This is a genomic window from Alkalicoccobacillus gibsonii (genome assembly GCF_016798245.1).
Classification (GTDB): domain Bacteria; phylum Bacillota; class Bacilli; order Bacillales; family Bacillaceae_D; genus Alkalicoccobacillus; species Alkalicoccobacillus gibsonii.
On the sequence record NZ_JAEUZA010000001.1, the window covers coordinates 46,221 to 276,906 of the forward strand.

The window sequence follows — 230,686 nt, forward strand, 5'->3', positions numbered from 1 at the left end:
GGCTGAATCGACGAAGAGAAGGCGGAATCGACGAAGGGAGGACGGAATCAACAAAGAGGGGTTGGAATCGACGAAGAGAGGGCTGAATCGACGAAGAGAAGGCGGAATCGACGAAGGGAGGACGGAATCAACAAAGAGGGGTTGGAATCGACGAAGAGAAGGTGGAATCGACGAAGAGAGGACGGAATCGACGAAGAGAGGACGGAATCGACGAAGAGAGGACGGAATCAACAATGAGAGGACGGAATCAACAAAGAGAGGATGGAATCGACGAAGGGAAGGCGGAATCGACGAAGAGAGGATGAAATCGACGAAGAGAAGGCGGAATCAACAAAGAGAGGATGAAATCAACAAAGAGGCTGAAAGAATCGATTAAGAGCGCAATGATTTATCGGAAATTTATCCTCACAGAATTCGTCAAAGGATTAAATCGTAATAATTACGCTTTACATCTTAATAATCCGGGTGTATAATTCGTAATTGTTACGATTTGAGATTGTGAGAGGGGGAATGCTTGTGTCAACGATACCTGTTACTGTGTTGAGTGGATACTTAGGTGCGGGAAAGACAACTTTGATGAACCATGTGTTATCGAACAGAGAGGGACTTCGGGTTGCAGTCATTGTAAATGATATGAGTGAGATCAATGTGGATGCTGATTTGATTGAACAGGGTGGCTTTAATCGTACGGAGGAGAAGCTGGTTGAGATGTCAAATGGCTGCATATGCTGCACGTTGAGAGAGGATTTGTTAATTGAGGTTGAGCGTTTAGCGAAGCAAGGAAACATTGATCATATTTTAATTGAGTCAACTGGAATTTCAGAGCCGGTGCCTGTTGCACAAACGTTCTCTTATATTGATGAGGAGACGGGAATTAACCTTGGAGAGTATTGCCATCTAGATACGATGGTGACGGTTGTGGATGCGAATCGGTTTTGGCACGATTTTCATTCGGGCGAGTCCTTGCTTGATCGCAAACAAGCGATAAGTGAAGCTGATGATCGAGATATTGTTGATTTACTTATCGATCAAATTGAGTTCTGTGATGTCCTTATTCTAAATAAAACAGACATGCTTGAGCAGAAGCAATTGAACCTCTTAAAAGGGGTACTAAAAAAACTTCAACCTGAAGCTCGTATAATTGAAACAAATTATGGTGTCGTTGATCCGAAGCAAATTTTAAACACAGGACTGTTTAACTTTGAATCTGCGAGCACTGAAGTTGGTTGGATCAAGGAGCTTGAGGCGGAAGAGCATACACCCGAAACAGAGGAATATGGAATTGGTTCGTTTGTGTATAAGCGTAGACGTCCATTTCATTCTGAACGATTTGAAGCATGGTCTGATTATTTTCCTAAAGAAGTAATTCGTGCAAAAGGTACGGTTTGGTGCGCAACTCGGAATGATCTTGCACTTATGCTCTCACAAGCTGGTCCGCAAGCAACACTTGAGCCTGTTGCCTACTGGGTAGCTTCCTTGCCTAAAGCTGAACAGGTCTACTATAAACAAATGAATCCAGATACTCTTTCTGATTGGGACGAGAAATGGGGAGACCGGAAAACAGAAGTAGTCTTTATTGGAATTGAACTAGATAAAGAACGGATCACTCGTGAATTGGATGGTTGTCTTTTAACAGATGAAGAAATGAACCAGGATTGGAGTCAATTTGTGGATCCATATCCGTGGCAAGTATCAAGAGCTGAACAAACCACATAATTGGAGGAATGAATCATGGCAAAGAAATCTAAAATCGCAAAAGAACGGAAAAGACAGGAGCTTGTTGCTAGATATGCCGAGTTACGCAAGGAGCTAAAAGCAAAAGGAGATTATGCAGCCCTAAGAAAGCTACCTCGCGACTCAGCGCCAACAAGATTAACGACTCGTTGTGAAGTGACAGGACGACCGCGTGGGGTCATTCGCAAGTTTAAATTATCGCGAATCAAGTTCCGTGAAATGGCTCATCAAGGTCAAATTCCTGGCGTGAAAAAAGCGAGCTGGTAGAAGAGGGTTATCCTTCTTCTCTTTTTTTATGTTTAACGTAGACTTTAATGTGGGTACCCAATAACTAGAGTTAAATTATTGGAGGCCTGTAACAATGAATATAAATGAACAGTTAACAAATGGAATTCCGAAACAGAAACAAGAGAAGCAGCCAGGTAATGAACATGAGATGAACCCTCTTCCGATCTATGAATATGAGGATTACCAAGGATCAGGTAAGTTAAAGGATAAAGTCGCTCTCATTACTGGAGGAGACTCAGGTATAGGTCGTGCTGTTGCAGTTGGTTATGCGAAAGAAGGCGCTCATGTAGCCATCGTATACTTGGATGAACACGAGGATGCAGAAGCAACAAAGCAACGAGTAGAACAGGAAGGGGTTAAGTGCATTACCATTTCTGGGGATGTAGCTGACGAAACGTTCTGTATTGAATCCGTGCAACGTACGGTTAATGAGCTAGGTGGTTTAGATATTCTTGTCAATAACGCAGCTGAGCAACATCCTGTAAATAGCTTAAAGGAGCTTTCTGCTGAACAGCTTCAACGCACATTTGCAACAAACTTCTATTCATATGTGTATTTTACAAAAGCAGCACTTGATTATCTAAAACCAGGAAGCTCGATTATTAACACGTCTTCTATTAATCCGTACCGTGGAAATCCACAGTTAATTGATTACACGAGTACAAAAGGGGCGATCAACGCGTTTACCCGTTCCATGTCGCAATCACTAGTAAAAGAAAATATTCGTGTAAACGGCGTAGCACCGGGTCCAATTTGGACACCATTAATTCCAGCATCATTTGAGGAAGATGTGGTAGCTGAATTTGGTCAAAGCAATCCTATGGGTCGTCCAGGTCAGCCGGTTGAACATGTTGGAGTATATGTTCTTCTTGCTTCTCATGAATCTTCGTATATGACTGGACAGACCATCCATGTAAATGGTGGAGATTTTGTCACAACGTAACCCTTCCTATATTTAGAAAAACAGGACGCATCTTGCATCCTGTTTTTTTTTATTACTTTTTAAGTTTTGGTAGCTGCAGATACGTGCCAGCACGCCAGAGCCATTCAAGTGGGCCCATTCTAAAGAAAGTTAACCAAACTTTACTTAAAATAAGCTGAACGATAAAGACGGCGATGGCAATAAGCGCACCTACAAAGACACCGACGGAATTAAATAATCCGAAACCATAGTTATAGAAAATGGTAGTCATAATAAGTGATTGAAATAAATAATTGGTAAAAGCCATACGACCTGCGTAAGAGAGAGGTTGAAGGATTTTCCTTCCTCTATCCGTTGTAGCAGCTAATACAAAAGCAGATACGAAAAACATCGTAAGGAAGGGACCACCAAATAGTGATTGTAATTTACCTAATTGCATGCTTTCTGTTGCAAATATTACAGGAGTTTTTGTTAAAAGGGCAACGAGAAGTCCAATCCATAACATGGTTTTCCACTTGCGTTTGTGAGTAATAGGGTCTTTTATCCAACCTTTTCTCATAATATATGCACCGAGTAATATCAGACCAATTACACCAATGGCTTGAGTCGCTGTAAACATAATCGTTCCTAAGATTCCAGGGAATACTGGGTTTTCAGTTTGTCTAAATTCGACGACTTCAGAATAAGAGCCGTTCTCTAAAACATCAAATTCATTTTCATTGAATTCAATCGCAGGATTCATCTCTCTTATTTGTTCTTCGGTATAATTCTCCATACCAAATTCGTAGAGAGAATCCGGTACTAAAGCGCACGAACCAAGAAGTCCCACCATAATTAACCCAGTTATTACAAGTCCTCTTGCAGGCATCATAAGAGCGAAGAATAATAAAACAGAAGCAAGTGCATATGGAAGTAAGATATCTCCATTCCACAAATAAATAGCATGTAAGTAACCGAAAATTCCTAAAAGAATAGTACGGCGCCAAAACACACCGTTGAAATTTAATCCCTTCTCTAGTAATCGGTGCTTTTGTAATGCCATTCCGTATCCAAATAAAAATGAGAATAATGGATAAAAACTCGCTTGAACAAAAATAAATATTACGCTCTCAGCAAATTTGTCGATTCCTCCATTAGGATACTGATTAAACAGACTCGATTCATACATTAAGCCGTATTGAAAATGAAGGCTGTTTGCCAAAATAATTCCAAGTAAAGCAAACCCTCGTAGCATATCGAGCGTAATGATCCGATCCCCTTCTAAGGTCGGGTTGGAACGTTGACTCATTTCTTCAACTCCTCTTTTCTATATATAAATAAAGTGCTCACGGTTTCGATCTTTACTTTGACATGATAAAGTAGAGGGTAGAAACCACCAAATTCAAGTTTACACCAAAATCATCCAAATGTGTGATGATTATCTACAAGATAAAGAGTTAGAATATTTCATGAAAGAGGATGATTAAGATGACAAATCAAGTGATTCAAACAATGGGCGCTCACCGTTCTATTCGCAAATTTACAAATCAGGATGTAAGCACTGAACAAGTGGAAATGCTCACTGATACAGCTAGATGGGCACCGAGCTCTCACCATGTTCAAGCGTACAGTATCATTGTTATTCGCAATCAAGAGAAAAAAGAAACACTAAAAACATTAACCGGCGGACAGCAATGGGTTGCAGATTGTCCTGTTTTTTTAGTGATTTGTGCGGACTATCATCGGATCGGTGAAGCAACCAAGCGACATGAACAGTCTCTTGAAATTGGAGGGGCAGAGCAACTGCTTGTTGGTGCAGTAGATGCGGCGCTCGTAGCTCAAAATCTATTAACGGCAGCAGAGTCCATCGGTTTAGGAGGAGTGATGATCGGAGGGATTCGCAATAATCCTGTAGAGGTAGCCTCTCTATTAAAGCTTCCTAAAGCCACATTCCCTGTGATGGGGTTATGCTTAGGCTATCCGGACCAAGACATTGCACAGAAGCCTAGATTGCCAAAACAAGCATCTGTTTTTACCGAACAGTATGATGTGGAAGTCGTTGATCAAGCTTTAACGGAATACAATGATACGATGCACACGTATTATGGCTCTCGCCAGACAAATGCGAAACAGCAAACATGGTCTGAACAAATGGCGAACTATATGGGTAAGCCTAATCGGCCGCACATGAACGAATTTTTAAAGAGACAAGGGTTTTTAACTGATTTATAAAGAGAAGAAAATACTTGGGGATAGGGGAATCTGTACATACGATGAAAAGTGATGCGCTCAAACGATTACCAGATCAATTTTTTGCTGAATTAGTTCGTAAGACAATTGACGTAAAACAGAACCATGATGATGTCATTAATTTAGGTCAGGGGAATCCAGATCAACCAACACCCGCGCACATCATTGAAAAAATGAAGGATGCATCTTCAAATCCTCTTTATCACAAGTATGCTCCGTTTTCAGGGTTCCCTTTTTTGAAACAAGCGGTCGCTGATTATTACTTACGTGAATGCAATGTGACCATCGATCCTGAGACAGAAGTAGCAATTATGTCCGGGACAAAAACAGGACTAGTTGAAGTGAGTCAATGCTTGTTGAATCCAGGGGATACAGCACTTGTGCCAGATCCAGGCTATCCAGATTATTGGTCAGGTATTGCGCTAGCAGGGGCAGAGATGGTAGGGATGCCACTTTTACCTGAAAATGATTTTTTGCCTGATTTCCAAAAGATCTCAAAGGATATCTTAACAAACGCGAAGCTGGTGTTTTTAAATTATCCAAATAACCCGACAGGTGCCGTTGCAAGTGAGGAGTTCTTTCAACAAGTGGTAGGGCTTGGTCAGGAACACTCCATTCATATTGTTCACGATTACGCATATGGAGCCATCGGATTTGATGGAGAACGACCGATAAGCTTTCTTGAAACACCTGGCGCGAAGGATATAGGGATTGAGATGATGACACTCTCTAAAACGTACAATATGGCTGGCTGGAGAGTTGGATTTGCCGTAGGGAATAAAGAAATCATTGCGGCTATTAACTTAATTCAAGATCACTACTATTGTAGTTTATTTGGAGGGATTCAAGAGGCTGCAGCGCATGCACTAACGGCGGATCAGACATGCGTAAGTGAGTTAGTGAAAACGTATGAGTCCAGGCGAAACGTGTTAGTGGAAGAAGCGTCGCGAATTGGATGGAATGGTCAAGCACCTGCTGGATCATTCTTTGCATGGTTCCCTGTCCCAGATGGCTATTCCTCTGAAGCCTTTGCTGATCTTCTACTATATGAAGCAAGAGTGGTCGTTGCACCTGGAAATGGATTTGGTGAACACGGTGAAGGCTTTGTAAGACTTGGATTGCTTTGTGAAGAAGAAGAGCTGAGAGAAGCCATTAAACGGATTGAGAAGCTTAACGTATTTTAAAATTTGATCAAAGGGAGAGAGAATGATGACATTACAAGATGTGCAAAATATTTTTTGTGTTGGACGTAATTATGCGGAGCATGCAAAGGAGTTAGGTAATGAAGTACCAGACACGCCGATCCTTTTTACAAAACCAACCAATGCTCTTGCCACAGCAGATGGACAGACGTTAAACTACCCGAGTGATCAGGGAGACATACACCATGAATTAGAAATTGTTTTGAAGATAGGCAAGTCATCAGATGCACAGTCTGTCAATGATCGAGTAGTTGAGATGGCGCTAGGAATTGACTTGACGTTACGTGACCTACAATCAACACTTAAGAAAAAAGGTCACCCTTGGGAGCGAGCAAAGGGATTCCGCAATTCAGCCATCCTCACGCCATTTTGGTCGTTTTCATCTGTTGAAGACATTGAGCACACAACATTCACTCTTAAAAAAAATGGGGAAACTGTTCAGTACGGAAATAGCACACAAATGCTGTTTAACTTTCAACAGCTAGTAGATGAGTGTGAGCAGGCATTTGGTCTAGTTGAAGGAGACGTTATTTTCACGGGCACTCCAGAAGGTGTTGGTCCAATTTCAGATGGCGATGTGTTTACCCTTTTTTGGGGCGAAGAGGAAAAGGGTAGCTTTACCGTAGCATTCAATAAGTAGGAGGTTCCATGGTACAAACAAAGATTTTTGCTCATAGAGGCTTTTCCGGGAATTATCCTGAAAACACGATGACCGCTTTTAAAGAGGCTGTAAAAGCAGGCGCAGACGGAATTGAATTGGATGTTCAATTCACCCAGGATCATGTCCCCGTTATCATTCATGATCGAACTGTGAACCGTATGACTGATGGGAAAGGATTTGTCTGTGATTTCTCTCTAGCGGAGCTTCAAAAACTTCGGATGAAAGAGGATTCGTCGGAGCGTATTCCTACCTTTGAGGAATTTCTTCACTGGGTCGAGCCTCATTCAGTCTATTTGAATGTTGAATTGAAGACAGAATTAAAGGATCGAGGGGAAATACCGCAGCTTATTTTACCTTTACTTGCGAAATATGGTGTAGAAGAGCGGACGATCCTCTCCTCATTTGATCATAAGGCACTATACGCTGCGAAGCAGAAAAAGCCGCATATTGAGTCAGCGGCTTTAATCCATCAAGCAATGATGAATCCAAGTGAATATTTAGTAACGCTAGGTGTCGAAGGGATTCATTTTAAGGCTTCAACTTTGTTAATGGATGAGGTTGCTGAGCTACAAGAGAAAGGCTATCATCTCAGACCGTATACCGTAAATACTGTGGATCAAATGAACCAATTCTTTACATGGGGATGTGAAGGGATTTTTACGGATTACCCTGACCTAGCCTTAGCTGTTCGTAAAGAGTTCAAACGCTTATAAATGCCAAATCTCTTTTGCATACTCAGCAATGGTTCGGTCACTTGAAAAGTAACCAGAGTGACTAATATTAATTAAGCATTTTTTCTGCCAGGTACGTGGGGTGAGGTATAGCTCCTGTACCTGGTTTTGTGCTTGCACATAGCTTCCAAAGTCTTTTAAAAGGAAATACTCATCTCCATTTTCAACTAATGAATAATAGATGTCTTGAAACGCAACTTGATCGCCTTTAAGTGAACCGTTTACTAGTCGATGCAGGACCTTTTGCAGCCTGCGATCCTGATGGAATACCTCACGAGGATCGTATTGACCATTCTGTTCATAGGCCAAAACCTCTTGAGCTCGAAGACCAAAATCAAAGAAATGATCTGTAGAAACTAAATCAGTCATTTCAATGTTTGCCCCGTCCATCGTACCAATCGTTAATGCCCCGTTCATCATCATCTTCATATTTCCAGTGCCAGACGCTTCCTTTGAAGCCGTTGATATTTGTTCGCTTACATCTGCAGCAGGAATAATAAGCTCCGCCTGTGAGACGTTATAATTCGGGAGAAAAAGAACTTGAATTTTACCTTTTGTTAAAGAATCTTCATTGATCTGACTTGCCACTGATGTAATTAAAGAAATGATTCGTTTAGCATAAAGATAGCCAGGGGCAGCTTTTGCTCCAAAGATAAAGGTCCGTGGTACTTTGATAGAATCCGGCTTATCGTGACACAGGTCCCAAAGATACATGACATGTAACAAATTTAATAGCTGACGTTTGTAGCCATGTAGTCTTTTGATGTGCACATCAAAAATTGAATGTTCCATTATTTGATGTCCTGTTTTATCAAAGATTTTATTGGCTAGCCTTTGTTTATTTTGTTGTTTAATAGCGTGAAGCTCATCAAGAACGGCATCATCATCTGTGTACTTTAGTAATTTTGTGAGATCATCCGGCTTTTCTTTCCACGACTCCCCAATTAATCTGGTAATAAAATTCGTTAACAAAGGATTTGCATTTAGGAGCCACTGTCTGTGACTAATTCCGTTTGTTTTATTTGTAAATCTCTCGGGAAATCGAATCGAAAACGATTTCAAAAGTTCGTCTTTCAAAATGGTTGAGTGCAGTTTTGCTACACCGTTAATCGTGTGACTCCCTATCACAGCGAGTCTTGCCATATGAATCACATCATCTGTGATAATGGAAAGGTCATTAAGACTTTCCCATTCCTCAAGCCCCCGATATTCAACATCTAGGCAATGTCTTCGATTGATCTCTTCAATAATTAAAAAAATGCGTGGGAGCTGCTCTTTCACTAGGAACACAGGCCACTTCTCTAATGCTTCATTCATCAACGTATGATTTGTGTAGGACACAGTCGACAACACGATGCTCCAAGCTTCTTCCCATGAGAGGTCATGCTCATCTACTAGTAATCTCATGAACTCCGGGATGATTAGAGTAGGGTGTGTATCGTTTATTTGAATAGCAAGCTTGGAGGGGATCTCCTGAAGTGTACCTCCACTTTGTAGGTAATCAAATAAAATAGATTGAATACCCGCGGACACAAGAAAGTACTGTTGGCGTAATCTTAGAACCTTACCATCATAATGAGAATCATCTGGATACAGAAATTCAGTAATCTCCTCAGCTTTTCGTTTCGTTGATGCGTAGGCTTCAAATGTACTGTCCGATGCAGCAGGTGTAGATTCGGCTCGCCAGATGGTTAGGTCGTTTACTTGATTATTTTTGTAACCAAAAATAGGTATTTGATAAGGAACCGCTATGATCTCTTCAGGATTGTGAAGGTGGAATGTTAGACGGTCGTTATGCTGGCTCATATGTACGGAGCCACCAAAACGAACAACAATCGCTTGGCCAGGTTTTTGTGCTTCCCAGGCGTAGCCCGAATCACTGACCCATTGATCAGGTAGCTCAACCTGTTGCTGGTTATTAATTTTTTGCTTAAATAGCCCGTATTGATAGCGTAAGCCCATCCCGTGACCGGAGTATCCCAGTGCGGCTAGTGAATCTAAGAAGCAGGCAGCGAGCCTTCCTAAACCACCGTTACCAAGCGCGGCGTCTAGCTCACTTTGAAACACCTCGGTTGGCTCATATTGAAACGACTCTAAGACCTCCTTGCAGGAATCAAGCAGGTCTAAGTTTAGAAGATTTGTTTCAATAAAGCGGCCAGGGAGGAATTCCATTGAGAAATAAAATACCTGCTTCGTTTGAGGTGATTTGGATTCATTGTTCTCAGAAAATTCTTTGACCAACGAAGCAATCGTGGTAAGCGCATGTTGTGGTGTGCGCGGTTCTGCATTAACTAATTGCTTCGATAAGGCTTTTTTGAATCTGTCTTTGTTGATTGTCATCTTGATCAAACACTCCTTTTTGCTCACGAAGCCCGTCGTATACATGCTGGTACTCTAAGGCTGATTTTCGCCATCCGAGCTCAGTTCGAGCGCATCCAGCTACTAGTTTGTTCCACTGATGCTTATGGTGAAAGTGGGAGAGAGCCCTTTGAATGGTTAAACGTAGCTCACCAGGAGTCTGGTTAAAGAAAGTAAAGCCATTACCCGTTCCAGTGTGAGGCTGATAGGCTTGAATCGTATCTTTTAATCCTCCTGTTTCCCTGACAATCGGTACACAGCCATAACGCAAGGCGATAAGCTGACTTAATCCACACGGTTCAAATAAAGAAGGCATTAAAAGGAGATCGGAGCCTGCATAGATACGTCGTGCTCTTCCTTCATCAAATCCTTGGAAGAAACAGAGCTTAGTTGGGTAACGATGCTGCAAATCGTTCAGTCCGTTCTCAAGTTCCGGGGAACCATTTCCTAAAACAACGACTTGCATTCGCTCATGAGCAAGCATGTCATGTAAGGTTTCGATTAAAAGTTGAATCCCTTTCTCAGGAACAAGCCTTGAAACGACTGCAAGCAGCGGGGTAGAAATAGAAAGTGACAACCCAGCTTCAGCTTGTAAACTGCGTTTATTAATATCTGAAGCGCTAGACCGATTTGTGTAAGGGGCGATAAGCTCCTTATCTGTCTGTGGATTATATTCGTCTAAGTCAATTCCATTCACAATTCCAATAAGATCATTCGCTCGTTCTTTAAGTAAGCGATCCAGCTTATAGCCAAAGGCTGGTTCCTGAATTTCAAGAGAGTAGGTAGGGCTAACGGTTGTTATTTTATCCGCCTCGGCAATCCCTGCTTTTAAATAGTTGATTTGACCATCCATTTCCAGAATGGAGAATGCTTGATCATCAAAATGAAGTAATTCTTCAAAAATCGAAGCTGGAAATTGTCCTTGATAGGCAAGGTTGTGAATGGTCAATACCGTTTTAATTTGATGATTCCATTGTTTAGCTCGAATATAAGCAGGGAGTAACCCCGTTTGCCAATCGTGACAGTGAAGGATATTCGGTTTTTGTTCCCTAGAACTGATCCATTCTAAAACGGCATGGCAAAAAAACGCATACCGTTCTCCATCGTCATGACAACCGTACAAGAGCGGACGGTTGAAATAGTATTCATTTTCAAAGAAAAGATAGCGAATTCCTTGATGTTCTAGCTCAAAGACATGACAGGCTTGCTCGCGCCAACGGACCCAGACAGAAAGAGTAGTGACCCAGTTTAGTTTGTTGGCCCAATCACTCGCGAGTGACTGATGCTTAGGGAGGATAACAGTAACCGCTCCGCGAGGCATAGATAATGCCTGCGGGAGCGAGCCAATCACATCGGCTAACCCACCTGTTTTAAAAAAAGGTGTACATTCTGTTGCTACATGGAGGATATCTAAATGGTTTTCAGTCATACAGGGTTACTCCTTTTACTTAATATTCTTGAGCAGATGGTTACTAATCATTGCGTGAGCTGGTTTTGTCTTTGAAAGTCGATGTACAACAGAAGGAGTAATGAGCATAATTTCGTTGTCTGAGGCGAATGACATATGATCTGGGATATGAGTATTCTCAGCCACGATCACTCGATGTAAGTAAACGTTTTTTCCAACTGATGCACCAGGTAGAATTACAGACTGATAAACCGCTACTCCTTCTGAAATATAAGCAGTAGGAGAAATAACGGATTCAGCAATCTTTCGTTCCTTTGCTTCCTTTACTGACTGAATAGATATTGGAGTAAAGGCAGACGTGAGAGGTGTTGTAAACAATGGCCATTCTTGATCTGTCAGAAGAAATGGTGAGGTCCCTTTAATAAGATCCATTTGCGTCTCCCAGTAAGTTTGGATCGTACCTACGTCTCTCCAATATTGATCATAAGGAAATGCGTAAAGCTTTGCCTCGTGAACAAGACATGGAAGAATGTCTTTGCCAAAATCATGACTTGATGCTGGATTCACAGAGTCGTCTAATAGACATTCTTTTAAGTAAGACCAATTAAACAGATAGATGCCCATTGAAGCGGTTTGGCTTTTAGGATGCTCAGGTTTCTCTTCAAATTTGAGCACCCTATTCGTGTCGTCAACACGTAAAATGCCAAAGCGACTCGCTTCTTCCTTTGGAACCGTTAATGTAGCGACCGTTACATCGGCATCCTTCTGTTGGTGGAACGTTAACAGTTCCTCGTAATTCATCTGATAAATATGATCACCTGAAAGAATAAGGACATGAGTTGGCTCGCGTTCTTCAAGATACTGTACATTTTTGTAGACGGCATCTGCTGTTCCCTCGTATGTTGAATTGGTTGCTGGTAAGCAATCAATAGAAAGTCCATAGGACTCACTATTCTCTAGATGAGAATGAAGGGTTTCAGGTTTATACTGTGTTAAAACACCTGCATGTTTGATACCTGAATGGATGCAATTGCTAATTGTGTAGTCAATAATGCGATGATTGCCTCCAAAAGAGACGGCTGGTTTCGATTCATTTCTTGTTAAAGCACCTAGTCTTGTACCTGCACCCCCTGCTAAGATCATAGCGACACAATTCACCATAGAGTTCACATAACTCCCCCTTTTTTTCTCACGCACATTGTTATGAAGTGATTATGTATTGATACGTATGTCTATGTAACCGTTTTCTATTCCTCGATATCTCAGCTTTCTAAAAAAACAACTTTCTCATGCTTTAAATCCTTCAGAATTTATTCACAACAGTCGATAAATAGATAACAAAACATTGTCAGTCTTGGATTGTAGAACGTTAAGATAAACAATGAAACACTAGGGGGAACTATGGACGCTAGATATGTAAATGCGATTGTAAGAGCAACAAAAGGAATTTTAACCACACATTTAGGAGCCGAAGTAACTTCTCTTACACCAAAGGTTGGAACAGGAAGCGTCACAAGTAGTGAAATCTCTGTGATTCTTGGTGTAAAGGGGCAGTTAGCGGGCCAGATTATATGTAGCTTTAAAAAAGACACTGCCTTACAGATTGTAGGGAAGATGATGGGTGGAATGTCTATCACGGAACTTGATGAAATGAGTTGGAGTGCTGTTAAGGAATTTGGAAACTGGATCGCAGGCACGACTGCAACAGAGTTATCAAATGAGAACTGTATTATTGATGTCACTCCACCAGTTACAAATGAAGGGTCATCCATTTTTCATTCATCCGAAAAGTATTTAACTTTATCACTAGAAACAACGGTTGGCTCCATAGATATTCACATATCTTTCCAGGTTGTTGAGGAAACACTTAGCATTTAAGAAGCAAAATATGAGCAGATTGGTACGAGGCTGGGACAAAACATTAAAGTAGCGAGTAAAACGCGAAATATAGCAAAAATTCCGCTGCAGGAGAAACCCTCGCTTTCCGCGGACACGGCTTCAGCCTCATCCGTGGAAGAACACCACTCCTGAGTCTTCAGACACGTGTTTTTCCGCAGGAGTCTCGGGTTCTCCTTCCGCTCGATTTTTCAAAAAACACGAATGGCGAATGATTCTACGATCGAATCATTCGCCATTTTCTAATTGATTTTTAGTTTTGTCTCAGCTTCGTTTTTAATTGACCAGTCGAGGGGATTCTCATTAAGCGTATGGATGTATTGTTCACTTTTTCGTAATTAGTTTTGTCTTATGTGCAGGCTCCATTTCTTGATCATCATAACTCTATGAACAATTAGGTGAAAATACTATTCAAACGTTTGAAAAAAGGGTAAACTACCTATCGTAATCTCTGTGTTGAGATCTGGAAGGAGTGGACGATTATGAAAGAAATTGATGTTTCAAAATTTGAGAAAAAGATGATTATTCGAAACATCGAGGCGGGTGACTTCGATGATATTATAGCAATGTCGAAATTATGCTTTAAAAATATGGAGCCTTGGAGATACGACCAGCTTCGTAGCCATATTGAAATCTTTCCTGAAGGCCAATTTTGCGTTGAGTATGACGGAGAAATAATCGGTTCCTGTTCAAGTTTAATTATTAACTTTGATGAATATGACGACCAGCACACTTGGGATGAGATTACAGATGAAGGGTATATTACAAACCATGATTCAGAAGGATACAATCTCTATGGAATCGAAGTAATGGTTCATCCGAACTATCGTAGAATGAAGATCGGTCGTAGATTGTATGAAGCGCGTAAGGATCTGGCACGTGAGCTGAATCTTAAAAGCATAATTATTGGTGGACGTATACCAAACTATTCGAAGCATGCGGCAGAACTTACACCACGTCAGTATGTAGAAGAAGTGACAATGCATAATCTGTATGATCCAGTTCTGACCTTCCAGGTTGTGAATGGATTTACGTTAAAACGAGTAAACTCCAATTATTTAGATGATGACAAAGCCTCCATGCGTTATGCAACGCTTATGGAGTGGAATAATATTGACTATAGACCAACGATTCCTAAACGTAAATTTAAGACATCGTTCCCGGTTCGAATCACAACGATTCAATATGAAATGAAGAAGATTGCTTCCTTTGAAGAATTTGCAGTACAGTGCGAATATTATACAGATGTTGCTGCTGGATTTAATTCGGACTTTGCCATTTTCCCAGAGATCTTCACGTTGCAGCTTCTTTCCTTCTTACCAGAGAAGAGTCCGAGTCGAGCCATCCGACGTTTAACAGAATTTACGGAGGACTATATTGAACTCTTCACAACACTTGCAGTTCGTTACAATATTAATATTGTTGGAGGCTCTCACTTCGTTGAAGAGGAAGGAAAGATTTACAACATTTCATACCTCTTTAGAAGAGATGGAACGATTGAGAAGCAATACAAGATCCATGTGACTCCAAACGAACGATTATTCTGGGGTATTTCCGGTGGAGATGAAGTGAAGGTATTTGATACAGATTGCGGAAAGATTGCCATTCAAATCTGTTATGATATTGAATTCCCAGAGCTAGCACGAATTGCTGTCGATAAAGGAGCGAACATTATTTTTACGCCGTTCTGTACTGATGATCGTCAAGGCTACCTGCGTGTTCGTTATTGTTCTCAAGCACGTGCCATTGAAAATCAGCTATATACGGTTATCTCTGGTACAGTCGGAAATCTTCCTGATGTTGAGAACATGGACATTCAATATGCTCAGTCTGGAATCTTTAGTCCGTCTGATTTCACATTTGCACGTGATGGCATTGTAGGAGAGTGTAATCCTAACATTGAAACGGTGGTCGTGGGAGATGTTGACCTTGAAATTCTACGTCGTCACAGACGTTCCGGTAGTGTCAATCAGCTTCGCGACCGTCGCCATGATGTTTACCACATCTCATATAAGCAGCCTTAATAAGGCAAAGAGTCTGAGACAAAACTAAAAATCACTTTGAAAAGGCGAATGGTTCAATTGTAGAATCATTCGCCTTTCGTGTTTTACTCGCTACTTTAATGTTTAGTCCCCGACTTCTTTTTATATGTTTGTGCCGGTTCATATTAGGCGAAGCTGTTAAGAAAAAGACTGGTAGGGATTTGTATGATTGAACGATTACAACCAAGAGTGTATGTACCATTAGTAGGATTGGTGCTTCTTTTTGGCTCTCTCTTTTACATGAGCATTGTGAATCCAATGTTTAAAATGGAAAAGGAAGAGCATTGGAATATACATGTAGTTCATGTTGCTGAGGGCTATCGACCATTTAAAACAGAATCCGTTCAGTTATTTCTACAAAATGGCGAAGGGGAACCTGCTAAGGGGGAACAGGTCAAGTTGGAGCTGAACTCTCAATCAGGAATGAATGAGCACCATTGGATGCATCACATAGAAGATGGTTTATATCAAACAGAACTATCATTTAAAGAATCAGGACAGTGGCAAGGAAGTGTAACCGTTTCAAACGGTAAATATCAAAATGAATTTCCTTACACCATCTATGTACAACCTGGAGCAGAAAAAATACAATTAGGTGAATATAGAAAATAGAATGAAAGAGTTGTTTGATGTATACTACAAGAAAAGGAAACAAGGCTGAAACATTAACCTGTTGAATTCCGTATAGAACTGGCAATAGGGATGTAGGGGGGAGTGGACCCGGTGAGTAGAACGTTTTCAGGGGAGAATCGAGCAAACCATATTGAAGAGCTAAAAGAAAAAGGGCTTGAAGTATTGGTGATTGGTGGGGGAATTACAGGTGCAGGGATTGCACTTGATGCCAGAGTAAGAGGTTTTAATACAGGAATCATTGATCAACATGATTTTTCAGGAGGATCATCGAGTCGCTCGAATAAGCTAATACAAGGTGGTCTAAGTGAGCTTAAACATCTCGATGTAAAGGCCTTCGCTGAGCTTGGAAGAGAGAGAGCGGTCATACTAGACAACGCTCCGCATCTTGTTTCACCTATAAGCATGCTAATGCCAGTCTATAAAAAAGGAGCATTTGGTCGAATTCAAGCTTCATTAAGTTTGCGTATTTACGATCGTTGGGTTGAATTAAACAAAAAAGATCGAAGACATATGTTAAATAAGAAACAGATTCAAAAGCAAGAGCCCCTCTTACGAACAGATAACTTAAAAGGGGGCGGACTATACACGGAGTATCAATTAAATGATGCGCGGTTAACGATTGAAGTCTTAAAGGTTGCGACAACGAGAGGCGCTGTTGCTGCTAATTACTTAAAGGCAGAATCCTTTTTATACGAGCAAGGAAAAGTGGTTGGTGTGATGGCAGTCGATCAGCTAACAGGTGAAGCGCATAAAATATTTGCAAACTATATTGTGAATGCAGCTGGCTCCAACATGAACCACCTGAGAGAGCAAGATCGCTCACTTGATGAAGTGGTGGATAAAACGAACGAAAAGCTTCATGTTGTGATCGATCGTAAGTCACTACCTATCCAGCAAGGAATTTATTTTGAAAGTAAGGATGGTCAAATGCTTTACGCCATCCCATTTGGTGAAAAAATCTACGTTGGATCTGCATATGTTGACCGCTCTTCAAAAGATGGTGTGTCACAAGCCATTCAGACCCTTTTGGATTCATTAAACCATACGTTTCAAGCGACTCCGTTAATGTCAAAACAGATTGAATCGTTTTGGATAGACACAGAACGTAGTATGACTAATCAAAAACTCAACAAAACAGAAGAGATTGTGATTTCATCCTCAGGGCTAAGGTCGGTTTACTGTCATCATACAGCCGGCTATCGAGTGGTGGCAGAGCGAGTCATTGATTCCATTGAGAAAGAGCATAGTCGTTCCTTTGGAAGTCAGACAGATTCCATCACTCTTTCTGGAGGGCAAGTCGGTGGTTTAGACCGATTTGAAGACTTCCTGAAAACAAAGGCTGAAGAAGGGGAAGCTCTTGGACTTACCTATGACGAAGCCTATGCACTGTCTATCTTATATGGTTCTAATATTACAAATATATGGTCAAGAGTTCGGACGAGTAGAAGACGAGCAGCAGAATCTGGCTTACCTCCTATTTTATTTGCTCAATTAACGTATGCGATTGAAGAAGAAATGGTTGTTTCACCATTAGACTTTTTAGTACGCCGCACGCATGCACTTTATTTTAACCGCCCGCTAATGGAGAAATGGATGAATCCAATTTTTCGTTATATGCAGGATCGCTTTCAGTGGGATGAACAGGAAAGTATGCATTGGCAGGACGAATTAGACAAAGAACTAGCAAAACATAGTCTATCTGATACAAAAAACAAAGAGTAGCCGGAATAGGTAAATAGTAGTAAAATAGTAACGTTATAAACAGTGAGCTGATATATAGTAGGAGGAGATTTTTTGAACTGGAACGATAGCTACACAAGATGGTCAACGTTTGCAACACTAGAGCAAGACGTAAAATCTGAGTTAGATGCAATAAAAGAGAATGAAACAACTCTTGAGGATTGCTTCTACAAGAATCTTGAATTCGGAACAGGCGGAATGCGTGGAGAAATTGGTCCTGGTCCAAATCGAATGAATACATACACAGTTCGTCGCGCAGCTAAAGGTCTTGCTGATTATTTAGAAAGCAAAGGAGAAGATGCAAAGAAACGTGGTGTTGTGATTGCATATGATTCTCGTCATAAATCTCCACAATTTGCTAGAGAGGCTGCATTAACGCTTGGTAAGCAAGGAATCACAGCTTACGTTTTTAATGATCTTCGTCCGACGCCAGAGCTCTCTTTTGCAGTAAGGCACCTAGGAGCTTATGCGGGAATCGTTATCACTGCAAGTCATAATCCACCTGAATACAATGGCTTTAAGGTTTATGGTCCAGACGGTGGCCAGCTTCCTCCAGGTCCAGCTGATGAACTTGTAAGCTATGTTGATGCGATTCAAAATGAACTTCTTATTGAAGTAGGAGAAGAAACCCAGCTAAAAAGTGAGCTTCTCTATCAAATTGTTCCACAAGACGTGGATGACGCTTACAATGAACAACTTAAAACCATCTTGGTTCAGCCTGAATTAGTGCGTGAACAAGGCTCAACCGTTCATATCGTTTTTACACCACTACATGGAACGGCGAATGTTCCGGTTAGACGAGTACTTGCAGATGCTGGTTTTACAAATGTAACTGTGGTTCCAGAACAAGAGCTTCCAGATCCAAACTTCTCTACGGTGAAATCTCCCAACCCTGAGGAGCATGCTGCATTTGAGTATGCAATGAAGCTTGGAGAAGAGAAAGAGGCTGATCTACTTTTAGCTACGGACCCTGATGCTGACAGAGTAGGACTTGCTGTAAAAGATCACGAAGGAAACTATCAAGTATTAACAGGAAATCAAACGGGTGCCCTATTGCTTGATTACTTGTTAACGAAACAGAAAGAAGACGGAACGCTTCCACAGAATGGAATTGTTTTAAAAACCATTGTTACGTCTGAGATCGGTGCAAAGATTGCAGAGCACTTTGGGTTGAAATCTCTTGATACATTAACAGGATTCAAATTTATTGGTGAAAAGATTAAGGAATACGAAGAATCTGGCGAGCATACGTTCCTATTTGGATACGAAGAAAGCTATGGCTATTTAATTGGTGATTTTGTACGAGATAAAGATGCAGTTCAGGCTTGTTTATTAGGAGCAGAACTAGCACTATATTACAAAGAGCGTGGAATGACGATCTACGAAGGACTTCAGGAAGTGTTCTCAAAGTACGGATTCTATCGTGAAGGTCTTGAGTCACTTACACTAAAAGGTAAAGCTGGTGCTGAGAAAATTAATAGTATTTTAGCATCATTCCGAATGGACCCTCCAAAAGAAATGAATGGTATTCAAATTGATTCAGTTGAAGATTACCATTCAAGCGAACGCTCGTTGCTTGTCACTGGAGAAAAAGAAACAATTGCTTTGCCTGTATCCAATGTACTTAAGTATAAGCTTGCGGATGGTTCTTGGTTCTGTATTCGTCCATCTGGAACAGAACCAAAGGTGAAATTCTACTTTGGTGTGAATGCGGCGAATGACGAGGACAGTAAAGAAAAATTAGCTGCACTGCGTACGGCGGTTATGGATTACGTCAATCAATTTATTTAAGAAAGTGGGAATGACATTATGGCAATTTTAGTCACTGGTGGTGCTGGTTATATTGGTAGCCATACCGTTCTTCATCTGTTAGATAAAGGAGAAGACGTTATAGTTGTTGATAATCTAACAAAAGGCCATCTGGATGCATTGCAAGGAGCTACTTTATATGAAGGAAATCTTTTAGATGGAGAATTTCTTGATAAAGTATTCACAGAGCAGCAAATCGATGCAGTGATTCACTTTGCAGCAGATTCATTGGTTGGCGAGAGTGTTGCAGAGCCGTTAAAGTATTATCATAACAACGTAATTGGTACACATTCGCTTCTTACAAAGATGGTTGAACACAACGTGAAAAATATCGTGTTCTCCTCTACGGCAGCAACATATGGAGAGCCTGAACAGGTGCCGATTGTTGAGACACTGCCAACGAATCCAACGAATCCGTATGGTGAAACAAAGCTTGCAATCGAAAAGATGCTTAAATGGTCTGACCAAGCGTACGGACTGAAATCCATTTGCTTGCGCTACTTTAATGCAGCCGGTGCTGATCCAGAAGGACGAATTGGTGAAGATCATGATCCAGAATCACATCTCATTCCGATTGTTCTTCAAACGGCTTTAGGTCAAAGAGAACAGGTTCAAGTATTTGGAGATGATTACGATACGGAAGATGGTTCATGTATCCGTGATTATATTCACGTAATGGATTTAGCTGATGCTCACTTTTTAGCAGTGAAGAAGCTTATGAACGATCGAACAAGTTCGATTTACAATCTTGGGATTGGTCAAGGTTTCTCCGTTAAACAAGTCATTGATGTATGTCGAGAAGTAACACAGCGTGAGATCCCTGCAGCCGTTGCACCAAGACGTGCGGGAGATCCAGCCGTATTAATTGCTTCTCCTGAAAAAGCAAAATCAGAGCTTTCTTGGGAACCGAAGTTTACAAAGCTACATGACATTGTTAAGCATGCATGGAGCTGGCATTCAGCTCATCCGAATGGGTACGATGATTAATATCTATAGAAAAGAAAGCGAGTTTTCTTTAATGGAGAGCTCGCTTTTTTTGATGTTTTGTGATGTACGAGAATTCGCTCATAATTTATAGAGAACACCTCATATAGTAAAAGAAGGAACAAGTGAGGGGGAGAACGTACGTGTCAAACGATTGGAAGGACTTAGAACGAGCCATTGCAGAGATTACGGAAATTGCCACCGGTTTTGGATTGGACTTTTATGATATGCGTTACGAGATTTGTCCTGCAGAAATTATCTACACCATTGGAGCCTATGGTATGCCAACACGTTACAATCACTGGTCCTTTGGAAAACAATTTCATAAAAGTAAGCTCCAATATGACCTAGGTTTAAGTAAAATCTATGAGCTTGTTATTAACTCAGATCCTTGTTATGCATTCTTACTCGACAGTAATTCGTTGATTCAAAATAAACTCATTGTGGCGCATGTTCTAGCACACTGTGATTTCTTCAAGAATAATGTCCGGTTTTCTAATACTAGACGAGATATGGTTGAAAGCATGAGTGCCACATCAGAACGCATTGCTCATTACGAACACTTGCATGGAAAAGAAGAGGTCGAAACGTTTTTAGATGCGGTACTAGCTATTCAGGAACATATCGACCCTAGTCTTTTGCGTCCGAAGTTAAATTGGTCACTGAATGAAGAGGAAGTAAAGCAATTAAAAAATAGAAGTGAATATGATGATTTATGGGATTTAGACGGTACAAAGAAAGCAGAGCCGGAATCACATCTCAAGAAAAAAATGCAATTCCCACCTCAGCCTGAAAAGGACATTCTCTTATTTATTGAGGAATACAGCCGTGAGCTAGAAGATTGGCAACGTGACGTGCTAACGATGATGAGAGAAGAAATGCTTTATTTCTGGCCGCAGCTTGAAACAAAAATTATGAATGAAGGTTGGGCTTCTTATTGGCACGCGCGAATTTTAAGAGAAATGGATTTAACCACTGATGAAACGATTGAGTTTGCGAAATTGAATGCAGGTGTGGTTCAACCTTCAAAAACATCCATTAATCCCTATTATTTAGGATTAAAGATTTTCGAGAACATTGAGCAGGAATATGATAATCCTAGTGAAGAAATGCAAAAGCGACAAGGAGTAAAACCTGGAAGCGGTCGCGAGAAAATGTATGAAGTGCGAGAAATCGAGTCTGATATATCCTTTATTCGAAATTACTTAACAAAAGATCTTGTGATGCGCGAGGATATGTATTTGTTCCAAAAACAGGGAAGTGAATATAAGATCATTGATAAGCAATGGGAAACTGTTCGCGATCAGCTTGCATCTTCCAGGGTAAACGGTGGGTTTCCTTATTTAAGCATTACAGACGGAGACTATTTAAAAAATGGGGAGCTTTATATTACTCATAGCTTTGAAGACACTGAGCTTGATGTTTCTTATTTAGAGAAAGTCATGCCTTACCTTTATCAGCTTTGGGGAAGACCGATCCATTTGCAGTCCCAAATAAATGATAAGCCAATTTGCTTTTTATTTGACGGTAAGAAAATGCAGAGGAAGTACATCTAGCGATCAAATGCAGGGCGACAAATCCTCTTTACAGGATGATCGCCTTTTTTCTATTACATAACGTCACAACACATAAGGACATACTAAGAAAAAAAGGAGATCTTAGTATGCGTACTATTATTACGTTTATATGTCTGATTGTAATGGTCATACCTCTCGTAAGCTGTCAAAATCAAGAAAGAGAACAAACACCTCCTGCACAGGTCCAATCAGTGGGAGATTATGAAGAAGCGATTCAAACACTCACCCTGCAAGTTGTGTATGAAAATGGTGAGGAGGTACGAGTGCACTATGTGCAAAATGACAAAGAAGAATGGGTATATCATAATGATCTCGTGGCAGGAGTGACCGAAGAAAACCTACAAGAAAAAATTGACGAACTAACGATTGATCCACAAACATTCTCGGAAGTCGTGCTTCAACAAGTTCGTTATGTTTTTGATTTTGGTGGAACGTATGATGTGTTAGATTTAGCCATTACGTTCACAGATGGAAAAGAAAAAAGATATGGGACAAACGATCAATGAGGTCGTTTGTCTTTTTAAACGAATAGTTAAGGTATTTCACACATAAAATGAAAGCGCTCTTTCAAAACGTCAGAAATGTAAAAATAATTAGGAAGAAACGATTGACTGTTTGAGGCGATCAAGGTAAGATTAACTTTGCTATTTTATTCTTCGTGGCTCTAAATAATTGAACAGGTTGAAATGGGGGGTTTCATGGATACGTTTAAAAGACTGTCTCGATTTTACTTGCCAGATAAAAAACTATTTATTTGGTCATTGATTGCGTTAGCTGCTGTCTCGGGATTAACGGTGTTGTATCCAATTATTTTACAGTACACAATTGACACTGCTGTAGTTGGTGGTCAGTATGGAATGATTCCATATCTTGCTTTAGGATTTATAGGCATTATGGCTTTAAAAGGGGGAGCTGTCTACATTCATCAATATTTAGGGGATATGTTTGGTGTAAAATCCGTGTATCGTCTCCGAAATTCGCTTTATGAGAAGCTTCAGTTTTTACCTTTCCGATATTATGACAATGCAAAAACAGGAGATCTAATGTCACGTTTAACGGCGGACGTAGAGGCATTTCGCTTTTTCCTTTCGTTTGGCTGTGCGCAGCTTGTCAACCTCGTGCTATTGATTGGTTTTAGTATGGCTGTTATGTTCTTCTATTCCATTCCTCTAGCTTTAGCTACTATGGCGATGATTCCACTTCTTGTGTTTGTGGTCATTCGGTTTGACAAGCGTGTTCACCCGGCGTTTAGAGGCATTCGTAAATCTCTTGCGCAACTGAATACAAAGGTTCAAGAAAATGTGAGTGGGATGCAAACAGTTAAAGCGTTATCACAGGAAGACGAAGAAATCTTACGCTTCTCTGGAAAAAATGAAGATTACCGCAGTAAGCATCTTCATGTCGCTAAAATTTGGGGTACCTATTTTCCACTAATGGAGTTAGTCGGAAATCTATCTGCTGTTATTCTGTTAGCATTTGGAGGATACCTCACGATTACAGGATCTCTTACTCCAGGTGAGCTTGTTGCATTCTTTAGTTTAGTTGCCTATATTACCGGTCCAATTATGGGGCTTGGTTTTATTATCAATACATTTTCTCAATCAAAAGCTTCAGGTGAGCGTTTACTAGAGGTTCTTGATGAAATGGAAAGACCAGATGGAGCAGGAACTGAACAAACGAAGCGTTTAGTTGGTGAAGTTGAATTTAAACATGTGACAGCTCAATATGATTCAAAAAATAAGCCCGCTGTTACAGATATAAGCTTTAATGCTACACAAGGAAAAACCATTGGATTGGTTGGTGCAACAGGCTCAGGGAAATCAACAATTATTCAATTGCTCCTTCGGTTTTATGAAAAGCAATCAGGAGATATCTTAATTGATGGAAAACCAATTGAAGAATATACATTAAAGGAATTAAGAAGAAATATTGGTGTGGTACTTCAACAAACCTTCCTTTTCTCTTCGACCATTCGGGATAATCTCTCTTATGGAAATCCAGATGCAACAATGGATGAGATCATTGAAGCAGCAAAACGTGCAGACGCTCATGACTTTATTGAGAACCTTCCTAATGGATATGAAACAGTGCTTGGCGAAAAAGGACTCGGGTTATCTGGTGGACAAAAGCAACGGATTGCCATTGCACGTGCCATTATTATGAACCCAAGTATTCTTATTTTAGATGACGCAACAAGCGCGGTTGATATGCAAACGGAAGTGAAGATTCAAAAGGCCTTTAAGGAAGTGATGAAAGGTAGAACAACGTTTATCATCGCGCACCGGATTTCCTCTGTAAAACATGCAGATGAAATCATCGTACTTGATAGTGGTGAAGTGAGTGAACGTGGAACGCATGAAGAGCTTCTGCAAAACCGTGAGGGAATCTACCGTAGAATTTATGATATTCAAAATCAGGACCAGCAACATGTGTTGCAACGGGCGTAAGGAGGTAGGCACTTGGAACAAACAACCAAAAAATCACGGTTTCATTATCCGGTAGAGCAAATCATTGAAAAGCCATTTAACTGGATGCAAATGACAAGACTATTCGGCTATATGAAGCCTTATGCCAAAACCCTGCTCCCAAAAACGATTATTGCCATGTTCATTTCGACGCTTGTTCGGCTTGCCATTCCTATTTTTATCGGCGTATATGCGCTTGATTACGGAATTTCAAGTAATGACGTTTCGTTTATGTTTATGCTAGCAGGTATTGTTTTTGGGATGTACATTTTGTCATATGTCGCTAACTATTATCGGATCCGCTGGATGAATGAACTTGGTCAGCATATTATCTATGACATTCGATCAGACCTTTTCAAGCATATCCAAAGGCTGTCACACCGCTTTTTTGATAAGCGTTCAGCAGGATCAATTCTTGTACGTGTCATTAACGACATTAACTCGCTTCAGGATTTGTTTACGAATGGTGTAGTTAACTTATTAATGGATATTGTGATGCTAATAGGGATTGTCATCATCCTATTCACACTAAGTCCGCAGCTAGCACTAGCCATACTCATTGTGCTACCGATCATGTTTTTTATTTCTACCAAGCTTCGCCGGAAAATACGTCGAGCTTGGCAAGTAGTACGAATTCGCCAATCCAGGTTGAACTCTCATCTAAATGAAAGTATTCAAGGAATCCGTGTAACACAAGCCTATGCTCAAGAAAAAGAGAACATGGAGTTCTTTGATGCGGTGAATACAGATAACTATGAGAGCTGGAGACAGGCGTCACGAATGAATGCGATGTTTAGACCATTCGTTGAAATGGCAAGTGCACTAGGTGGCGCGATTCTCATTTGGTACGGTGCTTATCTAATTCAGGGAAATGACCCAGCCATTACAATTGGTGTCTTTGTTTCATTTGCTTTCTACTTAGGAATGTTCTGGGAGCCGATCTCAAGGCTAGGGCAGGTTTACAACCAACTATTAGTTGGGATGGCTTCGTCTGAGAGAATCTTTGAATTTCTTGATGAAAAACCATCCGTTCCTGAAAAACCAGATGCAAAGCCACTTAAAAATGTAAAAGGTGAGCTTGTCTTTGAACATGTTGAGTTCGCATACGATTCGAATCGAAAAGCATTAGATGATATCAATCTCACATTCGAAGCAGGTAAGACCATTGCCCTAGTTGGACATACGGGTTCAGGAAAATCAACAATCGTTAATTTAATGAGCCGTTTCTATGATCCAACGAAAGGAAGAATTTTGCTTGACGGAGTCGATCTTAAAGATTTAAAACTAAACGAGCTCCGCACAAATGTCAGTTATGTTCTTCAAGATACCTTTATCTTTGCAGGTACAATTATGGAAAATATCCGTTTCGGTAACGTTCGTGCGACAGATGAAGAAGTCATTGAAGCAGCAAAAGCGATCGGTGCAGATACATTTATCTCAAAGCTGGAAAAAGGCTATCATACAGAGGTAGAAGAACAAGGAAATGTGTTGTCAGTTGGGGAAAGACAGCTACTGTCATTTGCCAGAGCTCTTCTAGCAGATCCACGTATCTTAATTCTGGATGAGGCTACGGCAAGTATTGATACAGAAACCGAATTAATTATCCAGAAAGGGTTAAAGCGTCTGCTTCATAATCGAACGGCCATCATGATTGCCCATCGCTTATCAACCATTCGCGATTCCGATCAGATCATTGTCTTAGAACAAGGAAATGTGATCGAACAGGGAACACACCAACAATTAATGAATCATGAAGGCAAGTACTACAATCTTGTTAAATCACAATACGCAGCCTTGGAAAAGTAACTAGGTACCGGCTGAAATAAAAATAAATATCAAGCAGAAATCGGCGGATGATTCTACGAATGAATCATCCGCTTTTAGTGTTTTAGAAAAACGAGCAGGTGTGAACCAGACACTCCTTTGGAAAAGTACGTGGTGAAGAAACTGGAGCGGAACCGATTAACGATGGCGACCACATATTATGTTCTTTATGTTTTTCTTGCAACATTTTTACCACGCCTACGTATATGATGGTAAGTAGCAATTAAAAAAGGTTGGATGTATAGTAAGTAAAAACGGGTATTCATTAGATGAGAGAGAGGAGTGAGAGAACATGCTCACCATGACGATACAAATTGTCATCACATTAGTTGGAGCTGCACTTATTATTTTGGTTGTTCAATCGTTCCTTCAAAGAAAAAAGAATTGTTTTTTAGAGCAAGAGATTGAAGAATTATCTAAGAAACATGATCAGCTATTGGCAGAGGTCCTTCAGCCATATCATGATTCTTCCGATAAATTAAAGCTTACACGTGGTAAAACAAAAAAACGCTTTGAGGAATTAAGTGAAGGATTTTTCACCATTCTTCACGCCGTTAAAGAAGCGCAACAGAACTTAGATGGCTTGCGTGTGACACGAGCTTCCTATGGATCAATTGTGGCGGTATTACCAAGAGCGAAATCCCAACTGGATGAAGAATTTGAGAAGCTGAATAAAATGAAAACGGAATTAGAACAGCTTGAAAAAGAAGATACAGATGTCGTTATACTTGAAAAAGAAGAACGAGCACAACTGGAAGAAATAGAAAAGCAGCTGCAAGCTCACGTTCTAAAAACAGATTATCCTTTGAACAATCTTGTTCAAAAGCTGAATTATTTAAAAAGAGAGTTAAACGAAGTGTTGGCTGAGGATTTAGATTCAATTACGGCTAAGCATGATCTAGAGCACCTTCAAAGTGATCGGATAGAGCTTGAGAAACGATTAACTAGGCTTCAGGCGCTCTTTAGAGAACAACGCCATCTCGCTGCTCAATTTGAAGGAATAAGCGCTGAATTACCAGAATCGTATCAACGTTTTTTGGGCGCCCTTCAAGCAGGAGAAGTGGACCGGGCGGAAACTCATCTGAAAGTAGTTCATGAAGACATAGTAAAACGTTTATAAAAGAAAGCTGAGAACTCGTTAGAGCGCTCAGCTTTTTTTGTTATTCGTTCGTTTGTTTTCCGGCCATTTTTGCTTTTAACTGCTCTAGTTCACTGTCTACCTTACTTTTAGTTGTAAGTGCAGCAAGGTCATCATCAAGCGTTTTGTTTATGCTTCTAAGTTCTTCAGAAGACTCTGCTTCTGCTTCACTACGCATGACTTTTTCTTCCATACGATCAAAGCCACTCTTTGCGCCAGAATTCATTCCAGATAGAGAACGATTTACTTTTGCACGTGCCTGAGCACTTTCATTACGAGCTTTAAGTGAATCTTTCTTCATTGTCATCTCACGAAGCTCGTCTTTCATTTCGCGTAATTTATCCTTAAGCTCTGATGACAATTTTGTCGCTTCATTATGAGACATTTGTAGGCTACTAGCCTGAGATTCTTGTTTAGATTTCTCCTCAAGAACCCTGCGAGCTAAATCCTCATCTCCAGATTCAAGTGCAACCATCGCTTGTTCTTCACGTTTTGTAACGGCTTCTAAGGATTCATCTAATTGCTTTTTCAATAGCTTTTCGCTGGCAATTTGTTTTGCAACTGCTGCTTCAACCTCTTGAATATCATTTTCCATGTCATAAATAAACTGGTCGAGCATTTTGCCCGGGTCCTCAGCTTTATTTAATAAAGAATTTAATTCTGATGAAACAATGGTACGAACTCGCGAAAAGAAACGAAACATACAAATCCCTCCTAATATTGTTAATAACCTAAGTTTATCACAGGCTATTTTATCTGTAATACTTTCTTAACTGTATATACGACCCGGCGTAAAAAATGTTTCAGTTTCATTCAAAAAATCTAAAGATTGACTTTACTGATAAATCAGATAAAATAAAAACTATTACATTTGACTAAATAGAGAGAACATTCTGAGGTGTTGAGAGATGAGATACGCTTTTTCTAAACGGGTAAGACATTTACAATCGTCTGCAGTACGAGACATTTTGAAAGTCGTGGGGAATGGAGATGTCATTTCATTTGCTGGAGGACTTCCAGCTGATGATTTGTTTCCAGTTGAAGCGATTGAGCAGGCATTTTCACGTGCTTTTGCATCAGGAACAAAAGCCCTGCAATATATTGAAACAGAAGGGTATGCACCGTTACGTGAACTTGTTGTTGAACGGATGAGTCGGAAGGATATTACAGGATTCACAGCGAATGATGTTTTGCTTACAACAGGCTCTCAGCAGGCCATTGATTTATTTTCAAGAGTTATGTTTAGCCCAGGAGACATTGTTTTAACAGAGGATCCAACCTATCTTGCTGCCCTACAAGTGTTTCAATCGTACGAAGCAGAAGCTGTTGCTGTTGAATCGGATGATGAGGGAATGATTGAGGAGGACTTAGAAGCAAAGCTGCGTAACTTAAGACCAAAGTGTATTTACGTTGTTCCTACATTTTCGAACCCTGCAGGAAAGGTTTGGTCACTTGAACGTCGGAGAATGCTTGTTAGACTCGCTCACAAATATAACTGTCTTATCTTAGAGGACGATCCGTACGGAGACATCCAATTTAATCAAAATGAAACCTACACACCCATCGCTGCTTTAGATGATGGCTCAAGAGTCTTATATACAAGCACCTTTTCCAAAACAGCTGTCCCTGCGCTTCGAACAGGCTGGATTGTAGGTCCGTTCCAGGTGATTCGCATGATGGCACAAGCTAAGCAAGCGAATGACTTACATTCAAACTCGCTGTCTCAGCAAGCGATCTATCAGCTGTGTACACACTTTGACTTTGATGGACATATTCAAGGAGTAACCAATCTTTATAGGCAAAGACGTGATGTGATGGTGGACTGTATTAGACAGTCCAATTTGCCGAATGCCCATTTTGTTGAGCCAAAAGGTGGCATGTTCCTTTGGATTGAGCTCGATGAACGTGTAAACACAACCTCTATGTTAACCGAAGCCGTAAAAAAAGGAGTAGCGTATGTCCCTGGAGCTCCTTTTTATGCAGGTGTTCCTAAAACCAATACGATGCGGTTAAACTTTACACATGCAACAGACGAAGAGATTAAAAAAGGGATTCATCTATTATCAGATGTATTTTCTCATACAGATGATCAAGTAAAAACGGTCATTTAATGAAAAACGGACCTGAGCGACATGCTCAGGTCCGTTTATTCTTTACATCGATTCTAATCGTTTAATCCGCGCCTCCGGTTGTGGGTGAGTGGAAAAAAGACTTGCTGCTTTCTTTTTTAATGGATCTGCAAAATATAAGGAAGCAGACGTACTTGATGCTTCTTTTACTGGTGTAGAGGAGTTTGTAATTTTTCTTAAGGCGTTTGCCAGTGCATTCGGATTTCGTGTCAACTCTGCAGCCGTGGCATCAGCGAGAAATTCACGGTTTCGTGAAATGGCTAGCTGAATCAATGTGGCTACAAGAGGCGATATTATGATTAGGAGGAGAGATAAAATCATGATGATACCATTTTGTTTATTGTCTCTATTTCCTCTGGCGCGACCATAGTACATGGAGCGCGCACCGATGTCGCTCAGAATAGCTACGGCAGAAACTAAAGCAATCGCAACAGTGGCTAACCTGATATCGTAATTTCGGACGTGAGCAATTTCGTGAGCAATCACACCTTCGAGTTCTTCTCTGTTTAATTGATTAAGTAAACCTGTTGTCACTGCAACAGCCGCTTTTTTAGGAGAGGTCCCAGTAGCAAACGCATTTGGACTTTGATCATTAATAATAAATATTCTCGGTTTTGGGATTTGCGCAACCATGGAAAGACTGTCTACTGTATTCCACAAATACGCATGATCATCTGAGTTTCGTATTTCTCTTGCATGATTCATTCTCATCACAACATTTGTGCTGCCGAAGAGCATAATAAGAGTATAGCCGCCACCAACAAGGGCTGCTAAGATGAGACCACTAATGTAATCGCCAATATATAGGTAAGTAATGGCAGCCCCAACTGCAAGAACAAATAGTACAAATCCAGTAACGATAAAAATGGTTTTACGCTTATTATGACTGATTTGTTGATATAGGTGCATGAGCTACCCTCATCTCTTATTTAATCAAAATCCACGCGAACAGCTTGGCGCTCTTCGTTTGAGGCTTCTAAGTATCCATGCTTACGGAAGTTGTGTACAGAAGCGATCAGATTACTTGGAAACGATTCAACTTTGTTGTTGTATTGCATCACGGTTTTATTGTATAGCTGTTTTGAATAGGCTACCTTATTTTCAGTAGCAACCAAGTCTTCATGAACCTTAGAAAAAGTCTCATTCGCTTTTAAATCGGGATAAGCTTCTGTTAAAGAGAAAAACTGTCTTAATGTTCCTGATAGTTCATTATCGGCTTGAACCTGCTCTTCGCGACTTAAGTCAGGAGAAACAATTTGATTTCGCATCTTAACAATTTCAGCTAACGTTTCTTTTTCATGCTTCATGTACGTTTTGGCGGTGTCAACCAAGTTTGGTATTAAATCATATCTTCTTTTTAACTGAACATCGATTTGAGACCAAGCCTCTTCTTTCCAACCTCTTAACTTTATTAAGCCGTTGTAATTCATAATCCAAAACAGTCCAATAACGACAATAATAGCTCCTGCAATGATAAATCCCATCTTCTTCATCCTTTCTTATCAACGTCAGTTATTTAGTTACGATCAAACAAATCATTCGGTTTCAACTTTTAGTGTATCACGGAAAAATAAGAAGATTGAACAAAAACAACGGCCCTCAAAAAAAACTAAGTTTTACCAAAAAAATCGATACATACTTCAATTAAAAAAAACCTACACTATGATTACACAAGGAGGAGGTGAAACACATGGCTAACAACAACAGCAATTCTAATGACCTTCTTGTACCTGGTGTACAACAGGCTCTAGATCAAATGAAATACGAAATCGCTTCTGAGTTTGGAGTAACTCTTGGAGCTGATACAACTGCTCGTGCAAACGGTTCAGTTGGTGGTGAAATCACTAAACGTTTAGTACAAGCTGCTGAACAACAACTTGGTGGATACCAACGTTAATAATGATGGATATAAGGGGATGGCCTAGCGCCATCCCTTTTTCATATGTAAAAAAGACGCCCCATATTGGAACGTCTTAAAGAGTGTAAGTTAACGAATACGTTGCTCGTTATCCGCATCGAAAAAGTGACATTTGTTTAAGTCAAGAGCTAGATCAAGCTTCTGACCAGAAGAGATATCCGTTCTAGAATCGACTCTAGCTACAAGCTCTTGTCCGTTTACGCTTGAGTAAAGAACCGTTTCTGCACCAGTTAACTCAGCCACATCAATAACAGCATTAAGCTTTGTATCAGGTGAAGACTGAAGGAATAGTAATTCATCATGTACATCCTCTGGTCTTACACCAAGAATGATGTCTTTATCAGCATAGCCTTTTTCACGAAGTGTTTTAAGTTTGCCTTCAGGTACTTTAAGAGAGATATCTCCAACAACGAATTGATCTCCGTTCAAGCGACCAGTTAGGAAGTTCATAGAAGGTGAACCGATGAACCCGCCAACGAATACGTTCTCAGGGTTATCGTACACTTCTTTAGGTGAACCAACCTGTTGGATCAGTCCATCTTTCATTATGACAATTCGTGTGGCCATTGTCATAGCCTCTGTCTGGTCATGCGTTACATAAATTGTTGTTGTTTGAAGACGTTTGTGAAGCTTTGTGATCTCTGCTCTCATCTGAACACGAAGCTTTGCATCAAGGTTTGAAAGTGGCTCATCCATTAAGAATACTTGTGGATCACGTACAATGGCACGTCCCAAGGCAACCCGCTGACGCTGACCACCTGACATTGCTTTTGGTTTACGATCTAGCATTTCAGTTAGTCCGAGGATTTGAGCAGCATTCTTAACTCGCTTGTCGATCTCATCCTTTTTAAACTTACGTAGCTTTAATCCAAAAGCCATATTATCGTATACGTTCATATGTGGATATAAGGCATAGTTTTGGAATACCATCGCGATATCACGATCTTTTGGAGCGACATCGTTCATGCGTTTGTCTCCAATGTGAAGATCACCCTTTGAGATATCTTCAAGTCCAGCAATCATTCGAAGTGTCGTTGATTTACCGCAACCAGAAGGTCCTACAAATACGATAAATTCTTTATCTTCAATATTTAAATTGAAATCCGTAACAGCTGTAACATCACCATCATAAATTTTATAGATACCATCTAAGCTAATCTCTGCCATGCTTAACCCCTCCATATTGTAAGTATAAATGAATTGTAAGCCTTTTCATTGATTTAGAATATGGAAATGGTGCACAAAGTTCATCCTTTTTTCTGGGCAGGGTGCACAAGCCTACTAACGATCCTGTAACAAAAGAACAAAATGCATATAAGCCGCATGCTGAAACTGTTTAATATCAATGCCAGTTTTCTCAATAAACTTATCAATTCGATATTGTAGGCTATTTCGATGCATATGTAAGCTCTTTGCAGCCGATGAAAGATTCATGGAGTGATGAAGATAACTTGAAATACTCTTCATCATATCTGAATCCTGCAAGATCTCTTCTGTTAATACCTGAGTCTGAATATAGGTGTTTTCTGATTCAGGAATAAATTGAATGAGATAATAGGGAATCGCCTCGTGTTCTTTAAAAATATGCTGCTTATTCACATGTGGTAAGGCAGCACGGAAGCAGGCCTGTTCCCAAGTAAAGGTAGGCCTTGCTTGTTCAATCGACCTGGTTGAGCCAATTAAAAGAGTGAGATCTACATAAAAATCAGTTGCAATGGCTTGAACGAAATGGGAGAACTCACTTGTCTCATCATCGATCCGATCAATCACCACACCGTTTAAAGCATCTGTCCAAATCATTGTATGTAAGCCCGGGAGCTGATTTTGCCATGCCTCATGAAAGTCAGTGTACGTATCAATACTCTCAGATAGTGAAAAGTGTACAAAGCGAACGGCTTCTTGAGTAGGCGCAGCAACAGGCTGGGCTGAATCTTGAAAAAGCCATTCCTTCCATTGTTTTTCTGATACAGTCTCTGGTACGGGATAGGGCTTCCAGACAGGTAAGAGCAGCATAAGCAGCTGCTGCTCTCTTTGTGATAACTGTTCTTTATAAAAACCAATTGGCTTTGATTGTTCATCCTGTAACCAGAGAACATCTAAGCGATGATAATCAGTTGGGTTAGTTGTCATAGCTGATCCGAATTGTCTTTTTAACGATTCCGTGATCATACACAAGCGCTCCTTACTACTGTAGAATAGTTCCAGTATATCGCTTGCCCAACATGTCGGTAAAGAATTAATCCTGAACAGCTGGAGGATCTTCTTTTTCAAGCTCTCGTGCTTGTTCAATACGGCCGGCATGGTGACCAGCAACCCTGCCTCCGCCTAACCCTTCGTTAATCATTCGATCGACGTCCATAAAGTAATGCTCTTTTCCTTGGTCGGATTCTTTTCGATGCTTTGATTCCTTCATTTTGGCCTCTCCTTTCATTAAGAATTGGTTCGTAGTATGCTTCAACATTTTGGTGCTATTCCATATGGACTGAACAAGTGTTTTGCTCACGGAAGAAAATCGATTATACTAGGTGAGTCGAAGTTTTATAGCAAGTGAGGAGTGTACACAGTGGAACCATGGATGTTTATTAGTTTTATGGTGATTGTTGGAGCGGCATTAGGTGGGATCACCAATGCACTCGCGATACGAATGTTATTCAAACCACACCAGGCATACTACATTGGGAAATGGAAAGTCCCATTTACACCTGGTTTGATTCCAAAACGACATAAAGAAATTGCAGTTCAATTAGGAGAGATGGTTGGAACCTATCTCCTTACAGCAGAAGGCCTGGAGAAACAAATCAAACAGTCTGCCTTTAAACAGGGAGTGTCTGATTGGCTGGAGGCAGAAGCAACAAAACTGATAAATAGCGAGGATTCATTAGAAGTATATGTTGCACAAACGATTGGCGTTCAGAACCTAGAAGAGGTTTTATATCATCGAACAGATCGTATCATTGAAACAGGAATCAGTCGTTTCTTAACAAATAACGAAGAGAAAACAGTCGTTGAATTACTGCCTGAGGCACTTGTTAACCGAGTAGAAGGCTATTTACCAGAGCTTTCACAAGCAGTGCTATCTAAGACTCGCGATTATTTTGCGAGCGCAGAAGGAAAAGAAAAGCTGAGTGGTATGATCGAAGAGTTTTTAGATCATAAAGGTCGATTAGGTAGCATGATTTCAATGTTTATGGGGAATGAAAGACTCGTTGATAAGGTGCAGCCTGAGATTCTACGATTCCTGCAAAATGAGCGAACGAACCAATTATTAAGTGAGTTACTGGAAAAAGAGTGGGATAAAATAAAAGAACGTCCATTGAAGGAACTTCATGCATTTATTAATGAAGAAAAATTTAGCCACTTTTTAAGTCAGCTTGTAAAAGATAAAACGCCTGTACTCCGGTCAATAACTGCACCTTTAAATACATGGATGCCAAATTATGAGGAGCGAATCATACAAACGTGGATCCCTAATGTAACAGATGGTTTCATTGGTATTGCGAGCAAGCAGATCGGACACTTCCTAAAAGCATTCCAAATTGAACAGGTAATTAGCAATCAAGTTCTTGCTTTTTCAACAAAGTACTTAGAAGAGCTTGTGATGTCTGTTGCTAGCAAAGAGCTAAAATTAATTACGTATTTAGGCGCCTTAATTGGTGGTGTAGTGGGATTGTTTCAAGGATTATTTGTTCTACTGATCAATTCCTTATAAGTTTTTTTAGTCGGATTACGTGTCTTTCCGTGAATTCTCACTCTGAACATGTTATAGTCGTGTAGACTATTAAGAGGGGGAATTAACCGTGGCACAACTTCAAGACAAAGCGCAAGAACTAAAGCAAGCATTAGCAGAGAGTGATGAATTTAAATCACTTCAATCTCTACACAATCAAATCAATGAAGATGAGATTGCCAAAAAAATGTTGGACAACTTCCGTCAGCTGCAGCTTGAGCTTCAACAGAAGCAAATGCAAGGCATTCAAATTACGGAAGAAGAAGCACAAAAAGCACAACAACAATTTGAGCTTGTTCAACAGCACGAACTAATCTCTAAATTGATGGAAGCTGAGCAACAGCTTAGCGTCATCATCGGAGACATTAACAAAGTCATCACAGAGCCATTAGAAGAAATTTACGGCACACCAGAACAATAAGTAAGAAAAGGTCCCTCCGAGAAATCGGGGGGATTTTTTGTGCTTTCTATACATTCAAGTTCTGTCGGGGGACGGGGCTACATATGCTAGATCAGATACGACGAGCCTCCTAAGAGACACCAATGGAGAATACAACTAGAGGGGAAGAAGGCATGTATGACGTATACATTTTTAGCAGTAAACATTGATGGTGCACTACTCAGATCAAACTCAAAATTAAGTAAATCCACCAGGCAGTCGATGGATTACTTAACAAAAAAAGGAGTAGACATTGCCTTAGTCACATCTAGACCTTATCTATCTGCTCAAAAAATTGCTAAGAGCTTAAAAATTGATGGATACTTAATTGCACACGATGGAGCTTATGTGAGTGAGACCAAAAAGAAAAAGCTCATGTCTAAAGAGATTCCAGAAGCAAGTGTTATGAACATGATGGAAGCTCTTGAACGCTTTCGCTGCCGTACCCATTTAATGTATGAAACACATGCTGTTACGAGTAAAGAAAAGCAAAAGAATCAGCTCATCGCAAAGATGACATTAGGTGCAACCGATCAACTATACTATCCGTTAACGTACGTTGATTCGTTATATAATTATGTAATGGATGAGGGTCAAGGACCTTTAACGATGCAAATCCAATTTGAATCCTCAATTCAAAGAAAACAGGCACTCGACTTATTAACTGAACAAAACGAGGACGTGCGAGTGAAGCGCCTTGGTAAAGATCGTTTATCCATCGTTTCATCTGATGTATCAAAAGCAAAAGCTCTTCAATGGCTTTGCCACCGTAAAGGTGTAAGCAACGAGGAATTAATTACAATTGGTGCTTTTGAAGAAGACATTGAAATGATGCAAATGGCAGGACTTGGTGTGGCGATGGGAAATGCACCAAAACCACTAAAAGATAAAGCGAACTGGATTACGCGCTCTGTAGATGAGGATGGGGTGTCGTATATGATACATGAAGTATTCAGAAAGCAGCTTCGCATTAACCTAGATCGACACAGTCTCAAATAAGAGACTGTTTTTTTTCTGAGTATGTTCGAATGCACCAATTGGGCATGGGTGAATAGACTAAGAAAAAAGGAGGCGATTGCCATGGATCAGCAAGCTACTTATCAGCAGCAAATGAAAGAAATGTGTGAGCAACATATGAATCAAGCCGTGACCATGCAAGCGAATGGAATGAATTATGAAGGTGTCGTTGAAATGGTTGATGACAACCATGTCTACATGATGGTGCCAGTAGATGAGCAAGGGCAATTTATGAGTATGTATGAAGTGATGGCCGGAATGCAGCAGGAGCAGCAACAGCAACAGATGATGAATGGGCAAGAACGGTATGGCTATCCATATCAGCCTTACTATCCGGGATATTATCCATACTATCCACGCCCACGTCCATACGGCTGGAGACGCCTCGTATTCCCACTAGCGGCGTTGACGGCATTGGCTATTTTATAGAGATGATGGGAAAAGGGAAAACCAGCCGGGGGCTGGTTTTTTTGTGGTGGGTGGGGGCGGAGAGTAGATGTGGGGAAGGAATCTCAGTGAGAGAGGCGGAACAACAGAGGGAGTGTTGGAATCGACGGGGAGAGTGGGGAATCAACGAAGAGAGGATGGAATCGATGGAGAGAAGGTGGAATCGACGGAGAGAGTGCGGAATCGACGAAGAGAGGATGGAATCGACGGAGAGAGGATGAAATCGACGAAGAGAGGATGAAATCGACGGAGAGAGGATGGAATCGATGGAGAGAAGGTGGAATCGACGGAGAGAGTGCGGAATCGACGAAGAGAGGACGGAATCGACGAAGAGAGGACGGAATCGACGAAGAGAGGATGGAATCGATGGAGAGAAGGTGGAATCGACGGAGAGGAGTTGGAATCGACGAAGAGAGGATGAAATCGACGGAGAGAGGATGAAATCGACGAAGAGAGGATGGAATCGATGGAGAGAAGGTGGAATCGACGGAGAGAGTGCGGAATCGACGAAGAGAGGACGGAATCGACGAAGAGAGGATGGAATCGATGGAGAGAAGGTGGAATCGACGGAGAGAGTGCGGAATCGACGAAGAGGGGTTGGAATCGACGAAGAGGGGTTGGAATCGACGAAGAGAGGACGGAATCGTAAAGTGAAAAGCACATGAATTTTAATCAAGTAAAGTAAAGGGCAAAGGGATATGGTACACATGTCCTCTGTTTTTACCAGTAGTATGCAGGTTAAGTTGATTAAGGTGATACTTAGTAGCAGAAGGACTTTCAATTCCGAGAAAATAACGAGCTTGCTCGTTTGTAATCGTGGGGCCAAAGAGCAGGGCATAGTCTTGCAGAGTGGGAATGTGTGCGGAGTTAGATTGATGTGCACAATGTGAGCAGGTCCACTTGCGGTAGCGAGGCTCGCGCGCCATTTTAAGTTTGTTACATTTGGGGCAGTGGACGCCGGGACGTATGGCAGCTGGATGTACATTATATTTTTGCAAAAGCTTGAGCTGAGGTGGTTGATGAAACTTTTTTAGTCCAGTGGCCAGTTGGTTCATTTGAATTCTGGTCAAACATTCTTTCCTTGTACTTTGTACATACTGGCTGAGCTTAGAAGGCAAAGCCTCTGCATGGATCACTTTGTGAGAAGAGGTATTCAAAATGGTTTGGGGTGAGCTGTACACAACAAAGTAGCTGATGGGGAGAGTCGGCCAGCCTTGCCTAATGAGAAATTGTTCTAGTTCAATTTTTTGACGCGAGGCCTGCAGGAGCGGATTGGGTATTCGCTCTTCCACTTGATGAAGGGTTCGCAACACTTGATGATTTTCATCGTTAAACGTAATTCTTCCTTGATAATTTTTTACTTCTAATATCACCAATCCATACTTGGAAAGTAAAAGCGTATCAAGTTGAAAGTAAGTATAAGCGTCTGTAGATAACCTTAGATCATGCAGAATCAGAAGATCATCAAGCTGGTTTAAATAATAATCAAGCGAGCGTTCTCCGCTATAACCACTTTTCCACTTTTTAAGGTCAGCCTCAACCATTTCATTTGGATTAACTACCCTTCGCATTAGGGCTTCAAGTCCCAATAACTGCAGGGGGACTCCTCGTGTTTTAATATTCATTTAGCCAGTCATTCCTCCTTTCAACAAATTCTTCTGCAGAAACACCAGAGTTTCCTTCTAAACCGCGCATGGTTCATGTAAATGTTGTGAATAATTACGTAAAACATCATCGAAACTCGCGATCATTGGGTGAATGGGTTAAAATAGGTAGATATAGCTATTATATGATTAAATGATATGATGTTTGTTGAAAAAGGAGGACATAAACATGGAACAATATTTGGTGTACCTTGTAGAAGATGAAGAAAATTTATCAGCTGTACTTCGAGCTTATTTAGAGAAAGAAAACTGGAGTGTAAAGGTGTTTGATAACGGAAATGACGCTCTTGATGCGATTGAGGACAAGCCTCATTTGTGGATTTTAGATATTATGCTACCTGGTACAGATGGGTATCAGTTACTAAAAGCAATTAAAGAAAAAGAGGATCGTCCGGTTATCTTCATTTCAGCTCGTGATCAGGATCTTGATCGTGTGTTAGGACTTGAAATGGGTAGTGATGATTATCTTTCTAAACCATTCTTGCCGCAAGAGTTAATTATTCGTGCGAAAAAGATTCTTAATCGCATCTATGGCACGTCCACACAGGAACAGAAAAAGATTGAGCTTAATCAATATTTGATTGATCCAATTGGACGTACGGTTACCGATACATTAGCTACTGGTGAAGAGCTCGTAGACTTAACAACAAAAGAAATGGACTTAATTCTTCTTTTAACAGGGGATATTGGTAAAGCATTCTCTCGTGAGAAGATCATTGAGTTTGTTTGGGGTGAGAATTACTTCGGTTCTGAACGTGCTGTTGATGATGTCGTTCGTCGAGTTCGTAAAAAAATGAATCGAATTCATCTTGAAACACTTTACGGATACGGGTACAGGATCCTATCCTCATGATAAAAGTTAATCTGACACAGCGGATTTGGCTTGCCTTTATATCGCTTATTCTGCTGGTTGGACTATCTATTGCGATTGTTTATCCATTATCGATAAAAGGAACGTTAACGGAAGAAACCTATCGAATGATTGAGCAAATTCAGGCTCAAAATATTAACAGTCCTACGGATTTTAATCCTCCAGCGAATCAGTATGAATTTATTGACGCACAAAATCAGTCAAGAGCTGTAAGTCATTTTGTTTATCCTGAATCCATTAGTCAGCAATATGGTTCACCACCACCTAATGAATTATATGTGGAAATGGTCACAAATGCTGTGAATCAAGAGCCACAGCGTGGCAGATACGAGATTCAATTTGGTGATGCCACGATCTTTTATGTAATTAGTCAGGTAAAGAACCCTGAAACAAATGAGTCTGGTTATTTAATTTCATATATGTTTGATGAATATCGAAATTCGATGGTTGATCGTTTATGGGAACGACTTCTTTATTTATTAATGTTAACGAGTGTCTTGGCCCTGTTACCAGCAATTTGGTTGAAGTATTACTTACAGCAGCCTTTAACGATTTTAGGAAATCACCTTGATCAAATTGCAAACAGAGATTGGCAGGAGCCTCTTCAACTTGAAGGTGATGAAGACTTTGAACGATTGTCTACTCAGTTTGAGCGAATGCGATCTAACTTAAATAGCTATGACCGAGCACAGAAGACATTTATCCAGCATACGTCGCATGAGTTAAAAACACCAATTATGGTGATAAAAAGCTATGCCCAATCCGTTAAGGACGGAATTATGCCTAAGGAAAGTCTAGAGCAAACGATGGAAGTCATTACAGAAGAAGCGAATCGCATGGAGCGACGAGTGATCGAAATGCTCTATTTTACAAAGCTTGAACAGATGAAACAAAATCAACTGAATCGAAGTAACTTTGCGTTCGGTAGTCTGGCTTATCAGATTGAAGAGCGTTTCCGTTATCAGCGTGAGGATGTAACCATTCATGTTGTCTCTCCAGAGGTCGAAATAAATGGAGACTTAGATCAGCTTGAAGTCCTCCTTGAAAACTTAGTTGAAAATGCTTTGCGTTATGCAGATAACAACATCTGGATTTCGGCAGAACCATATACAACAGGTGTTACCATTAGTGTCGAGAACGACGGTGAGCCGATTGATGACAATGAGATTAAAGAATTGTTTAAGCCATTTTACAAAGGAAACAAAGGAAAGTTTGGACTTGGATTGGCGATTGTGAAACAGATTGCAGAACTCCACCATGGATCACCTCGGGTTGAAAATACAGACAAAGGTGTTCGCTTTGTAATTACCATCCCTAATGAGACGTATGAAGAGTTAGTGGATTCAGCAACAAAGCCTAAGAAAAGAGATCGTAAAAAAGAGAAAAAGTCAGATCAGTAAGAAGACCAAGGCATTGTTGCTTTGGTCTTTTCTAGTATTTTTGGTGTAATGAGTGGTAGATGGTATGGTATACTGACGTTGATGACAAGTTAAAGAGGTGACGGAATGAGCAAAGGAATACGAAATTATCAGGTCGGAGAAAAGGTGGAGAGTTATTTTCTAATTAAGTCTTCTACAAAAAGCATTGCAAGTAACAGCAAGCCTTTTTTGACGTTAATTTTGAGTGATAAGACCGGTGATATTGAAACAAAGCTCTGGGGTGCCTCACCTGATGATGAAGCAGCTTACGCAAGTAGAGCTTTAATCTATGTGCAAGGAGATCTAATCGATTATCGAGGACGCAATCAATTGAAACTATCAAGCATTCGCCCTGTTTCAGCACTTGATAATGTGAAGATCAGTGATTTTGTTCGCTCAGCCCCTATTTCATCTGAGGATATGCATGAAGAAATCACTCAATTTATCTTTGAAATGAAAAATCCTAATATACAACGAATTACAAGACACCTAGTTAAGAAGTATCAGCAGGAATTCTTAGAATCTCCGGCCGCTACCAGAAATCATCATGAATTCGTTTCGGGTCTAGCCTACCATGTGGTGTCGATGCTAAGACTAGCAAAAAATCTATCGGAGCTTTATCCAAGTTTAGATACCGATCTACTATATGCAGGTGTCATTCTGCACGACTTAGGCAAGGTTCGCGAATTATCCGGACCAATTGATACGAGCTATACCTTAGAAGGTAAGCTGCTAGGTCATATTTCTATCGTTTCAAATGAAATTGATGCTGCAGCCAGAGAGCTTAAAATTGAAGGCGAAGAAGTGACTGTGCTTCAGCATCTGGTTTTAAGTCACCATGGTAAAGGCGAGTGGGGAAGCCCTAAGGTTCCAATTATTCGAGAAGCAGAAGTCTTACATCTAATTGATAATGTGGATGCAAAGATTAATATGATGGACCGGGCTCTCGATCGAGTGATGCCAGGGACATTTTCTGAACGAGTGATGCCTCTAGAGAATCGTAGCTTCTACAAGCCCAGCTTTCAAGAGCCTCCAGTAGACGAAAATAGCTAGTTCTATTTTATTTCTTCTCTCATAGAATCTATTAAGTAGACAAGCGGGGGGAGAAAGCCAAATGAGTGAACAGTTAAAACAAAGACTAGCCATCGCTTTTTTAGTTGTTTTAGTGGTTGTATTTATCGCGACTCAAACAGATGTGCTATCCATTCTTGCGCAAGAACCTTGGTGGGTATACGCTGTTATGCTCGGTGTTGTGATTAGTGGATATTTTAGCCTTAAATATCTTCTTGAAGATAAGCGACAGGAGCAAGCGTGGATCGAGCAAGAAGGTCATGTGTATATGGAACGTTTAGAAGAAGCGAGACAGAAGAAAGAAAGTAAATCGTAACAAAAAAGGATGCCATTGGCATCCTTTTTTTATTTATCCTTGTGCTTCTTCTTCCTCATCAGTTGGCTCTTCTTCGGTTTGCTCAAATGGAGTCAGCAAATCCTCAAAACGTGAATCTTCAATTTTAATATCAGATTCTTTTACGAGATCTGAGAAGACGTCAGCAGATGATTTAGACTTTTGCTGAATCAACGTTTGTTCAATGTCATCCGCATAATCCTCGTATGAATCACGACGCTCTAACACCTGAATAATGTGATAGCCAAAGTCTGATTTAATTGGCTCACTAATTTCATCAATATCTAACGAGAAAGCTGCTTCGTCAAATTCAGGAACCATCTGACCTTCTGGGAAAAAGCCAAGATCTCCTCCGCTAACAGCAGATGCTGAATCTGTTGACTTTTCTTCGGCAAGCTCAGCGAAGTCAGCACCATCATCTAATTGTGCCTTAATATCATTCGCTTCATCCTCATCTTCTACTAAGATGTGACGAGCGTGAACCTGTGTAGGATAGCTCTCTTCTTGATCTTCATACAGTTGTTTCTTCTCTTCCTCAGTCACTTCTACACCTTCGGAAGACAGTTTTTCAATGACAAGCTGAGGTTTAACAAATTCGTTAACTAGATCTTCCTTTGATTCAAGATCTACTTGGCCTTGAAGTTGAGCGGTAATAGCATTTAATAAATCCTCATCCGATTCTACACCAAAGTTTTCTTTAAACTCATCAATTTCTTGATCAATTTCTTCTTCTGTTATGCCAATTTCATCAGCTTTATCATTTAATAGTTGAAGCTGGATTAGAGAAAGCAAATTTTGTTCGCCGGCCGTTTCTTTTAGTGATTCAATGAACTCAGCCTCAGTAATATCTGTACCATTCACCGTAACTACGGCATCCTCTGGGGCAGCTTCGTTATTACAAGCTGAAAAAACTGCAATACTTGCCAATCCTGCAATCGCTACAATCGTTTTTTTCATACGTACACTCCTCAAAGTTGTAATCACATCACATATGGCTAACTTGTCCAATGTAGATCAGCCATCAACACAACCCTTACTATACCATATTGAGGATATGAATAGAAAGTCATTCCAAAAAAACGACGTTGGGCAAAAAAGGCTTTAGCCCAGTACCAATTTTGTCGTAGTGCATAGTATACATTAACAAAGCGCATGAAGTTCACTTGCTTCATGATGCTTTCTAAAGAATAAAGGAGGCGTTCATTATGTCTGGTTACAATAATGGTTTTGCGTTAATCGTGGTGCTATTTATTCTTTTAGTGATCATTGGAGCTTCTTGGGTATACTAAGTTAGAATCTAGAAAAGGTGAGGGGTTGCCCCCCTCACCTTTTTAAGTGAAAAACAGTTTTACATACGTAGATGTCAAAAGAATCGTTAGACATATATTTGTTACGCGAAACACTTTCGCCTGTTTTTCGGTCGGAACTTCTCTTCTTGCACAGAATGCATCTGCCATCGTGTTAATGATGTAAAGAATAAAGACCGCAAACATTATAAGAGGGAAGAGCATAAGACTGCCTCCTGTTAACCTTGTATTATCTTAAACTTTATCAAAAAAGTTAAGAAAAAGATAGAAAAACGATCAAACTTCTCTAGTTTTCTATTACCCAAAGCATATGGACAAGCCTTTACACGGTGTCCGAACTACCCGTATCATAAAAGAGGAAGGGTGGTTGAAGGAATGATAAAAAATAAATGGAAAGTAGCGTTTGTTGTTCTAGCTGTAATAGTCGTCATTGCTGTTATTACATTGTTTATTAGTCTGAGGTCCATTTTACCAGAGGCTGAAGAAGTGCCATATACCGAAAGTGAGAGAACAAATGAGCAAGGCCTCGTAGAAATTCGGTCAACAAAAGCACAACTAAATGAACTGATCCTGGAAGCAACAAGTGAATTTCAAGAAGAAACGCCATACACAGTTGAGCTTTTATCAGACACAGTTAAATTTCAGTCAACGTTTCGTCTTTTAGGTCAATCAATCCCGGTCACCATCAATTTTGATCCTGAGGTAGCGGCTAACGGAGATTTACTCCTGCACGCAGATTCTCTATCATTCGGATTCTTAACGATTCCATCTGAACAAGCCATGCAGCTGATGAAAAGTCATACAGAGTTACCAGATTGGATTGTCGTTCATCCATCAGATTCGTTGATCGAGGTGCAACTAACAAATGCGCACTTTGATGATCTATATTCATTTAGAGTCATTGACTTTGACTTAGCTCGTGATGAAATTCAAGTAGAAATGTTTATAAACAGGGATTAAATAGAGGGGCTAGAAACAATTGTACATGTTGTTTCTAGCCTATGTTTTTGTTACGAAGATTTTGATATGTCCTCTTGCTCATTATCTGATAATGATTTGATACAGAGATGCCCATCTTCTTCATTTAGGCAATCTTCAAACTTGAGAAGGGAACTCTCAAACCGATCAACAAAATCACTTCCATACACATGACGTACAATACTAAGAAGCTCAGAGAATTCAGGGAACTTTCCGTATAGCTCTTTAATGGGTAATGCGCCACCGTACACACTGTAGGTATGTTCATCATAGCTACGAAAGGTTTCAAGCAATAATTCTTTTCCTTCATCTGTTAAATAAATGTACGTGTTTCGCTTATCATTTTCTTTTTTTGAAAAGGCGAGAAGACCACGAGCTTCAAGCTTTTTGGAAAAGTTAAAAGCAGTGGAGACATGCATAACGCCGAAATTAGCTATGTCTGTAATGGAAGCCCCATCTAATTGATAAGAAATCCAAAGAATGTGGTGTTCGTTCAAGTTCAAGTTGAATGGCTTAATCCAGGCCTGCCAATCCTTTTCAACTGATTTCCAGAGAGCTTTACTTAATTGGGCCAGGCGATGACTAAACATAACTGATTGCTTTAAAGAGTGCGGCGTTTGGTGTTCCATGTAATCTCCTCCATCCATAATCCGTCACAATACTTTCCTGCGTCTATCTCTTTATCATTATTTTTGAATACTTTTATTATGACAAGAAATGGGTAAGAAATAAAGTACTAATTTTCGGAATATACAAAATTCCTACCTAATCTTTTTTGACTAGCTTTTGTAATTCTTCTACATTCTTTTGAACGTCTTCTACTTCTGACTTAATTCGGTCAATTGAAGGCGCCGTTTCTTCTTGCCATTGATCAATTGAATGTTTAATTTCACTACTAGCTGTTTTTAAAATATCTCCACTGATTTTAAATGTTTCAACGGCTTGGTCTTTAATTTCAATTCCTTCTCTAGACAATTGTTTTGCGGATTGACGTAAGGAATTCATTGAACTCTGACAGCAGTTTCTAAGTTCTTTACCTGAAGTTGGAGCCGTAAGTAAAACGGCTACACCAGAAACTAGGGTTCCTGCGAGTAAACCAACTCCAATTGATTTAATATTCATTATTGAACGCTCCTTTAAATGTAGTCTGTTAATCAAGCCCTTGCATATACATCATCAAAGGGGTGTTACGAATGATTGAAGGAATCATCATGTTGTTTATTGCTTTTAGCCTTGTAGGGCTTTACTGCATCCTGCAAGCAGAGCATGTAAGAAAACACCGCCCATTGCTTATAATCTACAGTGTAGCGGTTGTTTTCTTTCTTGCTTGTGCCGTGGCTCTTATGCTCCGTTAGTTATTGCTTTTGAACTCGTTCATTAGATCTCGAAGGGCGATACAAGCCTCTATTGGAACTGCATTATAGATAGATGCTCTGCATCCGCCAATGGAGCGGTGTCCGTTAAGCCCAACAAATCCTCGTTCTTTTGCTAGAGATAGGAAGGACTTGCTAAGTTCTTCATTCGGCAGGGTAAATGTAACGTTCATGGATGAACGAGCAGAAGGATGAGCATGTCCTTTATAGAAACCATCGCTTGAATCAATCGTGTCATAAAGGATCTTTGCTTTTTCTTCATTCACCTGTTCAAGCTTTTCTAAACCTCCAATTGAGTCAGCCCACTCGAGTACCTTACCAAGTAAGTAGATACCAAAAGTCGGTGGAGTGTTATACAAAGAATCATTTTTAGCAAACGTGCCATAACGAAGCATAGTTGGTACATGCTCAACTTGTGCTTGTTGAACAAGCTCTTTTTTTACGATTACTACAGTAACTCCAGAAGGACCTAAGTTCTTTTGGGCACCGGCATAAATCATTCCGAATTGATTCACATCAATTTTTTTAGAAAGGATGTCACTCGACATATCTGCAACAAGCGGAGCATGAGAAATGCTCGGGAATTGCTTCCATTGGGTGCCGTAAATCGTATTGTTTGACGTAATATGTACATAGGCATCGTTATCAGTAAACGGTGCATCCCTTAAATCAGGGATAGTTGAATAATTTGAATCCTTTGTGGAAGCAAGTACGTTTGTCTCCCCAATGAGTGTTGCTTCTTTTAGTGCTTTCTCAGACCAAGAGCCTGTTAGAACATATTGACCTACTTTGTTTTGGGGTAGCAGGTTATAAGGAAGCATTGCAAATTGGAGGCTTGCTCCACCTTGAAGAAACAGAATATCGTAAGTGTCTGGAATGGAAAGTAGCTTTTTCAGTAATTGTTTCGTTTGCTGATGAACGGCATCGTAATCCTTGCTACGATGACTAAGCTCCATCACAGACATACCTGTATCATTGAAATTTAACAATTCCTTCTGTGCGACTTCAAGAGCTGCTTTTGGTAATGCTGCAGGGCCTGCATTAAAATTATAAACTGAACTCATCTACGTACTCTCCCCTTTACCACTTTAGTGCGTGTCATTGTAACTCTATCCTACCATAGAATTGAGGTCCCGTTTCTTTTTTTTAGTTTCCTAACTAAAATCGTTTAGTTAGACAATTTTTTTAGAACGTCTACCCGCATTTCTTCAAACTTCTCTTCGGTATACTCTGATCCATGCTCTTCCCATTTTGCTCCAAATCCGTCTGTTACATCATATCTTGGGATGAGATGAACATGATAGTGAAATACTGTTTGTCCAGCTGCTTGTCCGTTATTATTTACTAAATTTAGTCCAGCAGGAGAGAATGCCTCTTTTAATGCATGAGCAACCTTTTGGACCGATTGATAAACGCTTGTTAACTCTGTTTCAGGTAGGTCAAACAGATTCTCATGATGGTTTTTAGGAATAACAAGAGCATGTCCTTTTGTCACTTGACTAATATCAAAGAATGCATAAGTATGCTCATCCTCATAGATTTTCTTTGAAGGAATATCTCCAGCTACAATGCTACAAAATATACATGATGACATATCGGTTCATCCTTTCTGATTGGTTAGTTAGATTATTCAATTAGCTTACTCTCTAACCTAAGGATTTTCAATTAGAATTCGCTAGATTGTAAAAAGTAAGCCAGAGAGCATATGATATACTTTTATATGAATGGTCAGTTGAATGGAGTGGACAAATGAAGCGGTTGTTTTTAACGGGTTTGTTGATGTTAAGCGTATTAGTTGGTTGCCAGGCTCAGCCTGAACAAGTTCAAGAAGAAGATGTACATGAAGAAACAGCATCTGCTGCGAATCTACCTAGTTTCTTGGAATACTATCCTGATAATATTGGAAATCTCTATAAAGGAATCCCAGACTTTCGTGAAGTATTAGAGCAACTCCCGAGCTATGGTGTGAACGGGGAACCGAGCGATCTTGATCATTTGTATCAAGCTTTTGTGTACGAGCAGCAAGAGGACGGGAGTATTACGTGGAATGATCACGGAGCCAGATGTAACGCATGTATAGATTCTGCAGCCTATAGCATTGAGGCGTGGCAAAATGGAACATCCATTGAAGAGATCCGAGAAATGATTGAGAACCAATACGGTGCGGGAACTGACCCTGTAACGGATGAGGAATAACATGACTTAAAGACTGTCTACGGGCAGTCTTTTTATCTTTTAAAAGATTACATGCGTTTGCTGGTTTTTCATTAGGCAATTTTGGTAAGATAGATACACAAAGGAGTGTTCACTATGGCAGAGCTTTTGAAAATCACCGGATTAACCGGTGGGTATCATCCTAAGAAACCCGTTCTACATGATGTGAATCTTTCTGTTAACAAACAGGAGATTGTTGGACTGATCGGTTTAAATGGTGCTGGAAAAAGTACAACGATTAAACATATATTAGGACTTTTGCAACCACAAAAAGGCGAAATTACAATAGATGGAGTCAGCTTCAAACAAGATGCTGATCAGTATAGAAAATCGTATGCGTACATACCAGAAACACCCGTTTTATACGATGAATTAACTCTTTGGGAGCATCTTGAATTAACAAAAGTTGCGTATGGACTCGATTCCAAGGATTTTGAAGAACGTGCTGAAAAGCTATTAAAGGAATTTAAAATGACTAAAATGAAAAAGTGGTATCCTAGTCACTTTTCAAAAGGCATGCGTCAGAAAGTAATGATTATGAGTGCATTCTTAATTGAGCCACCCGTGTACATCGTGGATGAACCGATTGTGGGTCTAGATCCGCTTGGAATTCAATCTTTCTTAAATTTCATTTCTGACATGAAGGAAAGAGGGTCTGCCATCTTGATGTCTACACATATCTTAGCTACGGCAGAGCGCTACTGTGATCGATTTATCATCTTACACCACGGTCGAAAAGTATTAGAGGGAACTCTCTCTGAAATGCAGCATCATATTGGAAGGCCGAATGCTACACTTGATGATATTTACATTGAAATGACTAAGGAAGAAATCCTATGAATGGACAAAGCTTATGGCAAGAACGAGTCCAAACATACTGGAGGGAAGCAGGTCGTTACCTGAAGTTAATAGGTAACAGTGGATTTCTATTTACTGTTTACTTTCTATTTATTGTTGGTAGCTACTACTATCAACAAATTTTAGAGCAGCTACCAGCAGAGTTCCCAACTGTTGAGTTATTTACGGTTGTATTCTTACTTATCTTGACGAGAAGTAGAGTACGTACCTTTGTCAAACAGGCCGATGTTGTTTTCTTATTGCCCTTTGAAGCAAAAATGGGTGACTATTTCCGTTCGGCCATTCGATATTCTTTTTTTATGCAGGTAGGTATCATTTTAATTGTCCTTTTGCTATTAGGACCATTATTTGTTCTACGAATTGGCACGGGGATAGTTTTTTGGTCAACACTCGTTGTACTTGTTTTAGCAAAGCTGTGGAATATTCTTTCTAGCTGGGAAGAACAACGATTACAAAGCAAACAAGAACGAATCTCTCATATACTCCTGCGTGGGTTAATCAATGCTGTATTGCTTTACCTGCTCTTTTCACAGGCTGGAGTCATCTTTGTAGGGATTCTCTTGTTGCTCATGCTAGGACTGTACGTTTTGTATTGGAGGAAGCTTGGTCAGGCATACTCCATCAAGTGGAATCATTTAATTGAAGTGGAAGAGAGTATGGTCATGTTCTTCTACCGGATCGCAAATGCGTTTACAGACGTACCAAAGCTCCGTAATCAAGTGAGAGAGCGTAGATATTTAAGCTGGCTCATCCCTTTGTTAGCTGGGAAAACCCAATCTGTATATTCCTTTTTAATGGCGAGGTCGTTTGTACGAGCGAATGATTATTTAGGCATATATGTTAGGCTTGTAGCGGTTGGAGCGTTTGTATTAACAATTCTTCCAGCTGGTTGGATTCAGGTTCCGGTATTTCTTGTCTTTATGCATATGGTTATGATGCAGATCTCAACTATTTGGTACCATTATGATATGAATATGTGGGTTGATATTTATCCAATTGAACCAAACGGAAGACAAAAAGCATTAACTCACTTAAGCTTAAAGTTGTTATCGGTCATGGCCATTGTGTTAACCATTGTTCTTCTTATAAGTAGTGAGCCTATTGTAGCAGTCGTTGCCTTAGCTGCCGGTTTACTATTTGCATATGTCGGAAGTGTATCGTTGATTCATCGCCGGAAAAAACAAGCTGTATAGGAGGGGACTCTTATCGTAACTGTTTATGAGCAAGAAGCAAAAGAAGAGATGATCCGTTGGAAGCGCAAGCTAGGCAAAAGTCAATCAATGCCTGGGCGGTTTGCGAAAAAGTGGCAAAAAAAAGCGAATGCTCTCATTCCAGAAAAAGTTCATTCAGTAGTGACAGCGAGCGTCAAGCATATGGTGCAGGGGGCGCTTAGCGGGTCAGAATACGTTTCAAAAAAAGAGATGGATCTAACAACAACATTTGAAGAGCGAGAAGATCAAGTACGAGAGCTATTTCGAACGTACAAAAACACCGCTGTAGCGGAGGGGATTGGAACAGGGGCTGGAGGAATCATGCTTGGTCTGGCTGACTTTCCTTTGCTGCTCAGCATTAAGATGAAGTTTTTGTTTGATACTGCAATCACCTATGGCTATGATTGCAAGACATTTAAAGAGAGATTTTTTATTCTCACGATCTTTCAGTTAGCTTTCTCAGAGGGAGAAGAGCGTGCCATGCTATTAGAGCGAGTGGAGAACTGGGATCATTATGCCAAGGAACTACCAGACGACCCAAAGGATCCACTTGCGATGGATTGGAAGGCATTTCAATTAAGTTATCGAGACTTTATTGATTTACCTAAAATGCTTCAGCTTGTACCGGGTTTTGGTGCCATTGTTGGTGCTGCAGCTAATTCACATTTTCTTGAGATTCTCAAAACCACGGCCATGAATAGTTATCGCATACGTATGTTAAACGAACCAACAGAATAAAAAGCGAGAAAAGAGGCGAGTGATCCGCATATGGATCACCCGCCTCTTTTTCATTGTTAAATAGAGAATGGAACAAAACGTGCAAAGTACGCGGATAGAATTCGGAAATATCCTGTAAATAGCATAATTCCTAAAATAATCATTAACACACCGCTTACCCGTTGAATCGTTGGTAGCCAACGGTTCATGATCTTTAATTTTGAAAGAGACTTGGACCAAAAAAAGGCGACAATTAGAAACGGAACCCCGAGACCAGCAGAATAGATAAATAATAATAAAATGCCAAGACCCATGGTTTCGCTGCTGCCGGCAATAATTAAAATGGAGCCTAGAACCAAACCGATACAAGGCATCCAACCAGCGCCAAATAAAAAACCAATCATTAACGAATTAGAGAAGCTGGCTGTTTTCCGGGGTTTAATCGGTAGCTTCTTCTCTGTTAAAAGCGAGCGTAATGAGATAATGCCAGCCATTTGTAAACCAAACAATACGATAAAGATCCCACCAAGCTGTTCAATCAGGGTGCGGTTTGTTGAAAAAAGTTGTCCGAGGAACGAAGACGATGCCCCCATTAAGACAAAGATAATTGTAAAGCCCAGGATGAACCCGACGCTTCTTGTTAAGATTAAATGTCTCTCAGCCTGTACTTGGCCATTTGATATGGAAGCTCCTGTTAACTGAGCTAAGTAAGCAGGTACCAATGGAAAAATACATGGAGACAAAAAAGAAATCATGCCAGCGAAAAACGCTAACCATATTGAAACCTCCACATGTTTCACTCCTTTTCTTCCTTGCCATTCTAACATTCTATGTAGGGCACGTTCTTCTTAGTATAACGAAAAACCGCACACATAACTATGACAAAATGAAGGCGTATACAGATTGAGGCGGATGAGAAGATCAGCCTTGGGGCGGAGATAAAACCGTGCTCTAGCTCGGCGTAATAAAAACGTCAGTCTCCTACAATAAAGATAACAAAAAGAAAGGAGAGATTGCGATGAAGAACCATAAGAATTCAGGACTTGGCATTGTATTAATGACAATAGGTGTAATCATTCTACTTGGTTTAATAGGTGTACATCTAGGTGGGCTTGTTCCCTTAGCGCTGGGTCTAGCACTTTTGTATTGGGGATTTAAAAAGTATCAGCGAGTAGGAGGCCTGTCTGTTGGCAGTATCTTTCTATTTATTATCGGTGGAATGTTTGCTTTAAGTGGTGTCGGTGCGCTGATCCCATTTTTTATTGCTAGCTTACTACTGTTTTTTGGTTACCGTTATCTTAAGTCGGATGACGAGTCAAACGATGACACAAGCTACCCATCTTATCAAATGGACTTGAAAAGTAAAAAGTCATTGGATGAAGAATTTAATAGCTTAATGAATAAATAATCATACAGGAGGAATTGAAATGAGTATTTTCACTCGAGTTGAACGACTAGTAAAGGCATCAATCCATGAAGGGTTAGAGCGTATGGAAGATCCATTGGCCTTACTCAAACAAGAAATCCGTGATACGAAACAATCCATTGTAAAGAAAAAAGAACAAGTAACGAAGCAAGAAAGGATGTTCCAAACATTTGAGCGTGCCATCGAGACGGCAGGAAAATTAGCTGATAAAAGACAACAGCAAGCTGAAATTGCCATTGAAAAACAGGAAGAGGATTTTGCAAAAAGGGCATTGATTGATAAGCGACAGGCATTAAACGAACAACAGAAATTTAAGGCACTGATTGATCAGAATAAACAAGTCATCCTTGATTTAAAAACGGAAATTCAAGAGCTTGAGAGCTCTCTAAAAGTGAAGGCTGAACAGAAACTTGAACTTGAGCAGCAAAAGGAAGCGGATAAGGCAGGAACTGAGCTGAAAAAAATGTTTTCACAAACTAGCCATTTTGCTTCAAACGAATCAAAAGAACTTGATCAATGGAGCAAAGCGGCACTCGAAATCGAAAACGACAATTTAAAAGCTGAGATAGAGGCTGAACTAGCTCAGTTAAAAGCTTCAAAACAAGGATAATTAACAAGCGTGAGAGCGGGGGAAACCTCGCTTTCGATCTTGTGAAAAATAAAGAAAAAAGATATAGTGACTAATAGATAAAGGCGGTGGCCGTATGAAAAAACTAATTGGTTTTGCTATGATTGTTATTGGACTTGTTTTGTTAGTACTAACCACGTTTCCGCTAGTCTTTTCAAATTTTGCGAATTCTCAGGTGGACGATGTTAGAGAATCACTTAATGGAATAAATAATCTATCACTTGAGAGTAAAGCCATTCGTTGGACCATTGTTCCTGTTGAAGATGATGACATGCGTATTGAAATGACTGAAGGTGAAACAGGTAAACCATTTAAAGTGGAGCGAGGACGTAGCCAGCTCAAAGTTATAACGGAACAAAAGGGATTTCGATGGCTCCCTTCTTTTTCTGGGTCATTTAAAAATGGAGAAGCAACGGTGTATCTACCAAAAAGCTTCATAAAGGATCTGGATATTTCCACCGTTTCCGGCGATATTACACTTGATGGGGACCTTGAGCTAGGTGAGATAACGATTGAAATGGTTTCTGGAGAATTTGTAAATTCAGGTGAATTTCAAGCTGATGAAATCGATGTTGATTCTGTGTCAGGTAATGTTCGTTTAGTACAGGTCACAAGCCCTGCAATACAAGCAGATACCGTTTCAGGAGATGTTTCAGTCCAATACGGTACAGAACAAGGGGATCTTTCGGTCGATACCGTTTCAGGTAAGGTTGGAGTAACGGTTCCTACATGGAACGCGGAATATGATCTTGACACACTAAGTGGAACAATTATGGATCAGGGAACTCGAATGAAAGCGAGAGAGTATGGAAGTTCAGCTGGTGATGGAAAGGCTGAGGTTGAAATATCCACCTTGTCAGGAGATATTACACTCGATTAAAGGTCAGTCAGCATAGAGGAGGGAAGGTCTTGCGGAAAACCATTATAGGAAGTATCTTTGCAATTGTTGGTTTACTGATTATGTTTAATATTCTTGCTTTCTTTTCAAACTCCTTTTTGGCGCCGTTGATCTTCCTCGCCTTAGGAGTATTTTTCGTTCGAGGTCAGAAACGAAAATTAGGCAAAATTTTTATGCTGATAGCTTTAATCATTTTTGTTAGTCAGTTATTTCATATATCATTGGTTACTGTTGTCTTTGCACTCATTTTTATCTATATTGGCTTAAAGCTAGTTCGTTCTGAAAAAAAAGATAAAAAAGTAAAAAAAGAAAAGCGTAAAGTTAAAACCCAAGTTCCAATGGAAGAAATCCGGAAACCGCGCAATCAAAATCTCGGTGATGACCAGACATTTATTAAAAGAAGTTTGGTTGGTGAGGTTCGCTTTACGTCCACTCCATTTGAATTAACAGATATGCAAATTTGGAATGGGGTTGGTGATGTACGCATTGATTTAACAAACGCAATTATCCCTGAGGGAGAAACGCTAATTATCGTAGAGAATGTTATTGGCGACGTTCAGATTTATATGCCGGAGGATCTTGAGTATTCAATTCAATCGTATGTTCTAATCGGAGATAGCTCCATTCTACATTCAAAACAAGGTGGATTTAACCAAACTACACTTCTACGTTCAACAGACTATCAAAGTGGTGTTCGTAAGGTGAAGTTTGTTCTCTCTAGCGCGGTTGGATCTGTGAAGGTACGTGAGATATGAAGAAACAATTCTCAAGCTTTTTATGGCAGTTTGTTGGTCATGGTCTTGTCCATTCATTATTAGTTACCATTCTCGTCATTTTACTCGTAACAAATAATGAGAATCGTGGATTTCTTGTTATTTTTGATCATCAGCTTTTAGGTATTCCAATCCTTGGCTGGCTTGCACTCTTAATTATTGCCTCTGGATTTTTAAGTGGATTCCTTCAAGCGGATCCGCTAAAGCGTCGGATGGAAACCGTCCTGCACGGAGCAACGTTATATGATCGTGGAACCTTTTCTCACCGAATTCGTATAGAAGGTGAGGACGAACTAACAGAGCTCGTTACAAAAATGAATTCAATGGCTGAGCATGTAGAAGAGCAGGTGGCGTCCTTGCAACGTCTATCGGCTCGAAATGCAACGATGCAGGATACAGTAAAACGCGCTGCTATTACAGAGGAAAGACATCGTTTGGCGAGAGAACTCCATGATGCAGTCAGTCAGCAGCTTTTTGCAATCTCCATGATGACAGCTGCTGTGAAAGAAGGGGCAGAGTCAAACAAGGAGATGAATCTAACTCAGCTTCAAAGTGTAGAAAAGATGGCTAATCTAGCGCAGTCTGAAATGAGAAGCTTACTCTTACATTTAAGACCTACTCAGCTAAAAGGAAGAAGTCTACAAGAAGGTCTTAACCAACTTTTTCATGAAATGAAAGAAAAGCAAGGCATTCAGATTGTTCATGATATTGAAGCAGACCTAAACATGCCTCAAGGATTTGAAGATCAACTCTTTCGTATGGTCCAAGAAGCTTTTTCGAATATATTAAGGCATGCAGAAGCCTCCAAAATTGAATGTAGATTAAAGGCTGGCAAGACAGAATGGAAGCTTTCAGTGATTGATAATGGAAAGGGATTTGATCCAACATCCATCAACCAAGGCTCATATGGACTTCAAACGATGAAGGAACGCATGAACGAAATTGGAGGCATCCTTCAAGTGAAATCTGCGATTGGCAAAGGCACTCAAATTGAGGCAAAGGTTCCATTCGCATGGAGGGAAGAAATCAATGATTAAAGTGCTATTAATTGATGATCATGAAATGGTGAGAATGGGTGTGAGTGCCTATCTTTCAACGCAAAAAGACATTGAAGTTGTTGGCGAAGCAAGCGATGGAGATTCCGGTTCAAAGCTAGCACTCGAAAAAGATGTAGATGTGATTTTGATGGATTTATTAATGGAGAAGATGAATGGAATTGAAGCAACAAAAAAGATTATGGCGAAAAAGCCAGAGAGTAAAATCATTGTTCTAACGAGTTTTATAGACGATGAGATGGTGATACCAGTAATTGAAGCTGGTGCTTTTAGTTATTTACTGAAAACAACCTCTGCAGCCGATATTGCCAAAGCGATTCGTGCCGCAGCTAATGGAGAGCCTGTTGTTGAATCAAAGGTAGCTACAAAGATGATGAATAAGATGAGATCTCATCAAGTAAAGCTTTTACATGAGGAATTAACGGCGCGAGAGCTCGACGTTCTATTATTAATCGGTGATGGAAAAACAAATTCAGAGATTGCAGAGCATTTATATATTGGAATAAAAACAGTTAAAACACATGTAAGTAACATTTTGCACAAGCTAGATTTAGATGATCGTACACAACTAGCCATCTATGCACATCGTCATGGGCTGGTGAAATAAATCAGTACATGGAATAAGATCATATTGGGATATACTAATGGCATCCACATCAGAGGGAGGGAAGATACGTGTTCAAGAGAATAGTAACCTATGTTGTCCTGGCTATCTCTGCACTCTTAGCCGGTCTTCTTGTATATGCCATTGTCATATTAGCAGGAAATTATGTCATTGATAATGAGAAGCTTGTCATGAATAATTCTAGTTCTTTAGTGGATGAATCAGGTGAACTAATCACCAGATTGTATGTAGAGAATCGTCAGCCTGTTTCGATTGATGAGATTCCAGAACACGTACAAGAAGCATTTGTAGCGGTTGAGGATAATCGCTTTTATGAGCACTCTGGAATTGATTTTCGTGCGATTGGACGAGCTATCTTCAGGAATATTGAATCAGGTGGTAAAGCAGAAGGTGGAAGCACGATTACTCAACAATTAACGAAAAATGTATTTCTAACAAATGAAAAATCTTGGCTTCGCAAAGTGAAGGAAGTCTTAATCTCTATAAATTTAGAACGACGTTACAGTAAAGATGAAATCCTGCAAATGTATTTAAATCAAATCTACTTTGGCCATGGTGCGTATGGTCTTCAAACAGCCTCTAAGCTGTATTTTAATAAAGATGTTAGTGAGCTGACCATTGATGAGGGAGCTATGCTCGCAGGTCTACCAAAAGCACCAAATAGTTATTCGCCTATTAATGATCCAGAACGAAGCAAAGAGCGACGGGATCTAATCTTAACGTTAATGGAAAACCAAGGATTTATTACAGCGGAAGAAAGTGTGCGATTAAAAGGGAAAACGATTGCTCTAGATGTGCAAACGACTATTGAAAACGAAGCGATGTATACGTATATCGACATGGTTATGGAAGAAGCAGAAAACCGCTATCATTTATCTCAGGAAGAATTAATGACAGGTGGCTATCAAATTGTTGTGCCGATGAATAAATCATTACAGCAATCCACCTATGATAAACTACAGGATCCAATCTATTTCCCAGAAGAAAATGAAGACGCCGAAGCAACCGTTATGATGATGGATAGTGAATCAGGTGGAGTGCTTGCAGTTCAAGGCGGTAGAAATTACGTCCGATTAGGACTAAACCGGGTAAATGTAATGCGTCAGCCTGGATCAACGTTTAAGCCTATTTCCGTGTATACTCCTGCGCTTGAATCAGGTGCTTACAGCCCTTATTCCATGCTAAGGGATGAGAGACTTGCGTATAATGATTTCATGCCAAAGAACTATAACAATCAATATAGCGGAGAGATGACCATGTATGATGCCTTAGTTCAATCGGCAAATGCTCCTGCTGTATGGTTGCTCAATGAAATTGGTGTAAACCGTTCGTTGCAAAAGATAGGAGAGTTTGGGTTTAAGATCTCAGATAGAGGATTGTCAATTGCTCTAGGTGGTTTAAAGGAAGGTGTCACTCCATTTGAGCTTGTAAAAGCCTATCGAGCTTTTAACGAAGAGGGGCGTATCATTGAGCCTTATTTTATAAAAGAACTCTATGATCGCAGTGGCGAAAAGATAGGCGGTGCAAGCCCTGTTCAAACAGAGGTGATGTCAAAGCAAAATGCGTGGAACATGACACGAATGCTCCAATCGGTTGTTAAAGATGGGACCGCTAAAGCAGGAACCTCACAAACACCAATTGCAGGAAAAACAGGGACTACGACATATCCTGCGGTACCAGGAGCAACAATGGATGCTTGGTTTGTTGGGTACACACCAACAGTTGTTGGTGCTGTTTGGATGGGGTACGACTCCACAACGAAGACTCAATACTTAAAAGAAGGTAGCTCTTATCCGACAGTCTTGTTTAAAAACATCGTCAATGATTTACCTGACGAGATGCGTAATGTAGCATTTGAGAAGCCGGATGATGTAGAGGATTTGGCACCGCCCATTCCCCTATTAGTAGTTGATGATTTAAAAGCTACGATGCGAGTTGGCGGAAAAGGGTTACTCACTGTAGATTTAGAATGGACCCCATCAGATGATGAGCGCGTCCGCTATAACATTTACGAAGTACACAAGGGTGAGAAAGAACTTATTGCCTCAGATGTGCAAGGTGGCAGCTACGCTCACTCAAGATTAAATCCATTCTCCTCAAAATCATATGAAGTCGTACCTTACGATGAAAACGCAGGGATCGAAGGAGAAGCATCAAACATCGCAGAAGCTGATTTTGATATTGGTTTTTCATTTTAAACTGGGGAGTGAGCTCTCCAGTTTTTTTAAATTGGGGATGGGGGAAAGGAGGTTTATGGGAGCTTCGGCTGTCGCTACCTGGATAGGGGCACGCAATCCTTTGGCGGGCGTTGAACTAATCTGGCTGCGCCAGCTCATTTCAACCCTGCCCTTTTATCCCTAAGGAGTCGGCCCCTATCCCGTCCGCTTGGGATGGCGCGTTAAACTATTTTAAAGGAGTAGAGTAGGGACATAGTGAAAATTCAACAAAGAGAGGATGGAATTAACAAAGAGAGTTAAGAATCAACAAAGAGAGTGCGGAATCAACGAAGAGAATATAGAATCAACAAAGAGCTTGCACAAAAACCTTTAAGCGCTAAATTGAGACACCTCACTCTTCCCACTACTTTTCATCAAATTTATGACAGTTCGGTGGTGGGTGTATACATAGGTTATTCAGGTTATTATAGTGAATGATAGATGATAATAATTCGCGTGGAATGCTTTTCTTACTGAAATAAAGTAAACTAGAGAGTGGATAAAAGACGGTTCGGTTTTTAGGAAGAGAGAAGGGTGGATACATACAATGGGAGAAAAGCAGTTTAATGATACGTTTTTAAAGGCGTGCAGGGGAGAGGATCATTCGCACGTCCCGGTTTGGTACATGAGACAGGCAGGACGTTCGCAGCCGGAATATCGTAAAATAAAAGAAAAGTATTCTTTGTTTGAAATCACACATCAGCCTGAACTGTGTGCGTATGTTACGAAGCTGCCGGTTGATCAGTACAACAACGATGCAGCTATCCTATATAAGGATATTATGACGCCGCTTCCGGCTATTGGAGTGGACGTTGAAATTAAGTCAGGAATTGGTCCGGTTATACATAATCCGATTACATCTTTACATGACGTGGAGCGTCTTGGAATGATTGAGCCAGAGAAAGATGTTGACTATGTGTTAGAAACGATTAAGTTGCTTAGAACACAACTCGATGTACCTCTTATCAGTTTTGGTGGGGCACCGTTTACTCTAGCAAGCTATATGATTGAAGGTGGACCTTCTAAAAATTATCACCACACAAAGGCGTTTATGTACGCGAATCCCAAGGCATGGTTTCTTTTAATGGACAAGCTTGGTGACGTTACCATTTCTTATATTAAGGCTCAAATTAAGGCTGGGGCTCAGGCCATTCAGTTATTCGATTCGTGGGTAGGTGCGTTGAGTCGTGAGGATTACATTACATTTATTAAGCCGGTAATGGAGCGTGTGTTTAACTCTCTACGTTCCGAGAATGTTCCTCTGATCATGCACGGAGTCGGAGCGAGTCATCTTGCAACAGAGTGGAATTCACTGCCTCTTGATGTTGTCGGGCTTGATTGGAGACTTTCTGTAGACGAGGCGAGAGAGCTCGGTGTAACGAAGACGGTTCAAGGAAACTTAGATCCTGCCATTCTTCTTGCTCCGTGGGAGGTCATTGAAGCGAAGGCAAAGACCATTTTGGACCAAGGCTTGAAGTCCAATCACTTTGTATTTAATTTAGGTCATGGTGTATTTCCTGAAGTAGATCCAGCCGTACTAAAACGACTGACAGCTTTTGTTCATGAATATTCAGCTCAATATAAGCAAACACATACATCATAGGTAACGAGAGGGAGCGTTTTGTTATGGCTAAAAAGAAATTAGGAATCTTGATTATGGCTTACGGAACTCCGCGTTCAAAAGAAGAGGTTGAACCTTATTACACTCATATTCGTCGTGGGCGTAAACCAAGTGAAGAAGCCTTACAAGATTTAATGGATCGTTATGAGGCAATTGGTGGCTTAAGTCCTTTGGCTGTCATTACTGAAGAGCAGGCCGAGGGTATAGAACACATTCTAAATGAGACGCTTGATGAGTATGAAGTAAAGGCGTATCTCGGTTTAAAGCACATTGAACCGTTTATAGAAGATGCTGTAGCAGAAATGGTTCAGGATGGAGTAGACGAAGCGGTAAGCTTAGTTCTTGCGCCTCACTACTCAACATTTAGTGTGAAATCGTACAATCAGCGTGCGCAAACAGAGGCGGAGCGTTTAGGTGGGCTTACGATTCATAGTGTGGAGAGCTGGTACAAAGAACCTGGATTTCTAGACTACTGGTCTAAACAAATTCAAATGACGATGGACAGTGTTCCGAATCCTGATGAGACTTGTGTCATTTTTTCAGCACATAGTCTTCCAGAAAAAATCATTGCGGCAGGCGACCCGTATCCAGATCAATTAAAAGAGACAGCAGATCTTTTAGCAGAGAAGACAGGTATCAAACATTATGAAATTGGTTGGCAAAGCGAAGGAAATACTCCAGATCCATGGATTGGACCAGATGTTCAGGACTTAACACGGTCGCTTTATCATGATAAAGGGTATAAAGCATTTGTTTATTGTCCAGTAGGGTTTATAGCGGATCATTTAGAAGTTCTGTTTGATAATGATTATGAATGTAAGGTTGTTACGGATGAGCTGGGTGTTGATTATTTTAGACCGAAAATGCCCAATACTGATCCTGAATTTTTAGCTAGTTTAGCCAATGTTATTCAGAAAAAGCTAAGAGAAGGAAGGGACTCTTTGTGAAAAAAAGAGTAGCAATCATAGGTGGCGGCATAACAGGTCTTGCCGCTGCCTTTGAGATTGAAAAATCAAATCAGCGCGGAGAAACAGAATTGGACTACCAAGTGATTGAAGGATCAAACCGACTTGGAGGGAAAATTCAAACACATAGACGAGATGGTTTTGTGATAGAGGCAGGTCCCGATTCTTATTTAAAACGAAAAACAAGTATGACTACCTTGATTGAAGAAGTAGGTTTGAAAGACGATCTGACTACCAATGATACGGGACAATCCTTCATCTTAAAGGGGACGAGTCTCTACCCGATCCCTGCAGGAGCTGTGATGGGTGTACCCACTGAGATCACGCCGTTCATCAAAACGGGGTTATTTAGTCCATTAGGGAAGGTTCGTGCGCTTGGTGACTTTGTTATTCCTAAAACGATGGGACCGAATGAAGATATCTCGCTTGGACACTTCTTCAGAAAACGATTAGGGAATGAAGTGGTGGATCATCTCATCGAACCTCTCCTATCAGGAATTTATGGTGGAGATATGGATAAGCTTAGTTTAAAAGCTACATTTCCTCACTTTCAACAGATGGAAGAGACGAATCGCAGCCTGATCAAAGGAATTAAAAAAAGTCGTCCAAAAACTCCTAAAAAAGCGGATGTCCCAAAGAAAAAAGAAGGGATGTTCCAAACGTTAAAACATGGAATTGAGTCGCTTGTTGAAGCAGTTGCCGATAAGCTTGATCCAGAATCTATTCACTTAAATCAAAATGTGAAAAGTATCACAAAGTCAGGATCCGGTTTTACACTTCAATACGAAGATGGGGTAGAAGACGTATTTGATTACGTCATCGTGACCACACCACCTCCAGTCACGGCCAAGCTGTTATCACACTATCCGTACTTTGATTACTTTAAACAAATGGAAATGACTTCAATTGCCACAGTGGCCATGGTCTTTCCGGAAGAAGCAGTTGTTCAAGCTGAAGAAGGAACGGGTTTTGTTGTCTCTAGAAAAAGCGGGTACACCATTACAGCCTGTACATGGACAAGTAAAAAGTGGCGCCATACGACTCCAGCAGGAAAAGTGATTCTTCGTTGTTATGTTGGACGACCTGGGCATAGTGACATTGTTCGTAAGTCGGATGAAGAAATCATTCAAACGGTTCTGAATGATTTAGCGCATGTAATCGAAATTAAAGAAAAGCCAGACTTTTATTATGTAAGTCGTTGGTCTAATCCCCAATATCAAGTGGGGCATACATTTAAGTTAGATAAAATGAAAGAGGACGTTGAAGCGTTTTTACCTGGATTGCAGGTAGCAGGAGCTGGACTCGCGGGAGTCGGTCTTCCAGACTGTATTGATCAGGGTAAAGCTTGTGCGAAAGAAATTATGGATTCAGAACAATAGTTAAAAGGCTAGGACGAAAAGGTCCTAGCCTTTTACGTATATCAAAATTAACGGGTATACATAAGATATTTTGTGCGTGTCGCTTCTAATTCTTCAGAAAGCTTTTGCTGACGTTCGATTTCTTTTAATTCAGCGTCTGTGTACACGCGCTTTTTTATCACAATGGTAAAAAAGATAAAGTGCAAATTCATGTTCCATTCCTCCTGTCCAAAAAAATTCCTTCAGGTTAAGCCTTTCACCTGTCTGTACCAATCTAATACGAGTGAGCCTTTCATCATGTTCGTCACATTATCTTCCTCCTAATCAAATTATTTCTATTAAAAAAGAACACAAAAAATCCGCAGCATATGCACCGCGGATTTTACAAGATATAAAAAGCCGCAGGGATCATCTCATCCCTGCGACTATATCAAGCTCCTACTAATCGGATTAGTGGAATTTTAATAGTAGAATTTAGTCGAAAACAGACGGGCGTGAGCATATGAATATTCAGTTTGTGAAATGTTCATCATCGGTGTATCAAGATGTAGATTAGTCATAGTACTCAGCTCCTTTCGATTTGTTAATACGCTTCAAAGTATAGCTAACAATTGATACAATGTAAAGGTTTATTGTGAAAAAAAGTTGACAATTTTATAAAAGGGGTTGACAAAGGGGAAAGGAAACTATATAAGAATAGTAAATAAATGGATGTCAATAAATGATCCCTCTAAGTCCTTTTGCACAGATTCCGAACTTTACTGTTTGTACGGGATATTCTGTGATAAAATGGTTTGTACACTTTATACACTCTGTTCATACAAGGTGAAAACGAGGAGAGTTTGAATGACCCGACACGAGGATCTTTTATCGACACTTAGACATACACGACATGATTGGTTAAATATTCTACAACTGATAAAAGGAAATTTAGCTCTTGGTCATTATCACCGCATTGAAGAAATTATTGAGCAAACCACTCTTAAGTCCATTTCAGAAAGTAAACTCTGTACGATTGGAGTTCCTGAATTAAGCTTATTTCTTATCGGTTATAATTGGGGTAGTCAAAAGGTTGATTTAAATTATGAGATAAATGGCGAGCAATGGACACTTGAAGCTTGGGGAGAACCACTTCTTTTAGTGACTCGTTCCATTATGAAACAATTTGATCAATCGTCTTCTTTTACATCTGAGAACAGTGTTATGATAACGTTTGACTATTCGGAGCAAGATTGCTTACTAACATTCCGTTTTATTGGGGAAACAGAGTTAAAAGAAGCCGATTGGAAAGACTTATTAAAAGTAGCGAACGATTCAAGCTTAATTTGTGCCTTGTTGCACCAGGATGAGTATGAATGCGTAATTACTATATTGATAAAGAAAGTGTAAAACAGCTAGACCATTTGTGAAACGCGTTAAATACGTAGTAGAGGTGAAAAACATGTTCGTAGATAAAGTAAAGATTTATGCCAAAGGAGGAGATGGCGGGAACGGTCAAGTCTCCTATCGTAGAGAAAAGTATGTTCCTGATGGCGGACCAGCTGGTGGAGACGGTGGCCGAGGTGCAAGTGTTGTGTTTGAAGTTGAGGAAGGTTTACGTACGTTAATGGACTTCCGCTACAACAGGCATTTTAAAGCTCCTAAAGGAGAGAATGGTCGTCCTAAGAACCAGCACGGAAAAAACGCAGATGATATGATTGTTAAAGTTCCACCGGGTACAACGGTTGTGGATGAATTAACAGGTCAAATTATCGCCGATTTGACGGAAGCCGGTCAAAAGGCCGTCATCGCAAAAGGTGGTCGAGGTGGACGCGGAAATACTCGTTTCGCTACACCTGCAAACCCTGCACCTGATACAGCGGAGAACGGAGAGCCTGGACAAGAGCGTGAAGTTACGCTAGAACTTAAGTTACTAGCAGATGTTGGTTTAGTTGGATTCCCAAGTGTAGGTAAGTCAACATTATTATCGGTTGTATCAGCTGCCAAGCCTAAAATTGGCGATTATCATTTTACAACGCTAGCTCCTAATCTAGGTGTAGTTGAGACAGTAGACCACCGTAGCTTTGTCATGGCGGATCTGCCTGGATTAATTGAAGGAGCACATGAAGGAACTGGACTTGGTCATCAATTCCTACGCCATATTGAGCGTACAAGAGTCATTGTGCATGTAATTGACATGGCGGCAATTGAGGGACGTGACCCTTATCAGGATTACCTAAGCATTCAAGATGAGTTAAAGCAATATAACCTTCGTTTGACAGAACGTCCAAAAGTCATCGTTGCTAACAAAATGGACATGCCAGATGCTAGTGATAATCTTGAGATGTTTCGTGAACAGCTAACGGAAGATACACCAATCTTCCCAGTATCTGCCCTGACAAAAGATGGATTAAAATCTCTTTTATCAAAAGTTGCCGATGAGCTTGAACAGGCTCCAGAATTTCCTTTATATGAAGAAGATGATGAAGAAACACGTGTATTATACAAGCATGAAAAAAGAAAAGAACCATTTGTCATTACGCGTGCTGATGACGGCGTGTATGATATTGCTGGTGTGGAACTTGAGAGAATCTTTAAAATGACTGATTTCCAACGTGATGAATCAGTTCGTCGTTTTGCTCGTCAGCTTCGTAAAATGGGTGTAGACGCTGCGTTACGTGAACGTGGTGCTCAACATGGAGAGCTTGTTCGAATCTTAAATTACGAATTTGAATTTATCGAATAGCAGAAAAAGAAAAGGAGGTGCATGCATCTCCTTTTTTGGTTGTCAAATGAAGGTGTACCTCCTATAATAGGGGAGAGTACTTTTGTACACTCGTAGTGAACAGTGTATAAATCAGGGAGATGAAGTGGCATGTCAGCGAGACGGTTCTTCCTTATAAGAGAAGATATCTTAACAGATGCAATGATTAAAACACTAGAAGCTAAATCTATGCTACAGTCTGGTGAAGCGAAGAAAATTAATGAAGCCGCTCAGAAAGTCGGATTAAGCCGAAGTGCATTTTATAAATATAAAGACGGAATTTTTCCTTTTCATGCGATGGCTAAGGAAAAAATTGTGACATTATCAATTAATTTATTGGACAAGTCTGGGACGTTATCAGAATTGTTAATGATTGTAGCGAATACAGGTGCAAATATTTTGACCATTAATCAAACGATTCCCCTCCAGGGAAGAGCTCATATTACATTATCAATAGATACAGCTCCAATTACGATGCAACTGGATGAGTTATTCGAGCAGATGAAAAAACTGAAGGCTGTTGAGAAAGTAGAACTTGCTGGTTCAGGTTGAGAAAGGAAGAGTTTTAAAATGAAAGTCGGTTTTCTAGGACCAAAAGGAACATTTACAGAGATGGCAGCTACCGCATTATTCCCTAAAGAAGAATTAATTCCTTGTCAAACCATTCCTTTAAGTATGGACAAGGTTGCGAATCATGACTTGGATTTAACAGTCGTTCCTATTGAGAACACGATTGAGGGGTCTGTGAATATTACGTTGGATTATTTAATCCATAAGCAAAGGCTGCCTATTATTGCAGGTGTAACGGTAACGATTGCTCAGCAATTTCTGATGCACCCAGTTCAGCTTGAAAAAGGGAATCAGCCTGAACGTGTTCTTTCCCATCCACATGCGCTTGCACAGTGCCATGACTTTTTAAAAGAGACTTACCCTGGTGCAACAGTGGAGTACACGAATTCTACAGGATCTGCCGCCGCGTGGCTTGCATCAAACCCGGCTGACCCAGTTGCTTGTATTGCCAACGAACTGGCCGCTAAAGAATATGGACTAACAGTGGTTCATCAAAACATTCAAGACTATAGTAGCAATCGAACTCGTTTTCTCGTTCTTGGACGTAATGATGAGCAACATGACGTATGTGGACCATACAAAATTAGTGATAGAACTACTTTAATGATTACGTTGCCAGAGGACTACACAGGGGCGCTTCATCAGGTGTTATCTGCTTTTGCATGGCGTAAGCTTAATTTATCCAAGATTGAGTCAAGACCAACAAAAACAGGCCTTGGGAATTATTACTTCATCATTGATATTGATCAGAAAATGGACGAAGTATTAATTCCAGGTGCGATTTCTGAGCTAGAGGTTCTCGGTTGCAAGGTAGAATTGTTAGGTAGCTATACGTGTTACTCATTAACCGATTTAAAGGAAAAAACGGAAATACGTTCATGAAAAATGGAGAAGGTCCTATTAAAGGACTTTCTCCATTTTTTAATTCTCTTCAAGTAAAATTTGTTTTTCTCTTAGAACCTTTTTTGCTTGCTCGATTTGCGACTCTTTTTCCGCTTCAACCGTGTGTAAATGTACACCTTCTGTAAGAGCTGATAAAAGCTGAGAGCCTGATTGACTAATTTGTTGGTAAAATAAGTCCGCATCAGTACGTGTTTTTATCATCAGTGAGGCTGTTAATTCTCCATATAATGAGTGTTCCACAATCACATCACGAACAATGAGTCCATGGTCAACCATGATATATAATTCCTCTTTTGTTTGTGTGAGGTCATGTTTACACGCAAGCAATTGGGTTACTTTAGATGTTTTAGGTTTTGGAAGTAGCATATACCCTTGAGCTGTAGCAAAAATCTCATGTTTTTTTGCTTTTAGAATGGAAATATCCTGAACGATTATTTGTCTACTCACATTTGAACGTCTTGCAAGTTCGCTACCGGTAATGGGACTTGACTCCTCAGATAACCAATTTAAAATAGCTGTTCTTCTCGTGTCGCCAATTAACTTATCACCTTTTGTCATTTTCACAGCTCCCCTTAGCCTTCTCTTATTAGTATAACATGGTCTATTTTAAAAAAGGCTTACATACACTATTGGCGGTAGGAAATTAAGCGAATGTGTCAATATGCCCAAGTCCCGCATACAATAAACGGATGACTAAGAAAGGGTTGATCATGTGAAAATTCATATCGTACAAAAAGGAGATACGCTTTGGAAGCTTTCAAAAGCGTATGGTGTTGATTTCACGGAATTAAAGAAAGCAAACTCGCAGCTTGCTAATCCTGATATGATCATGCCTGGAATGAAAATTAAAATTCCTTCAGGTATTGTCGCTGTTAAGAAAGAAGCTGGAGTCGCGAAGGATTATTCCAAGGAAACGGTGAAACCTAAGGAAAGTAAAAAAGAACAAGTTAAACCTCAAGCAACACCGAAAAAAGAAGCGAAAAAACCAACAATGCCTAAAGCTCCACCAGTCATGATGCCACATAAACCAGTTAAAGAAACAACAAAAAATGTTCAAGCAAACATGAATATTTACATGCAGGAAAAACCGGCAAATACACCACCGCCTCCCCCTAAAAAGACAGTGGAAAAACCAACGGCTCAAAAGCCGGTACAAACAAAAGGAACATCAGAACCAAATGTAAAACCAACAGTACAAAAGGGTAGTCAACCAAACCAAAGTATGCCAACAGCGCAGCAGGGAGCAATGAAACCAAATCAAGGTGCACCAACAGCGCAGCAAGGGTCAATGAGTCCGAATCAAGGATGGCCAACGGCACAGCAGGGAGCAATGAAACCAAATCAAGGTGCACCAACAGCGCAACAAGGAGCGATGAGCCCGAATCAAGGATGGCCAACAGCGCAACAAGGAGCGATGAGCCCGAATCAAGGATGGCCAACAGCGCAGCAGGGAGCGATGAGCCCAAATCAAGGATGGCCAACAGCGCAGCAAGGAGCGATGAGCCCGAATCAAGGATGGCCAACGGCACAGCAAGGAGCTATGAGCCCAAATCAAGGATGGCCAACGGCACAACAGGGATCTATGCAACCGAATCAAGGATGGCCAATGGCACAACAGAGTATGCCTATGCCTAATCAGCCTTGGGGTGGAATGGAGTATGATGCGAAACAAGGGCACTCACCTTACACACCAATCAGCCCGATGATGCCAGGATGTGCACCGTGCTCACCTCCTAGACCTCATCATCCAGGCAACCATTATGGTCAGTGGCCAATGGGATCCATGCCGATGTATGGTAATCAACCGAATCCATATCAACAGCCTGAACCGTTTCAAAATGGATATCAGCAGCCTAAAGGATTTGGCTATGCACCAACTGAACCAATGATGATGAATCCACAGGGCCAAATGATTCCAATGTCTAGATACCAGCAGCCTGAACAGATTAACCAATACAAAGAGCAGGATGATTATGAGGATTAATCTTTAATCCTTACATTGTGCCCAAGAACTAACAGTGTAATATAGGCCTCCTTTAGACAAAATAATGTCGAAAGGAGGCAAAAACAAATATGAAGAAATTAACGCTTACAGTCACAACAGCTGTACTTTTATCAACTGGACTTTTAGGTGCATGTGGTAACAACGACGATTCAGGTGTAAACTCTCAGGGGATGAACCGTTCAAATCGTACTCATATGAACTCAGAAGGTCCGGTCACTGATATGATGACTCCGGATGATGGATACGCAGGTATGCGTGGAAATCGTTATGGGACAAACTATCAAGGTGGGACGTATGGTCAAGGTAATTATAGCGGGATGAATGGTGTAAATGATCAAGGTGGTATGCACGGTCAAAACGATCGTGGTGGCGCTTATGGTCAAAACCAAAATCGTGGACTAAAAATGGACGGAACAAGTGTCAAGCGTTCAAGCTACGAGAACCGCAACCATATGAAGGGTCTTGCGCGTGGAATTACAGGTAATGACCGTGTCGGAATGATTGATGATAACGGGATGATTTACCGTGGTGCTACTCGTATGGAAACGGGTCATGGGAAAAAACTTCCTAGAGACAGTCGTTTTGGAGTAGAAAGCCGTGACAACATGCATAATCAAAACGCGCGTTCGAATGCCATGAACTATGCGGATGATTATGATGGCGAAACGGTTGAAAATGTCCGTGCACACGTGGCAAAAATGGACGGCGTAAAGGATGCACGAGTTGTATCTTATGGTGACCAAGTCGTTATCGCTGTGATGCAAGACGGAAAACACAAAGAAGATGTAACTGAAAAGATCAAAAATGGCGTAAAAGACTTAACGAACGGAAAAGATGTTCGAGTAGTAACCGATTCAGAAGCCTTTAACAAGGTTCAATCTGCTGATGATAAGCTACGAAACGGCGAAGCGTTTAATAACGTACGCGACACAATGGACGATATGATGAAAGATTTAGGCGATGCTGCAAAACGTCCTTTTGAAGGAATGCGTCGTTAATAGGAAAAATCGATGAGGTGACTCATCGATTTTTTTTATCCTTTTATACCGGTGAAGGTAATTCCACGTATAAATGTTTTTTGCATGAAAAAGAACAAAATAATGATAGGAAGAGTCATTAATGTAGATACAGCCATCATCATATGCCATTGTGACCCTTGTTGATTTTGAAATTGTTGAAGTCCTAAAGAAAGTGTGTAAGACGTTTCATTTGTTAAATAAATGAGAGGTCCAAGAAAGTCAGTCCAGGCAGCCATAAACTGAAATAAAGCGATAGCTAACACTGCTGGCCTTGCGAGTGGGAACATAATTTGCCAATAGATTCGCCATTCACTGGCTCCATCAATCTTAGCAGCTTCTCGTAAAGTATCCGGTAGTCCCTTAAAAAATTGTCTTAACAAGAAGATTGAAAACGGTACACCAAAAAATGCAGGGACGATTAAAGGTAAGTTTGTCCCCACCCATCCAAGCTGGTTGAAAAGAAGGAAAAGGGGAATCATCGTTACTTGGGCAGGAATCATCATGACCCCAATCGTAATGACAAACAAAACATTTCGTCCGCGCCACTTTAATTTTGCAAAACTATAAGCAACGATAGGGCAACTAATAATAACGCCGATCGTACTTAAAATAGTGATTACCGCCGTGTTAAATGTATATTTCCAAAATGGAATATACTTTGTCGCTTCAACATAATTCTCCCATTGGATAGGTCGTGGGATAAATTCTGGAGGGAAGCTAAACACTTGTGTGAGAGGTTTTAATGAAGTTGATACCATCCATATAAAAGGAACAAGAAATAGGATGGAAGCTAAGATCAACACGGAATGAGCATAAATCGTCTTCATTCGTTTTTGGGTGATAGCACTCATATTCTCGAACCTCCTTTAATCTCCTTGGTAATGTACCCAACGTTTTGATGTCCAGAAGACAAAAGCTGTTAACCCCATAATGATAATAAAAAGAATCCAAGCCATTGCTGAAGCATATCCCATACGGAAGTAATTGAATGCGTTATCATAAAGGTACATTACATAAAAGGTTAGAGAATCGGCGGGACTGCCTGAACCATTTGTCATTGTATAAGGTAGAGTAAACTGTTGGAATGCTCCGATAAATCCCATGACAAGATTAAAGAAAATAACTGGAGTTAAGAGTGGGAGTGTAATTTTGAAGGTTTTTTGTAGGAAACTTGCACCATCGACATCTGCAGCTTCATAATACTCTTCTGAGATATCGCCTAGTCCAGCTAGATAAATAATAATCGCTTGGCCCATACCCCATAAAGACATAAGAATGAGTGAAGGCTTTGCCCAGAATGTACTACCCAGCCATGCGGGCCCATCAATTCCAATGAATCCAAGGACTGCATTAATAAGTCCAAACTCTGGATTCAATAACCATATCCAAAGAATAGCTAGCGCGACATGTGGGACAAGTGTAGGTAGAAAAAAGATTGTCCGATACACCGACATTCCTTTTATTTTCATGTTTAACACCATAGCTAAAGCAACGCCAAATATAATGCTAAGTGGAACAAAAAGGACTGCAAAATAAATGGTGTTACCTATAGATATCCAAAACAATTCATCAGTCATAAGCTCTTTATAATTACTAATACCAACAAAATCTCCAGCCTGAAAAATACTATAATCCGTAAAGCTGTAGTAAATGGAGGAGATTAGCGGATATGCAAAAAACAATAAAAGCCCTATAACCCAAGGAGATGCAAACAACCAACCTGTTATCGTCTCGTTTGAACGTTTTGATTTAGGAGCTCGAGCAATTTTTTCATTCACGGAAAGCTTTTGATCTGTTTTCATTTCAAATCCCTCCACTCAAAATTAGCGAGTGACGACTATTGTCTCTCGTTTACTCGTTTGTGGACCTTTTCCAGCAACTCTTCGGGCTCTCCTCTGCCATGAATTGCGTATTCTACCATTTTGTCAAGTTGGTTCCATAAGAACTGCCCATTTGCAATGGGAGGGCGCGCATTCGATTGAGGAAGAATATCAATAAATTCGCTCATAATAGGATCATCTCGATACAAATCCTCATTTACGGTATCGATAACAGACATTTGGTTATCAATTTCACTATTTGTTCGTTGACCCTCTTCACTTCCAAAATACTTCATGAACTCCCAGGCTTCATCTTTATTCTTAGCTCCTTTTGGCATAATTAATGAGGTGCCTCCAGACCAAGTTGAGAACTGATCACCAGTAGGAGTGGGGATTGGAGTGACTCCAAAATTCAAATCAGGATTGTATTGTTTGATGTTTGAGATAGCAAAAGGTCCGTCAATTTTCATGCTGTATAATTCAAGATTAAAGGGGTCCATTTCGTTACTTCCTTGAGCAGTATCAAAACTAGTAATTGTAGCCGCATCATATTTTTCTGCAAAGCTGACTAACCATTCAAGTGCGTCAACGTTTTTAGGATCTGTAAGCGTTAATTCTCCTGTTTCTTCATCATAGAATTCGCCACCGAAGGCCCAACCCCATGTATAGAACCATCCTTGAGCTGTCCATGGAACCATACCCATTTGTTTAATGTTACCGTTTTCATTAAAAACAGTAAGACGATCAATCGCATCTTCTAACTCACTAATGGATGCTGGGGGATTATCAGGATCAAGGCCAACTTCTTCAAAGCGATCCTTATTGTAGAATAACAAACGTGAGTCAGTTGTTAGCGGAATGGCATAATATTCATCTTCGTACATAGTCTCAAGTGATGCATAATCGTAATACTTTTCCATCTCAAACTGATCACGTTCGATAAAAGGTGTTAAGGATTCCAGTGAGTTCTCCGAAGCGTATTGAGCCACCTTGAATCGATCAAAATGAGCAAGATCAGGGGGGTTACCACCGGCAATAGCCGTTAGTAACCGTTGATCGTCTCCTTCAGAAGAAGCGCTATAAATAGCTTGTACGAAGATTTCATCCTGACTCCTATTAAAATCTTCAACAACTTGTTCTAGAGCTTCTAGACCTGACCCTGTACGGTTATGCCAATAAGAAACCGTTGTTTTACCTTCTACAGTAATGGGTGCCTCGATCTCTTCTGTAGCCTCTTGAGCTTGACAGCCGGCAGTGATTAAGATTGTACTGAATCCAATGCAATACAAGGAACGTTTATAAGCAGTTACGTTCATCATAGCCAAGCGGCATCACTCCTTAGATGGAAGTAGTGGATTCTTCTTTTTGATCAAAATAAATCGTTTTCCCCGTTTTTGATGATTCGTAGATCGCCTCTAAGATTTCACTGACAACGAGTGCCTGCTCCGGTTTTACAAATGGTTCTTTATCTTCTAGAATGGCCTCAATCCAGAGTCTTGCCTCGCGATCAGCCTGGCTTTCTGAGCCTCCACTGTAATAAGCTACTCCGCCTGCATTCAGGTCTGGTTTCGTCACGTAAAGTCTGCTTAACTTCTCACCGTTAATACGAAGGCCATCTCTCATATCTGCACCAGCTTTTGTTCCGCAAAGCGTTGCTTTTGCTTCGTCAACATCCAATGTATTTAGAGCCCAGCTTGCTTCAAGTGTTACAGTAGCTCCGTTCTCCATTGTAATAAATGCGAATGCAGAATCTTCTACTGTAAACTCTTTAGGGTCCCAAGGTCCAAAGGCGTTAGCTGCATTTTCTGTTTGAGAAAGCTTATAGTATACATTTCCAACTACACTTTTTACTTTGTAGTTATTCATCGTCCAAAGCGTAAGGTCGATTGCATGTGTACCAATATCGATAAGTGGACCGCCACCTTGTTCGTCTTCATTTAAGAACACACCCCAAGTTGGAACAGCTCTACGTCTAACAGCGTGCGCCTTTGCATAATACACTTCACCTAATTCATCTTGCTCTACCAACTCTTTAAGGTAAAGTGAATCATTACGGTAACGGTTGTCATAGCCAATGGTAAGCTTTTTACCTGTACGCTTTGATACCTCAACCATTTCACGAGCTTCTTTTGCTGTTTTAGCCATTGGTTTCTCGCAAAGAACGTGCTTGTCAGCTTCCATAGCAGCGATACTAATGTAAGAGTGTGATTTGTTTGGTGTGCAGACATGAACCACGTCAATTGAAGGATCTTTTAATAGTTCCGTGTAGTCTGTATATACTTTTGCATCCTCTGTTCCGTAATCTGCTGCGGCTTTTTGAGCTTTTTCTTCTACGATGTCGCAAAACGCCACCATCTCTACTTCCTTCACTTTTGCAAGGCTTGGCATTTGTTTCCCATTCGCAATTCCACCGCAACCAATCATTCCAACACGTACAACTCTTTCCATTATGAACACTCTCCTTTTATTATAAAATGGTTTTTAAGTATGAAGCACTTTTAGTAATTGATTCTAATTGATCAATTGAAAATTCCTCTTGTTCAACAATAAACCAATCAATGTTGAAGGGGCGTGCAGCGGCGACGATTGATTGAAAATCCATGACGCCAGATCCAATTTCTACATTACGTTTTTCAGTCATATTGTTCATATCTTTTATATGGAGGGCTTGGATACGATTTTGATAACGATTAATCCAATCAATTGTTTTTAGTCCTGTTACTTCAAGCCAATACGTATCAAGTTCCATCTGAACGTGATTCGCATCGCTATGAGAGAAGAGTAGATCGAGTCCATAATGACCATCAAATGTTTCAAGCTCAATGTCATGGTTATGATAGCCGAAGGAAATGCCATGACGTTTGCATGATTCTCCAATACGCGAGAATAACTCAGCTGTTTTCTTATAAGCGTCGATAGAATTACGATAATGATCAGGTAAACCTGGACAAACAATGAAAGGGTTTTCAATTTCAAGCGAATAATGAATGACTTGATCAAGATTTGATTCAAGCTCATTAATCCCAACATGGCTACCAGCCACCTGCAACTGATTTGCATCAAGTTGTTTTTTTAATTCTTTACTTGGGACACCAAAATATCCAGCAAACTCAACACCGTCATACCCAGCTTTTGCGACATCTGCAAGCGTGCCAATTAAATTCTCTGCACAACGTTCTTTTAACGAATAAAGCTGTAACCCAATTTTACTCATTCAGACACACCTTTCTGATCTTTGCTTCAGTAAAAATGTATCATGACGAAGGAATAGGTGATATAGTGAAACTATTATAAAGTATCAGATATTTGTCATTCCCTTAAAAGGAGAGGAAATGAATGTCTAAAAGTGAGGTTCAGCATGAACACGTTTTAAAAGAAAGTGCCTTAAAGCAACCCATTCAATGTCACATGGAGCACAGCTCACCATTACAGCAAATTGCGAAGCCGCATTTTCATGAAGCAATTGAATTGTTATATTCATTTTCAGGAAAGGGACGTATCTTTGTTAGTGGAGAAACGTTTATTATGCAAGAAGGGGATTTAGTCATTATCAACTCAAACGAGGTTCATTCTATCTATGCAGACGAGGGAGAGGATACCCGTTATCTAGTTATTAAGTTGGAGCCAGAAGTACTGTACTCAACCTCTCGTTCCATTTTTGAATCTAAATACGTACTGCCATTTACAATGGCAAAAACAAGTCCACAAACACTACTAACAAAAAAGGAAACAACAACAACACGAATTCCCTCTATCATTGAAGAAATGATGAAAGAATTTTACGTGAAAGAATACGGCTATGATTTTGCAATACGAATTCATATTTGTTCTATTTTCTTGGAAGTTCTCAGGCATTGGCGTAATCAAGGTGTGGTTGTTCGTGAAACGGACCCTTACAGTGAGACTGAATTTACACTGATGCGTGACGTGTTTGATCTAATCGAAAAAAACTATGCATCACCAATTACAGCGAGAGACGCTGCAAAAGAATGTAAGCTAAGCTACAGTTACTTTTCCCGGAAAATAAAATCAATCACCGGGCGTTCATTTACGGAGTTATTAAATTATGTACGTATAACAGAAGCTGAAAAGCTATTATCAACATCGAATGCAACGATCACAGAAATTGCGGTAACGGTTGGGTATTCTAGTACAAGCTACTTTATCCAGCAATTTAAACAGTTTAAAAAAAGCTCACCTTACCAATTTAGAAAAAAGCTTGATGCAAATGATTTAAAATAAATATCAGATTTTTGTCTTGACAAAAAATATGCATTCTCATTAGGATAAGATTGAAAGCGATTACTTATTGGGAGTGATTCGATGGTAAAGGTAGCAATGTTAAGCAGGTGGCATGTTCATGCCAATGACTATGCAAGAGAAGCACTTGAAAATAACGATGTGGAGATCACTGCCGTTTGGGATGAAGATGCGAAAAGAGGCCAAGGCTGGGCTGATGAGCTTCACGTACCTTTCATAGCCAATTTAGATGAACTGCTCGCGAAAGATGAGATTGAGGGTGTCATAGTTGATACACCAACAAATATGCACCGAGATGTCATCATAGCTGCAGTTAAAGCGAACAAGCATGTTTTTTCTGAAAAAGTGTTAGCTTTAACTACTGCTGAGTGCGAAGAAATATTAGAAGCTGTAGAGAAGCAGGGCGTGTCTCTTATGCTTTCCTTGCCAAGATTAAATGATCCTACTTATCTTTATGCAGAGGAAGCATTGAAGCAAGGACTGCTAGGATCGTTAACGTCCATTCGATGCAGACTTGAACACGGTGGTGCTGTAGCAACAGAAGCCAATCCGAATGGCTGGCTACCTGAGCATTTTTATCATAAAGAGCAATGTGGAGGGGGAGCATTAATTGACTTAGGCGCTCATCCAATCTACTTAACGAATCGCTTAGCTGGTGAAGTTGAATCGGTTATGTGTGAAATGGGGAGTTTTACAGGAAAAGAAGTCGATGATCATGCGTCCGTCATTACTCGTCACAAATCTGGTGCCATTGGCGTGATTGAAGCTGGATTTGTTGCGAGTGGGAGTCCATTTATCCTTGAATTGCATGGCACGAAAGGGAGTATCTTAATTGAAGAGCATGCCCTAAGAATCCGCTCAAGTGAGCTTGAAGATGGAGGGTGGCAAACTCCTCAGCTGCCTCAAAAAGAAAGTAGTGCAATGCAGCAATGGGTGAGCGAAATTCTGCACAATCAAACGCCAAGAATTTCAAAAGATGATATGATTCAGTTGACGAGACTAAACGAAGCAGCAAAAGAATCTGCAGAGAATGGCACGCGGGTTTTGTTAACTAAATAAGTGTTTCATAAGAGAACCTGTGAGAGATCCTTCACAGGTTTTTTTTATCCTTTTATCAGAAAATAGAATACATTCATAAAGCTAACAAACGAATGGTTGTGAAACATGCTATACTCTGATTAAAAGACTTTATTTTTCCATTTATATAAGAACCTAAGCTTACTCAGTAAAGGAGACTACAGGTCTTGAGACACATATTACACACATGGACTGGTATGATTGAACCTGAATTAAAGGCCTGGAGACGAGAGCTACATCAACATGCGGAAGTGGGTTTTTGTGAATATGTAACAACCTACTTTGTTTATCAGAAACTACAAACACTTGATTTTACGTTACATATTGGCAAAGATGTACTGGATACAAAATCTCGTTTTGGTGTGCCGACACAAGAAACGCTTGAGGAGCATGAAAAGCGGGCATTGGAGCAAGGAGTTCCTGAGGCTTTTCTCAATCAAATCCGTAGTGGCCATACGGGTGTAGTAGCTACGCTTGATACTGGACGCAAGGGAAACCATATCGTTTTACGATTTGATATTGATGCGCTTCCAATCGAAGAAGCAAATGAGCACACTCATATTCCGAGTAAAGAAGGATTCCGTTCACGTAACAAAGGGATGATGCATGCGTGTGGTCATGATGGTCATACGGCAATTGGCTTAGGTATAGCAAGGTTCCTTCATCAACATAAGGACCAATTAAATGGTCGGTACACATTGCTTTTTCAACCAGCTGAAGAGGGAAGCAGAGGTGCGAATGCAATGGTTGCTAAAGGATGGCTAAAAGACGCCAACCTTTTTTTAAGTGGCCATTTAGGAATTAAATCCTTGCCAATAGGGACCATTGTTGCACGAACAACAGGCATATTAGCTACATCAAAGCTTGACGTAGAGATTAATGGGAAAACGGCGCACGCTGGCATGAGTCCACATGAGGGCAAAAATGCGCTCCTTGCTGCTTCATCAATGGCTTTAGCACTTCATTCAATTGCTCCACATGGCGAAGGAGCTACACGAATAAACGTAGGCTCCTTAAAAGCTGGAACTGGCAGGAATATCGTTCCGGGAGATGCAACGCTTCAGCTTGAAACAAGAGGAGCGACGACGATTGAAAATCAGTATATGAAAGAGGAGGCCATTCGTCGGATTCAGGGAGCAGCTTCAATGTACGGTGTCGAAGCTGAGGTAAAGGTTGTAGGAGAAGGAGTAACAGCAGAAACAGATTCCTATTGGTCTGAACAGATTCCAAAAGCATTAGCACAAAGCACTGTAGTTAAGAACATTCTTCCTGAGCTTAAATTAAATGGGTCAGAGGATGTGACTTACATGATGAGAGCTACTCAACAAGCAGGAGGAAAAGCGGCATATCTAATTTACGGGACACCGCTCACAGCAGGACATCACCATCGATTATTTGACTTTGATGAGCAAGCATTGGCTATTGCAGTAAACGCATTAGCTTACTTAATTTGTGCGGAGAATGGTGAAGGAATTCTTAAGATTTAACGGAGAGGAGCAAATAGATGAAGCTACATATAACAGATCAACTAAGTGTCACCCCATTTACTATAGAAGATGCACAGGCCTTATTTGAATTAACGGATGAGTCTCGCGAGTCCTTGCGTAAATGGTTGCCGTGGGTTGATCGCATCCAACGAGTGGAGGACACAAGACAATTTATTGAATTTGCCAACATGGATCGTGAGGCACAAACACGTTTAATCGGCGCCATTAAGTACAATCATACCATCATTGGTGTAGCTGGATTTAATGAGGTAGATTGGACAAACCAAATTGCAAAAATAGGGTATTGGCTAGGGTTTGAATATGAAGGGAAGGGCTGGATGACTGCCGTTGTAAGAGAATTAATTCACTATGCCTTTAACGAGATGGAGCTAAACAGAGTTGAGATTCGTGTAGCCGTTCATAATGTTAGAAGTCAGAAGATCCCAAAACGCCTTGGTTTTGCGAACGAAGGCTGTATCCGACAAGCTGAGAAACTCTACGATCGGTTTGTTGATCATACGTTATATGGATTAGTAAAGACTGAATGGAAACAGCCGACTGAGGATGAATTAATTTAAGTGACAGTCGGCTCTAGAATCGTAATAATAGAGTTCACCGCATCCATATTTACACTTGCGCCAATGGGTACACATGCTTTGTAGTAGCCGTGAGCAGATGAAAGATTTGTAATTAAAGGCTTTCCGAGCGGAACAAGAAAACGACGAATAAGTTCATTGTAACTAACTCCGTAAGCCTCTTCGCAATTTGTACATTCTCCCATGATGATACCGGCCACATCATTAAAAACACCTGCTGCATTTAAATGACTCATGTAACGATAGACTGTATTAATTGGTTCATGAGTTTCTTCAAGTACAAGTATTTTTCCCTTTGCGTCAATCTCAAATTCTGTTCCAAGCGTATCTACAAAAGAAGTTAAGTTTCCGCCAATCAATTCACCAGTTACATTACCCGGTACAAGACTGAATAAAGGAGTATCAGGTGGATTCGTTAGGAGTTTGCTAGGAACGGGTGCAGAAACAGCTCCATAAAACTGATCAAAGTTGTAGGTAGGTGTGGTTGGTCTAAAATCAATAAGTAAAAGGCTTTGGAAGCTTAAAAGATCGGCGTATTGATAGAGAACATTTTGTAAGACCGTAATATCACTATATCCTGTTAGAATCTTAGGGTTCTCCTTTATCACCTCAAAATCAAGATAGGGTAAAATCCCTGCCACCCCAACGCCACCTCGACTAGGTAAAATCATCTTAACATCTGGATTACTAAACATACTCAAAAGATCAGCTGCGCGCTGTTCAGGTGTTCCTGCAAGAAATCCATCTTGTGCAAAGACGTAATCACCGAATACTACGTTAAATCCTAAAGTGCGTAGATATTCAGCTCGTGTATTTATAATGGCTGGGTCTAGTGGACTTCCGAGTGTAACAATTCCGATTGTATCGCCAGAACTTAGCGAAGCTGGTTTATTTGTCATGCAGCACCTCGTTTTTCGTTTATTTGACATGTATATGCGCTATCAGATATCTAAATCAATATTTTTCTTATTAAGTAAGAAAGGAAACGAAATAGTTGAAAATAGAACTGGCCCTGTGAAATGTTGTTATTTCACAGGGTTTTCACTCATTTTTATGTTAAAATAAATCAAACAACACATAATTTTGTTCAAAACAAACATAATTTTGTTGACTAGTGTCAATTTGTGTTGTAAATTAACACTATAGGATGTGAAAAACGAACATGGATCCTAAAACAAGACGAAATCAGATTCAGCAAATAGTTGAAGAAAATGGAAAAGTTGAGATTGATCAACTGACCGAAGCATTGCAGGTTTCTCATATGACAGTGCGTCGGGATTTAGCGCTATTAGAAGAAGAACAAAAATTGATTCGAACGCACGGCGGAGCTGTTCTGCCAAAAGCTTTAGTAAAAGAAACACCTTATGTAAACAAAGAAACAAAAGAATTACATGCTAAGAGATCGATTGCTAAGGAATCCCTTTCTTTAATTGGACATGGAGCAACGATATTAGTTGACTCAGGGACAACTACTTTTGAGTTAGTTCGGTTGTTGAAAGATCGTGATGATTTAACGATTATCACAAATGATATTAAGATCGCAGCTGAACTCGTTGATGCGAAACCTCGCTGTATCGTCACAGGGGGCGAAGTGCAGTCGAAGGTAGGAGCGTTGTATGGAGCGCATGCTTATGATTTATTGCGCAGTATACACGTTGATTTGTTCATTTTGGGTGCTCATGCTGTTCATCAAAATGTAGGGGTAACCGCTCCAACATTAGAGAAGGCAAAAATGAAACAACTGATGATCGAGGCTGCAGAACAAACATGGCTAGTATGTGATACAAGCAAATTTAATGAAAAATCTTTTGCACATGTGTGCGAATTACATGAAGTAGAAGGAATTGTGACAGATGATCGTTTGAATGATGAAGAGTTAGATTTATTTCATCAAACTAGACTGAAGGCACCTTTGTAGATCAGGAGGACGTTTTATGAAAATAGGTGTAATTGCAGATGACCTAACTGGAGCAAATGCATCTGGAGTAAAGTTAGTGAAGCAAGGCTTTCAAGCAACGACCATTGTTCACAGTGCACAGCTCCCTGCCAGTGGGTATCAAGATGTGGTTATTATGGATACAGATAGTCGCTATCTAGAAAAAGAGATGGCAAGACAAAGAGTATCAAAAGCAATGAACCAGCTGAAGAACTGGGGAGCGACTGTTTTTACAAAGCGAATTGATAGTACGATTCGTGGAAACATTGGACAGGAAATTGATGAAATGCTTAGCCATATGGAGAAAGATGCCGTTTCAATTATTATTCCTTCCTTTCCCGATTCAGGTAGGGTTACGACCGGAGGATACTTATTACTTGATGGCGTTCCCTTGCAGGAAACTTATGTTTCTAAGGATCCTATTGCTCCCATTACTAAATCCTTTGTACCAGATCTTATTTCAGCACAGTCAGAACATAAGGTCGGATATATTGGCTTGAGTGCTGTGATGGATGGGAAAGAATCCTTTCTTTCCTCCTTACAAGAACAAATCACAAACGAATGTAAGTTAGTTGTTGTGGATGCTGTAACAAATGAACAAATTGAAGATATAGCAGAGGCGCTTTCACAGTCTCAAAGACAAATTTTATGTGCAGATCCTGGTCCATTAACGGCGAGTTATGCACGAGCTTTATCAAAGGATCATGTGAAAAAGGCGACGATTCTTGTTTCGGTAGGAAGTGCGACAAGTTTAACTGGTTCACAATTAGAGTATTTAATTGAAAAAACAGGTTCAACGCCTGTTTATGTAGATCCAGAGCCCTTAGCAAGCTATACAGAGACTTGGGAATTAGAAGTGGAGAGAGCAACGGAGGAAGCAGTTAAACAAGCATTAGTTGATCATGTTTTAATTGTTACTAGTCATAAACCGGGACAGGATCTTGTCGATCTGAAAGCTAAGGCACGTCTTGAAGGTAAAAGTAGTGATGCTTTGGCTAAGCGCATTACGGATGGTCTAGCAACGATCAGCCGAAAACTATTAACCAATGAAAAGTTAACATTCGCAGGATGCTTCACTAGTGGTGGAGATGTTACCGCTTCTGTTTGTGCTCTCGGACGTGCGAATGGGATTTCCTTGAAAGATGAAGTGATGCCGCTTGCAGCTTATGGAACTTTTGAGGGTGGATATTTTGATGGACTACCTGTTGTAACCAAAGGTGGATTAATAGGAGATAAAAAAGCCATCTATGAGTGTGTGAAGTTTGTACAAACAAAAGCAACCATGTAAAAAGGAGAGATTTTTTATGAAAAAGCCAGTTATTGCAATTACAATGGGAGATCCTGCAGGAATTGGACCTGAAATTACGGTCGGTTCATTAGATAAGAAAGAGATTTATGATATTTGTACACCTGTAGTTGTCGGAAATGCAGACATACTAGCAAAGATGCTTCCGGTAAAGAAAGCAGACTTAAAAATTAATCAAATAAATGAAGTGCATGAAGCTGTTGGGGAATATGGAACAATCGATGTTATCCATCTAGGAGAATTAAACAATTTTGAGCTTGGTCAAGTAAACGGAGAGTGTGGTCAAGCAGCGTTTGACTATATTAAATATGCAGTCGAGCTATGCCAATCGAATCAAGCACAAGCAATGGCAACAGCTCCAATTAATAAAGAATCATTAAAAGCCGCTGAAGTTCCTTACATTGGTCACACTGAAATGCTGGCAGGATTCGCAGATGTGGCAGATCCACTAACAATGTTTGAAGTTCTAAGTATGCGTATCTTTTTCCTTACTCGTCATCTTTCCTTAAAGGATGCAATTGGTCAAATGACAAAAGAACGAGTGCATGATTACCTAATCCGCTGTGATGCTGCACTTAAGCAACTAGGGGTTGAAAATCGTAAGTTTGCTGTTGCTGGATTAAACCCACATAGTGGAGAGAATGGACTATTCGGATACGAAGAAGTGGATGAAATTAGACCTGGAATTGAGTTAGCTAAAGCAGATGGAATAGATGTAGTTGGTCCAGTTCCAGCGGATTCAGTTTTCCATCAAGCTTTAAATGGCCGTTATGATGCTGTGCTTTCTCTCTACCATGATCAAGGTCATATTGCGGCAAAAATGACTGATTTCCATCGTACCATCTCCATTACAAACGGGCTTCCTTTCCTAAGAACGTCGGTAGACCACGGAACAGCCTTTGATATTGCTGGAGAAGGAATTGCAAGCTCTGTCAGTATGGAAGAAGCGATTAAACTTGCTGCAAAATATGCACCACATTTCATAAATGCATAGGTATTTTTACAAAGCCGCTCATGCGGCTTTGTTATAAATGGAAAAATAAAGCGCTTACTAAAGGGGGAAAGTAGAATGGACGTGTCGGGTACACAGATGATTATTGGTCTTGTGATTGCAATTGCGGTCCTCATCTTTCTAGTAGTCAAAACAAAAGTTCATGTCTTTTTAGCACTTATTATTGCAGCATCTATTACAGGATTAGTGGGAGGAATGGCACCGCCTGCAGTCGTTGATGCAATTACACAAGGGTTTGGCTCCACACTTGGATCAATTGCGGTTGTCATTGGTTTTGGTGTAATGATGGGTCGTATATTAGAAGTTTCAGGTGCGGCCGAACGATTAGCCTATTCCATCGTAAAAGTTTTAGGGAAGAGAAAAGAAGAGTGGGCTATGGCATTAACAGGGTATATTGTGGCTATTCCAATCTTCGTGGACTCGGCATATATCATTCTAAGTCCACTCGCAAAAGCGTTATCTAAGAAAAGTGGAAAATCTATTGTTGCACTTGCCGTTGCCCTCGCTGGAGGAGCAGTAGTTATTCATAGTGCAGTGCCTCCTACACCAGGTCCACTTGGTGTGGCTGGGATTTTAGATGTAGATATTGGTTTAATGATTTTATCTGGTATGTTATTCGCTATTCCTATTGTGTTTGTTATGGTGTTATACGCTAAGTGGTTAGGTAAACGAATTTATCAGCTTCCAAGTGAAGATGGACTAGGTTGGGTACGTCCAGAGAAAGAAATAACTGTGGAAGATTGGATGAATGAAAAAGAAAGCAAAGACCTCCCTTCTTTATTCCGATCAGCCGCACCAATTGTTGTTCCGCTTATCTTAATCTTTCTAAATACCACGACAGCAGCATTAAACATGACGGGTCCAGTCATTGAGTATATTCAGTTCTTTGGTTCACCACTTATTGCTGTTGGGATTGCTGTGTTAGTTGCGATTTATGGTCTATTTGGTCACGTTCGTCGCTCAGATGCGTTAGATCGCATGGAAGAAGGAATTCAACAAGCGGGTATCGTATTACTAGTTACAGGTGCTGGGGGCGCATTAGGCTTTGTATTAAGAGAAACGGGTGTGGGAGAATATATTGCTGAGATTATTGTTAATACGGGAATTCCGGCAATTTTACTACCTTTTGTTATCGCTAGTTTAGTAAGGTTAATACAAGGTAGTGGAACCGTAGCGATGATTACTTCTGCTTCCATTTCAGCACCAATTCTTGCAGGTCTTGATGTAAATATGGTTCTAGCCGCTCAAGCAGCTGCACTTGGCTCTATGTTGTTCTCTTACTTTAACGATAGTTTATTCTGGGTAGTAAACCGTACGATTGGTATTAAGCAAACGAAGGAACAAATTCTTGTCTGGTCAGTACCTACAACGATCGCTTGGGTTACATCATTAATCTTGTTATTGATTGCAAATGCTATTTTTTAAATAGCTAATATATTGTTAAGTGACAAAGTACAAAGAACAGTTCTGAATGCAGGACTGTTTTTTGTACTTTGTCATATTATCTAGACAAACAACAAATAGGATGAATTTAGATGAACAGTCTATTATCTCCCAAAAGAATGGATCTAAGAATGTTGGGTGACTGTGAAATCAACGAAAATCCTTTCTTGAGAAATTGTGGAATCATTTGTTACTCTTATAATAGATAAAAGGAGGACGAAAACGTGAAGAAACGTTCGATCATTTCACTGATCGTTTTTGCAGGGATACTAGCGGCATGTGGAGACCAGGAAGCTGAGTCTTTATCTGCTACCAATTACGAATCAAAGATCTTCGCTACGGATCAAAAGGAGTCGCTAGACCTACAGGAAACAGGAAATGAAGAGGAAGAAAACAAAGAAGAAAGCAATGAAGCGACTGAAGTAGAAAGTACACAAGAGACTGAAGAGAATGTTGCGACGAAGAAGGAAGTAAAGGAAGAACCTGAAGAGAATTCAACTTCAGAAGCGGTTGAAAAAGAAAGTGAAACTGAGGAAGAAATAGAGTCAAAAGAAGAACCAGAACCAGAACCAGAACAAAAGCCTACCTATGAAACCATTCATCACACTAGAGGTGCACTAACCGTAGATGGATCAACCGGTTCCACTGTTCAAACAGACGCTGGAACGTTTACCGTTGAAGCATCCCTTAAGAATATTCAAACGCTACAATCTGGTCCTATTCAAGTGCAAATAAAGAGTGCGAGCAAAATTAGTGGAGAGATCACAGAACCAAGTCTAGCTGGGGTTGCAGGAGAAAACGTCGGTTACATTCAATTAGATGCAATTGTGACAAATTCAAGTGAGGATTCAGTCTTATTTTATCTTGATAATACAAGGTTAGATTCTGGAAGCCAGTCTTTTTATGCGAATGAGATGTTTAGTGGATCCGGTAGAGGATACGGGGATCTTCAGCCGTATACGGAACATCATATTACGTTGTTTTATATGATGGATGGAGCGAATGTAGGCGACATCTATTCAATTTATGGGTTAACAGATGCCCCAACAGATCAAGCGTCTGGAGCGACATTAGGGGACCCCATGAAGTTTCAATTTTCATTTACAGGAGCTTAACATTATAAATTTCACGTACCGAAATTAAAGTGAGGTTAATGAAATGGAAACCTTTAAACTGAAGTCGGTAGATCAAACGATACTGAAGCGTATGGTTCAGAAGCATACGCTTCAGATTCAACAGTTGATACCGAATGCAGAGATTCATCATGTAGGCAGTACGGCTGTACCTAATGCATTAACAAAAGGTGATATTGATCTTCAAATAAGAGTGAAGCAAAAGAACTTTCTTGAAGCCAAACGTTTATTGTTATCAAGGTATGAGTTAAACACAGGTAGCTCTCAGACATCTTTCTTCAGTGCGTTTGAGATCGAAGATGAGTTACCAATCGGTGTTCAGTTAACCGTAATTAATTCAGAGATTGACCATTTTTGGAAGGTAACTGAATTCTTTAAAGCGAACCCTACGATACAAGAGGAGTATAATCAACTCAAAAAAGCATACAACGGTCAGCCGATGGACAAATATCGTACGAAAAAGTCTGAATTTATAGAGAAAATCCTTTATTCAGAGGCATTTCTACATTTTTAAAGATAGCGAAGGGAGATGAAAATGATTCTTTCATATGAACCGCTTTATCCAGACGTCACCCCCCTTTATTGGGAAGTTGACTTAATGCAGTCATCCTATGTGCGAAGATTAAAACACTTAGCGCATTATGGTGGCGGTTCCTTTGTTTCTTCTGTTACACATTCGCGTTTGGAACATACATTAGGTGTTTGGAAACTGACAGCCCACTTTTTTCCCGATTGGAATGAACTCAGAGCGGCAGCATTATTGCATGACATTGGCCACTTGCCTTTTTCTCATGCCATAGAGCGAACGCTTGGCTACAATCACCACGAGCTTACCGAAACCTATATTCAAAGTGATGAAATCCAAACACTTTTACATAAAGCAGGTTCGACCCCTAACCAAATTTGCGACTTACTAAATAAACAATCGCCATTAACTGGAGCAAATGATGTCTTAGGTTTGGATCATTTAGATAGTTTTATTAGAGATTCATATATGATGGGTGAGCTAAATGGATGTTCATTTGATTTACTCTCGAAACTCTCATGTACTGATGAAGGAATCTCAACGGATGCTCAAACGGCAGAGTGGATTCTTGACCTTATTCTTAAAGATCATCAAATGATGCATTCTCCTTTGTTAAAAGCAGTTGATCGGCTACTTAGTGAGGCGGTTCACCTACACCAGTTATCGGTGGCAGATGATGTTTCGTTTTTAATAGATGCTCAGTTGACCGCTACGCTTTTACAATCACCCAGTCAGAAAGCTCAGAATATCATTCATACACTATTATTTGAACCTAGTCGTATTCAGGTGTCAGACATTTGCTCATCTGAAGGTCTACATGTCAAAAAAGGAAAAGTATATGACCGTTTACCGTTAATTCAAGGTCAATCTATGTCAAAGTCACAACAAGCCGAATCACATACAGATCGTTTAAATCAATTAAGAAAAGAATATGAAATTACCATTTTATGAGGTGAAGTGGAAGTGAAGATTCGCACATTACAAATCAGTGATCAACAACCTATCATTTCAGTTTTAAACGAGTGGTGGGGAGGAAGAGAGATGGCGCATATGCTGCGAGCCTTGTTCTTCCACCATTTTAATCAAACAAGCTTTATCTCAGAAGAAAATGGAGAGATGGTAGGGTTTCTGGTTGGTTTTCTTTCCCAAGCTCACCCATGTGAAGCCTATATCCACTTTGTTGGTGTTCATCCAAACTATCGCCAGCAAAAAATAGGACAGACGCTATATCGTCATTTTTTTCAGAAGGTTCAAAAAGAAGAGCGGAGTATCGTACGTTGCATTACATCGCCACAAAATAAGGGCTCGATCGCCTACCATCAAAGAATGGGTTTCACAATTTGTTCGGGTGATGAATTGATAGATGGGATAGAAGTACATACAAATTACGACGGAGCAGGTAGTGATCGAGTTGTATTTGAAAAGAAACTATAACTAAGGGAGAGCCAAGGATGGAAAATGCACAGAAAATATTAGAAGTGAACAAGGCAGGTTGGGAACGGTCAGCTGAACGTTTTTTTGGAAGAACAGCCTTACCTGAATATGGGCCTCATGCATATCGTGAAGATCAATTGCACTTATTTGATGTAATTGAAGGGAAAAAGGTGTTGGATATTGGTTGTGGCAGTGGTCACTCCTTGTATTATATGGCGCAGCAAGGAGCAAAGGAATTGTGGGGTCTCGACATATCGGAAAAACAAATCATAACCTCTCGTGACGTATTAAAGGAACAAAAGGTTTCTCAATTATTTGTGTCTCCAATGGAAGAAAATCCAGGCGTACCAACAAATTATTTTGACATTGTGTATTCAATCTATGCACTAGGTTGGACAGTTGATTTAAGACAAACCCTCACGAACATCTTTTCTTATTTGAAACCAAACGGCTTATTCATATTTAGTTGGGAGCATCCAATGCACGATCGAGTGACATATAAAGATGGCGACTATATCCTTCACAAATCTTATCTCGAGGAAGGACCTGAGTGGAATGAAGCGTGGCCTGACCGCGTCATTACGCATCACATTAAACTTAGTACCTATGTAAACACTTTAATTGAATGTGGATTTAAAGTAGAAAAGATTATTGATGATGTGCACATTCCTGAAGAGAGTAATCAAGGCGATCCAAGTAAATGGTATGCCACTCAAAAAGCAGCTATACTTCCCCCAACGTTTATTGTGAAAGCTAGAAAAGGGTAAAACAGCTTAGATACTTAAGGTGATGAATGACTCCATTAAGTCTCTAGATTGTTATGATGATCAATTAGATTCAGAAATTGAAGAATTGATTTTTCGTTTGTTCCCTATTCTTCTAAATTGAATAACCGTTATTAATGACAAGATACCTAATAATAAGAATATCCATCTTATATTTACGACTTCTGAAAGAAGCCCTACAAAAAAACCGGACAAAGGCAATGAGGCGAGTCCAATCATCATTACTAAACCGTTCACTCTTCCTAATAGATTAGCAGGAACGATCTGTTGTCTAAATGTTTTATTAAGCACATTAAACACAATGACTGGTGCACTTTGTATGGAAATGCAGATCATTAAACTGTACCAATTCCAGCTGAAAGCTGTTAGGATAATGCCGATTGCACTAACAAACAAAACAACCACCATTGCATTTAACGTATTTCTTGAAGACTTCACAACATTTATTAATAAGATACCAACAAACTGTGCAATTCCAGCACCTGCGTAAATCCAACCTAATTCAGTAGAAGTGACACCGATTTCATCTCGAGAATAAAAGACAAGCATACTAACTAACGATCCATTTGCGATATTCACAATGAAGATTAGCCAGGTTAATGAACGTAGAATAGGGTGGGTCCATAAATAACTTGCTCCCTCCTTAAGGGATTGCCAGCTTGTCTTTTTACTATTAGGACTAAATGAATGTAGCATCGAAAGCAAAAGCAACGAGATCACAATCGGAAGATAGGCTATGCCGAGGACAAAAAATAATGAATACACTCCAATTCCACTTATAAGAATACCTGCTGCTATACTTCCGAATAAAACAGAACTGGTATCGATGATCTGAAAAAGAGAATTTACACGCATTAATGATTCCTTCTTAAATAATTGAGGAATGATTGTACTGTTTGTCACATTAAAACAAGCACCTGCACTTGCAATTAGAAAGCCAATAAGATAAAGAAATCCAACCTGTAGAAGGTTAAATTGATGTAAAAGCGGTATGAAAAGTACTAAGCTTCCTTGAACCAATGCACTATAGACCATAAGCTTCTTTCTGGAAAACCGGTCAGCGAGAGTGCCGGCAACCGGAGCAATAAAAATGAGAGGTAATGTTTGTACAAAAAACATAAGTCCTGTGCTAACAGAGGATTGTGTAAGGTCATAAATTAACCATGGAATAGCGATAACATACATTTTGTCACTTAGTTTGAACAGAATTGTTACAAAGAAATAGAGAATATAGTTCTTGTTATTCAATTAACATCTCCCCAATCATCTGTTTTTGTTTGATTTTATTATCAGTTTTTTGAAAAGAGGTAAAAAGACCAGAGATAAGGATTTGATGTCCCCTTTTAGGAAGGTGAGGTACGTGGAGGAGAAGTATTTAGAACTAAGAGCGTTTTTTTATGAACGAGAGGACCAGTTATCCGTGCCTTTTAAACACGATATGTTAGAAGGCTTATGGTTTTGTACGAGGAGGAACGTTAAACGTATTCTTAAGCAGCTGGAATCTGAGGGTTACTTTCAATACATGCCAGGCAAAGGTCGGGGACATTATTCTGTATTAACATTTCATCAATCATTCAGATTGGAAGTTGAGCACTATGTAAATAAGTGTGTACAAACAAATAATCTGGATCAGCTTGCCTTTATCTTAAGATTGCCTATACCTAAAACATGGATCATTGATGTTTCTGCAGATTTTCAGAAATTATTAGGCTTTAAGCGAAGTGAAGAGTCTAAAGACATTCTTTATACCTTTAAATCACGTGAAATTACATCTCTTGATCCATCGCTTTCAGCTATTGCCCTGGAAGTACACCTAATCAAGCAGCTCGGTGACACACTTGTTCATTATGACATAGAGCAGAACCGGATTGTCCCGCATTTGGCGCACCATTTTCATGTAGATCAATCTGGCCTGAACTACACTTTTTATCTTCGTAAAAATATTTATTTTCATAACATGGAAAAGTTAAGTAGTGCAGATGTTGTATATACCATTCATAGACTTCAAGAAAGCAAACGTTATTCTTGGCTTGTTGATTCTATAATGGAAGTCAAAGCAGAGTCACCTTTTATAGTCAGCTTTCATCTGCAGAAAAAGAATGCATTCTTTTTGCAAATGCTATCTACTCCAACTCTGGTTATATTGCCTGAGACTAACTTATTTAATGAGTACGAGTGGATAGGATCTGGGCCTTTTATGCTTAAAGAAAGGACAAGGACAAAGTTAGTATTACAAGCATTCGAGCATTATTTTAAAGAGCGAGCGTTAATTGATGAAGTGCATTTTCACACGATTTCAAAATCTGTAGAAAATAGTATTTATTTACAGCATTTTCCTGAGCAGACGAGCCAGCCTGAAGAGTACTCAGTTCACGATATGTGTGTGGTTAGTTTACTATTTAATCAGCAATCAAATTCTTTACTACAGAATACGTTTCTGAGAGAGGCTATTTACCATCTACTAGATGTTTCTAAATTAGCAGCAGACTTATCCTTTGATGTGAAAGAAGCCAGTACATTTAGTGAGCTGCGATCAACGCCGATAGTGAAACAGAATCAGATCATACCAGATTTGTTGAGGCAATCTACTTATTGTGGAGAAGAATTAAAAGTGGGCTATCTTAACAATGAATTAACTCAAAGAGAAGCACTGTGGTTGATAAAGGAAGCACAGGAATTTGGCATAAACTTGGTTCTAAATCCGATTGCTCATGAGCACTTCTACGAACCCACGATCATGAGTGCGGTAGATCTTCTCTTCATGAAAGTGGTCTTTTCTGCTGATTGGCATTTATCTTTTTTAAGTATGTTTAAAAATGAGCAACTTTTTTTCTTGCCCTTCCTCCAAGAAAAAGAAAAAAATAAACTGCATCATATGATTAACATATTTGAAGAATCTACCTCGTATCAAGTGAGAGAACAAACGATTATTGATATTGAATTATTTTTAAAGGAAGGATCTCACATCGTCTTTTTATACCATCCAGTTATAAAGAGAAAATTAGATCCAATTATTAAAAACGCTAGTCATCATTCATACGGGCATCTTGATTTCAGTAAGCTATGGTTATCATAAAAGGGGGCAGGAATTGTGGTTGAATTTGCACTTATGAAATACATAGATGCAACAAATACGCACAATTTTCAAGAGGTTGCGAAGTGTTTGCACCCAGAAGCTGTATATTGGTTCAGTGATCAAACATGTACTAGCCTAGAAGATATCGAATTGTATTTTGAACGCAGTTGGAAGGCGATCCCGGATGAAGTGTATCGAGCAGAAGATGTTGTTTGGCTCACAAAAGATTCAAATAGTGCCAGTTATATCTACACGTACCACTACCAGGGTCATTTTAACGGAGAATTTATATCTGGTAGTGGAAGAGCGACAAATGTTTTTATATTAACCGATAATAAATGGAAGCTTATTCACGAGCATTTAAGTTCATCGGCAGAGTAAGCATTTCATGAATTCTATTTGTCGCTAAGGGAGGTAACGGCTGAATCAGTGCCTGTTTTAATAGAAATGGCTTTGATACGCCGTGCTTGTAAAAATAATCTTCAATTAAAGCTGCTTTACTTTCTCTGTTCGGCATAAGCAGATAAAGAACGTACCAGTCTTCAAGTGAACTGAGTGGATATGGGAGTTGTTCTGATGTTTCCACATTCAGGGGACTAACATACATACCTGTTTCATGTTTGACACCAAAGTTAGACATAACGTCCACGCCTACTCCATTCACATGAAACTGAGAAAAATGAGTAGAAAAAAGGTGAGGATGACTAGACTTGGAAGATAGTTTTGTGCCTAGTGTTTCTAATACTTGGATAAGGATAGGAGCATCACTTTCTGATACTAACAAATCAATATCATTTGGAGTGGTTTCAAGACCTCGAATGGAGAGCATTAGAGAGCCACCAACTGCCCATTTTATATTATATTTATTTAATTGTTCTGTGATCTTTAGTAGTGTACCTTCCATAATAGTCCTCCTAAACTGGTAATACATTGTATTTATGTAGAGCGAAGGTGATTCCATCTTCTATTGAGGACTTAGTCACAAAGTCAGCAATTGACTTTAGCTGTTCGTTAGCATTCCCCATTGCGATGCCGGTTCCGACTGTTTTAATCATCTCAATATCGTTTGAGCCATCTCCAAAAGCGATGGCCTCAGACGCATCAAGTCCAAAGTGAGAAAGAATCTTCTCTATCGCAATTGATTTATCAACTTCTTCTTGAAGAACATTACAAATAGTAGGGTGCCAACGACTAAATGTAAGCTCTGGAAACCTCTCCTCAAAATGTTTGCTGCCTGTTTGTTCTTCATATAAACACATTAAGTATACATCTTTTTCGTGGATCATTGGATCATGCTCTGGGTAGTCTTTTAACAATAACGTCTCATACAGCGCTGTTTGAATTCTTTCATTTTTAATCTCGTTCATACTTAACCCTTCAGTAAAAAACAATAGACCAGAATGATGAGTTCTTGCATAGTCACAGACATCTTTTATGATCGTAGGGGACACCACAATTTTATGGATTACTGTTTCCTTATGTTTTGCGTACGCGCCATTAGCAGTGATAAACGTCTGAATGCCTAGGCTAATTAATTCGTTGCACATAGACAAAGGTCGTCCGGTGGCTGCAACAACTTGAATTCCGCTAGTAATTAATGCACGAATCGTATGTTGTGTATTTAAAGGGATTGAGCCATCTATAGGATCTGTTAATGTTCCATCGACATCAAAGAAAACAATTTTATACATCACGCATCTCTCCCTATTTAGAGTTCACTCTATTTATACCACTTATGATAAAATTAGGGAATGGATTAATAGAATAGGAGAGGTTCAATGAGACCTGAATTAACAAGAGGTTGTCTAGCAGAAGAATTCAAACAATACTATTGGCTCAAGGAAGAGTTGCAAACGCTTTGTAGAGAACATGGGCTAAGTGCTTCTGGATCTAAGCAGGAAATCTCAGGTCGTATTCAACATTTTTTAAAGACAGGAGAAATCTTAAAGCCGCAAAGAAAGGCAAGTGTAAGTAAAGCAACGGTGAGCACAAGTGAATTAAGCTTGGATACGATTATTACAGAAGATCACCGGTGTAGCCAAGAGGTGCGAGCTTTCTTTAAATCAGTGATTCATTCCTTTCATTTTTCTACAACGATCCAAACATATTTCAAAACAAACGCAGGAAAAACGTATCGTGATGTGGTTGAACGTTGGTATGAGGAAGAAAAGCGAAAAAAAGATCCAACTTACAAAAAAGAAATCTCGTCACAGTTTGAATACAATCAGTACATACGAGACTTTTTTTCGGATCCATCGAATAAGGGAAAAAGCCGGGAAGATGCAATCGAAGGCTGGAACGAGATCAAGCAAAGTCCAGGTAGTAATAAATATCTATTCAAAAAGTGAAACACTCTCACTCCACAATACGTAAGTAGTCATAGAAGGTGATTCTTTTGGGAGTGAGACGAATGAAGGCAGAGTACTTTGGTGATACCGCAGAAAGCTTACAGAACACCACGTTCTCAAAAATGGTAGGTGGAAGAATCCATCCAAGCTTTCGTTTTCAATATAGTGGATCAATTGAATGGAGTGAAGATCAATTACTCATAGAAAATTGGGTCAATATTCATTTACAAGATATTGTCTCAATCTCATGTGCATATGATAAGAATTTTAGTAGGTTCACAACGAATTATGATATAAGGCTAGGTTTCTTTACAAAGGGTGAACCCTTAATCATTCAAACCACTCAGCAGAAGTATTATCTAATGATTAACTGGAACTTCTTTTCAGGTTTTACAGATAACCGAGAATGGTTTCGGTTCATTGAAGAAAAACGTGGAAAGTTGTCATCAACTTAATTAAACAGTTTCCTCTCTGTCCTTTCTGAACTTATCCCTAAATAATTTAATAATGGCATAGACTAAAAAGTATCCTGCACCTGAAAGCAGCCATTCAACTAATTGAAAAGAAAAACGATGAAAGGTAAATAGCTCCCACCTTTTTGGTTCTTCTCCTTCAAAGCTATGATAATCCATAAACTGAACGGGGAAGCCGTACGAAATGGTTGTCATATGTTCGGTTACATATCGACTAGGTGGAGCGATAAAGACTGAAAGCAAAGCTAGACCTAAACAAATTAAATAGATTCGACCTAAAGACATTGTATCACCCTTTTTTATTGTTTTTTATTCATTTGTTCGTTTAAGGGAGTGTGAAATAAATGAATCAATGGCGTAAAAGAGATCTTATCATTCGACTAGTAGTTGGCATACCACTTATAACGATCTTGATTATCTACAGTAGTTATGCAGATGAGAATTCATTTCCTGTTGCTTATATCACCTCATTCGGCCTTTCAATTATGTTTATTGCAATAGGTATTAATTCATGGAAGCATGAAAAATATACACGTGCAAAGTTGGAACTAGGTAGCGGGAGCTTTCTTTTACTATTTCTGTTTATTTTTGTCTTTTTAGTATAACAGACAATTAAGGATAATAAGCCAGAATGTGTGAATTGTAAGGAGGAAACCTGTTAAGCTAACAGTAACTCATTGAAAAGAAGGGGATTAAATGCCTAAACAAGATCTTAAGCATCACGTAGGCTGGAATTTTGATAATACGTATATCCAATTACCAAAAAATTTCTATAGTGAATTGAATCCAAATGTAGTGGAAGAACCTGATTTAGTTGTGCTAAATAAGCGTCTTGCAGAGTGGCTTGGCTTAGACGCGAATCAATTAAAAGAAGACAAGCAAGTCAATGTATTTGCAGGTAATGCCATTCCTGAAGGTGGCCACGCACTTGCTCAAGCGTATGCAGGGCACCAATTCGGTAATTTCACGATGTTAGGTGATGGACGAGCTCTATTAATCGGTGAACAAATCACACCTGAGGGAGAACGTTTTGATCTTCAGCTCAAAGGGTCCGGACGAACAGCTTTCTCGAGAGGTGGAGATGGGCGGGCTGCTCTTGGACCAATGCTAAGAGAATACGTGATCAGTGAAGCGATGCATTCCTTAGGTATTCCTACTACCAGGAGCCTTGCTGTTGTAACGACAGGTGAGCTGGTTCTTCGTGAAATTGGCTTACCAGGAGCTGTTATGACACGGGTCGCCTCCAGTCACTTGAGAGTGGGCACCTTTCAATACGCAGCAGCAAAAGGAAACGTGGAAGAGCTAAAGAAACTAGCCGATTATGCCATCCGTCGTCATGATCCTGCTCTTGAATCAGCAGAGAATCCTTACCTTACCTTTTATCGAAGCGTTTTAAAGCGTCAGGCAGAGTTAATTGCCAAGTGGCAGCTGGTTGGATTTATTCATGGGGTCATGAATACCGATAACATGACGATTAGTGGAGAAACGATTGATTATGGTCCATGTGCGTTTATGAATACGTATAAACCAGACACAGTCTTTAGCTCAATCGATGTTCAAGGACGATATGCATATGGAAACCAACCGTATATAGCAAATTGGAACTTGGCACGATTCGCTGAAACACTTCTTCCACTTATCAATCAAGACCAGGATAAAGCAATTGAGAGTGTTCAAGAAGAGCTAGCTACATTTAAAACCACGTACTTAAACTATTGGTATGAAGGTATGAGTAAGAAGCTTGGCTTATGTACCATTGAAGAGAGTGATCAAGAGTTAATTGATCAGCTTCTTAAGATAATGGAAGAAGCAGAGGCTGACTTCACAAACACATTCAGAGCTTTAACATTAGATGATCTCAGTGAAGAACCAGCGCTTTCGTGTTCAAAAGAATTCTCTGAATGGCATAATTATTGGAAACAAAGACTGACTCGTCAACCACAAACAACAGAAGAAGTTCTACAACTAATGAAGCAGCACAATCCCGCAATCATTCCACGGAATCATCGCGTGGAGGAAGCATTAGACGCTGCTGTTGAGGATGGGGACTATTCAGTATTAAATAAACTCGTTCATGTATTAAACGATCCCTTTGCATACACCTCTGAACAAGAAGCATATAAGCATGGACCAGGTGATGAAGGTAAGGATTATCGAACATTTTGTGGGACGTGATGGGATGGAGTCTACTTAGGTAGGCTCTTTTTTTGTGAGGATAATCCTTCTTTATACAAGGGACTTATAGACTGTATATTGTATGTAAAAGGATTATTTTTGAATAAATTACCTTTAATTATTGATTAAAGTAGTTGTTTATAACATACTTAATATATTTATAAATTGATAGGTAGATAGGAGAGAGCGAAGTGAAGGTAATTAAGTATTCTAGTTTTGTTTTCATAGTAAGTCTTGCGTTCATTCTTAGTGCATGTACAATCCAAATTGGCCAACCTAATACTGAAGTAAGCACGTTAGAAGATGATAAATCATTTGAAAGAGAGGTAAAGGTTAAAGCGAAGGAAAATGAAGAAGCAACTGAGAAATTACAAGGAATAACGATGAGTCAAGATTTTACCCAGGTTGATATGAACACCTTTAATTACAATCTTTTATATGATGAACACTTTGAACTAACGAATGATTTCCTTTATTATGTTTATCCTTACTTAGATTTCTCAATCATCGATATGACTCAGTTAAATTACTCACTGCAATCCTTTATTTACATGGATTATGGTTTATATGATTTCAGCGAATATAATGTGTTTGATATTGATTACTCTAGCTACGGGTTTAATGAAGATCTTGATTGGGATTACATTGACCAACTGTGGGAAGAAGACAAACATGAATTAGATGACTATTACTTTGACTATGATAACGACGAATTTCTCTATGATGAGGAATTGAATGAGCTTGAGTATGATTTATTTGATGAGGAGATAGATGAGAGTGTGTTTGAAGGAGTGAATGTTGAGTATAGTGAGGAAGATTACTATGAGGACTTCGCTGAGTACGACTACGAAGATGAATTTGAGTATGATTATGAAAATGAATTTTACGAAGAAGACGAAGAGTATTACGAATTTGATGAAGATATAGATGAAGATGATTGGGACTGGGAATAAATAAATCATATCATTTTGAAGACGAACGAGCCCCATATGGTTCATTCGTTTTTTGTTTTTCTGTGCGATAGTGAATGGATTAATATGTTAAAATGAGTGAACGAAATTGAAAAAAAGGAAGAGTGAATTATGAAGAAAAATATTTATGTTGTTGGAGCTGTTATTGTTAAAGAACATCTTGTTTTATGTGCACAACGAGGTGATTCAAAATCACTACCATTTAAATGGGAGTTTCCTGGAGGTAAGATTGAAGAGGGGGAAACACCAGAAGAAGCGCTAACAAGAGAAATTAAAGAAGAAATGAATTGTGAAATAAAAATAAACGATAAAATTGAAACAACTGTATATGAATATGACTTTGGAATCGTTCATTTAACAACATTTTATTGCGAACTGATAAAGGGGACGCCTGTCTTAACTGAACATAACGAAATCAGATGGTTGCCTGCCTCTAAATTGAATGATTTGGATTGGGCACCAGCCGATATTCCTGCAATTAAAAAGATTACAGCTAAGATGGCATAAATTTAAAACCAAAGTAAAGCAGGGTGAATATGTATAATTTCCTAGAGAATCTAGAGGCATCTTTACATAAAGGGTTTGTCAATCAGCATCACACAAAAGCTACAACCTACCATCCACAATTGTTAGTGAACCATACTAATGTTAGTAAAAGCGTACTAGATACTTTAGTTAGTGAGCTTGAAAGCAGTCAATCATTTATATTTTCCGTAGCCTTTATCACTGAAAGTGGTCTCGCCACATTAAAGTCTGTTTTGTGGGACTTAAAAGAAAAAGGAGTAAAAGGTAGGATATTAACATCGACTTATTTGACCTTCAACCAGCCAAAAATATTTAGGGAACTAATGAAAATTGAAAATATAGAAGTGAGGTTAACTAGTCTCAAAGGATTTCATGCAAAAGGGTATATTTTTGAGAAGGATAGTCATTATTCTTTGATTGTAGGTAGCTCTAACTTAACAGCCCATGCGTTAAAAGTTAATTATGAATGGAATGTAAAACTTACTTCTCATGTAGATGGAGAAATTATTCATCATTTTAAAGATCAATTTGAAGATGTTTGGAATGTTTCTCACACTTTAACCATGTCCTGGATTGAAGATTATGAGAAAAGATACTCATTAGAAAAACAGCGTCAAGAAATTCAACAAGTTATTGAAATGCCAGGACAATACTTAAATCCATTAGAAGAAGCACTCCGTATTGAGCCGAACAAAATGCAAGAAGCAGCATTAATGGAAATTGAATTACTGCGAAACTTAGGCAAACGTAAAGGTCTAATTATTTCAGCTACAGGAACAGGAAAAACCTATCTATCAGCCTTTGATGTAAGAAGATTTGCTCCAAAGAGAATGTTGTTTATTGTACATCGAGAACAAATATTACATAAAGCAAAAGAAGATTTTAAACGAGTGCTTGGTGGGCTTGATGAAGAATTTGGTGTCTTAAGTGGAAATTCAAAAGATTTAGAGAAAAAGTATCTGTTTGCAACCATACAAACAATCTCAAAGCATGATATGTTAAATCAATTTTCTTCTAGTACTTTTGATTATATTTTAATTGATGAGGTCCACAAAGCTGGGGCTTCTTCGTATTTGAGAGTCATGGATCATTTTAATCCTTCTTTTCTGATGGGTATGACCGCTACTCCTGAGCGAAGTGATGATTATAACATTTATGCGCTATTTGATTACAATGTAGCGTATGAAATTCGTCTTCAAGAGGCACTTGAAGAAGAGATGCTTTGCCCGTTTCATTACTTTGGAGTAACTGAGCTTGAAATTAATGGTTTGGTCATAGATGAGTCAAGTGCCATTAATCAATTAACAACCGAAGAACGCGTGAAGCACGTAATTAACAAAATAAATTATTACGGTTATTCAGGGAATCGTCTTCATGGTCTTATGTTCTGTAGTCGTAAAGAGGAAGCGCATTCTTTATCAAGTGCGTTAAATACATTTGGGTACAGAACGGCAGCGCTAACTGGTGAACATTCTCAAAGCGAGCGCGAACGAAGAGTAAAAGAACTTGAAGCAGGAGAACTCGATTATATCCTAACAGTTGATATATTTAATGAGGGAATTGACATACCTTGTGTAAATCAGGTGGTGATGCTTCGCCAGACGGAATCTAGCATTATCTTTATCCAACAGCTTGGAAGAGGACTTAGAAAACATCATTCAAAAGAGTTCGTGACGATTATTGATTTTATAGGAAATTATAAAACAAATTATCTCATTCCAATAGCATTGTCAGGTGATCAGTCCTTAAACAAAGATACAATAAGAAGGAAGACCAAAGACACAAGCTACATCAAAGGTGTATCTTCAATAAATTTTGAGGCTATAGCCAAAAATAAAATCTTTCAAGCGATTGATGCAAGCAAATTATCTACTTTAAAAATATTAAAAGAAGCATATATTGAACTAAAAAATCGCTTAGGAAGAATACCATATCTTAAAGATTTTCTAGAGAACCATTCTGTAGATCCTGAGGTTTTAGTTGGAAAAAGTAATTACTATGAATTTCTAGCAAGGATGAAGGAAAACACACCTTTTATTAGTGAATATGAGAAGGAAGTATTGACGATGCTTTCTCAGGAGATCTTAAATGGAAAAAGGTTGCATGAAGTGATACTACTTGAATTGCTTTTAAAGAATGAAAGTGTAGCTCACTCAGAATTTAAACAGACACTTCTCACAAATGATTTAAAAACTGATGATCAAACGTTGCAATCTGTTAAAAGGCATTTAGATTTAACATTTCATGCTCAAGTGTATCGTAAAAAATACGGAGAAGAACCGGTTGTTATTACTTTAAACGGAGAGTATTCCTTTAGTAAAAGAGTTCATGATTGTATATCAACAAACTCATATTTTTACCAATTAATCAATGATATTTTGAGTAGTGCTCGCATTAAGAATAAAAAGTATACCAATCATCGGTCGCTAACCTTATATGAGAAATATTCGCGTAAGGATGTCTGTAAGCTATTAAACTGGGAAAATGATGAAAGCTCAACCATTTATGGCTATAAAACTAAGCATCAAACATGTCCTATCTTTGTGACGTATCACAAACAAGAGGATATTGATGAAAGCATTAGTTATAACGAGGAATTCTTAAACCAAGAAGTCTTAAGGTGGAGTACACGAAGTAGACGGACTAAAGCATCAAAAGAAGTAATCGAAATCATGGAAGCAAATAAGACCAATATTGATTTGCATTTATTTGTTAAGAAAGATAACGATGAAGGAACAGATTTTTATTACTTAGGTAAGGCTCATTATGCAAAAGATAGTGCAGTTGATACAAAAATGCCGGGGAAAGATGGTCGATTGCTTGACGTTGTACATATGGACTTAGTCCTTGAAAACAAAGTCGACGATAAACTCTATTCATATCTAGTTGAAGGGACGTTAAATCGATGAAACCACAAATCCACTCAAAAGGTCCATTTCTTATCACCACGGACAAAAGCCAACTTGATATTGAGGTCATTCATACCTTTCTAACAACTGATTCGTACTGGTGGGCGTACGATACACCAAAGGAATTGATCATTGAGGCCATTCAGAATTCAATTCTTTGTTATGGGGTTTATGTGAATGATGAGAAAGTAGGAGATCTTAAACTAATTGGCTTTGCCAGGGTGATCTCAGATCTTGTTCGCTTTTCATGGTTATGTGATGTCTTTATTCTTCCAGAATTTCGCGGGAAAGGGTTGAGTAAATGGTTAGTCAGTGTGATCGTGGAACACCCAAAGCTAAGTGGAACTCGATTTAACTTAGGGACAAATGATGCTCATGGCTTATATGAACAGTTTGGATTTACGCCATTGCAGGAGCCTGAGAAGAGAATGGAACGTGCAATAGATTGGGAGAAAATTAAGGTAGGTTATGAGAAATAACAAGCTGACCCTATATGAATAGCTGGAGGCAAATCAATGAAAACATACGAAGTTGGTATTCTTCTCTTTGATGGAGTAGATGCACTGGATTTTGTAGGTCCTTACGAGGTCTTTAATATGACAACGTTTCATGAGAAAGACTTGAAGAAGCTTTTAACTAGTCATCTCGATCACAAACCTTTTAATGTACATAGTGTTTCATTTGATGGCAAAAGCATCGTAGCAAATCATGGTTTAGAGATCTCTCCTCAATTTAGTTTTAAAACAGCCCCGACATTCGATATTCTTATTGTTCCTGGTGGGACTTTAAAAACAATACAAACAGTTATGAAAATAAAAGAAATAGTAGCGTGGATTAAAACACACCAACATACCTTAATTGCTTCAGTTTGTACTGGAGCACTTGTGTTAGCTGAAACAGGTTTACTAGATATGAAAAAAGCGACAACGAATCGTGCCGCGATAAAACTAATGGAGAGATCCTATCCAGATATTTCGGTTCTAAAGGATATGGCTCAATTATCACGTCCGCTGGTGTTTCCTCTGGAATGAATATGGCTCTTCATCTTGTTGAGAGACTGCTTGGTGAAGAGACAGCAAATAGGACAAGAGAAACGATTGAGTTTGAATAACCAGAAGGATTTTTATATTGTATTACTTATTTCTTTTGGAGGGTTAAATATACCATTAAACCAAATAGTGTAGTGAGTGTTCCTCTAATAAATATACCTGTAAAATAAAGGACGGTTCCGCTCTCTTTAGGCAAATATTTTGCAGAATAATAGGAAACTGCAACAGCAAACCAAAAGAAAAGAAAAACTCCAATCCATCTTAACCATTTGTTTCGTTTAGCTTTGCTTTTAGTACGATAGGTTTCTACTCTGGATAAAGAATGAGGATGTGTATCTTTATTATGATCTTGTTAAATGGTTATAATCATGCACCTCTGTTTTTAATCTAATATGATATCTTATACATTTCTCTATATTACACTATGTTAGTTTAATGTGATAAAAAACCCAGGTACTTTAACACAAAGTATTAATTCATATTTAAAAACTGTGCTAGTCATAATTGAAAGAGCTTGTTGGTAACTGAAAAAGCTAATCTCTAGGCTCTCTGAGTTTAGAGCTGGTTTACCACCTATTATTTTACCTGTCCAAAAATAATTAAAGACAGCTTTTGATTGTTCAAAAGATATCCCAGAAAAAGAATGAATGTTCACATCAAAGCCTGTTTCTTCTTTAACTTCTCTTATCGCAGCTTTTTTAAGACTTTCATTTCCATTTATGTGTCCCCCAGGAAGCTCCCATCCCCGATTGGGATCTTTTTTTAATAGGATATGTCCATCGTCATTATAGATAAGTGCCGCTGAAGTGAGAGTAAATATCATATTAATCACCCTTATTTAAAATATGTAGTATCGGAGGTTCTATATGAACAAAATCTTAGTTATGGGTGGAACTGAATTCATAAGTAAGGCAGTAGTTATTAGTTTAATAAAAAGAGGGTACTGTGTAGACTTTGTTACTAGAGGTCTAAAACGTGTGGATTTTGATGGGTATCATCAACATTTTATTACGGATCGAAAAGATAAAGAAGCACTTAAAAATTTACTTAAAGATGAACTATACGATTATATATTTGACGTGTCAGCTTATACCAAAGAAGATGTAGAAAACCTAATTGAAGCTGTGGATCGCACTCGTCTAAAACGATACATATTCATAAGCTCTGGAGCTGTATACCTATCATCAGATACCTATTTAAAAGAATCAGATGATAGGGGCTTTAATGAGAATTGGAAGAATTATGGATACGACAAGAAGCTAGCTGAGGATTATCTACTTGAACTTTATGATAAGATAGGTTTTCCGTGTGTGATCTTTAGACCTTCCTATGTGTATGGAGAAGGGAATAATTTAAAAAGAGAGTCTTTCTTGTTTGATAGAGCAGAGCACTCATATCCTATTGTTATTCCTGTATCAGGAGCTACCTTTGTACAATTTATACATATTCAAGACTTGGTAAAAGTGTTGTTAGCAACCATGAACAATCTTCAATTGGATGGGAAGGCTTTTAATCTAACGCATCCAGAAATAATTGAATGGCCAACACTTATAAAAACAATTAGGCAAATAGTGAAAAAGGAATTTGACCTGAAGGGGATCTCACAAGAGAAGATGGATCAACTAAATATAAGCTTAGCTTCCTTTTTCCCTTTTAGAGACCTCACCTATTTACTCGATAGTCACAAACTAGCTGCTTATAGATTACCATTACCATCAATTACACTAAAAGAAGGACTGACAAAGACTTACGAATGGTACTTAGCACATAATCTTTTATCTGACATCATTCGTTCAGAAGAATATGAGAAAGTCGTTGCTGCCTCGAAAACAATCGATGATAAATAGAAAAGATCATCTTCTCGGAACGTCACTAGCCATCCTAAGCACCCTATTGTTCTTCGGCCACTGCTTTATCCTTTTAAGCTATTGGCCTGAAATCCCTCAAGAGATCACCATTCAATCGAATGACACAGAAAGCAAATGGCTGTTATGGTTATTGCCTATGCTTGCTGTTGGGTTATGGTTTTTTATACATATACTCACGCGTCACCCTGAACGGCTCAATTACATTGGACTTACTGAGGAAAATAAGCACGTGATGTATGCAAAAGGTAGGCGAATGAGTTTGATCTTAAAGAACAGTGGCAGTTTAAGTCTCTTATTTGCAAATCAGGCTTTTCTTCATTCGGTTGTGGATCAGAGTGAGGCAATGCCTTTAATAATGACAGCTATACATGGTTTGATCACTGTGTTATATCCAGTTTATTTTCTTGTTTGGTCCGTTTTATCACACAAGAAAACGTAAATCCAACTCTCAAGACGTTTAAGAGAGTTGGATTTTTTTAATATTGAAATGTAACTGACATTACTTCAGAACGACTGCCAATTCGAATAGCGGGTCCCCAGAAACCGAATCCAGATGTCGTAAAGGAATGTAGTTGATCGCGTTGGAGGTAGCCCCAATCATTTTCATAAATCATGCTTGTAATAAGATTCGCAGGGAATACCTGGCCTCGATGTGTATGCCCAGAAACGATAAGATCTACTCCAGCCTCGTGAGCCTCGCTTATCTCTTTTGGCTGATGATCAATAACGATAACTGGTAACGACTCATCTGCTTTTCCCATTAAGGTGGAGATGGATTGTCTGTTTTCATCCGTTTCATCTTTTCGACCAATGATTGTTAACTCATCATTAACAGTTATAGCTTCATCCATTAAGAAGTTAAAGCCAATGTCTTTAAATTCATCTCGTAATAAGAATAGATCGCCACCATAGTAGTCGTGGTTCCCTGGAGACACATACACTCCTAGAGGCGCTTCCAATTGCTTCATGGTTTCTGTTAAGTTGTTAGCCATATATGGGGTAAAACTGTTTTCAATAATATCTCCTGCAAGAAGAACGAGGTCTGGCTGTTCTTCTTGAACGAGCTGTACAAATCGTTCTAAGTGTCGTTCGCCAATCACTTCACCAAGGTGTAGGTCTGCTGCAATTAAGAGCTTTATTTCTTCCCCTTTAACTTCTTTCGTCGGGTTATTTAGCTCAACCGTATAGTTTCGAACGGTGGGGTTCCACGCGTTAAACGAACCGTAGACCATAACAAAGACGAGAAATGCCAGCGTGACAAACCCACTCCATTTTTTCCACACACTATTCTTTTTACTTATAAAATAAACGAGGTTAATAAACGGAAGTAGAATACATAAATATCCAAAGATAATTAGCCAGTAGCCCCCTATTAGTTCAAGGGTTCTTGAAGTGAGGAACATAGCCAAAATATAAGCAGAGGACAGAAAGGCAAGTACCACGCAATAGGTTTTAAACCATGTAAACCCTATTGTTGATTTGGCCCATTTCCAACCATTATATCCGATGTAAAAATTGATAGCTGCATACACAATGAGAAAGATGACAAGTCCTAAAGTAGTATTCATTTTTAATTCTCCTGACATGAACGTTCTATGATTCTTCATTAGTATAACGAATGTTAGGTTTGTAAGATAGAATGAACACGCATGAAAAAGTGAAGTTTTTCCAAAACTTAGTGATTGTCAATATGAAAAATTTACCGGTATAATAGATGCAGGGAGGTGATTGTTTGAGAACAGCAATATCGGCGGCTATGGTGGGAGCAAAGTGCGCAGATTGGTATAGCTTCATGATCGCTAGAGAGATTGATAAATCCATTGCGATAAAAGAAGAAATTACAATGATGCTATCAGACATGGAAGAAAGTGATAAAGTCTTGGCCTACTACTCCTTGCTGGAATTCAGACATCAACTGTTACTTCAAGAGTCGAGTAGTGAATCTCACTCGCATTCTTCTGTTATGACCATACAACAATCCGACCCCTTTTTAGAGTTTTTGTATTATTTTATGAATGGTCAAAACGAATTTTACCAAAATCGATTTAAATCAGCGATTCGTTTATATGTAAAGGCTGAGGCCTTGCTTGAACACGTGACAGATGATTATGAGCGAGCTGAATTTTATCAACGTATTGGTGATGGGTATTATCGAATTAATCAATACACCTTTGCCGTTTCTTATTTAGAGATGGCGTTAGCGATATTTATAAAAGATGAATCCTATCGAGAAAAAGTCTTATACGCTGAGCTAGTATTAGCGGCGATTGATACGGAAATTGTTCGATATGATGAAGCGGAGATACGTTACCAACGTATTATGAAAGATTCTTATGATTTCCCATATGCACATTCACTTATTATAAGAGGGATTGGCATCAATCGATTACGTCAAAACCTGCAAGAGGAAGCTAAGAATTACATGGAAAGGGCGCTTGCCATTCCAGAGCACCAAGATTCGATTGTAAGTATAAAGACAAAAGCGGACCTAGCTTTTATTAAGTTGCGTTTAAAAGAAGAGGATGCGGAAAGCTTACTATTGGAGGCTGAAAAGTTAGCGTTTGAACAAGGAAACATTGAATATCAGGCAAGATGCTTAATTTGTCGTCATCTTCATGTAACTCCTGATGAAGAGTCTGTAAATAAAGGCGTTCAAATGCTAATTCACGATGAATTATATTTTGATGCGTCAGAAGTGTGCGAAGAAATCACCTATTTTTATGAAAAAAGAGGAGATTTTGAATTGGCGTTGAAATATATGAAAATAGCTCGTGATATGAATGTACTTCAATTTACCTTAGGGAGTGATTAACGATTAAGAAATGGACAAGCACACTTTGTTTGACCATTTTGTTAATCAGTATTTCAACAGGAGTCTCTCACCATGTGCATGCTGCTGATAACAAATCGGTTCGAGATGTAAGCATTACAGGTAAAGTAGATACTGGTAGAGAGAAGCCATAGGTGCATTTCCTTTTCAACGTCCTTTAGCGAGGACGCTTTTTATTTGCTTTTTTCTTCCTTTTCAAGTTCGAGTTGTGCTTTTGCTCTTGTGTAGTTAACAATTAAACGCCATATGACAAATGCAATCATGACGCCAGAGACGATGATCTTCACAGGGAGGTTCCAGTTTCCTCCTGGCACAATAAAGATAAGTGCAACTAAAATGAGAACAAAGGGAACTAAGAGTAATGTCCGGTAAAAGCGTTCCTTAGGCTGGAGTGTCATTAAGGCGTTTTCCATATCTCTTCTAAACATGAGCAGTCTCCTCTCGTTTCATCCATATGCTACCATACCCGTTTCACCTAAATTCACACCCGAATTCCGATGTGACCGAATAAGGGGTATGTGCTAAAATAGAAATAAACGTTCGCATAGGAGAGGTTATACTTTTGATTGATTATGTAAAAGGAACACTTGAAGCAATTGACACACAGTATGTGGTGATTGACCATCATGGGCTTGGTTATCAACTGTATTGTCCTAACCCATATATATATCAACATGAGCTACATAAGACGATTCAGATCTTTACACATCATTATGTGAGAGAAGATCAGATTCGTCTATTCGGTTTTCCCAGCCGAAAGGAGCGTACGCTTTTTGAGAAGCTTCTAAATGTTTCAGGAATTGGGCCAAAAGGAGCACTGGCAATTTGTGCATCAGGTCAGCCAGAACATGTGGTAGCAGCCATTGAAGAAGAGGATGAAGCCCTACTTACCCGCTTTCCTGGTGTAGGTAAAAAGACAGCTAGGCAGATTATTTTAGACTTAAAAGGAAAGCTGATTGATTTTACTGAGGAGCTACCTTCTAAAGAACCGAACTTATTTACACCTTATACTGAGCCAACAATAGATGCATTAGATGAAGCGTTCGAGGCTCTTAAAGCACTTGGATATGTAGATAGAGAATTAAAGAAAATTCGACCGAAGCTAGAAGAGGAATCGTTAGAAATTGATGGGTATATTAAAAAGGCGCTTCAACTTCTGCTTAAACGTTAATGAAAGGAGCGTGAGCATATGGAAGAACGCTTAGTTTCAGCCGAAAGCCAACCGCTTGAGGATTCAATTGAGGGCGGAATTAGGCCCCTGAGCTTTAGTCAATACATTGGCCAAGAAAAGGTTAAACGCAATCTTGAAGTCTATATTCAAGCAGCTAAAATGCGCGAGGAAAGTTTGGACCACGTGTTGTTACACGGTCCACCTGGATTAGGTAAAACAACGTTATCAGCCATTATTGCCTCGGAAATGGGCGTGCAAATGCGAACGACTTCTGGGCCTGCAATTGAGCGACCGGGAGATTTAGCAGCAATTCTTACGGCTCTTGAGCCAGGTGATGTGTTGTTTATAGACGAGATACACCGACTGAATCGCTCAGTAGAAGAAGTGTTGTATCCGGCGATGGAAGACTTTTGCTTAGATATCGTCATTGGACAAGGACCAACAGCCAGGTCTGTTCGTCTCGATTTGCCGCCGTTTACTTTAGTTGGTGCGACGACCAGGGCAGGGATGATCTCTGCACCACTTCGAGACAGGTTCGGGGTTGTTGAACGATTAGAGTATTATAATGAGAATGAATTAGCGGATATCATCCGTCGTACAGCTGATATTTTTGTGACGGAGCTAGAAGAAGGGGCAGCAGAAGAGCTAGCACGCCGGGCAAGAGGCACACCAAGAATCGCCAACCGGTTGTTAAAAAGAGTACGTGACTTTGCGCAGGTGGACGGTGAAGGCATTATTACGTATGATTTGGCAACTGGTGCACTTGAAAGGCTTCAAGTAGATAAGCTGGGACTCGATCATATTGATGATAAATTACTCCGAGGAATGATCGAAAAGTTCAGAGGTGGTCCAGTAGGATTGGATACCATTGCTGCAACCATTGGAGAAGAATCAGATACCATTGAAGATCTTTACGAGCCCTACCTATTACAAATTGGATTTATCCAGCGAACACCTAGAGGACGGGTTGTCACACATTCCTGTTACGAACATTTTAAGCTTGAGGTACCAGGCGAATGAATGAAGCTCCTAAATTCCTTATCATAGCAGGAATCATCTTAGTCATTGTTGGGTTGCTATGGTACGTAGGAGGTAAGTTCCTACCGATTGGAAAGCTGCCTGGCGATATCGTGATTAAACGCGAGAATATGACGTTTTATTTTCCATTAATGACGTCTATCGTTGTAAGTGTTGTGCTTAGTTTATTGCTCTTTCTCTTTAGACGCTAAGAGCTTGATTTGACAAGATAAGTCCGTTATTCTAATGAAGGACTAACGAATGATGAGATAAAAAGGTGACATAGATATGAATGTAGAAGATTTTGATTTTGATTTACCAGAAGAACTTATTGCGCAGACGCCGCTTCTTGATCGAACGGCGTCTCGTTTGCTTGTTTTAAATAAGGAAACAGGACAAACAGAGGACCGTACGTTCTCTTCGATTGTTGACGAGTTTGAGTCAGGTGACACATTAGTTATTAATGATACCCGTGTCATGCCTGCACGACTCCGCGGCGCAAAGAAAGATACTGGTGCCGGTATTGAATTGCTTCTACTTAAACAAGTAGAGGGTGATCGATGGGAGACGTTAGCGAAACCTGCGAAACGAGTGAAGGTTGGTACCGTGGTTGAATTTGGAGATGGCTTGCTAAAAGCAACGTGCGTATCAGAGGGAGATCAAGGTGGTCGAGATTTTGAGATGAGCTATAATGGAATCTTTCATGAAGTGCTCGATCAGCTTGGTGAAATGCCACTTCCTCCTTACATTAAAGAAACGCTGGATGACCGTGAACGGTATCAAACGGTCTATTCTAAAAATATTGGCTCAGCAGCTGCACCTACGGCCGGCTTGCATTTTACAGATGAGTTACTTGATCAATTGAAACAAAAAGGAGTGAGTATCGCTCCCATCACACTACATGTAGGACTTGGAACATTTCGCCCGGTTAGTGTTGATACGATTGAGACTCATCAAATGCATTCTGAATTCTATCAAATGACTGCTGAGACTGCAGCGATTCTTCAAGCAACAAGAGAGCGTGGGGGTCGAATTATAGCAGTAGGGACAACCTCAGCTCGTACGCTTGAAACCATTGCATCAGCTCAAGCAGAGTTTAAGGAAGCGTCAGGTTGGACAGATATCTTTATTTATCCAGGGTATACCTTCAAGGCAGTAGATACCTTAATTACAAATTTCCATCTTCCTAAATCAACACTCGTTATGCTTGTGAGTGCACTTGGAGGACGTGAAAACATCTTACGTGCGTATGCTCACGCCGTACAAGAGAACTATCGCTTCTTCAGCTTCGGCGATGCGATGCTTATTAAGTAACAAGAGGGGACTAAGTATGACAGCGATTCGATATGAACACATAAAAACATGTAAACAATCCGGTGCAAGACTTGGAAGAGTCCATACACCACATGGTACCTTTGAAACACCGATGTTTATGCCGGTTGGAACACTTGCAACAGTAAAAACAATGAGTCCAGAGGATTTGCATCGGATGGATGCGCAAATTATTTTAAGCAACACGTATCATTTATGGCTTCGACCAGGACATGAAATTATTCGTGAAGCAGGTGGCTTACACAAATTTATGAACTGGGATCGTCCGATTTTAACGGATTCTGGCGGTTTTCAGGTATTTAGTTTAAGTAACTTGCGTAAGATTACTGAAGAGGGCGTTGAATTCCGTAACCACTTAAATGGTGCGAAGCTTTTCCTTAGTCCAGAGGGGGCGATGGAGATTCAAAATGCTCTAGGTTCTGATATTATGATGGCATTTGATGAATGTCCGCCTTTCCCAGCTGAGCATGATTACATGAAGAAGTCTGTGGAACGGACAAGTCGTTGGGCGGAGCGTTGCTTAGAAGCGCATGCTAGACCGCAAGATCAAGGGCTATTTGGAATTGTGCAAGGTGGAGAATATGAAGATTTACGTAAGCAAAGTGCTCGTGATCTCGTTTCTCTTGATTTTCCTGGTTACGCAATTGGTGGGTTATCCGTAGGTGAACCAAAAGACGTGATGAACCGCGCATTGGAATTTACGACACCGTTACTTCCTTTTGATAAACCTCGTTATCTTATGGGAGTCGGTTCACCAGATTCATTAATTGATGGAGCGATCCGAGGAATTGATATGTTTGATTGCGTATTACCAACACGTATTGCTCGTAATGGGACATGTATGACCAGTAATGGACGACTTGTTGTTCGTAATGCAAAGTATGCTCGTGATTTTGGTCCACTTGATGAAAATTGTAGCTGCCACGTTTGTCAGAATTACTCAAGAGCCTACATTCGCCATCTCATTAAATGTGAAGAAACGTTCGGATTTAGACTTACTACTTATCATAACCTGCATTTCCTGTTAAACTTAATGGTGGACGTTCGCCAGGCAATTATGGAGGACAGGTTGCTCGACTTTAAGGAAGAATTTTTTGAGCAGTATGGGTTCAATAAGGCGGATGCTAAAAACTTCTAATTGAAATTTGTGAAACAGATGATAGCCTATTCGATCTTTGTTTGGAACAGCTGACATCTTATACACCAGAAAGGGGGGAAATATAAATGGAACTAGCACCACTACTCTCCATCGTGCTGATGATTGTTGTATTCTACTTTTTCTTAATTAGACCTCAACAAAAACGTCAGAAACAAGTGCGTGAAATGCACAGCGCATTACAGCGCGGAGATAAGATTGTGACAATCGGAGGTCTTCATGGAACGATTGATGCGATTGACGAGGATACGGTTATTCTTCTAGTAAACGATAATCGTAAGCTAACGTTTGATCGCTCAGCTGTTCGTGATGTTGCTAAAGATTAATAAAGAGTAAAGCACAAGCCGAGATGTCTCAGCTTGTGCTTTTTTATAATTATGCCTTCATTAAGTTTACTCCAATCATTCCTCCTACAGCTCCAGTTAATAGATATCCTCCATGGAGTAAAAACTGTGAGGTCGTAAAGGCTACATCGTACCCAAGTGTGGAGATCAAATAAGCAACAGTTGTAAACAGAAGTGCTGTAAGTCCTCCTGCCAACCATCCTTTTGTTTTTGCCCTTGCACCAGATACAAATCCACCAATAAATAAACAAAGAAAAGCTAAAAATAGAATCAACCATTTTATGGATTCTTCGGTGTAGCTTGTCAAACTTAAAAAGCTAGCTAGCAACAAACTAGCCATAATAGCGCCTGCCATGATAACAACTAACCCACTAAATACTGCTGGAAAAAAAAGACGATTATTCATTTAGCAGCCTCCTCCTTTTACACACCTATTGCTATGACTATATTCGGGCTTGGCTTAGCTTAGAATGACTTTATGTAAATAAACCGTTGGAAGATGCTTCATCACATGCTTTTATTCCAGTTAGGAGACAGTAGTGAATGTGAGGAGTGAATCGAAATGGTCCATCAGCTAACATTAGCGATTGCTACATTCAGTACCCTTAGTTTATTTCAATTAATGAACCGGACAAATCAATTTCAACCGCTGTTAATCCTTAGTTTTACATTCATTCTGTTACTCCTTGAACAAATGGTACATACACCTAAGATGAGTATTGTTTTACTTCTCTTAAGTTTACTTCCTTTCATTTATCTAATCATGGTCAAGCTTGTTCGCGCTCAAACCACTCTTGAACCTAGCGAATCTCTTTATACGAACTCTGTGCCAATGCCTGTCATAATGGACGGGCAAATTCAACATGCGCAGCTCAAACAGATTGATCAGAACGAATTTTGGCTTCGCAGGCAAGTACGAGATCATGGATTTAAAGACATTAAACGGATCTCCTATTGTAGTGTCAGAGGCGATCAATTATTTTATATCGATGTAAAGGATAAGAAATAGGTTGTTGTCCGAGGGGATGTGCGTATACCGTTAAGCCTGTGCCCCCATATGCTACTCATGAACGCTGATAATGAGGAGGGAAAAGTATGGGAGCATCTTTATATCAACAGTGCTGTAGCTACAAAGGTCGTTATGTGAACATCCAACACAAGAACGGTCAAAGCTATTACGGGCGAATTGTAGACGTAGATGACAGACATGTCTATGTAGACATGGGACGTAACGGTGGTGGACGTGGTTTTGGATATAATGGTGGCTATGGCTATTATGGTGGATACGGTTCAAACGTTGTTCCATTTGCATTTGGTGCCATTGCCGGATTAGCACTAGCAGGAGCTTTCTTCTTTTGGTAAGAAAAACTTGTTTGGCCGTGAGAGTATCATGCTCTTGCGGTTTTTTAGTGTGTGGAGAAGGGGATAGTGTATGTACGGCTTTTAAGCGTTCCTGTGAAGGCAAGGCAGTGTTCTTTAAGGATGGAATGAGCAAGCTGAGGAGAAGTGAGGTTAGTGAAATGGCGAAAGTCACGGTTTGTGAGAGTTGGATTGATGAGGAGGTAATAGTCGTTTAGGGCTTGGAGTGGGGCGGAGTTGACAGGTTTTACACACTGTTTGCATTTCCATAAACCATAGTCTCGCTTAACAGAGAATGAAAAGCAATGAGGGCAAAAAAGTCCACGTTCTAACTCATTGATATGAATTTTGTATTCGTCACAAACGTTTAAAAGCACTTCTTTGTTACTACGAATTAATTTGGTTACTAATTCATTAATTTTTTGTGCACTCATAAAAGGAGTACTTGTCTTGTTCAAATGCTTCCTTATCATCTCAGGCAATCGTCCAGCGTGAATCATTTTTGACATTAAATGCTGATTAGAAGAGTCGGATATAATGCGAGTTAAAGGGTCACTAATCACAACATAATCAATAACTGGTAAGAGCGGCGAATGATGAGAAATAAGCCATTCTTTCAACTGATGTTTTTGCATTTGTGTTTGCAAAAGGGGATAAGGCAGAATTTCTTCGGAAGATGAGCTCGTTCGAATTAATTGTTGTGTAAGTGGATTCAAATAAAGGGAACCACTTAAGTTTTTAACCTCTAAAATAATTAGAACTGTCGGACTCAAGAGAAGTGAATCAATTTGAAAAAAGTGACCATTTGTTCCTCTCAGTCTAAGATCATGAATCACACTTAAATCTTCATAAGATGAAAGAGAATCTATATAATAATCAATCGATCGTTCCCCTCTGAAGCCTAACTCACGTTTGTTAAGCTCTTGCTTGATGAATGAGCGCTTAGGATGATTTGAAGGAAGTCTTCTTATCAATGCTTCAAGTGCAGCGAGTTTTACTGGTTTAGTACGTGGTTTGCTGATATGCATTTAAATCCCTCCTTATAAATAATAATAGTTCAATGAATTGATACTGTATTCCTCTATGAAGTTTTGGAGGAAGCGATTAAAACATCGAGGAAACTGAGAATACATCGGACTAGAGTAGAAATACATCGAGGAAACGGTAAATACATCGGACTTAAGCAGATATACATCGAGGAAACTATGAATACATCGAACTTGAGCACAGATACATCGAGGAAACCATGAATACATCGAACTTAAGCACAGATACATCAAGGAAACCATGAATACATCGAACTTAAGCACAGATACATCGAGGAAACTATGGATACATCGAACTTGAGCAGAAATACATCGAGGAAACCATGAATACATCGAACTTAAGCGCAGATACATCGAGGAAACTATGGATACATCGAACTTGAGCACAGATACATCGAGAAAACTATGGATACATCGAACTTGAGCACAGATACATCGAAGGAACTAAAATACATTGGGAAGTAGCAAGCAAATGAAATGAAGATAAAACTTGTTCCAAACCAGAACCTTTCTCACATCAATAGTATTCCCTTTACCCTCATCAACTAAAAAACTCTGGCCACCTCAAGCCAGAGTTCCCCGTTATCTTTTCTGCAATTTCCTGAAAAGAGGAAAGTGCTGAATTTCGCTTTTCTTCAGTAGATTCAACAAAAGCATCAAACTCAGGTACAAAACAGCTGTCAGAGAGAGTTGAAGTAACAGTTCAGCTAAGGCGTTGCTCACAACATGCACGTAGGTTTTAAACATTGTACTTAGATAGATGGTTCCGCCGATTAATACGACTAGCTTTAAGATCATCCGCAGCTCAATACTAAAGCCGGCTTTTTTCGCGATGGTTGCAAGGTGCAGCAGCGTCACTAATACGAAGCCTACAACAATCGCAAGTGCGGCTCCCATAATTCCAAATTCGGGCCGGGTAGCTAAGACAAAAATGGCAGCGGTTTTGACAACAGCTCCAACTAAGCTGTTATACATGGCGGGCTTTGCTAAATCGAGTGCTTGAAGCGCCGCTTGCAATGGGCCTTGGATGTACAAAAAGAGACAGAAAGGAGCCATTACTTTTAAAAAGCCTGACGCTTCTGGAGCATGATACATAAAGTTCATAATTTGCTCAGGATAGACCAGTAAGACAACCATGGCTAGTCCGCCGGCAACAAAGGAAAGGCGCATGGCCTGCTCTAGTCTTGTATGAATAAGATTCTGTTGATTCTTTGCTGCGGCTTCGCTAATAGATGGTAGCAAAGAGGTTGATAATGAGAATGTAATAAAGGTAGGTAGCGTCAATAAGGGAATAATAAACCCGGCTAGTTCACCATATTGTTTTGTGGCAACAACAGTCGCTACTCCTGCAATAGCCAAGCTTTGGGCGACAATGATTGGTTCAAAAAAAAGGGAGACGGTACCAATCAGGCGACTTCCTGTTGTCGGCAATGCAATCTTAAGTAGTTGAGACGACGTTTGCTTCCCTTCTCCTAGATATGAAAAGAATTTCCGTCGAAGTTTAAAGCTTTTCTTTCGTTTGAATAAAAACAGCATGTAAAGGAGAGAGGCGAATTCACCTGCAATGACAGAAAGCATGGCCCCAGCGGCTGCATATTCGAGACCTAATGGTAAGAAAGCAGTTGATAGGACTGCAACTAAAGTGATACGCACAATTTGTTCAAGCATTTGCGAATAGGCAGTAGGCTTCATATTTTGTCTGCCTTGGAAGTAGCCTCGAAGTACGGCAGATACGGCAACAATGGGAACAATTGGTGCAACGGCGATAAGTGAATAATACGCTCTGGCATCTGTGAGTAGATGAGAGGCGACATAAGGTGATAAGAGAATCATAGCCGTGGTAAAAATAGCGCCTAGACTAATTGTGATCGTGAGAGATACAACAAGAATTTGTTTGATCTTGCTTGTTTCTCCATGCGCTTCTGCTTCTGCAACTAATTTCGAGATCGCGACGGGTAATCCCATTTGAGTTAATGTTAATATAAGAAGCATTGTTGGGACTGCCATCATGTAAAGCCCTACGCCTTCAGAACCCATAATGCGTGCCATCACCATACGATTAATAAAGCCTAAAATTTTGGTGACAAACCCAGCCAAAATTAGGATAATGGTTCCCTTAAGAAATGTTTGCTTGGACATTAGTCACCCTGCTTTCAAAAAAATGATGGAAATTTGGTTTGTTTATTTATATGCTTAAGGAGTGGTCAAGCATGACAAGTCGTTTGAGATCAAATCTATTTTCCTGGCATGATAAGTAGAAAGGGCGAAATCAAATGGATGAGAAGCAGCAATTTGAGGTTTGGAAAGAAGACATGGAACCAGTTCTAACAAGTAAAGTGGAAGAGTTTCATATGCTTGGGTATGATAAAGCAACCAAAGATGAAATTTGGCGTTGTGTAACAGAACGTTTGCGTAAGAAAAAAACGTACGTGCCTTTTTATTCATTCACGGATGAACTGCTTAACTTAAAAGCGAGTGTGTACATGACCTGGTTGACTGTGAATTCTTATAAGGAGCCTGAAGATTGGTTTCGTGAGTTTGAGGAGTCTGAGAAGTAACTGTCTAGTTATTTTTTTATTTAACATAAGTTGTGGTAGGATAGAAAGAGTGCTTTATACATAAGGAGGCAAAGAAAGACATGGTTAAAAAAGGCCGCATCTTTGCTTTTTTTCTCATTGTACTTGCTTTTGCTGTATTGATTTCAACAACAGTGATGAGTATAACGAAGGAAACAAAGCTAGGGCTTGATCTTCAAGGGGGCTTCGAGGTTCTATATGAAGTAACTCCAATTGATGACACTGAAATTACTGAACAAACATTATCAGCAACTGTTACGGCATTAAACCAACGTGTGAATGTTCTTGGGGTTTCCGAACCGGTTATTCAGATTGAAGGAGATGACCGCATCCGCGTTCAGCTTGCTGGTGTAGAGGATCAAGAAACCGCAAGACAGCTTCTTGCGACAGAGGCAGAGCTAACATTTAGAGATGTTGATGACAATATTCTTCTTGATGGTAGCGACCTGCAACAAAACGGGGCGGCCGGTCAGTTTGATCAAACGAATCGTCCGATTGTGACGCTTAAGCTGAAGGATGCTGAACGCTTTGCTGAAGTAACAAGAGACCTTTCACAGCGTCCAATTGGTGAAAATGTGTTAGTGATCTGGTTGGATTTTGAAGAAGGCGATTCGTACGCAGAAGAGGCGAATAGTGCCGATCCTAAGTTTTTGTCAGCGGCTAATGTGAGCGAAGTGATTAATAGTCAAGATGTGCAAATTAGCGGTAACTTTACGCCGGATGAAACAAAGCATATCTCTGAAATCTTAAATGCTGGATCACTCCCAGTTAAGCTTGATGAGATGTTCTCAAACTCAGTTGGTGCGTCCCTTGGTGAAAAATCGATGGTACAAACCGTCTATGCTGGTTTAATAGGGATTGCGTTAATTTTCGTTTTCATGTTGTTCTATTATCGTTTACCAGGGTTTATTGCAGTAGTTACACTTAGCGTGTATACGTATTTAGTTATCGTTATCTTGAATTTGATGAATGCAGTAATGACTCTACCTGGGATTGCAGCTTTGGTACTAGGTGTTGGTATGGCTGTAGATGCGAACATTATTACGTATGAACGAATTAGAGAGGAACTGCGCTCTGGCAAGTCAACGATGTCTGCATTTAAAGCTGGAACAAGACGTTCGTTTTCGACGATTTTGGACTCAAACTTAACGACGATTTTAGCAGCGAGTGTAATGTTTTATTTTGGTACAAGCGCTGTTCGAGGCTTCTCAATCGTCTTGATTGTAAGTATTTTAACAAGCTTCTTAACCGCCGTACTCGGTTCGAGATTACTACTTGGCATGTGGGTAAGTAGTAAGTTCTTGAACAAACGACCAGGTTGGTTTGGTGTAAAGGAGCGTGATATTGATGAGCTTTAATGATCGAAAATGGAAACTGGATTTTATTACGCATCGTAATAAATTTTTCGCTGTATCTATCATTTTTGTCATTGCCGGTATTATTTCGCTGTTTACACTTGGTTTAAATTTAGGTGTAGATTTTGAAAGTGGTTCTAACATTACGATTGATACAAACGAGACTCTTACAAACGAACAAATTCAAGAGGATTTTGCAACAATAAATGAAAGCTACGCCCCAAATATTACGTTGGCCGGTGAAAATAATGAAATTGCCACCGCGCGTTTTATTGATGTTTTAAATAACGATCAGGTCGCAGAGGTTCGAGCATATTTCATTGAGAACTATGATGCAGAGCCAACCGTTAGCACAGTTTCCCCTCAAGTAGGGAAGGAGCTGGCTCAGAATGCGATTTACGCGGTCTTAATTGCCTCGCTTGGTATTGTTATTTACTTAGCCATTCGATATGAGTTTTTATATGGTGTAGCAGCAATTGTTGCTCTACTCTATGATGCCTTCTTTATCATCGCATTATTTAGCTTTTTGCAGGTAGAAGTGAACGTACCATTTATCGCTGCCGTATTAACAGTTGTTGGGTATTCCATTAATGATACGATCGTCACTTTCGATCGGATTAGGGAAAATGTGAAGAAAGCGAAAGTCATTGAAGGGTTTAAGGATCTAGCGGAAATTGTAAACACAAGTTTAATTCAAACATTATCACGTTCGATTAACACGGTGCTTACGGTCGTTTTCGCTGCTCTATCACTTTTAATTTTTGGTGGAGACGCCATCTTCTCCTTCTCACTTGCTCTTGTGATCGGTCTTGTTGCAGGAACCTATTCATCCATGTTTCTTGCGGCACAGCTTTGGCTTGTAATGAAAGCCAGACATATTAAGAAACAAAAACTAAAACCAGCTGATCCGAAAGAGGAAGAGCCAATCATTTAATCAAAAGTGGACCGGATATATTCTGGTCCACTTCATTCATTTTCTATGCAAGTTTTAAAAAGAGAAGATTAAGGGTAATTACTAAAGGTATAGTAAAATGCGTTTAAAAGGAGAGAGTGGTATGAGAGGTCAAAGTGCATTTATTATAGGTATTATTGCTGCTATTATTATTGCGATCTTTGCTGTGATTAACGTGGATCCGGTTCCGGTAAATTACATGTTTGGTACGTCTGAATGGCCATTAATTCTTGTTATTTTAGGATCTGTATTTTTAGGGGCTGCCGTTGCTGGTGCAATGGGAATGGTTCGCATCCTCAAATTACAATCAGAAGTCAAGAGACTTAAAACAACAACTCCAGTAACGAAAAAGGAAACACCATCAACGACAACGCCACCAAATAGTAAACCGAAGGCGCCTGTAACAGATTCAACAAACGAGTTAAAATAGGTTCGCATTGTCACCCCTTGCTCCCTCTTGTATAATAGGAGGGTCGAGGGGTGAAGTTATGTTAAAGCCACGAGCAAGATGGCAGGTTCAAACTCAGGACCAGGCTGAGATTGACGCTCTTTGTGAGAGTTGTCAGCTACCGCCATTAGTAGCGAAGCTTCTGTTAAACCGTGGAATCAAAGAGCAAAAGGATGTACAACGGTTTTTAGATAAAGACGGGTTATCTTATTATGATCCTTATTTAATGGACGGAATGAAGGAAACCGTCAATCGAATTCATCAAGCGATTAAACAACAAGAACATATAGTAGTCTTTGGGGACTATGATGCAGACGGGGTAAGCAGCACGGCTGTGTTGATGCATGCGCTCAAAGAGCTAGGAGCTCTCGTAGAATATTATGTGCCAAACCGGTTTACAGAAGGCTATGGCCCAAATGAGCCGGCGCTTCGCCGTGCAAAGGCAGAAGGATGTTCGCTGATGATTACAGTAGATACGGGAATTTCAGCTGTGCATGAAGCGAGTGTAGCCAAGGAAATTGGATTAGATTTTATTATTACGGATCACCACGAGCCGCCACCTGTCTTACCTGACGCGCTCTATATCTTAAATCCTAAGAAGCCGAACTGTACGTACCCTTTTAAGTCATTAGCGGGTGTTGGGGTTGCCTTTAAGCTGGCTCACGCACTCTTGGACCGCGTACCTGTTGATTTGCTAGATATCGCTGTAATTGGTACAATAGCAGACTTGGTGCCTTTAGTGGATGAGAATCGACTGATTGCTCGTATGGGTCTCTCTGCCTTACAACAAACGGAGAGAGCCGGTTTAATTGCAATGAAGAAGGTTTGTGGACTTGGGGCTGACGTAATGGAAGCCGATCATGTTGGTTTTGCGATTGGGCCACGAATGAATGCTGCAGGTAGACTGGATTCGGCAGATCCAGCTGTAGACCTATTGCTTGCAGAGGACCTTGAAGAGGCAACGGCCTTAGCAGAGTCAATTGATCTCCTGAATAAGGAAAGGCAAGCCATAGTAAATGAGATGACAAAAGAAGCAATAGATATGGTCGAAAAATCTTATCCAATTGCTGATCATAACGTACTTATCGTTGGTAAAGAAGGATGGAATGCAGGGGTCATTGGGATTGTTGCCTCAAGGCTTGTTGAGCGTTATTATCGTCCGGTTATTGTGATGAGCTTTGATGCAGAGCAAGGGAAAGCGAAGGGCTCAGCTAGAAGTATTGAGGGCTTTAATATGTTTATGGAGCTTTCATCGAATCGAGACATTTTGCCGCACTTTGGGGGTCATCCAATGGCAGCTGGTTTAACAATGGAACTAGCACTTGTTGATGAACTTCGAGCTCGTCTTCATAAACAAGCGGACGAGGTGCTAACAGAAGAGGATTATCAACCGATTGCAAAGGTAGATGTATTAGCTCGAGTAGACGAAGCGACCTTATCAGTTGTGAAACAGGTAGAAAAGCTAGCGCCGTTTGGTGTGGGGAATCCAAAACCTAAAATTATGTTTGAAAATGTCCAATTAGGACAAATTAGGCGTATTGGAAGTGATTCCTCTCATTTAAAATTAAGCATAACGGATCACGGTGCCTCTCTTGATGGGATTGGCTTTCGCATGGGTCATTTACATGAAGAGATTACACGATCCGCTGCGATAAAAGCGCTAGGCACCTTATCCGTTAATGAATGGAATGGGACTGTAAAGCCACAATTAATGATCGAGGACTTAGCTGTTTCCGAGTGGCAGTTATTTGATTGGAGAAGCTTAAAGCCACCTAGAATTTCTGAACGGGTGAGCGAGCTTCCTGAAGACCAAACAGTATGTGTTGCGTTTCGCGGACAGCCTAGTCAATCTCTAATGGCAGGCACATTTGTACATCATTTCGAGGAAATTGACTGGAATAGCGATTTCTTGACCGATAAATACCTTGTGTTACTTGATGTCCCAAGAGAAGAAAATCAATTATTAAAGCTATTTCAATTAGCTGGAAGCCCTAGTCGCATTTACTCTATTTTTTATCAAGAGGAGGATACGTTTTTCTCATCAAATCCGACTCGTAATGACTTTAAATGGTTTTATGCGTTTATAGTGCAGCGTAAGCAAGTGGCCTATATGAAACAGCAAAAGCAAATTGAGCATCACAAAGGCTGGTCGCAAGGGACTGTTCAATTCATGGCTGAAGTATTTGAGGAGCTTGGATTTATCGAATGCTCAGATGGTGTAGCCCGTCCTGTTGTGAAGCCATCGAAAAAAGATTTAACTGAATCCTTACTCTATCGTAGTAAGCTAAAGCAAGCAGACTTAGAAAACGAGTTTGTTTACTCATCGTATGATCAATTAAGACATTGGTTTGAAGCCGCATTTCAAAAAACAGCCGATACCAATCAAAATGTGAAGGAGCAAGTATAATGGATTTTAAACAATATATTACGATCGTAGAGGACTACCCTAAAGAAGGAATTCGTTTTAAAGATATTACAACGTTAATGCAAGATGGTCCTGCATATAAAGCGGCGATTCAAGCACTTGGAGAATATGCCGCAGATCTTGATGCTGACTTAATTGTTGGACCAGAGGCTCGTGGCTTTGTTGTTGGCTGTCCACTCGCTGTTGAAATGGGAAAAGGGTTCATTCCGGTAAGGAAAGCAGGTAAGCTACCTCGTGAAGTCTTATCTGTCGATTATGGTTTGGAATACGGGAAAGATAGCTTAACCATTCATAAGGATTCCATTACTAAAGGTCAGAAGGTCTTAATTACCGATGACTTACTTGCTACTGGTGGAACGATTGAAGCAACGATTAAAATGGTTGAAGAACTAGGTGGAGTTGTTGTAGGTATTGCCTTCTTAATTGAACTTTCTTACTTAAACGGAAGAGACCGTTTGAAGAACTACAATACATTTAGCTTAATGACCTATTAATTATACGTAAGAATGATCTGTGCATTGCGCAGGTCATTCTTTTTTTTACCCTTATTTTCCTTATGAACCAAAAATAAGTGGTGGTTCCAACGGTAACTGAGTGATTCTGTCAAAATTCTTCTGTTTATGACTTTACAGCGGTGGTTAAAATCAAGGATAATAGTAGGAAATATTGTTTCGTGAATAAGGTGATGGAATGACCATAGAACAGGTGATTGAAAAGGCAAGTGAATATTTAGGTGAAGAAGATATAGCCTTTTTAAGAAAGGCGTATGTATATGCTGAGAAGCATCACGGTGGGCAGTATAGAAAGTCAGGAGAGCCCTATATTCTCCATCCGATACAAGTAGCTGGAATTATAGTCGGTTTGCAACTGGATCCGAATACAGTAGCAGCGGCTTTTTTACATGATGTCGTTGAAGATACAGACGTGACCATTGAAGATATTACTCTTGAATTTAATGAAGAAGTGGCAATGCTTGTAGATGGAGTCACAAAGCTGAAAAAGTTTAAGTACAAGTCGAAGGAAGAACAGCAAGCGGAGAATCACCGAAAGATGCTTGTTGCCATGGCTAAAGATATACGAGTGATCTTAATCAAATTAGCTGATCGCCTGCACAATATGCGTACACTAAAGTTTATGCCTCCAGCTAAACAGAGGGTTACCTCAAATGAAACGCTGGAGATTTTTGCGCCTCTTGCACATAGATTAGGAATCTCAGCGATTAAGTGGGAGCTTGAAGATATAGCCTTGCGTTATTTAGATCCGCAACAATACTATCGAATTGTTAATTTGATGAAAAAGAAACGTGCGGAACGCGAGAGTTATCTAGATGAAGTCATTGAACGAATCAATGAACAGCTTGTTGATATGGATGTAACCTGTGAGCTTTCTGGTCGTCCTAAGCATATCTATAGCATTTATCGTAAAATGGTTCTTCAAAACAAACAATTTAATGAGATTTATGATCTTTTGGCAGTACGTATTATCGTCAAGAATATAAAAGACTGTTACGCGGTTTTAGGTGTCATTCATACCTGTTGGCGTCCAATGCCTGGTCGCTTTAAGGATTATATTGCCATGCCTAAAGCAAATATGTACCAATCGCTTCACACAACAGTTGTTGGTCCGTATGGTGATCCGCTAGAGGTGCAGATTCGTACAGAAGAAATGCACCGTGTAGCAGAATTTGGGGTAGCGGCTCATTGGGCTTACAAAGAAGGTAAGGTGAATTCAAACCATCCAAATTCGTTTGAAGACAAGCTTACATGGTTCCGTGATGTAATCGAGTCACAGGTTGATACAAATGATGCCCAGGAATTTATGGAATCCATGAAAATGGACTTGTTCTCTGACATGGTCTTTGTGTTTACTCCAAAAGGTGATGTGGTTGAATTACCAAGAGGCTCCGTGCCACTTGATTTTGCGTACCGCATTCATAGTGAGATTGGCAACCGGTGTATTGGAGCTAAAGTCAATAGTAAGATGGTACCTCTTGATCACCAGTTGAAAACAGGTGATATTGTTGAGGTAATGACCTCTAAGCATTCATATGGTCCAAGCCAGGATTGGTTAAAAATCACTCAATCTTCTCATGCAAAAAATAAGATTAAGCAGTGGTTTAAGAAGGAAAAACGAGAAGAGAACGTTCAAAAGGGCCGAGAGATGCTTGAGAAAGAAGTAAAACTTCTTGAGTTTGATCCTAAAGAAGTACTTACAGCAGAGAATATAGCTGAGGCAGCATCTAAATTTAGTTTTGCTGGCGAAGAAGATATGTTTGCTGCAACAGGCTACGGCGGTATTAGTGCAAAACAAATTGTAAATAAGTTAACTGAAAAAGCGCGCAAGAAAAAAGATCAAGAGCAAGAGGATCAAACACTCGACAACGCATTATCTGATATGAAAACTTTTACACCAAAGAAAAAGACAAATTCTGGTGTTCGTGTAAAAGGTGTAGAAAACCTTCTGATTCGCATATCGCGGTGCTGTACGCCTGTCCCGGGTGATAACATTGTTGGTTTTATTACTAAAGGACGTGGGGTTTCTATTCACCGTGCCGACTGTCCGAATATTCTCTCCGAGGATAAGAGTCGTTTTCTTGATGTAGAATGGGAAGGCTCAGTACATGAGAATAAAGCATATCCAGTTGATATTGAGATTACCGGTTTTGATCGTAATGGTTTGCTAAATGAAGTCCTGCATACGATGACAGAATCACGTACATCGATTAATGCTGTAACTGGTCGTTCTGATCCAAAGAATAAAATGGCGACGATTCATATGAGTATCTCCATTCAAAATCTCGGTCATCTGCAAAAGGTAGTAGAGAAAATTAAGCAGTTAAAAGACATTTATTCTGTAAGACGTATGATGCATTAAGGCAAGAGGTGTAAACATTGAGAATCATTTTACAACGATCAAAGGAAGCAAGTGTAACGATTAATCAAGAAAAAGTTGGTTCCATTTCTCACGGTCTGGTTCTCTTGGTTGGAATAACTCACGAGGATTCTTTAAAAGAAGTGGACTATCTAGTTGATAAGATTTTGAACCTTCGTATTTTCGAAGATGAACAAGGAAAGATGAATCACTCCTTGCTCGATACCGGAGGCGCTATTCTGTCAGTATCCCAATTTACATTGTATGGTGATACGCGAAAAGGTCGTCGTCCAAGCTTTACAGAAGCAGCAAAGCCTGATGTGGCTAGTGACCTGTATAATTCTTTTAATGAACGTTTTAAAGAAAAAGGTGTGCAAGTGGAGACAGGTCGCTTTGGTGCAGATATGGATGTTGAATTAATTAATGATGGGCCTGTAACGCTAATTTTAGAAAAATAAAAACAAGTATTCGGTCGATGGAAAAACCATCGGCCTTTTTTAGGTATCATTTCTTTAAAAAAAGATTGATTTTTTGAAATCGACATAATAAACTGTATATGATGTTAGCGCTTACATATGAGGGGAGGGGGATTGATTCGTTGTCTACGATTAAAGATGTGGCCAAGTTGTCCGGGATATCTAGGTCAACAGTATCTCGTGTCATTAATAATCACCCATATGTGAACGAAGAAAAGCGTATCCGTGTTAAGGCTGCGATGAAAGAACTTGGTTATGTTCCGAATTCATCTGCGCAACGGCTAAGAGGCAGTAAAACAAAAACAATCGCTGTCTTAATTTCCAGGATCGTTAATCCGTTCTTTAGTGGGTTAGTTGATGCGATGGATTCGGTGGCTACAGAAGCAGGCTTTCAATTGATTTTATGTAACACAAGAGGAAGCAAAGAAAGAGAAATGACGTATCTAAACTTATTAAGAACAAAACAGGTCGATGGTGTCATATTTGCTTCAATTGAAAATAATTGGGAAGACATTAAGCCTTATTTGGCTTATGGTCCAATTGTTTTATGTAATGAATATACCGATCAGACGGATATTCCTTCCTTCCGCATTAATCATTTTCAAGCAAGCTATGAAGCGACTTTCCATTTTATTAAACAAGGAAAAACAAAAATTGGATTGTGTCGCGGAGATGAAACAATTGGTTCCAATCTAGGAAGCGATCGTGAAAAAGGTTTTCTTAAGGCGCTTCAAGATCATCAGCTTACGTTTAATAAACAATGGCTGTTTCGAAATGCTACGAATTTTAATGATGGACGGCATGTGTTTCGAAAGGTAGAACGAATGTCTGAAAGACCTGATGCTATCTTCACGGGAAGTGATGAAGTGGCTACAGGTATTATTTCAGAGTCGAGGAACTCGAGCATCCATGTTCCGAATGATTTATCAGTCATTGGGTTTGATGATCAACAAATTGCGGATGTTATTACACCAGGATTAACGACCATTCGTCAGCCCATTCAAAAAATGGGTGAACAGAGCATGCAGCATATGATTTATATCCTCACAAACCAACTGTCTCTTGTAGGACATACGGAATTGCTAAGAACGGAATTGATTGTGCGAGACACATGAAGTTTTGTGCCTAGCACTGGGCGTATGAGAACGATACCACTTTAAAGGAGTCGATTTAATAATGAAAGTTACAGTCTGGAATGAAAATCGTCATGAACAAACTAATGAAAAGGTTCAAGAGGTTTATCCAAAGGGCATTCACGTTGCCATTGCGGACTTCCTAACGAAGGCTGGAGTTGATACACGAACAGCAACTTTAGATGAACCTGAACATGGTCTTACTGAGGAGGTTCTAGAGCAGACAGATGTGTTAGTGTGGTGGGGACATATTGCCCATCATGAGGTCTCTGATGAGATTGTCACACGTGTTCAACAAAGAGTATTAGCTGGTATGGGATTAATTGTTCTCCATTCAGGACATTTCTCTAAAATTTTCAAAACGCTGATGGGAACCTCTTGTGATTTAAAGTGGAGGGAAGCAAATGAAAAGGAAAGATTATGGGTTGTACAACCGAATCATCCAATTGCAGATGGAGTAGGTGAGTACATTGAGCTTGAAAAGGAAGAGATGTATGGTGAGCACTTTGATATTCCGTCTCCAGATGAGCTGGTGTTTGTAAGCTGGTTTCAAGGTGGAGAGGTATTTAGAAGTGGCTGCACGTTCCACCGTGGAATGGGTAAAATCTTTTATTTCCGACCTGGTCATGAAACCTATCCAACCTACTATAACAAGGATATTCAACAAGTCATTATAAATGCTGTAAAATGGGCGGAGCCATCTAATCGCACCAAGCCTGTTTACGGAAATGCGCAGCCACTTGAGGACGTTCCTGGAGAATAATTCAAGGAACATGTTTAATGAGCGCCTAAACTGGTAACCCTACTATTATCATTTGTTAGGGAGCTGAGTGTATGCGCACAAACGGCAAGTTATCACAGTTCTTTGAAGTAAGCAATCATCCTATTTTTACTGTTTCGGATCTGACTCATACAGAGGAATCAGGTTATGTATCAGGCCGCTGTCAAACCGAATTTGGCTACAATCATAATGAAAAAAATCTTGCAAAGATTGATCGGATCATTATTAAGTAGTTGACAGCCTGACTATTCATTCGTATGATAGATAGCATTAGTAATTCTATATGAGTCCGATGAAAAGGCAGAGTAATTAAGAACAACAGATATCCAGAGAAGAGTGGCCAAGGCTGTAAGCCCTCCTGTCTGTCTTAATGAACGAACACCTTAGAGGAGCTTTCTGAACGGTCCATGTGACTGAGTAGGAATAGCCGTTTAGCAGACGATACCTGCTTTCAAGCGAAGACAAAGTGGAATACATTTGTCTTAACTAGGGTGGCACCACGGGAATCTAACTCTCGTCCCTGATGAATGCATGCATTCATCAGGGACGAGAGTTTTTTATTTGAAAAAAGCAGGGGGAGAAAAGGATGAACATACAAATTCCACGCGGAACCCAGGATATTTTGCCTGGTGAAAGTGAGATTTGGCAATTCATTGAAGCGAAAGCACAGGAAGTGTGCCGTCGCTATAATTTTAGAGAAATTAGAACTCCAATCTTTGAACATACAGAAGTGTTTACTCGTACCGTAGGAGATACAACAGATATCGTTCAAAAAGAAATGTACACATTTAAGGATCGCGGTGATCGGGATTTAACGTTACGACCAGAAGGAACAGCATCTGTTGCCAGGTCATACGTACAGCACAAATTATTTGGGCAAGCTGCTCAGCCAACTAAGCTGTTCTATCATGGACCGATGTTCAGATACGAGCGTCCACAATCAGGTAGAATGCGTCAGTTTGTGCAATTTGGTGTAGAAGCGATGGGTAGTGCTGACCCAGCAATTGATGCCGAAGTGCTAGCACTCGTAATGGATATTTATAAAGAGGTAGGAATCACAAATACAAAGCTTGTGTTGAATAGCTTAGGTGACAAAGAAAGTCGGGAGGCGCACCGTCAAGCGTTAATCAATCACTTTAAGCCAAGCATTCATGAGTTTTGTGGTGATTGTCAGATGCGACTAGAGAAAAATCCTCTACGTATTCTTGATTGTAAAAAAGACCGTGAGCACCCATTAATGAGTACAGCTCCTTCCATCTTAGATTATTTAAACGAAGAATCACGTGCTTATTTTGAACAAGTGAAGGCTCACCTTGATCGGATTGGACTTCCTTATGTTATTGATCCAACTCTTGTGCGCGGGCTCGATTATTACTACCATACAGCATTTGAAGTAATGGCTGAGGGAGAGGGCTTTGGTGCCATTACAACCTTATGTGGTGGTGGTCGCTATGATGGCTTAGTTCAAGAATTAGGAGGACCAAGTACACCTGGTATTGGGTTTGCCTTTAGTATTGAACGTCTAATTATGGCTCTTAAAGCAGAGAACCTAGTCAGTGTGGAGGAGCCTTCTATCGATTGTTATCTTGTTGCGTTAGGTGAGGAAGCAAAATCAGCCTCAGTCGAGTTACTATATAAGCTCAGACAAGCTGGCATCGTAGCAGACAAGGATTATCTTGATAAGAAAATGAAAGGTCAGTTTAAAGCGGCTGATCGTTTAAATGCTAAGTTTACTGCTGTGTTAGGTGAAAACGAATTAAATGAAAACCGTATCGAAGTGAAAAACATGGAGACCGGTGAACAAGTGTCACAGCCACTAGCTGAATTCGTTGACTATATAAAGAGAGAACTTAAAGGAGGCCAAGCAGGATGAGTGGAAGAACGCATCAATGCGGAGAATTAACTGCACAGCATGAAGGAGCAAAGGTTGAATTAAAAGGGTGGGTACAACGTCGCCGTGATTTAGGACAAGTTATTTTCCTTGATGTACGTGACCGTTCAGGTATTGTTCAGGTTGTGTTCAGCCCAGAGATTAATCAAGAAGCTCTGGCAATCGCTGAGAAAATTAGAAATGAATATGTGGTTTCTGTAACTGGGACCGTTGTAAAACGTAATGAAAAAACCATTAATGATAAATTAGCAACAGGTGAAATTGAAGTACATGTATCTGAGATTGAGATCTTAAATGCATCTAAATCGTTACCGTTTCAGATTGAAGCTGACACGGATGCATCAGAGGATGTTCGCTTAAAATATCGTTATTTAGATTTACGTCGTCCTGATATGCAAGATGTGTTTAAATTACGTCATCAAACAACAAAGTTTATTCGTAACTTCTTAGATGAGCAAACATTCTATGAGATCGAGACGCCAATGCTTACAAAGAGTACACCAGAGGGAGCGCGTGACTACTTAGTTCCAAGCCGTGTTCATCATGGTAGCTTCTACGCGTTGCCACAATCTCCACAGATCTTTAAGCAGCTTTTAATGGTTTCTGGATTTGAGCGCTATTATCAAATTGTACGTTGTTTCCGTGATGAAGACTTACGTGCAGATCGTCAGCCGGAGTTTACGCAAGTAGACATTGAGACTTCATTCATGAGTACGGAAGAACTAATCAAAATGATGGAAGATATGATGTCAAGTCTTCTTAAAAAAGTAAAGGGTGTTGATGTTCCTACGCCATTTAAACGCATTTCTTACGATGATGCGATGAACCGTTATGGATCCGATAAACCTGACACACGTTTTGGGATGGAGTTAATCGACTTAAATGAAGTAGCAAAATCAACTGAATTTAAGGTTTTCCAAAATGCGCTTAACACTGGCGGCATGGTGAAGGGTCTGAACTTAAAAGGTGGCGCCACAAAGCTATCTCGTAAAGAAATTGATGCTTTAGGAGAATTTGTGAAGCCTTACGGAGCCAAAGGACTTGCTTGGTTAAAGGTTGAGGCTGATGGGTTAAAAGGACCAATTGCTAAATTCTTTGACGAAGAGGGAGCGACAGCCCTTCAATCAGCTCTTGATGCAGAAGCAGGAGACTTACTATTCTTCGGAGCAGATAAAGCAAGTGTTGTTCAAAATAGTCTTGGAGCTCTTCGTATGAAGTTCGGCAAAGAATTTGATTTAATCGATCAGAATGCGTTTAACTTCTTATGGGTCATGAACTTCCCACTGCTTGAGTACGATGAAGATGCTCATCGCTTTGTTGCTGCTCATCATCCGTTCACAAGTCCATTAAAAGAAGATCTGCATCTTCTTGAAACGGAGCCTGAAAATGTCCGTGCTGAAGCCTATGACCTTGTATTAAATGGATACGAGCTAGGTGGAGGGTCTCAACGTATTTACAAGCGTGATGTTCAGGAAAAAATGTTTAAGGCGCTTGGGTTTACAGAGGAAGCTGCACGTGAGGAATTTGGTTTCTTAATGGAAGCATTTGAGTACGGTACACCTCCACATGGAGGAATTGCACTTGGGCTTGACCGTATGGTAATGCTGCTTGCAGGTAAGAGCAATCTACGTGATACCATTGCTTTCCCAAAAACAGCCAGCGCAAGCGATCTACTAACAAACGCTCCATCTGAAGTAAGTGTAGAACAATTAATTGACTTAAACTTATCTGTCATCGGTAAGAAACGGACAGAAGAAGTGAAGCTGTAAAATGTGACAAAAAAGGAACGAGGTCTGGACATTATATTAATGTAGCGAGTAAAACACGAAGGTAGCATCAAATCCGCTACAGGAGAATCCCTCGCTTTCCACGGGAACGGCCTCAGCCCCTTTCGCGGGAAAAGCGCCGCTAAAGTGTCTTCACCGCGTTCTGTTCCGTTGGAGTCTCGGGTTCTCCCCCCGCTTGTTCAAATAAAATTACGAAAGGCGAATGATGCTGAAATCGAATCATTCGCCTTTTCAAATTGATTTTTAGTTATGTCCCAGCCTCGTTCTTTTTTGTTACATATTGTACTTAGTTGATGGCATGAGCACTTTAAATTCTTTAATTAAGTCCGTCGGTTCTGTCTTAATATAATATGTTCGAATCCCGCCAGTTGTGTGGAGGTAAAGGAATCCCATCTTATTATCTCGTTCATCCAAACGATACGAGATATCAAGAACATGTTTAATAGGGTAGCTTGCGTCCTTTACTTCAATCCGATCTTCATACAAAAGTAAGTCAAAGGAAGTCTCGACCGTACGTTTTTCAATCCAACCAATCTCTTGTTTCACTTCAACACATCGATGTATAGCAAGTGGTTCCATGGCGTTCCTCCATACAGTTTATCGTCTTATAGGTATCATACCTTATTTACGAATTGAACTAAACTAATCGAGTTTAAGGTATGCTTATTGATTGCGTGAGTGATGCTTTCGTGATATACTCATTTCAACAAAAACATAATCCTGAGATGTTCGTATTCTCTTGTTCTTTTTTGAGCCAACACTTTTTGATAGGGAGCCTGCTCGTTAGTTGTAGGATTACAAGCCTTGTAAGATGAGAGGACGTAAAAATATAACTACATGGCACCCACCTGCTTCGCAGGTTCAAAAACCATAGACTTACGGCATATTCGGGATTTATGTTTTCTATATGATTTTGTACTTGGTTACGCCCTTTCTAGAGGCGTTTTTTTAGTTGTCTTTAAATTGGATTTACCTAAAGAAAAGCTCATGATATAGTTATTCGAGGATAATATACTTAAATGTTGTGTAAGGAGAAAGGGGCAATACGCTTGTTACATCAATTTTCACGCAATGAATTAGCCATTGGTCATGATGGTCTCAATCAATTAAAAGGAAGCACGGTTGCTGTGCTTGGTATAGGGGGCGTTGGTTCTTTTTCAGCTGAAGCATTAGCGCGTTCCGGAGTGGGTCGTTTAATATTAGTGGATAAGGATGATGTAGACATCACGAATGTGAATCGTCAAATTCATGCCTTACTCTCAACTGTAGGCAGACCTAAGGTAGAACTAATGGAGGAACGAATCCGAGACATTAACCCCGATTGTGAGGTTATAGCACTTAAAATGTTTTATACAGAGGAAACATATGAACAGTTTTTTGCATATGGATTGGATTATGTGATTGATGCTAGTGATACGATATCATATAAAGTTCATCTTATGAAAGAATGTATCAGCCGCAAGATACCGATTATTTCAAGCATGGGTGTGGCCAATAAGATGGATCCGACCAAGCTAAGGATTACAGATATATCTAAAACGTCCTATGACCCCATTGCTCGCGTCGTTCGTCGTAAGCTGCGCGAGTCAAAGATCTATAAAGGGGTTGAAGTGGTTTTCTCAGATGAACAACCCATTCAAATTAGAGAAGAAATTCGGAAAGAGATTGTTTCAGAACAAGCGGAAAGTGGATCTATTCGAAAAGCGAAGATGCCGCCTTCCTCAAATGCGTTTGTTCCTTCTGTCTGTGGGCTGATTATGGCTGGACATGTCATTACGAATCTTTTAGAAGGTATTCAAATCAATCGTTCATAAGAAAAAGATGTTTGCTACACCTTAGGGTATAAGCAAACATCTTTTTTTATTTCGCCACTTTTTCTAAATTTCCATTCTTGTCCATTTTAAATGCTGCACTTGAGAGGGCTTCTTCGTCTTCTAAAATAGCCATGCGTCTTGCTCGATTCATAATCTGAATAAGTGATTGGTAATCTTCTTCAATAATACTGTTATCTTGTTTGATTTTTTGTAATTCCTGCTGCATTGTATAGTTTTGTCTTTTTAATTCTTCGTTTTCTGCGAGAACGAACTGCATTTCTTTGGAATGTGTTTCTTGTTTTCCTGCATTTTCTGCATACGCATGTAACGCCTGAATGATTTCCTCCAAAGAGCCATCCTCATGTAATGTAGTTTCAATTGCAGGGGTTGGGGTCGGATACATAAGTGAAGCTGGTGCCCAAACCGGTTTCTTAGAAGAATAGTACGTAAAACCTGCTGCTCTTTTACGTTCTTTACGTTCTCTCTTAGAATCTTCAATTGCATTGAGGTGTTTTTGTCTAACAACGGCATTCCATCTAAAGCCGCAAGCGGCTGAAGTGCGGTTTAATTTATCTCCAACTTCATCAAAAGCTCTTAACTGAGTGCTCCCGTCCTTTATGTGAGCAAGTACGGTTTCTGCTAGTAACACATCGTCCTCGTGTGACCAAGCGTCTTGTCTAATTTTCAAGTCAATCATCCTTTCATTCTTCTACAATGGTGGGTAGTGTTTAATGTTTGTTATAGTTGAGTGGTACTACTACTTTTTCCAAATGGAACAAGTTGTATACCAGTGTGATAGAAAAAAAGTCTGACTGATTTAATTCGCTATAAAAAGATCGGTTTTGTCGGTTACTTTTGTTTTTGTCGAAAAAAGTGTAAACTAAGGCTATAGTCTTAGTCTTAGAGATCACATACATATGAGGTGCCTATGTTTAAAACGTTACGATCAAAACTGATTTTGTTTTTTTCTTGTGTAACTTTTCTGCCTCTTTTATTAATAGGTACAATTATGTATCAATATCAACGAGATGATCTATCATCCCAAATGGAAGATCAGTTGGTTAGAGTGCTAGAAAGCCGAGTGGCGGCTTTGGAAGATTTTCTAATGGAGAGACAGTCAAATTTAGAACATCTGGCTAGAAACCGGGTATTGCAAGATCCTAATTTAAATACATCAGACATACGAAATGAACTGATTTCTTATGAAACAGCATATCCGTATTTCCTTGATTCACTTTTTATTAATGACGATGAATTTATTACTGTACATAATCAAGGTGTGACCTCAAGTTTTACTGCTGAGGAATCTGCCTGGTACACTCAAGCGCGGCAAAACGGAATTGGAATGGCGAAAATTGAAAGAGAGGTTTTTGAAGAGCCTACTTTTATATTAAGCCAGGCCGTATATGATGAAAATGATACGGTTCTTGGAGTGGTTGCATCCTGTATCGACTTTACAAAGATCAAAGATAAGTTAAATCAAGCAAGTATTCAGTTTACAGAGAATACACAAAGTGAGTATGCGTTTATGTTTGCTCAGGATGGTGAGTTGTTGGCTCACCCAGATCATAATTTGATCTCAAATCAATTCAACTATTTCGAGGCTAATGATTTTACTGATGAACGTTTTGAAGAGATTGTTGAAGAAGGAAAGCTTTACTTTAATCCAACCAATGAGATGATCCAAACCTATCAGGAGATCACAACTCTAGATGGCGCTGGTGACACATGGTATGTTGCCATTTCTATACCTCAAACGGATCTGTATAATTCGCAAAATCATTTACTCCTGAGCTATATTGGTTTGTTCAGCTGTGTATTTATTATTACGTTGTTCGCTGTATTGAAGCTGGCTAATTATATTGTAAGACCATTGGAACAATTGGTTGTAGCGACAACTACTTTTACGTTTAATTATAAAGTTGATCCGATTACGCAAGGTTTTTATCAAGAAGCGGATACATTAACAAGGGCGTTTCGTTTAATGACAACCAAATTAATGAATCGAGAACGGGTTCACCAGAAATCAAGCCTAATACTCGAAACAACTGAGAATGGAATTTTGGCATACAGGGTAAAGGATCAAGTAATTACAACGTTTAACGCAGCGTGTGAGGAGCTTTTTTGTATAAAGCGAGATCAGATCGTGGGTCTTAATTTGACAGAAGCGGCTATTATTAATCGTCGATTCAAAGCCTTTTTGCAATCAGCAGATCTAGATATCAACTCTGCTCCAGAAGCCAATCGAAGATACGAGTTCAGCTGTACACTGGCAGGAGTTTATCATACGTTCTCCATTAGTGTTTCTAAACTAACTGAGGACAAGGATGTATGCTTGGATCAGGATGTATTGATCGTATTTAATGATGTAACAGAGAAACGAGCCATGCAGCAACAACTCGTTCGTTCTGAGAAATCAAAAGTGGTCGGGGAGTTGGCAGCTGGATTTGCACATGAAATCCGTAATCCCTTAAGTACAATTAAAGGATTCTTACAAATCTTTCAGCGCGAGGAGCGTCAGGAAAGTAAAAAGAGTCAGTTTGAGTTGATGGTAAAAGAAATTGATCGTGTAAATAATATTATTAAAGACTTATTGAACATGGCCAGACCAGAACCACTACAAAAAGTGGAGACAAATGTGTTGGAAATCCTTAATCAAACAAGGCAGATTTTTTTGGCGGAAGCGAATGAGCGTAATATTACCTTCACATTAACATATGCTGCCGATTTACCAGTAGCATGGGTTGATGCAGATAAGGTAAAGCAAGTGATGATGAATCTTGTGAAAAATGCGATGGATTCAATGGCAAGCCAAGGTGAGCTATTGATTCATGTGAAGGAAAGTGAATCAAATCAATTACTCATTGTTGTTAAGGATAATGGGATTGGTATGAGCGAAGAGACATTAGAGCGCATCGGTACACCATTTTTTACAACCAAGTCAGATGGTACAGGACTTGGGTTAATGACCTGTTTCCGCATTGCAGAGGAACTACATGGTTCATTATCGGTTGAAAGTAAAGAAGGGGAAGGCACATCATTTTTCTTTCATTTACCAGTCTATCAAGAAAGATAAAAAAGGAGGCGAATGTTCATGTATTACATGGACATTCGCCTTTTCTTATGATCGAGTGTCTTTTAAGCGGCTATACAGTTGAGCAAGAGTTGCTTCAAATTTCCCCGTTTGTTTAGGGGAATAATAGGAACGGTCTTTTAATGGAGTCGGCAGGTATTGTTGTTTAACCCAGCCATTTTCATAATCATGAGGATACTTGTAGGTTACGCCTCGCCCAAGATCCTGAGCTCCCTTATAGTGAGCATCCTTTAAATGAGCGGGTACATCACCAACGCCTCCCTTTCTTAAATCAGAAATGGCATGGTCAATCGCTTGGATGGCACTGTTGGACTTTGGTGAGAGGCAAAGCTCAATGACTGCATTAGCAAGTGGAATACGAGCTTCGGGGAAGCCTAATCGTTCTGCTGATTCAATTGCAGATAATGTTCGTTCACCTGCTTGAGGACTAGCGAGACCGATGTCTTCGTAGGAAATCACAAGTAACCGTCTAGCGATGCTTACAAGATCGCCCGCTTCAATCAAGCGAGCTAAATAATGGAGGGCCGCGTCAACATCACTGCCACGGATTGATTTTTGAAAAGCAGAAAGAACATCATAATATGCGTCGCCATCCTTATCATGCTGATAGCTTTTCTTTTGAATGCTTTTTTCGGCGATATGTTTCGTAATACGTTTAGGACCATCTTTTGGCTTAGGTGTAGAAAGAATGGCTACTTCTAGACCATTTAATGCAGACCGAGCGTCACCTCCACAAGCTGCTGCCAGGTGGTCAAGTGCTGCATCTTCTACATCCAGCTCTGCTTTTCCATAACCGTTGACAGGATCTTGAACTGCTCGACATAACGCTTTTTTTATATCATTTGGTTCAAGAGGCGTTAATTCAAAGATATGACACCGGCTGCGTATAGCAGGATTAATCGCATGGTAAGGGTTCGATGTCGTAGCACCAATCATAATAATTAATCCATTTTCTAAGTGAGGCAATAAAAAATCTTGTTTTGTTTTATCTAACCGATGCACCTCGTCCATGATCGCGATCATTTGTCCGTGCATTTTTGCCTCAGCAACAAGGGTTTCCATATCTTTTTTGTTATGCATCACCGCGTTTAACAATTTAAATGGTAGATTCATCGTACCAGCAATTGCCCTGGCGATCGACGTCTTACCCGTTCCCGGAGGACCGTATAAGATCATGGAACTAAGCTGGTTAGCATCTATCATTCTTCGTAGGAGCTCGCCTTCTCCAAGTAATTGTTCTTGTCCGATCACATCATGAATGGACTGTGGTCGTATTCGATAAGCAAGTGGTTGCTTTTTCAACGAACTTCTCTCCTTTAGATATCTTACTAATCAATAGAGTAACATGTTAGAGTAGATCGAGAAACGTTTGTGAATTGCCATCTTATGAGTATCATCTAGTGAGAGAATCATGATATAATAGCTAGGAATTATCGGGAAGAAGGGATTATTTGTCACATGTTCGAAATGGACGTCAAGTCCAAACACTAGGGCTTCGATGGCTCTTTTTTCTTTTTGGCCTGATGGTGATGTCATTTGGCATTGCTTTAATGATTCGTGCAGAGCTAGGAATTGCTCCTTGGGAAGTGTTACACGTTGGACTGATGCAGCAATTTGGTTTAACTGTAGGCTCTTGGTCAATCCTAACTGGTGTTGCGATTCTGATTGGCTCGGGTTTATTGTTAAGGGAATGGCCAAAAGTCGGGGCAGTTGTCAACATGATTTTAGTCGGTGTGTTTATCGACTTATTTTTATTTATTCTACCAACTGTTGATCAAACGACCGTACGCTGGACGATGTTACTTGCAAGTATTTTCATTAATGGATATGGAATTGGATTATATATTGCGCCGGGTCTCGGTGCTGGACCAAGGGATAGTCTGATGCTTGCATTAAATAAGCGCACAGGCTGGAGTGTCCAGCGAGTGCGAATCGTACTTGAGATTACGGTATTAACAGTAGGGTGGCTTTTAGGTGGCCCAGTATTCTTGGGTACACTATTATACTGTATAGGAATTAGCTACGTGGTGGGCATTACCTTACCGCATGGCAGACGATTAGTTCAAACATTTTTAGAAAGAGGGATTCAATATGAAGATATCAACAAAGGGACGTTACGGGTTGACCATCATGATGGCACTAGCAAAGAAATCAGGTGATGGTCCTGTTTCGTTAAAATCCATTGCTAAGGAATACGATTTATCTGAGCATTATCTAGAGCAGCTGATCGCACCTCTGCGAAATGCAATGCTAGTTAAAAGTGTGCGTGGGGCTTATGGAGGCTATATGCTAGCCAAAGAGGCTAAACAAATTACGGCGGGAGACATCATTCGTGTGCTAGAAGGACCCATTAGTCCTGTTGAAGTACTTGAAGACGAAGAGCCTGCAAAACGTGATCTATGGATCAAAATTCGTGATGCTGTAAAAGACGTGCTTGATTCTACGACGCTCGATGATTTAGCGAACTTTAAAACAGAGGGCGAACAAGAATATTACATGTTCTACATTTAAATCAGTTTTTATAAAAGTAGGTGATTTTTTTGGAACGAATCTATTTGGATCATGCTGCAACCTCGCCGCTGCACCCAGATGTACTCGAGGCAATGATGCCTTATTTAACAGAGGTATTTGGTAATGCCTCAAGCATCCACCGGACGGGCAGGAGAGCGAGGCAAGCATTAGATGAAGCTCGGGCGCACATTGCTACCGAACTACATGTCACCCCGAACACCATCCTATTTACGAGTGGCGGGACTGAAGCTGATAATATTGCCTTAATAGGGTATGCCAAGGCAAACCAGCATAAAGGTCGCCACATTATTACGACGCAGATTGAACATCATGCGGTCTTGCATACGTGTGAACAGCTTGAACAGGAAGGCTTTGATGTAACATATTTACCTGTTGATGAGACTGGTATGATATCACTTGATGATTTTGATCAAGCGTTAAGATCGGATACAATCCTTGTTTCAATTATGTATGGTAATAATGAAGTAGGGACTGTACAGCCGATACCAGAACTCGGTCTAAAATTAAAAGATCATCAAGCGGCGCTGCACACGGATGCGATTCAGGCTGCAGGAAGCCTTGATTTATCCATTCATCAGCTACATGTAGATCTTCTATCTGTTAGTGCTCATAAGCTGAACGGGCCAAAGGGTATTGGTTTTCTTTATGTAGGTGAAGATATCACGATCACTCCTCCATTTTATGGAGGGGAGCAAGAACGAAAAAGGCGTGCAGGAACTGAGAATATCGCCGGAATTATTGGACTAGCAGATAGTTTTGTAAGAGCCTCAAAAGAACAAATACAAAAAAACGAGCAATATCGTACCTACAAAGAGCTTTTTTCTGCTATTCTTAAGCAGGAAGAAATTGATTTCTCGATTAACGGCCATCCGAGTAAATCTCTTCCTCATATATTAAATATTAGTTTTCCCCGAGTGAACGTTGAATCTATGCTAGTTAATCTGGATTTAGCTGGGATTGAAGCTTCGAGTGGATCTGCATGTACTGCAGGTTCCATTGAGCCATCTCATGTATTAACAGCCATGTTTGGCGAAAAGAATGAACGGGCAAAAACAGCTATTCGATATAGTTTCGGGATCGGTAATTCCGAATTTGAAATAGAGACAGCTGCACGTGAAACGGCTAAGATCGTGAAACGTTATCAAAAGCAGCAGCCTTTTATTGTGTAGCATAAAGAAATGGAGTGAGCAAGGTGACTAAACGCCCTGAAGATACCCGTGTGGTTGTTGGGATGTCTGGAGGAGTGGATTCGTCTGTCACAGCGCTATTGTTAAAAGAACAAGGCTATGACGTGATCGGCATGTTCATGAAAAACTGGGATGATACGGATGAGTCAGGCTTCTGTACAGCTACAGAAGACTATAATGACGTGATTCGTGTATGTAACCAATTAGATATTCCGTATTATGCGGTCAATTTCGAAAAGGAATATTGGGATAAGGTATTTACCTATTTCCTTGAAGAATATAAAGCAGGTCGCACCCCTAATCCGGATGTGATGTGTAATAAAGAAATAAAATTTAAAGCGTTCCTTAACCATGCGATGACACTTGGTGCAGATTATGTGGCAACGGGTCATTATGCGAGAGTGGAAGAAGTGAACGGAGTATTCCAATTGATTCGCGGTGTCGATGACAACAAAGATCAAACGTATTTCTTAAATGCATTAAGTCAACAACAGCTGCAAAAGGTGATGTTCCCGATTGGAGACATGCCTAAATCAGAAGTGAGAGAGCGCGCGCATGCAGCTAATCTTGCCACAGCTTCTAAGAAAGATAGTACAGGAATTTGTTTTATTGGCGAGCGTGACTTTAAGGAATTCTTAAGCACGTATCTTCCGGCTACGCCAGGTGAAATTCGTACGCTTGAAACGGATGAAGTGAAAGGAACCCATGACGGTCTGATGTATCATACATTAGGACAACGTCAAGGTCTTGGCATCGGTGGAGCAGGAGAGCCGTGGTTTGTAGTTGGCAAGGACTTGTCGAGAAATGTTCTATTAGTTGGACAAGGATCAAACCATTACGGATTGTTTTCAACAGGTCTTGAAGCGATTGGAATGAATTGGATTATGGACGTGGCGCCAACCGAGCCATTTACATGTACAGCTAAATTCCGATATCGTCAATCTGACCAAGCAGTTACTGTGCATCCGCATGCTGATGGGACGGCAACAGTTACGTTTGATGAAGATCAACGAGCGGTTACACCAGGTCAAGCTGTGGTCTTTTATGAAGGAGATCGTTGTCTAGGTGGCGGAACGATTGATGTAGTGAAAACAAATTGGGAAAATGCCTGAATGGTGTTTTCCCTTTTTTCAAGTGAGGAGAATGAATAATGAGTACGTTAAACGAAAAAGGTATTGAACATATGAGAAATCAGCAATATGAGGAAGCAGGTAAAGCTTTTACAGAAGCCATTGAAACAAATCCGAACGATCCTGCTGCTTTTATTAATTTTGGCAACCTCCTTTCATTATTAGATGAAAATGAACGTGCGCTGGTTTTCTTTGATCGAGCGATCGGTCTTGATGAAGAAGCCGCTACAGCGTATTACGGTGCTGGTACAATCTATTACAAGCAAGATCAATTTGAAGAGGCCGTTAAAATGTTCAAGCAAGCATTGATGAAACAGCTTGATGAAGCAGACTTGTATTTTATGTTAGGAATGAGCTACTATCAGCTTGGTTCTCTTCCTCATGCATGCGCAAATTTCCAACGTGCTGTTGAGTTAAACGAGACAGATGTAGATGCAAATTTCCAGCTCGGTTTAACATTTGCGCAGCTTGAGCAGCTTGATGAAGCAATGCCGTATCTTCTGAAAACAGTTGAACTTGATCCGAATCATGCAGATGCATATTACAACCTAGGTGTTGCTTACGCAAGCAAGGACCAAGCAGAAGATGCTCTTGCCTCTTTTGATAAAGCACTTCAAGTACAGCCAGATCATGTACTCGCGGGTAACGGGAAAAAGATTATTGAACAAGCCTTAAATTGAGGGTGAGGAACGTTGGAACAATCAGGAGAGCAAACAAATGACGTACAACGAGGATATGTAAAAGGAGAGATTTCTCACGTTGTGTTTAGAAACGACGAAAACTTTTACACGGTTGCCGTTGTGCGTGTTCGAGAAACGAACGAAGACCTCGATGAAAAAAAACTAACCGTTGTTGGTGTGCTTCCTCATGTTGAACAGGATGAAACATTTATCTTTTTTGGGAGCATTGCCGACCATCCTAAGTTCGGCATCCAGTATAAAGTGGAGCAGAGCAGAAGAGATATTCCACAAAGTAAACAAGGTATTATTAAGTATCTTGCCAGCGATCGGTTTCCGGGGATCGGAACAAAAACGGCTGAGGCGATTGTGGAGAGGCTCGGAGACAAAGCAATTTCTAGAATTGTTGAAAATCGAAAGGTCTTACTTGATATCCCAGGATTAAAAGAAGAAAAAGCTGCTCAGCTTTATGAAAATTTGTATGAACAGCAAGGCGTCGAGCAGGACCTGATTGTCTTATCGGAACATGGCTTTGGTGTAGATCTTGCTTTAAAGATTTTCCAGGTCTACAAAACACAAGCACTTGAAATTATTAAACATAATCCGTATCAGCTCATTCACGATGTAGATGGCATAGGCTTTAGGCGAGCGGACCAACTAGGGGCTTCGATTGGATTAACCGGAAATCATCCGGACCGCCTGCGAGCGGGATGTTCTTTTTTAGTCCATGAGCTCTGTATTCAAGAGGGACATATGTACATTGAAGCAGATTTGTTAACGAATCAAGCTGTTGCATTACTGTCTTCGCCCAATGAAAAAATTACACAGGAAGAAATTCAAGAACAGCTTATTCAAATGAACGAAGAAGGCTTACTTGTTGTTGAAGAAACAAGGGTGTATACAAAGTCATTATACGGTGCTGAGAAGGGTATTGCTTCAAATATTCGTCGATTACTTTCAGCGGAGGTAAAGGATGAATTTCCTGAAGCAGAATTTCTAAAAACATTAGGGGAGCTTGAAGAAGAGTGGGGTTTGGAATATGCTTCCTCGCAAAAACAAGCGATACAAGAGGCGATTGCAAAACCGCTCATGCTTTTAACGGGAGGTCCTGGAACGGGTAAAACGACTGTTATTCGCGGGATTGTTGAGGTTTATGCACGCCTGCATGGACTTTCTTTAGATCCTAGAGCGTATACGTCAAGCAATCCTTTTCCAATTCTGCTAACTGCTCCAACCGGTCGTGCTGCCAAACGAATGTCTGAAGCAACAGGTCTTCCGTCAGCTACCATTCACAGTATGCTTGGGTGGAAAGGTGGAGCTGGTGGGTTTGATAAAGGAGAGCATGAGCCACTTAATGGTGAACTGCTTATTATTGATGAAATGTCGATGGTTGATAGTTGGGTAGCTAATTCGTTATTTAAAGCGATACCTAAGGGAATGCAAGTGGTGATCGTAGGAGACGAAAATCAATTACCATCTGTTGGGCCCGGACAAGTGCTCAGGGATCTCATTCATTCAAAAACGATTCCGCTTGTCGCGTTAACGGACATTTATCGTCAAGCAGAAGGCTCATCCATTATTGAGCTTGCGCATGCAATGAAGGATGGCTATGCTCCTCCTGATTTAACAAAAGCTCAATCGGATCGTCGCTTTTTTCCTTGTAAAGTCGATCAAGTAAAGGATGTTGTTTGGCAGATCTGTGAAAATGCAGTAAAAAAAGGGTACGATGCTAGAGACATTCAAGTGCTTGCTCCTATGTACAAGGGAGGCGCAGGGATTACCGAATTAAATGTTATGCTGCAGGAGCTTTTTAATCCAAAGAAAGAAAAAGTGCGTGAACTTACATTTGGTGATCTAGTGTATCGGACTGGAGATGTGGTTCTTCAATTAGTGAACAATCCGGAAGAACGTGTGTATAACGGGGACCGTGGAGAAATTGTGGCAATTTTTTATGCGAAAGAAAATGCTGAACGCAAGGATCAAATTGTCGTTTCTTTTGATGGGACAGAGGTTGTTTATAACAAGACAGAGCTAAATCAATTAACTCATGCTTATTGCTGTTCAATTCATAAAGCACAAGGAAGTGAGTTTCCAATCGTTGTCCTCCCTGTTGTTCGTAGCTATAGTCGCATGCTTCGTAGAAATCTTCTCTACACAGCGGTTACAAGAGCAAAGCAGTTTTTGTTAATGTGTGGAGAACAGAGAACAGTTGAATACACGATTACAAGTGGAGAGGACCTTGAGCGTCATTCCCAGCTTGTGAATCGACTGCAATTATTACTTGCAGAGCAAAAGTCGCAGGAAGCATAGTCTTCCAGCGACTTTTTTTATTTCGTGTACGCATAAACCAAACGAGTCACAGTCCTCATACAAGCAAGTGTTTTGGTTAAACTATAAACGTTCGGAAGGAAGGTGACTCGTTGCGAACATTTGCATTTGTTGAAGGTTTGCCTGTGATTGAGATGGAGCAGGGAACAGAATGTGGGCGAGTAATCGACATACTGATTTCGAATAACCGAATCACTGGATTGCTCATTAATATGCGTGGGTGGTTTAACCGTCATCGTTTTTTGCTGCTTGAGCACGTATCAAGTATTGGGGATCAGGCCATTATGATTCGAACAAAGGAAGTAATCAAAACGTGTCAGCCAGGAAAAACAGGTGATACTCCACTTGCTCTTGGACGATGCAAGCTAAAGGGTATGGAGCTCTTTTCTCAATCGGGAGCGATGCTTGGTTTGATTGAAGATGTATATTTCAGCGTGGAAATGGGCACGATTGTGGGGTATAAAGTGACGGACGGTTTGCTTGCCGATTTGACTACTGGACAAAAGATGTACCGGGGTCAGCATTTAGTTGTAGGTAAGGAGCGAGCCATCCTCTCTAATTAAAGGAGGCCCCGCAATGCGCTGCCCAAATTGTCGAAGTATAGATATTGGAAAGATTGGAACAAATCAATACTACTGCTGGAGCTGCTTTGTTGAAATGAGTATCGTTCAAGGCAGACTATCTCTTCATCAAGTGGAGGAGGATGGTTCGTTAAGCTCGTTGGACGACTTATTTGAAGATGAACAGCTTCAAATGGAGAAGTAAAACGAGGAGATGAGTGAATGCGTCGAACAATGAAGCCATTACTATTAGTGGGGTTAGGTGCAGCAATCTATTCAATGAATCAGGCTAAGTCTACTTCAATGAAGGATGAGTGGTTGCATAAGCTTGAAAAGCTAACGTCTGAGCCGCTTATCTCGAAGAAACAATGGAAAAAAACAAGAAAAAAAGTCATGAAAGCATTTCGTTAAATAGACTTGCCGGAACAAGCTTTTGTTCCGGCTCTCTTTTTATAAGGAGGAGAATTATGAGGGAGAGAAAACAATCTTTTTCATTTATCTTTCGCACGCTTCATTTATTCATCTGGCTCCTCATTCTTTATGCGTTCTTTGTGTTGTGGCCATTTCTTTTGCCTATCTTACATGTGGTTTTGAAGATAATCACACCTTTGCTCCTTGCAGGTCTTTTTGCATATATTCTTCATCCATTAATAGATGGTCTTCATCAGTGGAGACTTCCTCGTATAGTAGCCATTCTACTTGTGTTTGGATTATTTTTAGTCGTTTTAGCATTAGCCATTATTTATGGAGTCCCTATTTTTATACGCCAAGTACAGGACGTTATGCAGGTATTGCCAAGTCAAGTAGAGCGAGTAATGGACTTAGTGCATTCATGGGAAGATTCCGTTGAAAGAATGCCACTCTTTTTAAGAGACCATTTAGACGATTGGTCAGACGAACTGATCATTGCCTCAGAAAAATGGTTAGATCGCTTAGAAACAGGATTATTAGCTGGACTAAAATCGATTCCATCTCTTGTGGTCATTCCATTTTTGGTCTTTTATTTTCTAAAGGATGTTTCTTTAATTAAAAAGACAGTGTGGTATCTAACACCAGTAAAATGGAGAAAGCCTCTTGCGTTATATGGACGAGATGTTAATCACACATTTGGAAGCTACATAAGAGGGCAAATGCTTGTAGCAGCAGGAGTTGCTACGTTATCAGTCATTGGGTTGTGGTTTATAGGTGTACCTTATTCTGCTTTACTCGGACTGTTTATAGGGGCAACGAATATTATTCCATACTTTGGTGCAATCATTGGAATGGTACCAGCACTAATTGCTGCTTTACTCATCTCTTGGGACAAAGCATTGTATACATTGATCATTCTTGCTGTCATTCAGCAGATTGAAGGAAATGTTCTCTCGCCACTCATTGTAGGAAAAACACTGCACCTTCATCCGTTATTTATCATTTTGGCTCTTCTTGTTGGTGTGGAGCTTGGAGGAATCATTGGTCTTCTTTTAGCGGTGCCGCTTTTGGCTGTGTTAAAAGTGACTTTACTCCATGTGCGTCAACACTTTCAGAATGATTGACTTTTAGAAAAATGATTTTTATAATGACTATGACAAGACTATAACCAAAACATTGATGGAACAAGTAAGCGACAGTCCGTTTTAAGAGAGAACCTCCTTGGCTGTGAGAGGTTTAACGAAGGGTCGAAGAACGCTATTCCGGAGTGCAGTTGCCAAACATCTGCCGTTTGCCGCGTTAAGGTACTTAAGCGATGAATTGATTTGATTCATAACTAGGGTGGTACCGCGTGATAATCTCGTCCCTTCTTTTAGGGAGGAGTTTTTTTGTTATGTTGGGATGGTTAATTTGTAAAGGAGATGAGTAGAAGATGAAACATTTAACCTCTGCTGAAGTGAGGCAGATGTTCTTGGATTTCTTTAAGGAAAAAGAGCATGATGTGGAGCCGAGTGCACCTCTTGTTCCTTTTGAAGATCCTACCTTACTTTGGATAAATAGTGGAGTGGCCACACTTAAGAAATATTTCGATGGAAGTGTGATCCCTGCCAATCCTCGTATCACAAATGCCCAAAAATCCATTCGTACGAATGATATTGAGAATGTAGGGAAAACAGCTAGACACCATACGTTTTTTGAGATGCTAGGAAATTTCTCGATTGGTGACTATTTTAAAAAAGAAGCCATTGAATGGGCATGGGAATTTCTAACGAGTGAGAAATGGATTGGTTTTGATCCTGAAAAGCTATCTGTTACAGTCCATCCTGAGGATGATGAAGCATACGATCTATGGATTACTGAAATTGGAATTCCTAGTGAACGAATTATCCGACTAGAGGGGAACTTCTGGGATATTGGCGAGGGCCCAAGTGGACCAAACTCTGAAATCTTCTTTGATAGAGGGCCTGAGTACGGGAATGATCCAAAAGATCCTGAGCTTTACCCAGGTGGTGAAAACGATCGTTATCTAGAGATTTGGAACTTGGTATTTTCTCAATTTAACCATAATCCAGATGGCTCGTACACTCCACTTCCAAAGAAGAATATCGATACAGGTATGGGTCTTGAGCGTATGGTATCTGTTATTCAAAATGTACCAACAAACTTTGAAACAGATTTATTCATGCCGATCATTAAATCTGTTGAAAAACTGACATCTGTTCATTATTCAGATCGTGTAGAAACAGATGTTGCGTTTAAAGTCATTGCTGATCATATTCGCACAGTTGCCTTTGCCATTGGCGATGGGGCACTGCCATCAAATGAAGGGCGTGGCTATGTTCTAAGAAGACTTCTTCGTAGAGCTGTTCGTTTTGCTAAACAAATTCAGATTGAACGTCCATTTATGTATGAGCTTGTTCCGGTTGTTGGTGAAGTTATGAAGGACTTCTACCCGGATGTAAATGAAAAAGCTGACTTTATCCAACGTGTGATTCGAACGGAGGAAGAGCGTTTCCACGAAACGTTGAGTGAAGGACTTACAATTCTAGATAAGATCGTAGCTGAAACGAAAGCTGCTTCAAAAGGAATTGTAAGTGGGGAAGACGTGTTCCGTTTGTATGATACATACGGTTTCCCTGTTGACCTAACTGAGGAGTATGTAGAAGAAGCAGGACTAGCTATTGATCGTCCTGGATTTGAAGAAGAGATGAACAAACAACGAGAGCGTGCTCGTGCTGCAAGACAAGATACGGGTTCAATGAATGTTCAAAGTGAGTTGCTAAGTAAAATCACGGAGCCAAGTGAGTTTGTGGGGTACGAGACACTTAAAGCAAACGCAACGATTCAAGCATTAATTGTGAATCAAGAGCTTGGGGAAGTAGCAAGCGAAGGCCAAGAGGCTCAATTGATTCTTGACCGTACACCTTTCTATGCAGAAAGTGGTGGACAGGTTGCTGATGGTGGATTCATTCGCACTGAAACAGGTGTGGCTGAAGTGATCGATGTAAAAAAAGCACCAAACGGTCAGCACCTTCACACTGTTCAAGTGAAAGAAGGAACGCTGTCGAGTAAAGCAAGCGCAAAAGCGAGCGTTACTCGTACAGAGCGTAGTGGGACAATTAAAAACCACACAGCGACACATATCTTGCACCAGGCACTTAAAGATACGTTAGGAACACATGTAAATCAAGCCGGTTCCCTCGTATCAGAGAATCGCTTACGTTTTGACTTCTCTCACTTTGGTCAGGTAACTCAAGAAGAGCTTACTCAGATTGAGTCTATTGTAAACGAAAAAATTTGGTCCGCCTTATCCGTAGATATTTCTGAAAAGAAACTTGATGAAGCAAAGCAAATGGGCGCGATGGCTCTATTTGGTGAAAAATATGGTGACACTGTACGAGTTGTACAAGTAGGAGACTACAGCTTAGAGCTATGCGGTGGGATCCATGTTCAAAATACAGCTGAAATTGGCCAGTTTAAGATTGTATCCGAAACGGGAATAGGTGCAGGAGTGAGACGGATTGAAGCCGTAACTGGAAAAGCTGCTTACTTATATGTCCAAGAGCAGTTGGATATACTGCAAGAAGCAGCGACTTTAGTAAAAGCTAAGTCAGTGCGTGATGTTCCAGCACGTATTGATAGCATTCTTGGACAAATGAAAGCTGTTCAACGTGAAAATGAGTCATTGTCTGCTAAAGTTGGGAACATGGAAGCTTCAAATCTAACGGATTCTGTGGTGGAAGTGAACGGCGTGTCTGTGCTTGCTAAAAAGGTGAATGCCCGTGATATGGACGCATTGCGTACGATTATGGATAAACTGAAGCAAGAAACAGAATCAGGAATTCTTGTTTTAGGAGCTGAAACAGGTGGGAAGGTATCCATTGTTGCAGCAGTTACAAAAGATTTGATTGATCAAGGTTTCCACGCTGGAAAGATCGTGAAAGAAGTAGCTACACGCTGTGGCGGAGGCGGCGGAGGTCGACCTGATATGGCACAAGCAGGCGGGAAAAATCCTGATCAGCTTGATAGCGCGCTTGAATTTGTTGCTGAATATGTAAAATCAATTTCCTAATTCAATGATTTTGATGTACAATAAACGTAACAAGCTCCAATCGTGAGCTAAGTCCGGAACTTTCTAGAGAGAGGTGCATGTGATGAGCTCTATGGACAAAACAATGCAGTTTGATTTTCATGACGACTCTGTTAATGTAGATGTCCAGGAGGTGCTGCTGACGGTTTATGCTGCCCTTGAGGAAAAAGGGTACAACCCAATTAATCAGATTGTAGGCTACCTACTATCTGGTGATCCAGCGTACATTCCAAGACACCAAGAGGCCAGAACATTAATTCGAAAGTTAGAACGAGATGAATTAATTGAAGCGCTTGTGAAGTCTTATTTAACACATCACCGTAAGGAGAACGAATGAAATCATTAGGTCTTGATGTTGGTACAAAAACGATAGGTGTCGCTTTAAGCGATGCATTTGGCTGGACGGCACAGGGTGTAGAAACGCTGCAACGAACAGAAGGACAAGCTGAGCAGGATTACGAAGCGATTGCCAAGCTTGTGAAAGAAAATGAAGTTAGTACGGTTGTCATCGGTCTTCCTAAGAATATGGATGGTTCCATCGGTGGCAACGGTGAGTATTGCCAAGCGTTTGCAAATGATTTATCATCGTACATTGACGCGAATATTGTCATGTGGGATGAGAGATTAACAACAATGGCTGCCAAGCGTGTCCTTGTTGATGCAGATGTGAGCCGTAAGAAACGTAAAAAAGTCATTGATAAAATAGCAGCAACCCTTATCCTGCAGGGTTATCTAGATCGCGCAGGAAAAACTTTGTAATAGAGAGGTGTCCAACTATGGCACAAGAAGAAAAAGAACGTATTATCATTCCAGACGAGCACGGAACTGAGCATTTATTTGATGAGCTATTCCGTTTTACCGTTGATACAACTGGAAACTCATATCTTCTCGTCGTACCTGTAGGGGAAAATGAAGAAGAAACAGAAGATGACGAAGATGAAGAGCAAGAAGTATTCGCGTTCCGTTACGAGGATCGTGAAGGCGAAGAAAATGACATCGCGCTTTTCCCTGTTGAAACTGATGAAGAGTGGGCTGTAATTGAAGAAATGCTTAATACTTTTTCTGAAGAGCAAGAGGACGAAGAAGAATAATAAAAGTAAGACGCTTGAGAGATAACTCAAGCGTCTTTTTCTTTCTTTTTCTCAGATTGATTGACGAATAGTAGATAAAGCGCAATGCCACCAAACGTGACAATAGAGCTCACAATCAGTTGCGTGTCATTAGCCAGCTGAGTAAATCGTAGTAAATAATCTGGTAGTGTCAAGAATGCAACGATGATAAGAACAACCGGTGTCTTTGCCCAAATGGAAAGAAGAATAAGGGCTAGCGCAGCAATAAAACCTACTATCACTGTACCAAACGTATTCATAACAAAAACCGGAGATTCAATAAGACGGTCAGTAAAAAGAACGGTCACAAATAAAAGCAGTGGAATCATTGAAAGCGTCCCAAGTAAAATTATTTGTTTTAGTGTAGAGACCGTGTGTGTAGCTAAATACCTAAAGCAAAGGGCTGTAGCAAATAAAAAGAGTAACATAATACTTATGTTTGAAAGGATATAATATAAAGAATAAGATAAATTTCCTCTTAGTACATCTGGAATTAAGTTCATACAGAAGGCACCAATTAAAATCATCACACCATATTTCATCCATCCCCACACATCAACGTTCATTTCCTTTGAAAGAGATTCCATATACTCTTTAGGAGAATGACCAACAATGCGTTCTATTGGTGTGCCAGCGTGTTCGGCTTCAATAAGATGGTCTTCCAGTTCCGCAACAATCTCGTTGATTTCTTCCTCGTGTTTACCGCTAGAGAATAGATAGAGTCTTAAATTCTCTAAAAAGGTTTGGCTTTCTTTTGATAATGATGGATGTACCATGATTTACTTCTCCCTCCTAGTTATCTAATGAGTTATGAGTTATGACTCGGTTCACATTTTCCTGAAGTGTGAGCCATCTTTCCTTAAACAATTGAAGCTCTTTTTCCCCTTTAGTCGTCAGTGAGTAGTATTTGCGCTTTGGACCTGCCGTTGATTTGCGTTGAGTAGAAGTAACAAGGTCTTCTTTTTGCATTCGTAGCAGTAATGGGTAGATCGTTCCCTCGCTAAATGATTCAAAACCATACGCTTCAAGCTTTTTGGCTAGCTCATATCCGTACACCTCATTCTCACCTATGATAGATAGCAAGCATCCATCAATGATTCCTTTCATCATTTGTGTTGTAGACAAGCAAGCACCAACTTTCTTTCAACCCTTTATCTTGTATTACAAGGTATATCCGAAGTATAAAACGAATTAACTTGTAATGCAAGGGTTATTTATCTTGTTATACAAGATAGTGCTTCAGGTGTACTTTTTTTAAACAAGGAAATACTAAAAGATGTGTATGAACATTGAATTTCCGCAATTCAATACTGACATTTCTCACATGTATTAGTATAATGGGAACGGCGGAGGGAGGAGAACGATGTCTGATTCCAAAGAAAAGCCGCGAAACACGTTATACGAAGAACGCGTGTCGCAGGCAAAAGTTGTCCGAAAGTGGGTATTCATCTCTTTCATTGCGATTATTATAATCGGTGCTATAATTGCTGTAAGTGGATACGCTTATTTAAAGGGTTCAATCGAACCAATGGACAAGGATAATGGTGAACAAATTGAAGTAAGTATACCGATTGGTTCAACACCTGGTGGTATAGGTGGAATTCTAGAGGATGCCGGACTCATTTCAAATGGGACGATCTTTAAATACTATGTGCGATATTTAAACGAATCCGATTTTCAAGCTGGCGACTATGCGTTATCAACGGATATGTCGATGGAGGAAATTATTCATGCATTAAAAGATGGCAAAGTAGAGCAAGAGTCTGTCTTTAATTTTACCATTCCAGAGGGCTTCTGGCTTGAGGATATAGTGAAACGCATAGCAGAAGTAACGCAATATAGCGAGGACGAAATTCTTGAAAAAATGCAAGATGATGAATACATAGAATCACTGGTTGATCGCTATCCGATTCTTGGAAAGCAAGTATTAGATGGTGAGATTCGTCATCCATTAGAAGGGTACTTATTCCCTGCAAGATATGACTTCGTAGACGAAAATGCTTCGATTGAAACGATTATTGAAACGATGCTAGAACGGACTCAGTCTGTGCTGGATCAATATTCGGATCAAATAGAAAATAGCAATTACACGTTGCATGAAATTATGACTCTTGCTTCAATCATAGAGCGAGAAGCGCAAACATCTGAAGACCGCTACCTGATCTCAGGAGTGTTATACAATCGTTTAGATGATAATATGAAGCTTCAAGTTGACCCAACAGTAGCTTATGCAGCAGGATCTCACCTGTATATGACTTCTTTAGATGATCTAGATGTTGATTCACCTTATAACACATACATGTATGAAGGAATACCAGTTGGTCCTATTGCAAGTCCTGGTGAGGATTCAATTAAAGCGGCGCTTGAGCCAAGAGTAACGGATTATTTATTCTTCTATGCACGAGTGACTGGCGAAGTGATCTACAATAGCTCGTACGAAGACCATCAACAGGTAGTAGAAGAATATCGTCAGGAATGGATCGATGCGGGAGAATAAGCAGTTGAAGAAATAGAATAGAGGATGGAAGGAATGGATTATTCATTCCTTCCTCTTTTTAATCATAAGGAGTAGAACGTCATGTTTGATCAAGAAACGCTTGATTATTTAGTTGCTCTTACACCGAAGCGATCTGAATTAATCGAGGAAATGGAACAATATGCGGCAGAACATTCTGTCCCAATCATGGATCTGGTTGGTATAGAGAGTCTTCTCCAGTTGATGCAGCTAAATCCCCCAAAAAGGATTTTGGAGATTGGCGCAGCGATTGGCTATTCAGCCATTCGTATGGCTACAGCGCTTCCAAAAACAGAGATTGTAACGATTGAGAGAGATCCTGAGCGTGCAGCAATGGCAAGATCCTATATTGAAAAGTCAGGCTTAGGAAATCGCATCCAACTAATCGAAGGGGATGCGCTAGATGTAGTGGAAATACTTGAAAAAATGCCATTGTTTGATGTATTATTTATTGATGCGGCTAAGGGGCAATACAAACGTTTTTTTGAATTATATACTGAGCTGATAACTTCTAGTGGTATTGTGTTCTCGGATAATGTATTATTCAGGGGGCTGGTTGCAAAAAGCGATCTATCGAATAAGCGGCTTTCAAAGCTTGCCGGAAAGATTGACTCGTATAATCAATACCTGATGGAACATCCTGCTTTCTTAACCCGAGTTCTTCCAATTGGAGATGGACTTGCTGTGAGTATAAAGAAATAAAGGATATTTACTAACCAATCTAGAAGAATAGATTTAATTACTGAAAAGAGGATTTTAACATGAATCATAAGCCTATTATCATCGGGGTTGCGGGCGGTACGGGCTCAGGCAAAACAACCGTAGCTAAAGAAATTTTTCGGCAGTTTAATGAACAGTCCATCGTATTAATTGAACAAGATGCATATTATAAAGATCAAAGTCATTTAAGTATGGATGAGCGGTTACAAACAAACTACGATCATCCACTTGCTTTTGATAATGAACTGCTTCTTCATCAGTTAGAACAATTAACTAACCAGGAAGCTGTACAAAAACCCGTGTACGATTATGCAAATCACACACGTTCTGAGGAAATTATTCCGATCGAGCCAAAGGATGTTATTATCCTTGAGGGTATTTTGATTCTTGAAGATGAGAAGCTGCGTAATATGATGGATATTAAGCTATTTGTTGATACTGACGCTGATATTCGCATCATCCGTAGATTGTCACGTGATATTAAAGATCGTGGTCGATCCATTGATTCGGTTATTGACCAATATACAAATGTGGTTAGACCGATGCACCTACAATTTATTGAACCAACGAAACGTTATGCTGATTTGATTGTACCTGAGGGCGGCCAAAATAAAGTGGCGATTGATCTAATGGTTACTAAAATTCGTGCAATTATTGAGGCTAAATCATTGCTAACTTAATAAGTAGGACGATTGTCTTATCTTATCTAGTATAGGAACTATTATAACCTGTATCTTATGAGGAGTGAGTCAAGTGGCAGAAGAGAAAAAGCACTATATGACATTGGATGGTAAGAAGAAGTTAGAAGAGGAGCTTGATTTTCTAAAAACAGAACGACGTGCAGAAGTCGTTGAACGTATAAAGGTTGCTCGTAGTTTTGGAGATCTGTCTGAGAACTCAGAGTATGATTCTGCGAAGGAAGATCAGGCATTTGTAGAAGGCCGTATCCTACAAGTGGAAAAAATGATTCGCAATGCGATTATTATTGAAGAAGAAAGCGCACCTGGAAACATCGTTTCTTTAGGGAAAACGGTTCGCTTCATCGAACTTCCTGATGGTGATGAAGAAGAGTATATCATTGTAGGAAGTGCAGAATCTAATCCTTCAGAAGGTAAAATCTCAAATGATTCACCACTCGCTCAAAGCTTGCTTGGTAAAACAATCAATGACCGAGTGACAGTAAGTACTCCTGGTGGAGATATGGAAATCGAAATTAAAGAAATTAAGTAAGACGACAAAAGCGAAACCTATGAAAAAAGGTTTCGCTTTTTTAATTCTAGCTAGTACTTCTTCACTAGTTTGTTTATATAAGACCTCTTGAACTTCCAGATGAAGACGATATAATGAGAAGGAAGATTACTTTTCATTCATAGAATCCTATGTATAATAGAGAGAGAATGAGTATGAAGGGATGATTCAAGTATGGCAGGAAATCGTTACGAAACACGCAGGCGAAAGAAAATGAGTCGGATCTTAAATATAGCCATTGGTGTGGTTATTGCACTTATACTAATTGTAGGAGTTTCAATTTTCTTGAATGGAAATAATGATGAGACCGCTAATCAGAATAATGAAAGTAACACTGATAATGGAACGAATCAAACGGGAAGTGGAAGTGCAGGGATTAAAGATCCTGCCACATCTGATGATAATGATGACATTGATGCTGCAAGTGAAGACGATGATGAAAACCAAGACAGTGTAGCGGATGGTCGTACAGAAGATGATGACGATGCAACAGCTGATGATGATTCAGATGCAGATACGGAAGATGCTACCGAAGACGAGGATCGTGAAGAGGACGGTCAAGAAGACGAGGAGCAAGAGCCGATCGGTACAGAACAAACAGGTGAGTTTAAGCCTGACTTTACCCAAGGTAGTCAAAATTGGAATGAGATGGTAGCGGCAGTCGGTTCTCCTCAAGGACTATCTAGTCAAAGTGAAATGACTCTCTGGAGATTAGAAAATGGAGGTTCACCAACCTCTGCAGTCGGTACATTCAGTGATAAAAACGATCAAGGTAGTTACAGCAACCCTTACCGAGTTCGAATTGAATGGCAGGACGGGCAAGGCTGGCAAGTGGTATCCACTGAGCAGCTATCAAGTAATCCATACAGATAAAACAAAGCTTGTTTAAAGAGTACTACTCTTTAAGCAAGCTTTTTTATTGATGATTTATTCGCTCTAACACCTCACGAAATGGTTGCTGTACTCGCACGTCATTAAAACGACGAAAAGGGTCCGGTCTTTTCTCTAAGCGTTCCAGGACCGTCCAAATAGTGAATTGCGATGGATGAAGAGATTCGTCTTCAAGCTCTTCCCACTCGAGTGGAGTCGCAACATAACCAGTGTCTCCACGAGTAGAGTAAGGTGCAACAATCGTTTTGCCGGCATCATGTTGCAGATAATCAAGATATAAGCGCCCCTTCCTCTTTTTTTTAAGTCGTTCCAAAGTAAAGAGATCTGGACGTTGCTCACAAAGAAATTCACACAAGAAAAGCAGAAAAGACCGCGTTTCGTCATACGAATATTGATTAAAAGGCAGAGAAATATATAGCTGTAGCCCTTTCCCACCTGACGTTTTAACAAAGGCTGTTAGTTTAAAGAAATCAAGCGCCTCTTTGGCTAACTTTGCTGCTTTAACAGCGAGATGAAATTCTTCAACAGAAGGAGGGTCTAAGTCGATTACCATTTCACAAGGACAGTCGTCGGTATGTGGTTGAAATGGAATATGAAATTCTAGCGCCAGCTGGTTTCCGAGCCAGAGCAGTGTATCATATCCATTGCATAGTATGTAGTCAATGTTCTCGTGTATAACAGATGTCACATATTCTGGTGCTGATTCAGGCCGGTTTTTCTGATAGAATCGTTCATCTCCACCTCCGTGCGGAAAACGAATAACCGTAAGAACACGATTGTGCAAAAAGGGAAGAAGATGTGGAGCAATATGTTGAAGATAAAAGAGATAATCATCTTTTACCGCGTGGTCCCAAATCGGCTTATCTGGGTGCGTTAGCTCGATATAGTCTTTTGGCAACGTTAACTCTTTTTTTAATTGATTGAATGTACATGCTAAAGGGTCAGTCGTCAAATTAAAATCTGAGAATCTCGGCTCTCGCATGTTCTCATCATTTATACCAATACTTAAAATGTCCGCACAGATCCCTGGTGGTAAAACCCAGCCATCTGTTCCATACTTCTTCCCTTTTTGCTTAAAAAGACTTATAAGAGTTTGTCGTTTTTCCTCTGAGAAACCGTGCGCTACTTGTACAACAGGCATGAGCGATTCATCCTTATACACTTGACCAGTAAAATACTGATTCGTTGATTGGTAGTGAGTGAGAATCACCGTTCCTTGTTTAGGGAGCTTCCATTTTAACCAATCAGATGATCGCTTTCCCTCAGTCCATTGACTTGTTATCTTTTTAGCAAGAATACCTTCTCCAGCTTCAAAAGAAAGCTCTCTAAGCAGTGGTTCTATGTGTGTGAAGCTTTGAATGGGAATGAGGTGGTTCCCTGATAGACTTGAGAAAAAGTTGTCTAGATACTCTTTCCGAATACGTAAAGGAAAATGAGTAAGTGATTCTTGGTTACGCTCAATGAGATCGAACACAATTAATGAACAAGGAAATGTGAGGGAATGAGTTTCAATTGTACGTTTTGCGCGAAGCTTTGACCTCTTATGAACCTTTGAGAAATCACTGCAGAATGGTGAGCGTAGGTAAACGAGCTCAGAGTCTAACGTAAAGGATGGATAAGGGAATGAGAGGTTGTTTATCGCTTCTATGATTTCTGGAAACTGAGAGGACATATCTCGACCATTACGACTTTGTAGGCGAACATGAGAAGGGGTCACGATAAGCAAGCACCTAAACCCGTCGTATTTAGGTTCATAAAGCCATTGATCTCCACGAGGTAGCTCAGAAGTATGTGTTGTAAGCATAGGTTTCATAATGGTCACATGTCATTCCTCCGTTTCTGCTGTTATTTTAAGTGATCCAAACGAATCTATACATAAAAATAGAGCGACAATCAAACAGTAACAAAAAAGGGAGGCTACGTAATGCATACGGTTTGGAAAGGGACCATTAGTTTTGGACTTGTCAGTATTCCAGTCAAGCTCCATACGGCTACAGAAAATAAAGATATTAAGCTTAGACAGCTTCATAAGAAGTGTCATACACCCATCTCATATCAAAAGACCTGTTCAAATTGTGAGGAGGAAGTGAAACCAGAGGATATTGTGAAAGCATATGAATACAGCAAGAACAAATTTGTGGTTTTAGATGAAGAAGACTTAGAAGCGTTAAGGAAGGAGAATGAAGAAAAAGCTGTAGAAATTCTTGATTTCGTAAAGCTTGAGGAAATTGACCCGATTTATTTTGAAAAGAGCTACTTTTTAGCTCCTGGTGATGGGGGTTCTAAAGCATACTCTCTTCTTCATAAAGCACTCGAGCAGTCTGGAAAAATTGGAGTAGCAAAAATCATCATTCGATCAAAAGAACAGCTAGCGATTGTACGTGTTTACAGACAGTGTTTACTCATGGAGACGATTCATTTTCCAGATGAAGTAAGAAGTGTGGATGAGGTACCATCAATTTCAGGGAAGAGTGAGGTTGATGATAAGCAATTAAAAACAGCACTGCTTTTAATTGATCAACTAACAACGACGTTTGATCCAGCTGCTTATCATGATGAGTATAGAGAAAATCTTATGAATCTCATTGAACAAAAGCAAGCTGGAGAAGATACCGTAACGCCTGCAGCACAAAAGCAAACAGCAACAAATGTGACAGATCTGACAGAAGCTCTGCAACTATCATTAGAACGAACGAAACCTAAGCGTAAAGCGGCAGTTAAACGTAAATCACCAGCGCGTAAAAAAGCCTAATCTATTTTTCGAGCATAAAAAATGGTGTATACTGAACGTATTACTCATGTTTTATGAAGGAAAGGACGTTCGGTCGTGGTTATTGGAATTATTGGAGCAATGGAAGAAGAAGTTGTATTACTAAGAGGTAAGCTTGAAAACAGACAGGATCGTGTGATTGCTGGTTGTGAATTCAACACTGGAACAATAGATGGAGTGAAGGTTGTCTTATTAAAATCAGGTATTGGTAAGGTGAATGCAGCCATAGGAACAACGCTTTTGATTCAACTTTATTCACCTGATCGAATCATTAATACAGGTTCGGCAGGTGGATTTTATCCGTCTCTTTCTGTTGGAGATATCGTCATTTCAACAGAATTGCGCTATCATGACGTGGATGCAACGGTGTTTGGCTATGAATATGGACAGGTTCCTCAAATGCCAGCTTTTTATCAACCAGACAGTCATTTAATGCAAGTGGCAGAAGAAGCGGCTCAAAAAGTCGGAATCCATTCAGAAAAAGGATTAATCGTCTCTGGTGACTCGTTCATGAGTGATGCGTCACGTGTGGAGGAAATCAAGCAGCTTTTTAATGAACCGTACTGTGCTGAAATGGAAGCAGGAGCGATTGCACAGGTTTGTCAGCAATTTGACATTCCATTTGTCATCATTCGTTCGCTATCTGATATTGCTGGAAGCGATGCGAAAATGTCTTACGATCAGTTTCTTGAAAAAGCTTCAGTCAATTCGGCTAAGCAAGTACTCTTAATGGTTGAAGCTCTAGCTAACAAATAGGATAAACCTTCCTAAACTCCCTTCTATTACATCATTTCTAGCAGAGAAAGAATGATAGAATGATTGATAGATAAGAGGGAGGCGGTTTTGGTGGAAACAAAAAAAGAGAAGATTCTACTTGGAAAACAAGAGGACTATAATCGGTTTGGATATGTTCTTTGGTCACTGGCCGCTTTTTTGTACGTGGGGCTTGTCATCCCAGAGGACTTAGCACAAACGACTAGACCACCAGAGCTTATGATACCAGCGATCTGCTTATCATTAGTTGGTGCTGTGATTTGTAATCGTTTGGCTGTTCGCGCGAAGAAGAAACTATATGATGAATAAGTAGAAAAAAGCACAGCCTAGGCTGTGCTTTTTATGATTGATCTTGACCTTCATTTAAGATTGCGAGAAACGAAACAAGTAATCTGGCTGTTAGGCCCCAGATTACGTGACCATCATACTCAAATACGTGCTCAGTCATCGTTTGCTTTTGACCCTTATAGGCAGATTGATTTGCGATCTTGTGAAACGGAAAATCATCTGAGAACTCAAAGTGAAATGAAGTCTTATGTTCGCTAGGTGGATGTTCAAGTAAATAGGATAAAGGAACACGAAACGTTGTAGACACTTCTGCTTGATTGGGGCTGATCACACTCGGATCCGGAATAAAACAAACATAAGGATAGATTTTCCCGCGTCTAGGACTCATTACGGGTTCAAGTGCAGAAGCCGTAAGTACGTCAAAGTCGTTATGAGATAACCCAAGCTCCTCGCATAATTCGCGGCAAGCGGCAGCAAGTGGATTCACATCGTCTGGATCAATACGCCCACCTGGAAAACAGATCTCACCTGGCTGGCTTCGCAACGTCATGGCTCGAACCTCAAACAAAATGGATAAGCTCTGATCTTCTTCGCGAACTAGGGGAATGACGATTGCGGCATCGCGACTTTTATCAAGTTTATGATTAGATAACATAGATTGAATTAATTGAATATCATTCATATGAATCCCTTCTTAATCGTGAATGGGTGAGAGCGTAGAAAATGTGTAAGGATATATGACAAAATTACTGTTTCTGCTCTCTGATTGCATTAAAGTAAGACGTAGGAAAGGTCAATGACCTAGCTTCCAAAATGTTCTCTCTACTCTCCCCCATTGGGCGGTTCGCTAAGCGAGCCGCCACTTTTTTTTAATATAGTAAGTCCAAAAATTCTTCTTTAGTGACCTTGCCAAAGAAGGATGAAATATCAACTTCTTCAAGTGTGTTAGAAAGCTCCTCGGAGTCATATTTCGTTCCTACTAGTAACTCTTCAAGCTCACTGACATCTCTTACACCGAAGAAGTCCCCGTAAATTTTGCATGCTTCAATATGACCGCGACGTACATTCAAACGTATGTCAACATTTCCACCTGTAAAGCGCTTGGATCGTTGCATATCAAAGGCGGGAGACTTTCCATAGTTCCAATCCCAGTTCTGGTATCGTTCTTTTGAGAGCTTATGAATTGCTTCCCAGTCTTCCTCTGTGAATGTGTATGTTGGAATCTCGCCATCTGTATTAAAGATATATTGAAGGAGTAGTTGTTTAAATTCATCCATCGAGATCGGCTTCTCTAAAAATTCACTTACATTTGCTACGCGACTTCGAATTGATTTAATCCCTTTTGAGCGAATCTTTTCATCCTTCACATTTAAAGCAGAAACGACATTTTCAATTTCTGAGTCAAGCATTAAGGTTCCATGACTAAACATGCGGCCTTTAGTTGTAAATTGTGCATTACCTGAGATTTTACGCTCGCCCACGTGGATATCGTTACGACCGCTTAGCTCTGCTTGAACACCAAGCTTTGCAAGCGCCTGTACCACTGGTTCTGTGAATTTCTTGAAGTTATGAAAGGAATGGCCGTCGTCTTCAGCGATAAAGCTGAAATTTAGATTCCCTTCATCATGATACACTGCACCACCACCAGAAAGGCGTCTAACTACATAAAGATTTTTTTCCTTTACATAATCAAGATTAATTTCTTCGTATGTATTCTGATTTTTACCAATAATGATGGATGGACGATTTACATAAAATAGTAAGTATGTATCTTTTGGATCAAGTGTTTTTAATGCATATTCTTCAATAGCTAAATTTAATTCTGGATCTGTAATCCCCGAGTTATCAATAAATTTTAACATGTTGGATCGCTCCTTAATTCATAGGTTCTTTTCTTATAGTATAGCCATAATTCCTTCTAGGGTCGAGTATACAGCTTCTTTACAATGCATTTTGCATATTTTTAACAAAAAACTGTAACCTTCCTTTAAGATGTCCGTAATAGTATTAGGGGGGAGAGGCACTTGAAGGAAAACCTTGTTAGAGAGGCGGCTGTCAAGTACCAAGCACAGCTCATAAAAAAGGCTGGTGGATTTTCAGATCAAGTGTATGTCATTCAACACCTAGAGAGAGAGTACATAATAAAAGCATATCATTCTAAAGACATTTCACTTAGACAGCTACAGTCTCAGTTAATTTGGATGAAATCACTAAGAGATGGCGGACTTGCAGTACCAGATGTACTTAAAACCATTTCAGGCGACACTGTGCATCAACAAACAACAGACATAGAAGAGACTTATTATTATGTAGTCTTTTCTAAAGTGAATGGAAGAATGATTCCGTATAAAGAGTGGAATGCGGATTTTTACCGCATTTGGGGAAGAACGCTTGGACGAATGCATCAAGTAGCCTCGTCATTTAATGAGCCAGATGAAGAGTTTGATCTACCACATTGGAGTACGACGCCTAGTTATTTAGCGATTCATGAAAGCTTTGATGATCAAATGCTCAAAACGTTTCATGAAATGGTTGAGTACTCGTCTAGTTTGCCGACATCCAATGAAACGTTTGGAATTATTCACCATGACTTGCATCATGAGAACTTACTCATTAACCAAAACCAAGGATATCCGATTGATTTTGGAGACGTGCAGTATAATTATTATTTTTATGATTTGGCTATTTCAATCTATCACGCCTTGCAATTTGTTGGAGAAACGGAACGCCACGACTTTCTTAAGCTCTTTTTAGTAGAAATGTTTAAAGGGTATGAACAAACATTTCAACGCGTTCATGTTTTTGGAGACTGGGTGGATCAACTACCATTTTTCTTAGAATATCGTCGTATGTATTCGTATTATTATTTACAGCTTTATTTGCCAAACGAGAAAAAGAAACTAGTTGATCACAGACTGAAAAAAATGCACAGAGCAATTCTCCATCGAACTCCGGTAGTAAGCCTTTCAAAATCGGTAACAGAAGAGATAAACCAAATGCTTTGAAAGGAAAAAAGGTCCCTATAATGAAGGGACCTTTTTTAAAATAGTTAGGAAATGCCAAACCATACAGCGGCAAGAAGTCCGACGATGGCAATAATAATCCAGAGAACTACTAATTTCCAAATGTATTTAATCCAACGCGTATACGGAATCCCTGCTAAAGCGAGACACGCCATAAGTACACCGTTTGTTGGATTAATTGTGCTCATCACACCATCTCCGTATTGGAATGCGAGAACAGCTACCTGACGCTGAATATCGAGTAAGTCTGAGAGTGGAGTCATAATAGGCATGGTTGTTGCTGCTTGACCACTTCCTGATGGGATGAAGAAGTTAATAAATAACTGAACAAAGAACATGCCCACCACTGCGAATGTTCCAGGAATATGACTGATCATTTCTGAAAGCTGATAGACAATAGTATCTAACACTTGTCCTTGTTCCATTACGACTAAAATGGCGCGAGCAAATCCAACGATTAAAGCACCGTAGACTACATCCTTCATTCCATTCGTGAATGCGTCAAATGTACCATTAATGCGTAATCCACCAATGATTCCTGCTACAAGTCCAATCGCAAGGAATGTTCCAGTCATTTCGGTTAAATACCATCCCCATTGAAAAATGCCGACTACATTTAATGTGAAACCTGCTACAACAGTTAATAACACAAAAGCATGCTTGCGTGTGAAGGAAATTTGTTCCGTATTGCTTGATGCAATGGAGTCCTGCTTTGGTAAATCAGCTAAGTAACTATAAGATGGATCTTTTTTCACTTTAATCGCATAGCTCATAACAAGCGCAATAGCTGTGATAAGAAAGATCACGTAGATTATAAGACGGAAACCAATCCCACTGAATAAAGGAACCTCAGCAATGGATTGAGCTACCCCTACTGTAAAAGGGTTCAGCATACCGCCAACAAATCCACAAACAGCACCAAGGCTCAGCATAGACATACCAGTAATTGAGTCATATCCTAATGCTCTGGCAACCGCTATACCAATTGGGACAAAGATAATAACTTCTTCTGACATTCCAATGGTTGCACCTGGAATTGAAAAAGCAACCATTATAATAGGTATTAACATAATACCTTTGTGCTTTAGCCGATTAACGATTCCATATATAGCAGCATCAATGGCACCAGTTTTTGTAATGATACCAAACGTGCCTCCAATTAAAAATATATAAAAGATAATTTGTGCAGAATCTTCCATGCCAAGTGGAATCGCTTGAAGAATCTCAAATGGTGTAATTGGGCTTGATTCAACAGATTGATAGCTTCCCTCAACCAGTATCGTGCGTCCGTTATCTTCTACCCTCTCAAAAGACCCTGCCGTTAAGAAGTAGGTTGATAGAGCAGCTAATACGATCATAAAAGATAAAATTGCATAAGTATGTGGCAACTCCCACTTGCGTTTCTTGTTAGTTAGTTGTTTCTCTTGTTGTATCAATTTTAACACCTTACCAATCTAGAATAATTATACAGTGAAATGTATTTTGTCTTTTTATAGAATAAAGGATACAATAGAAAAGTCAAGTTAGTCTTTTGGAAACATGGAGGGATTTTTGTGAAAGAGAAGTTAAAAGAAATCATTGAGAGTAAGAGAGATAGCTATTATCAGATCAGCCAATATATCGGACATAACCCCGAGCTCGGTCACGAGGAATTCAAAGCATCTAAAGCGTTGACGGATGAATTAACAAAAGAAGGATTCTCCGTAAGCCTTGGAACATGTGGACTTAAAACAGCATTTGAAGCAGTATATGATAGTGGAAAGCCAGGACCAAAAATTGGATATATGGCAGAGTATGATGCACTTCCCGAACTGGGACATGCTTGTGGTCATAATTTAATTGGAACAATGGCTGTTGCTGCTGGGATTGCTTTAAGTAAAGTGATCGATGAGACAGGTGGTGCTGTTTATGTATACGGGACACCAGCTGAGGAAACAACGGGTGGTAAAGTCAACATGTCTGATGAAGGAGTATTATCACACTTGGATGCTGCGATGATGGTTCATCCATCTGCAGAGCATATGGCAAGTGGCTCATCTCTTGCCATGGATGCCATTCAATTTGAATTCTTTGGTCGCGCTTCTCATGCTGCCAATTCCCCTCATAGAGGAGTAAATGCACTTGATGCTGTCATTCAAACATTTAATAGTATTAATGCCTTACGTGAACACCTCACTTCAGATGTGAGAATTCATGGGATTATAACAGATGGCGGACAAGCAGCCAATATTGTACCCGATTACGCAAAAGCACAGTTCTATGTTCGTTCTGCAAAGCGTGCAGATCTCACATCGATACTTGAAAAGGTAAAAAACTGTGCAAAAGGGGCAGCCCTTGCTACTGGCGCACGATTAGAGCATTCATTCTATGAATTTTCATATGATGATATGAATACAAACGATGCCTTATCCTCTCTTTATACAGCCAATGCGCTTGAGCTTGGTGTGGGTGAGGATCAAATCAAGGTAGAAAAAGATGGTGGTTCCCTAGACATGGGAAATGTGAGCCAAGTGGTTCCATCAATCCACCCTTATGTAAAGATTACGGACAATGGGGCTGACTATCACACACATGAATTTAGAGAAGCGGCATTAAGTGATCAAGGGTTTGAAGGGTTGCTACTAGGTGCCAAGTCTATGGCGTTAACAGGCTATGACCTGTTAACAAAGCCAGATCTTCTGCAACAAGTTAAAGATGAATTTAATGAGTGGAAAAAGAATAACTAATAGAGGAACAGAGAGTGGGATATAACATATAGCAATATATCCGCTTCAGGAGAATCCCTCGCTTTCCGCGGATACGGCCTCAGCCCCTTCCGCGGAAAGGGCGCCGCTACAGTGTCTTCACCACGTATTTTTCCGCAGGAGTCTCGGGTTCTCCTTCCGCTCATTTTTGTTAAAAATACGAATGGCGAATGATTCAATTATTGAATCATTCGCCATTTTTTAAATAAATTCTAGTTTTGTTTCATCCTTTTTTTTTACCCATTTAACTTATAACGAGAGTATCTTTTCTCTAAATAGTTTTGCGGGATGGCGACAATGGTACACAGTCCCCAATAAATGAATGCTAGTAGCACATACATGGTGAAGTAATCGAATTCTCTTCCACCAACGATTTTGGCCATTTGCATAAGCTCCGGCACCGTAATCATCGCAGCAAGAGAAGTGGCTTTAATTAAATCAAGAAATACATTAAAAAGGGGAGGCGTTGCAACGAGAGTCGCCTGCGGGATGATGATTCGTTTTAATGTGTGCCAGTACGTAAAGCCGAGTGTGCGACTTGCTTCCCACTGCCCCCGATCAATAGAAGCAATAGCTGCCCGGTTAATTTCAGCGGTATACCCTGCAACATTCATGGTAAAGGCAATAAGGGCAGAAGTCACTGCACTAAGTTGAATACCTATTGTAGGAAGTCCCTGATAGAGCAAGAAAAGCATAACAAGAATAGGGACGCCTCGAATAAAGGAAATATAAAGTCTGGCAGGATACCGAAGGAAAATGGAAGATGAATTTCTCGCCAGTCCAATAAATAATCCTAGAACTAACCCAATTCCCATACTCACAAACGCAATGAGCATCGTGTAACCAAGGCCACGTAACACATATGGAACCGAGCGAATAGCAAGGTCTAAATCAAACATGATGTCACTCCCACATCCTACTCCTCGATGTCAATATCAGGCTCTACTGACACATCTGCTCCTCCAAAAAATTGCTGAGAAATGTCTGAAATCGTCCCATCTTCAAGCATGTCCCCAATGACACCATTAATTTGCTCTTGAAGTTCATCTTCACCTTTTTTCATAATAATACCTTGGCTACTCGGAAAATAAGCAAGAGTAGGATGCACTACGACATCAATCTCAGGCAGAGCTTCTACAGCTAAGCTTTGTAAGTAGTAATCATTTAAGATAACATCTAAGCGTCCGTTCTCAACATCACGTAGATATGTATCATTTGTCACGTTATCATAAATCACTTCTTCAGCTCCGTGCTCAATTCCAATCTGTGTGTAGATCGTTGTTGCAGCTCCACCAGCTTTTTTCCCATCTAAGTCATCAAGTGTTTCAATACCGGATAGATCTTCGCTACGTACAATCGCAGAACCATAAGAATGTTTGTATGGATCAGAGAAATTGAATTTCTCTTTACGCTCATCTGTAATATCAATATCATTTGCGGCAATATCTACTCGTCCATTATCAACAGCAGTCAGAAGGTTGTCGATTCCCATTTCACTAAATTCAACCTCAAGATCTAGTCGATTGGCAATTTCACGTAATACCTCGACCTCATAACCAGTTAACTCATCGCTATCTTCCGCATGATAGGAAGTAGGATAAAGTGTGCCTGAAGTGCCGACAACAATTGTTCCTTTTTCTTGGATGTCGCTCCAAAGAGAATTTGCTGATTCATTTGTAGGATTAGAGGCATTTGAGCAAGCCCCAAGAAGACCAACTAAAGCAGTGCAGATAAGAATATAGCTAGATTTACTTAAATTTTTACTTTTTTGTATTCCTAACATAGATGTTCCTCCGTTGTTGTATTAAGAGATAAGTCTCCTTAGTGATTATGTCATGAATGAAAGGGGATATCAATTACGTCGAAGCAAAATTGCTCGAAAAATGGGGAACAGTATTCCTTGATTAACTACTAATACCCTTTATACTATAAGTCAGAGAGTTAGTTTATTCAATGAACAAACTTTATTATCAATTTATGTATTAAAAAGGTAATAAAATGTAAGCGTTATCTTTTAGAGGAGGAGTTATTTAAATGATTAACAATCCAGTATTAAAAGGCTTTAATCCAGATCCGAGCATTTGTAGAGTAGGTGAAGATTATTACATGGCGGTTTCTACTTTTGAATGGTTTCCAGGAGTTCAAATTCATCATTCCAAAGATCTTAAGAATTGGAGATTGATAAGTAGACCATTAGATCGAGTAAGTCAACTGAATATGATAGGCAATCCGGATTCAGGTGGGGTATGGGCTCCTTGCCTAAGCTACGAAGATGGTCAATTTTGGTTAATCTATTCGGATGTTAAAGTTGTGGAGGGAAATACCTGGAAGGATGGCCATAACTATTTAGTTACTGCCAAGGAGATCGATGGGGACTGGAGTGAACCTATTTATCTAAATAGTTCTGGATTTGACCCGTCACTTTTTCATGACCCATCCGGAAAAAAATATCTTCTGAACATGATGTGGGATCAGCGCACATATAACCACAGGTTTTATGGCATCGTGATGCAGGAGTTTGATTTTCAAGAAAAAAAATTAATAGGTGAAGCCAAGATTATTTTTAAAGGAACTGATCTAGGACTTACGGAAGCACCGCATCTTTATTTTATTAATGGTTACTATTACTTATTAACGGCAGAAGGTGGGACAAAGTATGAGCATGCAGCAACAATTGCACGTTCAAAAACAATCGAGGGTCCATATGATGTACATCCTCAAAATCCAATCTTATCTAGTTGGTCAAATCCAAGAAATCCTTTACAAAAATCGGGCCATGGTTCAATTGTTGAAACGGAGTCAGGGGAATGGTACTTGGCGCATCTAATGGCAAGGCCAATTAAGCGTAAAGGTAAAAAAATCTTAGAAGAGAGAGGGTATTGTCCATTAGGTAGAGAGACAGCTATTCAAAAGATAGAGTGGAAAAATGACTGGCCACATGTAGTAAACGGTCCCGAACCATCTGAACAAGTACAAGCACCCGAAGTAGAGGAATATAAATGGGACCAAGATTTTCCGACAATTGATCCATTTGATACAACAAAGTTGAATCATCATTTTCAGACACTAAGAATACCATTTACCGAAGAAATAGGAAGCTTGACCGCTAGACCAGGACATCTAAGGCTGTATGGTCGTGAGTCGTTTCATTCCAAACATACACAGTCATTAGTTGCAAGAAGATGGCAAAGCTTTCACTTTAATGCGGAAACGAATTTGGCGTTTCAACCAACTAGTTTTCAACAATCTGCTGGTCTTGTTTGTTATTACGATACTCAAAATTGGGTGTCCGCTCAAATGACCTGGTCTGAGAACAAAGGGAGAATCCTTGATCTTGTTCAATGTGATCATTTTAAAGTGTATCATCCGATTCAATCTTCTGAGATCACAGTACCTGACACGGCTGACTATGTGTATTTAAAAGTAGAAGTTCGTAAAGAAGAATTCATGTTCCTATACTCATTTGATGGTAACACGTTTACCGAGTTTCCTATCCGATTTGAAAGCTATAAACTATCAGATGATTATATTTCTCAGGGTGGCTTTTTTACAGGAGCTTTCGTAGGAATGCACTGTATAGATACATCGGGTAAAAGAACGTATGCTGATTTTGACTCCTTTAGCTATGAAGAATTAAATGAAGTTTAGCACAAAGAAGGAGGGGTGCTCATGGGAAAAGTAGTCATCAATACCACTGGTAAACAACCTAAAATGATTATCTATAAACCTTCAAAATGGAAGCGTATACAAAAGGATTGGCAACTATATTCTTTATTAATTCTTCCAATTGTTTATTTTGTTATCTTTAAATACGGTCCTATGTTCGGGAATATAATAGCTTTCCGTCGGTTTGTACCTGGTGGAAAGCTTTATGGTGAAGAGTGGGTAGGATTAAGATACATTATGATGTTTATCAATGATCCAACCTTTTGGAATGTTTTCAAAAATACATTTGTTTTGGGAACGTTAAGCCTTGTTATATGCTTTCCACTACCTATCATTTTTGCTCTTCTATTAAATGAATTAACTAGTAAGAAATTCAAGAAATTCGTACAAACCGTTTCCTACTTACCTCACTTCTTATCCATAGTCATTATTGCAGGAATGGTCTTACAACTCACTTCAATGAATGGAACCATCAATACAGTTGTTGAGTTTTTTACGGGTGAACGTATTAATTTTATGCAGGAAGCTGGCTGGTTTCGTACCATTTATATTAGCTCAGAGGTATGGCAAACACTTGGATGGGGCGCCATTCTCTATTTAGCCGCTTTAACAAATATTGATCATGGATTATATGAAGCCGCAAGAATTGATGGAGCAAACCGCTGGAAGCAAACCATTCATATCACGATACCGGGAATCCTGCCTACCATTATTACATTGTTAATTCTGAATATTGGGACGTTTTTAGCGGTAGGTTTTGAAAAGGTATTATTGCTTTACAATCCGTTAACCTATTCAACTTCCGATGTTATTTCAACTTATCTATACAGGGTAGGCTTGGAGTCAAGTAACTTTAGCTATGCGACAGCCATTGGATTATTTGAATCGATCATTGGTCTAACACTCATTTTGTCTGCAAATTTCATCTCTAGAAAACTTACTGAACAGAGCTTATGGTAAGGAGGCAGCGCATTGAAAGAATCGTGGCAGTATAAAGTCTTTAAAGTGTTTAATATCACTTTTTTACTAATCATCATGTTTCTGACCTTCTATCCATTTTTAAACGTTGTTGCTCAGTCATTTAGCGGCGAATCGTATATAAATGCTGGAGAAGTAAATTTAATCCCAAAAGGCTTTAATGTAGAAACATACAAAACGGTTATGAATGATTCAATGTTTTGGAACAGCTACAAAAATACAGTGGTTTATACGGTTGTTGCGACCGCCATTTCCATGTTTATGACGACAATCTTCGCCTATGCGTTAGCAAAAAAGAGGCTGATGGGAAGAAGCTTCTTTACGGCATTTGCGGTGTTCACCATGTTTTTTAATGGGGGACTAATTCCTAACTATGTGCTCATTCAAACTTTAGGTTTTGGTAATACAATCTGGGCAATTGTGGTACCTGGTGCCATAAGCGTATTTAACCTACTGATTATGAAAGCGTTTTTTCAAAATATGCCTGAAGAACTTGAGGAAGCGGCAGCTATTGATGGTCTAGGCACGTACCGTATTTTGTTAAAAGTAGTATTACCACTATCTAAAGCTGTGCTCGCAACCATGACATTATTTTACGCAGTAGGTAACTGGAATTCATGGTTTAGTGCATTTCTATATTTAGATAAGCAAGAAATGTTTCCTGTAACGATTTACTTACGAAATTTAATTACAGATGCAACAGGTGGTCTTTCTTCTGGAGCAACTAGTGCGGATAACTTAACTCAGATAGCATCAAACATAAAATCAGTGACGATGGTACTAACAGTATTGCCTATTATCATGGTCTATCCGTACATCCAAAAATATTTTGTATCGGGCATAATGTTAGGTTCGGTAAAACAATAACATTTTTAGGGGGAGTATATATGAAAAGAAAGACATCTGTTTTTGGTGCTATTGTGGGATCCGCTGTTCTTATGGCCGCTTGTACGGGGGAGACAAGTACTGATTCAGAAGTAGAAGTTTCGTCTATCGGCGCTATGGATGAATTCAAAGTCGGAGATTCGTTTAAAGCAACCGAACCTATAACCTTTCCAATATTATATAGTGAACACCCCAATTATCCGTTTAAACGAGACTGGTTGTTCTTTGAAGAGCTTGAGAAACGCACGAATATTACGTTTGATGAAACCCTTGTACCGATGAGTGATTACGAACAAAAGCGTAGTTTACTTGTTAGTTCAGGAGACGCACCTTTAATCCTTCCTAAGACCTATCCAGGGCAAGAGTCAGCATTTGTGTCATCTGGTGCTATTCTACCGGTAAGTGAATATGTAGATATGATGCCACATTTTTTAGATAAGGTTGAAAAATGGGATATGGAAGAAGAACTGGATGGATTGCGTCAAGAGGACGGGAAGTTCTACTTGCTGCCAGGATTACATGAAGAAGTAAGACCTGATTATACTTTAGCTATTAGAACGGACATTTTTGAGGAACAAAATTTGGAGATTCCAGAAACCTGGGATGACCTGCTTGAATCCTTGAGAGTACTGAAAGAAGCTTATCCAGATATCACACCATTTTCTGATCGCTATAATTTTAATAGTACGTTAAATGTAGCGGCTACACCTTTTGGCACGATTGGAGGGTGGGGACTGTCTTCAGGACTCTCATTCAATCACGAAGTCGATGCGTTTGAATATAGTCCAGCATCAAATGAGTATAAGGAGTTACTGACTTACTTCCATACAATGGTTGATGAAGGGTTGTTAGATCGTGAGAGTTTTACTCAGGATGATGAACAGGCTATCCAAAAGTTTGTAACAGGCAACTCCTTTGTTATAAACGCTAATTCACAAGATATTGTGACGTATCGTAACAGTTTAGATGATCGCTTAGGTGAGGGTGAATACTCCATCTCAAAAATCCCTGTACCTGCAGGGCCTGCCGGAAATGTTCAAGGAGGAGGTCGATTTGAAAATGGGATCATGATATCTTCCAAAGCAGTAGAAAATGAGAATTTTGAAGCGATGATGCAGTTTATAGACTGGTTATGGTATAGCGATGAAGGATTAGAGTTTGCCAAATGGGGAGTTGAAGGTGAAACCTTTACAAAATCAGAGGATGGAACTCGTACCTTAACTGAAGACATTGATTATATTGGAATGAATCCAGAGGGATCGAAGGCTCTTAATGTTGATTTTGGATTTGCAAATGGGGTATTTGCCTACGGAGGAGCTACTGAACTTACGCGTTCGATTATGAGTGACGAGGAAATCGAATTCCAAGAGGTAATGTCAGAAAAAGATAGAGTAGATCCAAACCCTCCTGTTCCTTATTCTGACGAAGTGAGAGAGAGAGCAACATTGCTAAGTACACCTTTAAAAGACTTTGTTGAACAATCAACATTGCAATTTATTCTTGGTTCAAGAGATCTTAGTGAATTTGATCAATATGTAGAAGAATTACGAGGAAGAGGTATGGATGAATTTGTAGATCTCTCAAATGAAGCGTACCAAAACTACAAAGAAAATGTCGAATAAAATGGCTATAGAAGCTGTCTGTCTTGCAGGCAGCTTCTGTTCTAGAAAGGGTGGAAAAAATGAATTCGCCTAGACAACAGGAATTTGGAAGCGGTTTTTTGTATCAATTTACGAATCGAGTGTATTGGTTAATCATCCTAAATCTATGGTTTATCATTTCAAATAGTCCACTACTATTTATTCTATTAGTCCTTGAACCAAGTCTGTCTAATATCTCTCTCTATTATCTTGCTTCAATCCCGTTTGGGCCGGCACTAGCAGCCCTTTTATATTCAACACTGAAATATATTCAAGAAAATGAAGAATCTCCAACTCGAGATTTTATCCATGCTTACAAAGTTAATTTTAAAGACACTTTAAAATTTTGGGTGCCAATCGTAACGTTTCTAAGTATCAGCATCGTGAATCTTCAATATTTATCACAACAGCCATCTACTATGAATGAGATGATGTCTTTGGCTTTGTTAATCCTTCTCTTCTTTTTATTCCTGATAACGATCCAATTATTTATTATTAATGCCAAATTCTCTTTTAAAACAAAAGACTTGTTTAAGTTAGCAATGTACAGCAGCTTTAAGCAACTAAAAATTACAACCGGTAATGCGGCCATTTTGTTTTTATTTTGGGTGCTACTGGCTAGCACATCGGATTTTCTTATTCTTTTTTTAGGAAGTCTTCTAGCTTATCTTCTCATGTTAAACAGTCGAAAATTATTACGTTCAATTGAGAATGAATTTTGTCAGACAAATACATAAAAAAGGAGAGGTGAATGAAATGCAAAATCAGAATTTCACATCCTGCTGGCTTCCTGATGGCAGGAGGGAGAAGCGTTCTAACAAACTTATTGTCACTATTCTTTCAAAGGCGGAGGTAATAAGAAGAGTCTGTCACACGTATTTAAGTCATTTATTTGAGGGATCCCATATTGGAACAGAGTTGAATAGCCAAGATGAGATCGTTATAGGAACCTATGAAGCAACAGCTCAAGCTTGCACGAACGATATGCAGGTTGATGGGTTTGAATTGAGACAGGAGCAAGGCAAGACCTATATTTTGTCTCACTCTGATCAAGGATTACTATATGGGACTTTTTATTTTATCGAGCAGCTTCAACTCGGAATGAAAATCGAGGATATGAGTGTCATCCAGAATCCAGCTACTACAATACGAATGCTAAATCATTGGGACAACATGGATGGTTCAATTGAGAGAGGGTATGCAGGTCGTTCTATTTTCTTTGAAGACAATAAACTATCCTATGACAAAGATCGCATTCAACAGTATGCGGATTTACTTTCTTCTGTTGGAATTAATAAGATCTGTATTAACAATGTGAATGTACATCAAGTGGAGTCGAGATTAATTGAAGCAGATATGTTAATTGAGCTGCAACATCTAGCAGAAATTTTCAGAGGAAACTATATAACGATGTTTCTGAGTATCAATTTTGCCTCTCCAATCGAAATTGGGGGACTAAAGACAGCGGATCCCCTTGATTCAACTGTTGAAGAGTGGTGGAGAAAACAAACGAAATTAATTTATCAAAAAATTCCAGACTTTGGTGGATTTATTGTTAAAGCTGATTCTGAGCATCGACCAGGACCATTTACGTATGGGAGAACACATGCAGATGGCGCAAACATGCTGGCTAAGGCTTTAGCTCCTTTTAACGGAACTGTCTTTTGGCGTTGCTTTGTATATGATTGCTTGCAGGATTGGCGTGATCGTTCAACGGATCGAGCGAGAGCAGCCTATGATCATTTTAAAAAGCTTGATGGGTTGTTCGATGAGAATGTAATCCTTCAAATAAAAAATGGACCAATGGATTTTCAAGTCAGAGAGCCGGTTTCTCCTTTAATAGGAGCGCTTGAGAAAACAAATTATGTTATGGAGTTCCAAGTAACGCAAGAATACACAGGTCAACAAATAGACCTTTTTTACTTAGTGCCTCAATGGAAGGAAGTTCTGGATTTCGATACACATTTAAAAGGAAAAGGAACAACTGTTTCAGAGATACTATCGGGGAATCTACACAAATCATTGCAAACAGGGATAACTGCGGTTGTAAATGTGGGGAGAGATGACAATTGGACGGGTCATGAATTTGCTCAAGCAAATCTTTATGGGTATGGAAAGCTTTCTTGGGATCCGACTTTCAAGACTGAGAAGCTAATGAAAGATTGGGTACAAATCACGTTTCCCTTTGTAAAAGATTCTGCAAAAAGATTAATTGAAGAGATGTTAAATCGCTCGTGGATCATCTATGAAAAATATACATGTCCTCTTGGCGTAGGGTGGATGGTGAAAACTGGGCATCATTATGGACCAGATGTGAACGGATATGAATACAGTCCATGGGGAACGTACCATTTCTCAGATCGTAATGGACTAGGTGTAGATCGAACAAAGAGTGGAAGTAATTATATTGAACAGTATTCAAAAGCTGTTAGCGAGCTGTATGGAAACCTTAATAGTTGTCCTGATAATCTACTTCTTTTTTTTCATCACGTTCCTTATACACACCCGTTGCATTCAGGAAAAACAGTCATCCAGCATATTTATGACTCCCATTTTGAAGGTGTTGAGGATGTCAAACACATCATTAATGAATGGACTAAAGAAAAGGTAAACCTGCCGGACGATCTATACTCCCATATCAATCAAAAATTAAATAGTCAACTTACTAATGCAATTGAATGGAGAGATAAGATTAACACGTATTTTTATCGTATGTCAGGAATTCCAGATGAATATCAGCGTTTAATATATGGATAATGAACAAACAATTGAACGTATCTAAGCACTTTGTGGATGGAACGGAATATCAATCTCCGTTTTATCTTTTTTTTAGCGTCTTATATTTGACTAAAAGCAGACATTACTCATAAACTAAGCAAGCATGCATAGATTGAATTATCCCTACTTGACAGATATGAATAACGGGATTAGAATAACAAAGCTATCATTATTTAAGGAGTGAACAAAACTGGATACTTTGTATGTTGTCATTATTTTAGCTGTTCTTCTTGGATTTGTTGGGTTGCTTTTCTATATGCAGAAAAAGCATATCTCCTTCTCCAAGCGTGTATTCACAGGTCTTGGGCTTGGAATTGTGTTTGGTCTAGCCCTTCAATTTTTGTTTGAACCGGACTCATTTGTTATTGAAACATCGGCAGATTGGATGAGTATTATTGGAAGTGGGTATGTACGATTCTTACAAATGATTGTCATGCCACTTGTCTTTATCTCGATTCTTTCAGCCTTTACTCGACTAACGTTCACGAGTAACCTGGGGAAAATTAGTGCACTTATTTTAGGAACATTGATTGCGACGACAGCGATAGCTGCGACAATCGGAATTGCTTCTGCATCGCTATTTGATTTAAATGCAGATCAGATCACGCAAGGTGAAGCAGAAACAAGCCGTGGATCATCGCTTGAGGAAACATCTGCTGGTATTCAAGCGGATACTTTACCACAACAAATTATTGAGCTAATCCCGTCCAATCCGTTTCTGGACTTTACAGGTCAGCGTGCAACATCTACGATCGCTGTTGTTATCTTTGCTGCTTTTCTTGGTTTAGCTTATCTTGGCATTAAACGTAAGCAGCCTGAACAAGCAGAGCATTTTGCTAAGATTACTGAAACGGTGTATGCCATTGTCATGCGCGTTGTTACATTAATTCTTCGCTTAACTCCATACGGGGTACTTGCGATTATGACTCGTACGGTAGCAACAAGTGATTTAAACGCGATTGTTAGTTTAGGCGAATTTGTAGCAGCTTCTTATGTTGCACTTATTGCCATGTTCTTAGTTCATCTAATTATCTTAGCTGTAATTGGTTTAAGTCCAGTTACATATTTGAAAAAAGCATTTCCGGTGCTGGCTTTTGCATTCACATCAAGAACGAGTGCTGGTGCCCTACCAATGAACATTCAAACACAAAAACAATTAGGTGTACCTGAAGGGATTGCTAACTTTGCTGGTTCGTTTGGTCTTTCAATTGGACAGAATGGTTGCGCAGGTATTTATCCTGCAATGCTAGCTGTTATGATCGCACCGACTGTCGGTATTAATCCACTTGCACCAGACTTCTTGATTTTCTTAATCTTCGTTGTTGCGATTAGTTCGTTTGGTGTAGCTGGAGTTGGAGGCGGAGCAACCTTTGCAGCCATCCTTGTTCTTTCTGCACTTGACTTACCAATTGCTTTAGCTGGTGTCTTAATCTCAGTTGAACCATTAATTGATATGGGACGTACAGCACTTAACGTAAGCGGAAGTATGGTTTCTGGTTTATTTACAAGTAAGGTAACAAAGCAAATTGATCGTTCTGTTTATAATGATCCAAACAGACGCTTAGATACACAGGAACTAGAAGCTTAATATCTTTTTAAGGCGAGCATCTCATCAATTGATGGGTGTTCGTCTTTTTTTGTGCTTGTGCATCAAGAATGGTTTTTACTGCATATACTAGGTTACAAGAGAAATGAAAGGGAGCGAATGGTGGATGCAACCTAGGACATTTTACAATCTCCATCATAAGGAGATGTTGTTTGAGGACGTTTTTCGCAACATAAAATCATTTATGGAGCAACAACCGATCGCGGATTATAAGCTGATGCTCGGAACGGATTCTCAGGTTCACCCTAGACTAACTCGGTTTATTACTGGTATCGTCATACAACGGTTGGGTCGTGGTGTATGGGCTTGTGCAACAAAAACGATTGTGGAACGTAAAATGACGCAGCTTCATGAACGAATCTCCTATGAAACCTCGCTAACAGAAGAAATAGCTTCACTCTTTACAGAGCACCACAAGGATGAACTTATTCAATTGATTCTCCCTCATATCTACGATGGTGCTACCTTTTCCATTGAAGGACACATTGACATCGGAGCAGGCAAAAAAAATCGTACAAGGGAATTTGTACGAGAAATGACAGGACGTATTGAGTCGTCGGGGCTTGAGCCGAAAATCAAACCAGATTCATTTGTTGCCAGTAGCTATGCGAATCGTTATACAAAGTAATAAAGTCTTTACGACTAGACAGAATGCACATCCTCACGTAGACTAACGTTGGTCTTAAAAACGTATGAACGTTGTTTATAAAGAGGAGAATAATCTATGACACATAATCCTACCGGAAAAGAACGACTGGCATTAGCCTTCTTACTTAGTATGCTTGCGGTACTTGGTCCCCTGAATATTGATATGTATTTGCCGAGCTTTCCTGATATCGCAACAGATCTAAAAGCACGAGAATCACTTGTACAGCTAAGCTTGACGGCCTGTTTGTTTGGTCTTGCTGTTGGACAGGTTGTTGTTGGTCCAATAAGTGATTCAACGGGAAGACGCAAACCACTTATAATATCAGTGCTTCTTTTTGCACTTGCTTCAATACTATGTGCACTTGCACCAAATATTACGTGGCTCATCATCGGCCGATTCCTTCAAGGATTTACAGCTGCTGGTGGAGTAGTAATCTCACGAGCTGTGGTTCGAGACGTATTCAGTGGAACAGAGCTTACAAAATTTTTCGCCCTATTAATGGTGATAAATGCAGTAGCTCCACTTGCTGCACCGATCGTTGGCGGAGCGATTTTATGGTTTCCATTCACGAACTGGAGTTCAATCTTCTACTTTCTTTCATTTGTTGGGTTGTTAATTGTTGCCATGGTGTTATGGAAGTTAAAAGAAAGCCATCCTCCCGAGCGTAGGACACCAAGTTCTTTATCATTCACCTTAAAAACATTTGGAGAACTATTTAGAGATCGATCTTTTATTGGATATGCGTTAACACTTGGTTTTGTACATGGAGGAAGCTTTGCTTATGTATCAGGTACACCTTTTGTCTACCAAGGGATATACGGCGTCTCACCTCAAACCTTTAGTATATTGTTTGGAATAAACGGTCTGGCGATTATTAGTGGAACATGGATTGTCGGAAGGTTTGCAGGGAGAATTGCTGAGCGAGTCCTATTACGGTCGGGTGTGATTCTTGCTACATGTGCAACAACCTTCTTGCTTATCATGACAATCATTGAAGCTCCACTTGTATGGATTGTGGTTCCAATCTTTATTTACATGACAAGCATGGGAACGATTCTAACGACTTCTTATACATTAGGCATTAAAAAACAAGCGCACCGTGCCGGGACTGCAAGTGCCTTATTAGGTTTGTTTCCATTATTAATAGGCGCAATGGTCGCACCGCTTGTTGGACTTGCAGAAGCTTCGGCCGTTCCAATGGGTTTGATTTTGTTTAGTACATGTCTCGTTGCATTAGGATGTTTTTTCTTTATCACAACAAAGGAAGACGTTTAAAATTGCAGCAACTAGCCTGGCAGTGTATCATTTTTAATGTAGAGAAACCACATTAGGAGGCGCTTATGACTCACACAGAGAAAGACATCAAATTGCACCTTATTCGTCACGGACAAACCATCTTTAACTTTCAGGATAAAGTACAGGGCTGGTCAGATACGCCGTTAACCGAAACAGGACGCACTGTCGCAGCACGCCTAGGACGGGGTTTAAAGGGTAGAAGCATTGATGCGATCTATTCAAGTGACAGTGGTCGAGCCATTGAAACAGCAACACTTATTCAAGAAAATAGTGAGAAAAACGATATTGAATTAAATACGGTCAAAGGGCTAAGAGAAATGTACTTTGGAAATTATGAAGGTGGACCCAACCCGGTACTTTGGAATGAGGTTCGCGACAAGCTTTCTAATGGACAAGCTGCAGATAAAGAAGAGATGTACAATACAGCTGGGATTGATGAGATCTGCCAAGCGGTTTCACAGCTTGATCCGGAAGCAGAAGAGTGGGAAGTCTACACAAAAAGGCTGCTTGATTCCCTAAACGTTATTGTAGAAGATGCAGCGAAAAACGGGCATGAGAACATCTACATTGTCTCTCACGGACTTAGTATTCGTGTGATCTTACACATATTAAACTATAAACAAGGTCATTTAAAAATTGAAAACACAAGTATCTCAGAGCTTATTTACCGAGCTGGAGCTTTTCATACATTTGGTTCAGTGAATAATACGGATCTACTTGTTGAAACCATTGTTGCTGAATAACGACTTAAGAGCCTCTCCTTCGTATGAAGGAGAGGCTCTCTTTTTTTACACAAATGCTTAATTTATGTATATAAAAGGATTTAAGAGAATGGAATCGAACTTATACATATATCTTACTTGAAAGGATGATATTGTATGAGCATAGAAATGATTCCTGGATTTCGTCAATTTCACCAGATGGACACGAACTTGGACAAGCTTCCTTTCTTTCGAATGAATGAAGGAGTGGCATCAAACAAAATTAAAGTGAATGGCACAAGCAAGATTAACTATTCAACGTACAATTATCTTGGGTTAAATGGAACAAATGAAATCAACGAAGCTGCACTTCTGGCCATTCAAAAATATGGTACGTCCGTTTCAAGTAGTCGATTGTTAAGTGGTGAAATCCCGCTTCATCGCTCACTTGAGCACGATATAGCCAGCTTTTTAGGGGTAGAAGACAGCATTGTTCAAGTGGGTGGCCACAGTACGAATGTGAACACCATTGCACAGCTCGTAGACTCATCAGATTTAGTGATATGTGATGCACTTGTTCATAACAGTATTATGCAAGGGGTGCGGCTTTCAGGCTCAAAAATGATTCGCTTTAAGCATAATGATATGAACCATCTAGACAAGCTTCTAAAGAGGTTTAGACATAAATATAGAAACGTCTTACTTATTGTTGAAGGCGTATATAGCATGGATGGAGATCTATGCAAGTTACCGGAGCTCATTCAACTGAAAAAACAATATGGCTGCTTATTAATGGTAGACGAGGCACATTCGATTGGGACTATTGGTCATGGAGGTAGAGGAGTAACAAGCTACTACGGCATTAACCCAACAAACGTAGATGTGCTGATGGGATCGATGAGTAAGTCACTGAATAGTTGTGGGGGATATATCGCAGGAAACAAATCTCTCGTGACCTTTTTACGCTACAATCTTCCTGGATTTGTATTCAGTGTCGGAATGACTCCGGCTAATGCGGCGGCTGCACAAGCTTCACTTCGAATGATACGAAAAAAGCCTGAGCTTGTTAATCAGCTTTTAGAAAATGCCGAGTATTTCTTGGAGAAGCTTATTAAACTAGGAGTTGATACAGGTCTAAGCAAGAATTCACCAATTATCCCCCTCATTGTTGGAGATTCCGAGAAAGCTCTGTGGTTCGCTGAGAAACTATATGAGCATGGAATCAATGCGATGCCAATCATTCATCCTGCTGTAAAAGAAAAAGAAGCGAGAATTCGTTTTTTTATGAGCGCTATCCATACAAAAGAAGATCTAGATTGTACCATCGACATTGTGAAGCAAATTGTGGCTGAGGAGAAAGGATTGTAAAGGTAAAAAGATAAGTAAGAAATTAAACTCTTTAATTCATTTATGATCTTATAACGGTACAGACACGATCAAGCCCACTCTCGCATAAGCATAAGAAACAGATTTTTTGGGGGTGACGTATGGGGATACTTGCAGCAATCTCCTTTTTCGTTAAAGAAGTGGTCGTGTTTGTATCATATGTAAAGAACAATGCTTTTCCTCAGCCATTAAAAAAAGAGGAGGAACGAAAATACTTAGCGTTAATGGCTGAAGGCGATCCGGAGGCCCGAAACTTACTTATTGAGCACAACTTAAGACTCGTCGCTCACATCGTAAAGAAATTTGAAAATACACGTGAGGATACAGAGGATCTCATTTCAATTGGCACGATTGGTTTAATTAAAGCGATTGAAAGCTACTCAGAAGGAAAAGGCACAAAGCTTGCTACGTATGCGGCGCGATGTATAGAGAACGAAATCTTGATGCATCTTCGTGCGCTTAAAAAAGTCCGTAAAGATGTGTCTCTACATGATCCAATTGGGACAGACAAAGAAGGAAATGAAATCACTCTGATCGACGTACTGCAAGAAGATGCGGATGACATTGTTGATGTCATTCAAACAAAAATGGAGAAAAAGCAAATCTACGAATTCATTCATGTGTTAGATGATCGTGAGAAAGAAGTGATTGTCGGTCGATTTGGATTAAGCCTTGAAGAGGAGCGGACTCAACGAGAAATTGCAAAGGAATTAGGTATTTCCAGAAGTTATGTCTCGCGTATTGAAAAACGAGCCTTAATGAAGCTGTTTCATGAGTTTTATAAGCAGAGTAAAGGGAAAGGGTGAGGGGGCTTAGACATACCTAGCTTTTAATAAGAAATAGACCTTGATCACAGCACTCTTTTATCATTCTCCGTCTTAAAGTGTACTCCTTAAAAAAAGCTAAGATGAAACCCAACCACATTATAATAGTGGTTGGGTTTTTTATGATCGATTTAGTAACTGTATTAAAATTACAAACAGGGCTTTGGCTCCTTACTATTTATGTACTTTTGAATCTGTTAAAGGAGAGAAAAGCTTGGTGCCTTCCTCGGGTAGGAAATGATATTTTTCTTCATTGTAGTTAAATGAAACTTCATGATTAAGCATTTTAGGTTTTACTCTTATGTTTTGAATTTGATCACGTTTAAATGTTTGGTGTTCTTTACTCTTCACAACGATTAAACGATTTTCAGTAACAGCGAATATCCTATTTCCGTGAATGGACTGGGCACCAATTGTAAGGATGCTTTCGTCTGATTCTAAGAGACTTTGGAGTGTCTTTAAGTGAGTACTATATACAAGTAAATAGGTTTTCCCGAGAGGAGCCACTTGCTCTTTAAATGTGGTCATATTGTTCACATCCTTCTAGGTATTAAATTCCATTATACAACAATATTTGCTTTTTTGGTTAATTGATCAATAACAATTTTATATAAACAAGGAAAGAAACAGGCATGTATAGTTGATTAGTCTTTTTGTACTATCATGTCAGGATAATAAATCAATACCATTACATTTAAATCATGTCTAAATACCTATTTTTGAGTGGTTATTCCTTGATCATCTAAATATTTTTAGATAAAATACATAATATAGAAATAATATAGTGATAAGGGTGTATGTCGTGAAGTATAACGTTGAAGCTTATTCATTTATTTTAATCATCCATCAAGGCATTATCAAAAAACATTCTGTACCTCCTCATTTGCACAACTCATTAAAAAACATCGTGTCTCATTGTAGAGAATCTGTAGATGCAACATTGTATCGTAAGATGGTCCACACCGCCGATATTCACCGTGATGTGTGTCAGTTTCGAAAGGTCACAAAACAAAACGTAGTGTTTCTTGATAAATTTGCGCAAGAATTCACCGTGAAAAAATAAAATGGGTTTAATAGATCATTGGATAGGCAATAGAGGAGCAACCGACTTTTTTCATGACAAAAAGCCATAAGAATCGGGAAACCGAATGTTCTTATGGCTTTTTGCTATTTTAATTAGGAAGGATCGGCTACTTTAACAAGCTGCTTGCCGATATTTTGACCGCTGAATAAACCATTAAAGGCCTCAGGGATCTGATCGAATCCTTCAAGGATCGTTTCTTTAAAAACAATATCCTTGTTTTTAACGTATTCACTCATTTCACGATAAGCTGTCTCGTATTGATCTGCGTAATCACCATAAAGGAATCCTTGCATTCTCGCTCTGGTTTTGATTAGGTAGGTCTGAATACGCGGACCATTATCTGTTTCACCTTTTTTCAGGTTATAGCTTGCGATGGCTCCACAAACAGGGATACGAGCAAGCGGGTTTAAGAGAGGCCAAACATGATCAGATACCTCACCGCCGACGTTTTCAAAGTACACGTCTATACCGTCTGGGCAGGCTTGTTTTAGTAGGTCAGCATATTGATCGTCTTTGTAGTTTACAGCTGCGTCGAAACCAAATTTGTTCACGAGAAGCTCTTCTTTTTCTTGTGAGCCAACGATACCAACAACACGGCAGCCTTTAAGTCGAGCCAATTGACCTGCAATCGAACCAACTGCTCCAGCAGCTCCTGAGATTACAACGGTTTCGCCTTTTTTAGGTTGTCCGATATCATTTAATCCAAAATAAGCTGTTAGACCAGGCATTCCTAGTGCACCTAAAGCGGCAGAGATTGGGGCACCGTGCATCTCTAGCACACGTACTTGATCGGCAGGAACAACCGTATATTCCTGGAAAGGGAGAAATCCTGTTACAATGGTTCCTTCTTTAATTGAATCATTTTTAGATTCGACTACTTGTGCAATGCCTCCACCTGCAATTGGCTTGTTTATTTCAAAGGGGGCAATGTATGATTTAGCATCTGACATTCTTCCACGCATATATGGATCGACGGAGAGGTATAGGGTTTTTACTAATAGTTCATTTTCTTTAGGAGTTCCTTTATCAACTTCTGCAATAGAGAATGTATTAGAGTCGGGTAATCCGTTTGGTCTTTCGTTAAAAAGCAGTTGTTTAGGCATTATAATTTCCTCCTAGTTTGTGATTCAGTTCACTTTAACACAAAAAGGGTATAGAAAGAAAAGCGTATGCTTATGATTTAACTTTTTAGGAGTTGTTAAAAATGAAAAAAAGGTATATTTTCATATTGCTGCTAGTTGCAGTGGTTGGTGTAGGCATTGGGTTTACTTTAAACCTAGATGCAGACGAGACTGGGATAAGGGAAGAGAGTAGTCCAGTAACTTCCAGTGACAGTCTATTTATTCAAGCTCAATCAGAGCATTCTTTTCAAGAGGAATTAAGTGCTCGAAGTGATCAAAATTCACCTGTTGACATTGCGGTTATTGGCAGTAGTGTTGCCGAAGGGCAGGGGGCAAGCGAGTACAATCAAACATGGCCGTCCCTGCTTGAATCATCCTTAAATGAATCAGCGGAAAGCGTAAACGTAACAAACTTTGCGGTTAGTGGGTTTAAAGTGAGTGACTTAATTGAAGAGGGAGATGTGGATGAACTCATTCAATCCTCGCCAGATGTAATTCTGTTCGAGACCAGTGTTATTAATAGTTATTATCACAATGAACCGATTGAAGAAACAAACGAGTCAATCAAATTAGCTGCTGATAAAATAAAAGAAGAGCTTCCCAATGCGTACTTGGTTTTTATGGCTCCAAATCCTATAAGTGAGTCAATGTATTCTGTTGTTACATCTGACTTAGAGTTTGAGGAATATGTATACGAAACAGAGCAGTTCATTATTGATTCAGGATGGGACTATTTTGATAGTTATACTGCATGGAATAGACAAATGGAGGAGGAAGGAATTGACTTAGATTCTTTATTAGATGATGGGACTCATCCTAACGATGAGGGGTATCAGATGTGGTTTGATTTGTTAAATAAAGCGATGGTTCAAGCATAGTCATACAAAAGCGAATGCTCGTCTTTAAACGGGCATTCGCTTTTTAGGTACATTTAATTAATTACTGATACATTAAATGCAGTTAAGTATTTTAACAGCTTTGCGACATCTTGGTTTCCGTCTACAAAAGCTAAGTGCCCATCAGGTCGAACAAGATAAAGCGCATTTTCGCTGAATTTTGCTTTCTTATAATCTTGTTGCCAATGCCAGTTAAACAGTGGTAGAGGATAATCCTTACAAAAGCTTTCTAGTTCCTCAGTAGGCTTTCCGTAGACATGAAGCTGCCAATCCCCAGATTGAAGCGATTGATAGTTATCTACTCCATTAGATTGAAGCCACGGCAGACGGTCTCCACCTTGTAACGTACCAGCTCGACCTTCGCTTAATACACTTTTACGGTAACGAACATGGATTTGTGAAAGATAACGGAATGCTAGCTTACGACTGAATGTAAACCGACTCGCCAATGGAACGATACGAGGAAGAACAAATTTTCTAAGAAGTGCTCCGCGAATGTTTCGACTAACCATCGCTTTAAACGCTTGATCAGTGGTTGCGACTAGTTGACGTGCGAATCTCCTTCTTTCCAATCCGTATGTGTGTAAAATAGTAGGGTTTGCATTCTTTTTTATCACAGAAGCCAATTTCCAAGAGAGGTTCACTGCGTCTCCAATTCCCGTGTTCATTCCTTGGGCGCCTGTTGGACTATGGATATGTGCAGCATCTCCTAACAAGAAGACATGCCCCCGACGAAAGGTTGCTGCGACGCGTTTATGAACTTTAAAGGAAGAGAACCAGTTTACGTTCTTAACTTGAATATTCAGCAAGGATTGAAGGGAAGGCTCAATATCCCAAAAGGTTAAGTCGGGTTTTTCTGCTATAAGTCGCGGGACAATCCCTACGAGACGTTGGGTTCCTTTGCTTTTTACAGGTAACACCATACAAAATCCATTTTTAGAAAGGGCTAAATTAATATCTGTAAAAGATGTTGCCTGTCCCTTGGCTTCAACATCGGCTATATAAAATAAATCTTTGTATGTAGTGCCTTCAAATGAGATATCAAGTGCTTGTCGAATCATACTTCTAGCACCATCGCATCCACACAGATAAGAAACATGAATGGTTTCTTCATGATGATCACACGAAACAATCGCTTCAATTCCATCTGGCGTCTCTTTAAAGGAAAGAAGCTCTGTTTGCCAATCAACTGTAATTCCTAGTCTTTTTAACTGGTGTATGAGTAATTCCTCATGTTCATCTTGTGGAAGACTTAACACAAATGGAAAGGGACTTAACCCTTTACCTAAGTTACCGAGGTTGACGTACCCAATTTCTTTTGTTTCTTTGTGTATGTGAGCTGCGGGCATTTTAATGCCGAGGTTTACTGCGTCATCTGCTACCTGTAATTGATCATAGTGTTCGAGAGTTCGGGCATGAATGCCAATTGCTCTGGATTTATGATCTGGACCGGGACGTTTATCAATAATTCGAAAAGGAATGTTGTAATGCGTTAATCGATGCGCTAAAGCTAAACCGGTTGGGCCAGCTCCGACAATCAACACTATAGGTTGCTCCATTTAAATCACTCCAATCACTGTCGGTTTATCTACTACGAATTCCCTCGAACGACTCATTTCAAACGAAAAAAGAGCCACTTGTTAAGTGGCTCCGCATCACTTTGAATTAGTATACGTAGCTAGCTCCAATGATTACTAACAGAATGAATAAAACAATGATGAAAGCAAAGCCGCCACCAGCGTAACCGCCGCCTTTTCCACATTCAAATTCTCCCATGTTGCCACCACCTTTCCAAGACATAACATAGACTATGCAGTAACAAGAGAAAGGGGTACTCATTTTACGTTAGAATCTAAATGCCGATTTTACGCCCAGTGTGACTGCTGATAAGACATGTCCCAAAATAAATATTCAAACCGGCTTGAAGTAAGAAAAATGTCCTCAAGTTGCTTTCGTTCAGCTTCTCCTAGAGTGATGGCAAGTTCATCAAGCTTAGCGCATAACCAGTCAGCAATTGCCTTAAATTCATCGTCCTGGTACATGCGAACCCACTCTCCATACTGAGGGTGTTCAAGCGCTCCTGGAACGGTCGCTAGACGCTTACCGATCTCCGAATAACTCCATGCGCACGGAAGGATGGCTGCGATGAGATGAGCTAATGAGCCCTTTTGTGCTTCACTGATCATGTAGCTGCTATAGGCAATGGTTGTTGGAGCGGCAATCGTATGCTCTAATTCTTCATTTGTTATGCCTAAGCGATGTGCGTACGAGCGATGGAGGGACATCTCTTCATGCAGAGTGGACTGTAAATAGGCAGCAAAGGTTGCCATTGTATTCAAATCGTTTGCCTTTACAACACCAAGTGCAAACACTCGTGCGTACTCAATAAGATACAAATAATCTTGCTTCATGTAATACTTAAAAGCTTCAATATCTAGTGTTCCTGATCCGATTTCTTGAACAAAAGCATGTTCGTGATTCGCCGTCCAAATTGAGTTTGCTTTCTGACGTAATTCCTTTGTAAAAGACATCCTCTCACTCCTTACCATCTTTATTTATTTGCCAGGTAAACCTTTTAAACGAAATCCCCAGTGATTTGTCGGACCATTACCAGACCCGAGATTAAGTGTATAAGAGATGGCATCTGTAATGAACGCTTTTCCAATGGAGACAGCTTCCTCAATGGATTTTCCTTTTGCAAGCTCTGCAGTAATGGCAGCCGAGAAGGTACAGCCTGTTCCATGCAGATGTTTTGTATTTGTTCTGTCTGCATGCAGATGAGTCATGGTCTGGTTTGAGAACAGGACATCCGTTGAATGATCTGTTCGATAGCCACCTTTGATGACAGCTGCCTTAGCACCAAGCTCATTCACAATGAGTTTAGCCGCTTTTTCCATATCAGCAACTGTTTCAATCTTCATCTCAATTAAATCACTGGCTTCTGGGATGTTTGGTGTCACAATCGTTGCAAGAGGTACTAAGGTTTCACGTAAGGATTTGCGTGAGTGCTCATCCATTAAAGGGTCGCCACTTTTAGCTATCATGACTGGATCACAAATGTATGGCACGTCAATGGCTTGTAAGCGGTCCACTAACGCCTCCATCATTTCGGGGGTGGCGATCATTCCTGTTTTTACTGCAGAAGGGGGGATATCCGTTAGAACCGAATCAAGCTGTGCCTGGATTAGGTCGAGTGGCATATGATTAATCATTTGAACACCAGTTGTATTTTGGGCGAGAACGGACGTAATCACGCTCATGCCAAACACTTCTCGTTCTTGAAATGTTTTTAAATCAGCTTGTACCCCAGCGCCACCGGTTGGGTCTGTACCTGCGATGGTTAATGCTGTATGGATAGCCATTTTCATTCCTCATTTCTTTGATATATGTGACATCAGACAATGATTGATTATCTCCTAAAAAAACACCGCTTCTCATAAGAAGCGGTGCACATAAACGAACAGATAAACCATACGATCTACTATGTATGGACAATTACGTGCCACTTTCCTACGCTAGTGTTAACTAGATCAGGTAATTAGGGTTAAGGCGTAGCCTCTCTCAGCATAGTGCACCCCTAGTGGTTAGTCTGTCATTCAGTTTTATTAGTTTACAGCGTCTTTAAGCTGTTTACCTGGTTTGAACGCAGGATTTTTTGTAGCTGGGATTTCAATTTCTTCACCAGTTTGTGGGTTACGGCCTTTACGAGCAGAACGCTCACGTACTTCAAAGCTACCAAAACCAACAAGTTGTACTTTTCCACCTTCTACTAGAGAAGAAGTAATGCTGTCAAATACAGCGTCTACTGCTTTAGAAGCGTCTTTCTTAGATAGATCCGCTTGTTCGGATACTGCGTTAATTAAATCAGTTTTGTTCATTGAGATAACTCCCTTTCATTCCTTTAAGATAGAAAAGATCATTAAGTAAACTAGCGACATAACAATCTTTATTTACGACAAGTATTTAATAACCTGCCCTTCAAATTTACTCATGAATCCTTGTTAAGTCAAGAGATTTGGGTTAAATAAACGCTCAATAGAGACTTTTTTATCATTTTTTAGCAAAATATACGATATCGTAGAAAACGTGATTGCTATGCGTCCTCTCCCAAAAAACAATCAAAGATTCTTAGTTAAAATTTGCGGACACGGAATGGGCTAACCATAAGAAGAGAAAGAGCAATAATCACATACATAAATACATAATTAGGGATATAATTGACGAATAGAGTTAAAAATGTGAGAATACAACCAGCAGCCGTAATTGGTAAACCAACAAAATATTGATTGGATTCTGTGATGTTAAACCTAGCTAGACGCAGAGCACCACACATAATGTAAATAATCGCAAAGATAGCTCCAGGCATGCCGAACTCAACCAACGCTGCTTGATACATCAGCATAGCAGGGGCTACCCCAAAGGAAATAATGTCACTTAATGAGTCAAGCTGCTTACCAAGTTCTGAGGTTGCATTAAACTTACGTGCGGCCGCTCCGTCTAATCGATCAAAGACAGCTGCAATAGCAATAAGAAGTAATCCCACTCTTAATTGGTCATGAAATACATAGATAATGGCTAAAGCTCCAAAGCCTAAATTAATTAGTGTTAAGGCGTTAGCAATTTGGCCTTTAACCTTCTTTAAAGAAGAATCAAGCCTTTGTAATAAGAACACCTTCGTTCACTCTCCTTTTATAATACAGTTAATCAAACAAAACTGCTAAAAACTGTATGAATCTATAATTATATCATGAGAATAACGTGAGAAACAGAGTAAATAAGAAAATAAGAATGATTGGAGACATGTAATGAAAGGTTTTCGCTGGTTTTTTTGTGCGTGTGTGGAGCTAACAAATGGACCTTTTTTATCCAAACGCTTAAAGCGGTTTTCCACCTCGAAAGTAAGCAAGCCCTTTATCCCATTATTTATTCGGACATTTAATATAAACAAAGAAGAAATACATTTACCAACTCATAAGTTTAATAGCTTACATTCGTTTTTTATTCGCGAACTTAAACCAAATTCTAGGTTAATTGACCAGGATGCGAGTAGTGTGGTTAGTCCTGTTGACGGCGTATTGGCAGAGCAGGGCCACCTAGATGCAGGCAAGACATTCGTTGTGAAAGGTCAAACCTATTCTCTTTCTGCCATGCTTGGATCAGAAGAAGCGGCTGAAGCTTACGAGAATGGTCAATATGCAGTGTTTTATCTAAGTCCCAGTCATTATCACCGATTTCATGCGCCGCTCTCTGGCACTGTATCAAAGAGATGGTCACTTGGTTCACGCTCGTATCCAGTGAATCAATTAGGGATGACTTACGGAAAGAAGCCCCTTTCTGGTAACTATCGTGTGATTTCAGAAGTTAACACAGAAGATGGGCACAAGATGGCAATGGTAAAGGTAGGAGCCATGAATATCAATTCAATTGAATTAACCCATGCCTCAGAGCACGTTGAAAAAGGTGAGGAGGTTGGTTACTTTTCATTTGGGTCTACTGTTGTTTTAATATGGGATCAGCAGATGATCCATTTTACAAAATCCCAACTGCCAACAGAAGTAAAAATGGGAGAAAAAGTAGGCAGCCGATAAAAGTAAAAGACGAACATCACTTTGGATGTTCGTCTTTTTTGTAGGTTTCCCTCAGGTCGTCTCGACCGTTCTTGTCACTAAACGGTACACCAACACGGTGAGCAGAGCGCGCAATCATTAAGGCTGCCATTGGTGAGGTGATAAAGATAAAGAAAATCGTCAGCATAATTTTACCCACGAATTGCTCCTGTACGAATAAGAAGTACAAAAACGTGGCGAGTAAAAGGGAGGCGGTACCAAGAGTAGAGCTCTTACCAGCTGCATGAAGTCTAGAATAGACATCAGGGAGACGGTTGATTCCAAACGCTGCAAGCAAACAGAGGAGGGCACCTAATAATAAGATAATGGAGATGATCCATTCAATCGCGCTCAAACAACCCACCTCTTTCTAGAAACTTTGATAATGCAACAGATCCAACAAAAGCTAAAATTCCGATGACAAGTAATACTTCTGAGTACGCAATGGTTTCTTGTTGAATCATTAATGTACCGATGGTTCCCACTAAGATTAAGCCAAACGTGTCTAGTGCAACAATTCGGTCAGAAGTTGTCGGTCCAATTATGGCTCGTACAAAGCAAAGGCAAAGAGCTACAGATAGAATGCCTAAAACAATCAATAAAACGATTGAAAACATTATCTGGTCACCTCCATAATGGCACGTTCAAATGTTTGCTGAATGTCTTTTATAAATTGCTCACGATCCGGAGCATCCAGTGCATGAATATAGATTGTTTGGCTATCATCAGAAAAATCCATTGATAGTGTCCCAGGTGTAAGTGTAATTAATACGGCTAGAAGTGTAATCTCTCCCTTTGATTCAAGCTTTGTGGGAACGGCAATAATGCTTGATGAAACATTTAACTTTGGAGAAAGAACAACTTTTAAAACATCAATATTCGCTACAACTAATTCCTTCAGGAAAAGGAAAAACAACTTGATCGCAGCAACAACTCTGCGCATATAAAACGTATAACCTAATAAGGGTCTAGCAAAATACAACGCGATGATTCCAATGATATAGCCAATGACAAAGTCTACAAAGGTGAAACTGTTCTGAAATAACATCCACGCTATTGCTGCGATAAGGTTTAATACAATTTGTATAGCCATGGCTCACTCTCCTAAAACAGCGTCAATATACACACTAGGGTTAAGTAATTGGTCTGCAACTTGTAGCGAGAACGTAAACATCGGTTCAGCTGCAAAACCTAGTATGATGGTTAATAGAACAAGAGGGACAATCGGTAGTAGCAAGGTCCCAACCTTGATCTCAGCTTGTGCTTGGGTGTGTTTTTGTTCTCCCCAAAAAACATAGATGAAAATCTTTAACATAGAGAACAATGTTAACAGTCCTACAATTAGGGCAACTGCTCCAATGATATAGTGCCCTCCCGTTAAACTATCTAAAATCAATGGGAATTTACTGAAAAAGCCACTGAGTGGTGGTATACCTGCAAGGGAAACCGCTGAAATAAAAAACATCCATCCAAGCAAAGGGTGTGTACCAAGAACTCCTCCCATTTTCTTTAAATCGGTCGTTCCCGTAATCCATTGCGTGACACCGGCAAAAAGAAAGAGAGCTGCTTTTACGATAATGTGGTGAGCGATATAATAAACAGCTCCAGCAATGGCAGTCTTTGTGAATAAGCCTAGCCCCATAACCATATAACCAACTTGACTAATAATATGGTAAGAAAGGATACGCTTGAAATCAAACTGAGAAACAGCTCCAAGAACTCCAAAAAACATCGTTAACCCTGCCATAATTAAGATAAGAGTATGTGTAAATGCAATATCTTGATTAAAGACAAGGGTGAACATCCGAATGATTGCATAAATGCCAACCTTCGTTAAAAGAGCTCCAAATAAGGCGGCAATTGCTGAAGGTGGTCCGTAGTACGACTTAGGTAACCAGAAGTATAAAGGGAATAAAGCCCCTTTCATTGAGAAAACAATCAATAAAATGATAGCAGACACCTGCAGAGCCCCAGATTGTCCAAGCTCTTCATTTCTTACTGCAAGATGAGCCATATTAACTGTTCCCGTAATTCCGTAGATATAGGCCATCGCTACTAGGAATAAAATAGAGCCAAATACATTAATGACAACGTATTTAAATGATTCACGAAGCTGATACTTTGTTCCTCCGAACACAATTAAGATATAGGAAGCAATCAACATTACTTCAAAAAAGACGAATAAATTAAACAGGTCTCCAGTTAAAAACGCACCATTCACACCAGTCATAAGGAAAAGATAGAAAGGATAATAGTAAAATTTCTCTCTTTCTTTTGAGAGTGTTGCAAAACCGAAGAACAAACAAATGGCTCCGATTAGTGATGAAAGGATGACCATAAAAGCTGAGAAGAGATCAGCTACAAATACAATGCCAAACGGAGCTGACCAATCTCCGAATTCTAATGTGACAATTCCATTTTGATAAACGAAGAGTAATAAGTACACAGAAAGTGCTAATAGAGCAAGCACAGTAAGTGAGCTTAGTACACGTTGAACCTTTGGCTGGCGTTGGAAGAGAATCAAAAGAGCTCCCATCGCCATCGGAATTAAAACAGGTAAGATTAATAAATTATTCATCTGCAGATCCTCTTAATTCTTCTAAGTCGTCTGTGTTATGAACCTTATATGTTCGATAAGCAAGTACTAATAAAAAAGCAGTGATCCCAAAACTGATGACAATGGCCGTTAAGATCATGGCTTGTGGCAGGGGATCTGTGAATGTGGTCTCACCTAAGTTAAGTAGGGGAGCGGCACCTCTCGTTAAACCAGGCATTGTTAGGAGTAACAAATGAGATCCATGCGATAACAGTACAAGCGCCATAACCACTCGCAAGAGACTTTTGGAGAGTAGAAGGTAAGTCCCTGTCATAAAGAGAACTCCAGCAATGATTGACATTAAGATTTCCATTATTGATCATCCTCCGCAATCGCTAACGTGATAGTTACAGCTATTCCGACCACAATTAAATAAATGCCTAAGTCGAAAGGAAGGGCTGATGTTAGCTCAGTTTCTCCTAAAAAGGGTAACTCAAAGTAATCGAAATAGTGAGTGAGAAAAGGTTCACCATTAAAGAGCATGCTCCATGCTCCAGTTCCAAGTGCTAGGAGCAAGCCAATAGCTATAAATGAGGTAAAAGCAAAAGGTAACGCCTTTTTAATCTTCTCACGATCAAAATTTAAAAATAATAGTAGAAACGTACAGGCCGTCATGAGTCCGCCAATAAATCCTCCGCCGGGTTGGTTATGTCCAGCAAAAAACAAGTATATGGAGAAGATAAAGACGAAGAACACGGTAATACGCGTTAGGTAATGGAGTAAGATATCATTTGATTTGTTCATACATCTTCGCCTCCTTTAAACCTTAATTTAATCATGGCAATCACACTAAGTGCAGCTATAGCTAGTACCAATCCTTCAAGTATCGTATCGAGTCCACGGAAATCAACGAGGATGACATTCACCATGTTGTACCCGCCACCGAGTTCTTTACTATTTTCTATAAAATACTCGGAGATCGAAGCTAATCCACTATTTGAACCCATAATAAATGAGCTAATTCCTATCAATGTAACCAATGCTCCAACACCAGCTGAGATCAAAATATTTCTTACTTTAACAGGAGTTTTTGCTGTTTCTTTTGGTAGCTCAGGTAAATGGTAAAAAGCGAGCATAAATAACAGAACAGAAACGGTTTCAACTAAAAGTTGGGTTAATGCTAAATCAGGAGCTCTAAATACAACAAACAGTAGCGCCATTAGGAATCCAACAAATCCAACGACAATGACAAGAGTGATACGTTTTTTTACAAAAAGTGTACTAATCGTTGCTAGAATGAACAAGATTGTCAATACCCACATGTAAAAAGGAACGTGTGCAGACTCTTCAATTGAAAACAAAAATGCGTCTGAACGCAGAGCGGTGTATGCGACAATGCCGATTATAAACACACACATATAAGTAAAATAATCTCTAAGTAATCCAGTCATTTGAGCTCTGGTTACAGTTTGAGATCCGGAAACAAGCCCGTCTAATCCACGGTCATATAATGTGTTCAGTGGATCTCGCTCACGCTTGTACAACGCTAATTCACTCCATTTTTTACTTAGCAAAAACAAAGTGATCGCACCAATAGCTACACCGATCGTCATAAACAATTCTACATTCCATCCGTGAAACATAGAAAGCTTCACTGTGAATTCTGAATTTGTAGCAAGTGTCGGTAATATCGCTGTGACAGCAGGTTGAATGATTGGTTTTGCAACGAGACCTGGAAACAAACCAATTACAAGTACAAGGCTAACTAAAATAATAGGACTAATGAGCATGCCAATGGGGGCTTCGTGTGCCTTTCTTTCATGTTCTTCGGGCTTATAGCTTCCGAAGAATGTGCGCACAAACATCATAAGACAGTATAAAAAGGTGAAGATACTGGCAATCCAAGCGAAAATCGGGATAAGCATGCCTAAACTGCCGACCTCGGCCAATTCCGTCACTCGTAATGTTCCTGTGAAAAACATTTCTTTAGAGATAAAGCCATTAAATGGAGGAATACCAGCCATTGCAGCCAAACCAATTAAAGAAATGGTAAAGGTGACAGGCATGATGCTCATGAGGCCACCGAGTTTTCTGATATCTCTTGTCCCTGTTTCATGATCAATAATGCCAGCTGCCATAAACAAGCCGCCTTTAAAGGTAGCATGGTTTAAAAGGTGGAAAATTCCTGCGACTGTAGCTACAGCAAAATAAGCGGTAGATTGATCTGAGTTATAGAAATAAGCTGCTGAGCCTATTCCTAAGAGAGACATAATCATTCCTAACTGACTAATAGTGGAGAAGGCAAGAATTCCTTTTAAATCCTTTTGTCTTACGGCTGAAATAGAACCCCAACATAATGTAATAAGACCCACGATCGTTAAAATCCAGAACCATTCCCAAGAGCCGCCGAAAAGAGGAGTTAATCTAGCTACCAGATAAATCCCAGCCTTAACCATTGTTGCTGAATGGAGGTAGGCACTAACCGGTGTCGGAGCCTCCATCGCATCTGGTAACCAAATGTGGAATGGGAATTGAGCTGATTTTGTAAAGGCTCCAAGCAGGATTAAGATCATTGCAGGGACAAACATCCCACTTGTAGATATGAACTCTGCTTGTGTAATTAACTCGCGAATACTAAACGTTTCAGCTATTCCATAAAGTAAACAAAAACCTGCAAGCATTGAAAATCCACCGAACACGGTAATTAACATCGATTTTTGAGCACCATAGATCGACTTGTCTCGTTTGTACCAGTAACTAATTAATAACGCAGAAGCTAAACTTGTTAATTCCCAAAAGATGTACAAGACGATCAAATTATCTGATAAGACAATACCGAACATGGCTCCCATAAACATTAATAAATATACATAAAACTGATTGAGTTGTTCCTTTGTCTTGTCTAGATAAAAGATGGAATAAAGAACGACTAATGCACCAATACCTGATATCAATAAAGCGAATAAAAGACTAAGTCCATCAATATAAGCGGTAAAGTTGATACCAAGTGAGGGCACCCATTCAATCGTTTTTGAAATCGTATTCCCTTCAGATGTAACAGGTAAATATGATAGAAAGTACACAAATAAGATGAAGGGGATAAATAGCACAAACCAGCCTGTATGGGCTTTTTTTATGTAACGAAACAAAAAAGGAATAAATATAGCAGCTATAAACGGTGTAAGTATAGCCCAATGTAAAATTGACAAGACGTAACCTCCTCGATCAAAACATTTAACTAAACGTCTGAGTTCTCTATAACGACTCTAGCAAAGAATACCTTAAAAGAAAAGGAAGATATATGGCTAAATCAGTCCTTCAGAATGGTCTTATAAATATGAAGAAAGACGTATGAAACAGAGGATTTTATGTGATATGTATATTTTTGGTTTAATCAACCCACAATTTAGAGTAAGACACAAATAGGATGTATGTTGAATGAAAACAAGAACAAAGGCGATGATTTGTGGAGGTATTTTCTTAACCCTTTTAGTTGCTGGAGGGATTACAGAATCCATCAATCATGAAAAGAGACAAGCTGATAGGAACGGTCAAACCATTCAAGGAGTAAATGAAAGTTGGAACGATGACTTTGCTCCAAGAGAATACATTAAAATCCGTCCTAAACAAACAAAAGAGGAGCTGCCTGAATAAGGCACTCCTCTTTTATACTGTATATTCTTAAGATGTACGCTTGATCTTTGAATCAAGAGACCGTTTTACGATTTCAAGTTTAATGAGTTCTACAAACTCGTTGCTTAATTCAAGTTCAATGGCTTTATAATACGTTTCAATGAGAAGATCATCCGATAAATGCTTCATCTTGTCCTGCTGCCTAATCGCTAGCAGGGTCACCTCCCTTTAAAGATGGTTTGTCCAAAATGGGTAAACGCTGAACCTCTCGGCGACGCATGTTCTTGTTTTTTTAATCCTACCACGTTCTACAAAGGAGAACAATCGTTCGTTTGTCCACAAACAAACGTGGATAACCTGTGTTCATAGTGTGTATAAAAGTGAATATTGCTTATTTGGTGAGGTTTTATATCGTGTATAAAGTTATCCACAAAAGGGTCGATTGACAAATATTGTCGAAAGAATTATTTGATTTATCGTGAGATCTTATGAAGAAGTAGTGTTTTTGGTGGAAATCATTGATTTAAGGAGTGTTAGAAGGTATAGTTTTACATTGATAGAAAAGTCGATGAGAGCACATTTGAAAATAATGAGGTGTAGGGATGTTCAAAAACCTTTTACCTAATCAGTATGTTCAGAGCATTTATGAAATCAATTTAGGTGAACTGCAGAAAAAAGGTATCCGAGCGATTATTACGGATTTAGACAATACATTGGTGGAATGGGACCGACCAGAGGCTACCCCAGAAGTAAGAGAATGGGTAAAAAGGATAAAAGAACATGATATGGCTGTCACGATTGTATCAAATAATACAGAAAAGCGTGTGAAGGCCTTTGCTGATCCAGAAGAAATGGTTTTCATTCATAGTGCTAGAAAGCCGATGAGACGTTCATTTGTTCGAGCATGTCAACAAATGGAGGTAACTCCTGAGGAGACTGTAGTCGTGGGTGACCAGATTTTCACAGATGTATTAGGAGGAAATCGTGCAGGTCTTCAAACAATTTTAGTTGTTCCGGTGGCGAAGTCGGACGGCTTAGCTACATTATTAAATCGACGCGCGGAGCGCTTTGTTTTAAGATGGATGAGAAAGAAAGGATTGATCCAGTGGGAGAATCAGGATTAAGCACAGAACCGATATATTGCACGGGCTGTGGAGTAGAAATTCAAACAGAAAAGAAAGGTGAGCTTGGGTTTGCTCCACCTTCTGCTTTAAAACGTGAAGTAGTTATTTGTCAGAGGTGTTATCGGTTAACGCATTATAATGAAGTGCAGGATGTTTCGTTAACAGATGACGACTTTTATAAGATTTTAAATACGATTTCTGAGAAAAACGCATTAATCGTTAAGGTAGTTGATGTATTTGACTTTACAGGAAGCTGGCTACCTGGTCTGCATCGATTTGCTGGTGGGAATGATGTTTTTCTTGTTGGAAATAAAGTGGATTTGCTACCAAAACTAATTAACCGTAACAAAGTAATAAATTGGATGAAATATTCTGCAAAGCAACTTGGATTAACACCTAAGGCTGTTTCCTTAATGAGTACAAAAACAGGTGAAGGCGTTTTAGAGGTTGCAGCTCAGATTGATGAACTACGTAAAGGAAAAGATGTGTATATCGTTGGTTGCACAAACGTAGGGAAATCATCTTTTATTAATCAATTGATTAAACAATTTGCGGGGGATACCGATCAATTAATTACAACTTCGCATTTTCCAGGTACAACCTTAGATGTAATTGATATTCCACTTGATGATGGACAAACCATGTTTGACACTCCTGGTATTATTAATCATCATCAAATGGCTCATTATGTTTCGGAGGCAGGTCTCAAGACCATAACCCCTAAAAAGGAATCAAAGCCGAGAGTGTATCAATTAAATAGTGAACAAACACTGTTCTTTGGTGGTTTGGCAAGAATGGATTTTGTTGCAGGTGAACGATCCTCATTTGTTTGTTACTTATCAAATGAGCTTATGATCCATCGTACAAAGCTTGATAAAGCAGATGAACTATACAAGCAGCATGCAGGAACTCTCCTTGTGCCTCCAGATCAAGAGGGACCTTTGGAGTTAATTAAGCATTCATTTACGATTACCGATCAGTTAAGTGATATTGTTTTCTCTGGATTAGGCTGGGTTACGGTTAGAGGAGAACATGTAAAGATCGAAGCATACGCTCCTAAAGGTGTTGGTGTATCTATTCGACCATCTATTACATCAGGTTGAGGGGTGGAAAGATGAAAAAAGTTTTTGGCTTGCTAGGGCATCCAATTGGCCATTCAATGTCACCTATTATGCACGAAGCGGCTTACAAAAACATGAACAAAGAGGCCACATATGTCGGGTTTGATGTAGCACCCGATCAATTAGAACAGGCGGTAAAAGGGATTCGGGCACTTGGCATTAGTGGTTGTAATGTAACAATCCCTCATAAGGTCGAAGTCATGAACTATCTTGATGAAATTGATGAAGAGGCTCGCCAAATTGGGGCGGTTAATACGATTGTAAACGTGAATGGCTATCTCAAAGGGTTTAATACAGATGGTCGCGGATATATTCAGTCTTTACTTACTGTTACTGAAAGTCTCACCCAAAAAAACATTTTAGTGATTGGTGCTGGTGGGGCAGCCCGCGCGGTTATATCAGCCATGGCAGCTCATCAGCCAAGTAAGATTGTCATTGCTAACCGAACGGAAGAAAAGGCTCAAATATTAGCTGACATGTTTAAAGATGTCTCAGCATCTATTCAAGTTTTGTCTGTACTAGAGGCTGAAAAACAGTTAGGAGACTTTTCAATCATTATCAATACAACGTCAGTAGGGATGAGTCCGAATGTGGCGGATCAACCGATCTCACTAAAGAATCTTGCGGAGGGCTCTGTGGTTAGTGACTTGATTTATAACCCACTTGAAACGGTTCTCCTTAAAGAAGCAAAGCAAAAAAAAGCTCATACGTTAAATGGAGTAGGAATGTTTGTACAACAAGGGGCCCTATCTATTGAACATTGGACAGGCCATTTTCCTGACATTTTGCCTATGCAAGAAGTTGTTTTAAGTCAATTAAAGAAAAGTAAATGATTTTGAAGGAGAAGTATAATGCTAACAGGTAAACAAAAACGTTTTTTACGTTCGAAAGCACACCACTTAAACGCCATCTTCCAGGTTGGAAAAGGTGGAACAAACGAAAACATGATTGAGCAATTAAAAGAAGCGCTTGAAGCCCGAGAATTAATTAAGGTGAGCGTCTTGCAAAATTGTGAATATGATAAAGATGAAGTGGCAGCTGCCATTACGAAAGGAACAAAAGCCCACCTCGTTCAAGTGATTGGGAATACAATTGTCCTTTACAAAGAATCAAAAGAAAATGCTACCTTGGTTTTACCAAGATAGCGAAAAGAGTGAATTAAATGCCAGGTAAGAAGATTGGTCTTTTTGGGGGAACCTTTGATCCACCTCATTTTGGACATTTGCTTATTGCACAAGAAGCATTGCATGAATGCAAACTGGACGAGATCTGGTTTATTCCGGTATCGACTCCTCCACATAAAGAAAGAGATGTAACACCAGGATATGCTCGACTAGAAATGCTTGTAAGAGCAATAGAGGATGAGCCGAAGTTCTATGTCTCTGATGCTGAGTTAAAGCGATCTGGTCGTTCTTATACGGTTGATACAGTCAAACATTTTGCCGAAACATATCCTTCGCATGAATTCTTCTTTATTATCGGTGGAGATATGATTGAATCACTTGGTGAATGGAAGGATATTGAGACCATTCTAAGCCTTGTGACGTTTATCGGAGTGGATCGAGGTGGACATACTGATGCTTCCCCCCACTATAAAGACCGAGTCCAACATCTAGATTTAATACAAGTTGACTTTTCCTCTACCAAGATTAGAGAAAGAGTCCAAGAATCAAAACCAATTCGCTATATGGTGCCTGATAAAGTCGATACCTATATTCAAGAGGGAGGGCTTTATGGATCAAAAACAAGCGTTAGAACTCGTTAAGCCACACTTAACGGAAGGTCGATACATTCATACAGTGGGTGTAATGGAGACGGCGATATTCCTTGCTGAGCAATATGGTGAAGATCGTAAAAAAGCAGAAACAGCAGCAATCTTCCATGATTATGCCAAATACCGGGATAAGAATGAAATGAGAGAGCTCGTCAAGGAAAAGCTTGAATGCAGCGATATCCTTGACTACAGCGATGAATTGCTTCACGCTCCGTGTGGGGCTTATTTCGTAGAACACGAAATTGGGATTACAGATCAAGGTATTTTAACCGCGATTGCCTCCCATACAACGGGTCAACCAAACATGAGTCTGCTTGAGAAGATTATTTTTTTAGCGGATTATATTGAGCCGAATAGAAAGATGCCTGGAGTGGAAGAAGTAAGAGAACTTTCAAAAACCAATCTTGATCTTGCGATACTAAAAATGCTTGAGAACACAATCACATTTTTAGTAAGCAAAAGACAGACACTTTATCCATTAACACTGGAAACATATAATCATTTTGTTAGACATACTGAGGGGAGTTTTGATAAGTAGTGAGTGATAATCAATTGCTATCTTTAGCGATAAACACAGTGGATGATAAACGAGCAGAACAAATTGTTGCATTGGATATGAGAGGGATTTCTCCAATTGCAGATTATGTGGTCGTTTGTCACGGTAATTCAGAAAAACAAGTTCAGGCGATTGCGTTCGAATTGAAAAAAGTGGTTCAAGAAAAAGGAATTGAGATTCAACGGCTAGAAGGCTATGATCAGGCACGTTGGGTGCTACTCGACTTAGGAGACGTTGTCGTTCATGTGTTCCATAAAGAAGATCGGTTGTATTATAACCTCGAAAAATTGTGGGGAGATGCGCCAACTGTAGAGATTGAGAAGGTACTTGGATAATGGAATTAAAACCAGGTTTAACAGCTACTTTAACGGTCGCCCGTAAAGCTGATTTTGGTTATTTCTTAACGGATGGTGAGACAGATGTACTGCTTCATAAGCGTGAAGCGGGCGGAGAACATGAGATAGGGGCATCACTTCTTGTGTTCCTATACCATGATCATCAAAATCGTCTATCAGCAACAATGGAAAAACCACTTGTTAAAAATGATGAATTTGCTTGGCTTGAGTGTATTCAAGTCAAAAAAGGCCATGGTATCTTTCTTTATAATGGCATTACTCGTGATTTGTTTGTTTCAATGGATGAGCTTCCTGAGGATGATGATTATTGGCCAGCTCGTGGAGATAAAATGCCGGTATCCTTGAGCTGGGATAAGAAGGGTCGCTTGATGGGTGTCCTTGTCAGAGGGCTCCCTCTAGAGAATGTCTCAGTGAAAGCAGATCCAATTGTCCTCAATCAAGATGTTTCAGGTCATGTGTATCATTATGTTGATGAAGGTGCTCTAATCTTTACAGATAAAGGGTATTTAGCATTTATGCATGATGATGAAATGACTGGTAAACTTCGTATTGGGGAACGAGTGCGTGCGCGTGTTGTATATGTTAGAGAAGATGGCCGAATTAATGTAACAATGAAAGCACTAAGAAGTGAACGCCAAAAAGACGATGCTACAACCTTGCTAGATTATTTAAAAGCTCATGACGGTTCAATGCCGTTTGGGGACAAGTCTTCACCTGAATCCATTCAAGGTGCGTTTCGAATGAGTAAGGCTTCGTTCAAACGAGCTCTAGGTAAATTGCTGAAAGATGGTCTAATTGAGCAACGACATGGTTGGACCTATTTGAAGGATAAATCATGAATTACACTGGCTTTGCCTCTCTTTACGATTATTTGATGGCAGATGCACCGTATGCCGGGTGGCTAGATTTTGTTAAAGAGAGCGTTCAGGGTCAACCTTTACATGGGCTGAAGTTTATAGATGTTGGATGCGGCACCGGCGAACTCTTACTTTTAATGCTTAAACAAGGAATGAACGGGACTGGATTAGATCTCTCACCAGAAATGCTAACGATTGCTCGTGCAAAAGCGGAAGAAGAGGGGTTCTCTCCCCTGCTGATAGAAGCAGATATGACAAACTTGCCTGAGCTTGATGAGTATGATCTTGTGACAGTCTTTTGTGATTCATTAAACTATTTACGTAGTGCAGATGATGTTCAGCTGGCCTTTGCGGGATTTGCTAAACAACTTAAAAAAAATGGTTTGCTTCTTTTTGATGTGCATTCCGAGTATAAAGTGAATGAAGAGTTTGTTGGACAAACCTTCGCAGATGCTGACGAAGATGTGTCTTATATATGGAACTCTTTTAGTGGGGAGGAACCAAACAGTGTGGAGCACGAGTTGAGTTTCTTTGCTAAAACCGAGTCCGGTCATTACGAGCGGACAGATGAGTTGCATGTGCAAAAGACGTTTTCGATTAATCAGTATTGTACATGGCTTGAACATGCCGGGTTTAAGGTGGGATCAATTACTGCTGACTTTACTCAAAACGAGCCAACGGATAAAAGTGAACGAATTTTTTTCAAAGCGATTAAATTATAGCAGGACATCACATATGAATGGTGAATAGTAAAGAGGAAGACTTTTATTTAGAAAGTCTTCCTTTGTTGTAAAGTGAATCCTCAATATGCTTCTTTTCAATGTAGTATTTACGATGAGTTCTTTGGAACAAATGATCAAACATCAATCCAGTTTCGTTTCGCAATACATCAATACCTTCTCCAGTAATACCCTCAGGGACACAAATTCTCTCTTGAAGACTTGTTAACGTAAATCGCTCCTCCTCAAATAACTTACCTAGGCCAATTAACATGTTTGTTGCAAGGACTGTCGCCTCATCCTCTGTAATATTTGTTTGTCTCACCGCTGCATCAATGAACCCTTGTGTTAAATAGCTGAAAAATGCAGGGCCGCAACTGGCGATGTCAGAAGAAACTCGAGTAATGTCTTCGTTAATTTCAAGAGGTTCGGATATATGTCTGAGTAAATGAGTTAACACATCTTTGTCGAGAGGAGTACATCTGCTCCCAAAGCTTAGTAAAGAAGGTCCAGACAATGTTTGGTTAATTAAGCTAGGTATAGCTCGTGCTACTTTGGAAGGAACATTTGCTTCAATGGCTTCCACGGTAATAGGACTTGTTATCGATACAAGGAGATGGGAGGACTGTAAGTGATCAGCAATTTCATCAAGTAAGCTGGGTATTTGCGGCGGCTTTACACAAACAAAAATAATTTTAGATTGACCTACTACTTCTTTTGCAGATGAAGCTACATGTATTTTGGGGTAAGATTCCTTTAATCGTAAAGCCTTTTGTTCGCTTCGATTAAAGATAGTTATTTCTTGCTCCTGTAGCGCGTGCGATTCCAGAAATGCGTCGACAAGCATGGTCCCCATACTTCCAGTTCCGATTATTCCAATCTCAGTCATAGTATTCCCCCTTTACAAAGAATCTGTTCGATGTCATTAACACAAATTATATGCGTTGATCAATAGAATATGCTGTTAGAAAATTGAGAAGGTGAGTGGTTTGCAACAATTCATAAGGTCTTACTGGATTCATGTGATTGCAGGTCTTGCTTCGGTATTAACTCTTACTCTCGCCATCGTTCTACTATTTGTGAGCTTTTCACAACAAGATGATCATCCAAATTCATTAGATGAATGGCTTCAAGGTGATGAATTAGCCGAGGAGCCTGAAGATGGAGAGAATACTCCAGAACCAAATATTATGGTAGATGTAAAGGGTTCAGTCGTGAGCCCTGGGATATATGAGCTAGCCCCACAGAGTAGAGTGGTTGATGCGATTCATGCCGCTGGTGGATTGTCCGAGGAAGGAGATGCAAACCAACTAAACTTTGCGATGATTCTGCAAGATGAGATGCAAATTTACGCGCCGGCAGTTGGAGAAGAATTATCAGCTACGCCCACGCAAAGCGTTGTGACTGCTTCGAACGGGCAAGAGAATCAGTCAGATGGACCATTAGTCAATATTAATACAGCTTTGGAGACTGAGCTTGAAACGTTAAACGGGGTGGGGCCTTCAAAGTCCGCGAGTATTATTGCATATCGTGAGGAACATGGACCATTTGCGACAATAGAAGATTTAATGAACGTCAGCGGGATAGGTGAGAAATCATTTGAGAAGCTTAAGTCGGAAATTACAGTTCAGTAACTGGGTGTTGACGGACTTGTACAACCTCCTTACACTAGGTAAGCAAGAGTTCATGGTTGAATGATAGGAGAGAGGCACAAGATGGAACGTATTTCATGGGATCAATATTTTATGGCGCAAAGTCATTTATTAAGTTTACGTAGTACATGCCCAAGGTTGATGGTAGGGGCAACGATTGTTCGTGACAAACGAATTATTGCCGGGGGCTATAATGGATCTGTGAGCGGTGAAGCACATTGCTTGGATGATGGATGTATGGTTGTTGATAATCATTGTATTCGAACCGTACACGCTGAGATTAACGCTTTACTCCAATGTTCGAAGTTTGGCGTTCCAACAGAAGGAGCAGAGATTTATGTAACCCACTTTCCGTGCGTTCACTGCTCAAAATCAATTATTCAGGCAGGTATCCGACGTGTATATTACGCCCAGGAATATAAAAACGATCCATATGCCGAACAAATCTTCAAGGCAGCAGGAGTTGAGTTTATTGCGGTTGAGTTAGATGAGGCTATAATGGATCGGCGTTACCAAGAGAAATTAAATTTAACTGTATCCTTACTGAAAGAACTTGAAAAAGCAGATGTGCCGACTGAGCTTTTACAAGAATTCCTCTCTAAGAGTCGTGAGATCTATTCTAAAGCGTAATGTAGGCAGGAGGGGTAGGAATAAGACTTTTATTTATAGGGCTTATATCGGCTGTTCTAGGGTTATTAACTGCTATCCGAGAGATCGACTTAGCATTATGTATGAGCATTGCTCTTTTAATCATTTACTGCTTACTACAAAAAGAACAAAGAACATGGGCAATACTGCTAGCTTTAACGGTATTCTCCCTTTTCTTTCTACGCGGAGAGATTGCTGAAAAAACAAACGTAACATCATTTACTGAGGGACAATTAACTGCTCAAGCAACTGTTAAGGGTATTCCTAGAGTAAATGGTGATTCCATCTCTTTTCAAGTTAAACATGAAAGTGGCGAACGGTTTCAGGTTTTGGGAATGTTAGCTAATGAAGATGAACAAAACGTTTGGAACAAGCTCCGACCTGGTGACCGTTGTACTTTAAAAGGAAAACTTGAAGTTCCAAACGTGGCATCGAACTTTTTTGAATTTGATTACGGGAAGTATCTCTATCAACAATCGATTCATTGGATTTACCGAATAAACCCTTCCCAATCTACATGCGAAAATGATCTTGGGACCTGGTTAGATCAGTTTAATGATTGGCGGATGGACCGGATTGGCTCGATACAAGAAACATATCATGAAAGCACGTCAGGGTTGATTGTGGCGCTTACTTACGGGGATCGATATTTCATTGATCAAGATGTATTATCAGCTTACGAAAAGCTAGGAGTCATTCATTTATTAGCTGTCTCTGGCATGCATGTAGGAATGCTAACGGCTTTTCTCTTTTATGTATTTATTCGACTTGGGTTAACGAAGGAAAGAGCAATGGAGCTATTAATGATTGGACTGCCTTTTTACGCCATTCTTGCAGGGGCTGCGCCGCCGGTTATTAGAGCGTCTTCTATGAGTTTTATTGTGCTTTTTTGTTTACGGTTAAAGAAGAAAGTTCACCCTTTGTTTGGCATTGGTATCGTAAGTTTTCTTTTTCTAATGATTCATCCTTATTCCTTGTTACAACTCGGTTTTCAATTATCTTTTCTTATTTCCTTTTCTCTTCTTATTTCTGCTCCAACGATTCGCGCGCTGTATCCTTCTTATTTTAAACAGATGATATCTGTAACATTAATAGCGCAGCTTATAACTCTCCCCTTAATTCTTTATCATTTTTTTGAATGGAATGTCATCAGTCTCCCGTTAAATTTAATTTACATTCCTTTTATCACTATGGTTGCCCTTCCCTCATCCTTTTTGGCAAGTGTATTTGACTTATTCCTCCCTAGTGCTTTGAATCTCCCGTACTATCTACTACAAACCATTGTGCCACCTATCCATTCCTCCCTTATGTACATAAATAAATGGCCGCTTGGATCCTATATCCCAGGGAAGCCAAGTGGTTGGCAGCTCTTTATCATGTATGGTGTGATTCTCTATATCCTTTATATATGGGAATCACAACGTAAAAGATGGCTGATACGTTCACTCATATTGATATTCATCGTAATGATAAGTTTAAAGATGACACCATATCTTAATGCAAAAGCTGTGGTTACGATGCTTGATGTAGGACAAGGAGATAGTTATGTGATCGAACTACCACGAAGAAAAGCAGTTATTGTCATTGATACTGGTGGCGTGATTCGGTTCTCAAATGAACCTTGGCAAAAACGCAAAAATCAGTTTGATACAGGGAAGGACATTGTTGTTCCCTATTTAAAAGCGAAAGGGATCTCGTCGATCGATCAATTGGTATTAACACACGGGGATCATGATCATATTGGGGGAGCAGAAGGAATTGTGCGACAGATACCTGTAAAAGAGCTTTTGTATGGGAATGGGCCAATTACGAAGGAAGGGGAGAATCAGGTGCTGCGCTCATTTTTTGATGAAGGTACGAAACTATCATTTGTAGAATCAGGATATTCCTGGGACTATGGTGACAACGATTTTGTAGTTCTCTCCCCATTTTCAGATGAGAAGGAAGAAGATATAAATGAACGATCGATTGTGATTGCAGCATCGATCGAAGGAGTTAAGTGGTTGTTCACAGGAGATTTAGGTGAAAAAGGGGAGCGACGGATTATAGAACAATATCCTAACTTACGGGTAGATATCCTTAAGGCAGGTCATCATGGAAGTTTAACGTCTTCATCAGAGGCGTTACTCGATCACATTATGCCAAAAGTTGTTCTGATCTCAGCTGGTCGAAACAACCGTCATGGGCATCCTCATCCAGAAATTATGTCAAGGTTTGAAGCGCGAAGGATGAAAATTTATCGTACTGACCTTAATGGGGCTGTTCAGTTTATATGGAGTCAAGGGGACATTAACGTTGAAACGATGCTTGAGTCAGACAAAACAGGACCTTAGAATTAAAGTCCTGTTCTCCGTGTTGAACGCATGGTCTTGTTTAAAACTGACTAAACACATCAACAAGTGAAGCGATAATAAAGAGGGTGGCAAAGAAACCAAAGGATGCGACAAACCCAATACCAGAGTCGATGGCATCATTCCGTTTGCTTTGAACGTCTTCTTCAAACTTATTCATCATAATCCTCCTCTCATTTCACATTTAAGTATAAGCGAAAGCGCTCTATTTTACTATGCTTGTTTCATCAAATGTCCTTTTCATAGCAGGATTGGTTACGCTGTTAAGAGTTGTCACCTATAATGGCTGAATGCATAGGATATCTTATAAAGAGACCGGTCTTCAAATACGCAATGAAATAAACCACCCGGGATTTATTTCATTGCGTTTATTATAAATGGAGGCGCCTAATTGGTTGCCTCCTCTTTATCTTTGGTACGACTTTTAGTACACTACATCTATCGAAGCTTTGGAGGGAACGGGATAGTAGATGGAGTACATGAAGCAACTGAAACACATACGAAACGGACAAATTAGTCCTGTTTATTTTATATATGGGACACAGGCTTTTATCATTGAAGAGATGGTTCAGGAGATTATTTCGAATGCGTTAAGTAAAGAAGATCAGGAAATGAACGTGCAACGATTTCGTTTAGCGGACACGCCGTTACAATTTATCATAGAAGAAGCGGAGACATTACCGTTTTTTGCATCAAAAAAAGTAGTCATCGTATACGACTTCTATTTGGCAACAAGCCAAAAAAATGACTCAGCTATTGAGCATCAGGTTGAAACATTAGAGCCTTATTTGAAACAACCTCTTCCAGAGACCATTTTACTCTTTATTGCTCCTTATGAGAAATTAGATGAACGCAAAAAAGTAACAAAGCAACTAAAATCCAATGCGACCGTTGTTCAAGCATCTGAGCTATCGGATCAAGAGACGTTAAAGTGGATTAAAGAGCAAGCCGATGAACTCGGCATAGATGTGCCTGACCCTGTAAAAAGACGACTGATTGACTTAGCCGGGACCAATCTATTACAGCTTCGGTCAGAATTAGTAAAGTGTCAGCTATATTCTGGCGTTGGTGGAGAAGTCACAATGGAGGCAGTCGAGCAATTAGTGGCGAAAACACTCGAGCAATCTATTTTTGATTTAATTGAGTGGTCTATGGGTGGGAATATTACAGCGGCAATTGAGCTTTATAAAGAGATGGTGCAACGAAAAGAAGAACCATTAATGATCCTAGCCATGCTTGTGAGACAGCTTCGGATCTACTTGCATGTAAAAGAATTAAAGCAACGGTCTTATTCGGAAAAGCAAATGGCTGGGATGTTAAAGTTACATCCATATGTTGTGAAGTTAGCTGCTAGGATGGTAACGAGGTTTGAAGAAAAAAAATTAAAGTCGAGTATCGTCGCAGCTGCAGATACGGATTACGCAATCAAAACGGGGAGACAGGATAAGGAGCTTGCTGTAGAGCTGTTTATAATCAAGCTGGGCTCGCTTTCAGCTAAATCCTATACATAAAAAAAACGACTCATACGAGTCGTTTTCTTTATTATGCTGAAAGTCCGTTAAGCTGTTTAGCTAGACGAGACTTAGTACGTGCAGCGTTGTTTTTATGGATAAGGCCTTTACTTGAAGCTTTATCAATCTTTTTAGTCGCTTCAGCGAAAGCTACTTGAGCTCCTTCTGTTTCTCCAGCTTCAACTTTCTTCTCGAAGTTTTTGATGGCAGTACGTAGAGCTGACTTATATGCAACGTTTTGAGCACGACGCTTGTCATTTGTTTTCACACGTTTGATTGCGGATTTAATATTTGCCATTTGTTTCACCTCCTGAGCAAACAGCCCATTCTCAATTTGTAACTAGTTTGTTCAAAGAAGATTGTCCTTTTACATACCGTTAAGAGCAATTGAAATGCTGTTTAGAATCACATGTATAACAACAAGCATTTTATCAAAATCGCTTACTAAAAGCAATAGCTCGATTTGGAATAGTTATGAATGAAATAATAACCCGAGAGGAACGATAAGAAAATCAATGCAATCAGGAGGGTAAGAATGAATAAACATTTGGATATGGAATCTTTTGAAATCCGCACAGATTTAGCGATAGAAGCGAATGAATTATATAAGGAAAAACAACAAACATCGCAGTCCTCTTCCGGTGTAGAGGTAACCTCAGATGATGTAGATGGGATTACTGTCACACGAGTTAAAATAGACGCGGAGGCTGCGCCGAAGCTAGGTAAGAAAGCCGGTCATTATTTAACCTTTGAGTCTCAAGGGATACGGGCAAAGGATACGGATCTTCAAGCAACGCTTGAAAAAGTATTCGCCTCCTCGTTCAATCAATTTTTAAAAGAAACCGGTGTTGGAGATACGGATTCTTGTTTAGTGATTGGACTAGGTAACTGGAATGTAACACCAGATGCACTGGGTCCAATTGCTGTTGAGGAAATTCTTGTGACACGCCATCTGTTTGAACTTGCTCCAGAAGAGGTGCAGGATGGATTTCGTTCAGTAAGTGCATTAACTCCAGGGGTAATGGGGCTAACGGGTATTGAAACCAGTGACATTTTATTTGGAGTCATTGATAAAGTGAAGCCAGACTTTGTCATTGTCATTGATGCACTCGCCTCAAGATCAATCGAACGAGTGAATACAACTATTCAAATCACAGACACCGGGATTCATCCAGGTAGTGGTGTGGGGAATAAGCGGAAGGAAATTAGTAAGGATACGTTAGGAATACCTGTCATTGCAATTGGCATTCCAACAGTAGTGGATGCGGTAACGATTACAAGCGATACTATTGATTACGTGCTTAAACACTTCGGTCGAGAAATGAAAACGGGCAAAGCTCCTTCTAGATCCCTAGTACCTGCAGGGATGAGCTTTGGAGAAAAACGAAAGCTTACGGAAGAGGATTTACCTGATGAGAAAAAGCGCGAAACAGTTCTCGGTATTGTTGGTAATCTGCCAGAGCATGAAAAACGTCAGCTGATCTCAGAGGTTCTCTCTCCGCTAGGACATAATTTGATGGTCACTCCAAAAGAGATTGATGTTTTTATTGAGGATATGGCCCACGTCTTGGCGGGCGGCTTAAATGCAGCTCTCCACCATCAAGTTGATCAAGAAAATATCGGTGCATACACGCGCTAGTTTCTAAAACTGTTCTTTGTCATCCGACAAGGAGCAGTTTTTTTGGTCTAGATGTCCTTTTGCTTGAATAGGATGGCTGTAGGTTGGTATTGGATGTAGGAGTGATCAAATGAAGCGAGCGGGGTTTCGAGGCATAACGATCAAAGTGAACCGGACAAGCATAAAGAAACTAATCATTTCGTGTGTACTTGGTGTCATTAGTTTGTTTATCTTAATCAGTCTTTTAACGTCAATTGGACAAGCACGAGGTGTCACTTCAGATAACATACATGAATGGTCTGTAGGTCTTATAAGCGAACAACTTTTACAAGTAATGGGTATGGAGAATAGTCATTTTACTGAAATGCTGCCTGAGGGGGAGAAACATTTGCAACTCGCTCCTTTAGCCTTTCATGTAATGACCAGTTTAAATCCTGAGGATCCACGAAGTTTTTTAGGGAGAGAGCTTCCAGGATTCACTTTCTTTGATTCAAAAATTTATATTGCGGGTGAGGGGACGGATTATACAACATTGTCTCATGAATCAAGTCCTCCCATTGATGTGCAGCTTGCTGAACGAGATGCGAAAGAGGAGAGTTTGGAGAAAGTCATTCAGCTTGAGAAAGAAGCAGAGGAAGCAAAGCGAAAGCAAATGGAATCAGAGCAAAACACTGGAGATAAAAATGTTGTTTACTTAATTAACACACATGATACAGAATCCTTTTTGCCAGAATTAACCTCAAAAGAAGCGTTTAATAGTAAAGTAAACATTACTCAGACAAGTGAAAAGCTAAAACAAGAACTCGAAAAACGCGGAATAGGTACAGTGAAGGAAGAGCGCAGTGTACAAGAAAGTTTGAATCAAAAAGGCTGGAATTATAATCGCTCGTATGAGGTTGCACGAGACTTTTTAGAGGAAGCAGTAGCAGGTCCGGAAGAATTTGAGTTGTTTTTTGACTTACATCGTGACTCTGCAGGGAGAGATAACACGGCCGCTACGATTAATGGTGTAGAGTATGCAAGAGTGTGGTTTATAGTCGGGGGGAATAATCCGAACTTCGACACGAATTTGAAGATGGCCGAAGATATTGATGGGTTACTTGAGAAAAAGTATCCAGGGTTAAGCCGTGGAGTAAGGATTAACGAAGGAGCAAGAACAAATGGAGTGTTTAACCAGGATCTATCTCCTCAAATGATGCTAGTAGAGGTAGGAGGAGTCGAAAATACACTTGAGGAAACGTATCATACAGCTGAAGCTCTAGCAGATGTCATATCTGAATACTATTGGAGTCAACAAAAGGAGGAGTAGCCATGATGAAGAAACTGTTAATTTACGTCGGTATTGTGAGTGTTGCATTGTTACTCGGTGCGATGGGGGGCATTCAATATGTAAATGAACAGCTCGGGCTTTCTTCTCCAAAACCGCTTGAGGTTCAAGAAGTGAAAAAATTGGATCAGGTGGTCAACCAAAAAGTGATCGCTTCTGTTGATCTGGTTCAAAAATCAGAAGCGACAAACACTGAGACTCCTCAAAATTTTTTCTCGGAGTCAGCGATGGCCGGTGCGAATAGTCTTGAGAATTTGACAAGGAAGGGTTTATCTAGTTTAGTCGGAGCGATTGAAGGATTAAATGGTCGATCGCAGGAAAGTGAGACGGAAGAATAAAGAGACCTCTGAAAAACATTTTAGACTCTGTATTGAACGTCTACCGGCAGCTTGCTATAATAGAGGATAGTGTATTTGTACGTAAGCTGTAGGAGTGATTGTAGAATGAATAATGAAGAACGTATTGAAAGGCGAGAGAGGATTCGTAACTTCTCCATTATCGCCCATATTGACCACGGAAAGTCTACGCTTGCCGATCGGATTCTAGAATTGACTGGAGCGCTCACGCACCGTGAAATGAAGGAACAAACGCTTGATGCGATGGACCTAGAGCGTGAGCGAGGCATTACCATAAAGCTAAACGCTGTTCAATTAACTTATAAAGCGAAGGATGGCGTTGAATACATTTTTCACTTAATTGATACACCGGGACACGTCGATTTTACATACGAAGTTTCTCGAAGTCTTGCTGCCTGTGAAGGTGCTCTACTCATTGTAGATGCTGCGCAAGGGATTGAAGCACAGACGCTCGCTAATGTGTATCTTGCTCTTGATAATGATCTTGAGATCCTTCCTGTTATTAATAAAATTGATCTACCGAGCGCGGAACCAGATCGTGTGAAGCAGGAAGTTGAAGACGTAATTGGCCTTGATACGTCTGAGGCTGTTCATGCGTCCGCGAAAAATGGAATAGGAATTGAAGAGATTCTTGAGCAGGTTGTTGAAAAAGTACCGGCACCTACTGGAGATCCAAGTGCTCCATTTAAAGCATTAATCTTTGATTCTTTGTATGATGCATACCGTGGAGTCATTGCTTACATTCGTGTGGTTGAAGGAACAATCAAACCAGGTGACCGTATTCGGATGATGGCAACTGGTAAAGAGTTCGAGGTAAACGAGATTGGTGTTTTCACTCCTAAAGCAACAAAAAAGGATGAGCTAACGGTTGGAGATGTAGGGTTCCTTACAGCTGCTATCAAAAACGTTGGAGACACACGAGTAGGGGATACCATAACAAGTGCTGACAACCCGACAGATGAACCACTTCCAGGATATCGTCGAATGAATCCAATGGTGTACTGCGGATTGTATCCTGTTGATACGGGGGAATACAATGATTTACGTGAAGCGTTAGAGCGTCTTGAGTTAAATGATGCCTCGCTTCAATATGAGCCAGAGACTTCTCAAGCATTAGGATTTGGATTCCGTTGTGGATTCCTAGGTCTATTGCACATGGAGATTATTCAAGAGCGTATTGAACGTGAATTTGGGATTACTCTTATTACGACAGCTCCAAGTGTTATCTATACAGTTTCACTGACAAATGGGGATTCTGTCCGAATTGATAACCCTTCAAACATGCCGGATGCTCAAAAAATTGAGCAAGTAGAAGAGCCATATGTACGTGCAAGTGTGATGGTTCCAAATGATTACGTAGGATCGGTGATGGAGCTTTGCCAAAAGAAACGTGGTATTTTCATCGATATGCAATATTTAGATGCAAACCGCGTTCAAATTGTGTACGAGATTCCATTGTCTGAGATTGTGTATGATTTCTTTGATCAATTAAAATCAAACACAAAAGGGTATGCATCATTTGATTACGAGTTAATTGGCTACAAAGCATCTAAACTTGTAAAAATGGATATTCTTCTAAATGGAGAAACGGTTGATGCATTATCGATTATTGTGCACCGTGATTCTGCTTATGAACGTGGAAAGATCATTGTTGAGAAGCTGAAGGAATTAATTCCGAGGCAGCAGTTTGAGGTTCCTGTTCAAGCGAGTATCGGACAGAAAATCATTGCGCGCTCAACAATCAAAGCGATGCGTAAAAACGTACTCGCGAAATGCTATGGTGGAGATATTTCACGTAAGCGTAAGCTACTAGAGAAACAAAAAGAAGGTAAGAAACGAATGAAGTCTGTCGGAAACGTTGAAGTGCCTCAAGAAGCATTTATGGCTGTTTTACGGATGGATGAATAAAAGTGTAAAGGCTGGCTTTTGCCGGCTTTTTACCATGTTTAAGAGGGTGTTACCAAGTTATGAGTCATCGTCATCAAGCCATCTATGTCCACATTCCTTTTTGCGAACATATTTGTCATTATTGTGATTTTAATAAAGTATTTTTAAAAAATCAGCCCGTTCAAAGGTATTTAGAAGCTCTTTTAGATGAAATGAAAAAGGCTCAACAGAAGCATCAGGTAGAGAGAATTCGAACAATTTATATAGGTGGAGGCACACCAACGGCTCTGACTGCCGAACAACTTTCATTCCTCGTAAAAGGGATGAAAGACATTTTTCCTTTGGAGAATGTAGAAGAGTGGACCGTGGAAGTCAATCCAGACAGTGCGGAAAAGGAAAAACTTCAAGCTTTGTATAATGAGGGTGTAAATCGATTAAGTATAGGAGTTCAAACATTTGATCCTCATTTACTAGAAGCCATTGGACGAACGCATCGTACTGATAGTGTATACGAAGCTGTGAAGACAGCTCGAGAGGTCGGATTCCAAAACCTTTCCATTGACTTGATGTTTGGTCTGCCACATCAAACACCAGAATCGTTTAGAGAAACCCTGCATCAAGCTGCTAAGTTAGAAGTAGAACACATTTCTGCTTACTCTTTAAAGATTGAAGAAAAAACAGTTTTCTTTAACCGCCAGCGCAAAGGATCTCTTCATCTGCCGCCAGAGGAGTATGAAGTAGAAATGTATCACGACCTTCGTGCGATTACGCGAGATGCAGGCTATACACAGTATGAAATTAGTAATTTCTCAAAACCAAAGTACGAGAGTAAGCACAATCTAGTTTATTGGGACAATTCCACGTATTTTGGTTTTGGAGCTGGAGCGTCTGGATATATAGAAGGTGTGAGATATCAAAACATTGGGCCTGTAAATCAGTACATTGATGCAGTGGAAGCGAATGAGCTACCTAGATTAAATGCTCATCAAGTGACAAAGGTAGAGCAGCTAGAGGAAGCGATGTTTTTGGGCTTACGCAAACGAGAAGGGGTTCACCCTGAGTCATTCTATGCTCAATATGGTATACGTTTAGAAGATGTATATGAGAAGCAAATTGAAGATAATATCCAAAAAGGTCTCCTAGAGTACAAAGCCGGATCGCTCCGACTAAGCGATGAAGGACTCCTTTTAGGGAACGAAGTATTTGAGTCATTTTTAGCTGTTCTGGATGAGGAAAATCTAGTTTAGGATTCAGGTTTTTTCTCGAGGCATTCATATTGACAAACTCTGACCTATTTGATAACTTATCAATAGAATTAGCACTCGTAATTAGAGAGTGCTAACAGGGGTGATTCGGGATGCTGACAGATAGACAGTTGTCCATTTTGAGTGCGATAGTTGATGAATATATTCGTTCTGCGGAGCCGGTCGGTTCTCGTAGCATCTCAAAGCGTCATGATATTTCGTTTAGTCCTGCTACGATCAGGAATGATATGTCTGATTTAGAAGAGCTAGGTTTTCTTGAGAAACCACACAGCTCAGCCGGGCGAATTCCCTCTCAAAAGGGATATCGCTTTTATGTCGATCACTTGTTAATGCCTCACAGGCTAACAGTGAAAGAAAAAGAAAGTATTCATACAGTTTTTTCATCTCAGGCTCAAGAGCTTGAAGAGATGTTTAGGCAGTCTGCACGTATTCTTTCAGAAATGACAAGTTATATTTCAATTGTGCTTGGTCCAGAAATGGAAGATGCAAGATTACGTAATGTGCAAATTGTGCCTTTGTCTTCTGAAAAGGCGATCTTAATTCTCGTTAGCACCACAGGTCACGTTGAAAATCAAATGCTTCATTTATCTGAAAGGATTGATCCATCAGATTTAGAACGCTTGGTTAATATCATGAACCAACGACTAATGGGAATCCCGCTTTACAAACTTCAGTCTGCAATTCAAACTGAAATGGCTCAAGTCATGCGTGAGCATGTAAAGGCTTATGACTCACTGCTTGAAAGTTTGCAGCTTTCCCTTTCTATGGAACGTCCTCATAAGGTGTTTTATAGTGGAAAAACAAACATTTTGAACCAGCCTGAGTTTAGAGATGTAGATAAAGTGCGTTTGCTCTTTAATTTTTTAGAGGAAGATCAGAGCATGCATCAGCTATTACGTATGCAGAACACGGGTCTTCAGGTGAAGATCGGCCACGAAAATCAGCTTGAAGCATTTGATGATTGCAGTATGATTACGGCTGATTATTCAATTGGCAATCAACATGTTGGCACGATTGGGATTATCGGTCCCACCCGGATGGAATATCATCGAGCCATCAAAGTTGTTGACTACCTTTCAAAAGATTTAACAAGGTTATTGACAAAGCTGTATCAATAACACACGAATTGGTAATAGTGACTAGAGCGTACCTTTGTTCGTTCTAGTCATCAATACATAGTTAATGGGTTATGGAGGTGAATGTTACGTGAGTAATGAAAACAAACAACAACATGAGCAAGAACAAGAAGAAGCTGAACAAAAAGAGCAAGATCAAGAGCAAGAAATGGCTGATGTGATGGAAGGGCAAGTGATAGAAGAGCAAGAAGTGGCAGACGAAGAATCTGCTGAAGCGGCTCATCAAGCTGAAGTTGCCGATCTAAACAACCGTCTATTGCGAGTTCAGGCTGATTATGATAACTTCCGTAGACGTTCTCGTGAGGAGAAGGAAGCGGCTGCTAAATATAGAGCACAGGGCTTTATCGAAGAATTGCTTCCTGCTTTAGATAATTTCGAGCGTGCGCTTTCTGTGAAACCAGAGAGTGAGGAAGCAAAATCTTTAGCTCAAGGATTAAACATGGTTTACAACCAGCTTCAAGAAGCGTTAAAAAAAGAAGGCGTAACGGCCATCGAAACAGTAGGTCAACCATTTGATCCTCATCTACACCAAGCAGTCATGCAAGTGGAAGAGGAAGGGTTTGAATCAAATCAAGTAGTTGAAGAGCTTCAAAAAGGCTATAAGTTAAAGGACCGTGTATTGCGTCCTTCAATGGTAAAAGTAAACGCCTAAACTAAACTAAATTTATAAATCAGGAGGAAGATCCGATATGAGTAAGATTATTGGAATTGACTTAGGAACAACCAATTCATGTGTAGCAGTAATGGAAGGTGGGGAAGCAACTGTTATCCCTAACCCAGAAGGTAACCGTACAACGCCATCTGTTATCGCGTTTAAAGATGGTGAGCGTCTAGTAGGTGAAGTTGCAAAGCGTCAAGCGGTGACAAACCCTAACACTGTTATCTCTATCAAGCGTCACATGGGTACTGACTATAAAGAAACAATCGAAGGAACTGAGTTCACTCCTCAAGAGCTTTCAGCTATCATCCTTCAGAAGCTTAAATCTGATGCTGAAGCATACTTAGGTGAGACAGTAACAAACGCTGTAATCACAGTGCCTGCATACTTTAATGACTCTCAACGTCAAGCAACAAAAGATGCTGGTAAAATTGCTGGTCTTCAAGTAGATCGTATTGTCAATGAGCCAACAGCAGCTGCACTTGCATACGGACTTGAAAAAGAAGAAGATCAAACAATCCTTGTTTATGACTTAGGTGGCGGTACGTTTGACGTATCCATTCTTGAATTAGGTGATGGTTTCTTCGAAGTTAAAGCAACATCTGGGGACAACAAGCTTGGTGGGGATGATTTTGATGAAGTCATCATTAACTACCTTGTTGAACAATTCAAGAAAGATAATGGCATTGACCTTTCTCAAGATAAAATGGCAATGCAACGTCTGAAAGATGCTGCTGAAAAAGCGAAAAAGGACCTTTCTGGTGTTACACAAACTCAGATTTCACTTCCGTTTATCACAGCTGATTCTACTGGTCCGAAGCACCTTGAGATCTCACTAAGCCGTGCTAAATTTGAAGAAATCTCTTCTGATCTTGTAGAACGCACTCTTGCACCAACACGCCGTGCGATGCAAGATGCGGGACTTTCTGCAAGTGAAATTGACAAAATTGTTCTAGTTGGTGGATCAACTCGTATCCCAGCTGTACAAGAAGCAATCAAACAACTTACTGGTAAAGACCCTCATAAAGGTGTAAACCCGGATGAAGTAGTAGCTCTTGGAGCAGCGATTCAAGCTGGTGTCCTAACAGGAGATGTTAAAGATGTTGTTCTTCTTGACGTGACTCCATTATCACTTGGTATTGAAACAATGGGCGGAGTGTTCACAAAGCTAATTGACCGTAACACAACGATTCCAACATCAAAATCACAAGTGTTCTCTACAGCTGCTGATAATCAGCCATCTGTTGATATTCATGTATTACAAGGTGAGCGCGAAATGGCTGCTCATAACAAAACGCTAGGTCGCTTCCAATTAGCGGATATTCCACCAGCACCACGCGGTGTTCCACAAATTGAAGTTGCTTTTGATATTGATGCCAATGGTATCGTAAATGTAAAAGCAAAAGATCTAGGAACTAACAAAGAGCAATCCATCACAATCACATCTTCTTCAGGTTTATCAGATGAAGAAGTAGAACAAATGGTTAAAGACGCTGAAGCAAATGCTGAAGAAGACAAAAAACGTCGTGAAGAGGTAGAACTTCGCAACGAAGCAGATCAGCTTGTATTCTCTACAGACAAAACGCTTAAAGACTTAGGCGATAATGTTGAACAAGAAGAGAAAGAAAAAGCAGAAGCTGCAAAAGATAAGCTAAAAGCGGCAATTGAAGCAGATAATCTTGATGAGATTCGTACAGCTAAGGATGAACTTCAAGAAATCGTTATGGCTCTTACAACAAAAATGTACGAGCAAGCGGCTCAAGCAGCACAAGCTGGACAAGAGGGCGGAGCAGAAAATGCCCAAGATGATTCCGTTGTTGATGCTGAGTACGAAGAAGTTCAAGACGAAGATCAAGACAAAAAAGATAAGTAAGTAATGTGGAAAAGTCAAAGTCAGCATGTATGGCTTTGGCTTTTTCTTTGACTAGAGCGCATCTTGCGCCTTATTGCATAGAGATGGTATGATGAACGTTATGAGTAAATAGCGCATTTTTAATTGGTTGGGAGTGGATGACGTGAGTAAACGGGATTACTATGAAGTACTTGGAGTAGATAAAAACGCTTCTGTTGATGAGGTAAAAAAAGCCTACAGAAAGCTAGCGCGTACCTATCATCCAGACGTGAATAAAGCTGAAGATGCTGAAGCGAAATTTAAAGAAGTAAAAGAAGCCTATGATGTATTAAGTGATCCACAACAAAAATCTCAATATGATCAATTTGGACATACAGATCCGAACCAAGGTTTTGGTGGTGGAGCTGGTGGAGATTTTGGTGGATTTAACGATATCTTTGACATGTTCTTCGGCGGTGGCGGCGGTAGACGGAATCCGAACGGACCTCGTCAAGGAGCGGACCTTCAATACACAATGACGTTAGAGTTTAAAGAAGCTGTCTTTGGAAAAGACACAGAAATTGAGATTCCACGTGAAGAAAACTGTAATACATGTTCTGGTTCAGGTGCGAAGCCTGGAACGAAGCCAGAGACGTGTTCACATTGTGGTGGATCTGGTCAGCTAAATGTAGAGCAAAATACTCCTTTTGGCCGCGTAGTGAATCGCAGAGTATGTAACCACTGTGAAGGTACAGGTAAAATGATTAAGGATAAGTGTTCTACTTGTGGCGGTAAAGGAAAAGTACGTAAGCGTAAGAAGATTAATGTGAAGGTTCCAGCAGGAATTGATCATGGTCAACAAATGCGTGTATCTGGCCAAGGTGAGCCTGGTGCGAACGGTGGTCCAGCTGGAGATCTATATGTGGTATTTAACGTGAAACCACATGAATTCTTTGAGCGCGATGGGGAAGACATTCATTGTGAAATGCCTCTTACATTTACACAGGTAGCTTTAGGTGATGAAATTGAAGTGCCAACGTTAAATGGGAAAATCAAATTGAAGATCCCTGCAGGTACTCAAACTGGAACAAACTTTAGACTACGTGGTAAAGGTGTGCCGAATGTACATGGTCGTGGTCAAGGAGATCAGCATGTCATCGTCCGCGTAGTTACGCCGAAAAACTTAAGTGAAAAAGAAAAAGAAATCATGAGAGAGTTTGCGGAAACAAACGGAAGTCATACAATTGAGGAACAGGATTCCTTCTTCTCTAAAGTGAAACGAGCATTTAAGGGCGAATAACTAGGTACGAAACGAATTATGGGAGTGATTTAAGCTTGAAGTGGGCAGAGTTCAGTATTCATACAACACAAGCAGCAGTAGAACCGGTATGTCACATTCTTCACCAATCAGGTGCAAGTGGTGTTGTCATTGAGGATCCAAGTGATTTAGTGAAAGATTGGGATCTAGAGTATGGGAAGGTGTATGAGCTTTCTCCAGATGATTATCCTGAAGAAGGTGTAATCGTTAAAGCCTATTTCCCAGTGAACAGCTTTCTTAATGAAACAATCGAAGAGACAAAAGGCGAGATAAACGGCCTAACCGCTCATCAGATTGACCTTGGAAAAAATAAGGTTATTGTATCCGAAGTGGATGAAGAAGATTGGGCTACTGCCTGGAAAAAGTATTATCATCCCATAAAAGTTTCTAATCAGATTACCATTATCCCGACATGGGAAGAGTATACGCCAAATGAGGGTGAAATGATTATTGAACTTGATCCAGGAATGGCATTTGGAACGGGAACTCATCCAACAACCATCCTGTCAATCCAAGCGATCGAAAAAACAATTACTGCTGGAGACCGTGTCTTAGATGTTGGCACGGGCTCTGGTGTGCTTGCTATTGCTGCTGCAAAGCTTGCGGCTAAAAAAGTAGATGCTTATGATTTAGATGATGTGGCAGTCACAAGCGCAATTGGAAATGTAGAACTAAATCAAGCGACAGCTATCATTAATGTGAAGCAAAACGACTTAGTAAAAGGTGTGGAGCCTGAGTCATATGACTTAGTCGTAGCAAACATTTTAGCTGAGATTATCACTTCCTTTACAGATGATGTTTTTTCAATTCTTCGTCCAGGTGGAACATACGTAACGTCAGGGATTATTCAGCGTAAAAAACAAGATGTAAAAGATGCACTAACCACATCTGGGTTCTTAATAACTGAAATCACAGAAATGGAAGATTGGGTAGCCATAACAGCCGTAAAACCAGAGGACTCTATGTAATGCAACGATATTTTGTAGCAAATGAGCAAATGTCGGACAAGCATGTAACGATTAATAGTGATGATGCAGCTCATATTACAAAGGTGATGCGGATGCAGCTGGGGGATACGATTGTTTGCATTAATCAAGAACAAAGAGCTGTTTTATGTGTACTCGAATCCGTTACTTTGAATGAAGTAACGGCCTCGATTAAAGAAGAACTTTTCGCAAATACAGAGCTTCCTATTTCCGTTACGATTGCTCAAGGTTTACCTAAGGGTGATAAGCTCGATTTCATTGTGCAAAAAGGAACAGAGCTAGGAGCAGTGGGATTTTTGCCTTTTTCTGCAGCGCGTTCGATTGTAAAATGGGACGCTAAGAAGGGCGCAAAGAAACGGGAACGTCTGGAGAAAATTGCAAAAGAGTCAGCTGAGCAATCTTATCGATTAATGGTTCCCACCATCTTCACTAGTTCCTCGTCTAAACAACTGACGGAATTGATCAACACATTCACTGCATGTGTAGTGTTGGCAGAAGAAAAAGCAAAAGCTAATGAAACGTCGGCTTTTGCAACACAGTTACAAGAACTGAGTCCGGGAGATTCATTACTTGTTATTGTTGGTCCTGAAGGCGGAATAACAAACGAGGAACTAGAGGAATTTGAGCGTGCGGGTGCCAAGTCCTGTGGACTCGGACCCAGAATACTACGTACGGAAACAGCGTCGCTTGCAGCGCTCGCAGCGATTTCGTACCATTATGAATTAATGAGGTGAAGAGTATGGCTACGGTCGCATTTCACACTTTAGGATGTAAAGTGAACCACTATGAAACAGAAGCGATTTGGCAATTATTTAAAAGTGAGAATTACGAGAAAGTAGAGTTTGAACAAGCATCGGATGTATATGTCATTAACACATGTACCGTGACGAATACGGGGGATAAGAAGAGTCGCCAGGTTATTCGCCGTGCCATTCGTAAAAACCCCGATGCTGTCATTTGTGTAACAGGCTGCTACGCACAAACCTCACCAGCAGAAATTATGGCTATTCCTGGTGTTGATATTGTTGTTGGTACGCAAGATCGTACAAAAATGATCGGTTATATTGAACAATTTAAAAAAGAACGTACACCAATTAATGGTGTAGGCAACATTATGAAATCTCGTGTTTACGAGGAGTTAGATGTTCCAGCTTTTACAGATCGGACAAGAGCTTCATTAAAAATTCAAGAGGGCTGTAACAATTTCTGTACATTCTGTATTATTCCTTGGGCACGAGGACTAATGAGATCAAGGCAGCCAGAAGATGTCATCAAACAAGCTACACAGCTTGTTGAAGCTGGTTATAAAGAGATTGTCTTAACTGGTATCCATACAGGTGGCTATGGAGAGGATTTAAAAGATTATAGCTTAGCACGTCTATTGCAGGATCTTGAGAACGTCCAAGGTCTTAAACGTATTCGTATTTCATCTATTGAAGCGAGTCAGCTAACAGATGAAGTCATTGCCGTGATCAATGATTCGGAAAAAGTTGTACGTCATCTTCATATCCCACTACAATCTGGCTCAGATACGGTTCTAAAGAGAATGAGACGCAAGTACACAATGAGCTTCTTTGCAGAGCGTTTGGATCGACTAAAAGAAGCGTTACCTGGTCTTGCTGTTACATCCGATGTGATTGTCGGCTTTCCAGGTGAGACAGAAGAAGAATTCCAGGAAACGTATGACTTTATCGCGAAGCACAAATTTAGTGAGCTTCATGTGTTCCCGTACTCTAAACGCACAGGTACACCTGCTGCAAGAATGGACGAGCAAGTGGATGAATCGATTAAGAATGAGCGTGTACATAAGCTTATTCAATTATCTGATCAGCTTGCTAAGGAATACGCATCTACATTCCATAACGAAGTGTTAGAAATGATTCCTGAAGAAGTAGATCAAGATCATCCTGACTTCTTAGTAGGCTACACAGATAATTATCTTCGTGTACGAGTTAAGCTAAGTGAAGATTTTATTGGGCATATTGTAAAAGTGAAGCTTACAAAGCCAGGTTACCCAGTTAACGATGCTGATTTTGTTCGCGTGATGCAAGATGAAGAAACCCACCAAAAAGTAGTGAACTATTAAAACGGAGGTCACATTATGACTAAACAAAGTTTAGCTGCACTGATTGATCATACTGCCCTAAAGCCGGATACATCAGAAGAACAAATCCGCACTCTTTGTGAGGAAGCGAGTACCTACCAATTTGCATCTGTTTGTGTAAACCCTACATGGGTCCCACTCGCTTCTGAGCTCTTAGAAGGGTCGCATGAGGTAAAAGTATGCACAGTCATTGGCTTCCCACTCGGGGCAACTCAAACGGCTACAAAAGCATTTGAGACCACTCAAGCGATTAAAGACGGTGCGGATGAAGTAGACATGGTGATCAATATTGCAGCGCTTAAAGCAATGAATCATACGCTTGTCGAGGAAGATATTCGTGCGGTTGTTGAAGCAGCAAAGGGTCAAGCATTAGTAAAAGTAATTATTGAGACCTGTCTGTTAACAGATGAGGAGAAAAAAGCAGCTTGTGAGCTTGCGGTTAAAGCAGGTGCAGATTTTGTAAAAACCTCAACGGGCTTCTCAACTGGTGGTGCAACGGTAGCGGATATTGAGTTAATGCGTACAACAGTTGGACCAGAAGTAGGAGTAAAAGCTTCTGGTGGGGTAAGGAGCTTAGAGGACGCCGAACAAATGATTCAAGCAGGTGCAAGCCGTATTGGGGCGAGCTCTGGTGTGGCAATCATGAAAGGGTTACAAGGCGAATCCAGCTATTAAGAAAACAGGTACTTGAGCGAAGCTCAGGTACCTGTTTTTTAGAGTTTATAGCTTAGGATGAATGAACTCAATAAACCGTGTGAACGGCTTTATAAGTGGCAAAAGTAACAATGAACATATGACGTTAAACAGTACACTCGCATGAGCAAGCTGTATACTTGAATGCTCGGATAACATCATGGAAACTGAAGCTAATTCATCGATAAAGGGAAGAAAACAAAGCGCTCCGAGTGTATTTAGCCAAACGTTTGCAAAAGCAACTTTTTTTGCAGCTCCATTTGTTCCTATGCTAGCAAGAAGCGCAGTTAAACAGGTTCCGATATTTGAACCAATCATAATAGCGATGGCTGTTGGCAGACTCATACTCATGTCTTCTAAAAAGCCCATAGCAATGGCTATACACGCTGTACTAGATTGAATAATAGCCGCTAAAATCGCACCTAGAAACATTCCGTTTACAGAATAAGAGGAAGCCCAGTGAAAGAGGTCTCTTGCTGCAGGGAAGGCTGCGATAGGCTCCGCCAAAGAAGAGAAGCCACTCATTGATAAAAACAAGCAGGCAAGTCCAACAAATAAACTGCCAAGTGAATAAGTAAGACGATGGCGGAAAATTAAAAGGATCATTCCAGCTGCTAGAATCCATAAGGCATAAGAACCAATCTGAAACGTTATTAATTCAGCGGTGATTGTTGTTCCAATATTCGCTCCGAGTATCACTCCAATCGTATGAGTAAAAGGAATCATTCTTGCTGCCACTAGGCCAACTAGCATAACCATCACTGCTGTGCTACTTTGAAGAATGGCTGTGATCAACATGCCAATAAGCAACCCTTTCCAAGCAGAATCCGTTAACGTTGTAAGCCAACCTTGTAATCTAGCTTGAGCTAGCTGGTAAAGACCGTGTCTCATCACAATTAATCCAAACAAAAAAATGGCTAGATAGGCGATAAAACGAGTACTGATTTCTGCGAACATGTCGTCACCTCTATACCATCCTTATGGACAAGATGCACGTTTCATGTGCAATTTTTATGTGGAAAACTTAATGAAAACGCACAAATTAACAGTTTAGGGTTGCCGAAAGACGGTTGACCGATTATAATCAAATATATTATAATAGCTAAAGACGTGTATGAAGCATATCTACGTCTTGAGCTTGGTTGTTTTCGGAGGGAGGGAAATATCATGGCAGAAACTCGCGTTCGCAAAAACGAATCGATTGATGCTGCACTTCGTCGCTTTAAGAAGTCTATCTCTAAAGAGGGAACGTTGGCTGAGGTTAAAAAACGTAAGCACTACGAAAAGCCTAGTGTGAAGCGTAAAAAGAAATCTGAAGCCGCTAGAAAACGTAAATTCTAATTTAGGCTTTTTTGAAAGGGTGAATTCACCTGAATCTTCTTGAACGGTTAAACCAGGATATGAAGGTAGCGATGAAGAGTAAAAATAAACTAGAACTAGCTGTAATACGAATGGTCAAAGCTTCCATTCAGAATGAGCAGATTAAACTAGGGCATGAATTATCTGAAGAAGATAGCCTAACGGTGCTGAATCGTGAGCTTAAACAGCGCAAGGATTCCCTCCACGAGTTTGAGCAGGCGGGTCGTGAAGATCTGGCGACGCGGCAACGTGAAGAAATTGCTGTCCTTCATAAGTACTTGCCCGAGCAGCTTACTGAAGATGAAGTGAGACAAATTGTAGCAGAAACGATTGCCGAAACCGGTGCCGAGAATAAATCGGACATGGGTAAGGTTATGGGTGCCATTATGCCTAAGGTTAAAGGCAAGGCAGATGGATCTGTGATAAATCGTCTTGTTCTAGAGTCGCTTTCATAAAAAATGTATTCAAAGTCGGTCTCTTAGAGATCGGCTTTTTGTCATTGTATTAAATAGTCATGAAAGCGTCACCGCGAAACTGGAATGTCCTATTGAGATCATGCTACACTTAAAGTAATGGAAAAAATCAAACGAGTGAAAAAAAGTGAAACCATCTCTTTGTTCATTCGTACATGATATTATACATCTTTGGAAGGGGGGAGGGTGTGAATCGTATGAGGAAAGCCATTCTCTTACTATCACTTTCAGCTCTGTTTCTTGGGTTTTTACTCATACCTGTCCAACTGTACATGGTTGCCTCAACCGCGGAAGATAAACCGAGCGTTTATGTGATTCCTGTTGAGCAGACTGTCGAACGGGGGTTAGAGAAGTTTCTCGAACGGGCACTAGCTGAAGCTGAAAGAGAACAAGCGGACCATATCATCCTAGATATTGACACACCGGGTGGCGCGGTTGATGCAGCTGGAAACATTGCTCAGCTTTTAGATCAAACGGATATTAAGATTACAGCCTATGTGAATCCCGATGCGATCTCAGCGGGCGCATACATTGCTTTAAATGCAGATCAAATTGTTATGCATCCACAAGGAAGTATGGGAGCAGCAGGAGTCATTGATGGAGCAGGAAATGCGGCAGAAGAAAAAGCGCAATCGTATTGGCTGAATCAAATGAAAAATGCTGCAGAGAAAAATAAAAGGGATCCTCAGTTTGCACTTGCTATGGCAAGTACTAACCATGATCTACCGGAATTAAACTCTCCAGAAGGAACCTTTTTAACACTTGGCGCTGAAGATGCCATAGATGTTAGGTATTCAGAAGGAACAGCTAGATCGATCGATGAGTTACTTGCGTTGGATATTGTGAATTTACCGGATGCAGAAGTAATTAACTCTGAAGTCAGCTTTGCTGAGAAAATCGCCCGGTTTGTGACAAACCCGATCGTCATTCCGATCCTCTTGTCGGTCGGTAGCCTAGGATTGATTTTAGAGCTATATACCCCAGGCTTTGGTATTCCAGGCATGATTGGACTTGCAGCTTTAGGACTCTTCTTTTTTGGTCATTTATTTGCAGGCTTTGCAGGATGGGAATCCATTATTCTTTTCTCAGTGGGTGTCATACTCATTGTGATTGAGATTTTTATACCTGGATTTGGGGTTTTTGGGGTGCTGGGCATAGCGTCCATTATTAGTGGTCTTTTCTTAGCATCCTTCTCAACCGCAACCATGCTCTTTGCAGTAGGAGTAGCTTTAATTGTTTCACTTTTAGCTGCGATCCTTCTGTTCCATTTCTTAGGGGACCGAGGGCCGTGGAAAAAAATGGTTTTGGAATCATCAACAACTAGTGAAGAAGGATATCTTTCTAATGAAACGCGTACGGAGCTTCTTTCCCAGCATGGTAAGGCTTTAACGAGGCTAAGTCCTGCTGGATTTGCTCAATTTGGAGAAGAACGCCTTGACGTGGTTTCAGAGGGTGGATATATTGAACAAGGTAGCTTATTGAAGGTCGTCTATACATCAGGGTCACGTGTTGTGGTTCGCGAAGTGCAGGCTGATCACAAATAAAAGGAGGAATAAGATATGCCATTTGATAATGAAGGAACGATTTTCATTCTTATCGCTATAGCAGTTGTAATCATACTTCTTGCTGTACTATTCACATTCGTTCCAGTTGCGCTATGGATTTCGGCCATTGCCGCAGGAGTGAAAATCAGTATCTTTGAATTAATTGGGATGAGACTTCGCCGGGTTGTACCTGCGCGCGTTGTAAACCCATTAATCAAGGCTGTAAAAGCAGGGATTGACTTAGACACGTCAAGACTAGAGGGACACTATTTAGCAGGTGGTAATGTTGACCGCGTCGTAAATGCATTAATTGCTGCACAACGTGCAAACATTGAACTTCCATTCGAACGTGCAGCTGCTATTGACTTAGCAGGTCGCGACGTACTTGAAGCTGTACAAATGAGTGTTAACCCTAAAGTCATTGAAACACCTTTTATTGCCGGTGTAGCAATGGACGGGATTGAAATTAAAGCTAAATCAAGAATTACAGTTCGTGCAAACATTGATCGTCTAGTCGGGGGTGCCGGGGAAGATACGGTTATCGCTCGTGTTGGTGAGGGGATTGTATCTACAATTGGTTCGCAAACAGATCACAAAAAAGTTCTAGAAAATCCTGATATGATTTCTCAAACTGTATTATCTAAAGGGCTAGATTCAGGAACAGCTTTTGAGATTCTATCGATTGATATTGCTGATATTGACATCGGTAAAAACATTGGTGCAGAGCTACAAACGGATCAAGCGGAAGCTGATAAGAACATTGCTCAAGCAAAAGCAGAGGAACGTCGTGCAATGGCTGTCGCGCAAGAACAGGAAATGAGAGCGCGTGTTGAAGAAATGCGTGCAAAAGTTGTGGAAGCTGAAGCAGAAGTACCACTTGCTTTGTCAGAAGCACTACGTACAGGCCGTATGGGTGTAATGGATTACATGAACTATCAAAATCTGATGGCAGATACTGACATGAGAGATTCAATCAGCAAGTCAACCGATGACAACGATTCATCAAACAACGAAAGTAACTAATTCGCCTTTCCTTTGAAAAGGAGGGATACACATTGGAAGAATTAATTTCTACCTTGCTCGGTAGTCCCCTGTTGATTTTCTTCATCATAGCTATCATTAGCTTTTTAGGACGAATGGCTAAAGGCGCGGGACAAACAAATCAACAACAAGGTCAAAACCAACCACAACAGCAGCAAGAGGAGTCAAAAGAAATCAATTGGCGCGATATCTTTACACAAGAAGAGGTAAAAGCAGAGCCACAACCAAGGCAGCAACAAGAGCCAGAAATGGTGACGGATCAGTACGCTCCCTCTCAACATCGTGAACAAGAGACGACTCAAGCGGTAAATGGTAGGAATGAATTATATGATAGGCTAGAAGAATACAAACGAAGAAAGCGTGAAACAGAGGAGCAGGCGCCTAGGCAGGTTCAAGTAAGTGCTACGTCTGATAACCGAACACGTTCTACAAGTCACCTTGATATAAGTGTGAGTAACCTATCAAAACAAGAAGCGATGAAAGCAGTTGTGTGGGCTGAAGTTCTTGGCAAGCCTCGTTCAAGAAACCCACATAAAGCATTTGCGCCAACGCGTCATAAGTAATGGATACGACTCGGAACACAGATGAAAGTCTTTTGACTTTTGTCTGTGTTCTTTTTTATTTTCACGTACGCTCCGATTCGGAATAAAGTGATATCCTACTTAGTTTTAACATAAGCATACATGGAGGGGGAATGGTGCATGGGAAAACTGATGGGACCTGTACGAAAATGGATGATGCAGCATATGCAGCTTCCCGCAGATGTCATGATGGACCTGCCCAGGATTACAATGATTGGTCAGTTGCATATTTATATTGAAAACCATAAAGGAGTTCTCAGGTTTTCAACCTCAGAGTTACGTCTGTTATTAAAGCAGGGCCAAGTATTAATCAAAGGGGACCAATTTGTGATCAAAACCATCTATCCGGAAGAGTTATTGCTTGAAGGTAGAATTGATCAAGTAATCTACATCAATGACTCAGATGATCACTCCTAATATAAATTGTGTTGATAAAGGGGGATATTATGTTAAATCATTGGATGACACACTTGAAGGGCTACGTTTTTGTTGAATTAACAGGCGTTTATACAGAGCGTCTGTTAAACGCATGCTTGCATAATGGACTAGCCATTTGGTCGATACGAAAACTGAGCGAGGATCGAATTGGCTTTCATATTGCATTAAAAGATATTATGGTGTTAAAGACGTTACGCAAACAATATGAGTGTAAGGTGCATTTTAAGAAAAGGCACGGTTTGCCTTTTTTATTGCTATCAATGAAAAAACGCAGTGGATTTACCATTGGACTTGTTAGTTTCTTTATCTTAATGCTGGTATGTTCTCAGATGGTCTGGGGAATACAGGTAAAAGGGGGCTCCCCAAAAATTGCGAATGAAGTTCAATTGGCTGCAACTGAACTTGGTATCAAGCGAGGAACGTTCCAAGCACAGTTACCACCAGTAGAGAAGATTCAACAAGAAATTCAACAGAGGGTTACGGATGCAACCTGGATTGGAGTTCGACAAAAAGGAACGATCTATGAGTTTGAGATTGTAGAACATCAATTACCAGAAGAAGCTGAACTATTAAGTCCCAGGCATTTAGTGGCCTCCAAGAAAGCGGTCATTCATAAACTATTTGTTGAACATGGGCATCCTGAAGTGAAAGTCAATGACTATGTGATGCCAGGAGATCTTTTAGTATCAGGTACAATCGGTACGAAAGAAGATCGCATGCAAACTGTGCCAGCAAAAGGACAAGTTTTAGGAGAAATATGGTACACTTCTAAAGTAAGCGTTCCATTAGAAGCTTCATTTACTACGTTAACTGGAAAACATTCATCTAGGTATGCACTCACCTTTAATGACTGGCGTGTTCCGATATGGGGATTTGGTAAACCAGACTATCCTGAGGTACAGGAGTTTGAAAAG

At 40.0% G+C, this 230,686-nt stretch carries 244 protein-coding genes, 1 other RNA gene, 1 riboswitch and 2 other annotated features (1 of these 248 running past the window's edge); of the genes, 178 read left to right on the forward strand and 67 right to left on the reverse strand.

Going from position 1 to position 230,686, the window contains the following annotated elements; translation table 11 throughout:
* The 4 genes from JNO66_RS00275 to JNO66_RS00290 all read left to right on the forward strand — a co-directional run.
* A partial coding sequence (locus JNO66_RS00275) for a hypothetical protein (RefSeq protein ID WP_203086218.1) occupies positions 1–376 on the forward strand: 376 nt, incomplete at its 5' end.
* 140 nt (positions 377–516) lie between these two features.
* Positions 517–1,716, forward strand: coding sequence for a GTP-binding protein (locus JNO66_RS00280; RefSeq protein ID WP_203086219.1), 1,200 nt, complete (start codon positions 517–519; stop codon positions 1,714–1,716).
* A 15-nt stretch (positions 1,717–1,731) separates the two neighbouring features.
* Complete coding sequence (gene rpsN, locus JNO66_RS00285) at positions 1,732–2,001, forward strand: 30S ribosomal protein S14 (RefSeq protein WP_203086220.1); 270 nt, start codon at positions 1,732–1,734, stop codon at positions 1,999–2,001.
* 94 nt (positions 2,002–2,095) lie between these two features.
* Positions 2,096–2,965, forward strand: coding sequence for an SDR family oxidoreductase (locus JNO66_RS00290; RefSeq protein WP_203086221.1), 870 nt, complete (start codon positions 2,096–2,098; stop codon positions 2,963–2,965).
* Between the two features lie 52 nt (positions 2,966–3,017).
* Here the strand turns inward: JNO66_RS00290 and JNO66_RS00295 are convergent, their stop codons facing one another.
* On the reverse strand, positions 3,018–4,232 hold the full coding sequence (locus JNO66_RS00295) for a DUF418 domain-containing protein (RefSeq protein ID WP_203086222.1): 1,215 nt from the start codon (positions 4,230–4,232) through the stop codon (positions 3,018–3,020).
* 179 nt (positions 4,233–4,411) lie between these two features.
* Between JNO66_RS00295 and nfsA the strand changes: the two genes are divergently transcribed.
* The 4 genes from nfsA to JNO66_RS00315 are packed head-to-tail and all read left to right on the forward strand — an operon-like array spanning position 4,412 to position 7,749.
* Positions 4,412–5,155 (forward strand): oxygen-insensitive NADPH nitroreductase, encoded by a 744-nt coding sequence (nfsA, locus tag JNO66_RS00300; RefSeq protein ID WP_203086223.1) that lies wholly within the window; start codon positions 4,412–4,414, stop codon positions 5,153–5,155.
* A gap of 41 nt (positions 5,156–5,196) precedes the next feature.
* Positions 5,197–6,357 (forward strand): pyridoxal phosphate-dependent aminotransferase, encoded by a 1,161-nt coding sequence (locus JNO66_RS00305; RefSeq protein ID WP_203087451.1) that lies wholly within the window; start codon positions 5,197–5,199, stop codon positions 6,355–6,357.
* A 25-nt stretch (positions 6,358–6,382) separates the two neighbouring features.
* The gene (locus tag JNO66_RS00310) at positions 6,383–7,015 is read left to right on the forward strand and encodes a fumarylacetoacetate hydrolase family protein (RefSeq protein ID WP_203086224.1); all 633 of its coding nucleotides are present in this window, start codon (positions 6,383–6,385) and stop codon (positions 7,013–7,015) included.
* Positions 7,016–7,023: 8 nt separating this feature from the next.
* Positions 7,024–7,749: a glycerophosphodiester phosphodiesterase gene (locus tag JNO66_RS00315; protein WP_203086225.1), complete on the forward strand. Its 726-nt coding sequence runs from the start codon at positions 7,024–7,026 to the stop codon at positions 7,747–7,749.
* Here JNO66_RS00315 and JNO66_RS00320 read toward each other — a convergent pair.
* Genes JNO66_RS00320 through JNO66_RS00330 form a run of 3 tightly spaced genes read right to left on the reverse strand, consistent with a single transcriptional unit; the run spans position 7,744 to position 12,676 of the window.
* On the reverse strand, positions 7,744–10,107 hold the full coding sequence (locus JNO66_RS00320; protein ID WP_203086226.1) for a glycogen/starch/alpha-glucan phosphorylase: 2,364 nt from the start codon (positions 10,105–10,107) through the stop codon (positions 7,744–7,746). The genes JNO66_RS00315 and JNO66_RS00320 overlap by 6 nt on opposite strands.
* Positions 10,055–11,554, reverse strand: coding sequence for a glycogen synthase (locus JNO66_RS00325; protein WP_203086227.1), 1,500 nt, complete (start codon positions 11,552–11,554; stop codon positions 10,055–10,057). The genes JNO66_RS00320 and JNO66_RS00325 overlap by 53 nt, the downstream gene beginning before the upstream one ends.
* A gap of 15 nt (positions 11,555–11,569) precedes the next feature.
* A complete protein-coding gene (locus JNO66_RS00330) occupies positions 11,570–12,676 on the reverse strand; it encodes a sugar phosphate nucleotidyltransferase (RefSeq protein ID WP_210340732.1) in 1,107 nt (368 codons plus the stop codon).
* 258 nt (positions 12,677–12,934) lie between these two features.
* Here JNO66_RS00330 and JNO66_RS00335 point away from each other — a divergent pair, with 258 nt between their 5' ends.
* The 11 genes from JNO66_RS00335 (at position 12,935) to JNO66_RS00385 (ending at position 27,623) form a co-directional block, all read left to right on the forward strand.
* On the forward strand, positions 12,935–13,411 hold the full coding sequence (locus JNO66_RS00335) for a chemotaxis protein CheX (RefSeq protein ID WP_203086229.1): 477 nt from the start codon (positions 12,935–12,937) through the stop codon (positions 13,409–13,411).
* 500 nt (positions 13,412–13,911) lie between these two features.
* Positions 13,912–15,453: a GNAT family N-acetyltransferase gene (locus JNO66_RS00340; protein ID WP_210340733.1), complete on the forward strand. Its 1,542-nt coding sequence runs from the start codon at positions 13,912–13,914 to the stop codon at positions 15,451–15,453.
* A gap of 183 nt (positions 15,454–15,636) precedes the next feature.
* The gene (locus JNO66_RS00345; RefSeq protein ID WP_203086230.1) at positions 15,637–16,083 is read left to right on the forward strand and encodes a FixH family protein; all 447 of its coding nucleotides are present in this window, start codon (positions 15,637–15,639) and stop codon (positions 16,081–16,083) included.
* Between the two features lie 111 nt (positions 16,084–16,194).
* On the forward strand, positions 16,195–17,826 hold the full coding sequence (locus JNO66_RS00350; RefSeq protein ID WP_203086231.1) for a glycerol-3-phosphate dehydrogenase/oxidase: 1,632 nt from the start codon (positions 16,195–16,197) through the stop codon (positions 17,824–17,826).
* A 72-nt stretch (positions 17,827–17,898) separates the two neighbouring features.
* A complete protein-coding gene (locus JNO66_RS00355) occupies positions 17,899–19,635 on the forward strand; it encodes a phospho-sugar mutase (protein ID WP_203086232.1) in 1,737 nt (578 codons plus the stop codon).
* A gap of 18 nt (positions 19,636–19,653) precedes the next feature.
* Positions 19,654–20,640, forward strand: coding sequence for a UDP-glucose 4-epimerase GalE (gene galE, locus JNO66_RS00360; protein WP_203086233.1), 987 nt, complete (start codon positions 19,654–19,656; stop codon positions 20,638–20,640).
* Between the two features lie 140 nt (positions 20,641–20,780).
* The gene (locus tag JNO66_RS00365) at positions 20,781–22,193 is read left to right on the forward strand and encodes a SpoVR family protein (protein ID WP_203086234.1); all 1,413 of its coding nucleotides are present in this window, start codon (positions 20,781–20,783) and stop codon (positions 22,191–22,193) included.
* 107 nt (positions 22,194–22,300) lie between these two features.
* A complete protein-coding gene (locus JNO66_RS00370; RefSeq protein ID WP_203086235.1) occupies positions 22,301–22,720 on the forward strand; it encodes a hypothetical protein in 420 nt (139 codons plus the stop codon).
* A gap of 192 nt (positions 22,721–22,912) precedes the next feature.
* Entirely contained in the window at positions 22,913–24,661 is a 1,749-nt protein-coding gene (locus JNO66_RS00375) for an ABC transporter ATP-binding protein (protein WP_203086236.1), read from the forward strand.
* Between the two features lie 12 nt (positions 24,662–24,673).
* On the forward strand, positions 24,674–26,485 hold the full coding sequence (locus JNO66_RS00380) for an ABC transporter ATP-binding protein (protein ID WP_246483139.1): 1,812 nt from the start codon (positions 24,674–24,676) through the stop codon (positions 26,483–26,485).
* A 310-nt stretch (positions 26,486–26,795) separates the two neighbouring features.
* Positions 26,796–27,623, forward strand: a complete 828-nt coding sequence (locus JNO66_RS00385; RefSeq protein ID WP_203086237.1) for a hypothetical protein — start codon at positions 26,796–26,798, stop codon at positions 27,621–27,623.
* A gap of 40 nt (positions 27,624–27,663) precedes the next feature.
* Here JNO66_RS00385 and JNO66_RS00390 read toward each other — a convergent pair whose 3' ends face one another.
* A complete protein-coding gene (locus JNO66_RS00390) occupies positions 27,664–28,344 on the reverse strand; it encodes a PspA/IM30 family protein (RefSeq protein ID WP_203086238.1) in 681 nt (226 codons plus the stop codon).
* A 205-nt stretch (positions 28,345–28,549) separates the two neighbouring features.
* On the opposite strand from JNO66_RS00390, the gene JNO66_RS00395 reads away from it, so the two are divergent.
* Positions 28,550–29,752, forward strand: a complete 1,203-nt coding sequence (locus tag JNO66_RS00395; protein ID WP_203086239.1) for an aminotransferase-like domain-containing protein — start codon at positions 28,550–28,552, stop codon at positions 29,750–29,752.
* 42 nt (positions 29,753–29,794) lie between these two features.
* Here JNO66_RS00395 and htpX read toward each other — a convergent pair whose 3' ends face one another.
* Both htpX and JNO66_RS00405 read right to left on the reverse strand, forming a co-directional pair.
* The gene (gene htpX, locus JNO66_RS00400) at positions 29,795–30,679 is read right to left on the reverse strand and encodes a zinc metalloprotease HtpX (RefSeq protein WP_203086240.1); all 885 of its coding nucleotides are present in this window, start codon (positions 30,677–30,679) and stop codon (positions 29,795–29,797) included.
* A 20-nt stretch (positions 30,680–30,699) separates the two neighbouring features.
* Positions 30,700–31,254, reverse strand: a complete 555-nt coding sequence (locus JNO66_RS00405) for a LemA family protein (RefSeq protein ID WP_203086241.1) — start codon at positions 31,252–31,254, stop codon at positions 30,700–30,702.
* A 206-nt stretch (positions 31,255–31,460) separates the two neighbouring features.
* On the opposite strand from JNO66_RS00405, the gene JNO66_RS00410 reads away from it, so the two are divergent.
* On the forward strand, positions 31,461–31,667 hold the full coding sequence (locus tag JNO66_RS00410) for an alpha/beta-type small acid-soluble spore protein (protein WP_203086242.1): 207 nt from the start codon (positions 31,461–31,463) through the stop codon (positions 31,665–31,667).
* 90 nt (positions 31,668–31,757) lie between these two features.
* Here the strand turns inward: JNO66_RS00410 and JNO66_RS00415 are convergent, their stop codons facing one another.
* The 3 genes from JNO66_RS00415 to JNO66_RS00425 all read right to left on the reverse strand — a co-directional run bounded on the left by JNO66_RS00415 (position 31,758) and on the right by JNO66_RS00425 (position 34,101).
* A complete protein-coding gene (locus JNO66_RS00415) occupies positions 31,758–32,855 on the reverse strand; it encodes an ABC transporter ATP-binding protein (protein ID WP_203086243.1) in 1,098 nt (365 codons plus the stop codon).
* A gap of 114 nt (positions 32,856–32,969) precedes the next feature.
* Positions 32,970–33,857 (reverse strand): helix-turn-helix domain-containing protein, encoded by an 888-nt coding sequence (locus JNO66_RS00420; RefSeq protein WP_203086244.1) that lies wholly within the window; start codon positions 33,855–33,857, stop codon positions 32,970–32,972.
* Between the two features lie 67 nt (positions 33,858–33,924).
* Positions 33,925–34,101 carry a hypothetical protein gene (locus JNO66_RS00425; protein ID WP_203086245.1) on the reverse strand — a complete coding sequence of 59 codons (177 nt, stop codon included), beginning with the start codon at positions 34,099–34,101 and terminating at the stop codon, positions 33,925–33,927.
* 150 nt (positions 34,102–34,251) lie between these two features.
* On the opposite strand from JNO66_RS00425, the gene JNO66_RS00430 reads away from it, so the two are divergent.
* The 5 genes from JNO66_RS00430 to JNO66_RS00450 all read left to right on the forward strand — a co-directional run bounded on the left by JNO66_RS00430 (position 34,252) and on the right by JNO66_RS00450 (position 37,983).
* A complete protein-coding gene (locus JNO66_RS00430; protein ID WP_203086246.1) occupies positions 34,252–35,397 on the forward strand; it encodes a DUF445 domain-containing protein in 1,146 nt (381 codons plus the stop codon).
* Between the two features lie 88 nt (positions 35,398–35,485).
* Positions 35,486–35,836 carry a YlbF family regulator gene (locus JNO66_RS00435; RefSeq protein WP_203086247.1) on the forward strand — a complete coding sequence of 117 codons (351 nt, stop codon included), beginning with the start codon at positions 35,486–35,488 and terminating at the stop codon, positions 35,834–35,836.
* A 156-nt stretch (positions 35,837–35,992) separates the two neighbouring features.
* Positions 35,993–36,853: a Cof-type HAD-IIB family hydrolase gene (locus JNO66_RS00440; protein WP_203086248.1), complete on the forward strand. Its 861-nt coding sequence runs from the start codon at positions 35,993–35,995 to the stop codon at positions 36,851–36,853.
* Positions 36,854–36,934: 81 nt separating this feature from the next.
* Entirely contained in the window at positions 36,935–37,300 is a 366-nt protein-coding gene (locus tag JNO66_RS00445) for a hypothetical protein (protein WP_203086249.1), read from the forward strand.
* 284 nt (positions 37,301–37,584) lie between these two features.
* On the forward strand, positions 37,585–37,983 hold the full coding sequence (locus tag JNO66_RS00450) for a hypothetical protein (protein WP_203086250.1): 399 nt from the start codon (positions 37,585–37,587) through the stop codon (positions 37,981–37,983).
* 3 nt (positions 37,984–37,986) lie between these two features.
* On the opposite strand, the gene JNO66_RS00455 is transcribed toward JNO66_RS00450, so the two are convergent.
* On the reverse strand, positions 37,987–38,943 hold the full coding sequence (locus JNO66_RS00455; protein ID WP_203086251.1) for an NERD domain-containing protein: 957 nt from the start codon (positions 38,941–38,943) through the stop codon (positions 37,987–37,989).
* Between the two features lie 208 nt (positions 38,944–39,151).
* Between JNO66_RS00455 and JNO66_RS00460 the strand changes: the two genes are divergently transcribed.
* The 4 genes from JNO66_RS00460 (at position 39,152) to JNO66_RS00475 (ending at position 42,658) form a co-directional block, all read left to right on the forward strand.
* Positions 39,152–39,835 carry a response regulator transcription factor gene (locus JNO66_RS00460; protein WP_203086252.1) on the forward strand — a complete coding sequence of 228 codons (684 nt, stop codon included), beginning with the start codon at positions 39,152–39,154 and terminating at the stop codon, positions 39,833–39,835.
* Positions 39,832–41,253, forward strand: coding sequence for a sensor histidine kinase (locus JNO66_RS00465; protein ID WP_203086253.1), 1,422 nt, complete (start codon positions 39,832–39,834; stop codon positions 41,251–41,253). The genes JNO66_RS00460 and JNO66_RS00465 overlap by 4 nt, the downstream gene beginning before the upstream one ends.
* 105 nt (positions 41,254–41,358) lie before the next feature.
* Positions 41,359–42,324, forward strand: a complete 966-nt coding sequence (yhaM, locus tag JNO66_RS00470; RefSeq protein ID WP_203086254.1) for a 3'-5' exoribonuclease YhaM — start codon at positions 41,359–41,361, stop codon at positions 42,322–42,324.
* Positions 42,325–42,385: 61 nt separating this feature from the next.
* On the forward strand, positions 42,386–42,658 hold the full coding sequence (locus JNO66_RS00475; RefSeq protein WP_203086255.1) for a sporulation YhaL family protein: 273 nt from the start codon (positions 42,386–42,388) through the stop codon (positions 42,656–42,658).
* Positions 42,659–42,691: 33 nt separating this feature from the next.
* On the opposite strand, the gene JNO66_RS00480 is transcribed toward JNO66_RS00475, so the two are convergent.
* On the reverse strand, positions 42,692–43,633 hold the full coding sequence (locus JNO66_RS00480) for a foldase protein PrsA (RefSeq protein ID WP_203086256.1): 942 nt from the start codon (positions 43,631–43,633) through the stop codon (positions 42,692–42,694).
* 248 nt (positions 43,634–43,881) lie between these two features.
* Between JNO66_RS00480 and JNO66_RS00485 the strand changes: the two genes are divergently transcribed.
* Positions 43,882–43,965, forward strand: a complete 84-nt coding sequence (locus JNO66_RS00485; protein WP_203087454.1) for a YjcZ family sporulation protein — start codon at positions 43,882–43,884, stop codon at positions 43,963–43,965.
* A 42-nt stretch (positions 43,966–44,007) separates the two neighbouring features.
* Here JNO66_RS00485 and JNO66_RS00490 read toward each other — a convergent pair whose 3' ends face one another.
* Positions 44,008–44,187: a hypothetical protein gene (locus tag JNO66_RS00490; protein ID WP_203086257.1), complete on the reverse strand. Its 180-nt coding sequence runs from the start codon at positions 44,185–44,187 to the stop codon at positions 44,008–44,010.
* Positions 44,188–44,358: 171 nt separating this feature from the next.
* Here JNO66_RS00490 and JNO66_RS00495 point away from each other — a divergent pair, with 171 nt between their 5' ends.
* The gene (locus JNO66_RS00495) at positions 44,359–44,943 is read left to right on the forward strand and encodes a YpmS family protein (RefSeq protein ID WP_203086258.1); all 585 of its coding nucleotides are present in this window, start codon (positions 44,359–44,361) and stop codon (positions 44,941–44,943) included.
* Positions 44,944–44,993: 50 nt separating this feature from the next.
* On the opposite strand, the gene JNO66_RS00500 is transcribed toward JNO66_RS00495, so the two are convergent.
* Both JNO66_RS00500 and JNO66_RS00505 read right to left on the reverse strand, forming a co-directional pair.
* On the reverse strand, positions 44,994–45,590 hold the full coding sequence (locus JNO66_RS00500; protein ID WP_203086259.1) for an HTH-type transcriptional regulator Hpr: 597 nt from the start codon (positions 45,588–45,590) through the stop codon (positions 44,994–44,996).
* Between the two features lie 136 nt (positions 45,591–45,726).
* A complete protein-coding gene (locus JNO66_RS00505; RefSeq protein ID WP_203086260.1) occupies positions 45,727–46,083 on the reverse strand; it encodes a YtxH domain-containing protein in 357 nt (118 codons plus the stop codon).
* A 71-nt stretch (positions 46,084–46,154) separates the two neighbouring features.
* On the opposite strand from JNO66_RS00505, the gene JNO66_RS00510 reads away from it, so the two are divergent.
* Positions 46,155–46,316, forward strand: coding sequence for a hypothetical protein (locus JNO66_RS00510; RefSeq protein ID WP_203086261.1), 162 nt, complete (start codon positions 46,155–46,157; stop codon positions 46,314–46,316).
* On the opposite strand, the gene serC is transcribed toward JNO66_RS00510, so the two are convergent.
* Together serC and JNO66_RS00520 are read right to left on the reverse strand one after the other, a co-directional pair.
* Positions 46,313–47,398, reverse strand: coding sequence for a 3-phosphoserine/phosphohydroxythreonine transaminase (gene serC, locus JNO66_RS00515; RefSeq protein WP_203086262.1), 1,086 nt, complete (start codon positions 47,396–47,398; stop codon positions 46,313–46,315). The two genes, JNO66_RS00510 and serC, sit on opposite strands and share 4 nt — an antisense overlap.
* Positions 47,399–47,502: 104 nt before the next feature.
* Positions 47,503–47,928 carry an HIT family protein gene (locus tag JNO66_RS00520; RefSeq protein WP_203086263.1) on the reverse strand — a complete coding sequence of 142 codons (426 nt, stop codon included), beginning with the start codon at positions 47,926–47,928 and terminating at the stop codon, positions 47,503–47,505.
* Positions 47,929–48,083: 155 nt separating this feature from the next.
* Here JNO66_RS00520 and JNO66_RS00525 point away from each other — a divergent pair, with 155 nt between their 5' ends.
* The 4 genes from JNO66_RS00525 (at position 48,084) to JNO66_RS00540 (ending at position 51,355) form a co-directional block, all read left to right on the forward strand.
* On the forward strand, positions 48,084–48,530 hold the full coding sequence (locus JNO66_RS00525; RefSeq protein ID WP_203086264.1) for a PCYCGC motif-containing (lipo)protein: 447 nt from the start codon (positions 48,084–48,086) through the stop codon (positions 48,528–48,530).
* A 114-nt stretch (positions 48,531–48,644) separates the two neighbouring features.
* Positions 48,645–49,388: an ABC transporter ATP-binding protein gene (locus JNO66_RS00530; RefSeq protein ID WP_203086265.1), complete on the forward strand. Its 744-nt coding sequence runs from the start codon at positions 48,645–48,647 to the stop codon at positions 49,386–49,388.
* On the forward strand, positions 49,385–50,599 hold the full coding sequence (locus tag JNO66_RS00535; RefSeq protein ID WP_203086266.1) for an ABC transporter permease: 1,215 nt from the start codon (positions 49,385–49,387) through the stop codon (positions 50,597–50,599). The genes JNO66_RS00530 and JNO66_RS00535 overlap by 4 nt, the downstream gene beginning before the upstream one ends.
* A 12-nt stretch (positions 50,600–50,611) precedes the next feature.
* Positions 50,612–51,355 (forward strand): EcsC family protein, encoded by a 744-nt coding sequence (locus tag JNO66_RS00540; RefSeq protein ID WP_273753207.1) that lies wholly within the window; start codon positions 50,612–50,614, stop codon positions 51,353–51,355.
* A 56-nt stretch (positions 51,356–51,411) separates the two neighbouring features.
* Here the strand turns inward: JNO66_RS00540 and JNO66_RS00545 are convergent, their stop codons facing one another.
* The gene (locus JNO66_RS00545; RefSeq protein ID WP_308807422.1) at positions 51,412–52,125 is read right to left on the reverse strand and encodes a cytochrome c biogenesis CcdA family protein; all 714 of its coding nucleotides are present in this window, start codon (positions 52,123–52,125) and stop codon (positions 51,412–51,414) included.
* Between the two features lie 227 nt (positions 52,126–52,352).
* Here JNO66_RS00545 and JNO66_RS00550 point away from each other — a divergent pair, with 227 nt between their 5' ends.
* From JNO66_RS00550 to hemY, 10 genes are all read left to right on the forward strand, one after another.
* On the forward strand, positions 52,353–52,742 hold the full coding sequence (locus JNO66_RS00550; protein ID WP_203086269.1) for a hypothetical protein: 390 nt from the start codon (positions 52,353–52,355) through the stop codon (positions 52,740–52,742).
* Between the two features lie 19 nt (positions 52,743–52,761).
* Entirely contained in the window at positions 52,762–53,370 is a 609-nt protein-coding gene (locus JNO66_RS00555) for a PspA/IM30 family protein (protein ID WP_203086270.1), read from the forward strand.
* Between the two features lie 94 nt (positions 53,371–53,464).
* Positions 53,465–54,268 (forward strand): DUF4097 family beta strand repeat-containing protein, encoded by an 804-nt coding sequence (locus tag JNO66_RS00560; RefSeq protein WP_203086271.1) that lies wholly within the window; start codon positions 53,465–53,467, stop codon positions 54,266–54,268.
* A 29-nt stretch (positions 54,269–54,297) separates the two neighbouring features.
* On the forward strand, positions 54,298–55,041 hold the full coding sequence (gene liaF, locus JNO66_RS00565) for a cell wall-active antibiotics response protein LiaF (RefSeq protein WP_203086272.1): 744 nt from the start codon (positions 54,298–54,300) through the stop codon (positions 55,039–55,041).
* On the forward strand, positions 55,038–56,096 hold the full coding sequence (locus JNO66_RS00570; protein ID WP_203086273.1) for a HAMP domain-containing sensor histidine kinase: 1,059 nt from the start codon (positions 55,038–55,040) through the stop codon (positions 56,094–56,096). Before liaF ends, JNO66_RS00570 begins: the two co-directional genes overlap by 4 nt.
* Positions 56,089–56,721: a response regulator transcription factor gene (locus tag JNO66_RS00575; protein WP_203086274.1), complete on the forward strand. Its 633-nt coding sequence runs from the start codon at positions 56,089–56,091 to the stop codon at positions 56,719–56,721. Before JNO66_RS00570 ends, JNO66_RS00575 begins: the two co-directional genes overlap by 8 nt.
* Positions 56,722–56,789: 68 nt before the next feature.
* On the forward strand, positions 56,790–58,937 hold the full coding sequence (locus JNO66_RS00580; protein WP_273753135.1) for a transglycosylase domain-containing protein: 2,148 nt from the start codon (positions 56,790–56,792) through the stop codon (positions 58,935–58,937).
* A 565-nt stretch (positions 58,938–59,502) separates the two neighbouring features.
* Positions 59,503–60,558 carry a uroporphyrinogen decarboxylase gene (gene hemE, locus JNO66_RS00585; RefSeq protein ID WP_203086275.1) on the forward strand — a complete coding sequence of 352 codons (1,056 nt, stop codon included), beginning with the start codon at positions 59,503–59,505 and terminating at the stop codon, positions 60,556–60,558.
* Positions 60,559–60,581: 23 nt separating this feature from the next.
* A complete protein-coding gene (gene hemH / locus JNO66_RS00590) occupies positions 60,582–61,523 on the forward strand; it encodes a ferrochelatase (RefSeq protein WP_203086276.1) in 942 nt (313 codons plus the stop codon).
* Entirely contained in the window at positions 61,520–62,920 is a 1,401-nt protein-coding gene (gene hemY / locus JNO66_RS00595; protein ID WP_203086277.1) for a protoporphyrinogen oxidase, read from the forward strand. Before hemH ends, hemY begins: the two co-directional genes overlap by 4 nt.
* 47 nt (positions 62,921–62,967) lie before the next feature.
* Here the strand turns inward: hemY and JNO66_RS00600 are convergent, their stop codons facing one another.
* A complete protein-coding gene (locus tag JNO66_RS00600) occupies positions 62,968–63,111 on the reverse strand; it encodes a YrzI family small protein (RefSeq protein ID WP_203086278.1) in 144 nt (47 codons plus the stop codon).
* A 634-nt stretch (positions 63,112–63,745) separates the two neighbouring features.
* Here JNO66_RS00600 and JNO66_RS00605 point away from each other — a divergent pair.
* The 4 genes from JNO66_RS00605 (at position 63,746) to pheA (ending at position 67,094) form a co-directional block, all read left to right on the forward strand.
* Positions 63,746–64,288 carry a Spo0B domain-containing protein gene (locus tag JNO66_RS00605; protein WP_203086279.1) on the forward strand — a complete coding sequence of 181 codons (543 nt, stop codon included), beginning with the start codon at positions 63,746–63,748 and terminating at the stop codon, positions 64,286–64,288.
* A gap of 52 nt (positions 64,289–64,340) precedes the next feature.
* Entirely contained in the window at positions 64,341–65,624 is a 1,284-nt protein-coding gene (gene obgE, locus JNO66_RS00610; RefSeq protein ID WP_203086280.1) for a GTPase ObgE, read from the forward strand.
* Positions 65,625–65,753: 129 nt separating this feature from the next.
* On the forward strand, positions 65,754–66,194 hold the full coding sequence (locus tag JNO66_RS00615; protein ID WP_203086281.1) for an ACT domain-containing protein: 441 nt from the start codon (positions 65,754–65,756) through the stop codon (positions 66,192–66,194).
* A gap of 18 nt (positions 66,195–66,212) precedes the next feature.
* On the forward strand, positions 66,213–67,094 hold the full coding sequence (gene pheA, locus JNO66_RS00620) for a prephenate dehydratase (RefSeq protein ID WP_203086282.1): 882 nt from the start codon (positions 66,213–66,215) through the stop codon (positions 67,092–67,094).
* Positions 67,095–67,133: 39 nt separating this feature from the next.
* Here pheA and JNO66_RS00625 read toward each other — a convergent pair whose 3' ends face one another.
* Entirely contained in the window at positions 67,134–67,673 is a 540-nt protein-coding gene (locus JNO66_RS00625) for a transcription repressor NadR (RefSeq protein WP_203086283.1), read from the reverse strand.
* A gap of 154 nt (positions 67,674–67,827) precedes the next feature.
* On the opposite strand from JNO66_RS00625, the gene safA reads away from it, so the two are divergent.
* Positions 67,828–69,099 carry a SafA/ExsA family spore coat assembly protein gene (safA, locus tag JNO66_RS00630; protein WP_203086284.1) on the forward strand — a complete coding sequence of 424 codons (1,272 nt, stop codon included), beginning with the start codon at positions 67,828–67,830 and terminating at the stop codon, positions 69,097–69,099.
* A gap of 89 nt (positions 69,100–69,188) precedes the next feature.
* Positions 69,189–70,118: a YhcN/YlaJ family sporulation lipoprotein gene (locus JNO66_RS00635; protein ID WP_203086285.1), complete on the forward strand. Its 930-nt coding sequence runs from the start codon at positions 69,189–69,191 to the stop codon at positions 70,116–70,118.
* A 35-nt stretch (positions 70,119–70,153) separates the two neighbouring features.
* On the opposite strand, the gene JNO66_RS00640 is transcribed toward JNO66_RS00635, so the two are convergent.
* From JNO66_RS00640 to JNO66_RS00660, 5 genes are read right to left on the reverse strand one after another with little or no spacing between them, the layout of a single operon-like run.
* Positions 70,154–70,990 (reverse strand): carbohydrate ABC transporter permease, encoded by an 837-nt coding sequence (locus tag JNO66_RS00640; protein WP_203086286.1) that lies wholly within the window; start codon positions 70,988–70,990, stop codon positions 70,154–70,156.
* A 15-nt stretch (positions 70,991–71,005) separates the two neighbouring features.
* Positions 71,006–71,941, reverse strand: coding sequence for a carbohydrate ABC transporter permease (locus tag JNO66_RS00645; protein ID WP_203086287.1), 936 nt, complete (start codon positions 71,939–71,941; stop codon positions 71,006–71,008).
* Between the two features lie 35 nt (positions 71,942–71,976).
* Positions 71,977–73,278, reverse strand: a complete 1,302-nt coding sequence (locus JNO66_RS00650) for an ABC transporter substrate-binding protein (RefSeq protein ID WP_203087456.1) — start codon at positions 73,276–73,278, stop codon at positions 71,977–71,979.
* Positions 73,279–73,297: 19 nt separating this feature from the next.
* Complete coding sequence (locus JNO66_RS00655; protein ID WP_203086288.1) at positions 73,298–74,407, reverse strand: Gfo/Idh/MocA family protein; 1,110 nt, start codon at positions 74,405–74,407, stop codon at positions 73,298–73,300.
* 19 nt (positions 74,408–74,426) lie between these two features.
* On the reverse strand, positions 74,427–75,173 hold the full coding sequence (locus tag JNO66_RS00660) for a sugar phosphate isomerase/epimerase family protein (protein WP_203086289.1): 747 nt from the start codon (positions 75,171–75,173) through the stop codon (positions 74,427–74,429).
* Positions 75,174–75,295: 122 nt separating this feature from the next.
* Here JNO66_RS00660 and JNO66_RS00665 point away from each other — a divergent pair, with 122 nt between their 5' ends.
* The 4 genes from JNO66_RS00665 (at position 75,296) to JNO66_RS00680 (ending at position 79,361) form a co-directional block, all read left to right on the forward strand.
* Entirely contained in the window at positions 75,296–76,201 is a 906-nt protein-coding gene (locus tag JNO66_RS00665) for an AraC family transcriptional regulator (RefSeq protein WP_203086290.1), read from the forward strand.
* An 81-nt stretch (positions 76,202–76,282) separates the two neighbouring features.
* Positions 76,283–77,278 carry a Gfo/Idh/MocA family protein gene (locus JNO66_RS00670; RefSeq protein WP_203086291.1) on the forward strand — a complete coding sequence of 332 codons (996 nt, stop codon included), beginning with the start codon at positions 76,283–76,285 and terminating at the stop codon, positions 77,276–77,278.
* Between the two features lie 185 nt (positions 77,279–77,463).
* Positions 77,464–78,783, forward strand: a complete 1,320-nt coding sequence (locus tag JNO66_RS00675; protein ID WP_246483140.1) for an amidohydrolase — start codon at positions 77,464–77,466, stop codon at positions 78,781–78,783.
* Between the two features lie 17 nt (positions 78,784–78,800).
* Positions 78,801–79,361, forward strand: a complete 561-nt coding sequence (locus JNO66_RS00680; protein ID WP_203086292.1) for a GNAT family N-acetyltransferase — start codon at positions 78,801–78,803, stop codon at positions 79,359–79,361.
* Here JNO66_RS00680 and JNO66_RS00685 read toward each other — a convergent pair.
* On the reverse strand, positions 79,358–80,278 hold the full coding sequence (locus tag JNO66_RS00685; RefSeq protein ID WP_203086293.1) for a S66 peptidase family protein: 921 nt from the start codon (positions 80,276–80,278) through the stop codon (positions 79,358–79,360). The genes JNO66_RS00680 and JNO66_RS00685 overlap by 4 nt on opposite strands.
* A gap of 263 nt (positions 80,279–80,541) precedes the next feature.
* Between JNO66_RS00685 and JNO66_RS00690 the strand changes: the two genes are divergently transcribed.
* From JNO66_RS00690 to JNO66_RS00730, 9 genes are all read left to right on the forward strand, one after another.
* Positions 80,542–81,297, forward strand: a complete 756-nt coding sequence (locus tag JNO66_RS00690) for a DeoR/GlpR family DNA-binding transcription regulator (protein ID WP_203086294.1) — start codon at positions 80,542–80,544, stop codon at positions 81,295–81,297.
* A gap of 16 nt (positions 81,298–81,313) precedes the next feature.
* A complete protein-coding gene (locus JNO66_RS00695; RefSeq protein WP_203086295.1) occupies positions 81,314–82,603 on the forward strand; it encodes a four-carbon acid sugar kinase family protein in 1,290 nt (429 codons plus the stop codon).
* 16 nt (positions 82,604–82,619) lie between these two features.
* Positions 82,620–83,615, forward strand: coding sequence for a 4-hydroxythreonine-4-phosphate dehydrogenase PdxA (gene pdxA, locus JNO66_RS00700; protein WP_203086296.1), 996 nt, complete (start codon positions 82,620–82,622; stop codon positions 83,613–83,615).
* A 75-nt stretch (positions 83,616–83,690) separates the two neighbouring features.
* Positions 83,691–85,058, forward strand: coding sequence for a GntP family permease (locus JNO66_RS00705; RefSeq protein WP_203086297.1), 1,368 nt, complete (start codon positions 83,691–83,693; stop codon positions 85,056–85,058).
* A gap of 242 nt (positions 85,059–85,300) precedes the next feature.
* The gene (locus JNO66_RS00710) at positions 85,301–86,191 is read left to right on the forward strand and encodes a hypothetical protein (protein WP_203086298.1); all 891 of its coding nucleotides are present in this window, start codon (positions 85,301–85,303) and stop codon (positions 86,189–86,191) included.
* A gap of 43 nt (positions 86,192–86,234) precedes the next feature.
* Entirely contained in the window at positions 86,235–86,723 is a 489-nt protein-coding gene (locus JNO66_RS00715) for a GrpB family protein (protein ID WP_203086299.1), read from the forward strand.
* Between the two features lie 21 nt (positions 86,724–86,744).
* Positions 86,745–87,686: an HD domain-containing protein gene (locus JNO66_RS00720; RefSeq protein WP_203086300.1), complete on the forward strand. Its 942-nt coding sequence runs from the start codon at positions 86,745–86,747 to the stop codon at positions 87,684–87,686.
* Positions 87,687–87,698: 12 nt separating this feature from the next.
* Positions 87,699–88,169, forward strand: a complete 471-nt coding sequence (locus JNO66_RS00725; protein WP_203086301.1) for a GNAT family N-acetyltransferase — start codon at positions 87,699–87,701, stop codon at positions 88,167–88,169.
* 17 nt (positions 88,170–88,186) lie between these two features.
* A complete protein-coding gene (locus tag JNO66_RS00730; protein WP_203086302.1) occupies positions 88,187–88,936 on the forward strand; it encodes a class I SAM-dependent methyltransferase in 750 nt (249 codons plus the stop codon).
* Between the two features lie 60 nt (positions 88,937–88,996).
* Here the strand turns inward: JNO66_RS00730 and JNO66_RS00735 are convergent, their stop codons facing one another.
* Positions 88,997–90,202 carry an MFS transporter gene (locus tag JNO66_RS00735; RefSeq protein WP_203086303.1) on the reverse strand — a complete coding sequence of 402 codons (1,206 nt, stop codon included), beginning with the start codon at positions 90,200–90,202 and terminating at the stop codon, positions 88,997–88,999.
* Positions 90,203–90,314: 112 nt separating this feature from the next.
* Between JNO66_RS00735 and JNO66_RS00740 the strand changes: the two genes are divergently transcribed.
* Together JNO66_RS00740 and JNO66_RS00745 are read left to right on the forward strand one after the other, a co-directional pair.
* A complete protein-coding gene (locus JNO66_RS00740) occupies positions 90,315–92,030 on the forward strand; it encodes an ABC transporter substrate-binding protein (RefSeq protein WP_203086304.1) in 1,716 nt (571 codons plus the stop codon).
* A 33-nt stretch (positions 92,031–92,063) separates the two neighbouring features.
* Positions 92,064–92,411: a YybH family protein gene (locus JNO66_RS00745; protein ID WP_210340784.1), complete on the forward strand. Its 348-nt coding sequence runs from the start codon at positions 92,064–92,066 to the stop codon at positions 92,409–92,411.
* On the opposite strand, the gene JNO66_RS00750 is transcribed toward JNO66_RS00745, so the two are convergent.
* Both JNO66_RS00750 and JNO66_RS00755 read right to left on the reverse strand, forming a co-directional pair.
* The gene (locus tag JNO66_RS00750; RefSeq protein WP_203086305.1) at positions 92,377–92,934 is read right to left on the reverse strand and encodes a nucleotidyltransferase domain-containing protein; all 558 of its coding nucleotides are present in this window, start codon (positions 92,932–92,934) and stop codon (positions 92,377–92,379) included. The two genes, JNO66_RS00745 and JNO66_RS00750, sit on opposite strands and share 35 nt — an antisense overlap.
* A 10-nt stretch (positions 92,935–92,944) precedes the next feature.
* On the reverse strand, positions 92,945–93,724 hold the full coding sequence (locus tag JNO66_RS00755) for a Cof-type HAD-IIB family hydrolase (RefSeq protein WP_203086306.1): 780 nt from the start codon (positions 93,722–93,724) through the stop codon (positions 92,945–92,947).
* Between the two features lie 84 nt (positions 93,725–93,808).
* Between JNO66_RS00755 and JNO66_RS00760 the strand changes: the two genes are divergently transcribed.
* Positions 93,809–94,378 carry a DUF6434 domain-containing protein gene (locus JNO66_RS00760; RefSeq protein WP_203086307.1) on the forward strand — a complete coding sequence of 190 codons (570 nt, stop codon included), beginning with the start codon at positions 93,809–93,811 and terminating at the stop codon, positions 94,376–94,378.
* A 62-nt stretch (positions 94,379–94,440) separates the two neighbouring features.
* Entirely contained in the window at positions 94,441–94,833 is a 393-nt protein-coding gene (locus tag JNO66_RS00765; RefSeq protein ID WP_203086308.1) for a hypothetical protein, read from the forward strand.
* Here the strand turns inward: JNO66_RS00765 and JNO66_RS00770 are convergent, their stop codons facing one another.
* A complete protein-coding gene (locus tag JNO66_RS00770; RefSeq protein ID WP_203086309.1) occupies positions 94,834–95,136 on the reverse strand; it encodes a hypothetical protein in 303 nt (100 codons plus the stop codon). It abuts the gene before it with no gap.
* 59 nt (positions 95,137–95,195) lie between these two features.
* Between JNO66_RS00770 and JNO66_RS00775 the strand changes: the two genes are divergently transcribed.
* The 7 genes from JNO66_RS00775 to JNO66_RS00805 all read left to right on the forward strand — a co-directional run bounded on the left by JNO66_RS00775 (position 95,196) and on the right by JNO66_RS00805 (position 102,462).
* Complete coding sequence (locus JNO66_RS00775; RefSeq protein WP_203086310.1) at positions 95,196–95,456, forward strand: hypothetical protein; 261 nt, start codon at positions 95,196–95,198, stop codon at positions 95,454–95,456.
* 91 nt (positions 95,457–95,547) lie between these two features.
* The gene (locus tag JNO66_RS00780; protein WP_203086311.1) at positions 95,548–97,026 is read left to right on the forward strand and encodes a protein adenylyltransferase SelO; all 1,479 of its coding nucleotides are present in this window, start codon (positions 95,548–95,550) and stop codon (positions 97,024–97,026) included.
* Between the two features lie 191 nt (positions 97,027–97,217).
* Positions 97,218–97,979, forward strand: coding sequence for a hypothetical protein (locus JNO66_RS00785; RefSeq protein WP_203086312.1), 762 nt, complete (start codon positions 97,218–97,220; stop codon positions 97,977–97,979).
* Between the two features lie 129 nt (positions 97,980–98,108).
* Positions 98,109–98,504, forward strand: a complete 396-nt coding sequence (locus JNO66_RS00790) for a (deoxy)nucleoside triphosphate pyrophosphohydrolase (protein ID WP_203086313.1) — start codon at positions 98,109–98,111, stop codon at positions 98,502–98,504.
* 29 nt (positions 98,505–98,533) lie between these two features.
* On the forward strand, positions 98,534–101,431 hold the full coding sequence (locus JNO66_RS00795; protein WP_203086314.1) for a DUF3427 domain-containing protein: 2,898 nt from the start codon (positions 98,534–98,536) through the stop codon (positions 101,429–101,431).
* The gene (locus JNO66_RS00800; protein ID WP_203086315.1) at positions 101,428–101,910 is read left to right on the forward strand and encodes a GNAT family N-acetyltransferase; all 483 of its coding nucleotides are present in this window, start codon (positions 101,428–101,430) and stop codon (positions 101,908–101,910) included. Before JNO66_RS00795 ends, JNO66_RS00800 begins: the two co-directional genes overlap by 4 nt.
* Before the next feature lie 36 nt (positions 101,911–101,946).
* Positions 101,947–102,462, forward strand: coding sequence for a DJ-1/PfpI family protein (locus JNO66_RS00805; protein WP_246483142.1), 516 nt, complete (start codon positions 101,947–101,949; stop codon positions 102,460–102,462).
* A 445-nt stretch (positions 102,463–102,907) separates the two neighbouring features.
* Here JNO66_RS00805 and JNO66_RS00810 read toward each other — a convergent pair whose 3' ends face one another.
* Complete coding sequence (locus JNO66_RS00810) at positions 102,908–103,303, reverse strand: NUDIX hydrolase (protein ID WP_203086316.1); 396 nt, start codon at positions 103,301–103,303, stop codon at positions 102,908–102,910.
* A 43-nt stretch (positions 103,304–103,346) separates the two neighbouring features.
* Between JNO66_RS00810 and JNO66_RS00815 the strand changes: the two genes are divergently transcribed.
* Together JNO66_RS00815 and JNO66_RS00820 are read left to right on the forward strand one after the other, a co-directional pair.
* Positions 103,347–104,327, forward strand: a complete 981-nt coding sequence (locus tag JNO66_RS00815) for an NAD-dependent epimerase/dehydratase family protein (protein ID WP_203086317.1) — start codon at positions 103,347–103,349, stop codon at positions 104,325–104,327.
* Positions 104,317–104,787: a hypothetical protein gene (locus JNO66_RS00820; protein WP_210340735.1), complete on the forward strand. Its 471-nt coding sequence runs from the start codon at positions 104,317–104,319 to the stop codon at positions 104,785–104,787. Before JNO66_RS00815 ends, JNO66_RS00820 begins: the two co-directional genes overlap by 11 nt.
* Positions 104,788–104,824: 37 nt before the next feature.
* Here the strand turns inward: JNO66_RS00820 and JNO66_RS00825 are convergent, their stop codons facing one another.
* Positions 104,825–105,916 (reverse strand): metallophosphoesterase, encoded by a 1,092-nt coding sequence (locus JNO66_RS00825; RefSeq protein WP_203086319.1) that lies wholly within the window; start codon positions 105,914–105,916, stop codon positions 104,825–104,827.
* A 164-nt stretch (positions 105,917–106,080) separates the two neighbouring features.
* Between JNO66_RS00825 and JNO66_RS00830 the strand changes: the two genes are divergently transcribed.
* Both JNO66_RS00830 and JNO66_RS20735 read left to right on the forward strand, forming a co-directional pair.
* Complete coding sequence (locus JNO66_RS00830) at positions 106,081–107,160, forward strand: response regulator aspartate phosphatase (protein ID WP_203086320.1); 1,080 nt, start codon at positions 106,081–106,083, stop codon at positions 107,158–107,160.
* A 29-nt stretch (positions 107,161–107,189) separates the two neighbouring features.
* Positions 107,190–107,312, forward strand: a complete 123-nt coding sequence (locus JNO66_RS20735) for a hypothetical protein (RefSeq protein ID WP_273753136.1) — start codon at positions 107,190–107,192, stop codon at positions 107,310–107,312.
* 39 nt (positions 107,313–107,351) lie between these two features.
* Here JNO66_RS20735 and JNO66_RS00835 read toward each other — a convergent pair whose 3' ends face one another.
* Positions 107,352–107,606 carry a hypothetical protein gene (locus JNO66_RS00835; RefSeq protein ID WP_203086321.1) on the reverse strand — a complete coding sequence of 85 codons (255 nt, stop codon included), beginning with the start codon at positions 107,604–107,606 and terminating at the stop codon, positions 107,352–107,354.
* Between the two features lie 134 nt (positions 107,607–107,740).
* Between JNO66_RS00835 and ruvA the strand changes: the two genes are divergently transcribed.
* From ruvA to yajC, 6 genes are all read left to right on the forward strand, one after another.
* Entirely contained in the window at positions 107,741–108,349 is a 609-nt protein-coding gene (ruvA, locus tag JNO66_RS00840; RefSeq protein ID WP_203086322.1) for a Holliday junction branch migration protein RuvA, read from the forward strand.
* Positions 108,350–108,367: 18 nt separating this feature from the next.
* Positions 108,368–109,369, forward strand: a complete 1,002-nt coding sequence (gene ruvB / locus JNO66_RS00845) for a Holliday junction branch migration DNA helicase RuvB (protein ID WP_203086323.1) — start codon at positions 108,368–108,370, stop codon at positions 109,367–109,369.
* Entirely contained in the window at positions 109,366–109,578 is a 213-nt protein-coding gene (locus JNO66_RS00850; protein ID WP_203086324.1) for a DUF2905 domain-containing protein, read from the forward strand. Before ruvB ends, JNO66_RS00850 begins: the two co-directional genes overlap by 4 nt.
* Positions 109,579–109,654: 76 nt before the next feature.
* Complete coding sequence (gene queA, locus JNO66_RS00855; RefSeq protein ID WP_203086325.1) at positions 109,655–110,680, forward strand: tRNA preQ1(34) S-adenosylmethionine ribosyltransferase-isomerase QueA; 1,026 nt, start codon at positions 109,655–109,657, stop codon at positions 110,678–110,680.
* A 16-nt stretch (positions 110,681–110,696) separates the two neighbouring features.
* Positions 110,697–111,836, forward strand: coding sequence for a tRNA guanosine(34) transglycosylase Tgt (gene tgt / locus JNO66_RS00860; protein WP_203086326.1), 1,140 nt, complete (start codon positions 110,697–110,699; stop codon positions 111,834–111,836).
* Between the two features lie 86 nt (positions 111,837–111,922).
* Complete coding sequence (gene yajC, locus JNO66_RS00865) at positions 111,923–112,180, forward strand: preprotein translocase subunit YajC (RefSeq protein WP_203086327.1); 258 nt, start codon at positions 111,923–111,925, stop codon at positions 112,178–112,180.
* 49 nt (positions 112,181–112,229) lie between these two features.
* Here yajC and JNO66_RS00870 read toward each other — a convergent pair whose 3' ends face one another.
* Complete coding sequence (locus tag JNO66_RS00870) at positions 112,230–112,604, reverse strand: TIGR04086 family membrane protein (RefSeq protein ID WP_203086328.1); 375 nt, start codon at positions 112,602–112,604, stop codon at positions 112,230–112,232.
* A 156-nt stretch (positions 112,605–112,760) separates the two neighbouring features.
* On the opposite strand from JNO66_RS00870, the gene JNO66_RS00875 reads away from it, so the two are divergent.
* On the forward strand, positions 112,761–113,207 hold the full coding sequence (locus JNO66_RS00875) for a YetF domain-containing protein (RefSeq protein ID WP_203086329.1): 447 nt from the start codon (positions 112,761–112,763) through the stop codon (positions 113,205–113,207).
* A gap of 86 nt (positions 113,208–113,293) precedes the next feature.
* On the forward strand, positions 113,294–113,560 hold the full coding sequence (locus tag JNO66_RS00880) for a hypothetical protein (RefSeq protein ID WP_203086330.1): 267 nt from the start codon (positions 113,294–113,296) through the stop codon (positions 113,558–113,560).
* Between the two features lie 44 nt (positions 113,561–113,604).
* Here the strand turns inward: JNO66_RS00880 and JNO66_RS00885 are convergent, their stop codons facing one another.
* Both JNO66_RS00885 and spoVB read right to left on the reverse strand, forming a co-directional pair.
* Positions 113,605–114,585: an NERD domain-containing protein gene (locus JNO66_RS00885; protein ID WP_203086331.1), complete on the reverse strand. Its 981-nt coding sequence runs from the start codon at positions 114,583–114,585 to the stop codon at positions 113,605–113,607.
* A gap of 600 nt (positions 114,586–115,185) precedes the next feature.
* The gene (gene spoVB, locus JNO66_RS00890; RefSeq protein WP_203086332.1) at positions 115,186–116,742 is read right to left on the reverse strand and encodes a stage V sporulation protein B; all 1,557 of its coding nucleotides are present in this window, start codon (positions 116,740–116,742) and stop codon (positions 115,186–115,188) included.
* A gap of 134 nt (positions 116,743–116,876) precedes the next feature.
* On the opposite strand from spoVB, the gene JNO66_RS00895 reads away from it, so the two are divergent.
* The 13 genes from JNO66_RS00895 (at position 116,877) to aspS (ending at position 131,280) form a co-directional block, all read left to right on the forward strand.
* A complete protein-coding gene (locus JNO66_RS00895; protein WP_203086333.1) occupies positions 116,877–117,161 on the forward strand; it encodes a post-transcriptional regulator in 285 nt (94 codons plus the stop codon).
* Positions 117,162–117,241: 80 nt separating this feature from the next.
* A complete protein-coding gene (secD, locus tag JNO66_RS00900) occupies positions 117,242–118,537 on the forward strand; it encodes a protein translocase subunit SecD (protein WP_203086334.1) in 1,296 nt (431 codons plus the stop codon).
* On the forward strand, positions 118,527–119,468 hold the full coding sequence (secF, locus tag JNO66_RS00905; protein ID WP_203086335.1) for a protein translocase subunit SecF: 942 nt from the start codon (positions 118,527–118,529) through the stop codon (positions 119,466–119,468). Before secD ends, secF begins: the two co-directional genes overlap by 11 nt.
* A 121-nt stretch (positions 119,469–119,589) precedes the next feature.
* On the forward strand, positions 119,590–119,916 hold the full coding sequence (locus JNO66_RS00910) for a LapA family protein (RefSeq protein ID WP_203086336.1): 327 nt from the start codon (positions 119,590–119,592) through the stop codon (positions 119,914–119,916).
* A gap of 58 nt (positions 119,917–119,974) precedes the next feature.
* A complete protein-coding gene (recJ, locus tag JNO66_RS00915) occupies positions 119,975–122,341 on the forward strand; it encodes a single-stranded-DNA-specific exonuclease RecJ (protein ID WP_203086337.1) in 2,367 nt (788 codons plus the stop codon).
* Positions 122,341–122,853: an adenine phosphoribosyltransferase gene (locus JNO66_RS00920; protein ID WP_203086338.1), complete on the forward strand. Its 513-nt coding sequence runs from the start codon at positions 122,341–122,343 to the stop codon at positions 122,851–122,853. The genes recJ and JNO66_RS00920 overlap by 1 nt, the downstream gene beginning before the upstream one ends.
* Before the next feature lie 196 nt (positions 122,854–123,049).
* A complete protein-coding gene (locus JNO66_RS00925; protein WP_203086339.1) occupies positions 123,050–125,233 on the forward strand; it encodes a RelA/SpoT family protein in 2,184 nt (727 codons plus the stop codon).
* Positions 125,234–125,250: 17 nt separating this feature from the next.
* A complete protein-coding gene (dtd, locus tag JNO66_RS00930) occupies positions 125,251–125,688 on the forward strand; it encodes a D-aminoacyl-tRNA deacylase (RefSeq protein ID WP_203086340.1) in 438 nt (145 codons plus the stop codon).
* 140 nt (positions 125,689–125,828) lie between these two features.
* On the forward strand, positions 125,829–126,821 hold the full coding sequence (locus JNO66_RS00935) for a LacI family DNA-binding transcriptional regulator (protein ID WP_203086341.1): 993 nt from the start codon (positions 125,829–125,831) through the stop codon (positions 126,819–126,821).
* Between the two features lie 58 nt (positions 126,822–126,879).
* Positions 126,880–127,602, forward strand: a complete 723-nt coding sequence (locus tag JNO66_RS00940) for a ThuA domain-containing protein (protein WP_203087459.1) — start codon at positions 126,880–126,882, stop codon at positions 127,600–127,602.
* A 71-nt stretch (positions 127,603–127,673) separates the two neighbouring features.
* Complete coding sequence (locus JNO66_RS00945) at positions 127,674–127,853, forward strand: hypothetical protein (RefSeq protein ID WP_203086342.1); 180 nt, start codon at positions 127,674–127,676, stop codon at positions 127,851–127,853.
* 50 nt (positions 127,854–127,903) lie between these two features.
* Positions 127,904–128,145, forward strand: a binding site (T-box leader).
* Positions 128,146–128,206: 61 nt separating this feature from the next.
* Positions 128,207–129,493 (forward strand): histidine--tRNA ligase, encoded by a 1,287-nt coding sequence (gene hisS / locus JNO66_RS00950; RefSeq protein WP_203086343.1) that lies wholly within the window; start codon positions 128,207–128,209, stop codon positions 129,491–129,493.
* A complete protein-coding gene (gene aspS, locus JNO66_RS00955; RefSeq protein WP_203086344.1) occupies positions 129,490–131,280 on the forward strand; it encodes an aspartate--tRNA ligase in 1,791 nt (596 codons plus the stop codon). The genes hisS and aspS overlap by 4 nt, the downstream gene beginning before the upstream one ends.
* Before the next feature lie 291 nt (positions 131,281–131,571).
* Here the strand turns inward: aspS and JNO66_RS00960 are convergent, their stop codons facing one another.
* Positions 131,572–131,877 carry a hypothetical protein gene (locus JNO66_RS00960; protein WP_203086345.1) on the reverse strand — a complete coding sequence of 102 codons (306 nt, stop codon included), beginning with the start codon at positions 131,875–131,877 and terminating at the stop codon, positions 131,572–131,574.
* Between the two features lie 135 nt (positions 131,878–132,012).
* Here JNO66_RS00960 and ssrS point away from each other — a divergent pair.
* Positions 132,013–132,196: non-coding RNA, 6S RNA (ssrS, locus tag JNO66_RS00965), on the forward strand.
* Positions 132,197–132,347: 151 nt separating this feature from the next.
* Positions 132,348–133,112, forward strand: a complete 765-nt coding sequence (locus JNO66_RS00970; RefSeq protein ID WP_203086346.1) for a tRNA threonylcarbamoyladenosine dehydratase — start codon at positions 132,348–132,350, stop codon at positions 133,110–133,112.
* A 46-nt stretch (positions 133,113–133,158) separates the two neighbouring features.
* Here JNO66_RS00970 and JNO66_RS00975 read toward each other — a convergent pair whose 3' ends face one another.
* The gene (locus JNO66_RS00975; protein WP_203086347.1) at positions 133,159–133,800 is read right to left on the reverse strand and encodes an RsfA family transcriptional regulator; all 642 of its coding nucleotides are present in this window, start codon (positions 133,798–133,800) and stop codon (positions 133,159–133,161) included.
* A gap of 240 nt (positions 133,801–134,040) precedes the next feature.
* On the opposite strand from JNO66_RS00975, the gene JNO66_RS00980 reads away from it, so the two are divergent.
* Positions 134,041–136,188, forward strand: a complete 2,148-nt coding sequence (locus JNO66_RS00980) for a sensor histidine kinase (RefSeq protein WP_203086348.1) — start codon at positions 134,041–134,043, stop codon at positions 136,186–136,188.
* Positions 136,189–136,233: 45 nt separating this feature from the next.
* On the opposite strand, the gene JNO66_RS00985 is transcribed toward JNO66_RS00980, so the two are convergent.
* Entirely contained in the window at positions 136,234–137,508 is a 1,275-nt protein-coding gene (locus tag JNO66_RS00985) for a replication-associated recombination protein A (protein WP_203086349.1), read from the reverse strand.
* Positions 137,509–137,657: 149 nt separating this feature from the next.
* On the opposite strand from JNO66_RS00985, the gene JNO66_RS00990 reads away from it, so the two are divergent.
* The 14 genes from JNO66_RS00990 to JNO66_RS01055 all read left to right on the forward strand — a co-directional run bounded on the left by JNO66_RS00990 (position 137,658) and on the right by JNO66_RS01055 (position 150,212).
* Positions 137,658–138,365 carry a YczE/YyaS/YitT family protein gene (locus tag JNO66_RS00990; RefSeq protein WP_203086350.1) on the forward strand — a complete coding sequence of 236 codons (708 nt, stop codon included), beginning with the start codon at positions 137,658–137,660 and terminating at the stop codon, positions 138,363–138,365.
* Complete coding sequence (gene cymR, locus JNO66_RS00995; RefSeq protein ID WP_203086351.1) at positions 138,298–138,717, forward strand: cysteine metabolism transcriptional regulator CymR; 420 nt, start codon at positions 138,298–138,300, stop codon at positions 138,715–138,717. The genes JNO66_RS00990 and cymR overlap by 68 nt, the downstream gene beginning before the upstream one ends.
* A 29-nt stretch (positions 138,718–138,746) precedes the next feature.
* Positions 138,747–139,907: a cysteine desulfurase family protein gene (locus tag JNO66_RS01000; protein WP_203086352.1), complete on the forward strand. Its 1,161-nt coding sequence runs from the start codon at positions 138,747–138,749 to the stop codon at positions 139,905–139,907.
* 23 nt (positions 139,908–139,930) lie between these two features.
* A complete protein-coding gene (gene mnmA, locus JNO66_RS01005) occupies positions 139,931–141,037 on the forward strand; it encodes a tRNA 2-thiouridine(34) synthase MnmA (protein WP_203086353.1) in 1,107 nt (368 codons plus the stop codon).
* 38 nt (positions 141,038–141,075) lie between these two features.
* Entirely contained in the window at positions 141,076–141,735 is a 660-nt protein-coding gene (locus tag JNO66_RS01010; protein ID WP_203086354.1) for a tetratricopeptide repeat protein, read from the forward strand.
* Positions 141,736–141,747: 12 nt separating this feature from the next.
* Positions 141,748–144,042 (forward strand): SF1B family DNA helicase RecD2, encoded by a 2,295-nt coding sequence (recD2, locus tag JNO66_RS01015; protein WP_203086355.1) that lies wholly within the window; start codon positions 141,748–141,750, stop codon positions 144,040–144,042.
* Between the two features lie 110 nt (positions 144,043–144,152).
* Positions 144,153–144,623 (forward strand): PRC-barrel domain-containing protein, encoded by a 471-nt coding sequence (locus JNO66_RS01020; protein WP_203086356.1) that lies wholly within the window; start codon positions 144,153–144,155, stop codon positions 144,621–144,623.
* A 13-nt stretch (positions 144,624–144,636) separates the two neighbouring features.
* Complete coding sequence (locus JNO66_RS01025) at positions 144,637–144,825, forward strand: hypothetical protein (RefSeq protein ID WP_203086357.1); 189 nt, start codon at positions 144,637–144,639, stop codon at positions 144,823–144,825.
* 17 nt (positions 144,826–144,842) lie between these two features.
* Complete coding sequence (locus JNO66_RS01030; RefSeq protein ID WP_203086358.1) at positions 144,843–145,031, forward strand: hypothetical protein; 189 nt, start codon at positions 144,843–144,845, stop codon at positions 145,029–145,031.
* A 56-nt stretch (positions 145,032–145,087) separates the two neighbouring features.
* Entirely contained in the window at positions 145,088–146,155 is a 1,068-nt protein-coding gene (locus tag JNO66_RS01035) for an AI-2E family transporter (RefSeq protein WP_203086359.1), read from the forward strand.
* 43 nt (positions 146,156–146,198) lie between these two features.
* Positions 146,199–146,402 (forward strand) — a binding site (T-box leader).
* A gap of 61 nt (positions 146,403–146,463) precedes the next feature.
* Complete coding sequence (gene alaS / locus JNO66_RS01040) at positions 146,464–149,103, forward strand: alanine--tRNA ligase (RefSeq protein ID WP_203086360.1); 2,640 nt, start codon at positions 146,464–146,466, stop codon at positions 149,101–149,103.
* 82 nt (positions 149,104–149,185) lie between these two features.
* Positions 149,186–149,458 carry an IreB family regulatory phosphoprotein gene (locus tag JNO66_RS01045; protein WP_203086361.1) on the forward strand — a complete coding sequence of 91 codons (273 nt, stop codon included), beginning with the start codon at positions 149,186–149,188 and terminating at the stop codon, positions 149,456–149,458.
* A complete protein-coding gene (ruvX, locus tag JNO66_RS01050) occupies positions 149,455–149,880 on the forward strand; it encodes a Holliday junction resolvase RuvX (RefSeq protein WP_203086362.1) in 426 nt (141 codons plus the stop codon). Before JNO66_RS01045 ends, ruvX begins: the two co-directional genes overlap by 4 nt.
* 17 nt (positions 149,881–149,897) lie before the next feature.
* Positions 149,898–150,212, forward strand: a complete 315-nt coding sequence (locus tag JNO66_RS01055; protein ID WP_203086363.1) for a DUF1292 domain-containing protein — start codon at positions 149,898–149,900, stop codon at positions 150,210–150,212.
* 26 nt (positions 150,213–150,238) lie between these two features.
* Here the strand turns inward: JNO66_RS01055 and JNO66_RS01060 are convergent, their stop codons facing one another.
* On the reverse strand, positions 150,239–151,006 hold the full coding sequence (locus tag JNO66_RS01060; RefSeq protein ID WP_203086364.1) for an HAAS domain-containing protein: 768 nt from the start codon (positions 151,004–151,006) through the stop codon (positions 150,239–150,241).
* Positions 151,007–151,022: 16 nt separating this feature from the next.
* Complete coding sequence (locus JNO66_RS01065) at positions 151,023–151,340, reverse strand: PadR family transcriptional regulator (protein ID WP_203087460.1); 318 nt, start codon at positions 151,338–151,340, stop codon at positions 151,023–151,025.
* A 253-nt stretch (positions 151,341–151,593) separates the two neighbouring features.
* Here JNO66_RS01065 and mltG point away from each other — a divergent pair, with 253 nt between their 5' ends.
* The 5 genes from mltG to JNO66_RS01090 all read left to right on the forward strand — a co-directional run bounded on the left by mltG (position 151,594) and on the right by JNO66_RS01090 (position 155,586).
* Entirely contained in the window at positions 151,594–152,727 is a 1,134-nt protein-coding gene (gene mltG, locus JNO66_RS01070) for an endolytic transglycosylase MltG (protein ID WP_203086365.1), read from the forward strand.
* An 81-nt stretch (positions 152,728–152,808) separates the two neighbouring features.
* Complete coding sequence (locus JNO66_RS01075; protein ID WP_203086366.1) at positions 152,809–153,447, forward strand: O-methyltransferase; 639 nt, start codon at positions 152,809–152,811, stop codon at positions 153,445–153,447.
* 59 nt (positions 153,448–153,506) lie between these two features.
* Positions 153,507–154,145, forward strand: coding sequence for a uridine kinase (gene udk, locus JNO66_RS01080; RefSeq protein ID WP_203086367.1), 639 nt, complete (start codon positions 153,507–153,509; stop codon positions 154,143–154,145).
* A 73-nt stretch (positions 154,146–154,218) separates the two neighbouring features.
* Positions 154,219–154,695 (forward strand): transcription elongation factor GreA, encoded by a 477-nt coding sequence (gene greA / locus JNO66_RS01085; protein ID WP_203086368.1) that lies wholly within the window; start codon positions 154,219–154,221, stop codon positions 154,693–154,695.
* A 192-nt stretch (positions 154,696–154,887) separates the two neighbouring features.
* A complete protein-coding gene (locus JNO66_RS01090) occupies positions 154,888–155,586 on the forward strand; it encodes a DUF1510 family protein (protein ID WP_203086369.1) in 699 nt (232 codons plus the stop codon).
* Positions 155,587–155,629: 43 nt separating this feature from the next.
* Here JNO66_RS01090 and ligD read toward each other — a convergent pair whose 3' ends face one another.
* On the reverse strand, positions 155,630–157,417 hold the full coding sequence (ligD, locus tag JNO66_RS01095) for a DNA ligase D (protein WP_246483176.1): 1,788 nt from the start codon (positions 157,415–157,417) through the stop codon (positions 155,630–155,632).
* A gap of 111 nt (positions 157,418–157,528) precedes the next feature.
* On the opposite strand from ligD, the gene ku reads away from it, so the two are divergent.
* The 3 genes from ku (at position 157,529) to JNO66_RS01110 (ending at position 159,457) form a co-directional block, all read left to right on the forward strand.
* Entirely contained in the window at positions 157,529–158,356 is an 828-nt protein-coding gene (gene ku, locus JNO66_RS01100) for a non-homologous end joining protein Ku (RefSeq protein ID WP_203086371.1), read from the forward strand.
* Positions 158,357–158,431: 75 nt separating this feature from the next.
* On the forward strand, positions 158,432–159,130 hold the full coding sequence (mtnN, locus tag JNO66_RS01105; RefSeq protein ID WP_203086372.1) for a 5'-methylthioadenosine/S-adenosylhomocysteine nucleosidase: 699 nt from the start codon (positions 158,432–158,434) through the stop codon (positions 159,128–159,130).
* A gap of 90 nt (positions 159,131–159,220) precedes the next feature.
* Complete coding sequence (locus JNO66_RS01110) at positions 159,221–159,457, forward strand: YrhC family protein (protein ID WP_203086373.1); 237 nt, start codon at positions 159,221–159,223, stop codon at positions 159,455–159,457.
* Positions 159,458–159,488: 31 nt separating this feature from the next.
* On the opposite strand, the gene JNO66_RS01115 is transcribed toward JNO66_RS01110, so the two are convergent.
* Positions 159,489–160,118 (reverse strand): NUDIX hydrolase, encoded by a 630-nt coding sequence (locus tag JNO66_RS01115; RefSeq protein ID WP_203086374.1) that lies wholly within the window; start codon positions 160,116–160,118, stop codon positions 159,489–159,491.
* 187 nt (positions 160,119–160,305) lie between these two features.
* Positions 160,306–161,298 carry a lipoate--protein ligase gene (locus JNO66_RS01120; RefSeq protein WP_203086375.1) on the reverse strand — a complete coding sequence of 331 codons (993 nt, stop codon included), beginning with the start codon at positions 161,296–161,298 and terminating at the stop codon, positions 160,306–160,308.
* A 162-nt stretch (positions 161,299–161,460) separates the two neighbouring features.
* On the opposite strand from JNO66_RS01120, the gene JNO66_RS01125 reads away from it, so the two are divergent.
* Positions 161,461–162,441, forward strand: coding sequence for a phosphotransferase enzyme family protein (locus JNO66_RS01125; RefSeq protein WP_203086376.1), 981 nt, complete (start codon positions 161,461–161,463; stop codon positions 162,439–162,441).
* Between the two features lie 44 nt (positions 162,442–162,485).
* Here JNO66_RS01125 and JNO66_RS01130 read toward each other — a convergent pair whose 3' ends face one another.
* The gene (locus JNO66_RS01130) at positions 162,486–163,892 is read right to left on the reverse strand and encodes a YfcC family protein (RefSeq protein WP_203087461.1); all 1,407 of its coding nucleotides are present in this window, start codon (positions 163,890–163,892) and stop codon (positions 162,486–162,488) included.
* A gap of 120 nt (positions 163,893–164,012) precedes the next feature.
* Here JNO66_RS01130 and JNO66_RS01135 point away from each other — a divergent pair, with 120 nt between their 5' ends.
* Complete coding sequence (locus JNO66_RS01135) at positions 164,013–165,185, forward strand: M20 family metallopeptidase (RefSeq protein WP_203086377.1); 1,173 nt, start codon at positions 164,013–164,015, stop codon at positions 165,183–165,185.
* A 254-nt stretch (positions 165,186–165,439) separates the two neighbouring features.
* On the opposite strand, the gene JNO66_RS01140 is transcribed toward JNO66_RS01135, so the two are convergent.
* Together JNO66_RS01140 and JNO66_RS01145 are read right to left on the reverse strand one after the other, a co-directional pair.
* Positions 165,440–166,102, reverse strand: a complete 663-nt coding sequence (locus JNO66_RS01140; protein WP_203086378.1) for an amino acid ABC transporter permease — start codon at positions 166,100–166,102, stop codon at positions 165,440–165,442.
* A 17-nt stretch (positions 166,103–166,119) separates the two neighbouring features.
* The gene (locus tag JNO66_RS01145) at positions 166,120–166,986 is read right to left on the reverse strand and encodes a transporter substrate-binding domain-containing protein (RefSeq protein ID WP_203086379.1); all 867 of its coding nucleotides are present in this window, start codon (positions 166,984–166,986) and stop codon (positions 166,120–166,122) included.
* Between the two features lie 251 nt (positions 166,987–167,237).
* On the opposite strand from JNO66_RS01145, the gene JNO66_RS01150 reads away from it, so the two are divergent.
* The 12 genes from JNO66_RS01150 (at position 167,238) to sigK (ending at position 181,594) form a co-directional block, all read left to right on the forward strand.
* Positions 167,238–168,851: a glycoside hydrolase family 43 protein gene (locus JNO66_RS01150; RefSeq protein WP_203086380.1), complete on the forward strand. Its 1,614-nt coding sequence runs from the start codon at positions 167,238–167,240 to the stop codon at positions 168,849–168,851.
* Positions 168,852–168,872: 21 nt separating this feature from the next.
* Entirely contained in the window at positions 168,873–169,829 is a 957-nt protein-coding gene (locus tag JNO66_RS01155) for an ABC transporter permease (protein ID WP_203086381.1), read from the forward strand.
* A gap of 12 nt (positions 169,830–169,841) precedes the next feature.
* Positions 169,842–170,714, forward strand: coding sequence for a carbohydrate ABC transporter permease (locus JNO66_RS01160; protein ID WP_203086382.1), 873 nt, complete (start codon positions 169,842–169,844; stop codon positions 170,712–170,714).
* 20 nt (positions 170,715–170,734) lie between these two features.
* Positions 170,735–172,354, forward strand: a complete 1,620-nt coding sequence (locus tag JNO66_RS01165; RefSeq protein ID WP_203086383.1) for an ABC transporter substrate-binding protein — start codon at positions 170,735–170,737, stop codon at positions 172,352–172,354.
* Between the two features lie 59 nt (positions 172,355–172,413).
* The gene (locus JNO66_RS01170) at positions 172,414–173,109 is read left to right on the forward strand and encodes a YesL family protein (protein ID WP_203086384.1); all 696 of its coding nucleotides are present in this window, start codon (positions 172,414–172,416) and stop codon (positions 173,107–173,109) included.
* 19 nt (positions 173,110–173,128) lie between these two features.
* Positions 173,129–175,129, forward strand: a complete 2,001-nt coding sequence (locus tag JNO66_RS01175) for an alpha-glucuronidase family glycosyl hydrolase (protein WP_203086385.1) — start codon at positions 173,129–173,131, stop codon at positions 175,127–175,129.
* Between the two features lie 211 nt (positions 175,130–175,340).
* Entirely contained in the window at positions 175,341–176,738 is a 1,398-nt protein-coding gene (locus JNO66_RS01180; RefSeq protein WP_210340789.1) for an L-cystine transporter, read from the forward strand.
* Positions 176,739–176,862: 124 nt separating this feature from the next.
* Positions 176,863–177,384, forward strand: a complete 522-nt coding sequence (locus JNO66_RS01185; RefSeq protein ID WP_203086386.1) for a ribonuclease H-like YkuK family protein — start codon at positions 176,863–176,865, stop codon at positions 177,382–177,384.
* A gap of 96 nt (positions 177,385–177,480) precedes the next feature.
* The gene (locus JNO66_RS01190; RefSeq protein WP_203086387.1) at positions 177,481–178,680 is read left to right on the forward strand and encodes a Bcr/CflA family multidrug efflux MFS transporter; all 1,200 of its coding nucleotides are present in this window, start codon (positions 177,481–177,483) and stop codon (positions 178,678–178,680) included.
* Positions 178,681–178,745: 65 nt separating this feature from the next.
* Entirely contained in the window at positions 178,746–179,444 is a 699-nt protein-coding gene (locus tag JNO66_RS01195) for a histidine phosphatase family protein (protein ID WP_203086388.1), read from the forward strand.
* A gap of 135 nt (positions 179,445–179,579) precedes the next feature.
* Positions 179,580–180,770, forward strand: a complete 1,191-nt coding sequence (locus JNO66_RS01200) for an aminotransferase class I/II-fold pyridoxal phosphate-dependent enzyme (RefSeq protein ID WP_203086389.1) — start codon at positions 179,580–179,582, stop codon at positions 180,768–180,770.
* A 119-nt stretch (positions 180,771–180,889) separates the two neighbouring features.
* The gene (gene sigK / locus JNO66_RS01205; protein ID WP_203086390.1) at positions 180,890–181,594 is read left to right on the forward strand and encodes an RNA polymerase sporulation sigma factor SigK; all 705 of its coding nucleotides are present in this window, start codon (positions 180,890–180,892) and stop codon (positions 181,592–181,594) included.
* Between the two features lie 192 nt (positions 181,595–181,786).
* On the opposite strand, the gene JNO66_RS01210 is transcribed toward sigK, so the two are convergent.
* Positions 181,787–182,140 carry a PH domain-containing protein gene (locus JNO66_RS01210; protein WP_203086391.1) on the reverse strand — a complete coding sequence of 118 codons (354 nt, stop codon included), beginning with the start codon at positions 182,138–182,140 and terminating at the stop codon, positions 181,787–181,789.
* Positions 182,141–182,414: 274 nt separating this feature from the next.
* Here JNO66_RS01210 and JNO66_RS01215 point away from each other — a divergent pair, with 274 nt between their 5' ends.
* A complete protein-coding gene (locus tag JNO66_RS01215; protein ID WP_203086392.1) occupies positions 182,415–182,675 on the forward strand; it encodes a hypothetical protein in 261 nt (86 codons plus the stop codon).
* A gap of 113 nt (positions 182,676–182,788) precedes the next feature.
* Here JNO66_RS01215 and JNO66_RS01220 read toward each other — a convergent pair whose 3' ends face one another.
* The gene (locus JNO66_RS01220) at positions 182,789–183,799 is read right to left on the reverse strand and encodes an NADP-dependent oxidoreductase (RefSeq protein WP_203086393.1); all 1,011 of its coding nucleotides are present in this window, start codon (positions 183,797–183,799) and stop codon (positions 182,789–182,791) included.
* A 101-nt stretch (positions 183,800–183,900) separates the two neighbouring features.
* On the opposite strand from JNO66_RS01220, the gene JNO66_RS01225 reads away from it, so the two are divergent.
* Positions 183,901–184,695, forward strand: a complete 795-nt coding sequence (locus JNO66_RS01225) for an SGNH/GDSL hydrolase family protein (protein ID WP_203086394.1) — start codon at positions 183,901–183,903, stop codon at positions 184,693–184,695.
* Between the two features lie 53 nt (positions 184,696–184,748).
* Here the strand turns inward: JNO66_RS01225 and JNO66_RS01230 are convergent, their stop codons facing one another.
* From JNO66_RS01230 to pssA, 6 genes are all read right to left on the reverse strand, one after another.
* On the reverse strand, positions 184,749–186,272 hold the full coding sequence (locus JNO66_RS01230; RefSeq protein WP_203086395.1) for an FAD-dependent monooxygenase: 1,524 nt from the start codon (positions 186,270–186,272) through the stop codon (positions 184,749–184,751).
* Between the two features lie 106 nt (positions 186,273–186,378).
* Complete coding sequence (locus JNO66_RS01235; protein ID WP_210340737.1) at positions 186,379–186,489, reverse strand: YjcZ family sporulation protein; 111 nt, start codon at positions 186,487–186,489, stop codon at positions 186,379–186,381.
* Between the two features lie 89 nt (positions 186,490–186,578).
* Positions 186,579–187,244: a thiaminase II gene (gene tenA / locus JNO66_RS01240; protein WP_203086397.1), complete on the reverse strand. Its 666-nt coding sequence runs from the start codon at positions 187,242–187,244 to the stop codon at positions 186,579–186,581.
* A 24-nt stretch (positions 187,245–187,268) separates the two neighbouring features.
* Complete coding sequence (gene thiD / locus JNO66_RS01245; RefSeq protein ID WP_246483144.1) at positions 187,269–188,075, reverse strand: bifunctional hydroxymethylpyrimidine kinase/phosphomethylpyrimidine kinase; 807 nt, start codon at positions 188,073–188,075, stop codon at positions 187,269–187,271.
* A 128-nt stretch (positions 188,076–188,203) separates the two neighbouring features.
* A riboswitch (TPP riboswitch) is annotated at positions 188,204–188,302 on the reverse strand.
* Positions 188,303–188,318: 16 nt separating this feature from the next.
* Positions 188,319–188,591, reverse strand: a complete 273-nt coding sequence (locus JNO66_RS01250; RefSeq protein ID WP_203086399.1) for an HU family DNA-binding protein — start codon at positions 188,589–188,591, stop codon at positions 188,319–188,321.
* A 254-nt stretch (positions 188,592–188,845) separates the two neighbouring features.
* The gene (gene pssA, locus JNO66_RS01255) at positions 188,846–189,385 is read right to left on the reverse strand and encodes a CDP-diacylglycerol--serine O-phosphatidyltransferase (protein ID WP_203086400.1); all 540 of its coding nucleotides are present in this window, start codon (positions 189,383–189,385) and stop codon (positions 188,846–188,848) included.
* Positions 189,386–189,518: 133 nt separating this feature from the next.
* Between pssA and JNO66_RS01260 the strand changes: the two genes are divergently transcribed.
* On the forward strand, positions 189,519–190,301 hold the full coding sequence (locus JNO66_RS01260; protein WP_203086401.1) for a phosphatidylserine decarboxylase: 783 nt from the start codon (positions 189,519–189,521) through the stop codon (positions 190,299–190,301).
* Between the two features lie 16 nt (positions 190,302–190,317).
* Here JNO66_RS01260 and mnhG read toward each other — a convergent pair whose 3' ends face one another.
* The 7 genes from mnhG to JNO66_RS01295 are packed head-to-tail and all read right to left on the reverse strand — an operon-like array spanning position 190,318 to position 196,064.
* Positions 190,318–190,674, reverse strand: a complete 357-nt coding sequence (mnhG, locus tag JNO66_RS01265; protein WP_203086402.1) for a monovalent cation/H(+) antiporter subunit G — start codon at positions 190,672–190,674, stop codon at positions 190,318–190,320.
* Positions 190,661–190,936: a Na(+)/H(+) antiporter subunit F1 gene (locus JNO66_RS01270; protein ID WP_203086403.1), complete on the reverse strand. Its 276-nt coding sequence runs from the start codon at positions 190,934–190,936 to the stop codon at positions 190,661–190,663. The genes mnhG and JNO66_RS01270 overlap by 14 nt, the downstream gene beginning before the upstream one ends.
* Positions 190,936–191,412, reverse strand: a complete 477-nt coding sequence (locus tag JNO66_RS01275) for a Na+/H+ antiporter subunit E (RefSeq protein ID WP_203086404.1) — start codon at positions 191,410–191,412, stop codon at positions 190,936–190,938. The genes JNO66_RS01270 and JNO66_RS01275 overlap by 1 nt, the downstream gene beginning before the upstream one ends.
* A gap of 3 nt (positions 191,413–191,415) precedes the next feature.
* Positions 191,416–192,897 carry a Na+/H+ antiporter subunit D gene (locus tag JNO66_RS01280; protein WP_203086405.1) on the reverse strand — a complete coding sequence of 494 codons (1,482 nt, stop codon included), beginning with the start codon at positions 192,895–192,897 and terminating at the stop codon, positions 191,416–191,418.
* A complete protein-coding gene (locus tag JNO66_RS01285; protein WP_203086406.1) occupies positions 192,890–193,228 on the reverse strand; it encodes a Na(+)/H(+) antiporter subunit C in 339 nt (112 codons plus the stop codon). Before JNO66_RS01285 ends, JNO66_RS01280 begins: the two co-directional genes overlap by 8 nt.
* Complete coding sequence (locus JNO66_RS01290) at positions 193,228–193,659, reverse strand: Na(+)/H(+) antiporter subunit B (protein ID WP_203086407.1); 432 nt, start codon at positions 193,657–193,659, stop codon at positions 193,228–193,230. Before JNO66_RS01290 ends, JNO66_RS01285 begins: the two co-directional genes overlap by 1 nt.
* The gene (locus JNO66_RS01295; protein WP_203086408.1) at positions 193,656–196,064 is read right to left on the reverse strand and encodes a Na+/H+ antiporter subunit A; all 2,409 of its coding nucleotides are present in this window, start codon (positions 196,062–196,064) and stop codon (positions 193,656–193,658) included. Before JNO66_RS01295 ends, JNO66_RS01290 begins: the two co-directional genes overlap by 4 nt.
* Positions 196,065–196,293: 229 nt before the next feature.
* On the opposite strand from JNO66_RS01295, the gene JNO66_RS01300 reads away from it, so the two are divergent.
* Complete coding sequence (locus JNO66_RS01300; protein WP_203086409.1) at positions 196,294–196,509, forward strand: hypothetical protein; 216 nt, start codon at positions 196,294–196,296, stop codon at positions 196,507–196,509.
* Between the two features lie 27 nt (positions 196,510–196,536).
* Here the strand turns inward: JNO66_RS01300 and sda are convergent, their stop codons facing one another.
* A complete protein-coding gene (gene sda / locus JNO66_RS01305; RefSeq protein ID WP_203086410.1) occupies positions 196,537–196,677 on the reverse strand; it encodes a sporulation histidine kinase inhibitor Sda in 141 nt (46 codons plus the stop codon).
* 413 nt (positions 196,678–197,090) lie between these two features.
* Between sda and JNO66_RS01310 the strand changes: the two genes are divergently transcribed.
* From JNO66_RS01310 to JNO66_RS01350, 9 genes are read left to right on the forward strand one after another with little or no spacing between them, the layout of a single operon-like run.
* Positions 197,091–197,612 (forward strand): YqeG family HAD IIIA-type phosphatase, encoded by a 522-nt coding sequence (locus tag JNO66_RS01310; protein WP_203086411.1) that lies wholly within the window; start codon positions 197,091–197,093, stop codon positions 197,610–197,612.
* Positions 197,567–198,715 (forward strand): ribosome biogenesis GTPase YqeH, encoded by a 1,149-nt coding sequence (gene yqeH / locus JNO66_RS01315; protein WP_203086412.1) that lies wholly within the window; start codon positions 197,567–197,569, stop codon positions 198,713–198,715. Before JNO66_RS01310 ends, yqeH begins: the two co-directional genes overlap by 46 nt.
* Before the next feature lie 11 nt (positions 198,716–198,726).
* On the forward strand, positions 198,727–199,566 hold the full coding sequence (gene aroE, locus JNO66_RS01320) for a shikimate dehydrogenase (RefSeq protein ID WP_203086413.1): 840 nt from the start codon (positions 198,727–198,729) through the stop codon (positions 199,564–199,566).
* A gap of 18 nt (positions 199,567–199,584) precedes the next feature.
* Positions 199,585–199,878: a ribosome assembly RNA-binding protein YhbY gene (gene yhbY, locus JNO66_RS01325; protein WP_203086414.1), complete on the forward strand. Its 294-nt coding sequence runs from the start codon at positions 199,585–199,587 to the stop codon at positions 199,876–199,878.
* Between the two features lie 17 nt (positions 199,879–199,895).
* Positions 199,896–200,498: a nicotinate-nucleotide adenylyltransferase gene (gene nadD / locus JNO66_RS01330; protein WP_203086415.1), complete on the forward strand. Its 603-nt coding sequence runs from the start codon at positions 199,896–199,898 to the stop codon at positions 200,496–200,498.
* Positions 200,467–201,045, forward strand: a complete 579-nt coding sequence (gene yqeK / locus JNO66_RS01335) for a bis(5'-nucleosyl)-tetraphosphatase (symmetrical) YqeK (protein WP_203086416.1) — start codon at positions 200,467–200,469, stop codon at positions 201,043–201,045. The genes nadD and yqeK overlap by 32 nt, the downstream gene beginning before the upstream one ends.
* Positions 201,045–201,398, forward strand: a complete 354-nt coding sequence (gene rsfS, locus JNO66_RS01340) for a ribosome silencing factor (RefSeq protein ID WP_203086417.1) — start codon at positions 201,045–201,047, stop codon at positions 201,396–201,398. The genes yqeK and rsfS overlap by 1 nt, the downstream gene beginning before the upstream one ends.
* A complete protein-coding gene (locus tag JNO66_RS01345) occupies positions 201,398–202,258 on the forward strand; it encodes a CvfB family protein (protein WP_203086418.1) in 861 nt (286 codons plus the stop codon). Before rsfS ends, JNO66_RS01345 begins: the two co-directional genes overlap by 1 nt.
* Positions 202,255–202,998: a class I SAM-dependent DNA methyltransferase gene (locus JNO66_RS01350; RefSeq protein WP_203086419.1), complete on the forward strand. Its 744-nt coding sequence runs from the start codon at positions 202,255–202,257 to the stop codon at positions 202,996–202,998. Before JNO66_RS01345 ends, JNO66_RS01350 begins: the two co-directional genes overlap by 4 nt.
* 43 nt (positions 202,999–203,041) lie before the next feature.
* Here the strand turns inward: JNO66_RS01350 and comER are convergent, their stop codons facing one another.
* On the reverse strand, positions 203,042–203,884 hold the full coding sequence (gene comER, locus JNO66_RS01355; RefSeq protein ID WP_203086420.1) for a late competence protein ComER: 843 nt from the start codon (positions 203,882–203,884) through the stop codon (positions 203,042–203,044).
* 100 nt (positions 203,885–203,984) lie between these two features.
* On the opposite strand from comER, the gene JNO66_RS01360 reads away from it, so the two are divergent.
* The 3 genes from JNO66_RS01360 (at position 203,985) to JNO66_RS01370 (ending at position 207,628) form a co-directional block, all read left to right on the forward strand.
* Complete coding sequence (locus tag JNO66_RS01360; RefSeq protein ID WP_210340738.1) at positions 203,985–204,629, forward strand: helix-hairpin-helix domain-containing protein; 645 nt, start codon at positions 203,985–203,987, stop codon at positions 204,627–204,629.
* 81 nt (positions 204,630–204,710) lie between these two features.
* Positions 204,711–205,277: a ComE operon protein 2 gene (locus JNO66_RS01365; protein ID WP_203086421.1), complete on the forward strand. Its 567-nt coding sequence runs from the start codon at positions 204,711–204,713 to the stop codon at positions 205,275–205,277.
* A gap of 101 nt (positions 205,278–205,378) precedes the next feature.
* Positions 205,379–207,628 carry a DNA internalization-related competence protein ComEC/Rec2 gene (locus JNO66_RS01370; protein ID WP_203086422.1) on the forward strand — a complete coding sequence of 750 codons (2,250 nt, stop codon included), beginning with the start codon at positions 205,379–205,381 and terminating at the stop codon, positions 207,626–207,628.
* A 40-nt stretch (positions 207,629–207,668) separates the two neighbouring features.
* Here the strand turns inward: JNO66_RS01370 and JNO66_RS01375 are convergent, their stop codons facing one another.
* Positions 207,669–207,806 (reverse strand): YqzM family protein, encoded by a 138-nt coding sequence (locus JNO66_RS01375; RefSeq protein WP_203086423.1) that lies wholly within the window; start codon positions 207,804–207,806, stop codon positions 207,669–207,671.
* Between the two features lie 319 nt (positions 207,807–208,125).
* On the opposite strand from JNO66_RS01375, the gene holA reads away from it, so the two are divergent.
* Positions 208,126–209,157, forward strand: a complete 1,032-nt coding sequence (holA, locus tag JNO66_RS01380) for a DNA polymerase III subunit delta (protein WP_203086424.1) — start codon at positions 208,126–208,128, stop codon at positions 209,155–209,157.
* 31 nt (positions 209,158–209,188) lie between these two features.
* On the opposite strand, the gene rpsT is transcribed toward holA, so the two are convergent.
* Positions 209,189–209,455: a 30S ribosomal protein S20 gene (gene rpsT, locus JNO66_RS01385; RefSeq protein ID WP_143848674.1), complete on the reverse strand. Its 267-nt coding sequence runs from the start codon at positions 209,453–209,455 to the stop codon at positions 209,189–209,191.
* Positions 209,456–209,692: 237 nt separating this feature from the next.
* On the opposite strand from rpsT, the gene gpr reads away from it, so the two are divergent.
* From gpr to deoC, 13 genes are all read left to right on the forward strand, one after another.
* Positions 209,693–210,796, forward strand: a complete 1,104-nt coding sequence (gene gpr, locus JNO66_RS01390; protein ID WP_203086425.1) for a GPR endopeptidase — start codon at positions 209,693–209,695, stop codon at positions 210,794–210,796.
* 109 nt (positions 210,797–210,905) lie between these two features.
* Positions 210,906–212,084, forward strand: a complete 1,179-nt coding sequence (spoIIP, locus tag JNO66_RS01395; RefSeq protein WP_203086426.1) for a stage II sporulation protein P — start codon at positions 210,906–210,908, stop codon at positions 212,082–212,084.
* A gap of 2 nt (positions 212,085–212,086) precedes the next feature.
* A complete protein-coding gene (locus JNO66_RS01400) occupies positions 212,087–212,440 on the forward strand; it encodes a hypothetical protein (protein ID WP_203086427.1) in 354 nt (117 codons plus the stop codon).
* A 105-nt stretch (positions 212,441–212,545) separates the two neighbouring features.
* Positions 212,546–214,366 carry a translation elongation factor 4 gene (lepA, locus tag JNO66_RS01405; RefSeq protein ID WP_203086428.1) on the forward strand — a complete coding sequence of 607 codons (1,821 nt, stop codon included), beginning with the start codon at positions 212,546–212,548 and terminating at the stop codon, positions 214,364–214,366.
* Positions 214,367–214,425: 59 nt separating this feature from the next.
* Positions 214,426–215,592, forward strand: coding sequence for a radical SAM family heme chaperone HemW (hemW, locus tag JNO66_RS01410; RefSeq protein ID WP_203086429.1), 1,167 nt, complete (start codon positions 214,426–214,428; stop codon positions 215,590–215,592).
* Between the two features lie 110 nt (positions 215,593–215,702).
* Positions 215,703–216,728 carry a heat-inducible transcriptional repressor HrcA gene (gene hrcA / locus JNO66_RS01415; protein ID WP_203086430.1) on the forward strand — a complete coding sequence of 342 codons (1,026 nt, stop codon included), beginning with the start codon at positions 215,703–215,705 and terminating at the stop codon, positions 216,726–216,728.
* An 88-nt stretch (positions 216,729–216,816) separates the two neighbouring features.
* On the forward strand, positions 216,817–217,398 hold the full coding sequence (gene grpE / locus JNO66_RS01420) for a nucleotide exchange factor GrpE (protein WP_273753138.1): 582 nt from the start codon (positions 216,817–216,819) through the stop codon (positions 217,396–217,398).
* A gap of 37 nt (positions 217,399–217,435) precedes the next feature.
* Positions 217,436–219,277 (forward strand): molecular chaperone DnaK, encoded by a 1,842-nt coding sequence (dnaK, locus tag JNO66_RS01425; RefSeq protein WP_203086432.1) that lies wholly within the window; start codon positions 217,436–217,438, stop codon positions 219,275–219,277.
* A gap of 142 nt (positions 219,278–219,419) precedes the next feature.
* Positions 219,420–220,535 (forward strand): molecular chaperone DnaJ, encoded by a 1,116-nt coding sequence (gene dnaJ / locus JNO66_RS01430; RefSeq protein ID WP_203086433.1) that lies wholly within the window; start codon positions 219,420–219,422, stop codon positions 220,533–220,535.
* Positions 220,536–220,570: 35 nt separating this feature from the next.
* On the forward strand, positions 220,571–221,521 hold the full coding sequence (prmA, locus tag JNO66_RS01435) for a 50S ribosomal protein L11 methyltransferase (RefSeq protein ID WP_203086434.1): 951 nt from the start codon (positions 220,571–220,573) through the stop codon (positions 221,519–221,521).
* Positions 221,521–222,273, forward strand: a complete 753-nt coding sequence (locus JNO66_RS01440; RefSeq protein WP_203086435.1) for a 16S rRNA (uracil(1498)-N(3))-methyltransferase — start codon at positions 221,521–221,523, stop codon at positions 222,271–222,273. Before prmA ends, JNO66_RS01440 begins: the two co-directional genes overlap by 1 nt.
* Positions 222,274–222,278: 5 nt before the next feature.
* Complete coding sequence (gene mtaB, locus JNO66_RS01445; protein ID WP_203086436.1) at positions 222,279–223,625, forward strand: tRNA (N(6)-L-threonylcarbamoyladenosine(37)-C(2))-methylthiotransferase MtaB; 1,347 nt, start codon at positions 222,279–222,281, stop codon at positions 223,623–223,625.
* A gap of 15 nt (positions 223,626–223,640) precedes the next feature.
* Positions 223,641–224,318: a deoxyribose-phosphate aldolase gene (deoC, locus tag JNO66_RS01450; RefSeq protein WP_203086437.1), complete on the forward strand. Its 678-nt coding sequence runs from the start codon at positions 223,641–223,643 to the stop codon at positions 224,316–224,318.
* 45 nt (positions 224,319–224,363) lie between these two features.
* Here deoC and JNO66_RS01455 read toward each other — a convergent pair whose 3' ends face one another.
* Positions 224,364–225,293, reverse strand: coding sequence for a Na/Pi symporter (locus JNO66_RS01455; RefSeq protein WP_203086438.1), 930 nt, complete (start codon positions 225,291–225,293; stop codon positions 224,364–224,366).
* Positions 225,294–225,503: 210 nt separating this feature from the next.
* On the opposite strand from JNO66_RS01455, the gene rpsU reads away from it, so the two are divergent.
* The 7 genes from rpsU to yqfD all read left to right on the forward strand — a co-directional run.
* Complete coding sequence (gene rpsU, locus JNO66_RS01460; protein ID WP_071312078.1) at positions 225,504–225,677, forward strand: 30S ribosomal protein S21; 174 nt, start codon at positions 225,504–225,506, stop codon at positions 225,675–225,677.
* Positions 225,678–225,706: 29 nt separating this feature from the next.
* Complete coding sequence (locus JNO66_RS01465) at positions 225,707–226,150, forward strand: GatB/YqeY domain-containing protein (RefSeq protein WP_203087464.1); 444 nt, start codon at positions 225,707–225,709, stop codon at positions 226,148–226,150.
* A gap of 215 nt (positions 226,151–226,365) precedes the next feature.
* Positions 226,366–227,712: an NfeD family protein gene (locus JNO66_RS01470; protein ID WP_203087465.1), complete on the forward strand. Its 1,347-nt coding sequence runs from the start codon at positions 226,366–226,368 to the stop codon at positions 227,710–227,712.
* Positions 227,713–227,727: 15 nt separating this feature from the next.
* A complete protein-coding gene (floA, locus tag JNO66_RS01475) occupies positions 227,728–228,735 on the forward strand; it encodes a flotillin-like protein FloA (protein ID WP_203086439.1) in 1,008 nt (335 codons plus the stop codon).
* A 32-nt stretch (positions 228,736–228,767) separates the two neighbouring features.
* The gene (locus JNO66_RS01480) at positions 228,768–229,316 is read left to right on the forward strand and encodes a hypothetical protein (protein ID WP_203086440.1); all 549 of its coding nucleotides are present in this window, start codon (positions 228,768–228,770) and stop codon (positions 229,314–229,316) included.
* 138 nt (positions 229,317–229,454) lie between these two features.
* Positions 229,455–229,751, forward strand: a complete 297-nt coding sequence (yqfC, locus tag JNO66_RS01485) for a sporulation protein YqfC (protein ID WP_203086441.1) — start codon at positions 229,455–229,457, stop codon at positions 229,749–229,751.
* A gap of 29 nt (positions 229,752–229,780) precedes the next feature.
* Positions 229,781–230,686, forward strand: the 5' portion of a protein-coding gene (yqfD, locus tag JNO66_RS01490; protein ID WP_203086442.1) for a sporulation protein YqfD. 285 nt of this gene lie beyond the right edge of the window; the window shows 906 of its 1,191 coding nt (coding positions 1–906); the start codon lies at positions 229,781–229,783; its stop codon lies off the right edge, out of view.

What these genes read in the sequence shown, in the direction of transcription:
- JNO66_RS00485 (WP_203087454.1), top strand. Translation starts at nt 43,882, where the DNA reads ATGTCTGGTTACAATAATGGTTTTGCGTTAATCGTGGTGCTATTTATT.
- JNO66_RS01165 (WP_203086383.1), top strand. Translation starts at nt 170,735, where the DNA reads ATGAAAAGAAAGACATCTGTTTTTGGTGCTATTGTGGGATCCGCTGTT.
- JNO66_RS00295 (WP_203086222.1), bottom strand. Translation starts at nt 4,232, where the DNA reads ATGAGTCAACGTTCCAACCCGACCTTAGAAGGGGATCGGATCATTACG.
- JNO66_RS01195 (WP_203086388.1), top strand. Translation starts at nt 178,746, where the DNA reads ATGACTCACACAGAGAAAGACATCAAATTGCACCTTATTCGTCACGGA.
- JNO66_RS01350 (WP_203086419.1), top strand. Translation starts at nt 202,255, where the DNA reads ATGAATTACACTGGCTTTGCCTCTCTTTACGATTATTTGATGGCAGAT.
- JNO66_RS00330 (WP_210340732.1), bottom strand. Translation starts at nt 12,676, where the DNA reads ATGATCTTAGCAGGGGGTGCAGGTACAAGACTAGGTGCTTTAACAAGA.
- JNO66_RS01170 (WP_203086384.1), top strand. Translation starts at nt 172,414, where the DNA reads ATGAATTCGCCTAGACAACAGGAATTTGGAAGCGGTTTTTTGTATCAA.
- JNO66_RS00945 (WP_203086342.1), top strand. Translation starts at nt 127,674, where the DNA reads ATGCGCACAAACGGCAAGTTATCACAGTTCTTTGAAGTAAGCAATCAT.
- JNO66_RS00460 (WP_203086252.1), top strand. Translation starts at nt 39,152, where the DNA reads ATGGAACAATATTTGGTGTACCTTGTAGAAGATGAAGAAAATTTATCA.
- JNO66_RS00665 (WP_203086290.1), top strand. Translation starts at nt 75,296, where the DNA reads ATGTCTAAAAGTGAGGTTCAGCATGAACACGTTTTAAAAGAAAGTGCC.
- rpsT (WP_143848674.1), bottom strand. Translation starts at nt 209,455, where the DNA reads ATGGCAAATATTAAATCCGCAATCAAACGTGTGAAAACAAATGACAAG.
- JNO66_RS01225 (WP_203086394.1), top strand. Translation starts at nt 183,901, where the DNA reads ATGAAAAAAAGGTATATTTTCATATTGCTGCTAGTTGCAGTGGTTGGT.
- JNO66_RS01345 (WP_203086418.1), top strand. Translation starts at nt 201,398, where the DNA reads ATGGAATTAAAACCAGGTTTAACAGCTACTTTAACGGTCGCCCGTAAA.
- JNO66_RS00925 (WP_203086339.1), top strand. Translation starts at nt 123,050, where the DNA reads ATGACCATAGAACAGGTGATTGAAAAGGCAAGTGAATATTTAGGTGAA.
- deoC (WP_203086437.1), top strand. Translation starts at nt 223,641, where the DNA reads ATGACTAAACAAAGTTTAGCTGCACTGATTGATCATACTGCCCTAAAG.
- JNO66_RS00490 (WP_203086257.1), bottom strand. Translation starts at nt 44,187, where the DNA reads ATGCTCTTCCCTCTTATAATGTTTGCGGTCTTTATTCTTTACATCATT.
- JNO66_RS00305 (WP_203087451.1), top strand. Translation starts at nt 5,197, where the DNA reads ATGAAAAGTGATGCGCTCAAACGATTACCAGATCAATTTTTTGCTGAA.
- JNO66_RS00445 (WP_203086249.1), top strand. Translation starts at nt 36,935, where the DNA reads ATGGATCAGCAAGCTACTTATCAGCAGCAAATGAAAGAAATGTGTGAG.
- JNO66_RS00315 (WP_203086225.1), top strand. Translation starts at nt 7,024, where the DNA reads ATGGTACAAACAAAGATTTTTGCTCATAGAGGCTTTTCCGGGAATTAT.
- JNO66_RS01140 (WP_203086378.1), bottom strand. Translation starts at nt 166,102, where the DNA reads ATGTTTGATTTAGACCTTGCTATTCGCTCGGTTCCATATGTGTTACGT.
- JNO66_RS00575 (WP_203086274.1), top strand. Translation starts at nt 56,089, where the DNA reads ATGATTAAAGTGCTATTAATTGATGATCATGAAATGGTGAGAATGGGT.
- sda (WP_203086410.1), bottom strand. Translation starts at nt 196,677, where the DNA reads ATGAAGCATTTATCGGATGATCTTCTCATTGAAACGTATTATAAAGCC.
- JNO66_RS01045 (WP_203086361.1), top strand. Translation starts at nt 149,186, where the DNA reads ATGAGCTCTATGGACAAAACAATGCAGTTTGATTTTCATGACGACTCT.
- JNO66_RS01250 (WP_203086399.1), bottom strand. Translation starts at nt 188,591, where the DNA reads ATGAACAAAACTGATTTAATTAACGCAGTATCCGAACAAGCGGATCTA.
- JNO66_RS00570 (WP_203086273.1), top strand. Translation starts at nt 55,038, where the DNA reads ATGAAGAAACAATTCTCAAGCTTTTTATGGCAGTTTGTTGGTCATGGT.
- hemW (WP_203086429.1), top strand. Translation starts at nt 214,426, where the DNA reads ATGAGTCATCGTCATCAAGCCATCTATGTCCACATTCCTTTTTGCGAA.
- JNO66_RS01175 (WP_203086385.1), top strand. Translation starts at nt 173,129, where the DNA reads ATGCAAAATCAGAATTTCACATCCTGCTGGCTTCCTGATGGCAGGAGG.
- hemH (WP_203086276.1), top strand. Translation starts at nt 60,582, where the DNA reads ATGGCTAAAAAGAAATTAGGAATCTTGATTATGGCTTACGGAACTCCG.
- ruvX (WP_203086362.1), top strand. Translation starts at nt 149,455, where the DNA reads ATGAAATCATTAGGTCTTGATGTTGGTACAAAAACGATAGGTGTCGCT.
- JNO66_RS00775 (WP_203086310.1), top strand. Translation starts at nt 95,196, where the DNA reads ATGAATCAATGGCGTAAAAGAGATCTTATCATTCGACTAGTAGTTGGC.
- JNO66_RS01115 (WP_203086374.1), bottom strand. Translation starts at nt 160,118, where the DNA reads ATGAATGATATTCAATTAATTCAATCTATGTTATCTAATCATAAACTT.
- JNO66_RS00560 (WP_203086271.1), top strand. Translation starts at nt 53,465, where the DNA reads ATGAAAAAACTAATTGGTTTTGCTATGATTGTTATTGGACTTGTTTTG.
- JNO66_RS00670 (WP_203086291.1), top strand. Translation starts at nt 76,283, where the DNA reads ATGGTAAAGGTAGCAATGTTAAGCAGGTGGCATGTTCATGCCAATGAC.
- JNO66_RS00875 (WP_203086329.1), top strand. Translation starts at nt 112,761, where the DNA reads ATGGTCCATCAGCTAACATTAGCGATTGCTACATTCAGTACCCTTAGT.
- JNO66_RS00910 (WP_203086336.1), top strand. Translation starts at nt 119,590, where the DNA reads ATGAGAGGTCAAAGTGCATTTATTATAGGTATTATTGCTGCTATTATT.
- JNO66_RS00655 (WP_203086288.1), bottom strand. Translation starts at nt 74,407, where the DNA reads ATGGAAAGAGTTGTACGTGTTGGAATGATTGGTTGCGGTGGAATTGCG.
- tgt (WP_203086326.1), top strand. Translation starts at nt 110,697, where the DNA reads ATGACAGCGATTCGATATGAACACATAAAAACATGTAAACAATCCGGT.
- JNO66_RS00425 (WP_203086245.1), bottom strand. Translation starts at nt 34,101, where the DNA reads ATGAAGGAATCAAAGCATCGAAAAGAATCCGACCAAGGAAAAGAGCAT.
- JNO66_RS00870 (WP_203086328.1), bottom strand. Translation starts at nt 112,604, where the DNA reads ATGAATAATCGTCTTTTTTTTCCAGCAGTATTTAGTGGGTTAGTTGTT.
- JNO66_RS00640 (WP_203086286.1), bottom strand. Translation starts at nt 70,990, where the DNA reads ATGAGTGCTATCACCCAAAAACGAATGAAGACGATTTATGCTCATTCC.
- JNO66_RS00745 (WP_210340784.1), top strand. Translation starts at nt 92,064, where the DNA reads ATGAAATACATAGATGCAACAAATACGCACAATTTTCAAGAGGTTGCG.
- JNO66_RS00535 (WP_203086266.1), top strand. Translation starts at nt 49,385, where the DNA reads ATGAATGGACAAAGCTTATGGCAAGAACGAGTCCAAACATACTGGAGG.
- JNO66_RS01310 (WP_203086411.1), top strand. Translation starts at nt 197,091, where the DNA reads ATGTTCAAAAACCTTTTACCTAATCAGTATGTTCAGAGCATTTATGAA.
- JNO66_RS01220 (WP_203086393.1), bottom strand. Translation starts at nt 183,799, where the DNA reads ATGCCTAAACAACTGCTTTTTAACGAAAGACCAAACGGATTACCCGAC.
- JNO66_RS01190 (WP_203086387.1), top strand. Translation starts at nt 177,481, where the DNA reads ATGACACATAATCCTACCGGAAAAGAACGACTGGCATTAGCCTTCTTA.
- JNO66_RS00335 (WP_203086229.1), top strand. Translation starts at nt 12,935, where the DNA reads ATGGACGCTAGATATGTAAATGCGATTGTAAGAGCAACAAAAGGAATT.
- JNO66_RS00880 (WP_203086330.1), top strand. Translation starts at nt 113,294, where the DNA reads ATGGGAGCATCTTTATATCAACAGTGCTGTAGCTACAAAGGTCGTTAT.
- cymR (WP_203086351.1), top strand. Translation starts at nt 138,298, where the DNA reads ATGAAGATATCAACAAAGGGACGTTACGGGTTGACCATCATGATGGCA.
- hrcA (WP_203086430.1), top strand. Translation starts at nt 215,703, where the DNA reads ATGCTGACAGATAGACAGTTGTCCATTTTGAGTGCGATAGTTGATGAA.
- JNO66_RS01270 (WP_203086403.1), bottom strand. Translation starts at nt 190,936, where the DNA reads ATGTTTTCAATCGTTTTATTGATTGTTTTAGGCATTCTATCTGTAGCT.
- JNO66_RS00520 (WP_203086263.1), bottom strand. Translation starts at nt 47,928, where the DNA reads ATGTCATCATGTATATTTTGTAGCATTGTAGCTGGAGATATTCCTTCA.
- floA (WP_203086439.1), top strand. Translation starts at nt 227,728, where the DNA reads ATGCCATTTGATAATGAAGGAACGATTTTCATTCTTATCGCTATAGCA.
- JNO66_RS00600 (WP_203086278.1), bottom strand. Translation starts at nt 63,111, where the DNA reads ATGAATTTGCACTTTATCTTTTTTACCATTGTGATAAAAAAGCGCGTG.
- mltG (WP_203086365.1), top strand. Translation starts at nt 151,594, where the DNA reads ATGTCTGATTCCAAAGAAAAGCCGCGAAACACGTTATACGAAGAACGC.
- JNO66_RS01235 (WP_210340737.1), bottom strand. Translation starts at nt 186,489, where the DNA reads ATGGGAGAATTTGAATGTGGAAAAGGCGGCGGTTACGCTGGTGGCGGC.
- JNO66_RS00820 (WP_210340735.1), top strand. Translation starts at nt 104,317, where the DNA reads ATGATAAATAGAAAAGATCATCTTCTCGGAACGTCACTAGCCATCCTA.
- spoIIP (WP_203086426.1), top strand. Translation starts at nt 210,906, where the DNA reads ATGAAGCGAGCGGGGTTTCGAGGCATAACGATCAAAGTGAACCGGACA.
- secF (WP_203086335.1), top strand. Translation starts at nt 118,527, where the DNA reads ATGAGCTTTAATGATCGAAAATGGAAACTGGATTTTATTACGCATCGT.
- ruvB (WP_203086323.1), top strand. Translation starts at nt 108,368, where the DNA reads ATGGAAGAACGCTTAGTTTCAGCCGAAAGCCAACCGCTTGAGGATTCA.
- JNO66_RS00345 (WP_203086230.1), top strand. Translation starts at nt 15,637, where the DNA reads ATGATTGAACGATTACAACCAAGAGTGTATGTACCATTAGTAGGATTG.
- pdxA (WP_203086296.1), top strand. Translation starts at nt 82,620, where the DNA reads ATGAAAAAGCCAGTTATTGCAATTACAATGGGAGATCCTGCAGGAATT.
- JNO66_RS01365 (WP_203086421.1), top strand. Translation starts at nt 204,711, where the DNA reads ATGGAACGTATTTCATGGGATCAATATTTTATGGCGCAAAGTCATTTA.
- rpsN (WP_203086220.1), top strand. Translation starts at nt 1,732, where the DNA reads ATGGCAAAGAAATCTAAAATCGCAAAAGAACGGAAAAGACAGGAGCTT.
- nadD (WP_203086415.1), top strand. Translation starts at nt 199,896, where the DNA reads ATGCCAGGTAAGAAGATTGGTCTTTTTGGGGGAACCTTTGATCCACCT.
- recJ (WP_203086337.1), top strand. Translation starts at nt 119,975, where the DNA reads ATGTTAAAGCCACGAGCAAGATGGCAGGTTCAAACTCAGGACCAGGCT.
- JNO66_RS00715 (WP_203086299.1), top strand. Translation starts at nt 86,235, where the DNA reads ATGGAAACCTTTAAACTGAAGTCGGTAGATCAAACGATACTGAAGCGT.
- JNO66_RS00605 (WP_203086279.1), top strand. Translation starts at nt 63,746, where the DNA reads ATGACCCGACACGAGGATCTTTTATCGACACTTAGACATACACGACAT.
- JNO66_RS00495 (WP_203086258.1), top strand. Translation starts at nt 44,359, where the DNA reads ATGATAAAAAATAAATGGAAAGTAGCGTTTGTTGTTCTAGCTGTAATA.
- secD (WP_203086334.1), top strand. Translation starts at nt 117,242, where the DNA reads ATGGTTAAAAAAGGCCGCATCTTTGCTTTTTTTCTCATTGTACTTGCT.
- JNO66_RS01275 (WP_203086404.1), bottom strand. Translation starts at nt 191,412, where the DNA reads ATGGCTATACAAATTGTATTAAACCTTATCGCAGCAATAGCGTGGATG.
- JNO66_RS00635 (WP_203086285.1), top strand. Translation starts at nt 69,189, where the DNA reads ATGAAGAAATTAACGCTTACAGTCACAACAGCTGTACTTTTATCAACT.
- JNO66_RS00680 (WP_203086292.1), top strand. Translation starts at nt 78,801, where the DNA reads ATGAAGCTACATATAACAGATCAACTAAGTGTCACCCCATTTACTATA.
- JNO66_RS01030 (WP_203086358.1), top strand. Translation starts at nt 144,843, where the DNA reads ATGCGTCGAACAATGAAGCCATTACTATTAGTGGGGTTAGGTGCAGCA.
- JNO66_RS00805 (WP_246483142.1), top strand. Translation starts at nt 101,947, where the DNA reads ATGAAAACATACGAAGTTGGTATTCTTCTCTTTGATGGAGTAGATGCA.
- JNO66_RS00440 (WP_203086248.1), top strand. Translation starts at nt 35,993, where the DNA reads ATGACGTATACATTTTTAGCAGTAAACATTGATGGTGCACTACTCAGA.
- JNO66_RS00645 (WP_203086287.1), bottom strand. Translation starts at nt 71,941, where the DNA reads ATGAAAACAGATCAAAAGCTTTCCGTGAATGAAAAAATTGCTCGAGCT.
- JNO66_RS01010 (WP_203086354.1), top strand. Translation starts at nt 141,076, where the DNA reads ATGAGTACGTTAAACGAAAAAGGTATTGAACATATGAGAAATCAGCAA.
- JNO66_RS01120 (WP_203086375.1), bottom strand. Translation starts at nt 161,298, where the DNA reads ATGTTAAAATTTATTGATAACTCGGGGATTACAGATCCAGAATTAAAT.
- JNO66_RS00760 (WP_203086307.1), top strand. Translation starts at nt 93,809, where the DNA reads ATGAGACCTGAATTAACAAGAGGTTGTCTAGCAGAAGAATTCAAACAA.
- galE (WP_203086233.1), top strand. Translation starts at nt 19,654, where the DNA reads ATGGCAATTTTAGTCACTGGTGGTGCTGGTTATATTGGTAGCCATACC.
- JNO66_RS01210 (WP_203086391.1), bottom strand. Translation starts at nt 182,140, where the DNA reads ATGACCACATTTAAAGAGCAAGTGGCTCCTCTCGGGAAAACCTATTTA.
- JNO66_RS00825 (WP_203086319.1), bottom strand. Translation starts at nt 105,916, where the DNA reads ATGAATACTACTTTAGGACTTGTCATCTTTCTCATTGTGTATGCAGCT.
- JNO66_RS00505 (WP_203086260.1), bottom strand. Translation starts at nt 46,083, where the DNA reads ATGAATATTAAATCAATTGGAGTTGGTTTACTCGCAGGAACCCTAGTT.
- JNO66_RS01290 (WP_203086407.1), bottom strand. Translation starts at nt 193,659, where the DNA reads ATGAACAAATCAAATGATATCTTACTCCATTACCTAACGCGTATTACC.
- mtaB (WP_203086436.1), top strand. Translation starts at nt 222,279, where the DNA reads ATGGCTACGGTCGCATTTCACACTTTAGGATGTAAAGTGAACCACTAT.
- JNO66_RS01060 (WP_203086364.1), bottom strand. Translation starts at nt 151,006, where the DNA reads ATGGTACATCCATCATTATCAAAAGAAAGCCAAACCTTTTTAGAGAAT.
- JNO66_RS00555 (WP_203086270.1), top strand. Translation starts at nt 52,762, where the DNA reads ATGAGTATTTTCACTCGAGTTGAACGACTAGTAAAGGCATCAATCCAT.
- JNO66_RS01440 (WP_203086435.1), top strand. Translation starts at nt 221,521, where the DNA reads ATGCAACGATATTTTGTAGCAAATGAGCAAATGTCGGACAAGCATGTA.
- hemE (WP_203086275.1), top strand. Translation starts at nt 59,503, where the DNA reads ATGGGAGAAAAGCAGTTTAATGATACGTTTTTAAAGGCGTGCAGGGGA.
- JNO66_RS00370 (WP_203086235.1), top strand. Translation starts at nt 22,301, where the DNA reads ATGCGTACTATTATTACGTTTATATGTCTGATTGTAATGGTCATACCT.
- nfsA (WP_203086223.1), top strand. Translation starts at nt 4,412, where the DNA reads ATGACAAATCAAGTGATTCAAACAATGGGCGCTCACCGTTCTATTCGC.
- JNO66_RS00815 (WP_203086317.1), top strand. Translation starts at nt 103,347, where the DNA reads ATGAACAAAATCTTAGTTATGGGTGGAACTGAATTCATAAGTAAGGCA.
- queA (WP_203086325.1), top strand. Translation starts at nt 109,655, where the DNA reads ATGAATGTAGAAGATTTTGATTTTGATTTACCAGAAGAACTTATTGCG.
- JNO66_RS00455 (WP_203086251.1), bottom strand. Translation starts at nt 38,943, where the DNA reads ATGAATATTAAAACACGAGGAGTCCCCCTGCAGTTATTGGGACTTGAA.
- JNO66_RS00340 (WP_210340733.1), top strand. Translation starts at nt 13,912, where the DNA reads ATGAAAGAAATTGATGTTTCAAAATTTGAGAAAAAGATGATTATTCGA.
- JNO66_RS00525 (WP_203086264.1), top strand. Translation starts at nt 48,084, where the DNA reads ATGAAGCGGTTGTTTTTAACGGGTTTGTTGATGTTAAGCGTATTAGTT.
- JNO66_RS00395 (WP_203086239.1), top strand. Translation starts at nt 28,550, where the DNA reads ATGAGATACGCTTTTTCTAAACGGGTAAGACATTTACAATCGTCTGCA.
- JNO66_RS01230 (WP_203086395.1), bottom strand. Translation starts at nt 186,272, where the DNA reads ATGGAGCAACCTATAGTGTTGATTGTCGGAGCTGGCCCAACCGGTTTA.
- JNO66_RS00320 (WP_203086226.1), bottom strand. Translation starts at nt 10,107, where the DNA reads ATGACAATCAACAAAGACAGATTCAAAAAAGCCTTATCGAAGCAATTA.
- htpX (WP_203086240.1), bottom strand. Translation starts at nt 30,679, where the DNA reads ATGCACCTATATCAACAAATCAGTCATAATAAGCGTAAAACCATTTTT.
- JNO66_RS00475 (WP_203086255.1), top strand. Translation starts at nt 42,386, where the DNA reads ATGAGTGAACAGTTAAAACAAAGACTAGCCATCGCTTTTTTAGTTGTT.
- thiD (WP_246483144.1), bottom strand. Translation starts at nt 188,075, where the DNA reads ATGGCTATCCATACAGCATTAACCATCGCAGGTACAGACCCAACCGGT.
- JNO66_RS01090 (WP_203086369.1), top strand. Translation starts at nt 154,888, where the DNA reads ATGGCAGGAAATCGTTACGAAACACGCAGGCGAAAGAAAATGAGTCGG.
- JNO66_RS00375 (WP_203086236.1), top strand. Translation starts at nt 22,913, where the DNA reads ATGGATACGTTTAAAAGACTGTCTCGATTTTACTTGCCAGATAAAAAA.
- JNO66_RS01200 (WP_203086389.1), top strand. Translation starts at nt 179,580, where the DNA reads ATGAGCATAGAAATGATTCCTGGATTTCGTCAATTTCACCAGATGGAC.
- JNO66_RS00690 (WP_203086294.1), top strand. Translation starts at nt 80,542, where the DNA reads ATGGATCCTAAAACAAGACGAAATCAGATTCAGCAAATAGTTGAAGAA.
- JNO66_RS01285 (WP_203086406.1), bottom strand. Translation starts at nt 193,228, where the DNA reads ATGGAAATCTTAATGTCAATCATTGCTGGAGTTCTCTTTATGACAGGG.
- udk (WP_203086367.1), top strand. Translation starts at nt 153,507, where the DNA reads ATGAATCATAAGCCTATTATCATCGGGGTTGCGGGCGGTACGGGCTCA.
- JNO66_RS00325 (WP_203086227.1), bottom strand. Translation starts at nt 11,554, where the DNA reads ATGACTGAAAACCATTTAGATATCCTCCATGTAGCAACAGAATGTACA.
- yqfC (WP_203086441.1), top strand. Translation starts at nt 229,455, where the DNA reads ATGGGAAAACTGATGGGACCTGTACGAAAATGGATGATGCAGCATATG.
- JNO66_RS00410 (WP_203086242.1), top strand. Translation starts at nt 31,461, where the DNA reads ATGGCTAACAACAACAGCAATTCTAATGACCTTCTTGTACCTGGTGTA.
- JNO66_RS01185 (WP_203086386.1), top strand. Translation starts at nt 176,863, where the DNA reads ATGCAACCTAGGACATTTTACAATCTCCATCATAAGGAGATGTTGTTT.
- pheA (WP_203086282.1), top strand. Translation starts at nt 66,213, where the DNA reads ATGAAAGTCGGTTTTCTAGGACCAAAAGGAACATTTACAGAGATGGCA.
- JNO66_RS00705 (WP_203086297.1), top strand. Translation starts at nt 83,691, where the DNA reads ATGGACGTGTCGGGTACACAGATGATTATTGGTCTTGTGATTGCAATT.
- yajC (WP_203086327.1), top strand. Translation starts at nt 111,923, where the DNA reads ATGGAACTAGCACCACTACTCTCCATCGTGCTGATGATTGTTGTATTC.
- JNO66_RS00795 (WP_203086314.1), top strand. Translation starts at nt 98,534, where the DNA reads ATGTATAATTTCCTAGAGAATCTAGAGGCATCTTTACATAAAGGGTTT.
- JNO66_RS00850 (WP_203086324.1), top strand. Translation starts at nt 109,366, where the DNA reads ATGAATGAAGCTCCTAAATTCCTTATCATAGCAGGAATCATCTTAGTC.
- JNO66_RS00510 (WP_203086261.1), top strand. Translation starts at nt 46,155, where the DNA reads ATGATTGAAGGAATCATCATGTTGTTTATTGCTTTTAGCCTTGTAGGG.
- JNO66_RS01035 (WP_203086359.1), top strand. Translation starts at nt 145,088, where the DNA reads ATGAGGGAGAGAAAACAATCTTTTTCATTTATCTTTCGCACGCTTCAT.
- JNO66_RS00810 (WP_203086316.1), bottom strand. Translation starts at nt 103,303, where the DNA reads ATGATATTTACTCTCACTTCAGCGGCACTTATCTATAATGACGATGGA.
- ku (WP_203086371.1), top strand. Translation starts at nt 157,529, where the DNA reads ATGCATACGGTTTGGAAAGGGACCATTAGTTTTGGACTTGTCAGTATT.
- JNO66_RS00695 (WP_203086295.1), top strand. Translation starts at nt 81,314, where the DNA reads ATGAAAATAGGTGTAATTGCAGATGACCTAACTGGAGCAAATGCATCT.
- lepA (WP_203086428.1), top strand. Translation starts at nt 212,546, where the DNA reads ATGAATAATGAAGAACGTATTGAAAGGCGAGAGAGGATTCGTAACTTC.
- JNO66_RS01055 (WP_203086363.1), top strand. Translation starts at nt 149,898, where the DNA reads ATGGCACAAGAAGAAAAAGAACGTATTATCATTCCAGACGAGCACGGA.
- JNO66_RS00500 (WP_203086259.1), bottom strand. Translation starts at nt 45,590, where the DNA reads ATGGAACACCAAACGCCGCACTCTTTAAAGCAATCAGTTATGTTTAGT.
- JNO66_RS00420 (WP_203086244.1), bottom strand. Translation starts at nt 33,857, where the DNA reads ATGATCACGGAATCGTTAAAAAGACAATTCGGATCAGCTATGACAACT.
- JNO66_RS00465 (WP_203086253.1), top strand. Translation starts at nt 39,832, where the DNA reads ATGATAAAAGTTAATCTGACACAGCGGATTTGGCTTGCCTTTATATCG.
- yqeK (WP_203086416.1), top strand. Translation starts at nt 200,467, where the DNA reads ATGGATCAAAAACAAGCGTTAGAACTCGTTAAGCCACACTTAACGGAA.
- JNO66_RS00960 (WP_203086345.1), bottom strand. Translation starts at nt 131,877, where the DNA reads ATGGAACCACTTGCTATACATCGATGTGTTGAAGTGAAACAAGAGATT.
- JNO66_RS00800 (WP_203086315.1), top strand. Translation starts at nt 101,428, where the DNA reads ATGAAACCACAAATCCACTCAAAAGGTCCATTTCTTATCACCACGGAC.
- JNO66_RS00770 (WP_203086309.1), bottom strand. Translation starts at nt 95,136, where the DNA reads ATGTCTTTAGGTCGAATCTATTTAATTTGTTTAGGTCTAGCTTTGCTT.
- JNO66_RS00290 (WP_203086221.1), top strand. Translation starts at nt 2,096, where the DNA reads ATGAATATAAATGAACAGTTAACAAATGGAATTCCGAAACAGAAACAA.
- comER (WP_203086420.1), bottom strand. Translation starts at nt 203,884, where the DNA reads ATGACTGAGATTGGAATAATCGGAACTGGAAGTATGGGGACCATGCTT.
- JNO66_RS00385 (WP_203086237.1), top strand. Translation starts at nt 26,796, where the DNA reads ATGCTCACCATGACGATACAAATTGTCATCACATTAGTTGGAGCTGCA.
- serC (WP_203086262.1), bottom strand. Translation starts at nt 47,398, where the DNA reads ATGAGTTCAGTTTATAATTTTAATGCAGGCCCTGCAGCATTACCAAAA.
- JNO66_RS00765 (WP_203086308.1), top strand. Translation starts at nt 94,441, where the DNA reads ATGAAGGCAGAGTACTTTGGTGATACCGCAGAAAGCTTACAGAACACC.
- yhbY (WP_203086414.1), top strand. Translation starts at nt 199,585, where the DNA reads ATGCTAACAGGTAAACAAAAACGTTTTTTACGTTCGAAAGCACACCAC.
- dnaK (WP_203086432.1), top strand. Translation starts at nt 217,436, where the DNA reads ATGAGTAAGATTATTGGAATTGACTTAGGAACAACCAATTCATGTGTA.
- JNO66_RS00550 (WP_203086269.1), top strand. Translation starts at nt 52,353, where the DNA reads ATGAAGAACCATAAGAATTCAGGACTTGGCATTGTATTAATGACAATA.
- JNO66_RS01150 (WP_203086380.1), top strand. Translation starts at nt 167,238, where the DNA reads ATGATTAACAATCCAGTATTAAAAGGCTTTAATCCAGATCCGAGCATT.
- aspS (WP_203086344.1), top strand. Translation starts at nt 129,490, where the DNA reads ATGAGTGGAAGAACGCATCAATGCGGAGAATTAACTGCACAGCATGAA.
- JNO66_RS01260 (WP_203086401.1), top strand. Translation starts at nt 189,519, where the DNA reads ATGAAAGGTTTTCGCTGGTTTTTTTGTGCGTGTGTGGAGCTAACAAAT.
- JNO66_RS00660 (WP_203086289.1), bottom strand. Translation starts at nt 75,173, where the DNA reads ATGAGTAAAATTGGGTTACAGCTTTATTCGTTAAAAGAACGTTGTGCA.
- JNO66_RS01025 (WP_203086357.1), top strand. Translation starts at nt 144,637, where the DNA reads ATGCGCTGCCCAAATTGTCGAAGTATAGATATTGGAAAGATTGGAACA.
- JNO66_RS00650 (WP_203087456.1), bottom strand. Translation starts at nt 73,278, where the DNA reads ATGATGAACGTAACTGCTTATAAACGTTCCTTGTATTGCATTGGATTC.
- JNO66_RS00685 (WP_203086293.1), bottom strand. Translation starts at nt 80,278, where the DNA reads ATGACAAATAAACCAGCTTCGCTAAGTTCTGGCGATACAATCGGAATT.
- JNO66_RS00920 (WP_203086338.1), top strand. Translation starts at nt 122,341, where the DNA reads ATGGATTTTAAACAATATATTACGATCGTAGAGGACTACCCTAAAGAA.
- JNO66_RS01145 (WP_203086379.1), bottom strand. Translation starts at nt 166,986, where the DNA reads ATGTTAGGAATACAAAAAAGTAAAAATTTAAGTAAATCTAGCTATATT.
- gpr (WP_203086425.1), top strand. Translation starts at nt 209,693, where the DNA reads ATGAATAAACATTTGGATATGGAATCTTTTGAAATCCGCACAGATTTA.
- JNO66_RS01470 (WP_203087465.1), top strand. Translation starts at nt 226,366, where the DNA reads ATGAGGAAAGCCATTCTCTTACTATCACTTTCAGCTCTGTTTCTTGGG.
- JNO66_RS00790 (WP_203086313.1), top strand. Translation starts at nt 98,109, where the DNA reads ATGAAGAAAAATATTTATGTTGTTGGAGCTGTTATTGTTAAAGAACAT.
- JNO66_RS00530 (WP_203086265.1), top strand. Translation starts at nt 48,645, where the DNA reads ATGGCAGAGCTTTTGAAAATCACCGGATTAACCGGTGGGTATCATCCT.
- JNO66_RS00625 (WP_203086283.1), bottom strand. Translation starts at nt 67,673, where the DNA reads ATGACAAAAGGTGATAAGTTAATTGGCGACACGAGAAGAACAGCTATT.
- tenA (WP_203086397.1), bottom strand. Translation starts at nt 187,244, where the DNA reads ATGTCTTTTACAAAGGAATTACGTCAGAAAGCAAACTCAATTTGGACG.
- JNO66_RS01300 (WP_203086409.1), top strand. Translation starts at nt 196,294, where the DNA reads ATGAAAACAAGAACAAAGGCGATGATTTGTGGAGGTATTTTCTTAACC.
- JNO66_RS01075 (WP_203086366.1), top strand. Translation starts at nt 152,809, where the DNA reads ATGTTTGATCAAGAAACGCTTGATTATTTAGTTGCTCTTACACCGAAG.
- JNO66_RS00310 (WP_203086224.1), top strand. Translation starts at nt 6,383, where the DNA reads ATGACATTACAAGATGTGCAAAATATTTTTTGTGTTGGACGTAATTAT.
- JNO66_RS00720 (WP_203086300.1), top strand. Translation starts at nt 86,745, where the DNA reads ATGATTCTTTCATATGAACCGCTTTATCCAGACGTCACCCCCCTTTAT.
- JNO66_RS00780 (WP_203086311.1), top strand. Translation starts at nt 95,548, where the DNA reads ATGCCTAAACAAGATCTTAAGCATCACGTAGGCTGGAATTTTGATAAT.
- JNO66_RS00730 (WP_203086302.1), top strand. Translation starts at nt 88,187, where the DNA reads ATGGAAAATGCACAGAAAATATTAGAAGTGAACAAGGCAGGTTGGGAA.
- JNO66_RS00480 (WP_203086256.1), bottom strand. Translation starts at nt 43,633, where the DNA reads ATGAAAAAAACGATTGTAGCGATTGCAGGATTGGCAAGTATTGCAGTT.
- JNO66_RS00750 (WP_203086305.1), bottom strand. Translation starts at nt 92,934, where the DNA reads ATGGAAGGTACACTACTAAAGATCACAGAACAATTAAATAAATATAAT.
- rpsU (WP_071312078.1), top strand. Translation starts at nt 225,504, where the DNA reads ATGGCAGAAACTCGCGTTCGCAAAAACGAATCGATTGATGCTGCACTT.
- JNO66_RS01375 (WP_203086423.1), bottom strand. Translation starts at nt 207,806, where the DNA reads ATGAATAAGTTTGAAGAAGACGTTCAAAGCAAACGGAATGATGCCATC.
- JNO66_RS01455 (WP_203086438.1), bottom strand. Translation starts at nt 225,293, where the DNA reads ATGTTCGCAGAAATCAGTACTCGTTTTATCGCCTATCTAGCCATTTTT.
- JNO66_RS00885 (WP_203086331.1), bottom strand. Translation starts at nt 114,585, where the DNA reads ATGCATATCAGCAAACCACGTACTAAACCAGTAAAACTCGCTGCACTT.
- JNO66_RS00450 (WP_203086250.1), top strand. Translation starts at nt 37,585, where the DNA reads ATGGAGAGAAGGTGGAATCGACGGAGAGAGTGCGGAATCGACGAAGAG.
- sigK (WP_203086390.1), top strand. Translation starts at nt 180,890, where the DNA reads ATGGGGATACTTGCAGCAATCTCCTTTTTCGTTAAAGAAGTGGTCGTG.
- JNO66_RS01065 (WP_203087460.1), bottom strand. Translation starts at nt 151,340, where the DNA reads ATGATGAAAGGAATCATTGATGGATGCTTGCTATCTATCATAGGTGAG.
- JNO66_RS01400 (WP_203086427.1), top strand. Translation starts at nt 212,087, where the DNA reads ATGATGAAGAAACTGTTAATTTACGTCGGTATTGTGAGTGTTGCATTG.
- obgE (WP_203086280.1), top strand. Translation starts at nt 64,341, where the DNA reads ATGTTCGTAGATAAAGTAAAGATTTATGCCAAAGGAGGAGATGGCGGG.
- JNO66_RS01280 (WP_203086405.1), bottom strand. Translation starts at nt 192,897, where the DNA reads ATGAATAATTTATTAATCTTACCTGTTTTAATTCCGATGGCGATGGGA.
- JNO66_RS00415 (WP_203086243.1), bottom strand. Translation starts at nt 32,855, where the DNA reads ATGGCAGAGATTAGCTTAGATGGTATCTATAAAATTTATGATGGTGAT.
- ligD (WP_246483176.1), bottom strand. Translation starts at nt 157,417, where the DNA reads ATGAAACCTATGCTTACAACACATACTTCTGAGCTACCTCGTGGAGAT.
- yhaM (WP_203086254.1), top strand. Translation starts at nt 41,359, where the DNA reads ATGAGCAAAGGAATACGAAATTATCAGGTCGGAGAAAAGGTGGAGAGT.
- spoVB (WP_203086332.1), bottom strand. Translation starts at nt 116,742, where the DNA reads ATGTCCAAGCAAACATTTCTTAAGGGAACCATTATCCTAATTTTGGCT.
- yqeH (WP_203086412.1), top strand. Translation starts at nt 197,567, where the DNA reads ATGGATGAGAAAGAAAGGATTGATCCAGTGGGAGAATCAGGATTAAGC.
- alaS (WP_203086360.1), top strand. Translation starts at nt 146,464, where the DNA reads ATGAAACATTTAACCTCTGCTGAAGTGAGGCAGATGTTCTTGGATTTC.
- holA (WP_203086424.1), top strand. Translation starts at nt 208,126, where the DNA reads ATGAAGCAACTGAAACACATACGAAACGGACAAATTAGTCCTGTTTAT.
- JNO66_RS00615 (WP_203086281.1), top strand. Translation starts at nt 65,754, where the DNA reads ATGTCAGCGAGACGGTTCTTCCTTATAAGAGAAGATATCTTAACAGAT.
- JNO66_RS00980 (WP_203086348.1), top strand. Translation starts at nt 134,041, where the DNA reads ATGTTTAAAACGTTACGATCAAAACTGATTTTGTTTTTTTCTTGTGTA.
- JNO66_RS01370 (WP_203086422.1), top strand. Translation starts at nt 205,379, where the DNA reads ATGAGCATTGCTCTTTTAATCATTTACTGCTTACTACAAAAAGAACAA.
- aroE (WP_203086413.1), top strand. Translation starts at nt 198,727, where the DNA reads ATGAAAAAAGTTTTTGGCTTGCTAGGGCATCCAATTGGCCATTCAATG.
- JNO66_RS00390 (WP_203086238.1), bottom strand. Translation starts at nt 28,344, where the DNA reads ATGTTTCGTTTCTTTTCGCGAGTTCGTACCATTGTTTCATCAGAATTA.
- hisS (WP_203086343.1), top strand. Translation starts at nt 128,207, where the DNA reads ATGAACATACAAATTCCACGCGGAACCCAGGATATTTTGCCTGGTGAA.
- JNO66_RS00835 (WP_203086321.1), bottom strand. Translation starts at nt 107,606, where the DNA reads ATGTTTAGAAGAGATATGGAAAACGCCTTAATGACACTCCAGCCTAAG.
- JNO66_RS00895 (WP_203086333.1), top strand. Translation starts at nt 116,877, where the DNA reads ATGGATGAGAAGCAGCAATTTGAGGTTTGGAAAGAAGACATGGAACCA.
- JNO66_RS00405 (WP_203086241.1), bottom strand. Translation starts at nt 31,254, where the DNA reads ATGGGATTTATCATTGCAGGAGCTATTATTGTCGTTATTGGACTGTTT.
- JNO66_RS01155 (WP_203086381.1), top strand. Translation starts at nt 168,873, where the DNA reads ATGGGAAAAGTAGTCATCAATACCACTGGTAAACAACCTAAAATGATT.